This is a genomic window from Serratia sp. CY40230 (assembly GCF_052168835.1).
Classification (GTDB): Bacteria; Pseudomonadota; Gammaproteobacteria; order Enterobacterales; family Enterobacteriaceae; genus Serratia; species Serratia nematodiphila.
Map to the genome: position 1 here is coordinate 54,360 of NZ_JBJNLX010000002.1, position 230,686 is coordinate 285,045.

The 230,686-nt window shown below is 57.0% G+C and carries 197 protein-coding genes and 1 other annotated feature (2 of these 198 only partly in view); of the genes, 79 read left to right on the forward strand and 118 right to left on the reverse strand.

The window, feature by feature from the left end:
• Positions 1 to 361, reverse strand: partial view of a DNA helicase IV gene (helD, locus tag ACJ8IJ_RS07495; RefSeq protein WP_442518497.1) — the 5' portion only. Its footprint begins 1,694 nt before the window's first position; only the first 361 of its 2,055 coding nucleotides appear in the window; it begins with the start codon at positions 359 to 361; its stop codon lies off the left edge, out of view.
• A gap of 166 nt (positions 362 to 527) precedes the next feature.
• Between helD and ACJ8IJ_RS07500 the strand changes: the two genes are divergently transcribed.
• The gene (locus ACJ8IJ_RS07500; protein WP_004928120.1) at positions 528 to 980 is read left to right on the forward strand and encodes a YccF domain-containing protein; all 453 of its coding nucleotides are present in this window, start codon (positions 528 to 530) and stop codon (positions 978 to 980) included.
• 26 nt (positions 981 to 1,006) lie between these two features.
• Positions 1,007 to 3,142, forward strand: coding sequence for a YccS family putative transporter (yccS, locus tag ACJ8IJ_RS07505; RefSeq protein WP_442518498.1), 2,136 nt, complete (start codon positions 1,007 to 1,009; stop codon positions 3,140 to 3,142).
• 4 nt (positions 3,143 to 3,146) lie between these two features.
• Here the strand turns inward: yccS and ACJ8IJ_RS07510 are convergent, their stop codons facing one another.
• Positions 3,147 to 3,803: a TfoX/Sxy family DNA transformation protein gene (locus ACJ8IJ_RS07510; protein ID WP_171453721.1), complete on the reverse strand. Its 657-nt coding sequence runs from the start codon at positions 3,801 to 3,803 to the stop codon at positions 3,147 to 3,149.
• 229 nt (positions 3,804 to 4,032) lie between these two features.
• Between ACJ8IJ_RS07510 and sulA the strand changes: the two genes are divergently transcribed.
• Positions 4,033 to 4,539, forward strand: coding sequence for an SOS-induced cell division inhibitor SulA (gene sulA / locus ACJ8IJ_RS07515; RefSeq protein ID WP_015377359.1), 507 nt, complete (start codon positions 4,033 to 4,035; stop codon positions 4,537 to 4,539).
• A gap of 356 nt (positions 4,540 to 4,895) precedes the next feature.
• On the forward strand, positions 4,896 to 5,975 hold the full coding sequence (gene ompA, locus ACJ8IJ_RS07520; RefSeq protein ID WP_004928134.1) for a porin OmpA: 1,080 nt from the start codon (positions 4,896 to 4,898) through the stop codon (positions 5,973 to 5,975).
• Between the two features lie 102 nt (positions 5,976 to 6,077).
• Here ompA and matP read toward each other — a convergent pair whose 3' ends face one another.
• The gene (gene matP / locus ACJ8IJ_RS07525) at positions 6,078 to 6,536 is read right to left on the reverse strand and encodes a macrodomain Ter protein MatP (RefSeq protein WP_004928138.1); all 459 of its coding nucleotides are present in this window, start codon (positions 6,534 to 6,536) and stop codon (positions 6,078 to 6,080) included.
• 210 nt (positions 6,537 to 6,746) lie between these two features.
• Between matP and ACJ8IJ_RS07530 the strand changes: the two genes are divergently transcribed.
• From ACJ8IJ_RS07530 to fabF, 4 genes are all read left to right on the forward strand, one after another.
• The gene (locus ACJ8IJ_RS07530; RefSeq protein WP_004928141.1) at positions 6,747 to 8,495 is read left to right on the forward strand and encodes an AAA family ATPase; all 1,749 of its coding nucleotides are present in this window, start codon (positions 6,747 to 6,749) and stop codon (positions 8,493 to 8,495) included.
• A gap of 68 nt (positions 8,496 to 8,563) precedes the next feature.
• Positions 8,564 to 9,082, forward strand: coding sequence for a bifunctional 3-hydroxydecanoyl-ACP dehydratase/trans-2-decenoyl-ACP isomerase (fabA, locus tag ACJ8IJ_RS07535; RefSeq protein ID WP_004928144.1), 519 nt, complete (start codon positions 8,564 to 8,566; stop codon positions 9,080 to 9,082).
• Between the two features lie 325 nt (positions 9,083 to 9,407).
• Positions 9,408 to 9,935, forward strand: coding sequence for a winged helix-turn-helix transcriptional regulator (locus ACJ8IJ_RS07540; RefSeq protein ID WP_442518499.1), 528 nt, complete (start codon positions 9,408 to 9,410; stop codon positions 9,933 to 9,935).
• The gene (fabF, locus tag ACJ8IJ_RS07545) at positions 9,932 to 11,209 is read left to right on the forward strand and encodes a beta-ketoacyl-ACP synthase II (RefSeq protein ID WP_265261146.1); all 1,278 of its coding nucleotides are present in this window, start codon (positions 9,932 to 9,934) and stop codon (positions 11,207 to 11,209) included. The genes ACJ8IJ_RS07540 and fabF overlap by 4 nt, the downstream gene beginning before the upstream one ends.
• Positions 11,210 to 11,272: 63 nt before the next feature.
• Here fabF and rmf read toward each other — a convergent pair whose 3' ends face one another.
• The 6 genes from rmf to rlmKL all read right to left on the reverse strand — a co-directional run bounded on the left by rmf (position 11,273) and on the right by rlmKL (position 19,330).
• On the reverse strand, positions 11,273 to 11,443 hold the full coding sequence (gene rmf / locus ACJ8IJ_RS07550; RefSeq protein ID WP_004928150.1) for a ribosome modulation factor: 171 nt from the start codon (positions 11,441 to 11,443) through the stop codon (positions 11,273 to 11,275).
• Between the two features lie 270 nt (positions 11,444 to 11,713).
• Entirely contained in the window at positions 11,714 to 12,274 is a 561-nt protein-coding gene (gene pqiC, locus ACJ8IJ_RS07555) for a membrane integrity-associated transporter subunit PqiC (RefSeq protein WP_043137613.1), read from the reverse strand.
• The gene (gene pqiB / locus ACJ8IJ_RS07560) at positions 12,271 to 13,917 is read right to left on the reverse strand and encodes an intermembrane transport protein PqiB (protein WP_049187516.1); all 1,647 of its coding nucleotides are present in this window, start codon (positions 13,915 to 13,917) and stop codon (positions 12,271 to 12,273) included. The genes pqiC and pqiB overlap by 4 nt, the downstream gene beginning before the upstream one ends.
• Positions 13,904 to 15,220 carry a membrane integrity-associated transporter subunit PqiA gene (gene pqiA / locus ACJ8IJ_RS07565; protein ID WP_015377352.1) on the reverse strand — a complete coding sequence of 439 codons (1,317 nt, stop codon included), beginning with the start codon at positions 15,218 to 15,220 and terminating at the stop codon, positions 13,904 to 13,906. The genes pqiB and pqiA overlap by 14 nt, the downstream gene beginning before the upstream one ends.
• Positions 15,221 to 15,293: 73 nt before the next feature.
• Positions 15,294 to 17,198, reverse strand: coding sequence for an ABC transporter ATP-binding protein (locus ACJ8IJ_RS07570; RefSeq protein ID WP_265261147.1), 1,905 nt, complete (start codon positions 17,196 to 17,198; stop codon positions 15,294 to 15,296).
• A gap of 5 nt (positions 17,199 to 17,203) precedes the next feature.
• A complete protein-coding gene (rlmKL, locus tag ACJ8IJ_RS07575) occupies positions 17,204 to 19,330 on the reverse strand; it encodes a bifunctional 23S rRNA (guanine(2069)-N(7))-methyltransferase RlmK/23S rRNA (guanine(2445)-N(2))-methyltransferase RlmL (protein WP_325962033.1) in 2,127 nt (708 codons plus the stop codon).
• Positions 19,331 to 19,433: 103 nt separating this feature from the next.
• Between rlmKL and ACJ8IJ_RS07580 the strand changes: the two genes are divergently transcribed.
• The gene (locus tag ACJ8IJ_RS07580) at positions 19,434 to 20,537 is read left to right on the forward strand and encodes a YcbX family protein (protein ID WP_325962034.1); all 1,104 of its coding nucleotides are present in this window, start codon (positions 19,434 to 19,436) and stop codon (positions 20,535 to 20,537) included.
• 6 nt (positions 20,538 to 20,543) lie between these two features.
• Here ACJ8IJ_RS07580 and ACJ8IJ_RS07585 read toward each other — a convergent pair whose 3' ends face one another.
• A complete protein-coding gene (locus tag ACJ8IJ_RS07585; RefSeq protein ID WP_004928171.1) occupies positions 20,544 to 21,092 on the reverse strand; it encodes a cell division protein ZapC in 549 nt (182 codons plus the stop codon).
• 176 nt (positions 21,093 to 21,268) lie between these two features.
• Positions 21,269 to 22,279 carry a quinone-dependent dihydroorotate dehydrogenase gene (gene pyrD / locus ACJ8IJ_RS07590; RefSeq protein ID WP_004928172.1) on the reverse strand — a complete coding sequence of 337 codons (1,011 nt, stop codon included), beginning with the start codon at positions 22,277 to 22,279 and terminating at the stop codon, positions 21,269 to 21,271.
• A 258-nt stretch (positions 22,280 to 22,537) separates the two neighbouring features.
• Between pyrD and ssuE the strand changes: the two genes are divergently transcribed.
• From ssuE to ssuB, 5 genes are read left to right on the forward strand one after another with little or no spacing between them, the layout of a single operon-like run.
• Entirely contained in the window at positions 22,538 to 23,116 is a 579-nt protein-coding gene (ssuE, locus tag ACJ8IJ_RS07595; protein ID WP_004928176.1) for an NADPH-dependent FMN reductase, read from the forward strand.
• Between the two features lie 24 nt (positions 23,117 to 23,140).
• Positions 23,141 to 24,106 carry a sulfonate ABC transporter substrate-binding protein gene (locus tag ACJ8IJ_RS07600; RefSeq protein WP_015377347.1) on the forward strand — a complete coding sequence of 322 codons (966 nt, stop codon included), beginning with the start codon at positions 23,141 to 23,143 and terminating at the stop codon, positions 24,104 to 24,106.
• A gap of 19 nt (positions 24,107 to 24,125) precedes the next feature.
• The gene (ssuD, locus tag ACJ8IJ_RS07605; RefSeq protein ID WP_442518500.1) at positions 24,126 to 25,274 is read left to right on the forward strand and encodes an FMNH2-dependent alkanesulfonate monooxygenase; all 1,149 of its coding nucleotides are present in this window, start codon (positions 24,126 to 24,128) and stop codon (positions 25,272 to 25,274) included.
• Positions 25,275 to 25,285: 11 nt separating this feature from the next.
• Complete coding sequence (gene ssuC / locus ACJ8IJ_RS07610) at positions 25,286 to 26,080, forward strand: aliphatic sulfonate ABC transporter permease SsuC (protein ID WP_197752817.1); 795 nt, start codon at positions 25,286 to 25,288, stop codon at positions 26,078 to 26,080.
• Complete coding sequence (gene ssuB, locus ACJ8IJ_RS07615) at positions 26,077 to 26,850, forward strand: aliphatic sulfonates ABC transporter ATP-binding protein (RefSeq protein ID WP_286094025.1); 774 nt, start codon at positions 26,077 to 26,079, stop codon at positions 26,848 to 26,850. The genes ssuC and ssuB overlap by 4 nt, the downstream gene beginning before the upstream one ends.
• A gap of 55 nt (positions 26,851 to 26,905) precedes the next feature.
• On the opposite strand, the gene pepN is transcribed toward ssuB, so the two are convergent.
• Positions 26,906 to 29,524: an aminopeptidase N gene (gene pepN / locus ACJ8IJ_RS07620; RefSeq protein ID WP_325962035.1), complete on the reverse strand. Its 2,619-nt coding sequence runs from the start codon at positions 29,522 to 29,524 to the stop codon at positions 26,906 to 26,908.
• A gap of 337 nt (positions 29,525 to 29,861) precedes the next feature.
• Between pepN and ACJ8IJ_RS07625 the strand changes: the two genes are divergently transcribed.
• The 5 genes from ACJ8IJ_RS07625 (at position 29,862) to ACJ8IJ_RS07645 (ending at position 37,486) form a co-directional block, all read left to right on the forward strand.
• Positions 29,862 to 31,562 (forward strand): GGDEF domain-containing protein, encoded by a 1,701-nt coding sequence (locus ACJ8IJ_RS07625; RefSeq protein WP_004928198.1) that lies wholly within the window; start codon positions 29,862 to 29,864, stop codon positions 31,560 to 31,562.
• A gap of 255 nt (positions 31,563 to 31,817) precedes the next feature.
• Complete coding sequence (gene pncB / locus ACJ8IJ_RS07630) at positions 31,818 to 33,023, forward strand: nicotinate phosphoribosyltransferase (protein ID WP_004928202.1); 1,206 nt, start codon at positions 31,818 to 31,820, stop codon at positions 33,021 to 33,023.
• A 215-nt stretch (positions 33,024 to 33,238) separates the two neighbouring features.
• Positions 33,239 to 34,639, forward strand: coding sequence for an asparagine--tRNA ligase (gene asnS, locus ACJ8IJ_RS07635; protein WP_015377341.1), 1,401 nt, complete (start codon positions 33,239 to 33,241; stop codon positions 34,637 to 34,639).
• A gap of 301 nt (positions 34,640 to 34,940) precedes the next feature.
• Positions 34,941 to 36,050: a porin OmpC gene (gene ompC, locus ACJ8IJ_RS07640; protein WP_049187505.1), complete on the forward strand. Its 1,110-nt coding sequence runs from the start codon at positions 34,941 to 34,943 to the stop codon at positions 36,048 to 36,050.
• 245 nt (positions 36,051 to 36,295) lie between these two features.
• On the forward strand, positions 36,296 to 37,486 hold the full coding sequence (locus ACJ8IJ_RS07645) for an amino acid aminotransferase (protein WP_004928210.1): 1,191 nt from the start codon (positions 36,296 to 36,298) through the stop codon (positions 37,484 to 37,486).
• A gap of 77 nt (positions 37,487 to 37,563) precedes the next feature.
• Here ACJ8IJ_RS07645 and ACJ8IJ_RS07650 read toward each other — a convergent pair whose 3' ends face one another.
• From ACJ8IJ_RS07650 to cmoM, 7 genes are all read right to left on the reverse strand, one after another.
• On the reverse strand, positions 37,564 to 38,211 hold the full coding sequence (locus ACJ8IJ_RS07650) for an MBL fold metallo-hydrolase (protein WP_015377338.1): 648 nt from the start codon (positions 38,209 to 38,211) through the stop codon (positions 37,564 to 37,566).
• Between the two features lie 64 nt (positions 38,212 to 38,275).
• A complete protein-coding gene (locus tag ACJ8IJ_RS07655) occupies positions 38,276 to 38,824 on the reverse strand; it encodes a YcbK family protein (RefSeq protein ID WP_004928217.1) in 549 nt (182 codons plus the stop codon).
• A gap of 180 nt (positions 38,825 to 39,004) precedes the next feature.
• Complete coding sequence (ldtD, locus tag ACJ8IJ_RS07660) at positions 39,005 to 40,813, reverse strand: L,D-transpeptidase (protein WP_442518501.1); 1,809 nt, start codon at positions 40,811 to 40,813, stop codon at positions 39,005 to 39,007.
• A 221-nt stretch (positions 40,814 to 41,034) separates the two neighbouring features.
• Complete coding sequence (gene mukB, locus ACJ8IJ_RS07665) at positions 41,035 to 45,483, reverse strand: chromosome partition protein MukB (RefSeq protein ID WP_442518502.1); 4,449 nt, start codon at positions 45,481 to 45,483, stop codon at positions 41,035 to 41,037.
• The gene (gene mukE, locus ACJ8IJ_RS07670; RefSeq protein WP_004928226.1) at positions 45,480 to 46,208 is read right to left on the reverse strand and encodes a chromosome partition protein MukE; all 729 of its coding nucleotides are present in this window, start codon (positions 46,206 to 46,208) and stop codon (positions 45,480 to 45,482) included. Before mukE ends, mukB begins: the two co-directional genes overlap by 4 nt.
• Positions 46,189 to 47,511 carry a chromosome partition protein MukF gene (gene mukF / locus ACJ8IJ_RS07675; RefSeq protein WP_004928228.1) on the reverse strand — a complete coding sequence of 441 codons (1,323 nt, stop codon included), beginning with the start codon at positions 47,509 to 47,511 and terminating at the stop codon, positions 46,189 to 46,191. The genes mukE and mukF overlap by 20 nt, the downstream gene beginning before the upstream one ends.
• Entirely contained in the window at positions 47,508 to 48,293 is a 786-nt protein-coding gene (cmoM, locus tag ACJ8IJ_RS07680) for a tRNA uridine 5-oxyacetic acid(34) methyltransferase CmoM (protein ID WP_015377334.1), read from the reverse strand. Before cmoM ends, mukF begins: the two co-directional genes overlap by 4 nt.
• A gap of 152 nt (positions 48,294 to 48,445) precedes the next feature.
• On the opposite strand from cmoM, the gene elyC reads away from it, so the two are divergent.
• Positions 48,446 to 49,219, forward strand: coding sequence for an envelope biogenesis factor ElyC (gene elyC / locus ACJ8IJ_RS07685; RefSeq protein WP_015377333.1), 774 nt, complete (start codon positions 48,446 to 48,448; stop codon positions 49,217 to 49,219).
• Between the two features lie 7 nt (positions 49,220 to 49,226).
• Here the strand turns inward: elyC and ACJ8IJ_RS07690 are convergent, their stop codons facing one another.
• The 6 genes from ACJ8IJ_RS07690 to cspE form a co-directional block, all read right to left on the reverse strand.
• Positions 49,227 to 50,123: a YcbJ family phosphotransferase gene (locus tag ACJ8IJ_RS07690; RefSeq protein WP_004928233.1), complete on the reverse strand. Its 897-nt coding sequence runs from the start codon at positions 50,121 to 50,123 to the stop codon at positions 49,227 to 49,229.
• A 150-nt stretch (positions 50,124 to 50,273) separates the two neighbouring features.
• Positions 50,274 to 51,023 carry a 3-deoxy-manno-octulosonate cytidylyltransferase gene (gene kdsB, locus ACJ8IJ_RS07695; RefSeq protein WP_004928235.1) on the reverse strand — a complete coding sequence of 250 codons (750 nt, stop codon included), beginning with the start codon at positions 51,021 to 51,023 and terminating at the stop codon, positions 50,274 to 50,276.
• Positions 51,020 to 51,202, reverse strand: a complete 183-nt coding sequence (locus ACJ8IJ_RS07700; RefSeq protein WP_004928237.1) for a Trm112 family protein — start codon at positions 51,200 to 51,202, stop codon at positions 51,020 to 51,022. The genes kdsB and ACJ8IJ_RS07700 overlap by 4 nt, the downstream gene beginning before the upstream one ends.
• Before the next feature lie 298 nt (positions 51,203 to 51,500).
• On the reverse strand, positions 51,501 to 52,727 hold the full coding sequence (locus ACJ8IJ_RS07705) for a winged helix-turn-helix domain-containing protein (protein ID WP_004928239.1): 1,227 nt from the start codon (positions 52,725 to 52,727) through the stop codon (positions 51,501 to 51,503).
• A 113-nt stretch (positions 52,728 to 52,840) separates the two neighbouring features.
• The gene (locus ACJ8IJ_RS07710) at positions 52,841 to 53,062 is read right to left on the reverse strand and encodes a cold-shock protein (protein ID WP_004928241.1); all 222 of its coding nucleotides are present in this window, start codon (positions 53,060 to 53,062) and stop codon (positions 52,841 to 52,843) included.
• Positions 53,063 to 53,285: 223 nt separating this feature from the next.
• Positions 53,286 to 53,495 carry a transcription antiterminator/RNA stability regulator CspE gene (gene cspE, locus ACJ8IJ_RS07715; protein ID WP_004928244.1) on the reverse strand — a complete coding sequence of 70 codons (210 nt, stop codon included), beginning with the start codon at positions 53,493 to 53,495 and terminating at the stop codon, positions 53,286 to 53,288.
• 525 nt (positions 53,496 to 54,020) lie between these two features.
• Between cspE and hglS the strand changes: the two genes are divergently transcribed.
• Entirely contained in the window at positions 54,021 to 55,427 is a 1,407-nt protein-coding gene (gene hglS / locus ACJ8IJ_RS07720) for a 2-oxoadipate dioxygenase/decarboxylase HglS (protein WP_004928247.1), read from the forward strand.
• Positions 55,428 to 55,429: 2 nt separating this feature from the next.
• On the opposite strand, the gene lpxK is transcribed toward hglS, so the two are convergent.
• From lpxK to ansB, 9 genes are all read right to left on the reverse strand, one after another.
• Entirely contained in the window at positions 55,430 to 56,410 is a 981-nt protein-coding gene (lpxK, locus tag ACJ8IJ_RS07725; RefSeq protein ID WP_004928251.1) for a tetraacyldisaccharide 4'-kinase, read from the reverse strand.
• Positions 56,410 to 58,158 (reverse strand): lipid A ABC transporter ATP-binding protein/permease MsbA, encoded by a 1,749-nt coding sequence (msbA, locus tag ACJ8IJ_RS07730; protein ID WP_021504329.1) that lies wholly within the window; start codon positions 58,156 to 58,158, stop codon positions 56,410 to 56,412. The genes lpxK and msbA overlap by 1 nt, the downstream gene beginning before the upstream one ends.
• A 35-nt stretch (positions 58,159 to 58,193) precedes the next feature.
• Entirely contained in the window at positions 58,194 to 60,470 is a 2,277-nt protein-coding gene (locus ACJ8IJ_RS07735; protein ID WP_442518642.1) for a ComEC family protein, read from the reverse strand.
• Between the two features lie 270 nt (positions 60,471 to 60,740).
• Entirely contained in the window at positions 60,741 to 61,025 is a 285-nt protein-coding gene (ihfB, locus tag ACJ8IJ_RS07740) for an integration host factor subunit beta (protein WP_004928264.1), read from the reverse strand.
• Positions 61,026 to 61,087: 62 nt separating this feature from the next.
• Complete coding sequence (rpsA, locus tag ACJ8IJ_RS07745; protein WP_004928267.1) at positions 61,088 to 62,761, reverse strand: 30S ribosomal protein S1; 1,674 nt, start codon at positions 62,759 to 62,761, stop codon at positions 61,088 to 61,090.
• A gap of 184 nt (positions 62,762 to 62,945) precedes the next feature.
• Positions 62,946 to 63,635 carry a (d)CMP kinase gene (gene cmk / locus ACJ8IJ_RS07750; RefSeq protein ID WP_004928270.1) on the reverse strand — a complete coding sequence of 230 codons (690 nt, stop codon included), beginning with the start codon at positions 63,633 to 63,635 and terminating at the stop codon, positions 62,946 to 62,948.
• A gap of 259 nt (positions 63,636 to 63,894) precedes the next feature.
• The gene (gene aroA / locus ACJ8IJ_RS07755) at positions 63,895 to 65,181 is read right to left on the reverse strand and encodes a 3-phosphoshikimate 1-carboxyvinyltransferase (protein ID WP_342578519.1); all 1,287 of its coding nucleotides are present in this window, start codon (positions 65,179 to 65,181) and stop codon (positions 63,895 to 63,897) included.
• Between the two features lie 114 nt (positions 65,182 to 65,295).
• Entirely contained in the window at positions 65,296 to 66,381 is a 1,086-nt protein-coding gene (gene serC, locus ACJ8IJ_RS07760; RefSeq protein ID WP_004928275.1) for a 3-phosphoserine/phosphohydroxythreonine transaminase, read from the reverse strand.
• Between the two features lie 302 nt (positions 66,382 to 66,683).
• Entirely contained in the window at positions 66,684 to 67,730 is a 1,047-nt protein-coding gene (ansB, locus tag ACJ8IJ_RS07765; RefSeq protein ID WP_154870707.1) for an L-asparaginase 2, read from the reverse strand.
• Between the two features lie 148 nt (positions 67,731 to 67,878).
• Here ansB and ycaO point away from each other — a divergent pair, with 148 nt between their 5' ends.
• From ycaO to pflA, 4 genes are all read left to right on the forward strand, one after another.
• Positions 67,879 to 69,642, forward strand: coding sequence for a 30S ribosomal protein S12 methylthiotransferase accessory factor YcaO (ycaO, locus tag ACJ8IJ_RS07770; protein WP_442518503.1), 1,764 nt, complete (start codon positions 67,879 to 67,881; stop codon positions 69,640 to 69,642).
• 461 nt (positions 69,643 to 70,103) lie between these two features.
• On the forward strand, positions 70,104 to 70,964 hold the full coding sequence (gene focA, locus ACJ8IJ_RS07775; RefSeq protein ID WP_004928284.1) for a formate transporter FocA: 861 nt from the start codon (positions 70,104 to 70,106) through the stop codon (positions 70,962 to 70,964).
• 54 nt (positions 70,965 to 71,018) lie between these two features.
• On the forward strand, positions 71,019 to 73,301 hold the full coding sequence (gene pflB, locus ACJ8IJ_RS07780; protein WP_004928286.1) for a formate C-acetyltransferase: 2,283 nt from the start codon (positions 71,019 to 71,021) through the stop codon (positions 73,299 to 73,301).
• A gap of 281 nt (positions 73,302 to 73,582) precedes the next feature.
• Positions 73,583 to 74,323 (forward strand): pyruvate formate lyase 1-activating protein, encoded by a 741-nt coding sequence (gene pflA, locus ACJ8IJ_RS07785; RefSeq protein WP_004928289.1) that lies wholly within the window; start codon positions 73,583 to 73,585, stop codon positions 74,321 to 74,323.
• Positions 74,324 to 74,371: 48 nt separating this feature from the next.
• On the opposite strand, the gene ACJ8IJ_RS07790 is transcribed toward pflA, so the two are convergent.
• Positions 74,372 to 75,523: an MFS transporter gene (locus ACJ8IJ_RS07790; RefSeq protein ID WP_004928291.1), complete on the reverse strand. Its 1,152-nt coding sequence runs from the start codon at positions 75,521 to 75,523 to the stop codon at positions 74,372 to 74,374.
• 163 nt (positions 75,524 to 75,686) lie between these two features.
• Here ACJ8IJ_RS07790 and ACJ8IJ_RS07795 point away from each other — a divergent pair, with 163 nt between their 5' ends.
• Positions 75,687 to 76,052 carry a DUF1801 domain-containing protein gene (locus tag ACJ8IJ_RS07795; protein WP_442518504.1) on the forward strand — a complete coding sequence of 122 codons (366 nt, stop codon included), beginning with the start codon at positions 75,687 to 75,689 and terminating at the stop codon, positions 76,050 to 76,052.
• Positions 76,053 to 76,104: 52 nt separating this feature from the next.
• Here the strand turns inward: ACJ8IJ_RS07795 and serS are convergent, their stop codons facing one another.
• The 5 genes from serS to lrp form a co-directional block, all read right to left on the reverse strand.
• A complete protein-coding gene (gene serS, locus ACJ8IJ_RS07800) occupies positions 76,105 to 77,397 on the reverse strand; it encodes a serine--tRNA ligase (RefSeq protein ID WP_004928296.1) in 1,293 nt (430 codons plus the stop codon).
• A 109-nt stretch (positions 77,398 to 77,506) separates the two neighbouring features.
• Positions 77,507 to 78,793 carry a replication-associated recombination protein A gene (locus tag ACJ8IJ_RS07805; RefSeq protein ID WP_442518643.1) on the reverse strand — a complete coding sequence of 429 codons (1,287 nt, stop codon included), beginning with the start codon at positions 78,791 to 78,793 and terminating at the stop codon, positions 77,507 to 77,509.
• A 67-nt stretch (positions 78,794 to 78,860) separates the two neighbouring features.
• Positions 78,861 to 79,472 (reverse strand): outer membrane lipoprotein chaperone LolA, encoded by a 612-nt coding sequence (gene lolA / locus ACJ8IJ_RS07810; protein WP_004928303.1) that lies wholly within the window; start codon positions 79,470 to 79,472, stop codon positions 78,861 to 78,863.
• Between the two features lie 198 nt (positions 79,473 to 79,670).
• Positions 79,671 to 83,342, reverse strand: a complete 3,672-nt coding sequence (locus ACJ8IJ_RS07815; RefSeq protein WP_442518505.1) for a DNA translocase FtsK 4TM domain-containing protein — start codon at positions 83,340 to 83,342, stop codon at positions 79,671 to 79,673.
• 120 nt (positions 83,343 to 83,462) lie between these two features.
• Positions 83,463 to 83,957 carry a leucine-responsive transcriptional regulator Lrp gene (gene lrp, locus ACJ8IJ_RS07820; protein ID WP_004928318.1) on the reverse strand — a complete coding sequence of 165 codons (495 nt, stop codon included), beginning with the start codon at positions 83,955 to 83,957 and terminating at the stop codon, positions 83,463 to 83,465.
• Between the two features lie 654 nt (positions 83,958 to 84,611).
• On the opposite strand from lrp, the gene trxB reads away from it, so the two are divergent.
• The 7 genes from trxB (at position 84,612) to infA (ending at position 92,020) form a co-directional block, all read left to right on the forward strand.
• Positions 84,612 to 85,583: a thioredoxin-disulfide reductase gene (trxB, locus tag ACJ8IJ_RS07825; protein WP_004928321.1), complete on the forward strand. Its 972-nt coding sequence runs from the start codon at positions 84,612 to 84,614 to the stop codon at positions 85,581 to 85,583.
• A gap of 75 nt (positions 85,584 to 85,658) precedes the next feature.
• Complete coding sequence (locus ACJ8IJ_RS07830) at positions 85,659 to 86,546, forward strand: LysR family transcriptional regulator (protein ID WP_369324474.1); 888 nt, start codon at positions 85,659 to 85,661, stop codon at positions 86,544 to 86,546.
• Positions 86,547 to 86,639: 93 nt separating this feature from the next.
• Positions 86,640 to 87,257 carry a glutathione transferase GstA gene (gstA, locus tag ACJ8IJ_RS07835; protein WP_131164423.1) on the forward strand — a complete coding sequence of 206 codons (618 nt, stop codon included), beginning with the start codon at positions 86,640 to 86,642 and terminating at the stop codon, positions 87,255 to 87,257.
• Positions 87,258 to 87,432: 175 nt separating this feature from the next.
• Entirely contained in the window at positions 87,433 to 89,199 is a 1,767-nt protein-coding gene (gene cydD / locus ACJ8IJ_RS07840) for a heme ABC transporter permease/ATP-binding protein CydD (RefSeq protein WP_131164424.1), read from the forward strand.
• A 2-nt stretch (positions 89,200 to 89,201) separates the two neighbouring features.
• Positions 89,202 to 90,941 (forward strand): heme ABC transporter ATP-binding protein/permease CydC, encoded by a 1,740-nt coding sequence (gene cydC / locus ACJ8IJ_RS07845; RefSeq protein ID WP_049187474.1) that lies wholly within the window; start codon positions 89,202 to 89,204, stop codon positions 90,939 to 90,941.
• 29 nt (positions 90,942 to 90,970) lie between these two features.
• The gene (gene aat, locus ACJ8IJ_RS07850; protein ID WP_286094019.1) at positions 90,971 to 91,696 is read left to right on the forward strand and encodes a leucyl/phenylalanyl-tRNA--protein transferase; all 726 of its coding nucleotides are present in this window, start codon (positions 90,971 to 90,973) and stop codon (positions 91,694 to 91,696) included.
• Between the two features lie 105 nt (positions 91,697 to 91,801).
• A complete protein-coding gene (gene infA, locus ACJ8IJ_RS07855; protein ID WP_002211347.1) occupies positions 91,802 to 92,020 on the forward strand; it encodes a translation initiation factor IF-1 in 219 nt (72 codons plus the stop codon).
• 206 nt (positions 92,021 to 92,226) lie between these two features.
• Here infA and clpA read toward each other — a convergent pair whose 3' ends face one another.
• Both clpA and clpS read right to left on the reverse strand, forming a co-directional pair.
• Positions 92,227 to 94,506, reverse strand: a complete 2,280-nt coding sequence (gene clpA, locus ACJ8IJ_RS07860; RefSeq protein ID WP_004928343.1) for an ATP-dependent Clp protease ATP-binding subunit ClpA — start codon at positions 94,504 to 94,506, stop codon at positions 92,227 to 92,229.
• 27 nt (positions 94,507 to 94,533) lie between these two features.
• Positions 94,534 to 94,854, reverse strand: a complete 321-nt coding sequence (clpS, locus tag ACJ8IJ_RS07865) for an ATP-dependent Clp protease adapter ClpS (protein ID WP_004928347.1) — start codon at positions 94,852 to 94,854, stop codon at positions 94,534 to 94,536.
• 355 nt (positions 94,855 to 95,209) lie between these two features.
• Between clpS and cspD the strand changes: the two genes are divergently transcribed.
• Positions 95,210 to 95,431 carry a cold shock-like protein CspD gene (gene cspD / locus ACJ8IJ_RS07870; RefSeq protein WP_004928349.1) on the forward strand — a complete coding sequence of 74 codons (222 nt, stop codon included), beginning with the start codon at positions 95,210 to 95,212 and terminating at the stop codon, positions 95,429 to 95,431.
• A gap of 87 nt (positions 95,432 to 95,518) precedes the next feature.
• On the opposite strand, the gene macB is transcribed toward cspD, so the two are convergent.
• Together macB and macA are read right to left on the reverse strand one after the other, a co-directional pair.
• Entirely contained in the window at positions 95,519 to 97,465 is a 1,947-nt protein-coding gene (macB, locus tag ACJ8IJ_RS07875; protein WP_442518506.1) for a macrolide ABC transporter ATP-binding protein/permease MacB, read from the reverse strand.
• Positions 97,465 to 98,580 (reverse strand): macrolide transporter subunit MacA, encoded by a 1,116-nt coding sequence (gene macA / locus ACJ8IJ_RS07880; protein WP_442518507.1) that lies wholly within the window; start codon positions 98,578 to 98,580, stop codon positions 97,465 to 97,467. Before macA ends, macB begins: the two co-directional genes overlap by 1 nt.
• A 194-nt stretch (positions 98,581 to 98,774) precedes the next feature.
• Here macA and ACJ8IJ_RS07885 point away from each other — a divergent pair, with 194 nt between their 5' ends.
• A complete protein-coding gene (locus ACJ8IJ_RS07885; RefSeq protein WP_442518508.1) occupies positions 98,775 to 99,728 on the forward strand; it encodes a VirK/YbjX family protein in 954 nt (317 codons plus the stop codon).
• 14 nt (positions 99,729 to 99,742) lie between these two features.
• On the opposite strand, the gene ACJ8IJ_RS07890 is transcribed toward ACJ8IJ_RS07885, so the two are convergent.
• Positions 99,743 to 101,401, reverse strand: a complete 1,659-nt coding sequence (locus ACJ8IJ_RS07890) for an ATP-dependent endonuclease (protein ID WP_004928362.1) — start codon at positions 101,399 to 101,401, stop codon at positions 99,743 to 99,745.
• A 187-nt stretch (positions 101,402 to 101,588) separates the two neighbouring features.
• On the opposite strand from ACJ8IJ_RS07890, the gene ACJ8IJ_RS07895 reads away from it, so the two are divergent.
• From ACJ8IJ_RS07895 to ltaE, 5 genes are all read left to right on the forward strand, one after another.
• Positions 101,589 to 102,485, forward strand: coding sequence for a lysine exporter LysO family protein (locus ACJ8IJ_RS07895; protein ID WP_442518509.1), 897 nt, complete (start codon positions 101,589 to 101,591; stop codon positions 102,483 to 102,485).
• A gap of 181 nt (positions 102,486 to 102,666) precedes the next feature.
• Positions 102,667 to 104,316: a hydroxylamine reductase gene (gene hcp / locus ACJ8IJ_RS07900; RefSeq protein ID WP_442518510.1), complete on the forward strand. Its 1,650-nt coding sequence runs from the start codon at positions 102,667 to 102,669 to the stop codon at positions 104,314 to 104,316.
• A 55-nt stretch (positions 104,317 to 104,371) separates the two neighbouring features.
• Positions 104,372 to 105,373: an NADH oxidoreductase gene (hcr, locus tag ACJ8IJ_RS07905; RefSeq protein ID WP_031299867.1), complete on the forward strand. Its 1,002-nt coding sequence runs from the start codon at positions 104,372 to 104,374 to the stop codon at positions 105,371 to 105,373.
• A gap of 199 nt (positions 105,374 to 105,572) precedes the next feature.
• Positions 105,573 to 107,294, forward strand: coding sequence for a ubiquinone-dependent pyruvate dehydrogenase (gene poxB, locus ACJ8IJ_RS07910; protein ID WP_079451014.1), 1,722 nt, complete (start codon positions 105,573 to 105,575; stop codon positions 107,292 to 107,294).
• 77 nt (positions 107,295 to 107,371) lie between these two features.
• On the forward strand, positions 107,372 to 108,388 hold the full coding sequence (ltaE, locus tag ACJ8IJ_RS07915; RefSeq protein ID WP_160204144.1) for a low-specificity L-threonine aldolase: 1,017 nt from the start codon (positions 107,372 to 107,374) through the stop codon (positions 108,386 to 108,388).
• Between the two features lie 29 nt (positions 108,389 to 108,417).
• On the opposite strand, the gene ACJ8IJ_RS07920 is transcribed toward ltaE, so the two are convergent.
• Together ACJ8IJ_RS07920 and ACJ8IJ_RS07925 are read right to left on the reverse strand one after the other, a co-directional pair.
• Positions 108,418 to 109,113: an N-acetylmannosamine-6-phosphate 2-epimerase gene (locus ACJ8IJ_RS07920; RefSeq protein WP_342578494.1), complete on the reverse strand. Its 696-nt coding sequence runs from the start codon at positions 109,111 to 109,113 to the stop codon at positions 108,418 to 108,420.
• Entirely contained in the window at positions 109,110 to 110,666 is a 1,557-nt protein-coding gene (locus ACJ8IJ_RS07925; RefSeq protein WP_442518511.1) for a PTS transporter subunit EIIC, read from the reverse strand. Before ACJ8IJ_RS07925 ends, ACJ8IJ_RS07920 begins: the two co-directional genes overlap by 4 nt.
• Before the next feature lie 167 nt (positions 110,667 to 110,833).
• Here ACJ8IJ_RS07925 and ACJ8IJ_RS07930 point away from each other — a divergent pair, with 167 nt between their 5' ends.
• Positions 110,834 to 111,661 carry a MurR/RpiR family transcriptional regulator gene (locus ACJ8IJ_RS07930; protein ID WP_442518512.1) on the forward strand — a complete coding sequence of 276 codons (828 nt, stop codon included), beginning with the start codon at positions 110,834 to 110,836 and terminating at the stop codon, positions 111,659 to 111,661.
• Here ACJ8IJ_RS07930 and ACJ8IJ_RS07935 read toward each other — a convergent pair whose 3' ends face one another.
• A complete protein-coding gene (locus tag ACJ8IJ_RS07935; protein ID WP_046897057.1) occupies positions 111,662 to 112,009 on the reverse strand; it encodes a DUF1294 domain-containing protein in 348 nt (115 codons plus the stop codon).
• Between the two features lie 149 nt (positions 112,010 to 112,158).
• Between ACJ8IJ_RS07935 and ACJ8IJ_RS07940 the strand changes: the two genes are divergently transcribed.
• Positions 112,159 to 113,598: a DUF2867 domain-containing protein gene (locus ACJ8IJ_RS07940; RefSeq protein ID WP_442518513.1), complete on the forward strand. Its 1,440-nt coding sequence runs from the start codon at positions 112,159 to 112,161 to the stop codon at positions 113,596 to 113,598.
• Between the two features lie 158 nt (positions 113,599 to 113,756).
• A complete protein-coding gene (locus ACJ8IJ_RS07945; protein WP_004928393.1) occupies positions 113,757 to 114,767 on the forward strand; it encodes an NAD-dependent epimerase/dehydratase family protein in 1,011 nt (336 codons plus the stop codon).
• On the opposite strand, the gene ACJ8IJ_RS07950 is transcribed toward ACJ8IJ_RS07945, so the two are convergent.
• Positions 114,768 to 115,604, reverse strand: a complete 837-nt coding sequence (locus ACJ8IJ_RS07950) for an N-acetylmuramoyl-L-alanine amidase (RefSeq protein ID WP_265261166.1) — start codon at positions 115,602 to 115,604, stop codon at positions 114,768 to 114,770.
• A gap of 187 nt (positions 115,605 to 115,791) precedes the next feature.
• Here ACJ8IJ_RS07950 and ACJ8IJ_RS07955 point away from each other — a divergent pair, with 187 nt between their 5' ends.
• Entirely contained in the window at positions 115,792 to 117,339 is a 1,548-nt protein-coding gene (locus tag ACJ8IJ_RS07955; RefSeq protein WP_442518514.1) for a DUF3300 domain-containing protein, read from the forward strand.
• A gap of 53 nt (positions 117,340 to 117,392) precedes the next feature.
• Here the strand turns inward: ACJ8IJ_RS07955 and ACJ8IJ_RS07960 are convergent, their stop codons facing one another.
• A complete protein-coding gene (locus tag ACJ8IJ_RS07960; RefSeq protein WP_004928400.1) occupies positions 117,393 to 117,716 on the reverse strand; it encodes a heavy metal-binding domain-containing protein in 324 nt (107 codons plus the stop codon).
• A 159-nt stretch (positions 117,717 to 117,875) separates the two neighbouring features.
• Between ACJ8IJ_RS07960 and ACJ8IJ_RS07965 the strand changes: the two genes are divergently transcribed.
• The 6 genes from ACJ8IJ_RS07965 to artJ (ACJ8IJ_RS07990) all read left to right on the forward strand — a co-directional run bounded on the left by ACJ8IJ_RS07965 (position 117,876) and on the right by artJ (ACJ8IJ_RS07990) (position 122,500).
• Complete coding sequence (locus tag ACJ8IJ_RS07965) at positions 117,876 to 118,418, forward strand: lipoprotein (protein WP_015377301.1); 543 nt, start codon at positions 117,876 to 117,878, stop codon at positions 118,416 to 118,418.
• Positions 118,419 to 118,680: 262 nt separating this feature from the next.
• Complete coding sequence (gene artP / locus ACJ8IJ_RS07970; RefSeq protein WP_004928406.1) at positions 118,681 to 119,409, forward strand: arginine ABC transporter ATP-binding protein ArtP; 729 nt, start codon at positions 118,681 to 118,683, stop codon at positions 119,407 to 119,409.
• A 32-nt stretch (positions 119,410 to 119,441) separates the two neighbouring features.
• The gene (artJ, locus tag ACJ8IJ_RS07975) at positions 119,442 to 120,173 is read left to right on the forward strand and encodes an arginine ABC transporter substrate-binding protein (protein ID WP_131164435.1); all 732 of its coding nucleotides are present in this window, start codon (positions 119,442 to 119,444) and stop codon (positions 120,171 to 120,173) included.
• A gap of 9 nt (positions 120,174 to 120,182) precedes the next feature.
• A complete protein-coding gene (artQ, locus tag ACJ8IJ_RS07980; RefSeq protein ID WP_004928413.1) occupies positions 120,183 to 120,899 on the forward strand; it encodes an arginine ABC transporter permease ArtQ in 717 nt (238 codons plus the stop codon).
• The gene (gene artM / locus ACJ8IJ_RS07985; protein WP_004928418.1) at positions 120,899 to 121,567 is read left to right on the forward strand and encodes an arginine ABC transporter permease ArtM; all 669 of its coding nucleotides are present in this window, start codon (positions 120,899 to 120,901) and stop codon (positions 121,565 to 121,567) included. Before artQ ends, artM begins: the two co-directional genes overlap by 1 nt.
• A 198-nt stretch (positions 121,568 to 121,765) precedes the next feature.
• Positions 121,766 to 122,500 (forward strand): arginine ABC transporter substrate-binding protein, encoded by a 735-nt coding sequence (gene artJ, locus ACJ8IJ_RS07990; RefSeq protein ID WP_442518515.1) that lies wholly within the window; start codon positions 121,766 to 121,768, stop codon positions 122,498 to 122,500.
• A 32-nt stretch (positions 122,501 to 122,532) separates the two neighbouring features.
• Here the strand turns inward: artJ (ACJ8IJ_RS07990) and rlmC are convergent, their stop codons facing one another.
• The 9 genes from rlmC to ACJ8IJ_RS08035 form a co-directional block, all read right to left on the reverse strand.
• Positions 122,533 to 123,663: a 23S rRNA (uracil(747)-C(5))-methyltransferase RlmC gene (gene rlmC, locus ACJ8IJ_RS07995; RefSeq protein WP_442518516.1), complete on the reverse strand. Its 1,131-nt coding sequence runs from the start codon at positions 123,661 to 123,663 to the stop codon at positions 122,533 to 122,535.
• A 69-nt stretch (positions 123,664 to 123,732) separates the two neighbouring features.
• Positions 123,733 to 124,212, reverse strand: coding sequence for a YbjO family protein (locus ACJ8IJ_RS08000; protein WP_015377294.1), 480 nt, complete (start codon positions 124,210 to 124,212; stop codon positions 123,733 to 123,735).
• Between the two features lie 104 nt (positions 124,213 to 124,316).
• Positions 124,317 to 125,162 carry a putrescine ABC transporter permease PotI gene (gene potI / locus ACJ8IJ_RS08005; protein WP_004938644.1) on the reverse strand — a complete coding sequence of 282 codons (846 nt, stop codon included), beginning with the start codon at positions 125,160 to 125,162 and terminating at the stop codon, positions 124,317 to 124,319.
• Positions 125,159 to 126,121, reverse strand: a complete 963-nt coding sequence (gene potH, locus ACJ8IJ_RS08010) for a putrescine ABC transporter permease PotH (RefSeq protein WP_021504359.1) — start codon at positions 126,119 to 126,121, stop codon at positions 125,159 to 125,161. Before potH ends, potI begins: the two co-directional genes overlap by 4 nt.
• A gap of 24 nt (positions 126,122 to 126,145) precedes the next feature.
• Positions 126,146 to 127,279 (reverse strand): putrescine ABC transporter ATP-binding subunit PotG, encoded by a 1,134-nt coding sequence (potG, locus tag ACJ8IJ_RS08015; protein WP_004938650.1) that lies wholly within the window; start codon positions 127,277 to 127,279, stop codon positions 126,146 to 126,148.
• 122 nt (positions 127,280 to 127,401) lie between these two features.
• Positions 127,402 to 128,511 (reverse strand): spermidine/putrescine ABC transporter substrate-binding protein PotF, encoded by a 1,110-nt coding sequence (gene potF / locus ACJ8IJ_RS08020; RefSeq protein ID WP_015377292.1) that lies wholly within the window; start codon positions 128,509 to 128,511, stop codon positions 127,402 to 127,404.
• A gap of 403 nt (positions 128,512 to 128,914) precedes the next feature.
• Positions 128,915 to 129,394, reverse strand: coding sequence for a YbjN domain-containing protein (locus ACJ8IJ_RS08025; RefSeq protein ID WP_004938666.1), 480 nt, complete (start codon positions 129,392 to 129,394; stop codon positions 128,915 to 128,917).
• 136 nt (positions 129,395 to 129,530) lie between these two features.
• A complete protein-coding gene (gene rimK, locus ACJ8IJ_RS08030) occupies positions 129,531 to 130,433 on the reverse strand; it encodes a 30S ribosomal protein S6--L-glutamate ligase (RefSeq protein ID WP_041922205.1) in 903 nt (300 codons plus the stop codon).
• Positions 130,434 to 130,487: 54 nt separating this feature from the next.
• Positions 130,488 to 130,802, reverse strand: a complete 315-nt coding sequence (locus tag ACJ8IJ_RS08035) for a YbjC family protein (RefSeq protein ID WP_442518517.1) — start codon at positions 130,800 to 130,802, stop codon at positions 130,488 to 130,490.
• A 230-nt stretch (positions 130,803 to 131,032) separates the two neighbouring features.
• On the opposite strand from ACJ8IJ_RS08035, the gene ACJ8IJ_RS08040 reads away from it, so the two are divergent.
• A complete protein-coding gene (locus ACJ8IJ_RS08040) occupies positions 131,033 to 131,296 on the forward strand; it encodes a GrxA family glutaredoxin (RefSeq protein ID WP_004938676.1) in 264 nt (87 codons plus the stop codon).
• A 38-nt stretch (positions 131,297 to 131,334) separates the two neighbouring features.
• Here ACJ8IJ_RS08040 and ACJ8IJ_RS08045 read toward each other — a convergent pair whose 3' ends face one another.
• Entirely contained in the window at positions 131,335 to 131,724 is a 390-nt protein-coding gene (locus ACJ8IJ_RS08045; RefSeq protein ID WP_015377289.1) for an inner membrane protein YbjM, read from the reverse strand.
• A gap of 294 nt (positions 131,725 to 132,018) precedes the next feature.
• Here ACJ8IJ_RS08045 and ACJ8IJ_RS08050 point away from each other — a divergent pair, with 294 nt between their 5' ends.
• A complete protein-coding gene (locus tag ACJ8IJ_RS08050; protein WP_004938680.1) occupies positions 132,019 to 133,707 on the forward strand; it encodes an aspartate:alanine antiporter in 1,689 nt (562 codons plus the stop codon).
• An 88-nt stretch (positions 133,708 to 133,795) separates the two neighbouring features.
• Here ACJ8IJ_RS08050 and ACJ8IJ_RS08055 read toward each other — a convergent pair whose 3' ends face one another.
• The 5 genes from ACJ8IJ_RS08055 to ACJ8IJ_RS08075 all read right to left on the reverse strand — a co-directional run bounded on the left by ACJ8IJ_RS08055 (position 133,796) and on the right by ACJ8IJ_RS08075 (position 138,313).
• Positions 133,796 to 133,930 (reverse strand): hypothetical protein, encoded by a 135-nt coding sequence (locus ACJ8IJ_RS08055; RefSeq protein ID WP_255428167.1) that lies wholly within the window; start codon positions 133,928 to 133,930, stop codon positions 133,796 to 133,798.
• A gap of 253 nt (positions 133,931 to 134,183) precedes the next feature.
• Entirely contained in the window at positions 134,184 to 134,927 is a 744-nt protein-coding gene (locus ACJ8IJ_RS08060) for an ankyrin repeat domain-containing protein (RefSeq protein ID WP_131164441.1), read from the reverse strand.
• The gene (locus ACJ8IJ_RS08065) at positions 134,924 to 136,399 is read right to left on the reverse strand and encodes a hypothetical protein (protein ID WP_004938682.1); all 1,476 of its coding nucleotides are present in this window, start codon (positions 136,397 to 136,399) and stop codon (positions 134,924 to 134,926) included. The genes ACJ8IJ_RS08060 and ACJ8IJ_RS08065 overlap by 4 nt, the downstream gene beginning before the upstream one ends.
• A gap of 414 nt (positions 136,400 to 136,813) precedes the next feature.
• Complete coding sequence (gene eco, locus ACJ8IJ_RS08070; protein ID WP_004938683.1) at positions 136,814 to 137,326, reverse strand: serine protease inhibitor ecotin; 513 nt, start codon at positions 137,324 to 137,326, stop codon at positions 136,814 to 136,816.
• A 141-nt stretch (positions 137,327 to 137,467) separates the two neighbouring features.
• Positions 137,468 to 138,313, reverse strand: coding sequence for a 5'-methylthioadenosine/S-adenosylhomocysteine nucleosidase (locus tag ACJ8IJ_RS08075; protein WP_004938686.1), 846 nt, complete (start codon positions 138,311 to 138,313; stop codon positions 137,468 to 137,470).
• 147 nt (positions 138,314 to 138,460) lie between these two features.
• Between ACJ8IJ_RS08075 and ACJ8IJ_RS08080 the strand changes: the two genes are divergently transcribed.
• Together ACJ8IJ_RS08080 and ybjG are read left to right on the forward strand one after the other, a co-directional pair.
• Complete coding sequence (locus ACJ8IJ_RS08080; RefSeq protein WP_015377286.1) at positions 138,461 to 139,195, forward strand: phosphatase PAP2 family protein; 735 nt, start codon at positions 138,461 to 138,463, stop codon at positions 139,193 to 139,195.
• 5 nt (positions 139,196 to 139,200) lie between these two features.
• Entirely contained in the window at positions 139,201 to 139,806 is a 606-nt protein-coding gene (gene ybjG / locus ACJ8IJ_RS08085; RefSeq protein ID WP_004938690.1) for an undecaprenyl-diphosphate phosphatase, read from the forward strand.
• 36 nt (positions 139,807 to 139,842) lie between these two features.
• Here the strand turns inward: ybjG and ACJ8IJ_RS08090 are convergent, their stop codons facing one another.
• A complete protein-coding gene (locus ACJ8IJ_RS08090; RefSeq protein ID WP_004938692.1) occupies positions 139,843 to 140,676 on the reverse strand; it encodes a hypothetical protein in 834 nt (277 codons plus the stop codon).
• Positions 140,677 to 140,894: 218 nt separating this feature from the next.
• Here ACJ8IJ_RS08090 and deoC point away from each other — a divergent pair, with 218 nt between their 5' ends.
• From deoC to ACJ8IJ_RS08110, 4 genes are all read left to right on the forward strand, one after another.
• Positions 140,895 to 141,575 (forward strand): deoxyribose-phosphate aldolase, encoded by a 681-nt coding sequence (gene deoC, locus ACJ8IJ_RS08095; protein ID WP_004938693.1) that lies wholly within the window; start codon positions 140,895 to 140,897, stop codon positions 141,573 to 141,575.
• A 152-nt stretch (positions 141,576 to 141,727) separates the two neighbouring features.
• A complete protein-coding gene (deoR, locus tag ACJ8IJ_RS08100) occupies positions 141,728 to 142,492 on the forward strand; it encodes a DNA-binding transcriptional repressor DeoR (protein ID WP_004938695.1) in 765 nt (254 codons plus the stop codon).
• A gap of 979 nt (positions 142,493 to 143,471) precedes the next feature.
• Entirely contained in the window at positions 143,472 to 144,770 is a 1,299-nt protein-coding gene (locus ACJ8IJ_RS08105) for an HAAAP family serine/threonine permease (protein WP_004938697.1), read from the forward strand.
• Between the two features lie 93 nt (positions 144,771 to 144,863).
• On the forward strand, positions 144,864 to 146,231 hold the full coding sequence (locus ACJ8IJ_RS08110; protein ID WP_004938700.1) for an L-serine ammonia-lyase: 1,368 nt from the start codon (positions 144,864 to 144,866) through the stop codon (positions 146,229 to 146,231).
• Positions 146,232 to 146,285: 54 nt separating this feature from the next.
• On the opposite strand, the gene ACJ8IJ_RS08115 is transcribed toward ACJ8IJ_RS08110, so the two are convergent.
• From ACJ8IJ_RS08115 to ACJ8IJ_RS08155, 9 genes are all read right to left on the reverse strand, one after another.
• On the reverse strand, positions 146,286 to 146,951 hold the full coding sequence (locus ACJ8IJ_RS08115; RefSeq protein WP_049187433.1) for a helix-turn-helix domain-containing protein: 666 nt from the start codon (positions 146,949 to 146,951) through the stop codon (positions 146,286 to 146,288).
• On the reverse strand, positions 146,948 to 148,336 hold the full coding sequence (locus ACJ8IJ_RS08120; RefSeq protein WP_049187431.1) for an FKBP-type peptidyl-prolyl cis-trans isomerase N-terminal domain-containing protein: 1,389 nt from the start codon (positions 148,334 to 148,336) through the stop codon (positions 146,948 to 146,950). Before ACJ8IJ_RS08120 ends, ACJ8IJ_RS08115 begins: the two co-directional genes overlap by 4 nt.
• Entirely contained in the window at positions 148,333 to 148,755 is a 423-nt protein-coding gene (locus ACJ8IJ_RS08125) for a hypothetical protein (protein WP_033645816.1), read from the reverse strand. The genes ACJ8IJ_RS08120 and ACJ8IJ_RS08125 overlap by 4 nt, the downstream gene beginning before the upstream one ends.
• A gap of 24 nt (positions 148,756 to 148,779) precedes the next feature.
• Positions 148,780 to 149,334 carry a fimbrial protein gene (locus ACJ8IJ_RS08130; protein WP_004938719.1) on the reverse strand — a complete coding sequence of 185 codons (555 nt, stop codon included), beginning with the start codon at positions 149,332 to 149,334 and terminating at the stop codon, positions 148,780 to 148,782.
• A 50-nt stretch (positions 149,335 to 149,384) separates the two neighbouring features.
• The gene (locus ACJ8IJ_RS08135) at positions 149,385 to 150,023 is read right to left on the reverse strand and encodes a fimbrial protein (RefSeq protein WP_442518644.1); all 639 of its coding nucleotides are present in this window, start codon (positions 150,021 to 150,023) and stop codon (positions 149,385 to 149,387) included.
• 74 nt (positions 150,024 to 150,097) lie between these two features.
• A complete protein-coding gene (locus tag ACJ8IJ_RS08140) occupies positions 150,098 to 150,862 on the reverse strand; it encodes a fimbria/pilus periplasmic chaperone (RefSeq protein ID WP_050561932.1) in 765 nt (254 codons plus the stop codon).
• A gap of 81 nt (positions 150,863 to 150,943) precedes the next feature.
• The gene (locus ACJ8IJ_RS08145) at positions 150,944 to 153,478 is read right to left on the reverse strand and encodes an outer membrane usher protein (protein WP_442518518.1); all 2,535 of its coding nucleotides are present in this window, start codon (positions 153,476 to 153,478) and stop codon (positions 150,944 to 150,946) included.
• Positions 153,479 to 153,525: 47 nt separating this feature from the next.
• Positions 153,526 to 154,062 (reverse strand): fimbrial protein, encoded by a 537-nt coding sequence (locus tag ACJ8IJ_RS08150; protein ID WP_004938729.1) that lies wholly within the window; start codon positions 154,060 to 154,062, stop codon positions 153,526 to 153,528.
• 78 nt (positions 154,063 to 154,140) lie between these two features.
• Positions 154,141 to 154,662 carry a fimbrial protein gene (locus ACJ8IJ_RS08155; protein WP_004938731.1) on the reverse strand — a complete coding sequence of 174 codons (522 nt, stop codon included), beginning with the start codon at positions 154,660 to 154,662 and terminating at the stop codon, positions 154,141 to 154,143.
• A 663-nt stretch (positions 154,663 to 155,325) separates the two neighbouring features.
• On the opposite strand from ACJ8IJ_RS08155, the gene ACJ8IJ_RS08160 reads away from it, so the two are divergent.
• The 3 genes from ACJ8IJ_RS08160 to ACJ8IJ_RS08170 all read left to right on the forward strand — a co-directional run bounded on the left by ACJ8IJ_RS08160 (position 155,326) and on the right by ACJ8IJ_RS08170 (position 157,216).
• Complete coding sequence (locus tag ACJ8IJ_RS08160) at positions 155,326 to 155,655, forward strand: hypothetical protein (RefSeq protein WP_049187424.1); 330 nt, start codon at positions 155,326 to 155,328, stop codon at positions 155,653 to 155,655.
• A 243-nt stretch (positions 155,656 to 155,898) separates the two neighbouring features.
• Positions 155,899 to 156,705: a fimbrial protein gene (locus ACJ8IJ_RS08165; RefSeq protein WP_049187422.1), complete on the forward strand. Its 807-nt coding sequence runs from the start codon at positions 155,899 to 155,901 to the stop codon at positions 156,703 to 156,705.
• A gap of 19 nt (positions 156,706 to 156,724) precedes the next feature.
• A complete protein-coding gene (locus ACJ8IJ_RS08170) occupies positions 156,725 to 157,216 on the forward strand; it encodes a fimbrial protein (RefSeq protein ID WP_239664290.1) in 492 nt (163 codons plus the stop codon).
• Positions 157,217 to 157,310: 94 nt separating this feature from the next.
• On the opposite strand, the gene ACJ8IJ_RS08175 is transcribed toward ACJ8IJ_RS08170, so the two are convergent.
• Positions 157,311 to 158,516, reverse strand: coding sequence for a serine hydrolase (locus tag ACJ8IJ_RS08175; RefSeq protein ID WP_049187419.1), 1,206 nt, complete (start codon positions 158,514 to 158,516; stop codon positions 157,311 to 157,313).
• 467 nt (positions 158,517 to 158,983) lie between these two features.
• On the opposite strand from ACJ8IJ_RS08175, the gene ACJ8IJ_RS08180 reads away from it, so the two are divergent.
• On the forward strand, positions 158,984 to 160,351 hold the full coding sequence (locus ACJ8IJ_RS08180) for a pyridoxal-phosphate dependent enzyme (protein WP_049187417.1): 1,368 nt from the start codon (positions 158,984 to 158,986) through the stop codon (positions 160,349 to 160,351).
• A gap of 12 nt (positions 160,352 to 160,363) precedes the next feature.
• Positions 160,364 to 161,509: a trans-sulfuration enzyme family protein gene (locus ACJ8IJ_RS08185; RefSeq protein ID WP_004938751.1), complete on the forward strand. Its 1,146-nt coding sequence runs from the start codon at positions 160,364 to 160,366 to the stop codon at positions 161,507 to 161,509.
• A 59-nt stretch (positions 161,510 to 161,568) separates the two neighbouring features.
• Here ACJ8IJ_RS08185 and ACJ8IJ_RS08190 read toward each other — a convergent pair whose 3' ends face one another.
• Together ACJ8IJ_RS08190 and ACJ8IJ_RS08195 are read right to left on the reverse strand one after the other, a co-directional pair.
• A complete protein-coding gene (locus ACJ8IJ_RS08190) occupies positions 161,569 to 162,591 on the reverse strand; it encodes an isopenicillin N synthase family dioxygenase (RefSeq protein WP_021504376.1) in 1,023 nt (340 codons plus the stop codon).
• A complete protein-coding gene (locus tag ACJ8IJ_RS08195) occupies positions 162,536 to 162,772 on the reverse strand; it encodes a hypothetical protein (RefSeq protein ID WP_156865407.1) in 237 nt (78 codons plus the stop codon). Before ACJ8IJ_RS08195 ends, ACJ8IJ_RS08190 begins: the two co-directional genes overlap by 56 nt.
• A 107-nt stretch (positions 162,773 to 162,879) precedes the next feature.
• Here ACJ8IJ_RS08195 and ACJ8IJ_RS08200 point away from each other — a divergent pair, with 107 nt between their 5' ends.
• A complete protein-coding gene (locus ACJ8IJ_RS08200) occupies positions 162,880 to 163,536 on the forward strand; it encodes an HAD family hydrolase (protein ID WP_442518519.1) in 657 nt (218 codons plus the stop codon).
• An 89-nt stretch (positions 163,537 to 163,625) separates the two neighbouring features.
• A complete protein-coding gene (locus tag ACJ8IJ_RS08205) occupies positions 163,626 to 164,246 on the forward strand; it encodes a glutathione S-transferase family protein (protein WP_004938761.1) in 621 nt (206 codons plus the stop codon).
• 13 nt (positions 164,247 to 164,259) lie between these two features.
• Here ACJ8IJ_RS08205 and ACJ8IJ_RS08210 read toward each other — a convergent pair whose 3' ends face one another.
• The gene (locus tag ACJ8IJ_RS08210) at positions 164,260 to 165,360 is read right to left on the reverse strand and encodes a PQQ-dependent sugar dehydrogenase (RefSeq protein ID WP_004938764.1); all 1,101 of its coding nucleotides are present in this window, start codon (positions 165,358 to 165,360) and stop codon (positions 164,260 to 164,262) included.
• A 131-nt stretch (positions 165,361 to 165,491) separates the two neighbouring features.
• Here ACJ8IJ_RS08210 and ACJ8IJ_RS08215 point away from each other — a divergent pair, with 131 nt between their 5' ends.
• Together ACJ8IJ_RS08215 and ACJ8IJ_RS08220 are read left to right on the forward strand one after the other, a co-directional pair.
• Entirely contained in the window at positions 165,492 to 165,911 is a 420-nt protein-coding gene (locus tag ACJ8IJ_RS08215) for a GNAT family N-acetyltransferase (protein WP_442518520.1), read from the forward strand.
• Between the two features lie 11 nt (positions 165,912 to 165,922).
• Positions 165,923 to 166,906, forward strand: a complete 984-nt coding sequence (locus ACJ8IJ_RS08220) for a magnesium and cobalt transport protein CorA (protein WP_440484034.1) — start codon at positions 165,923 to 165,925, stop codon at positions 166,904 to 166,906.
• Positions 166,907 to 166,935: 29 nt separating this feature from the next.
• On the opposite strand, the gene ACJ8IJ_RS08225 is transcribed toward ACJ8IJ_RS08220, so the two are convergent.
• The 3 genes from ACJ8IJ_RS08225 to speB form a co-directional block, all read right to left on the reverse strand.
• Positions 166,936 to 167,745, reverse strand: a complete 810-nt coding sequence (locus tag ACJ8IJ_RS08225) for a nitrilase family protein (RefSeq protein ID WP_442518521.1) — start codon at positions 167,743 to 167,745, stop codon at positions 166,936 to 166,938.
• A gap of 104 nt (positions 167,746 to 167,849) precedes the next feature.
• Positions 167,850 to 169,235 carry a sodium:solute symporter gene (locus ACJ8IJ_RS08230; RefSeq protein WP_442518522.1) on the reverse strand — a complete coding sequence of 462 codons (1,386 nt, stop codon included), beginning with the start codon at positions 169,233 to 169,235 and terminating at the stop codon, positions 167,850 to 167,852.
• A 77-nt stretch (positions 169,236 to 169,312) separates the two neighbouring features.
• Positions 169,313 to 170,245 (reverse strand): agmatinase, encoded by a 933-nt coding sequence (gene speB / locus ACJ8IJ_RS08235; RefSeq protein ID WP_442518523.1) that lies wholly within the window; start codon positions 170,243 to 170,245, stop codon positions 169,313 to 169,315.
• 248 nt (positions 170,246 to 170,493) lie between these two features.
• On the opposite strand from speB, the gene ACJ8IJ_RS08240 reads away from it, so the two are divergent.
• Complete coding sequence (locus ACJ8IJ_RS08240) at positions 170,494 to 171,399, forward strand: LysR family transcriptional regulator (protein WP_131164453.1); 906 nt, start codon at positions 170,494 to 170,496, stop codon at positions 171,397 to 171,399.
• On the opposite strand, the gene ACJ8IJ_RS08245 is transcribed toward ACJ8IJ_RS08240, so the two are convergent.
• Positions 171,390 to 172,580: an MFS transporter gene (locus ACJ8IJ_RS08245; protein WP_131164454.1), complete on the reverse strand. Its 1,191-nt coding sequence runs from the start codon at positions 172,578 to 172,580 to the stop codon at positions 171,390 to 171,392. The two genes, ACJ8IJ_RS08240 and ACJ8IJ_RS08245, sit on opposite strands and share 10 nt — an antisense overlap.
• 137 nt (positions 172,581 to 172,717) lie before the next feature.
• Here ACJ8IJ_RS08245 and ACJ8IJ_RS08250 point away from each other — a divergent pair, with 137 nt between their 5' ends.
• Entirely contained in the window at positions 172,718 to 173,602 is an 885-nt protein-coding gene (locus ACJ8IJ_RS08250) for a LysR family transcriptional regulator (protein WP_442518524.1), read from the forward strand.
• 15 nt (positions 173,603 to 173,617) lie between these two features.
• On the opposite strand, the gene ACJ8IJ_RS08255 is transcribed toward ACJ8IJ_RS08250, so the two are convergent.
• Positions 173,618 to 174,442 (reverse strand): SDR family oxidoreductase, encoded by an 825-nt coding sequence (locus tag ACJ8IJ_RS08255; RefSeq protein ID WP_004938791.1) that lies wholly within the window; start codon positions 174,440 to 174,442, stop codon positions 173,618 to 173,620.
• Between the two features lie 229 nt (positions 174,443 to 174,671).
• Between ACJ8IJ_RS08255 and hisL the strand changes: the two genes are divergently transcribed.
• The 9 genes from hisL to hisIE all read left to right on the forward strand — a co-directional run bounded on the left by hisL (position 174,672) and on the right by hisIE (position 181,957).
• Positions 174,672 to 174,719 (forward strand): his operon leader peptide, encoded by a 48-nt coding sequence (gene hisL / locus ACJ8IJ_RS08260; RefSeq protein ID WP_100396937.1) that lies wholly within the window; start codon positions 174,672 to 174,674, stop codon positions 174,717 to 174,719.
• Positions 174,695 to 174,821, forward strand: a sequence feature (His leader region). Its footprint overlaps the gene before it by 25 nt.
• Before the next feature lie 70 nt (positions 174,822 to 174,891).
• Positions 174,892 to 175,791 carry an ATP phosphoribosyltransferase gene (gene hisG, locus ACJ8IJ_RS08265; RefSeq protein ID WP_004938793.1) on the forward strand — a complete coding sequence of 300 codons (900 nt, stop codon included), beginning with the start codon at positions 174,892 to 174,894 and terminating at the stop codon, positions 175,789 to 175,791.
• A 4-nt stretch (positions 175,792 to 175,795) separates the two neighbouring features.
• Positions 175,796 to 177,103 (forward strand): histidinol dehydrogenase, encoded by a 1,308-nt coding sequence (gene hisD / locus ACJ8IJ_RS08270; protein WP_004938796.1) that lies wholly within the window; start codon positions 175,796 to 175,798, stop codon positions 177,101 to 177,103.
• On the forward strand, positions 177,100 to 178,188 hold the full coding sequence (hisC, locus tag ACJ8IJ_RS08275) for a histidinol-phosphate transaminase (RefSeq protein WP_015377255.1): 1,089 nt from the start codon (positions 177,100 to 177,102) through the stop codon (positions 178,186 to 178,188). The genes hisD and hisC overlap by 4 nt, the downstream gene beginning before the upstream one ends.
• Positions 178,185 to 179,252, forward strand: a complete 1,068-nt coding sequence (hisB, locus tag ACJ8IJ_RS08280; protein ID WP_015377254.1) for a bifunctional histidinol-phosphatase/imidazoleglycerol-phosphate dehydratase HisB — start codon at positions 178,185 to 178,187, stop codon at positions 179,250 to 179,252. Before hisC ends, hisB begins: the two co-directional genes overlap by 4 nt.
• Positions 179,252 to 179,842, forward strand: a complete 591-nt coding sequence (hisH, locus tag ACJ8IJ_RS08285) for an imidazole glycerol phosphate synthase subunit HisH (protein WP_060440331.1) — start codon at positions 179,252 to 179,254, stop codon at positions 179,840 to 179,842. The genes hisB and hisH overlap by 1 nt, the downstream gene beginning before the upstream one ends.
• Before the next feature lie 5 nt (positions 179,843 to 179,847).
• Complete coding sequence (gene hisA, locus ACJ8IJ_RS08290) at positions 179,848 to 180,585, forward strand: 1-(5-phosphoribosyl)-5-[(5-phosphoribosylamino)methylideneamino]imidazole-4-carboxamide isomerase (protein WP_033650627.1); 738 nt, start codon at positions 179,848 to 179,850, stop codon at positions 180,583 to 180,585.
• On the forward strand, positions 180,567 to 181,343 hold the full coding sequence (gene hisF, locus ACJ8IJ_RS08295; protein ID WP_325962084.1) for an imidazole glycerol phosphate synthase subunit HisF: 777 nt from the start codon (positions 180,567 to 180,569) through the stop codon (positions 181,341 to 181,343). Before hisA ends, hisF begins: the two co-directional genes overlap by 19 nt.
• The gene (gene hisIE, locus ACJ8IJ_RS08300; RefSeq protein ID WP_325962086.1) at positions 181,337 to 181,957 is read left to right on the forward strand and encodes a bifunctional phosphoribosyl-AMP cyclohydrolase/phosphoribosyl-ATP diphosphatase HisIE; all 621 of its coding nucleotides are present in this window, start codon (positions 181,337 to 181,339) and stop codon (positions 181,955 to 181,957) included. Before hisF ends, hisIE begins: the two co-directional genes overlap by 7 nt.
• Positions 181,958 to 182,036: 79 nt before the next feature.
• On the opposite strand, the gene gndA is transcribed toward hisIE, so the two are convergent.
• The 34 genes from gndA to galU (ACJ8IJ_RS08470) form a co-directional block, all read right to left on the reverse strand.
• A complete protein-coding gene (gene gndA, locus ACJ8IJ_RS08305) occupies positions 182,037 to 183,443 on the reverse strand; it encodes an NADP-dependent phosphogluconate dehydrogenase (protein WP_004938815.1) in 1,407 nt (468 codons plus the stop codon).
• 214 nt (positions 183,444 to 183,657) lie between these two features.
• On the reverse strand, positions 183,658 to 184,773 hold the full coding sequence (locus tag ACJ8IJ_RS08310) for an acyltransferase family protein (protein WP_049187399.1): 1,116 nt from the start codon (positions 184,771 to 184,773) through the stop codon (positions 183,658 to 183,660).
• 63 nt (positions 184,774 to 184,836) lie between these two features.
• On the reverse strand, positions 184,837 to 186,171 hold the full coding sequence (locus ACJ8IJ_RS08315) for a glycosyltransferase (RefSeq protein ID WP_004938819.1): 1,335 nt from the start codon (positions 186,169 to 186,171) through the stop codon (positions 184,837 to 184,839).
• Between the two features lie 9 nt (positions 186,172 to 186,180).
• Positions 186,181 to 187,119 (reverse strand): NAD-dependent epimerase/dehydratase family protein, encoded by a 939-nt coding sequence (locus tag ACJ8IJ_RS08320; protein ID WP_004938824.1) that lies wholly within the window; start codon positions 187,117 to 187,119, stop codon positions 186,181 to 186,183.
• Between the two features lie 73 nt (positions 187,120 to 187,192).
• Complete coding sequence (locus ACJ8IJ_RS08325; protein ID WP_004938828.1) at positions 187,193 to 188,551, reverse strand: glycosyltransferase family 4 protein; 1,359 nt, start codon at positions 188,549 to 188,551, stop codon at positions 187,193 to 187,195.
• A 12-nt stretch (positions 188,552 to 188,563) separates the two neighbouring features.
• Complete coding sequence (locus ACJ8IJ_RS08330) at positions 188,564 to 192,298, reverse strand: methyltransferase domain-containing protein (protein ID WP_442518525.1); 3,735 nt, start codon at positions 192,296 to 192,298, stop codon at positions 188,564 to 188,566.
• Positions 192,298 to 193,560 carry an ABC transporter ATP-binding protein gene (locus tag ACJ8IJ_RS08335; RefSeq protein ID WP_239664289.1) on the reverse strand — a complete coding sequence of 421 codons (1,263 nt, stop codon included), beginning with the start codon at positions 193,558 to 193,560 and terminating at the stop codon, positions 192,298 to 192,300. The genes ACJ8IJ_RS08330 and ACJ8IJ_RS08335 overlap by 1 nt, the downstream gene beginning before the upstream one ends.
• A 142-nt stretch (positions 193,561 to 193,702) precedes the next feature.
• Complete coding sequence (locus ACJ8IJ_RS08340) at positions 193,703 to 194,521, reverse strand: ABC transporter permease (protein WP_004938838.1); 819 nt, start codon at positions 194,519 to 194,521, stop codon at positions 193,703 to 193,705.
• 48 nt (positions 194,522 to 194,569) lie between these two features.
• Positions 194,570 to 195,505 carry a glycosyltransferase family 2 protein gene (locus ACJ8IJ_RS08345; protein ID WP_033645817.1) on the reverse strand — a complete coding sequence of 312 codons (936 nt, stop codon included), beginning with the start codon at positions 195,503 to 195,505 and terminating at the stop codon, positions 194,570 to 194,572.
• Positions 195,506 to 195,955: 450 nt separating this feature from the next.
• Positions 195,956 to 196,798, reverse strand: coding sequence for a glycosyltransferase (locus ACJ8IJ_RS08350; protein WP_004938844.1), 843 nt, complete (start codon positions 196,796 to 196,798; stop codon positions 195,956 to 195,958).
• Positions 196,799 to 196,953: 155 nt separating this feature from the next.
• Positions 196,954 to 197,820: a dTDP-4-dehydrorhamnose reductase gene (gene rfbD, locus ACJ8IJ_RS08355; protein WP_004938847.1), complete on the reverse strand. Its 867-nt coding sequence runs from the start codon at positions 197,818 to 197,820 to the stop codon at positions 196,954 to 196,956.
• Positions 197,820 to 198,353, reverse strand: a complete 534-nt coding sequence (gene rfbC / locus ACJ8IJ_RS08360; RefSeq protein WP_004938850.1) for a dTDP-4-dehydrorhamnose 3,5-epimerase — start codon at positions 198,351 to 198,353, stop codon at positions 197,820 to 197,822. Before rfbC ends, rfbD begins: the two co-directional genes overlap by 1 nt.
• 415 nt (positions 198,354 to 198,768) lie before the next feature.
• On the reverse strand, positions 198,769 to 199,785 hold the full coding sequence (galE, locus tag ACJ8IJ_RS08365; protein WP_049187389.1) for a UDP-glucose 4-epimerase GalE: 1,017 nt from the start codon (positions 199,783 to 199,785) through the stop codon (positions 198,769 to 198,771).
• 363 nt (positions 199,786 to 200,148) lie between these two features.
• Positions 200,149 to 201,528 carry a TolC family outer membrane protein gene (locus ACJ8IJ_RS08370; RefSeq protein ID WP_049187388.1) on the reverse strand — a complete coding sequence of 460 codons (1,380 nt, stop codon included), beginning with the start codon at positions 201,526 to 201,528 and terminating at the stop codon, positions 200,149 to 200,151.
• A 2-nt stretch (positions 201,529 to 201,530) separates the two neighbouring features.
• Positions 201,531 to 202,862, reverse strand: a complete 1,332-nt coding sequence (locus tag ACJ8IJ_RS08375) for an HlyD family type I secretion periplasmic adaptor subunit (protein WP_015377237.1) — start codon at positions 202,860 to 202,862, stop codon at positions 201,531 to 201,533.
• Positions 202,863 to 202,914: 52 nt separating this feature from the next.
• Positions 202,915 to 204,687 (reverse strand): type I secretion system permease/ATPase, encoded by a 1,773-nt coding sequence (locus ACJ8IJ_RS08380; protein ID WP_031299834.1) that lies wholly within the window; start codon positions 204,685 to 204,687, stop codon positions 202,915 to 202,917.
• Between the two features lie 391 nt (positions 204,688 to 205,078).
• The gene (locus ACJ8IJ_RS08385) at positions 205,079 to 208,081 is read right to left on the reverse strand and encodes a beta strand repeat-containing protein (protein ID WP_442518526.1); all 3,003 of its coding nucleotides are present in this window, start codon (positions 208,079 to 208,081) and stop codon (positions 205,079 to 205,081) included.
• 631 nt (positions 208,082 to 208,712) lie between these two features.
• On the reverse strand, positions 208,713 to 209,783 hold the full coding sequence (locus tag ACJ8IJ_RS08390) for an acyltransferase family protein (RefSeq protein ID WP_033645821.1): 1,071 nt from the start codon (positions 209,781 to 209,783) through the stop codon (positions 208,713 to 208,715).
• A gap of 98 nt (positions 209,784 to 209,881) precedes the next feature.
• Entirely contained in the window at positions 209,882 to 211,303 is a 1,422-nt protein-coding gene (locus ACJ8IJ_RS08395; protein WP_241766742.1) for a cellulase family glycosylhydrolase, read from the reverse strand.
• Positions 211,304 to 211,305: 2 nt separating this feature from the next.
• The gene (gene wcaJ, locus ACJ8IJ_RS08400) at positions 211,306 to 212,700 is read right to left on the reverse strand and encodes an undecaprenyl-phosphate glucose phosphotransferase (protein ID WP_033645823.1); all 1,395 of its coding nucleotides are present in this window, start codon (positions 212,698 to 212,700) and stop codon (positions 211,306 to 211,308) included.
• 121 nt (positions 212,701 to 212,821) lie between these two features.
• Positions 212,822 to 214,195, reverse strand: coding sequence for a phosphomannomutase CpsG (gene cpsG, locus ACJ8IJ_RS08405; RefSeq protein ID WP_442518527.1), 1,374 nt, complete (start codon positions 214,193 to 214,195; stop codon positions 212,822 to 212,824).
• Positions 214,196 to 214,254: 59 nt separating this feature from the next.
• Positions 214,255 to 215,676: a mannose-1-phosphate guanylyltransferase/mannose-6-phosphate isomerase gene (locus tag ACJ8IJ_RS08410; protein ID WP_152733827.1), complete on the reverse strand. Its 1,422-nt coding sequence runs from the start codon at positions 215,674 to 215,676 to the stop codon at positions 214,255 to 214,257.
• Positions 215,677 to 215,684: 8 nt separating this feature from the next.
• Positions 215,685 to 216,842 (reverse strand): glycosyltransferase family 4 protein, encoded by a 1,158-nt coding sequence (locus ACJ8IJ_RS08415; RefSeq protein ID WP_048797161.1) that lies wholly within the window; start codon positions 216,840 to 216,842, stop codon positions 215,685 to 215,687.
• A 39-nt stretch (positions 216,843 to 216,881) separates the two neighbouring features.
• Complete coding sequence (locus ACJ8IJ_RS08420) at positions 216,882 to 217,862, reverse strand: hypothetical protein (RefSeq protein ID WP_049187379.1); 981 nt, start codon at positions 217,860 to 217,862, stop codon at positions 216,882 to 216,884.
• 57 nt (positions 217,863 to 217,919) lie between these two features.
• Complete coding sequence (locus ACJ8IJ_RS08425) at positions 217,920 to 218,711, reverse strand: polysaccharide pyruvyl transferase family protein (protein WP_033645818.1); 792 nt, start codon at positions 218,709 to 218,711, stop codon at positions 217,920 to 217,922.
• A complete protein-coding gene (locus ACJ8IJ_RS08430; RefSeq protein WP_004938889.1) occupies positions 218,683 to 219,984 on the reverse strand; it encodes a flippase in 1,302 nt (433 codons plus the stop codon). The genes ACJ8IJ_RS08425 and ACJ8IJ_RS08430 overlap by 29 nt, the downstream gene beginning before the upstream one ends.
• A 73-nt stretch (positions 219,985 to 220,057) precedes the next feature.
• Entirely contained in the window at positions 220,058 to 221,116 is a 1,059-nt protein-coding gene (locus ACJ8IJ_RS08435) for a glycosyltransferase family 4 protein (RefSeq protein WP_049187376.1), read from the reverse strand.
• 24 nt (positions 221,117 to 221,140) lie between these two features.
• Positions 221,141 to 222,487, reverse strand: coding sequence for a hypothetical protein (locus ACJ8IJ_RS08440; RefSeq protein ID WP_239664287.1), 1,347 nt, complete (start codon positions 222,485 to 222,487; stop codon positions 221,141 to 221,143).
• A complete protein-coding gene (locus ACJ8IJ_RS08445; protein WP_131164463.1) occupies positions 222,477 to 223,613 on the reverse strand; it encodes a glycosyltransferase family 4 protein in 1,137 nt (378 codons plus the stop codon). Before ACJ8IJ_RS08445 ends, ACJ8IJ_RS08440 begins: the two co-directional genes overlap by 11 nt.
• Before the next feature lie 106 nt (positions 223,614 to 223,719).
• Positions 223,720 to 225,897, reverse strand: coding sequence for a tyrosine-protein kinase Wzc (wzc, locus tag ACJ8IJ_RS08450; RefSeq protein WP_004938899.1), 2,178 nt, complete (start codon positions 225,895 to 225,897; stop codon positions 223,720 to 223,722).
• 12 nt (positions 225,898 to 225,909) lie between these two features.
• Complete coding sequence (locus ACJ8IJ_RS08455) at positions 225,910 to 226,344, reverse strand: arsenate reductase/protein-tyrosine-phosphatase family protein (protein WP_004938901.1); 435 nt, start codon at positions 226,342 to 226,344, stop codon at positions 225,910 to 225,912.
• Between the two features lie 11 nt (positions 226,345 to 226,355).
• A complete protein-coding gene (locus tag ACJ8IJ_RS08460) occupies positions 226,356 to 227,492 on the reverse strand; it encodes a polysaccharide export protein (RefSeq protein WP_004938903.1) in 1,137 nt (378 codons plus the stop codon).
• 448 nt (positions 227,493 to 227,940) lie between these two features.
• The gene (galU, locus tag ACJ8IJ_RS08465) at positions 227,941 to 228,834 is read right to left on the reverse strand and encodes a UTP--glucose-1-phosphate uridylyltransferase GalU (RefSeq protein WP_049187369.1); all 894 of its coding nucleotides are present in this window, start codon (positions 228,832 to 228,834) and stop codon (positions 227,941 to 227,943) included.
• Between the two features lie 53 nt (positions 228,835 to 228,887).
• Complete coding sequence (gene galU / locus ACJ8IJ_RS08470; RefSeq protein WP_049187620.1) at positions 228,888 to 229,784, reverse strand: UTP--glucose-1-phosphate uridylyltransferase GalU; 897 nt, start codon at positions 229,782 to 229,784, stop codon at positions 228,888 to 228,890.
• Between the two features lie 611 nt (positions 229,785 to 230,395).
• On the opposite strand from galU (ACJ8IJ_RS08470), the gene ACJ8IJ_RS08475 reads away from it, so the two are divergent.
• Positions 230,396 to 230,686: the 5' portion of a TerC family protein gene (locus ACJ8IJ_RS08475; RefSeq protein ID WP_004938908.1), read on the forward strand. It continues 1,293 nt past the right edge of the window; only the first 291 of its 1,584 coding nucleotides appear in the window; it begins with the start codon at positions 230,396 to 230,398; its stop codon lies beyond the right edge, outside the window.

Here is a 230,686-nt window from a genome sequence, read left to right on the forward strand (position 1 = left end):
TGAACCATTTATCTTGCTGCTCAATGCGCTGAATCTGCGCCACCTGCTGTTGCAGCACGCCGGCGCTGACCTCACTCATTTCGGCGCTCCAGTGCTGCCACGCCTGCTGCAGATAGTGATAAAAACGCTGCGTTTCCTGCCATTCGGTGCCGTGCAGCCGCACCACTTTTTCGTCCGGCAATTCAAATTCCAGCTCGCCCCAGACGATGCCGCGCTTGCACCTGACCTGAATCAGTTGATTGAAGGGGATAAGGTATTCATGTTTTTCCCCGCTCACCTCAACGCCGGCGTGCAGCAACCGCACGCGGTTATAAGGGTGCTGAGCCAGGTGTTTCCCCAGCGATGTCGCTTTAAGTTCCATATCGTCGCGCCATGACTATGTTGAGAGTAAATAACGGATATCTGCCAGTTTACCTGCGATAAGCAGTGGCACTCTAGCGCTAAAAAAAGGGTAGAATAGATTTTGCGTTTTTATCGTGAATACGCCCGCATCGCGGTTTGGCTATCATTAGAGCAGAATGACGTCTATGCGTACTGTACTGAATATTCTTAATTTTGTGTTGGGCGGTTTCTTCACCACGCTAGGCTGGCTCATTGCGACAGTGTTCAGCGTGCTGCTGGTCATCACGCTGCCGCTTACCCGCTCCTGCTGGGAAATCACCAAGCTTTCGCTGGTGCCGTTCGGCAACGAGGCGATACATGTCGATGAACTGTACCCGGAGAAAAGCAATGCGCTGCTCTCCGCCGGCGGCTCACTGCTCAACATTATCTGGCTGGTGCTGTTCGGCTGGTGGCTGTGCCTGTCACACATCGCCGCCGGTATTGTGCAATGCGTTTCAATCATCGGCATTCCGGTCGGTATCGCCAATTTCAAAATAGCCGCCATCGCGCTGTGGCCGGTGGGGCGCCGCGTCGTCTCGGTAGAAATGGCTCAGCAAGCGCGTATTGAGAATGCTCGCCGCCACTATCATCAGCGTTAATTTTTTCTCCGTTTGAGGAGTTTTTTGTGCTCTCTTTTGCACCCGCAGTACGTCGTTATACCTACAACAGCAATCTGCTGTACCACCTGCGCATTCTTATTGCGCTGATCGGCACCACCGCCGTTCCCTGGTGGCTGGGCATTCCCAAGCTGACTATCCCGCTGACGCTGGGCGTGGTGGCAGCGGCACTGACCGATTTGGACGACCGCCTGGCCGGCAGGTTACGCAACTTGCTGATCACGCTGGTGTGCTTCTTTGTCGCCTCCGCTTCAATCGAACTGCTGTTTCCCTATCCCTGGTTGTTCGCCCTTGGCTTAACCACCTCAACCTGCGGTTTTATCCTGCTGGGCGCCTTAGGGCAACGTTACGCCACCATCGCCTTCGGCGCGCTGCTGATCGCGGTTTACACCATGCTCGGCACCGCCATGTACGATGCCTGGTATCAGCAACCGCTGCTGCTGGTGATCGGCGCGCTGTGGTATAACCTGCTGACGCTGGCGGGCCACCTGCTGTTCCCTATCCGGCCGCTGCAAGAGAACCTGGCGCGCTGCTACGAGCAGCTGGCCAACTATCTGGATGCCAAGGCCAACCTGTTCGATCCCGACGCCGAACGCGACGCCGATCTGCCATGGATGGATGTCGCGATGGCCAACAGCGCGTTGGTCGCGTTGCTGAACCAGACCAAAGCCTCGCTGCTGACGCGCCTGAAAGGCGATCGCGGCCAACGCGGCACCCGCCGCACCTTGCACTACTATTTTGTCGCGCAGGATATCCACGAACGCGCCAGCTCTTCCCATGTTCAGTACCACGCACTCAGCCGGCAATTCCGTCACAGCGATATTTTATTCCGCTTCCAGCGTTTGCTGAGCATGCAGGCGCGCGCCTGCCGCCAGCTGGCACAATCGATCCTGCTGCGGCAAAAATATCAGCACAACCCGCGTTTTGAGCCAGCCTTCAGCCGCATTCAGGAGGCCTTGGCACGCATAGCCGAAACCCAGGGCAATTCAGAGCAAACCAAAGCGCTGGCGCACCTGCTGAAAAACCTGCATGCGATCGATGCGCAGTTGGCCAATATCGAGTCAGAGCAAACGCTGGCCAGCGGGCAGGCGGAAGAGAACAGCCTGGCCGACGATCGCTTAACCGGCTGGAGCGACATCCGACTGCGCATCAGCCGCCATTTGACGCCGCAGTCGGCCCTGTTCCGACATGCGATCCGCATGTCGGTAGTGCTTTGCGTGGGTTACGCCTTCATCCAGTTCACCGGCATGCAACACGGTTACTGGATCCTGTTGACCAGCCTGTTCGTCTGTCAACCGAACTACAACGCGACCCGCCGGCGCCTGGCGCTGCGCATCATCGGCACTCTGGCCGGTATCCTGATCGGCCTGCCAATCCTCTATTTCGTGCCTTCCGTAGAAGGACAACTGGTGTTGATCGTCATCACCGGTGTCCTGTTCTTCGCTTTTCGCACCGTACAGTATGCCCATGCAACGATGTTCATCACGCTGCTTGTGTTGCTGTGCTTTAACCTGTTGGGTGAAGGTTTCGAAGTAGCAGCCCCGCGCGTTTACGATACCTTGTTGGGTTGCGCCATCGCCTGGGCGGCGGTCAGCTTTATCTGGCCGGACTGGAAGTTCCGCCAACTGCCGGCGATAGTGGATAAAACGCTGAATGCCAACTGTCGCTATCTGGACGCCATTCTGGTGCAATATCATCAGGGTAAGGATAACGGGCTCGCTTACCGCATCGCGCGGCGAGATGCCCACAACAGCGATGCAGAACTGGCTTCGGTCATCTCCAACATGTCCGCCGATCCCAAGGCCGACAAGGCGTTGCAAGAAGCCGCCTTCCGTCTGCTCTGCCTGAACCACACTCTCCTGAGTTATATCTCGGCGTTGGGGGCGCACCGCGAGCGGTTGAATACCCCTGCCACACTCGATCTGCTCAATGATGCCGTGTGTTACGTGGACGGCGCCTTGCATCAGGAAGAACGGAACAGCCAGCGCATTGCGCAAGCGCTGGAACAGCTGGCGAAGCGTATTCGCAAAGCCGTTCCAGAACCTGAAAGCAAAGAACAGTTGGTCTTGCAGCAGGTGGGGCTAATGCTCGAGCTGCTGCCGGAACTCACCGCACTCCATACCCAAATCAATAAGGCAACCTAATTATTCAGGGCCCGCTTGATGGGCCCTGAACTACTGGCTCATGCCCATAGCGGCGCATAGCCATCGTATGATCGAACCAGCGCACCAGTTCGTTACGCAATTCGGTCGGCAATGCCGCCTGATGATAACCGGCTATCGCGCCGCCCAGCGACAGCAGCACGCGCAGACCCAGATTGGTCTGCTGTTGCAGCAGGCGAAGATAGCTACGTTTAGCGCCATGCAGCCTCAGGTCATAGGCATTGCGAATACCCGCTCGCCATAGCAAGCGCTCCATGTTGACATCTATATTTGGCAACGCCTTCAATCTGCCGTGATCGCCAGCCTTGAGCCGCTGCTCCCGGCGTGCTTCCCTGATGGCCTGCCAGGCCAGCCCTACCAGCTCGTTGCGTTCCCGCCACAGCGACTCGTCAACCCAGTAATAGCGCAAGGTGATGGGCACACCGCGCTTGGAATAGACCATATTGACCATGCCCCGGGCACGAAAGGCCGGTTCCATGCTCGCCGTAGCCCGCAAGTACAATTCACCTTCAGCTACCACCGCAAACATTACCCCTTCAGCCAGCAGCCCATAGCCGCCAAACTGTGATCGTGTTGTGATGGCGCCCAGCGCCGCAAAGCAATTTTTAGCCTGCGCGATTCTTCTCGTCGACATCCTTTTCATAGCGTTCCTCCTTTTTAGGTTCTGACCGTATTATTTCTCTCATCAATGAAAAAAGTAACGTGAACAACTAATTAGAAAAATACGCACTATCCGCCCGCCTGCCAATCACAAAAATCGTCGGTACAAAAAATGATCGCAATTATGCGAGCCGTTACGAAAATTTGGGTTGATCTTATCCTAAATCAGGGATACTGTATAAACATACAGTAACACGACGGGCGGGAACTTTATGCGTACTCAATCACTCTACCAACCTCATTTCGGCCATGGCTCTTATACAACGCGCAATGTTGCGAAGAACACGGATATCGGCAAAGAGAATGGCTTGATCAGTGAACTTGTTTACAACGAGCGCCAGCCCGCAGTGGCTCAATTACTGTTGCCCCTGCTGCTGCAATTGGGCAAGCAGTCTCGCTGGCTTCTGTGGCTGACGCCGCAGCAAAAATTAAGCAAGCAATGGCTGCAGCAATCCGGTCTGCCTGTAGATAAAATGGTACAATTGAGCCAGATCAGCCCGGTGAATACGGTTGAGGCGATGGAAAAAGCGCTGCAAACGGGAAATTACAGCGTGGTTCTCGGCTGGTTGCCCGAGCTAACGGAGGAGGATCGTCTAAAATTAAGACGTGCGGCAGAATTGGGTAATGCCTATGGGTTTATCATGCGCCCTCAACGTGACATTAGCCCGACTCACGGACACTGTTCCACCCTAAAAATTCACTCTTCTTTGTATCATTAAGTAAATTTAGGATTTTTCCCATCATTTTCGCACCCCCTAAGCGGAACCTTTGTGGGGGAAGGCAAAAAGCGAGTCCGGCTGCGGTTTGGCAGGCAAAAACGCTCGATGAATCGCCGCTTTTTTAGGCTAAGAATGTTAGCAAATATGTACGATTCCGCGTTTTTTTTTAGAGCCTTATCACATCACACTTGTAACTTTCGCGCCACGTTGTAGACTTTACATCGCCAAGGTTGCTCTATAACGTCAGAAAAACTGGCGAGTAACAAACGAGGGCTTAAACCTTGGCGAAGGAATTTAACCAAGGGCTTAAACAGCTTTAAAGCTCATTGCCTATTTGGATGATAACGAGGCGCAAAATGAAAAAGACAGCTATCGCATTAGCAGTGGCACTGGCAGGTTTCGCTACCGTAGCGCAAGCCGCTCCAAAAGATAACACCTGGTACACCGGTGCTAAACTGGGCTGGTCCCAGTACCATGACGTTGGCTTCTACGGCAACGGTTACCAGAACGGTATCGGCAACGGCCCAACCCATAAAGATCAGCTGGGTGCCGGCGCGTTCCTGGGCTACCAGGCAAACCAATACCTGGGCTTCGAGCTGGGCTATGACTGGCTCGGCCGCATGCCTTACAAAGGCAGCGTGAACAACGGTGCTTTCAAAGCGCAGGGCGTTCAACTGGCCGCTAAACTGAGCTACCCAATTGCTGACGATCTGGACATCTACACTCGTCTGGGTGGTATGGTATGGCGTGCAGACTCCAAAGCTAACTACGGCCGTACTGGTCAGCGTCTGAGCGACCACGACACCGGCGTTTCTCCGCTGGCTGCTGTTGGTGTTGAATACGCACTGACCAAAAACTGGGCTACCCGCCTGGATTACCAGTTCGTAAGCAACATCGGTGACGCAGGTACCGTTGGCGCACGTCCAGACAACACCATGCTGAGCCTGGGCGTTTCTTACCGCTTCGGTCAGGATGACGTAGTTGCTCCAGCACCAGCTCCGGCTCCAGCTCCAGTTGTTGAAACCAAGCGTTTCACTCTGAAGTCTGACGTGCTGTTCAACTTCAACAAATCTACTCTGAAAGCAGAAGGCCAGCAGGCTCTGGATCAGCTGTACACCCAGCTGAGCTCCATGGATCCTAAAGACGGCTCCGTAGTTGTTCTGGGTTACACCGACGCCGTTGGTTCTGACCAGTACAACCAGAAACTGTCTGAACAACGCGCACAGAGCGTTGTTGACTACCTGGTTTCCAAAGGCATCCCGTCAGACAAAATCTCTGCACGTGGTATGGGTGAAGCAGATGCAGTTACAGGCAACACCTGTGGCTACAAATCTGGCCGCGCTACCAAAGCTCAGATCGCTTGCCTGGCACCAGATCGTCGCGTAGAGATCGAAGTTAAAGGTATCAAAGACGTTGTAACTCAGCCTCAGGGCTAAGTTTACTCGCCTAATAAAAAACCCCGCCAATGCGGGGTTTTTTTTCGTCCTCTTGTTGCCAGAACATTCAATGCCTGGCGCCATAGAGGCGTTCTCACGCGCTTACTTGGGATCTTTGCCAAGAATCGCCTTCAAGTCTTCTTTCAACGACGACATCTGGTTCGCATACTTTTCTTTGCGTTCAGCGTCTTCGATAAGCTGCACGACGGTTTCCGACAGCGTAACGCCACGGCGGCGCGCCAGGGCAGCCAATCGTTGCCAAACCAAAAACTCCAGATCGATAGATTTTTTACGCGTATGCTGATGTTCTGCGTTAAAATGACGTTTGCGGCGGGCGCGGATCGTTTGTTTCATCCGGTTATCCAGTTCCGGATTCATATGAGCGGCAATCCATGCAAGTACCTTTACCGGCTCATTTTCCAGCTTCAGCAGCTCGTTAACCGCCTCCTGAGCAGCGCTGTTTTCAATGTAGCGGGTAATGAGTTCCCCTTCCCGATGCTTTTTCACCAGGTACTTCCATTTCCAACCGCTCTCCAGATTTTCCAGTTGCTGATATTTCATCTTGAGCTCTTCAGTGACCGCGTAACTTCAAATAAGCATAACAGCTTTGCGCCGAATTTCCCCGGCAATTAAACCGTCTTTTAGACTGTTTTTTGCACAGTCACCGCGCGATGTCAAACTCCCTGATGCCAACTGGCACTCCACATGTATCAAGCCGCCGTTATTCTTGTATAATCGCCCTTTCCCTTTTTAACGATTGCATCTAACACTTTGACCAATAACCGACTTGAATGGCAATCTTTATTGCCGGACGTAACGCCTTATCAGGCGATATTTGATACCGCCGCTCAGTTGGCACCCGTGCCCTTTTCCGCCATTCAGCCTCGGCTGGAAAATGCCCTGACGCTATTTTGCCACCCCCAATCGCCACCGCGTTTCATGCTGTTGAAAGCGCAAGAAACGCGAGAGTATCTGGAACTGATCGCTCACGCCGTCAAACCACTGCTGCCGAAAAATACGGCATGCCGCGGCAGCCACTATGTCATTCAGGATGGCAAGGTCAGCGTCGAGACAGCCAGCCGTGGCGATGAACCTTTTGCCGCCGGCGGCGCTTGTCTGTTCCAGGAGTGGATTGAACCGGAACAGCTGTTTGGCTGCGTACGGATCCACAATGGCGACATTACCCTGCAGCCGGGTCTGGTGCACCAGGCCAACGGCGGCATTCTGATTCTGTCGGCGCGAGCGCTGCTTGCTCAGCCGTTGCTGTGGCTGCGGCTGAAGCAAATGATCGGCCAGCGCCAGTTCCACTGGGTTTCGCCTGACGAAACCCGCCCGCTGCCGGTAGCCATTCCACCGATGCCGCTGGATCTGCGGCTGATTGTAGTCGGCGACCGTCACGGCCTGGCCGATTTTCACGATATCGAGCCGGAACTGAGTGAACAAGCGATCTACGGTGAATTCGAAGACGATCTGCAGCTGACTGAAGTTGATGATATGGCGCAGTGGTGCGGTTACGTCAACGGCGTGATTGCCGACCAGCAATTGCCGATGCTGGCGAACGACGCCTGGCCGCCGCTGATCGTCCAGGCGGTGCGTTACAGTGGCGATCAGGGCATTCTGCCACTCTCGCCGGTTTGGCTTGGCCAGCAGCTATCCGAAGCCGCACTGTATGCCGAAGAAGATCGCATTACGGCCAAAGCGTTCGAGGCGGCGTTAAATGCCCGAGAATGGCGTGAAAGCTACCTGGCCGAGCGTATGCAGGATGAGATTGAGTTGGGTCAGATCCTGATTGAGACCGAGGGTGAAGTGGTCGGACAGATCAACGGTCTGTCAGTCCTGGATTATCCCGGTCATCCACGCAGCTTTGGCGAACCGTCACGGATCAGTTGCGTTGTGCATCTCGGCGACGGCGAGTTCACCGACGTCGAGCGCAAAGCCGAACTGGGCGGCAACCTGCACGCTAAAGGCATGATGATCATGCAGGCGTTTCTGATCGCCGAACTGGATCTTGATCAGCAGCTGCCCTTCTCCGCTTCCATCGTCTTTGAGCAATCTTATGGTGAAGTGGACGGTGACAGCGCCTCGCTGGCTGAGCTATGCGCATTGGTCAGCGCCCTGTCACAGCAACCGATCACCCAGCAGATCGCCGTCACCGGCTCCGTCGACCAATTCGGCAACGTACAGCCGATAGGTGGCGTTAACGAAAAGATCGAAGGTTTCTTCGAGGTTTGCGTACGCCGCGGCCTGACGGGCAAACAGGGTGTCGTATTGCCCGTGACCAACGTGCGCCATCTGTGTCTGCGTCAAGATATCGTCGATGCGGTGCGCGAGGGGCAGTTCCATCTGTGGGCGGTAGAGAGCGCGGCGGAAGCCTTGCCTTTGCTCACAGGTTGCCTCTACTCTGACGAACAACAGCCGAATTTGTTGGCGGCCATTCAGGAACGGATTGCGCAGGTGAGCCTGCAGGAACGCCGTCGTCCGTGGCCGCTGCGCTGGCTCAACTGGTTCAACCACGGCTGATCGGACTTGTTCAGCGTACACGTGTTAGCTAACCTGCGTCCTTCATTAAAATAAGGCTTACTGAGAACATGGTAGATAAACGCGATTCCTATACGAAAGAAGACCTCGAAGCATCCGGCCGTGGCGAGCTGTTCGGCGCCGGTGGCCCACCGTTGCCGGCAGGTAACATGTTGATGATGGACCGCGTGGTCAAGATGACCGAAGACGGCGGGACTCACAACAAAGGTTATGTGGAAGCGGAGCTGGATATTAATCCGGACCTATGGTTCTTCGGTTGCCACTTTATCGGCGATCCGGTCATGCCAGGCTGTCTGGGCCTGGATGCGATGTGGCAGTTGGTTGGTTTCTACCTCGGTTGGCTGGGTGGCGAAGGCAAAGGCCGCGCGCTGGGCGTTGGTGAAGTCAAGTTTACCGGCCAGGTGCTGCCAACCGCGAAAAAAGTGACCTACCGTATTAACTTCAAACGCGTCATCACCCGTAAGCTGATCATGGGCGTCGCCGATGGCGAAGTGCTGGTTGACGGCGAAGTGATCTATACCGCCACCGATCTGAAAGTGGGTCTGTTCAAGGATACCACAGCGTTCTAATCACGCAGACGAGAGGGCGGCCATCGTCTTCTGTGCTAATGCTCTTCGCATGCCATCACGCCCAGCGTGATGGCATTTCTTTCTCTTATCGTTTAAAGACTACCTACCTCCTTTAATCGCCCGCTACCGAACCGATTTATCCCTCCCGTCTCTACCCTTTTCCTACCCGAAACGGTCAAAGCCACAGGCCAATTTGAGCGCCCCCCTCCCACAGCCAGCTATCGACACGATAGCGTTTTTTGCATCCGGTTATTTTCTTGCCCCTTAAAATCACCTAGTATAGCCACCCATGTAACTACAATAAATGTACCAACTAAGGGCCGATATGCAAAAAACCCGCTTTAGCGATGCACCTTGCCCCGTCGCACGTTCATTAGATCGTGTCGGAGAATGGTGGAGCATCCTGATCCTGCGTGATGCCTTTCAGGGGTTATCCAAATTCGACGAATTCCAACAAAGTCTGGGGATGTCACCGACTCTCCTGGCCCGGCGACTAAAGGATTTGGTAGCCCACGGCATTCTGCATAAGCAACGTTATCAAACGCGGCCGGTTCGCTATCAGTATCTGCTCACCGAACGCGGCAACGATTTTCTCCCCGTGCTGGCAGCTCTCTCAGAATGGGGCAATCGCCATTTGCTCGACGGTGACATTAGCGCCTTGTTAGTCGACGGCCGCACCGATCGGCCGATCCAGGTCCAATTGGTCAATGTCGATACCCAACAGCAGGTGCCGCCGCAGTTTATTACGTTGGCACCAGGGCCTGCGGCAAATGAAGGCATACATCAACGCGCCGCACTGATGCGGCAACGGCGCCTCGCCGATTTATCCGAACTTACCAAGGAGTCGTCATGAGCAATCGTCGTATCGTTATTACCGGCATGGGCGCCGTTTCACCGTTAGGGTGCGGCGTGGAGACCATCTGGCAACGTTTGTTAAAAGGAGAGTCCGGCATTCGGGCTTTGCCTGACGAGATCGTTGCAGATTTACCGATCAAGGTCGGAGGTCAGGTTCCGGCGCTGGCGCAGGATGCTGAAGCGGGCTTCAACCCCGACGCTGCCGTCGCCCCCAAGGAGCAAAAGAAAATGGATCGCTTTATCCTGTTTGCCATGGCGGCGGCGGATGAAGCCGTTCGTCAGGCCGGCTGGATAGCCGATACGGAGGAAAAACAAGAGCGCACCGCCACCGTCATCGCCTCGGGCATTGGTGGCTTCCCGGCGATTGCCCAGGCGGTACGCACCACCGACAACCGCGGCGCCAAGCGCCTGTCGCCCTTCACCATCCCCTCTTTCCTGGTCAATCTGGCGGCCGGCCATGTTTCCATCAAGCATCACTTCAAAGGCCCGATTGGCGCACCGGTCACCGCCTGTGCGGCCGGCGTGCAAGCCATTGGCGACGCTGTGCGTCTGATCCGCAATGATGAGGCCGATATCGCGCTGTGCGGCGGTACCGAAGCCGCTATCGACACCGTCAGCCTGGGCGGATTCGCCGCCGCGCGCGCTATGTCCACCGCACCGGCCGAGTTGGCAAGGCAGGCTTCCCGGCCTTTCGACAGTGCACGGGACGGATTTGTCATGGGGGAAGGTGCCGGCATGCTAGTGATTGAAACGCTGGAACACGCGCGGGCGCGCGGTGCCACACCGCTCGCGGAAATCGTCGGTTATGGCACCAGCGCCGACGCCTACCACATGACCTCCGGTGCCGAAGACGGCAACGGTGCTTATCGGGCGATGAAAATCGCGTTGAGGCAGGCGAACGTCGCCCCAGAAGAGGTCCAGCATTTAAACGCACACGCGACCTCAACGCCTGTGGGCGATCTGGGCGAAATCAATGCCATCAAACACCTGTTTGGCACGACAGGGAGCATCGCGGTAACCTCGACAAAATCCGCCACCGGGCACCTGCTCGGCGCCGCCGGGGGGCTGGAAACCATCTTTACCACCTTGGCGCTGCGCGATCAGATCGCCCCCGCGACGCTGAATCTGGACAATCCCGATCCGGCGGCGGCAGGTTTACACCTGGTCGCGAAACGGGCTGAATCGATGAATATGACCTACGCCTTATCGAACGGCTTCGGCTTTGGCGGCGTGAATGCGAGTATTCTACTGAAACGCTGGCAGGACGAGTAAACGGCACAAACAAAAACCTCCGCCAAGGGCGGAGGTTATTCCTTTTATTTGACAGGGAGCCGCTTAAGCGGTCACAGCCCTGTCTTCCATGGCTTCTCGCCAACCTCCCAGCCATTGAGACCGGGCGTCCACCGATGATTGGTAGGGACAATGTTCCCTGGAACGCCCTAAAATACCTGCCTGATACCCTCTCGAATGCGCCCTTTCCAGACGATCGCGTTTCTGTCTCTTCATGCCTCGTTTCCCTCATTTTGGTCTGGTGGAAAGAAAACAATGGCTGCTTTTTGCGCAGCCACGAGTAATCAATAGCGCTAAAAGAAGAGAAGATCAATGCGCAAAATTCACGCCAATGTCATATTTGTGAGCTACGCCCGAGGAAAGTGCTAAGTGGCTGATCTGCTGGGAAAGGGGTTAACTGTTTGAAATGAAATATAAATCCCTGCCAGCGAGAAAAAACGGATTTTCACGCCGACAGGAATTAGACGATTTTAGACCAAATTATGACTAAATGCCGCCCATCTGTGCTGCGATAGCCTGAGCTTCCTGCTGCCATCCCTGCGCCAGAGTGCGCACCAGGGCATCATAGCCGTCTTCACCCTGTTTCAATTCCAGGCTGAAAGGCCGTTTGATCAAGCGCCCCTGACGATTCAGCACCCACTCGCCGCGAATGATCGCCTTGCCGTCAAAACGGCCGTGGAAGCCGCTGATGGTCACATTCAGCACATCCTGATCGCTGCTCATCGGCTGCGAAGAGACCACCCAGCCCGGCAGCGCGCTGCTCAGGTTGGTGACCAGCGTTTGCTGCAGCTGCTGGTCGAGCGGGCTGGCCCACAGGTTGTTCTGGGCTATCACATACTGTACGTCGTTGGTCTGATACACCACGCCGCTCTGCGCCAGATAATCCGCCACGCTCACGTGTTCCAGCCACAGCTGGCGCGTGGACGCGCCGCTGCTGCTGGCCGCAGCAGGCGCACCCAGCGCCGGCAACTGATAGTAAGTCTTCTGTGGCGAACTGCTGCAGGCGCTGAGCAACAGCGCCAGGGCTACCGGGATCCATTTCATCATTTCGTGGCCTTCTTCGGCTGAGGGTCAGTGCTGCCGGCGGCTTCAAACACCAGCGCGTTGCTCTTCTCATTCAGGGTGCGCAGCACCGGTTGCAGCTCACGCAATACCTGATCGAGGCGCTGCATGTCGCCCACCATCTTGTTGTAAGCCGGTGAACCAGGCTGGAGCCCTTTCATGCTGCGGTTCAGCTCCAGCAGCGTTTTCTGCATGTCCTGCGGCAGCGCCTGCATCTCTTTGCTGGCGATGATGTCGTTCAGCGACTTCATGGTCTGCTGCGTCGACTTCATGGTTTTCTGACTTTCCGCCAGCGTCTTGGTCGCTTCGTTGATCATCGGATTGATCGGCATCGAATTAATCTTATCCAACGTCTGCATCAATTTCTGCTGGATCTGCGCCAGACCGCCGCTGGTGGTCGGCATCAGCGGATAACCGAACAGCTCGCGCGGCCCTTTCCACGGTTTTTCCTGCGGATAGAAGTCGAGATCGATGTACAGAGAACCGGTCAGCAGGTTGGCGGACTTCATCGAGGCGCGCATGCCGCGAGACTCCGCATCTTTCAGGTGCCCTTCAATATCGAAGTTGCCGCCCAGCTGTTTCTGGAAGCGATCCGGCTCGATGCGGATCAGCACCGGAATGCGGTAATCGTTATCCAGACGCTGCGCCATGCCGTCTTTATAGAACGGCACCTGCGCCACCGTACCCAAACGGATGCCGCGGAACTCGACCGGCGCGCCCGGCTGCAGGCCGCGTACCGAGTCGGAGAAGAACAGCAGGTAATCCTTATGCACGGTATACAGCGAATCCTGCGTGCTACGCTGGTTGTCGAACAGCTGATATTCCGCCTTCTCTTTCGCCTGATCGCCGCGATCCCAACCGTCCGGCACGTCAAAACTGACCCCGCCGCTGAACAGCGTGGTCAACGAGCCCATCTCCACCCGCATGCCCTGCGCCGACATGTCAAACGCCACGCCGCTGTCTTTCCAGAAGCGCACGTTGGTGGTGACCAACTGATCGTAAGGCGCGGTGATGAACAGCTGATAGCGCATAGCGCGCTCTTTAGGATCGAAGTAGCTGGTTTCCACCGACCCGACGCGATAACCGCGGAACAGCACCGGATCGCCGGCGTTGAGCTGGCCTGATTTCTCGCTGTCCAGCACGATGCGCAACCCTTTGGCGTCCGGGGAAGCCAGCGGCGGCGCATCGAGCAGCTGATAGTTGTCTTTGCCGTCTTTGCCTTTGTTGCCCGGCTGCAGTTCGATATAGGCGCCGGAGAGCAGCGTGCCCAGCCCGGAGACGCCTTCACGGCCGATCTGCGGCTTCACCACCCAGAAAGCGGAATCCTGGCGCAGCAATTTTTCCATGCCGGAATTGAGGCGAGCCTGCACCATCACCTTGCTCAGGTCATCGCTCAACGTGACGGTTTCCACCACGCCGACGTCAACGCTGCGGCTTTTGATTTTGGTTTTACCCGCTTCCAGCCCTTCCGCCGTCGAGGTCACCAGCGTCACCACCGGCCCCTGATGGCTGAAGTGGTAAAACAGGATCCAGGCGCCGATCAGCGCGGTCACGATGGGAATGATCCACACCGGCGACCAGCGTTTGATCTTCTCAACGTCTGCGACGCTATGATTATTTTCCGTCACCTTGCGGCTCCTTGTTGATTGTTTCACTTGCGCGATCCCAGGTCAGCCGGGGATCAAATGTCATGGCGGCGAACATGGTGAGGATCACCACCAGCGCGAACAGCACGGCGCCCGTCGCGGGATAAATGCTCATCAACTGCCCCATTCGCACCAGCGCCGACAGCACGGCGATCACAAACACGTCGATCATTGACCAACGGCCAACGAATTCGACCACTTCATAAATCAGATGCATACGCTCGCTGTCGGCGCGCGGTTTCTTCCTGCCGTTCGCATCCCAGCACAGCCAGCCGATCGCCAACATTTTCAGCGACGGCACCATGATACTGGCGATGAAAATCACCATCGCCACCGGATAAGAGCCGTCCCCCCACAGCAGGATCACCCCCGCCATGATGGTGGAGTTCATCTTGTTGCCCAGCGCCTCGGTCACCATGATCGGCATCAGGTTGGCCGGAATATACAGCATGACAGAGGTCACCAGCAGCGCCAGCGTCCACTGCAGGCTGTGACGACGCCGCACGTAGCCCTTGGTGTGACAGCGCGGACAGCGCACCTGATCGGCCGGCAGGATCGCCGTGCAGCACGCGCAAGAGCGCACGCCCTGGCGCATGCCGGTGCGCCCCACCGTCAGCGGGCGATGCAGTCGCGGCGCCGGTTCGATATCCTGCCACAGCCAGCGCCGATCCACGCACTGGAAGGCGCGCACCTGCAGCAGGCAGAACAGGCAGTAAGGCACGAAGCTACTGCCGATGCCGATATCGCCGTAGGCCATCAGCTTGACGAAGCTGACCAGCACCCCGGCGAGGAAAATTTCCACCATGCACCAGGTCTTGAACTGGAATAGCACCCGAGCCATCCACTCTTTGAGCCCCAGCGGCAAGCGCACTCTGGCGCACAGCAGGATAATCGCCACCATGCAAAACGCCGGGATCAGCTGCACGAACACCATAAACAAGGTGGCCATGCTGGCGTAGTCTTCTGCCACCATCACTTCCGGGATTTGGATCAGCCGGATTTCGTTGCCGAGGCCGGCGACGCGCATGTTGATAAACGGGAAAATGTTGGCCAGCACCAGCATGAACAAGGCGCTGAGCGCGTAACCGATCGGCCGCTTGCGCGGCTCGTCCCAGCGGGCGCTGAGCGTGGTTTTGCAGCGCGGGCATACCGCTTTGCTGCCATAGGCCAGCGGCGGCAGCGCCACCAGCATGTCGCACTGCGGACACAGCATCAGGTTATCCTGCTGCGCCGCCGAGGGTGCGGAATGACTATGCTGCTGATGATTGTTGTGGGAACACACCATATTCCTCCTAAATAACGTCGCTCACCGGCACGTCGATGCCGCCCGCAGCAGCGCGCGGGCGGCATCGCAACGGTCAGCCGTTTTTCATCGCTTCCAGCTCTTCCCAACGGGCGAAAGCCTGTTCCAGCGTTTGCTCGGCATCAGCCAGCGCCGTCAGCACTTCTTGCGTTTCGCTATGCGGCCGCGTGAAGAAGTCGGCGTCGCTCATCTGCGCCTGCAGCGCTTCGATTTCCGCTTCCAGCTGTTCGAGCCGCTGCGGCAACTGTTCCAGTTCGCGCAGCAGGTTGTAACTCAGCTTGGCCGCCGTTTTCTTCGGCTGTTCGGCCTTTTTCTCCGCCGCCGGTTTGCTCGCGCTCGGCGCCGCCTGACGAATCGGTTTCGCCGTCGCGCGCTGATGATGCGCATCGTAGTAACCGCCGACGAAGGCATTGATCACGCCGTTGCCTTCGAAGATCCAGCACTCGGTCACCGAGTTGTCAACGAACTGACGATCGTGGCTGACCAGCAGCACGGTGCCCTGATAGCCGTCGATCAGCTCTTCCAGCAGCTCCAGCGTTTCGACGTCGAGATCGTTAGTTGGTTCATCGAGGATCAGCAGATTGCTCGGTTTCAGAAACAGCTTAGCCAACAGCAAGCGGTTACGCTCACCGCCCGACAGCGCCTTCACCGGCGTCATCGCGCGTTTCGGGTGGAACAGGAAGTCCTGCAGATAGCCCAATACGTGGCGAGGACGGCCGTTGACCATCACTTCCTGCTTGCCTTCCGCCAGGTTGTCCATCACCGTGCGCTCAGGATCGAGATCGGCGCGGTGCTGGTCGAAATAGGCCACTTCCAGCTTGGTGCCGCAGTGCACGCGGCCGCTGTCGGCTTTCAGCTGACCGAGCATCAGTTTCAGCAGCGTGGTTTTGCCGCAGCCGTTCGGCCCCACCAGCGCAATCTTGTCGCCGCGCTGCACCTGGGCGGAGAAACCGCGCACCAGCACCTTTTCGCCAACCTGATAATTGACGTCTTCCAGCTCGAACACGATTTTGCCGGAGCGGGTCGCCTCTTCCACCTGCATCTTGGCGGTGCCCATCACTTCGCGGCGCTGCGAGCGCTCGACGCGCAGCGCCTTCAGCGCGCGCACGCGGCCTTCATTGCGGGTGCGGCGCGCCTTGATGCCCTGACGGATCCAGACCTCTTCCTGCGCCAGCTTGCGGTCGAACTCGGCGTTTTGCAGCTCTTCCACCCGCAGCGCTTCTTCTTTGCTCTGCAGATAGAGATCGTAGTTGCCCGGCCAGGAAACCAGCTTGCCGCGATCCAGATCGACGATGCGCGTCGCCATATTGCGGATAAACGAACGGTCGTGCGAGATGAAGACGATGCTGCCGTCGAACTCTTTCAGGAAACCTTCCAGCCAGTCGATGGTTTCGATATCCAGGTGGTTGGTCGGTTCGTCGAGCAACAACACGCGCGGCGAGCTCACCAGCGCGCGGCCCAGCGCCGCTTTGCGCAGCCAGCCGCCGGACAGTGAGGAAAGCTCGGCGTCGCCGTTCAGCCCCAGCTGCAGCAGCACTTCGCTGATGCGGCTGTCGAGCTGCCACAGCCCCTGGTGATCGAGGATCTCCATGATTTGCGCCATGCGCGCCAAGTTTTTCTCGCTCGGATCGCTTTCCACCAGGTGGGAGATCGCGTGATAGGCCTTCAGGTGTTCTGCCTGCTCCGCAACGCCTTCCGCCACGAAGTCGAACACGCTGCCGCCGATATTGCGCGGCGGATCCTGTTGCAAACGCGCCACGATCAGATCCTGTTCGTAGATCACCCGGCCGTCGTCCAGCGGGATCTCTTTGCCGAGGATCTTCAGCAGCGTGGATTTGCCGGCGCCGTTGCGCCCGACCAGACACACGCGCTCGTTGTCTTCAATATGAATTTCGGTGTTGTCTAACAGTGGCGCATCGCTGAAAGAGAGCCAGGCGCCGGACATGCTGATTAACGACATAGTAATTATTTTCCTTCGCCGGCGTGAGTCACCAGCCAGCAGTTGTGGATCTGACGGTTACGGGCAAAATCCTGCGACAGCGTCTTGGCGGTGATCTCTTTCGCCTCCAGACCCAACGCGCTCAGCCCTGCCATATCCATTTGGAAACCGCGCTTGTTGTTCGAGAACATGATGGTCCCGTTGCGGCGCAGCAACCGTTTCAAATCTTTCATCAGCGCCAGATGATCGCGCTGCACGTCAAAGGTGTTCTCCATCCGCTTGGAGTTGGAGAACGTCGGCGGATCGATGAAGATCACGTCGAACTGTTCATTGGCGTTGCTCAGCCAAGACAGGCAATCGGCCTGGATCAGCCGATGCTGACGGCCGGTCAGGCCGTTGGCGCGCAGGTTCTTCTCCGCCCATTCCAGGTAGGTGCGCGACATGTCCACCGTGGTGGTGCTGCGCGCGCCGCCCAGCCCGGCGTGCACGCTGGCGGTGCCGGTATAGGCGAACAGGTTGAGGAAATCCTTGCCGCCGCTCATCTCGCCCAGCATACGCCGCGCGATGCGGTGATCGAGGAACAGGCCGGTATCGAGATAGTCGGTCAGGTTGACCCACAGCTTGGCGTTATACTCTTCCACCAGCAAGAACTCGCCCTTCTGCGCCAGCTTCTCGTACTGGTTTTTGCCCTTCTGCCGCTCGCGGGTTTTCAGGATCAGCTGATTCGACGGCAATTCCAGCACCGCCAGCGTCGCGTTGATCACATCGAACAGGCGCTGACGCGCCTTCTGCGCATCGACGGTTTTCGGCGGCGCATACTCCTGCACCACCACCTTGCTGCCGTAACGGTCCACCGCGACGTTGTATTCTGGCAGATCGGCATCGTACAGGCGGTAGCATTCAATGCCCTGCTGCTTCGCCCACTTGTCGAGCTTCTTCAAATTCTTGCGCAGACGGTTGGCGAAATCTTCCGCCACCTGCACGCCGCCGGTAGCGGTGCCGGTCGGGCTTGCCGCCAGCTGATAGTTTTTCTGCACGCACTCCAGCGGGCCGTTCTTCGCCTTGAACTGGCGCTCGGCGCGCAGCTGCAGGCAGCTCAACAGCTCCGGCGAGGCGCTGAACAGCGAAAGCTGCCAGCCGCCGAAGGCGCTTTTCATCACGCGGCCCAGCATGTTGTGCAGCGCGATCAGCGCCGGTTCGCTTTCCAGACGCTCACCGTACGGCGGGTTGCTGATCACGGTGCCGTGCGGGCCTTCCGGCAGCGGGTTGGTCAAGCGCGCCACGTCGCCGACGTTGAAGGTGATCAGCTCGGCGACGCCGGCACGGCGGGCGTTGCCGCGCGCCATTTCAATCACCCGGCGATCGATATCGGAGCCGAAGAAGCGAGAGGCGGTTTCCTGCAGGCCTCGGCGTGCGCGCACCTGCGCTTCGGTGGTGACTTCACGCCACAGTTCGGCGTTGTGGCCGTTCCAGGCGCTGAAGCCCCAGTGTTGGCGGTGCAGGCCCGGCGCGCGATCGGCGGCGATCATCGCCGCTTCGATCAAGAGCGTGCCGGAGCCGCACATCGGATCGAGCATCGGTGTGCCCGGCTGCCAGCCGGAACGCAACACGATGGCGGCCGCCAGGTTTTCCTTCAGCGGCGCCTGGCCGGTGAGATCGCGGTAGCCGCGCTGGTGCAGGCCTTCGCCGCTCAGATCGAGCGCCACGCTGGCCATATCGCGTTGCAGGAAGACGTTAACGCGAATATCCGGCTGCTGCTTGGCGACCGTCGGGCGTTGGTCTAGTTTACGGGTGAAGCTGTCAACGATGGCGTCTTTCACCTTCAGCGCGCCATACTGGCTGTTGCGGATCTCTTCGTTCACGCCGCTGAAATGCACGGCAAAGGTTTTATCCACGCCAAAAATGCTCGGCCAGTCGATCGCCTGCACCCCGAGGTACAGATCCAGATCGCTGTGCACGCGGAATTCGTTCAGCGGCAACAGAATGCGTGAAGCCAGGCGGCTCCACAGCAGGCTTTGGTACAGAAGACGATCGTCACCCTGAAAATGTACCCCGCCCTGCACCACTTTGCAGTCGTGAGCGCCAAGCGCTTCCAGCTCGCTTTTTAACAGTTCTTCCAATCCACGCGCCGTGCTGGCAAACAGAGAGTTCATATCGTACTTATCACCAAAAAGAAAATTGTTGCGCATTATAGCTAATCCGCACCGCTTGTCATAAAGTTGCTCCCTTCTATTTAATCATCGCACGGAGATAAGGGTGATCACGCTTTCCAGACTCTACGTCCATCCGGTTAAATCACTGCGCGGCCTGCAGCTTTCCTACGCCCAGGTCGGCAGCAGCGGTCTGGCCTTCGACCGCAACTTTATGATCACCGAACCGGACGGCACCTTTATTACCGCGCGCCAATATCCGCAGATGGTGTTGTTCACGCCGGCGCTGTTGCCGGACGGGCTGTTTCTGACCGCGCCGGACGGTGAAAGCGCCGCCATTCGCTTCAGCGACTTCGCCGCCGCGCCGCAGCCGACCGAGGTGTGGGGCAACCATTTCACCGCGCTGACCGCGCCAGATGAGATCAACCGCTGGCTGAGCGGCTATTTCCAGCGCGACGTGCAGCTGCGCTGGCTGGGGTCGGAGCTGACCCGCCGGGTGAAGAAGCACCCCGAAATCCCGCTGACGTTTGCCGACGGCTATCCTTATCTGCTGATTAACCAGGCTTCGTTTAACGATCTGCAGCAGCGTTGCCCCGGCAGCATCAAGCTGGAGCAGTTCCGCCCCAATCTGGTGGTGAGTGGCGCCACGGCCTGGGCCGAGGACGGCTGGCAGGTGATCCGCGTCGGCGACGTGATGTTCGATCTGGTGAAACCCTGCAGCCGCTGCGTGCTCACCACCGTCAGCACCGAGCGCGGCCGCAAGCACCCGAGCGGCGAACCGCTCAGCACGCTGCAAAAATTCCGCTCCGCCGACAACGGCGATATCGATTTCGGCCAGAATATGATCGCCCGCAACAGCGGCATCATCCGCGTGGGCGATACGGTGGAAGTGCTGTCGACCAAGCCGCCGCGCCCTTATGGCGCAGGCAAAGTGGTGGAGAGCGTGCAAGCGCCGCAAGACAGCGCACATAGCGTCACGATCGAATATGAAGGAAAGGTGTTTACCGGCAACAACCAGCAGATCTTGCTCGAACAGTTGGAACAGCAAGGCATTCGCGTGCCTTACTCCTGCCGCGCCGGGATTTGCGGCAGTTGCCGCATTACGTTGCTGAGCGGTGAAGTCGCACCCCTGAAGAAAAGCGCGCTGGGCGACAACGGCACCATCCTGTGCTGCAGCTGCATCCCGAAAAGTGATTTGACCCTGGCGTAAACCGCCTTATACCGCCCTGTCGTAAGCCGGGGCGGCGCTTTCATCCTGTGCGCAGGGCTTCAGCCGATCGTGCATCACCTTGATGGCGTCGCCCAAGACCATGGTACGGCCAGCGACCGTCAGCTGATTTTGCGCCAGCAGGCACAGGCTGGCGTTATCCCCTGCCTCCACCACCAGCAAGCGCGCTTCCGCGCCGCTCTCCATCACTTTCACCGCCGCCAGCTCGCCGTTTTTCGGCTGCAGCGGGTAATGCTGCTGCGAGAAATGCCAGCTCTTTGGCATCAGCGGTTTCAGGAAGCGATAGGCGACCAGCGCATTCAGCACCAGCTCGGCGCGCTGTTCATGGCTAAGCTTGACCTGCTTGCACTGTTCTTCATAGGTGAAATAAAGGGCGGCGTCATCCACGCAAAAAGCACATTCATCAAAGGCGTCCGGCGTTAACATTTTGGCCGGGAAACGTGAACGAAAGATCATACCATTAGCTAAATCCAGCATTAGCCGATCGTGTTCGGCATCAAAATACCAACGCCAATTATCGTCAGGTTTTATCTTCATTTCGTATCCTTCTCGCTGCCTATGCCAACGCCGCACTCACCCTAAAAGGCGATTTTATCACCGATGAAATCGCTTAAACATCGGATAATTCCGCGAACGATATTTAAGCTAACGAACAAAATATAGACGAGCCGGGGGCAGAAATAAACCCCCGGAATAAAATGAGAGGAAAAATATTAGATATGGGTAACGATATCTTTAATCAAACGCGGGCCGTGATAGATAAATCCGGAATAAATTTGCAGCAGGCTCGCGCCGGCCTCCATTTTTTCGCGCGCCGCCGTCAGCGAATCGATGCCGCCTACGCCGATAATCGGCAGGCGCCCCTGCAGTTCGGTGGAGAGACGACGGATAACTTCGGTGCTGCGTGATTGCAACGGACGCCCGCTTAACCCGCCCGCTTGTTCGCAGTAATTCAACCCCTGGATCAATTTTCGATCCAACGTGGTATTGGTGGCGATCACGCCATCGATATTATGCCGCACCAGGCTATCGGCAATTTGGATCAATTCTTCTTCTGAAAGATCCGGCGCGATCTTTACCGCCACCGGCACATATTTGTGATGACGCGCATGTAATTCCTGCTGCTTATTTTTAATCGCAGCCAAAAGATCGTCCAGCGCTTCGCCATACTGTAAGGATCGTAACCCCGGCGTATTCGGTGAAGAGATGTTAATCGCGATATATCCGGCATACGGATAAACTTTATCCATGCAGATCAAATAATCGTCTTTGCCCTGCTCGACCGGCGTGTCTTTATTCTTGCCGATATTGATCCCAAGAATGCCGCCGAAATGGGATTTCTTAACGTTTTCAACCAGATTGTCCACGCCATGGTTATTGAACCCCATGCGGTTAATCAGGCCTTCCGCCTCAATCACGCGGAACAAGCGCGGCTTGTCGTTGCCCGGTTGCGGACGCGGCGTCACGGTGCCGACTTCCACATGGCCGAAGCCCATCGCGCCGAACGCATCGATGCATTCGCCGTTTTTATCCAGACCGGCGGCCAATCCCAGCGGGTTTTTAAACGACAGCCCCATGCAGTTGACCGGTTTGGTCGGCACGGACTGACGGACAAGAAACGCTAATGGGGTGCCGGTAATACGGCTGAGCTGACGAAAGGTCACTTCGTGCGCGCGCTCCGGATCGAGCTGGAACAACGCTTTCCTGATGAGGGGGTAGTACATGGACTCTCCTGATTTCCCGGTTGCAAACCGGGGGCGTATTATCCGGTATCCCCCGCCTAATTGGAATTGATTAAAGGCAAAAAAAGCCGTTTTTACGCAATCGTTTTCTCTCTTCACCGCCAAATCGGCGCTAATCCGCTTTTGCGCATATCCAAATCAAAAAATGAGATTTAAAAAACGCGCCCGGTTGCTGGTAGGTTTAAAACACTTCCCATTGATTTTCTAATTAAACCTAACTTTTAGTTATAAGGAGTGGCAATGCGCGTTATATCACTGGCCGGTAGCCCACGCATCCCATCACGTTCCGCCGCGCTGCTCTCGCTGAGTCAGAACTGGCTGCGGCAGCAAGGGGTGGAAGTGACGGCCTATACCCTGCACGACTTTGACGCCGAAGATCTGCTGTACGCCAACTTCAACAGTCCGGCGATCAAGGCGTTTGCCGAACAGCTGGCGCAGGCCGACGGCCTGCTGATTTCCACGCCGGTTTATAAAGCGTCGTTCTCCGGCGCGCTGAAAACCCTGCTGGATCTGCTGCCGGAACGCGCTCTGGATCATAAGGTGGTGTTGCCGCTGGCGACCGGTGGTTCGATCGGCCACATGCTGGCGGTGGACTATGCGTTGAAACCGGTACTGGCGGCGCTGAAAGCGCAAGAGGTGTTGCACGGCGTGTTCGCCGACGACAGCCAGATCCAGCTGACCGACGAAGGCGCCACGCTCACCGACGCCGTGGCCGCCCGGCTGGAAGAGGCACTGGCCAGTTTCTATCTGGCGCTTGGCCGCCGCAAACCGCCGGCGCTGCGCGTCGCCTCGCCACTGGCGGCGCGTCAAACCGCCTGAAACGCCTGGAAAAGGAGAGCCTGAATGAAACAACGCATCGCTTTGCGGCGTTGGCTGAGCGCCGCCGCCTTCACCGGCCTGCTGTCGCTGGTTTGGGCCAACGCCGCCGTCGCTCAGGATCCGGCGCAGTTCCGCATCGGCTACCAAAAAGGATCGGTCAGTCTGGTGCTGGCGAAGAGCCACCGGCTGCTGGAGGAACGTTTCCCCGCCACCCGCATCAGTTGGATCGAGTTTCCCGCCGGCCCGCAAATGCTGGAGGCCTTGAACGTCGGCAGCATCGATCTGGGCAGCACCGGCGATATTCCGCCGATCTTCGCGCAGGCCGCCGGGGCCGATCTGCTGTATGTCGGCGTTGAGCCGCCCAAACCGAAGGCGGAAGTGATCCTGGTGCCGGAAAACAGCCCGATCAAAACCGTCGCCGATCTGAAAGGCCATAAGGTCGCGTTCCAGAAAGGATCCAGCTCACATAACCTGCTGCTGCGATCGCTGCAAAAAGCCGGACTGAAATTTACGGATATCCAGCCCGCCTATCTGACGCCCGCCGATGCGCGCGCCGCATTCCAACAGGGCAACGTCGATGCCTGGGCGATCTGGGATCCTTATTATTCCGCCGCGCTTCTGCAGGGCGGCGTGCGGGTGCTCGGCGACGGCACCGATCTGAACCAGACCGGCTCCTTCTATCTGGCGGCGCGCCCTTATGTCGAAGCCAACGGCGCCTTTATCAGCCAGGTCCTGACGGTGCTGACCCAGGCCGATGCGCTCACCCGCAGCGACCGGGCGCAAAGCGTGACCTTGCTGGCCAACGCCATGGGGCTGCCGGAACCGGTGATCGCCAGCTATCTGGATCACCGCCCGCCGACCGCCATCACACCGCTCGATGCGCATACGATCGCCGCACAGCAGCAAACCGCCGACCTGTTTTACGCCAACCGGCTGGTGCCGGTGAAGGTCGACATCTCGCAACGCATCTGGCGCCCAAGCGCGCAATAAATACGGGAGAGCATTGACGATGAGCCTGAACGTTTTCTGGTTTTTACCCACCCACGGCGACGGCCACTATCTTGGCAGCGCACAGGGTGCTCGCAGCGTCGATCACGGTTACTTGCAGCAGATCGCCCAGGCGGCGGATCGGCTGGGATTCGGCGGCGTGCTGATCCCCACCGGCCGCTCCTGCGAAGACTCCTGGCTGGTGGCCGCCTCGCTGATCCCGGTCACCCAACGGCTGAAATTTTTGGTCGCGCTGCGGCCGGGCATCATCTCCCCTACGCTGGCGGCGCGCCAGGCGGCGACGCTGGATCGCCTGTCCAACGGGCGCGCCCTGTTCAATCTGGTCACCGGCGGCGATCCGGAAGAGCTGGCGGCCGAGGGGCTGCACCTTAGCCATGAAGAACGCTACGAAGCCTCAACCGAGTTCACCCACATCTGGCGCCGGGTGCTGGAAGGGGAAACCGTCGATTTCCACGGCAAGCATATTCAGGTGAAAGGCGCCAAACTGCTGTTCCCGCCGGTGCAACAGCCGCGCCCGCCGCTCTATTTCGGCGGATCCTCCGCCGCCGCGCAGGATCTGGCCGCCGAGCAGGTAGAAATGTATCTCACCTGGGGAGAGCCGCCGGCGCAGGTTAAGGCGAAGATCGAAGAGGTGCGCGCTAAAGCGGCGGCGAAAGGCCGCCAGGTGCGTTTCGGCATCCGGCTGCACGTCATCGTGCGGGAAACCACCGAAGAAGCCTGGCGCGCCGCTGACCGGCTGATCGCCCACCTCGATAAGGAAACCATCGCCAACGCGCAGCAGGCCTTTGCGCGCTTCGACTCCGTCGGCCAACGGCGCATGGCGGCGCTGCACGGCGGCAAAAAGGATAACCTGGAGATCAGCCCGAACCTGTGGGCCGGCATCGGCCTGGTGCGCGGCGGCGCCGGCACCGCGCTGGTGGGCGATGGCCCGACGGTCGCGGCGCGCATGCAGGAATATGCCGATCTGGGCATCGACACCTTTATTCTCTCCGGCTATCCGCATCTGGAAGAGGCCTACCGCGTCGGCGAACTGCTGTTCCCGCACCTCGATCTGGCGCAGGAGGAAACGCCCGCTCGCCTTCAGCCGGTGCGTCCGCAGGGCGAAGTGGTGGCCAACATCTATGTTCCGCAAAAAGTATCGCAGAGCTGAGGAGCGCCCCGATGGCAAATAACGTACAACGCATCCTGTATCGGCTGGCTCCCTGGGCGCTGCCGTTGGCGCTGGTGATCATCTGGCAGATCGCCGTCGAAACCGGCTGGCTCTCCAACCGCATTTTGCCGGCGCCGAGTGCGGTGCTGGCCGCCTTCTGGCGCCTGAGCCAAAGCGGCGAACTGTGGCAGCACCTGAGCATCAGCAGCCAGCGCGCGTTGTTAGGCTTTGGCATCGGCGGCAGCATCGGACTGATACTCGGCTTTATTACCGGGCTGTCGCGCTGGGGCGAACGCCTGCTGGACAGCTCGGTGCAAATGATCCGCAACGTGCCGCATCTGGCGCTGATCCCGTTGGTGATCCTGTGGTTCGGCATCGATGAATCCGCCAAGATCTTTCTGGTGGCGCTCGGTACGCTGTTCCCGATTTATCTCAATACCTATCACGGCATCAAAAACATCGATCGCGGTCTGTTGGAGATGGCCCGCAGCTACGGCCTGAGCGGTTTTCGCCTGTTTACACAGGTGGTGCTGCCGGGCGCGCTGCCGTCGATTATGGTCGGCGTGCGTTTCGCTCTCGGCTTCATGTGGCTGACGCTGATCGTCGCCGAAACCATCTCGGCCAATTCGGGCATCGGCTACCTGGCGATGAACGCGCGTGAATTTCTGCAAACCGACGTGGTGGTGGTGGCGATCGTGCTGTACGCCCTGCTCGGCAAGCTGGCGGACGTGGGTGCGCAGCTGCTGGAGCGCGTCTGGTTGCGCTGGCATCCGGCCCATCAACTGAAACAGGGAGAAGCGCTATGATCCTTCCCGCTCGCCTTGCGCAAGGCACGCCGGTGACGCTGGAGTCCATCGGCAAACGTTACGGCAACCGCACGGTGCTGGACAATATTCAGCTGCGCATTTCCGCCGGGCAGTTCGTGGCGGTGGTTGGCCGCAGCGGCTGCGGCAAGAGCACCCTGCTGCGCCTGTTGGCCGGCCTGGAACAGGCCAGCAGCGGCGCGCTGCTCAGCGGCAACGCGCCGCTCGCCGCCGCTAAAGAGGATACCCGGTTGATGTTTCAGGATGCGCGCCTGTTGCCGTGGAAAACGGTGATCGACAATGTGGGTCTGGGGCTGCGCGGCCAGTGGCGCGACGCGGCGTTGCAAGCCCTGGAAGCGGTCGGTTTGGCGGATCGCGCCCGCGATTGGCCGGCGGCGCTGTCCGGCGGACAAAAGCAGCGGGTCGCCCTGGCGCGCGCGCTGATCCACCGCCCCCGCCTGCTGCTGCTGGATGAACCGCTCGGAGCGCTGGATGCCCTGACGCGCATCGAGATGCAAGGGCTGATAGAGACGCTGTGGCAACAGCACGGTTTTACCGTACTGCTGGTCACGCACGACGTCAGCGAAGCCATCGCGCTGGCGGATCGGGTGATCCTGATCGAAGAGGGGCGTATCGGGCTGGATCTGAGCATCGATCTGCCGCGGCCGCGCCGCAAAGGCTCGGCCAGGCTGGCGGAACTGGAGGCCGAAGTGCTGGAACGGGTGTTATCGCCGCCTGCCGCGACGGACGCCGCGCGCCGGGCGGCGAATTGAATGAATGAAAAAGGGACGGCCCAGGCCGTCCCTTGATGTCTCTAGCGCGAAAAAATCAGGCGTCGAGCGCCTTGCTGATCTTCTCGTACAGATCGCCGGACAGGTTTTCCAACCCTTTCAGCTGTTCCAACGCCTTGCGCATCAGGGCCTGACGACCGGCGTCGTAACGCTTCAGGCGAATCAGCGGTTCAATCAGGCGCGCGGCGATCTGCGGGTTGCGCTGGTTGAGATCGCTCAGGATCTCCGCCAGGAACTGATAGCCGCTGCCGTCCGCGGCATGGAACGCCGCCGGGTTGCCGGAAGCGAAGCCGCCGATCAGCGAACGGGTGCGGTTCGGGTTACTCAGGCTGAACGAACGGTGATGCAACAGCGCGCGCACCTTGCTCAACACGTCTGCCGCCGGGCTGCTGCCCTGCAGCACGAACCATTTGTCCATCACCAGACCATCCTGATGCCAGCGTTCGTCGAACGCCGCCAGCAGCGCATCGCGGCACGGCAGCTGGGCCGCGACCGCAGCAGACAGCGCCGCCAGCGAGTCGGTCATGTTGTCCGCCTGGCGATACTGTTCGTTCACCAGCTGGTCCGCCAGCGCCACATCTTCGCCGAACGCCAGATAGCCCAGGCACACATTGCGCAAGGCGCGCTTGGCGATCTCGGCATGCTCCACGCGGTAGCCGTCGGTCTTGTTGGCGTGATACACCGCCAGCCACTCATCGGCCAACTCCCGCGCCAGGCAGCGTACGATCGCTTCGTGCACCGCGGCGATCGCTTCCGGATCGATAGTGGCGAACAGCTCGGCGATTTCGTTCTCCGACGGCAGCGTCAGGATCTGCGCCGCCAGCGCCGGATCCAGTTTTTCGTCCAGCAGCACCGCACGGAACGCATCGGCCACGTGCAGCGGCAGCGACAGTGGCTGCTTCTGCTGGTGCCGCGCCACGTTCAGCTTGATATAGGTCGCCAGCAGGCTCTGTGCCGCATCCCAACGTGCAAATTCATTGCGTGCGTGCTGCATCAGGAAGGTCAGTTGCTGATCGCTGTACGGATAGTCCAGTTTCACAGGCGCGGAGAATTCGCGCAGCAGCGACGGTACCGGCTTGTGCGCCACGCCGTCGAACACGAAGGTCTGCTCCGCTTCGGTGACGTTCAGCACGTTGTTGACCGGCAGGCCGCCTTTTTGCAATGGAATGACATTGCCTTCGCTGTCGTACAGTTCGATATCCAGCGGAATATGCAGCGGCAACTTCTCCGGCTGATCGGCGGTCGGCGCAGTTTTCTGGCTGACATGCAGGCGATATTGCTGAGTTTCCGCATCGTACTCGTCGCGCACCGTCAACAGCGGCGTACCGGACTGGCTATACCAACGGCGGAAGCGCGACAGATCGACGTTAGACGCATCCTCCATCGCCTGCACGAAATCGTCGCAGGTAGCGGCGCTGCCGTCGTGGCGTTCGAAATAGAGCTGCATCCCTTTCTGGAAGTTCTCCTCCCCCAACAGGGTATGCATCATGCGGATCACCTCGGAACCCTTTTCATACACCGTGAGGGTGTAGAAGTTGTTCATCTCGATGACTTTGTCCGGGCGGATGGCGTGCGCCATCGGGCTGGCGTCTTCGGCAAACTGCGCGCCGCGCATCACGCGCACATTGTCGATGCGGTTGACCGAACGCGATCCCAGATCGGAGCTGAATTCCTGATCGCGGAACACCGTCAGCCCCTCTTTCAGACTGAGCTGGAACCAGTCGCGGCAGGTCACGCGGTTACCGGTCCAGTTGTGGAAGTATTCGTGGCCGATCACCGCTTCGATGTTCAGGTAATCCTTGTCGGTCGCGGTTTCCGCCTTCGCCAGCACATATTTGGAGTTAAAGATATTTAACCCTTTGTTCTCCATCGCGCCCATATTGAAGAAATCGACCGCCACAATCATATAAATGTCGAGATCATATTCCAGGCCGAAGCGGGTCTCGTCCCACTTCATCGAGTTCTTCAACGAAGTCATCGCCCAGTCGGCGCGATCCAGGTTGCCGCGATCGACGAACAGCTCCAGTGCGACCTTACGGCCGGAACGGGTGGTGAAGCTGTCGCGCAGCACGTCGAAATCCCCCGCCACCAGCGCGAACAGGTAGCAAGGTTTCGGGAACGGATCCTGCCATTGCACCCAGTGGCGGCCATCGGCCAATTCGCCCTGGCCGATGCGGTTGCCGTTCGACAGCAGGAACGGATAGCGCGTCTTGTCGGCCACGATGCGGGTGGTAAAGCGCGCCAGCACGTCCGGGCGATCCTGGTAATAGGTAATGTGGTGGAAGCCTTCGGCTTCGCATTGCGTGCACAGCGCATCGCCGGACAGGTACAGCCCTTCCAGCGCGGTGTTCTTCGCCGGGTGAATATCGTTGACAATGGTAAGAGTGAATTGTGCCGGCAACTCTTCGATGATCAGCTGGTTATCCTGCTGACGGTAGGCGCTCCACGGTTGGCCGTCCACCTGAATGCTCACCAGCGTCAAATCTTCGCCATCCAGCACCAGCGGTGCGCCGGCCGCACCCTGACGTTTGATTTTACTGACGGCGGTCACGCGCGTGGTTTCCGCGTCCAGACTGAAGTCCAAATCGATATCGGTCGTGGTGTAATCGGGCGCGCGATAATCGTGGCGGTATTTTGCCTGTGGCTGTTGTGTCATAAAAACCCTTAAACGTCTCAGTGAGTTATAGGTGCCAGGCCGCTCTTCTCCTTCGTACCGCAGCCGGTATGTTCCCCTGCGGCGCGCGGTGAGCCTGAATTGTGAATAAACTGTATCACAGCTGGCCGAAAAGCCCAGAGCCGCAGGGCGACCAGGAGAGAGAAATCAGAGGCAAATCATAAATCGCCCGGCAGGCGGCAGTTCGGGTGACCAATGGCCAAATAAAAATCAGCATTTAATGCTAAAAAACCGCCATCGCGGCGCGCCGGCATAGTTGAGGCGACACCGGCGGCATGGTGGTATAATTGCCGAATCAGGTTCAGGGATGGCTCGCATTATGAAGATTAAATACGCAATCTATTTTTTCACCCTGTGCCTGATGACTTCCTTCTCTCTGTTCATCGTCGATGAGCTGCTCGAAGCCCATACCGACTACCGCGACAACCAGCTAAACCTGTACAAAATTGATCGCGCCAAAGAAATTTCCGAAGCTTTTCAGGCTGCGTTGCTGGCTCATCGCCTCAAACGATTGAGCCTGATCGATCCACAAATCACCCGTGCGCAATGTTTGGCCGCCGATCGGGTGGCGCGTGAGAGAATCACCCGGATCCGCGAACATCTGGACGATGAGGTCGCCAAACAGCTCGGGGTGCGGCAAAAAATCGCCGCGCTGTCGATGATCGCTTTGATGGAACAGCTGCTGGATAATGACAACCTGCAGCTTTCGCAGGTCAATAACACCAACGCCAATCTGTTCAACATCAACAGCGCCTATTACATCTCACAAACCAGCAAGAGTTATTACCGTTACACCTACGATACCCGGATGGTGGATACCGACTCCTTTATGTTTCTCGAGGCCATCCGCCTCAATAACCGGCTAAATATGTCATTGACGGAATTGAGCGATCAGATTATCGACGTCAACGTCAGCCAGCTCGTTCGCAAAGACGCCTATCTGAAGTCCATTCAGCTAACCGGCGTGCTGAACGCGCTGAGCACCCGATTGATCTTCATGAAGATCAACTACGACGACGTGCAAACCACCGAGCTCGTCAATCAGTTGCTCACCCTAGTGTCGGCCGAACGTCTCAAGCAGATCACCGATGGGTTATACACCGCCATCAATACCCAAAAACCCTATCCCGCAGCGCTTATTTCGCGCTATGTCGACGAGCTGAGCGGGCTTTCGCAGGCGCTGTATCAACGCAGCTTCGAGCTGGAAACCGTCGCCTCGCGCCACAAGATTTACGACAGCCAGACGACCATTTACGGCATGATAGCACTCGCCGGCCTGGTGGTTTTGCTGTTCATTTTGCCGGCGTTGGTGTTCTGCACCAGCATCAACCGCTGGCTGACCAAGACCCACAACAATATCGTGCGGCTGTCGCGCGGTGAGATGAATATCGATCGCAACGACGCCTTCTACAGCCAGGAATTGATCGCCATCAGCGACGCCATTCAGCAACTCAGGCAATACCAGCTGGACAAGGTCTCGCTGGAGAGCGAGAAACAACTGCTGATTAAAGAGCTCGAGGCCTCTTCCTTCCTCGATCCGCTCACCAATATCTACAACCGCCGTAAATTCTTCCTTGAATGTCAACTGCTGGGCAACGCCAGCTACCCACAGGCCTTTTGCCTGATCGACATCGATAATTTCAAACAACTCAACGACAGCTACGGCCACGACGTGGGTGACCGGGCGCTGGTGGCCTTCGGCCACCTGCTGCAACGCGCGTTCCGCGCCAGCGACATCTTCTGCCGCTATGGCGGTGAAGAGTTTGCGGTGCTGCTGGGCAGTTGTTCGTTGGACAATGCGCGGGACATCATGGAACAGTTGCGCACGCGCACCCATGGCCTGACGTTAAATCTGGCCGACGGACGGCAGGTGCGTTTCACCACCAGCTGCGGCATTGCGCCGGTCAGCGCGTTCAGCGCGCTGCAGGCGGCGATCAAGCAGGCGGACGAAGCGCTCTACTTTTGCAAAAAGAACGGCAAGGATCGGGTCAGCGTGCATACCCTGGCCGGGTTTATCTGATTTGCTGTTTAAAATAATTAACATTATAATTTTTATGACTAATTAGGCTAAGTCATTCACCTTACAGGCATATCTGGCTTTTTTTCCTCCCCGCCGCTATCCGGCTGCCATAAAGGCACGTTTAATCCTCGACCCGCTTCGGTGATTTATGGTGTGATGCAGCTTCAATAACAGGATAATCCGGGTATACTCCACCCCCACTTTTATGATTATCCGGATTTGGACACGCGCCTGACGAGGATGCTGTAACGCGCTATGACTCAATACGCTTCCCCGATTTTGACATCACTGCTTGATACCGATGCTTATAAGCTTCATATGCAGCAAGCAGTGTTCCATCGCTATCCCGCGATCAGCGTGGCGGCGGAATTCCGCTGCCGCGGCGACGAACTGCTGGGCGAATATGCCGACGAGATCCGCGCGCAGGTGGCGCTGATGAGCCGGCTGGCGCTAACCGACGCCGAATTCGCTTATCTTTCGGGCCTGCCCTTCTTCCGTCAAGATTACCTGAACTGGCTGCGAACGTTCCGCTACGATCCGCAGCAGGTCACCATCGACAACCGCGACGGCAAGCTGCAAATCCGCATCGCCGGCCCCTGGCGTGAAGTGATCATGTGGGAAGTCCCATTGCTGGCGGTGATCAGCGAAGTGGTGCACCGCCGGCGCTCGCCGCTGGCGACGCCGGAACAGGCGGTGGCGCATCTGCAAACCAAGCTGGCGCAGTTCAAGACGTTGGCGGGCGATCTGGATCTTTCGCGCTTCAAGTTGATGGACTTCGGCACCCGCCGCCGTTTCTCTCAGGGCGTGCAACAGGCCATCGTCAGCACCTTGCAGGCCGAATTCCCGTACCTGTCGGGCACCAGCAATTACGATCTGGCGCACCAGCTGGGTCTGGCGCCGGTCGGCACGCAGGCGCATGAGTGGTTCCAGGCGCATCAGCAGATAAGCCCGGTGCTGGCCAACAGCCAGCGCGCCGCATTGCAGGCCTGGCTGGATGAATATCCGGACCAGCTTGGCATCGCGCTCACCGACTGCATCACCATGGATGCCTTCCTGCGCGACTTCGGCCCGCAGTTCGCCGAGCGTTATCAGGGGCTTCGCCACGATTCGGGCGATCCCGTCGAGTGGGGTGAAAAGGCCATTGCCCATTATCAGAAACTGGGCATCGACCCACTGAGCAAAACGCTGGTGTTCTCGGACAATCTGGATCTGGAAAAAGCGCTGGCGCTCTATCGCCATTTCTATCAGCGCATTAATCTCGGCTTCGGCATCGGCACGCGCCTGACCTGCGATATTCCCGGCGTTAAGCCGTTAAATATCGTGATCAAGCTGGTCGAGTGCAAAGGCAAGCCGGTGGCCAAACTCTCCGACAGCCCCGGCAAGACCATCTGCCAGGACCAGGCGTTCGTCAGGGCTCTGCGCAAGGCCTTCGATCTGCCGCTGGTGAAGAAAGCCAGCTGAGCCTTCTTTATATAAAGAGAGAAAGCCGGCCCGGTTCACGCGCCGGCTTTTTTGTTTTTATCCCGAACGCCCTCTTTTCAGTCAGCCGCGATAAATGTTGCGCCAATCCGATGATTTCTGCTTGTGCTCTGCACCGCGGCAAGTAACATAGCCATTACCCCCATATTCTTGGGTTGTAAGCTATTTCTAAACCAAATTATTAAAGAGAGAAATCTATGAGCGTAGTGCCTGTAGTCGACGTACTGCAAGGTCGTGCTGCGGTTGACAGTGAAGTCACCGTACGCGGCTGGGTACGTACCCGGAGAGATTCAAAAGCTGGTATCTCCTTCCTGGCCGTCTATGACGGTTCCTGCTTTGATCCGTTACAGGCCGTCGTTAATAATTCTCTGCCGAATTATCAAGATGAAGTGCTGCACCTGACCACCGGCTGTTCGGTTGAAGTTACCGGCAAGGTCGTCGCCTCACCGGGCGAAGGCCAGAGCTTCGAGCTGCAGGCCACCGCGATCAAAGTGGTCGGCTGGGTCGACGATCCGGATACTTACCCGATGGCGGCCAAACGTCACAGCATCGAATACCTGCGCGAAGTGGCCCACCTGCGCCCGCGCACCAACCTGATCGGCGCCGTGGCGCGCGTGCGTCATACCCTGGCGCAGGCGATCCACCGCTTCTTCCATGAAAATGGCTATTTCTGGGTATCTACCCCGCTGATCACCGCCTCCGACACCGAAGGCGCCGGCGAGATGTTCCGCGTGTCCACGCTGGATCTGGAAAACCTGCCGCGCACCGACAAGGGCGCCGTCGATTTCAGCCAGGACTTCTTCGGTAAGGAAGCCTTCCTCACCGTTTCCGGCCAGCTGAACGGCGAAACCTACGCCTGTGCGCTGTCCAAGGTATACACCTTCGGCCCAACTTTCCGCGCTGAAAACTCCAACACCAGCCGCCATCTGGCTGAATTCTGGATGATCGAGCCGGAAGTGGCCTTCGCGACGCTGGACGATGTCGCCGGCTTGGCCGAAAGCATGCTGAAGTATGTGTTCCAGGCGGTGCTGGATGAACGTGCAGACGATCTGAAATTCTTCGCCGAGCGCGTGGATAAAGACGCTATCGCGCGTCTGGAGCGCTTCGTCTCTTCCGATTTCGCCCAGGTAGACTACACCGACGCCATTGAGATCCTGCTGGCCTCTGGCCAAACCTTCGAAAACCCGGTCTCCTGGGGTATCGATCTCTCTTCCGAACATGAGCGTTATCTGGCGGAGAAACACTTCCAGGCGCCGGTAGTGGTGAAAAACTACCCGAAAGACATCAAAGCGTTCTATATGCGCATGAACGAAGACGGCAAAACCGTCGCGGCCATGGACGTGCTGGCGCCGGGCATCGGTGAAATCATCGGGGGCTCTCAGCGTGAAGAACGTCTCGACGTGCTCGATCAGCGTCTGGAAGAGATGGGTCTGAATAAAGAAGACTACTGGTGGTATCGCGATCTGCGTCGTTACGGCACCGTGCCGCACTCCGGTTTCGGCCTGGGCTTTGAACGTTTAATCGCCTATGTCACCGGCGTGCAAAACGTGCGCGATGTGATCCCGTTCCCACGCACCCCACGTAACGCAAGCTTCTAATTTATACGATCACACGTTTTTTAAACGATTTCGTTACAAAACAAAGGCCAGCCTCGCTGGCCTTTCGCATTTTTTAATATTGACGCACGTCACAAAGTTCCCGAAAAATTACATTTCGTTACACATACTTTCTTTTTGCAACCTCATTGCGACATTGGTATCATTTTCGTCCTAGATTAACCCGCCTGTGAATGGAACACTGCGTTCAGACACAGGACGACACCAATCTATCAACAATAGTTCCCAAGGAATTATTGGCGGCAGTGGCAAAGGTGTCCGAATAACACCAATGAGGGTAATAATGATGAAGCGCAACATTCTTGCAGTGGTTATCCCGGCTCTGTTGGCTGCTGGTGCAGCAAACGCAGCTGAAATCTACAACAAAGACGGCAACAAGCTGGATCTGTACGGCAAAGTTGACGGTCTGCACTACTTCTCCGACAACAAAGGTGATGACGGCGATCAGACCTATGTTCGTTTCGGCTTCAAAGGTGAAACTCAGATTACTGACCAACTGACCGGTTACGGCCAGTGGGAATACAACGTCCAGGCTAACCACTCCGAATCTCAGGGCACCGAAGGCACCAAAACCCGTCTGGGCTTCGCGGGTCTGAAATTCGCTGACTACGGCTCCTTCGACTACGGCCGTAACTACGGCGTACTGTACGACGTGGAAGGCTGGACCGATATGCTGCCAGAGTTCGGTGGCGATACCTACACCTACTCCGACAACTTCATGACCGGCCGTACCAACGGCGTTGCGACCTATCGTAACAACAACTTCTTTGGTCTGGTTGACGGTCTGAACTTCGCCGTTCAGTATCAGGGTAAAAACGAGAACGACAGCCGCGCGCTGAAGAAACAAAACGGCGACGGCTGGGGCATCTCCTCTACTTATGACATCGGCGAAGGCGTAAGCTTCGGCGCTGCATACGCCTCTTCTGACCGTACCGACGATCAGCAGTACCGTTCTACCGCCGAAGGCGACAAGGCTGATGCATGGACCGTGGGCGCGAAATACGACGCCAACAACGTTTACCTGGCAGCAATGTATGCGGAAACCCGCAACATGACTCCTTACGGTGAAGCGGATAACACCATCGCAAACAAAACCCAGAACTTCGAAGTAACTGCTCAGTACCAGTTCGACTTTGGTCTGCGTCCAGAAGTGTCTTACCTGCAGTCTAAAGGTAAAAACCTGCGCGGTCGTTCAGCAAACAACGCAACCTTCACCGGCGGCGATGCTGACCTGGTTAAATATGTTTCTGTTGGTACCACCTACTACTTCAACAAAAACATGTCCACCTACGTTGATTACAAAATCAACCTGCTGGATGACAACGAGTTCACCAAAGCTAACGGCGTCGCAACCGACGATACTGTTGCAGTTGGCCTGGTATACCAGTTCTAAGTTGTCTCGCTTAACGGCGGTTCACCGTCGGCTAAGTTAAAAAAACAGGGCTTCGGCCCTGTTTTTATTTGTGTCTTCCGGTAACGTTTTATCCTGCAGATTTCCCCTTATCCCTCATTTTTTCTGTCGAATCCTTCCCGTTCACAAGATCGCGGTGTTTTTATCGCAAACGGTTGGCAAAGCCGATAACTGGCGCTACCCTGATGCTTCTGTCTGCTTAACTCCGAGATTTGGAAGCACCTGACATGTTTGAAAAAATCACCGCCGCACCCGCCGACCCGATCCTGGGCCTGACCGACATTTTCCGCGCCGACGCCCGCCCGAATAAAATCAATTTAGGCATTGGCGTTTATAAAGATGAAACCGGCAAAACCCCGGTGCTGACCAGCGTAAAAAAAGCTGAACAGTATCTGCTGGAAAACGAGACCACCAAAAACTATCTCGGCATTGAAGGCATCCCGGCGTTTGCCAGCTGCACGCAAGAGCTGCTGTTCGGTAAAGAGAGCCCGATCGTCACCGATCGTCGCGCGCGCACCGCACAGACGCCAGGCGGCACCGGCGGCCTGCGCGTGGCGGCAGACTTTATCGCCAACCAGACCAGCGCCAAGCGCATCTGGATCAGCAACCCAAGCTGGCCGAACCACAAGAACGTCTTTAGCGCCGTTGGTCTGGAAGTGCTGGAGTACGCCTACTACGACGCTGCCAACCACGCGCTGGATTTTGACGGCCTGCTGAACAGCCTGAAACAGGCTCAGGCCGGTGATGTTGTGCTGTTCCACGGCTGCTGCCATAACCCGACCGGTATCGATCCAACGGCGGAACAGTGGGCACAGCTGGCTGAGCTTTCCGCCGCCAATGGCTGGCTGCCGCTGTTCGACTTCGCCTACCAGGGCTTCGCCAACGGTCTGGAAGAGGATGCGCAGGGTCTGCGTATTTTCGCCGCCAAACATCAAGAGCTGATCGTCGCCAGCTCCTACTCGAAAAACTTCGGCCTGTACAATGAGCGCGTCGGCGCTTGCACCATTGTAGCTGCCGATGCCGAAACCGCCGATCGCGCCTTCAGCCAGGTGAAGGCGGCCATTCGTGCCAACTACTCTAACCCGCCGTCGCACGGCGCGGCCGTTGTCGCCACCATTCTGGGCAACGACGCCCTGCGCGCGATGTGGGAGCAGGAGCTGACCGACATGCGCCAGCGCATTCACCGCATGCGTCAGCTGTTCGTGAACACCCTGCAGGAGAAAGGCGCACAACAGGACTTCAGCTTTATCATCCAGCAGAACGGCATGTTCTCATTCAGCGGCCTGACCAAAGAACAGGTGCTGCGTCTGCGTGAAGAGTTCGGCGTATACGCCGTGAACTCGGGCCGGGTGAACGTAGCCGGCATGACGCCGGACAACATGGCACCGCTGTGTGAAGCCATCGTCGCCGTGCTCTAAAAGCATCGACGCAGGTCATAAATCATAAAAAAAGGGCGCTCTATGCGCCCTTGATTATTTCGGCCGGGAAATAATCGTTACCACACCGCCGGCTCTTCGCGCAGGAACGGATTGGTCTGGCGCTCGTGGCCAAAGGTCGACATCGGGCCGTGGCCGGGAATAAAGCGCATATCGTCGCCCAATGGCAGCAGCTTGGTGCGAATAGAGGCGATCAGAGCCTGATGATCACCGCGCGGGAAGTCGCTGCGCCCCACGCCGCCGTTAAACAGCACGTCACCCACCAGCGCCAAACGCGCCTGCTCATTGATAAAGACGATGTGGCCCGGTGTGTGCCCAGGGCAATGCAACACCTTGAGCGTCATCTCGCCCACCTGCATCTCATCGCCTTCCGACAACCAACGGGTCGGGGTCAGCGGCGCACACTCTTCCAGCCCGAACATCCGGCTCTGCGCCGGCAAACCATCCAGCCAAAAAGCGTCCTCTTTATCCGGGCCGTAAATCGGCACCTGATAATGTTCCGCCAGCTCCGCCGCCGCGCCGACGTGATCCAAATGGCCGTGCGTCAGCAAAATCTGCGTGATTGTCACACCCTGTTTCGCCACTTCCGCTTTGATTTTTTCCGCTTCGCCGCCGGGATCGACCAACGCCGCCTGCTGCGTGTTTTCACACCAGATCAGGCTGCAATTCTGGCTAAAGGCGGTAACGGGAATAAGATGGTATTTCATAAGGCTCCAACGACAATAACACCGCCTCCGCAAGGAGCGGCGTTATTCACTGAGGGCACCGCGATTACCAGCTCCGAACCGGGCCGGTATCGATGTGCACGAAGTTGCTACGTGGGTAATATCCTACACCACCGGCGCGCATTTTTAACGCCGCTTTACGGATATTACTCAATTGGATACCTTCAATATGGAAATCCATCGCCTGGCCCTTGGTATGGTAGCTGTGCTTGGCCACACCACGGCTGTGCGCGCGCAATTCGTTATTGGTATCTACGGAACGGTAACCGGAGATCAGCTGCACCGGCTTGCTGGTACCCAGCAGCCCCTGCAGGCGATAGAGGTGATCAAACAAGCTGGGATCGATCGATTTAACCTTGTTGGCGCGATAATCGCGGAACAGATGATTTAGCCGAACCAACTCTTCTTTATTGTAGCCTTTGCCGTCAAAGAACTCGGCTTTAATAGATTCACCGGTATTCAGGTTATTCAGCACTAAAATACGCGGTCGAGCGGTGGAAAGACTGGCAAATGCCTGCCCTGGAAGCAGCGCTATGCCCATAGCGGCGCCACCTAGCGCCAGCCATTTACGGCGATGATGATCAATTTTGTCCATGACTCTGTTAAACCCGGCAAGAATGTCAAAATAAATGCACAAAGCAGCGCACTGTCCGAACCATAACCGCCTGCGTATGCTGAGTCAACCCGCGATACGCCTAGGTTTACAGGCCCCCGGCTACGAGGGCCTGCGGTATAGCCAAACATTCTGACCGTTATTTATTTATAATTACTGCATTTACTGCATTAATTTTTTGGCCTGAGCCAAAATTTGTGCGCCCGATCTCACCGTATTATCATAATTGTAAATATCTGTACGGAATTGCGGTTGGCCATCATCCGAAACCCAGGCGGTCAGATAATACAGTTTTACGGGAATACGCTGGCGAATATTCACATAAGTGGTATTGCCTTCTTTCAGCGTGGAGGAAACGCGGCTATTGTTCCAGCCGGCATCCTGCAGCAGCATATTCGCCAAATCGGAAGCCTTGTTCACCCGCACGCAGCCGGAGCTGAGCGCGCGGATGTCTTTCTGGAACAGGCTGTGGTTCGGGGTATCGTGCAGGTAGATAGCATCCGAGCTCGGCATATTGAACTTGAAACGCCCCAGCGAGTTGGTGGCCCCCGGCGCCTGACGGACGCGATACGGGAAGTTGCGCGCAGAAACCATGCTCCAGTCGATCATCGCCGGGTTGATCACTTCCGCATCGTTGCTCCAGCCTGACAGCACGGTATAGCCGTGTTTCTGGAAATAGTTACCGTCGCGCATCGCCTTCGGCACGATATCCTCACGCACCAGCGTGGTCGGCACGTTCCAAGGCGGGTTGACCACCACGTTATTCAACGCGCTGCTCATCAACGGCGTCTTGCGGCTTGGCCGCCCGACGATAACGCGGGAGGACAACACTTCGTTGCCGTTCTGATAGTAGGTCAGCGAGTAGTTGGGAATGTTCACCATAATGCCGGTGCCGACATGCCCCGGCAAGATGCGCAAGCGCTGGATATTCAGCGCCAACAGCGCGGCGCGGGTTTTCGGTGACACGTTGAGCCACTCGCGGGTGCGGACGCCGATCACGCCGTCCGCCGTCAACCCCTGCCATTTCTGGAAACGCTTGACGCCCTCCACCAGCTCATTGGTATAGAGGTTGTCGCTCACCACGCTGCCGATCTGCGGCGGCGTCTGTTCCGCGGTCAACTCCGTCACCGGCGCCGCCGATGGGCTGACCGTCACACGCCCCTTCTCTTCGTCTACCGTCAGCCCGCCGTCGTCGGGTTCATTGATCTTCGCCGAGACCACCGCCGGTTCCGGCTCCGCTTCCGGCGCCGAGGCGGCCAGCATGCCGGTGCGCGTCAGGATCTCACGCAGCGCCGGGATATCGTTGCTCATTTGGCCTGGGCGCAGGCTCGGGCCACTGCCCACCTGCGGCCAGGGGCGGTTATCCGCCAGCATGTCACGCAGCGCCTGATGCATCTTGGCGTATTGCGGATGCTGCGGCGCAAGCGAATTCACGTAGCTCAGGGTTCGCGCCTGGCGCACCGCCAGCTGCCATTGATTGATCACCGCCGTGGGCGGCAAACCAAGCTTGTAAGGAATATTGCTGTACAGCCAGTTGTTGCCGTTGGCGCCGATGGCGGATACAAACTGCAAATAGCCCAGCATCGCATCGGACAACACCGCATCGCGGCCCGCTTCACTGAGCGCCGGATCGGTCAACATCTTCACCCACTGGGTGAACTGCGGCTGTACGCCGGACATCGCCAGTTCGGCCAGCTGCTGTTGAAATTGCTGAACGGCCTCGCGATCCTGCCACATCGGCTGCATATGATTCGCCGCATACAGCGGCGCCAGCGTGGAAAGGTAGTGCAGATCCATACTGCGCGGCAACGCGGCCAGCAGTTCAGAACGACTCTGCGCAACGGACATGCCTGCTGTTGCCACCGGTAACGCCGTTACGGTGGCCAAGGCGGAAAACGACGACACAAGACTACAGGCGATAGCGCCACTCAGCGCCAAACGTCGTAGAGAGTTTCCCTTTTTAAGCAACATCCCTTGCCCCCTGTATGCTCACAAAAAAAAACGTCAAAAACTGCATATAGTTTCAGTATACAAACAGAAAGGCCGTTTCGCCCTGCGGGCGTCGAATAACTGTTTATGTGATTAAACTAACCGCTTTTCAACGGATAAAAAAGCAGGACTATCATCCACGCGCACAAAAAAATAGCCACCCTGCGGCGGCTATTTTCGGATTTTTAGGGCGTTTTTCTGCGTTACGGCGTCTCAACCGGCGCAGTGCCCAGCGCCGGCGGCTCGCCGGCGAAACCGCGCAGCCCCACCACGTGCACATGCTCGTGGTTCTGGAACACCTTACGCACCAGTTTATAGGTGGTGCCCTTCTCCGGACTGATGTTTTCCGGCGCCGCGATGATCAGCTGCATCTCCAGACGATCGCACAGTTCGAACAGCGTGGCGATCGACTTGGCATCCAGACGCGCCGCTTCATCGAGGAACAGCAGGCGACACGGCGAGATATCTTTACCGCGCAGGCGGCGGGACTCTTCTTCCCAGCTCTGCACCACCATCACCAGGATTGACATCCCGGTACCGATGGCTTCACCGGTAGACAACGCGCCGCTTTCCGCACGCAGCCAGCCGTCGGAACCACGGTACACCTCAACTTCCATTTCCAGGTAGTTGCGGTAGTCCAGCAACTCCTCGCCAATGGTCTGTGGCGTACGCTGCCCCATGTCGATCTGCGGATTCAGGCGCTGATACAGCTTGGCCAGCGCTTCGGAGAAGGTCAGGCGGTTGCTGTTGAACAGATCCTGATGCTGTTCCTGCTGCTCGGAGAGCACGTCCAGCAGAGTGGCATGCGCTTCGCGCACATTGACGTTCAGACGGACGCTCTTCACCTGGCCGAAGGCAACGGCCTGCAGACCCTGGTTCAGCATGCGAATACGGTTCTGCTCACGCTGAATGGTTTTGCGAATGATGTTGGCCACGCTTTTCGAACTGATCGCCAGCTTCTGCTCGCGCGCGGTCAGTTCTTCGGTCAGACGGCCCAGCTCAATCTCCATCTGCTCGATGGCCTCGACCGGATCGTCGGTACGGATGATGTCCTGGCGGATACGCTCGCGCAGGTGTTGGTACACCGCGATATAGAACTGAATCTTACGCTCCGGCCGCTTCGGATCTTCCGACAGACGCAGCACGTCGCGCAGGTGTTCGTTGTCCGCCACCGCCAGACGCAGCGCGCCGAGCGCCTTATCCGACATCGAGCGCAGCTCGTCGCCATCCATATACGCCAGCTCGCGGCGATGCAGACGGCGTTCCACGCCGTTGTCTTTCACCAGACGCATCACCGCGCACCAGCCCGCCTTGGCGGTCACCACCTGCTCGCGCAGCTGATGGTAGTCGCGTTCCAGCTTGCGCAGTTTCTTCTGCAGGCCGTCCATTTCGGCTTCGCAGAAGGTCAGCTGTTTCTCCAGCTGATTGCGGCGAGCGCGGTTGTTGCTCAGCGCCGCATGCAGCTCGTCGCGACGCGCGCGCGCGCGCGCTTCGGCGTTGGCGTCGGCCTGCACGCCGATATCCACCAGCTCCTGGCTCAGCTCTTTCAGCATGTCGCGCTTGGCATCATACGAGCTTTTCAGCGAGGCCAGTACCTGGCTGTATTGGGTGAACTGAGTTTGATACTGACGCAGCTGCTCACGGGCGCGGGTGCGTTCGGCTTCCGCCTGCTCCAGACGCTGACGCAGCTTATCGTTCAGATCGTTGTTGGCATTCTGCATGCCGGCGGAGTCGGTATAGCTGAAGTGTGCGCGACGCTGCACCACTTCTGTCAACGCGAACGCCTGCTGTTTGGCCTGACGCTGCACGCTTTGCGCCTGCGCGTAGTCCTGCTGCAGCTGTTCATGCTGCTGCGGATCGCTCTGCAGCACCGACAGCAGCGGCTCCAGCTTGGTCAGTGACAGCCCGTGCTGTTGAATGTGGCGCGCGGCGTCCTGCGCTTCTTCCAGCTCTTCACGGATCTCGTCGACGCGATCCTGCAACGTTTCATCGTTCAGCAACGACACCAGCGGCATCAGGCGGTTGAGCGCGGAAATGCCCTCTTTGGCCTGATCGTACTGCTGGCGCTGCTGCTGATTCTGCGCTTCGTGATTGTTCAGCGCACGCTCGATCTCGCCGCGACGGGCGTTCAGATTGCGGATCTCCGCTTCCGGGTCAGCGTCGAACGCCACCGCCAGATGAGTGCCGATAAAGCGGCTGAAGGCCTGATGCGAACGCTGGGTTTTCTGCACGTCGAACGACAGCGTGGCATAGCGCTCCGCCAGCGTTTCACGCTCGGCATGCAGCACTTCCAGGCGGTTTTCGCGCGCCGCGCGGCCGAACAACGGCACTTCCGGGTAACGGGAATAACGCCACTGGCGATCGGCGATCTTCACCACCACCGCTTTGTCCTGCTCTTCGACGGCGAATACGCTGTCATCGAACGACTGCGGATCCCCTTCGATCAGGTAGAGATCTTCCGGGCAATCTTCCAGCCCTTCCAGCATCTCGCGCACCAGCGACAGATCCGGCACCACGATAGCGTGGCGCGAAGGGCCATACAGCGCCGAGAAGTAAGGCGCGTCGTCGATGGTAACGTCATCGTAAATTTCCGACAGCAACACGCCGCCGAAACGTTCGGCCAAGGTGACCAGGCGTTGATCTTCCGCGCCGCCCGGCTGGCTGAGACGTTCGATCTGCGCTTCCACTTCGCGCTTGCGGGCCGCCACCTCGTCGCGCTCGACGGTGGTTTCACGCTCGCGCTCCAGCAGCTGCTGCATGTATTCGGTCACCTGCTGGCTGTTTTCCAGCGGCTCTCCGCTCTGATCGCTGAGCTGGCTCAGGGCGTCCTGCGCCGCCAGCCACACCGGGGCGCGCGCCGTCAGCTCACGGATGCGCTGCTGGATCTGCTCCAGCTCCTGGCGCATCTCCATGCGGCGTTCGCCGGCTTCGCTGACGTTCTGCGACAGCGCTTCCAGGCGCTCTTCCAGCTCCTGCTGCAGCATGTCGAGATCGTCCGGCTGGTACTCCTGACCATGGCGTTTGCAAAATTCTTGCAGCAGGCGCTCGGCGTCCTGCTGCGAGCGCAGGCGCTGTTCCAGTTCGCTCAGGCGCAGGCGCAGCGGCTGAACGCGCTCGGCGAGGTGTTGCTGCGAAGGCCAGTCGCGCAGCAATTCGCGCGCGCACTGCCAGGCTTCGCTGCGGCTGACCTGACCGGCGATTTTACCCACCAGCTGATAGGCCTGCTCGAACTGGCCGTGCGCGGCGTCGGCCACGCTCAGCTTCTGTTCCAGCATCAGCAGCGCTTCGGTCGCCTCCTGCTCGCGGGCCTGGAAGGTATCCAGCCACTGTTCGGCATTATCGGCGGTCAGGTCCGGCAGTTGGCACAGCGCGCGTGCGCGCTCCAACGCCTGCAGCGCCTGCTGGTACTGAATGGCGCGGGTCTGCTGCACATCGAGCGCCTGCTGGTAGTCGGCCAGCTGGCTCTTCAGCTCATCCACTTCCAGCTCGGCCGCTTCGGCGCGCGCTTCGTTTTCGGCCTGCTGCTCACTCGCCTCGGCCACCACTTCGTTCTGCTCTTCCAGACGGTAGGTCAGCTCTTCCAGATCGGCTTCATAGCGTTCGATCTTCTCCTGCTGACGCATGGCCGTCTGCACCAGATTCAGGTGGTCACTGGCGGCCTGGTAATCGGTTTCCAGATCGGATTCGGCACCGCTCTGTTCGCTCAGCTCGCGCGCCATTTCCACATGGCGATACTGTTCGGCGGCCAGCTGCTTGCGGCTGCCCAACAGATCGTTGCGCAGCACCAGCGCGCCGTCCAGATGGATGCGGCGTTCGTTGGCGTGGCGCATATAGTCCGCCGCCACATAGGAGGTGGCCTCGGAGATCAGATGTTTGAACAGGTCGCGATCCGACTGGGTGACGCGGATCGCTTCCAGCGTCATGCGGTTTTCGCGCAGCGCCGCTTCCATGTCCTGGAACGCCTTGCGTACGCCGCTGTTTTCCGGCAGCAGGTAATCACGCAGCGAGCGGGTGATGGCGCTGGAGATACCGCCGTACAGCGACGCTTCGATCAGACGGTAGAACTTGCTGCGATCGGCGGACGAACGCAGGCGTTTCGGGATCACGCCCAGATCGAACATCAGCGAGTGGTAATCGGTGATGGAGTTGAACTGCTTGAACTGCACGCCCTCCATCTCTTCCACGCGCTCTTTCAACTCTTGCAGCGACAGCACGCGCGCCTGGCGCTCACCCACGGTCTGGGTCAGCAATTCAGTCGGCTGTACCGCGGTCGGCAGCCCCTGAATGGTGAACGGTTTGATATCGACCTTGCGGTCGCGCCCTGCCACCTGCTGCAGACGCACGCCAACCACCACGCGCTGGTGGCGTGAATTGACGACGTCAAGGGTGGAGTAACACACGCCGGCGCGCAGCTTGCCGTGCAGGCCCTTGTCGCGCGAGCCGCTGGTGGCGCCCGCTTCGGTGGTGTTACGGAAGTGCAGCAGCGTCAGGTCGGGGATCAGTGCGGTGACGAAGGCCGCCATGGTGGTGGATTTCCCCGCCCCGTTACCGCCGGACAGCGTGGTCACCAGCTCATCCAGATCAAAGGTGCGGGCGAAGAAGCCGTTCCAGTTAACCAGCGTCAACGAGCGAAATTTACCGCGTTCAATCATTCCTGTTCATCCTCTGCACCGTCAGGAGCGTTATCAACCTGCTGATCCTCAGCGTCATTCTCATCGTTCAGCGACAGGCTGGTTTCAACCGGCATCGCCTCGCCGTCGCGAATCATGCGCAGCTGCGCTTCACGCGGATCGTCGCCGCTGCGCACGTCGGCGCCGAAGCGGAACACCGCCTCGGTAATGCGGAACTTGCTGCTGTCATTGCCCATGAAATAGACCATGCCGAGGCGGCGCAGACGGTTCAGCGAGGTGCGCACCTTTTCGTGCAGCTTCTGCCGATCGAGATCCGAACCGGTAGAGCGCTGGTTGACGAACTTCAGCAGCTTGTTCTCATCGGCCAGGCTCAGCAGCTCGTCGTACAGCTCCTGATGGCTGAAAATGCCCTCGTGCGCCAGGCGCTCGGGGCTGAGATACAGGTAGCACAAGATCTTACCCACCATCATATCCAGCTCGGACAGCACCGAACGCGGGATCAGCGTGGTGGAGCGCGGGCGCAAATAGAAGAAACCTTCCGGCGCCCGAATCAGCTCGACGCTGTAACGGTTGTAAAACTCTTCCAGCTCATCCTGGAAATCCATTAAAAAGGCGTGGTTGTCCAGCTCATCGATACCGATGTGACGACCCGCGCGCAGTTGGCTGTCCAATGCCGGGAACAGCGAGTTGGACAACGCTTTGGCCAGCTTGACTGGCATTACTTGTTCAATATTTGTCGATGACATGGGCCTGGACCTTGGCTCCGTAATCATTGATTGCCTGCCATTCCGCCGGCAACCCTGAGAAATCTGCTTCAGCCACACCGAGGCGCACTGCCTGGTCGACCACTAAACGTGCCACGTCGAAATGACGCGCACGCGGATATTGCGCCAGATAATCGCGCATCACCGCTGCAAGGTTGAGCGGCATCTGCTGTTCCTGGTACACCTTCAGCGCCTCTTCGATCATCGCCGCCAGCTGTTCGCGAATCTCGCTGAACTCTTCGAACTCCAGATCCGGCGGCAGTTCCCCGGTCACTTCCTCGCTGCGCAGCGCCAGTTCTTCGTCGCGCATGTCCAGCAGACGATCGGCATTGGCATGGGTCAGCGCCCACGGGTGGTCGAAATAGGTTTGCACCGACTGGCGCAGGCGCTGGGCGAACACGCGGTTTTTGTCCATATCGATAGCGGTACGGATAAATTTATGCACGTGGCGATCGTAGCCGATCCACAGGTCGATCGCCTGCTGACCCCAGCTGATGATGCGATCCAGCTTGCTTTGCAGATCGAACACCAGCTTGTCAACGAAACCCAGCTCCACGTTGCCGAGGGTTGCGTCCTGGATGCGCAGCAAGTTGGCCTGCAGCTTATCGCCCGCCGCATCCAGCGTATCCTGCAGCTCGCGCAGGGTGCCCGAGGTTTCCGACAGCAGCATCTCGCAGCTGGAGATCGCCGCCCGCCAATCTTTGCTCAGCAGCGCCGCGATGTCGTTCTTCACGCTCTGCTGCTGCTCATCCATCACGCGTTGGGTCATGTCGATGCTGTCGAAGATTTCCGCCACCGAATATTTCAACGGCGCGAACACGTTGCGGTGCCAATGGAAATCGTCGCCGCCCTCGTCGGCGGCATCGGCGGCGCGTTTGAGTTCCTGCGCCACGATCGACAGCTGCATCGACAAACGCAGCGTGGAGAATTCGCGTTGGCGAATATAGTAATCGGTAATGCCGATACCCAGCGGCGTCAGGCGGTAAATCGCGTTGCCGTCCGCCAGCTCGCTGGTAAAGCGGTTCAACAGGCGCTGGCGCACCATGTCGTTAATCGCATTGTTGGCGCGCATCGCCACCGTTTCATGCGTCTGTTCAAAACCCTTGCTGACATGGCGAAATGCATCAACCAGCTCACCTTCGCTCATCTCGCCGTCCAGTCGTTCGCCGTTCAGGGTGGCGATGGCGAGCAGAAATGCGAGACGCTCCGTAGGGAGCGAAATAGAGAAATCATTTTTCCGTGCCCAGGCGACCAGTTCGGGTACTGTCTGGGAAAATTCACTCATAGTTCGTCCTTCAGGTTTGGTTTATGCGCCATGACGTGAATATAGCGCCCCAAACTCACGTACGGCTCCTGCCGGCAATAGTGCTGTTCAAGCGCCAGTAACTCTTCAAATTTTTGTGTTTGCAGCTGTCTGCTCTGCAGATAGTCGTGGAACACCCGCACGCCGGTTTTGCCGCCGATGCGCATGCCCAGCTGTTCCAACCAACCGTAGACCAATAGCGGATCGTGCGGATATTGCGGCGACAGCGAACGCTTGCGGCGCCGTCTGACCTCGGGATCCACCAGTTGGAAATTACCCAACACCACGTTGCGCATCAAGAGGCCGTTGGCGTTGAAGAACATCAGCGACAGTGCGCCGCCCGGCGTCAGGCAGTCATACAACGCCTGCAGCGCCGCTTCGGGCTCGGCGATCCATTCAAGCACTGCATGAAACAATATCAGATCAACCGGCTGTTCCAAATGTTGAGCGATATCCTGCGCAGAACTTTGTACAAATTGCATGTTCTGGCTCACACCTTTCTGCTCCGCCAGCTGCGCGGCGCGCTGGATCATCTCACCAGAAAGATCGCACAACAACACCTGATGTCCTAATTCTGCCAGTTGGCAGGCCATATGGCCTTCACCGCCCCCGGCGTCGAGAATGCGCAGCGGCCGCTGCGGCAACTGCGCCAGCAGCCCGGTCAGATCCTGCCAAACCACCGCCTGGCGGATTTTTCCTTTCGTGGTGCCGTAAATATTACGCGCAAATTTTTCAGCAATATCGTCAAAATTGCGATCCTGCATGGACAACGGCTCCGCTGATCTCATTCTTGTCGGCGGCAAAGCGCACGCCCATTCAAACCTGCTATTTTGGCACAGACTGACTTAGAATGTATCTTCTTGCGGCCTGTTTATACCTGGATGCCGCTTTTTCACCCAAAAGGATCTGATTTTCGATGCTGTTCAACCTGAAAAAGTTCTTTGGCGCCCTGCTGATGCCACTGCCGCTGTTGATGCTGCTGATGGGGCTGGCGCTGCTGCTGCTGTGGTTCACCCGCTGGCAAAAAAGCGGTAAGACGATTTTCACGCTGAGCTGGCTGTTTTTACTGCTTTTCAGCCTGCAACCGGTGGCCGACCGGCTGCTGCGGCCGATCGAAGCCGAATACCAGACTTATCGCGGTAACGATCCGGTCAGCTACATCGTCGTGTTGGGTGGGGGCTATACCTACAATCCCGATTGGGCGCCCAGTTCAAACCTGCTCGGCAACAGTCTGCCGCGCGTGACGGAAGGCGTGCGGCTCTACCTTGCACATCCCGGCGCCAGGATGGTGTTCACCGGCGCGTCCGCCGGCCCCATGCAAAGCAACGCCGCCACTGCGGCGCTGGTGGCCGAAAGCCTGGGCGTGCCGCGCAGTGATATGGTGATCTTGGGGGAACCGCGCGATACCGAGCAAGAGGCCGCTCAGGTCGCCAAATTGGTCGGCGAGCAACCGTTCATTCTGGTGACCTCCGCCAACCATCTGCCGCGCGCCATGCGTTTCTTCAAGGCTAAGGGGCTGCACCCGATCCCGGCGCCGGCCAACCAGTTGGCGATCGACTCGCCGCTGAATATCTGGGATCGCGCCACACCGTCGTCAATGTTCCTCGGCCATACCGAGCGCGCCTGGTATGAAACGCTGGGTAGTCTGTGGCAATGGCTGAAGGGTGCAGATAGCGCCGGCGCAGAGTAAAGCTCGTTCAACCGGCCAGCCAGGGCAGCAGCTGTTGCGATGCATAGTCGAACGGCCGCCGCTCCAGCTTGCCGGTATGGATCAAACGCCCTACCGCTTCCCACACCACATATAGCCAGCGCCGCGCCAGGAAAGCGTCGGCGACAGGCGCCCGCTGCAGATAGCTGAACAACAGCTGGCTGGGCATGCCCGCCTCGCAGAGGCGGAAAAGATCGTATTCGCGCGGCGCCCACAGCACTACGCCGGGATTGAGCATCGCCAGCAGTTGATCGCTTTTGGGATCTTTCAGCATGCTGCGCAGCGATAAGTTACCGTGCACCAGAACACAGGGATCATCGAAGCCGACGAAGAAATGGGTCAGCGCTTCGCGCGTGCGGTACAGCAAACGCCGATCCGCCATAGTCAACTGCGGGGTGGTGAGATTGACCACCGTCGCCCACAGCACTTCGACCCGCTGTTGATACCAGCAAAACCAGTCATTCTCCTGCGTGCTGTCAACGCTGCCGACGCTGCCGTGGCTGTCGATGCGGTGCCAGGCCAATATCCCGTCAACGATCTGCTCCATCAGCATATTCCAGCGATCCGGCGAGCGCGTCGGCGCCTCAGCCGACACGCCGCGCAGGCGCTCGATCAGCAGGATTTCCGTATACGGCGCCTGGTGGGTACGCACCACGCCATACACCGTAGGCAGGCGAATATCCCCGTCGCGCGCCAGCATCGACAGCTTGTACGCCTCCTGCTGGGCGATGCCCCGACAGATAAAGCTTTTCGCCATCAGCGGGATCGCGTTGCCCTGCCGATCGTACAGCGAATACATATGCGCATAAGGCTGTTCGCTCACCCGCTCCAGCCGGCTGATGGACTCACCCAGCACAATGCTCAGTTCGGCGCGTAACTGCTCCATAAGGCATTCACCTCAGGCTAATTAGGGGGGATGCGTAACATCATCGAACGGCGAGCGGAAAAATTCTTCAACGCAGATCAACAAAACGGGGATCAATAATGGGGGTATTGCATCGTCGGCGCGTTGCGCGGCGCGCCGACGAAATCAGGCTCAGGGTTGAATGCTGTCGCGCACGCGCTGGAGGTCTTCCGGCGTATCGACCCCCACGCTCGGGATCGCTTTCGCGACCGCCACGTGGATCTTTTCACCGTACCACAGCACGCGCAGCTGTTCCAACAGCTCGATCTGCTCCAGTTGGCTCGGCGCCCAGCTGACGTAGCGGCGCACGAAGCCCGCGCGGTATGCGTAGATGCCGATATGACGCAGCAGGCTGTCGCCGATGCTCTCTTTCGACGCGGCGAAACGCTCGCGATCCCACGGAATGGTGGCGCGTGAGAAATAGAGCGCGTAGCCCTGCGCGTCCATCACCACCTTCACCGCATTGGGGTTGAAAGCCTCTTCGGCGCTCTCGATCGGCACCGCCAACGTCGCCATGCCGGCCTGGCTGCCCGCCAGGTTTTCCGCCACCTGCCGCACGATAACGGGTGGGATCAGCGGTTCGTCGCCCTGCACGTTAACGATGATCTGGTCGTCGGCAAAGCCGTAGTGCGCGATCACTTCCGCCAGACGCTCGGTGCCGGAATGGTGATCCGGGCTGGTCATACACACTTCGCCGCCGGCGGCTTCCACCGCTTTGGCGACTTCAGGATGATCGGTCGCCACAATGACGCGGCTGGCGCCGGACTCACGGGCGCGCTCCATCACATGCACCACCATCGGCTTGCCGTGAATATCGGCCAGCGGTTTGCCCGGCAAACGGGTTGAGGCGTAGCGGGCGGGAATAATAGCGATAAAACTCATGCGTGCTTCTCATCCAGCGACAGCGCACGCGCTTCATTTTCCAACAGCACCGGAATGCCGTCACGCAGCGGGTAAGCCAACCCATCCGCTTTGCACACCAGTTCCTGGTTTTCTTTATTGAAATAGAGTTTGCCGTTGCATACCGGGCAGGCAACGATTTCGAGTAAACGGTGGTCCATGCATCCTCCGCTAGGGGATAGGTCATCTGGGAAAGGCAGTGAGGATAGCATAACGCCCGGCCTCAGGTTAATCATCGGCGGCGCCAAGCCGCCGATATTTCCTCACTGCGTCGGCGCGACAGCTTGAACTGCGGCGCATCCCGGCGTAGAATTTTGTGACACAAATCACAAAAGAAAGCCGTGATACATGATCAAACGTCTGCATAAAATCATCGCTCTGTTCGCTAACTTCAGCCACTGAGCCCCTTTGTAACGAGCGACGCTTCACTTCGTTTTACCCCACCGACGGCGTCGCTCGTTATCCCACTTCCCAGCCGGCACCCCATTCCGCGGCCAACGCGGCCGGAATGTCGCCCAGCGCGACGCGTTGCGCACCGTGCCATTTGGCCGTGCGCGCGATGGCCTGCCGGATATCCTGCGTTCGCTGTTTGCCGAAGCGCACCTGCGGCTCCGTATGGAAACTGATGATCTCGAAGATGCCCTGGCGACGGTGCGCCTTGGCGTCAATCCGCCCCACCAGTTCGCCCCGATGCAGCACCGGCAACGTGAAGTAACCATAGCGACGTTTTTCTTTCGGCGTGTAACACTCCAGCCGATAGTCAAAGTTGAACAGTTCGAGCGCCCGGCGGCGATCCCACACCACCGGATCAAAAGGCGACAGCAGGCTGGTGACCGTCGATTTCAGTTTGCCCTGCTCCGCCAGCGGCAGCAGTTCCGCCAGTGATTCATGCACATAGAACTGCCCTTCCAGCCCCTCTACCTGCACCGGCGAAATTTCCCCCTGCGCCTGCAGCTCTGCCAGCAAGGCTTTTGGCGCCACGCGTTTCAGCCGATAATAATCCGCCAACCACTCGGCGCGGAAAATGCCCAGATAGCGGCAGGTGCGATGCAACATCTGCCGGCGCGCCCGCTCCGCAGGCAGCGCATGACGCGCATCGTCCCAGGCCGGCAGCAGCCTTTCGGTCAGATCGTAAACCCGGTGGAAGTTGCGACGCTCGGCCACCATCAGCTTGCCGGCGGTAAACAGGATCTCCAGGTGCCGTTTCTCCGGTTTCCAGTCCCACCACCCGCTGTTGCCTTTCTTCTCGGCGCTGAAATCGGCGGAACGCACCGGCCCCTGTTGTTCGATGTGCCGCAGCAGGTTGTCCATCGCCGCCTGGTGCTGCTGCACCCAGTCGGCGGAGTATTTCCAGCCCATATCATGCGGCGCCAGCATGCGATGCCGCAGCAGACCAAAATCTTCGATCGGCAGGAAACAGGCCTCGTGCGCCCAATACTCGAACAACTTGCGGCCGGCGAGCGCCTGCTCCAGCCACTCCGGCTGATAGGCCCCCAAACGGCTGAACAGCACCAGATACGGGCTGCGGGCGACGACGCTAATGGTATCGATTTGTAACAGCCCCATGCGCTGGATCGCGCTCACGACATCATCGGGCCGAGCCTGGCGTTTAAGCGGAGAAAGCAGCCCCTGGGCGGCAAGGTGCAGCGCGCGAGCGGCGGTAAGGGAAATGGTCGGGGTGGTCATCCTGATATCCGTGGCGAGTAGGCAATGGCCTGATAATAGTGGATATCGCGGGATTTATCTTCGCCAGTGCTTGCGGGTGGCGACACCGGCACTGGCGAGGAAGGAGGATGCGATCAGAACGCGATAACGTCTGCCGCGGACAGCCCATGCGAGCTGCGATAGATCGAGAACTCAACGTTCTGACCTTCGTTCAACGACTTATTTTTGGTGTTGGCGATAGCGTTGCGGTTGACATAGATTTCGTCGCTGCCATCTACCGGTGAAATAAAACCATAGCCTTCGGCCTGATTAAACCATTTCACACGGCCCATTTTTAACACAGTATTTTTAAACATAACTTATATCCTTTTACTTGAGCATCCTTGACAACGTCATTTTTTATATTGTCTGGACGCTACCAGCCCATCCTAAAGTTTTTCGTAACAAACCTCTCGTGAGCAAAAAAATAAAAAACCCGCACTAAGGCGGGCTTGTTGAACTTAATATCTTCCGCATGACTCAGCGCTGAAGCGTCACCATGGTTGTATTAAGATCTCTTTATACGCGTTCCCTGTCTTCTTACAGAGCAACTACGTTGGCGGCAGCCGGCCCGCGCGGGCTGTCCTGGATGGTGTACTCGACGCGCTGGCCTTCAGCCAGGGTCTTGAAACCGTCGGTCATGATTGCGGAGAAGTGTACGAATACATCTTTGCCGCCGTCGTGCTGCTCAATGAAACCAAAACCTTTGCTTTCGTTGAACCACTTAACTTGACCAGTCTTCTTAGACATTACTTTTACCTTTAAATATATTTACAAAACCTGCCATAAGAGGCAATTGCGGCCATTTCAGAAACATTACTTATGGGAGGTACTTAGAAGGTTCGTCTTTGAAGCGGAATCGGATGATAACGTTTTTGGAGGAACTGCTTAACTCTAAACTCGAACATAAATAGGTCTGGATTACAGGCCGACTTGCATTTACTCATAAAAATGGTGAATGCACAAGAGGTTTATTGCAATAAATTCATCATTACGCCGAATTTATTTTTATCCCCATGAATATACATGACTTAATTTAACGCTCGCCGCAGCCGATCCAGCGCGTTCCTCTTCTCACCGGGGTATCATTTGCCCGTCTGAGCGCTGCAAATGAGAGCTAACGCATAAAACTCTAATATGCTTGACGCCGCTATAACAAATCCCAAATCAGATGGCTAAACTTGAGGGGAAAACAAGGCAGACGGCTTTTTCGCCAGCACTTTTGCCGCTAAAAACACGATTTTTCAGATTATGCTGAATCAAGGAGCTATGCGCATGACCGCCCAGCAGTTCGTTTCACCTAATGAAATCCGCGCCAGATTCTCTCACGCGATGTCGGACATGTATCAAAAAGAGGTACCGCTGTACGGCGATCTGCTGGAGCTGGTGGCGGAAACCAACCGGCAGGTTCTACGCGAAGATGCCGCACTGGCTCATCAACTGCAAATCACCGGCGAGATCGAACGCCTGGCCATGGAGCGCCACGGCGCGATCCGGGTCGGCACGGCGGACGAACTGGCCACCCTGCGCCGCCTGTTCCGGGTGATGGGCATGGCGCCGGTCGGTTACTATGACCTGTCGGTGGCGGGCGTTCCGGTGCACTCCACCGCTTTTCGCGCCATACACGAAGACGCGCTGCAGATCAGTCCTTTCCGCGTGTTCACCTCCCTGCTGCGCCTGGAACTGATAGAAGATCCCGCGCTGCGTGCGCTGGCCGAGCGCTTGCTGGCGCGCCGCCGTATCTTTACCGATCGCGCGCTGGAGCTGATGGCGCTGCAGGAAGCGCAAGGCGGGCTGAATGAAGTGCAGGCGCAAGAATTTGTCGAACAAGCGCTGGAAACCTTCCGCTGGCATAACCAGGCGACGGTCAGCGCCGAAGAATACCGGCAGCTGCACGATCAGCATCGCCTGATCGCCGACGTGGTGGCGTTTAAAGGGCCGCATATCAACCATCTGACACCACGTACGCTGGATATCGATCGCGTTCAGCAAGCGATGCCCGGCCGCGGTATTACGCCCAAAGCGGTCATCGAGGGCCCGCCGCGCCGCCGCCGCGCGATCCTGCTGCGCCAAACCAGCTTCAAAGCGTTGGAAGAAAGCGTCGATTTCGTTGAGCACGACGGCCACGCCATCGCCGGTCACCATACCGCGCGCTTCGGCGAGATCGAACAACGCGGCGTGGCGCTAACGCCTAAAGGACGCGAACTTTACGACCGTTTGCTGCAGGCGACCAACGATGCGTTGCAGGCGCCGCCGAGCGAGAAGAATGCCGAGCGCTACTATCAACTGCTGGAGGAAAACTTCCGGGCGTTTCCGGATGATTACGCCACGCTGCGTGAGCAACAGCTGGCCTGGTTCCGCTATTTCCCGACCGAATGCGGCCTGGCGGCCAAAGAGTCGCTGGACAAGCACAGCACCTTGGAACAATTGATCGAGAAAGAACACGTTCGCTTCCAGCCTCTGGTATATGAAGATTTTCTGCCGGTCAGCGCGGCGGGGATTTTCCAGTCGAATCTGGGGGACAGCCGCCACGCGCAGTACAACGCGGTTTCCAGCCGGGCAGCGTTTGAACAAGCGTTGGGCAGTGAGGTGATCGACGAACTGGCGCTGTATCAGCAAACCCAGCAGCGTTCGCTGGAAGCCTGCGCGCAAGCCCTGGGGCTTGCCACGCTGGCATCCTGAGATTACTTAGTCAGCAGAGATTCGATATCCTGCAGCAGTTGCTCAGCCTGAGCGGACGGTAGCACCGCATCAACCGGCAAATACCACCAATTGGGCTGGGCAAAGGCGCGACACTTCACCGCGTCCTTCTCCGTCATCAACAGCGTTTGATCGGCTGCAACCAGCGCCGCCAGCGGTTCCTGCTGATATTCCTGATGATCGGCAAACGCCACTTCCTGTACGACTTCGACGTTCAACTTTTCCAACGTCGCGAAGAAACGCGGCGGATGGCCGATGCCCGCCATCGCCACCACGCGCGGCAGCTCAGCCGCCGGGCGACGTTCACCGCTCAGCAGGTTCACCGCATCACGCGCCTGCAGGCGCATGGCAATTTCCCCGGCCTGCGCCACGCCGCCATTGGCGACGCGCGCATCGACGCTGCCAAGCCGCGCGGCACGCTCGCGCATCGGCCCGGCCGGCAACCACCAGCCGTTGCCGAAACGACGCACGCCGTCGATGACTACCAGCTCGAAGTCACGCTGTAAAGCGTAGTGCTGCAAGCCGTCGTCGGTGATGATCACATCCAGCGGCTGTTGTTGCAGCAGGGCCTGCACCGCCTCGGCTCGCTTGGGCGCGATCGCCACAGGCGCACCGGTACGTTGATAAATCAGCACCGGCTCATCGCCCGCCTCGCGGGTCGACGTATTCTGACCGAGCACCAGCGGATAAACCGCCGACTTGCCGCCGTAGCCGCGTGACACCACGCCAACGCGATAGCCCCGTTGCTGCAGGTGTTCCACCAGCCAAATCACCATCGGCGTTTTGCCGTTGCCGCCGGCGGTGAGGTTACCCACCACTACTACCGGCACCGGCGAACGCCAACTTTTACGCAGGCCGCAGCGGTAACTGAGACGGATCAGCCAACTGAACAAGCCATAGAGCCACGAGAGCGGCAATAGCGCCAGATAAAGCAACGAACCGCCGGACCAGATGCGCTCAATCATTATTGACCAAACTGCATGCGGTGCAGCTGCGCATAGGCGCCCTGCCGCTCAAGCAACTCGGCGTGTTCACCGCGTTCGACGATGCGGCCGTCCTCCACCACCAGGATCTCGTCCGCCTTCTCAATGGTCGACAGACGGTGCGCGATCACCAGCGAAGTGCGGTCTTTCTGCAGCTCGTCCAGCGCGGCCTGAATGGCACGCTCGGATTCGGTATCCAGCGCAGACGTCGCCTCATCCAGGATCAGGATCGGGCAATCGCGCAGCAAAGCACGCGCGATGGCAATGCGCTGGCGTTGGCCGCCGGACAGCATCACGCCGTTTTCACCGATCACCGTATCCAGACCATTTTCCATCTTGTTGATGAAGTCCATCGCGTACGCCATTTCCGCCGCTTTCTCAATCTGCTCGCGGCTGTATTCGCTCTCACGCGCATAGGCGATGTTGTTGGCGATGGTGTCGTTGAACAGGTGCACGTTTTGCGAAACCAGGGCCACCTGATTGCGCAGCGAGGCCAGGGTATATTCACGCAGATCGTGGCCATCCATCAGGATTTCGCCTTCCTGAATATCGTAGAAGCGCGTCAGCAGGTTGGCGATGGTGGATTTACCCGAACCGGAACGGCCCACCAACGCGACGGTTTTGCCTTCGGCGATTTTCAGGTTGATATCACGCAGCGCCGGCGTTTCTTTGGCCGGGTAGTAGAAGGTGACGTTGCGGAATTCGATATCGCCTTTCGCACGCTTCACTTCGCGGGTGCCGGTGTCTTTTTCCTGTTCCATATCCAAAATGGAGAACAGCGTCTGACAGGCCGCCATCCCTCGCTGGAACTGGGCATTGACGTTGGTCAGCGACTTCAGCGGACGCATCAGCGCGATCATCGACGAGAACACCACGGTAATGGTGCCGGCGGTCAGGGTTTCCATCACGCTTGGGAAGCTGGCGGCAAACAGCACGAACGCCAGGGCCAGCGAAGCGATCAGCTGAATGATCGGATCGGAAATGGAAGACGCGGAGACCAGTTTCATGCCCTGTTGGCGCATGCGGTTGCTCACCGAGTTAAAACGCTCGGTTTCCACCTGCTGGCCGCCGAAGATCAGCACTTCTTTATGGCCTTTCAGCATCTGTTCGGCGCTGGTGGTCACCTGCCCCATGGTGTTCTGCATGTTCTTGCTGATGTTGCGGAAACGCTTGGACACCAGGCGAATGGCGATGGAGACGATCGGTGCCAGCACGATCAGGATCACCGACAGCTGCCAGCTGTAGTAGAACATCATGATGAACAGGCCAATGATCGAGGCTCCTTCACGCACCACGGTCACCAGCGCGCTGGAAGAGGAGGAAGCTACCTGCTCGGAATCATAGGTAATGCGCGACAGCAAAGTCCCGGTGGACTGCTGATCGAAGAAGGCCACCGGCATTCTCATCATGTGGCCAAACAGGCGGCGGCGCATTTGCATCACCACCATGCCGGAAACCCAGGAAATGCAGTAGCTTGAAACAAAACTGGTCACGCCGCGCATCAACATCAGCGCAATCACCGCCAACGGCATCCATACCAGCACGCTGCTGTCGGTTTTTCCAAACCCATCGTCCAATAACGGTTTAAGCAGAGACAGCATCAGCGTGTCCCCCGCTGCGTTCATAATCAACGCAATGGCGGCCACAATCAGCCCGGTCTTAAAAGGAGTGATCATCGGCCAGAGTCGACGGAACGTCTGCCAGGTCGAGAGATCTTTATCATTCATCATGCAAATACCAGCATCGGAAGAAATAGCGGCCTATTTTACTCATTATCACCCTCTACGCCAAACCGCTGATGGTACCAACGGGGCATTAATTGTTCGCGAAAGCCTTTAATTTGCCAATCGTTGTCGAAAAAAAGTACCGATAACTGACCGGAGCGCGTCGTATCGCGCCATTGGATGCCATTTGCCCGGTATCTGGCGACCACTTTCCGCGCCGGCAATCGCCATTTGTTGTAACGCGATGCGGAGGCCAGCGCCACTTCGGGATTGACCGCGCGCAGAAACGGCGGCGTCGAGGACGTCTTGCTGCCGTGATGCCCCACCTGCAACACCGTAGCCGCCAAGCGATCGCGCCGCAACCGTAACAGCTGCGCCTCCGCCTGCTTTTCCGCATCGCCGGTGAGCAGCAAACTGAATTGCCCATCGTCGATGCGGATCACGCAGGAGTCGTCATTGACCGGCCTTTTGCGCGTTTTCGGTGGCCACAGCACCTCGAATTGCAGCGATTGCCAGCGCCAACGCTCCCCGGCGATGCAGGGCAAGTGCCCTTCCCCGCGTATCGGGCTGCGCACCGTCGCCTGCGGAAACGCCCGCCGCATCACCGGCAGCCCGCCGATATGATCGAGGTGAATATGGCTGATAATGATCTGCTCCAGTTCAATATTCCGCCAGTTCAACATCGGTAAGATATGCCGTTCGGCGGCGCTGCCCGTGGGCCAACGATCGCCGGTATCGTACAGTATCCCCTTGCCGTTTTGCTCGATAACCACCGCCAACCCGTGCCCGACATCAAGCATATCGACGCGCCAGCGATAGTCCGGCGCTTTGCCACGCCACAACACGCAGCATATCGCCACCGCCGCCAGCCCCGGCGCATAGCGCCACCACCAATGAAAGCGCCAGCAGATAACGATAAGCCATCCCGCTATGCTGGCCAGCAGCGAGGCGGCCCCCAAATCCACCCAACCGCGTTGCAGGTAATGCAGCGGCACAAACACCCCGCTCAACGTGAAATCGGCCAACCACCAAAGCCCGTAACTTAGCGAGGGGAAGACGCCGCCGATCACCGCCAGCAAAATCAACGGCACCGTCACCAATGAGACGATGGGCACAGCCCAAAGATTGGCAGGCAGCGAGCTCAGCGTCAGACCTAAAAACAGCGCGACCTGCATCGGCACCAGCAACAGCGTCATGCCCAGCTGAATATGCAGCCAGCGTACCGGCGCCCAATACCAGGCCGAGCGAAATCGCTCGCTGAGCGGTGCCCATTCAAACCAAAAAATCAAACACCCCACCGCCAGCACCGACAGCCAAAAACTGTCTGACAAAACCGCCAGCGAATCGCACAGCAAAATCAGCCCGATACACCACAGCCACACTTGCCAGGAAGAACAATGAACGCCGCGCAAGCGCAGCAGCATCCACAGCGTCATCGCCAACGCGGTACGCACCGCCGGTGGTTGGGCGCCCACCAACCAAACATAGATCAGCGTCGCCACCCAGCCTGCGACCAATGGAAAGCGATAGCCAATCAAATGGGCGGGAAGAAAAAACTGCAGCGCTCGCAACGCGGCCCAGAACAAAATGGCGACCATCGCCACATGAAGCCCTGAAATGGCCATTAAATGCGCAATGCCGGTTTTCAGCATCAGCGTGCGCAAAGCCTGCTCCAGCGCGGTTCGTTCCCCAAACGCCAGCGCCAGCAATACCGCCTTGTAACGCAATTCACCGATGTTAGTTTCCGCATGGCTGATGATGCGCTGACGCAGCCCGCAATCGCCATCCAGCAAACGAGCCTGCCTGACCAGCCCCGTCAACGGCTGGCGCTGGGCGATCGCCCAACGTTGGCTGTCAAATCCGCCTTCATTGAGCTTGCCATGTACCGGCCGCAGGCGCAGTTTCAATTGCCAACGCTGCCCGGCGCACAGCCGCTGCCGTTCGGGAGCCCACGTCGTGGTAAACGCCAGCGCAGGCGCTAACCAATGACCGTCGACCCGCTCGATGCGCATCAGCGTCTGTTTACTGGCGGCGGGCTCCAGCGCGACGCTACTCACCTGCACCACCGCCGTCACGTCCGGCATGCGAGTTAAGCGCTCCATTTGCCCGAGCAGGCTTCCGGCGTTGAAAACCGCCCATGTGAATCCCAATCCCAGGCAGGCCAAATAGCGGCAGAACGGCCAACGCGCGCGCAACAGCAAGCAGCCGACAAAAAGCATCGGCCACAGCAGCCATAGTTCTGGCAACTGCGGTAAAATCAGCAGCGGCAGGATGCCGCAGATAACGGCGAATATCGCCAGATCCAGCGAAATTTTGATCGCTTTTCTCCCATCGGCTCCGCCATGAGCAAAAACGCGTCACGGCAAGCAAGCAGGATCATTCAGGCGACACGTCGCCGCCAGCGGGCTTTAACGAAGATGCGCTGAACATGGCAGGATAAGAGAGATCTATGCAGGAGCCACATCGTAAATGCGGCGCAGTACGCAACTCGCGAGCGTATCGCGGAGAATTGCAGACGAAAAAAAACGGCGCCTTACAGGCACCGTTTTATATTCTTTACAAGCAACAACGCTATGAGCAGTCAGCGACTAGCCATAGATATTGGCGCGGTCACGCAACTCTTTGCCTGGTTTGAAGTGAGGAACGTACTTGCCGTCCAGCTCAACTTTGTCACCGGTTTTCGGATTGCGGCCTACACGCGGGGCACGGTAGTGAAGAGAAAAACTGCCGAATCCGCGGATCTCAATGCGTTCGCCCTCGGCCAGCGTAGCGGCCATGTGCTCAAGCATCTCTTTCACTGCATCCTCAACGGCCTTCGCCGGAATATGAGATTGCTGGCCAGCAAGTCTTTCAATAAGTTCAGACTTGGTCATAGTACCTCCAAGCTTTGCAGCTAAACTACCGTATTGGGGCGGTCAGCGACCGCCCCCCGTCATTACTCGCCTTTAGCCGCTTTGAAAGCTTCAGCCATTGCGTTAGAGAAGTTGCCTTCTTCCTGTTTGTTGTTAACAGTTGCGATGGCGTCTTTCTCGTCAGCTTCGTCCTTAGCACGTACGGACAGGCTTACAACGCGGTTCTTACGGTCAACGCCGGTGAATTTAGCTTCAACTTCGTCACCTACGTTCAGAACCAGAGTTGCATCTTCAATGCGGTCGCGAGAGGCTTCAGATGCACGCAGGTAACCTTCTACGCCGCCTGCCAATTCAACTGTAGCACCTTTGGCGTCAACTGCAGTGACTTTACCAGTAACAATAGCACCTTTCTTGTTCATAGACAGGTAGTTATTGAACGGGTCTTCAGCCAGTTGCTTCACGCCCAGGGAGATACGCTCGCGCTCTGCGTCAACTTGCAGAACAACCGCAGCGATTTCGTCGCCTTTCTTGTATTCACGTACTGCTTCTTCGCCTGCAACGTTCCAGGAGATGTCAGACAGGTGAACCAGGCCGTCGATGCCGCCGTCCAGGCCGATGAAGATACCGAAGTCAGTGATAGACTTGATTTTACCTTCAACGCGGTCGCCCTTGTTGTGGGTTTCTGCGAACTGCTGCCATGGGTTGGATTTGCACTGCTTCAGGCCCAGGGAGATACGACGACGTTCTTCATCGATGTCCAGAACCATCACTTCCACTACGTCGCCCACGTTAACAACTTTGGACGGATGGATGTTTTTGTTGGTCCAATCCATTTCAGAAACGTGTACCAGACCTTCAACGCCTTCTTCGATTTCTACGAAGCAGCCGTAATCAGTCAGGTTGGTTACACGGCCAGTCAGCTTGGTGCCTTCTGGGTAACGTTTCGCGATAGCAACCCATGGATCTTCGCCCAGCTGTTTCAGGCCCAGGGATACACGAGTACGCTCGCGGTCGAACTTCAGCACTTTAACAGTGATTTCATCGCCAACATTGACAATTTCGCTTGGGTGCTTAACGCGTTTCCAAGCCATGTCAGTGATGTGCAGCAGGCCGTCTACGCCGCCCAGATCAACGAATGCACCGTAGTCAGTGAGGTTCTTAACGATACCTTTAACTTCCATGCCTTCCTGCAGGTTTTCCAGCAGTTGATCGCGCTCAGCGCTGTTCTCGGATTCGATAACCGCACGGCGAGAAACGACAACGTTGTTGCGCTTCTGATCCAGCTTGATGACTTTGAACTCAAGCTCTTTGCCTTCCAGGTGCAGAGTGTCACGTACCGGACGCACGTCAACCAGGGAACCTGGCAGGAACGCGCGGATGCCGTTCAGCTCGACGGTGAAGCCACCCTTCACTTTTCCGTTGATAACACCGGTTACAGTCTCAGCTTCTTCGTAGGCTTTTTCCAGTGTGATCCAAGCTTCGTGACGCTTAGCTTTCTCACGGGACAGCAGGGTTTCACCGAAGCCGTCTTCAACAGCATCCAGAGCAACGTCAACTTCGTCACCAACCTGGATTTCCAGCTCGCCCTGGGCGTTTTTGAATTGCTCAGCCGGGATGGCAGACTCAGATTTCAGACCGGCGTCAACCAGTACGATATCTTTGTCGATAGCAACAACGACGCCACGAACGATGGAACCCGGGCGGGTTTCGATTTCTTTTAAGGATTCTTCAAAGAGTTGAGCGAAAGATTCAGTCATGTTGTTAATCTTCAGGGTTCTTTAGTTTAACGTCCATTTAGCGTCCCGCCGAATGGGGTTGTTTCACATACCCCGCCATTGGCTCCATGCCGACAGGGTTTAAGGTTACAGGGGTAAAATTTTACCCGATATATTGCGATACCGCTATGACAAATATGACAAAAAGCCAATAGCGCCGCCGCGCTTATTGCTGCGGCAACGCCAACACTTTCTGTGCATACGTCAACGCCTGCCTGATCACTTCTTCGATCGACATGCTGGTAGAATCCAGCACGAGGGCGTCAGAAGCGGGCACCAGAGGCGCGATAGGCCGATTACGGTCACGGTCGTCCCGTTCCTTTATCTCGGCTAAAAGACGTTCAAAGTTAACATTAAAGCCTTTCTCCTGCAACTGCAGCATGCGGCGGTGCGCGCGCTCCTCCGAGCTGGCGTCGAGGAAAATCTTGACCGGCGCGTCAGGGAACACCACCGTGCCCATGTCGCGGCCATCGGCAATCAGGCCGGGCGCCTCGCGGAATGCGCGCTGGCGGCGCAGCAACGCCTCGCGCACGCGCGGAAACGCAGCCGCTTGCGACGCGGTGTTGCCGACGGTTTCGGTGCGGATCTCATTACTGACGTCCTCACCTTCCAAAATCACCTGCAGCTTGCCGTCCTGGGCAACGAAGCGAACATCGAGATGTGCGGCCAGCGGAACCAGCGCTTCCTCAGAAGTGATATCCACCTGATGATGCAACGCCGCCAGCGCCAGCACGCGATAGATCGCGCCGGAGTCCAGCAAACGCCAACCAAGGGACTCGGCCAACGCTTTACACAGCGTGCCTTTGCCCGCGCCACTTGGTCCATCAACGGTTATCACCGGGGCTGTAGCCGTCATTTCTCTCTCCTTCAGGTAGAAAACCTCACAGAGACACGGCGTGCTTCGACTCGAAGCCCGTGAGCTCTGTCACCTGCCCAATCAGGGGCAAATACGGTGGCGTATTATACGCTGCCCTACGGCGATCTGTTACCCTGGAACTATCCGGTTGTTGAAAATAAGCGCATAACCGCGAAAAAGTATAGAAGAAACGCCGGTCGCCAAAGGTTAAAAACGATAAAGGCCCGCAAAGGGACCTTAAAATAAACGATTTGACGGGTTACGCCGGCTGGCTGATGCGCGCCAGCTGTTCGAAATAATCCGGGAAGGTCTTCGCGGTGCATTTCGGATCGAGAATGGTGACCGGCGTATCCGACAGCGCCACCAGCGAGAAGCACATTGCCATGCGGTGATCGTTGTAGGTGCCGATCTCGGCGAACTGCAGTTTGGCCGGCGGCACGACGTGAATGTAGTCTTCGCCTTCGTCCACTTCCGCCCCCACTTTACGCAGCTCGGTGGCCATCGCCGCCAGACGGTCGGTCTCCTTCACCCGCCAGTTGTAGATATTGCGGATGGTGGTCGGCCCCTCGGCGAACAGCGCTGCGGTGGCGATGGTCATCGCCGCGTCGGGAATGTGGTTCATGTCCATGTCGATGCCGCGCAGTTCACCGCGGCTGCACTCGATGAAATCGTCACCCCAGGTGATGCGCGCGCCCATTTTCTCCAGCACGTCGGCAAACTTGGTGTCGCCCTGCACGCTTTTGCGACCGATGCCGGTCACGCGCACGGTGCCGCCTTTGATCGCTGCCGCCGCCAGGAAGTAAGAGGCGGAAGAAGCGTCGCCCTCAACCAGGTAATCGCCCGGCGCGATATACGTCTGGCGCCCCTGAATGTGGAACACCCGGTAATTGTCGTGGCTCACCGATACGCCGAAGGTACGCATCAGGTGCAGCGTGATATCAATGTACGGCTTGGAAACCAGCTCGCCTTTGATGTGGATTTGCGTATCCTGCGGCGCCAGGGGCGCGGTCATCAGCAACGCGGTCAGGAACTGGCTGGAGACGCTGCCGTCAACGGTGACGTCGCCGCCCTGGAAACCGCCGCGCAGGCGAATCGGCGGGTAATCGGTCTGTTCGAGGTAATCAATCTGCGCCCCGCCCTGGCGCAACGCGTCCACCAGATGGCCGATCGGGCGTTCTTTCATGCGGGGTTCCCCGGTCAACACCACGTCGCCTTCACCGAGGCACAGCGCCGCCGCCAGTGGGCGCATCGCGGTGCCGGCATTGCCGAGGAACAGTTCCAGCGGTTGGTTGGCCACCAACGGCCCGGCCACGCCGGTCACTTCACATACGGTGCGATCGGCGGAAAGCTGATAGTTCACGCCCAACGCCTGCAGCGCATTCAGCATATGACGCACGTCGTCGCTGTCCAGCAGGTTGGTCAGCCGGGTCGTTCCCTCCGCCAGCGCCGCCAGCAGCAGAGCGCGGTTAGAAACGCTCTTCGAGCCGGGTAAGTTGACGGTGCCATTGACCAGGGCGACCGGTTGTAACGTCAGGGAATCCACCATGTGAACAAAACTCTCCAATTCTGATAAACGAAACGGCTCCGGAATAATGCCGGAGCCGCTTTAATGCAAAAGGACAACAGCCTGAGGCAGCCCGCGCCTGGCGGGCTGCCGGAATCAACCGTGACGACGTTCGAAGTCGGCCATGAAGTCGGTCAGCGCCTGGACGCCGGCCAGCGGCATGGCATTGTAAATAGAAGCGCGCATGCCGCCAACTACCCGGTGGCCTTTCAGCGCCTGCAGGCCGATGGCCTCGGCTTCGCTGAGGAACACCTTGTCCAGCGCCGCATCGGCCAGCTGGAACGGCACGTTCATCCAGGAACGGTTGGCGATCGCCACCTGGCTGCGGTAGAAGTCAGATTTATCGATAGTCGCGTACAGCAGCTCGGCCTTGGCCTGATTGCGTTTTTGCATCTCCACCAGGCCGCCCTGCTCTTTCAGCCATTTGAACACCAGCCCGGACAAGTACCAGGCGAAGGTCGGCGGGGTGTTGAACATCGAGCCGTTCTCGGCCAGCACGGTGTAGTCAAGGATAGACGGCACTTCTTTGCGCGCCTTGCCCAGCAGATCGTCGCGCACGATCACCAGCGTCAGACCGGCCGGACCGATATTTTTCTGCGCGCCGGCGTAAATCACGCCGAAGCGGCTGACGTCGAGCGGGCGGGACAGGATGGTCGAGGAGTAATCGCCGATCACCACTTTGTCGCCGAAGTCCGGCGTTTCATCGATGGCCACGCCGTCGATGGTCTCATTCGGGCAATAATGCACGTAAGCCGCGTCGTTGCTCAGTTGCCACTCTTTCATCGGCGTGATGCCGCTCAGGCCGTCGATGCGGGTCTTCACGTCGATGACGTTCGGGGCGCAATACTTTTCCGCTTCCTTGATGGCGCTGTGCGCCCAATAGCCGCCGTCGATATAGTCGGCGGTGGCCTTGTCGCCCAGCAGGTTCAGCGGCAGCGCGGCGAACTGCGCGCGGGCGCCGCCGTGGCAAAACAGCACTTTATAGTTGGAGGGGACTTTCAGCAGATCGCGCAGATCCTGTTCCGCCTGCTCGGCAACGGCGATGAATTCTTTGCTGCGGTGACTGATCTCCATCACAGACGTTCCCAGGCCGTGCCAGTTGCACAGTTCCTGTTCCGCACGACGCAACACTTCCACCGGCAGCATCGCCGGGCCAGAGCTAAAATTATAAACCTGAGTCATTTCCCCTCACCACATTCACTGTTCGCCGCAGAAAAGCGACCTGTCGAAAAGACGCCCGAAGTTAACGCTCGCGTTAACCAACCCATCGGTTTTATCACTCACGCCCCATGGCTGCAACGCTTATTCGCCCGTCGGCGGCAAACGGCCGTGCCGGGTGATGACAGGCTCTGCGGCCGTCGCGATTGTTTGGACGATAAAACCCTGTGACATGGGGAAATTCAGCGGGTTAACGCGGTGTTTTATGCTGTATTCAGCCAAGATGGCTGCGGGAGCCCGGATGGCCCCCGCAGGAGAGGAAACGATCAGTACTGATTAAACATCTGCTGGATCTGCTTCGCGTCTTTGGTTTGCGTCAGCGCCAGCTGCAGCAGAATGCGCGCCTTTTGCGGATTCAGCGTGCCGGCGGCCACGAAGCCGTACTTGGCGTCGTCCACTTCCGCATCCTCGGTGGTGGCGCCGGTCGGCACGCGCGAAGAACGCACCACCGCCACGCCGTTGTGCGCCGCCGTCGCCAGGGTGTCGAACACGGTTTTATACAGGTTGCCGTTGCCGACCCCGGCGCTGACGATGCCCTGATAGCCTTCGGCGATCAGCGCCTTGGCCGGCGCATCGGAGGCGTTGGCATAGTTGTAGACGATGCCGACCTTCGGCAGCTCGTTCAGCTTGCTGACGTCGAACGGCGTCTCCCGGGTATGCTTACGCTGCGGCGAGCGCTGGTAATCGATCTTGCCGTTGTGGATATACCCCAGCGGGCCGTAGTTTGGCGACTGGAAGGTCTGCACGGCGGTGGTATTGGTCTTGGTGACGTCACGCGCGTCCAGCACGGTGTCGTTCATCGCCACCAGCACCCCGCGGTTGGCCGATTGCGGATCCGCCGCCGTCACCACCGCGTTATACAGGTTGAACGGGCCGTCGGCGCTCATCGCCGTCGCCGGTCGCATCGCCCCCACCAACACCACCGGCTTGTCGCATTTCACCGTCAAATCAAGGAAATAGGCCGTCTCTTCCAGCGTATCGGTGCCGTGGGTGATGACGAAGCCGTCGGTTTTGCCGCAGTCGGCGTCAATTTTCTTCGCCAGCGTCAGCCAGACCTGATCGTTCATGTCCTGCGAGCCGATGTTCACCACCTGTTCCCCCTGCACGTCGGCGATATCTTTCAGCGCCGGCACCGCATCGACCAACGCCTCGACGCCCAGTTTGCCCGCGGTATAGTTGGATTTCGTCGCCGAATCGCCGCCGCCGGCGATAGTGCCGCCGGTCGCCAGCAAGGTGATGTTGGGCAGCGCCAGCGCCGAGGCGCTGACGCCGGTCAACAAGAGGGTTAACACGCTGAGTTTCACTGATTTCATTAGATTTCTCCGTGACAGATAACTCGCTGAATTATGGCCTTTATCCTTAAAAAAACTGTGACTTTGCCACCGCTTTAGGAATACGTGGAGCTCCAGCGTAAAACCCCGTATCATTGCGCGTTTTTAGTACGCGCAAAAAGTGAAGACAATGACGCAAACTTTTATCCCCGGTAAAGACGCCGCCCTGGAAGACTCCATCTCCCGTTTCCAGCAGAAACTGAGCGATCTCGGTTTCAACATCGAAGAAGCCTCCTGGCTGAACCCGGTGCCGCACGTGTGGTCGGTGCACATCCGCGATCGCGATTGCCCGCTGTGCTTCACCAACGGCAAAGGCGCCAGCAAAAAAGCCGCGCTGGCCTCCGCGCTGGGTGAATATTTCGAGCGCCTGTCCACCAACTACTTCTTCGCCGATTTCTATCTGGGCAAACAGATCGCCGAAGGCGACTTCGTGCACTATCCGAATGAGAAATGGTTCCCGATCCCTGAAGACGACGCGCTGCCGGCCGGCATCCTCGACGAACGTCTGCACGCCTTCTACGATCCGCAGCAAGAGCTGAGCGCCAGCGATCTGGTCGATCTGCAGTCCGGCAACGCCGATCGCGGCGTGTGTGCACTGCCGTTTACCCGTCAGTCCGACCAGCAAACCGTGTACATCCCGATGAATATCATCGGCAACCTGTATGTTTCCAACGGCATGTCCGCCGGCAACACCGCCAACGAAGCGCGCGTGCAGGGCCTGTCGGAAGTGTTCGAGCGTTATGTGAAAAACCGCATCATCGCCGAATCCATCAGCCTGCCGGCGATCCCGGACGAGGTGCTGAACCGCTACCCGGGCGTGGTGGAAGCTATCGCCAAGCTGGAAGAGGAAGGTTTCCCGATCCTCCCCTATGACGCCTCGCTGGGCGGCAACTACCCGGTGATCTGCGTGGTGCTGTTCAACCCGACCAACGGCACCTGTTTCGCTTCATTCGGCGCGCATCCGGACTTCGGCGTGGCGCTGGAGCGCACGGTAACCGAACTGCTGCAGGGCCGCAGCCTGAAAGATCTCGACGTGTTCACCGCGCCGACCTTCGATGACGAAGAAGTGGCGGAACACACCAACCTGGAAACGCACTTCATCGACTCCAGCGGCCTGATCTCCTGGGATCTGTTCAAGCAGGACGCGGACTATCCGTTCGTTGACTGGAACTTCAGCGGCAGCACGCAGGAAGAGTTCGCCACCCTGATGAGCATCTTCGACAAGGAAGACGCGGAAGTGTACATCGCCGACTATGAGCACCTGGGCGTCTACGCTTGCCGCATCATCGTGCCGGGCATGTCCGATATCTACCCGGCGGAAGACCTGCTGCTGGCTAACAACAGCATGGGCGCGCACCTGCGCGATACGCTGCTGGCGCTGCCGGGCAGCGAGTGGGAGCCGGAAGAATACCTGGCGCTGATCGAGCAGTTGGACGACGAAGGGCTGGACGATTTTACCCGCGTACGCGAACTGCTGGGCATTGCCAGCGGCAAAGACAACGCCTGGTATACCCTGCGCGTGGGCGAGCTGAAATCGATGCTGGCGCTGGCGGGCGGCGATCTGGATCAGGCGCTGATCTGGACCGAATGGACGCAGGACTTCAACGCCTCGGTGCTGAGCCCGGCGCGCAGCAACTACTACCGCTGCCTGCAAACGCTGCTGCTGCTGGCGCAGGAGCCTGAACGCGAAGCGGCGCAGTACTATACCGCGTTCGTGAAGATGTACGGCCAGGAAGCGGTCGACGCCGCCTCCGCCGCCATCAGCGGTGAAGAGCGCTTCAACGGGCTGTTCGCCGTCGATGCCGATCTGAAGGCGCTGCCGGCCCATCAGGCGCTGCTGGCGGCTTACGAGAAGCTGCAGGCGGCCAAACGCCGCCACTGGGCCAAGGCCTAAGCATCATCAGGGGATACTGCCACTTTGGGAGTACCCCTGTTGCCAAACGCCGCACTCCGTTGCGGCGTTTTCAATTTTGCGGTTTATTTCAACGCATTCGGTTTTATTTTTTCGCCGGGAAATAGGTGGTTAAACGACCATAAAAATAAATAAACCGTCAATTGTTGCCGGACGGTGAAATAATAATTAACCGATAATTAAACTTTCAGCGCCGCGCGGCGACAAAACGCCTAAAAATTTAACTTTACTCCACGCCGACCACTCGGTGGATTCAAAAAAATTTGCAAACATTAAAAAATTGTTTTTTATTAAAAATCAATAAATTAAACATAAAAACCACACAAAAAACACGTCATTTCACCGCTCTACTTCCCCGCCTTATGATCCAAATCAAATTTTCCCCTATACTGCTTTGCTAGTATCTCATTGCGTTGTTTTAACCCTTAAGAGCGAGAGTTAGTTTGAAAACTGACAGCCCCTTCGATCTGATTTTACCTGCGGCAACGGCGAAAATCGCTGAAGATGCCGGCGTGTATAAAGCCACCAAACATCCGCTGAAAACGTTTTATTTGGCGATCACCGCCGGTGTCTTCATTTCCATCGCCTTCGTCTTCTACATCACGGCGACCACCGGCACCGCCGGCGTGCCTTTCGGGCTGGCGAAACTGGTCGGCGGCATCTGCTTCTCTCTCGGGTTAATGCTGGTGGTGGTGTCGGGCGCCGACCTGTTCACCTCTACCGTGCTTATCGTCATCGCCAAGGCCAGCGGCCGCATCAGCTGGGGCCAGCTGGGCGCCAACTGGCTGAACGTTTATCTCGGCAATCTGGTCGGCGCGCTGTTCTTCGTGGCGCTGATCTGGTTCTCCGGCGAGTATATGGTCGCCAACGGCCAGTGGGGCCTGAATGTCCTGCAAACCGCAGACCACAAGCTGCATCACACCTTCATCGAAGCCGTGTGCCTCGGCATTCTGGCCAACCTGATGGTCTGCCTGGCGGTCTGGATGAGCTACTCCGGCCGCACCCTGACCGACAAGATGCTCGCCATGGTGCTGCCGGTCGGGATGTTTGTCGCCAGCGGCTTCGAACACAGCATCGCCAACATGTTTATGATCCCTATGGGCATCGTGGTCAAACACTTCGCCACGCCGGAATTCTGGCAAGCCGTAGGGGCGGTACCTGAGCAATTCGCTCATCTGACAGTAAGCAACTTCATCATCGACAACCTGATTCCGGTCACCCTCGGTAACATCATCGGCGGTGGTCTGCTGGTTGGGTTGACTTACTGGGTAATTTATCTGCGCGGGGGCCGCGAGCAGCACTAAGCTGTGAGTAACCGCGCGCAGAGTTAGAAATCCACAATCAAAGGTAGGTGTACAATGACCGAACTTAACGAGAAATTAGCCAACGCTTGGGAAGGTTTCAGCAAGGGTGACTGGCAGAATGAAGTCAACGTTCGTGACTTCATCCAGAAAAACTACACGCCTTATGAGGGTGACGAATCCTTCCTGGCTGGCGCTACTCAAGCCACCACCACCTTGTGGGACAAGGTTATGGAAGGGATCAAACTGGAAAACCGCACTCATGCGCCGGTTGATTTCGACACCAACGTTGCTTCAACCATCGTTTCTCACGACGCGGGTTACATCGCCAAAGAGCTGGAAACCATCGTGGGTCTGCAGACCGACGCCCCTCTGAAACGCGCGCTGATCCCGTTCGGCGGCATCAAAATGGTCGAAGGTTCGTGCAAAGTGTACGGCCGCGAACTGGATCCGCAGCTGAAAAAAGTGTTCACCGAATACCGCAAAACCCACAACCAGGGCGTATTCGACGTTTACACCAAAGACATCCTGAACTGCCGTAAATCCGGCGTGCTGACCGGTCTGCCGGACGCCTACGGCCGTGGCCGCATCATCGGCGACTACCGCCGCGTGGCGCTGTACGGCATCGACTTCCTGATGGCCGACAAGCTGAACCAGTTCAAATCGCTGCAGGAAAAACTGGAAAACGGCGAAGATCTGGAAATGACCATCCAGCTGCGTGAAGAGATCGCTGAACAGCATCGCGCTCTGGCTCAGATCAAAGAGATGGCCGCCAAATACGGTTACGACATCTCCGGCCCAGCCACCAGCGCGCAAGAAGCGGTGCAGTGGACCTACTTCGGCTACCTGGCCGCGGTGAAATCCCAGAACGGCGCCGCCATGTCCTTCGGCCGCGTGTCCACCTTCCTCGACGTGTTCATCGAGCGCGACATCAAGGCGGGCAAACTGACCGAAGAGCAAGCGCAGGAACTGATCGACCACCTGGTGATGAAACTGCGTATGGTGCGCTTCCTGCGTACCCCTGAGTACGATGAACTGTTCTCCGGCGACCCAATCTGGGCGACTGAGTCCCTGGCCGGTATGGGCGTCGACGGCCGTACCCTGGTCACCAAAAACAGCTTCCGCTTCCTGAACACCCTGTACACCATGGGGCCGTCTCCGGAACCGAACATGACCATCCTGTGGTCTGAGAAGCTGCCGCTGAACTTCAAGAAATTCGCGGCGAAAGTGTCCATCGACACCTCTTCCGTACAGTACGAAAACGACGACCTGATGCGTCCTGACTTCAACAACGATGACTACGCCATCGCCTGTTGCGTCAGCCCGATGATCGTCGGTAAGCAAATGCAGTTCTTCGGCGCCCGCGCCAACCTGGCGAAAACCATGCTGTACGCCATCAACGGCGGCGTTGACGAAAAACTGAAAATGCAGGTCGGCCCGAAAGAAGCGCCGATGATGGACGAAGTGCTGGACTATGACAAAGTCATGGCCCGCATGGACCACTTTATGGATTGGCTGGCCAAGCAGTACGTGACCGCGCTGAACATCATTCACTACATGCACGACAAGTACAGCTACGAAGCTGCGCTGATGGCGCTGCATGACCGTGACGTTTATCGCACCATGGCTTGCGGCATCGCCGGTCTGTCCGTGGCGGCCGACTCCCTGTCCGCCATCAAGTACGCGAAAGTCACCACCATTCGCGACGAAGACGGCCTGGCTATCGACTTCAAAGTGGAAGGCGAGTATCCGCAGTTCGGTAACAACGACGCCCGCGTCGATGACATCGCCTGCGACCTGGTTGAGCGTTTCATGAAGAAAATTCAGAAACTGCGCACCTACCGCAACGCGGTACCGACCCAGTCCGTACTGACCATCACCTCCAACGTGGTGTACGGTAAGAAAACCGGTAACACTCCGGATGGCCGCCGCGCCGGTGCACCATTCGGCCCAGGTGCCAACCCGATGCACGGCCGCGACCAGAAAGGCGCAGTAGCCTCCCTGACTTCGGTAGCCAAACTGCCGTTTGCCTACGCGAAAGACGGGATCTCCTACACCTTCTCCATCGTGCCTAACGCGCTGGGTAAAGACGACGACGTGCGTAAAGCCAACCTGGCGGGCCTGATGGATGGTTACTTCCACCATGAAGCCTCCATCGAAGGCGGCCAGCACCTGAACGTCAACGTAATGAACCGCGAAATGCTGCTGGACGCGATGGAAAACCCTGAGAAATACCCTCAGCTGACCATCCGCGTCTCCGGTTACGCCGTGCGCTTCAACTCGCTGACCAAAGAGCAACAGCAGGACGTCATTACTCGTACCTTCACTCAAACGATGTAATGCGCCAGCCGGGCGGGAAACCGCCCGGTAGCAACGTCAGGGCCGGTTCTGCCGGCCCTTTTCTCCCACCGCTCTCCCCTGACTCTGTACGAGTCTGTTTTGCCGGACATCTATACTGAATGGATAGCCGGCAAAACAGTTATCCGGCAACTGACCGGCCGACAGGCATCATTACCCCCGGTGGCGGGCTCACCCCGCCACTGCATCGCAGATACCTGGCCGGCGGCCACGCGCCTATTTTTAGACTGCGTTTGACAGTCAATATTGGAGAAAACCCCGCAATGTCAGTAACTGGTCGCATCCACTCCTTCGAATCCTGCGGCACCGTCGACGGGCCAGGGATCCGCTTTATCGTCTTCTTCCAGGGCTGCCTGATGCGCTGCCTCTATTGCCATAACCGCGACACCTGGGATACCCACGGCGGCAAAGAAGTGACCGTCGAAGAGCTGATGAAAGACGCGGTGGCCTACCGCCACTTCATGAATGCCTCTGGCGGCGGCGTGACCGCGTCCGGCGGCGAGGCGATCCTGCAGGCTGAATTCGTGCGCGACTGGTTCCGTGCCTGCCATGCCGAAGGCATCAATACCTGCCTGGATACCAACGGCTTCGTGCGCCGCTACGATCCGGTGATCGACGAGCTGCTGGACACCACCGATCTGGTGATGCTGGATCTGAAACAGATGAACGACGAGATCCATCAGAATCTGGTCGGCGTTTCCAACCACCGCACGCTGGAATTCGCCCGCTACCTGGCGAAACGCAACCAGCGCACCTGGATCCGCTACGTGGTGGTGCCGGGTTGGTCAGACGACGATAAGTCGGCACATCTGTTGGGCGAGTTTACCAAAGACATGAGCAACATCGAGAAAATCGAGCTGCTGCCCTACCACGAACTGGGCAAGCACAAATGGGTGGCGATGGGGGAAGAGTACAAGCTGGACGGCGTACATCCGCCGAAGGCCGAGACCATGGATCGCGTCAAAGGCATCCTGGAAAGCTACGGCCACAAAGTGATTTACTGATTGGCGCAGCGCCAAAGAAAAACCGGCTCATAGCCGGTTTTTTTATGCTCAGGCGGCGGCGAACGGCGTGTGATGGTGATCCGGCTTCTGCTTCTTCAGCAGCATCAGCAGGTAAACCAGCGCCACGGCGGCGATCATCACGAACAGCACGCGATCGGAGTAGTTTTGCATCAGCAGCGCCGTCATCGACGGGCCCAGCAGGCTGCCTATCGTGTAACTCATCAGCAGCGCCTGGTTCATCGCCACCAACTCGTGCGGCAGCGCCTTCTCGCAGGCCCAGGACATCGCCACCGGGTACAGGGTAAAGCCGGCGCAGCCGAGGATGAACAGCGAAGGCGCCATGGCGTAGTTGCCAAGCATCGCCACGCTGGCCAGAATCACCACGAACACCTGAATGCGCAGCACCAGCAGGCGCCCGTAACGATCGGCCAGGCGCCCGACCGGCCATTGGCCGACGATGCCGGAGCTGACCAACAGCGCCATCCAGTAGCCGACGTTAGCGTCGCTCATGCCCTGATGAGAGAGGTACAGCGGCATCAGGCCATACAGCGAACCGAGCACGATGCCGGAGATGATGCAGCCGTTGATGCCCAGGCGCGCGCTGCGGCGTCTCAACATTGTCCACACCGCCGCCTGCTGCGGCTCGTCTTCATGGCGGTTGACCCGCGCGAACAGCATCGGCAGCATGGCGCTGATCACAATCGCGGTCACCCACGGCACCACGTGCAGCAATTCGGTCGAGGTCATGCTCAACAGCAATTGGCCGGTCACCGTCCCGAGGTAATAGACAATCATATAGGCCGCCAGCAGCTGGCCACGGTTGCTCAAATTGCCGCTGCGCAAAAGCGCGCTCTCCACGATCACCCAGATCCAGGCGCAACCGACGCCGGCGAAGAAGCGCCAGCCCAGCCAGCTCCAGAAATCGATCGACAGCACCATGCCGGCGGTCGCGGCGGCGAACAGCAAACAAGAGAGATGATAGCTGCGGGTGAAGCCAACGCGCTGGATCAGTTTACCCGCTACCAACGTGCCCAACAGGTTGCCGCTGAAATAAGAGGAGCTGACCATACCCACTTGCCAGGTCGACAGCTGAGCATGGGTTAACCAAAGCGGCACTAACGTATTCAAAACGGCAATGGATACCGTGAGCAGCAAGAGGCCGCAGAGCAATAAGAGCACCGGGCGGGAGTAAGCGGACATAGTGAAATTGTGACCGAACGCGCAATGAGAGTGCGCGCATCATGCCACTGGCGATAAAAAAGTCAATTGCCTCTTATCATTCCAGCGCACGATTTGTTTCCGGCTAAGCGGCTGAAAAAGCGCTATGCTCAGCGCAGAGCGGATTTAACGACGGAGAAGCGAGATGAGTCAGGCAAATAATGCGGCGGTCGAGACCTTGCTGGCGGACATCGGCAGCACGCACGGCGAGCTGCTGGAGATCGTACAACAGGTGCGCCGGGTCGCTGCGGCGAGCGGCAGTGGCGTCACCGAATCGGTCAAATACGGCGGCATCATGTTCTCGCATACTCAATTTTTCTGCGGCGTTTTCGCCTACCGCAGCCACGTCACGGTAGAGTTCGGCCAGGGCTACCGCCTGGAAGATCGTTATCACCAGCTCGAGGGCAGCGGCCAGTATCGGCGGCACATCAAGCTTCACTCGCCCGACGAGGTTAAAAGCAAGCATCTGGCAGACTACATTAAACAAGCTTATACGCTGGCGAAAGGCTGAATTCTCGACATAAAAAAAGCGCCCGCAGGCGCTTTTTCTAGTGATTGACTGTTCAGCCGATATATTCCAGGCCGCCCATGTAAGGACGCAGTACCTCAGGCACCTGAATGCGGCCGTCGGCCTGCTGGTAGTTTTCCAGCACCGCCACCAGCGTGCGGCCGACCGCCAGGCCGGAGCCGTTCAGCGTGTGAACCAGACGCGGTTTCTTGTCGGCCTTGCTGCGGCAGCGCGCCTGCATGCGACGCGCCTGGAAGTCCCACATGTTGGAGCAGGACGAGATCTCGCGGTAGGTGTTCTGCGCCGGCAGCCACACTTCCAGATCGTAAGTCTTGCAGGCGCCGAAGCCCATGTCGCCGGTGCACAGCAGCACCTTGCGGTAAGGCAGGTTCAGCAGCTGCAGCACTTTTTCCGCGTGACCGGTCAGCTCTTCCAGGGCATCCATCGAATCTTCCGGACGGACGATCTGCACCATTTCAACCTTGTCGAACTGGTGCATGCGGATCAAACCACGGGTGTCGCGGCCGTAAGAACCGGCTTCCGCACGGAAGCATGGCGTGTGTGCGGTCATCTTCAGCGGCAGAGATTCCTCTTCCACGATCTCGTCGCGCACCAAGTTGGTCAGCGGCACTTCCGCCGTTGGGATCAGCGCGTAGTTGCTGCTGTCGGCTTCTTCTTCCAGCGGGCGGGTATGGAACAGATCTTCGCCGAACTTCGGCAGCTGGCCGGTACCGTACAGCGTGGCGTGGTTGACCAGGTAAGGCACGTAGGCCTCCAGGTAGCCGTGCTGCTCGGTGTGCAGATCCAGCATGAACTGGGACAGCGCGCGGTGCATGCGGGCGATTTGCCCTTTCATCACCACGAAGCGCGAACCGGTCAGCTTAACCGCGGCGGCAAAATCCAGCCCGCCGGCCATTTCGCCCAGATCGACGTGATCGCGCACCGCGAAGTCGTACTGACGCGGTTCGCCCCAGCGGGTGACTTCCAGGTTTTCGCTGTCGTCTTTACCATCCGGCACCGCGTCGTCCGGCAGGTTAGGCAGCGTCAGGGCATAATCGCGGATCTCGCTTTGCAGCGCATCCAGCGCCGCCTTGGCGGCATCCAGCTTGTCACCCAGCTCGTTCACTTCGCGACGCAGCGGCTCGATGTCTTCCCCACGCGCTTTGGCCGCGCCGATGGATTTCGATCGGGAGTTGCGTTCCGCTTGCAGCGTTTCAGTTTCTACCTGCAGAACTTTGCGGCGTTCTTCCTGCGAACGCAGCAGATCCAGATCGAGTTTAAAGCCTCGGCGAGCCAGTTTGACGGCGACTGCGTCTAGCTCATTACGCAGCAGATTGGGATCGAGCATGCTAATCCTGTGCTTGTTGTTATTGAAAGAAGTGTTGTTGTTCTATGCGGCTGATTTATAGCCGCATAAAAGAAGAGTGATACCCGCTAACCTTACCGCAACGGCCACGCTAGCGGTAGCGTTTTGTCGGGCTATTTTGATCCTGCTCAGCCAGCCATGCCAACTTTTCGCCGATTTTCCCTTCTAGCCCGCGCGAGGTCGGTTGGTAGTAGCGCGTATGGGCCATTTCGGGCGGGAAGTAGTTCTCGCCGGCGGCGTAGGCGTTGGGTTCGTCGTGGGCGTAACGGTACTCCGCCCCCAGCCCCATCTCCTTCATCAGCTTGGTCGGCGCGTTGCGCAAGTGCTCAGGTACGTCATAATCGGCCTGCTCCCTGGCGTCGCGCATGGCGGCCTTGAACGCGGTGTAAACCGCGTTGCTCTTCGGCGCGCAGGCCAGATAGACGATCGCCTGCGCGATGGCGCGCTCGCCCTCCGCCGGCCCCACGCGGGTGAAGCAATCCCAGGCGGCGATCGCCACCTGCATGCCGCGCGGATCGGCGTTGCCCACGTCTTCAGAGGCAATCGCCAACAGACGGCGCGCCACATAGAGCGGATCGCCGCCGGCGGTAATGATGCGCGCATACCAATACAGCGCGGCGTCCGGCGCCGAACCGCGCACCGATTTATGCAGCGCGGAAATCAGGTCGTAATAACGGTCGCCCTTGTTGTCGAAGCGCGCGCTGCGCTCGCCCGACACCTCTTTCAGCAGCTGCGGCGTCAGCACCCGCACGCCTTTGGCGTCGATCTCCGCCATGTCCGCCATCATTTCCAGGCTGTTCAACGCCCGGCGCGCATCGCCGCCCACCAACTCCGACAGCAGGTGGCGCGTTTCCGCGGGCAGCTCGACGTTCTGATCGCCAAAGCCGCGCGCCTTGTCGCTCATCGCCTGATCCAGCACCTGGCCGATATCTTCGGCGGTCAGTGCCTTAAGCAGATAAACGCGGGCGCGGGACAGCAGCGCCGAGTTCAGTTCGAACGACGGGTTTTCGGTGGTGGCACCGATAAAGGTGATGGTGCCGTCTTCGATGTGCGGCAGGAAAGCGTCCTGCTGGCTTTTGTTAAAGCGGTGCACTTCGTCGACGAACAGGATGGTGCGGCGGCCGGCGTCGCGGTTTTGCCGCGCCCGCTCGATCGCTTCGCGGATCTCCTTGATGCCGGAGGTCACGGCGGAGATCCGTTCGACATCCGCCTGGCCATAACGGCCGATCAGCTCTGCCAACGTCGTCTTCCCGGTACCCGGCGGCCCCCATAAAATCATCGAGTGCAGTTGCCCGGCCTCAATGGCGCGCGGCAGCGGCTTGCCGGCGGCCAGCAGGTGTTGCTGGCCGATATACTGCGCCAGCGTGGTCGGCCGCATGCGCGCGGCCAACGGCTGGAACTCGTTCTGGGAAAAATCGAGCGACAGATTATTACTCACTTGCACCTCACTGGCGCTGGTCGTCCAGCGTCACCCCCTTCGGCGGGGTAAATTTGAATTTGGCCGGATCGGCGGCAACGTTCTGCTGGCTTTTCAGCGTATAAGAACTACGTTGGCCATCCTGTTCCACCGCGGCGAAGCTGCGGATGGTGCCGCTGTTGGTCACGCTGATGGCGAATTGCTTCAGGTTGCCGCTGGCGGATTTTGGCGTTAATTCGAAATCATCGCCCTTTTGCTTCACGTTGTACTGTTTCCAGTCGCTGGCATTATTGCGGGTGATCAGCATAAACGGCGTATTGCCGGTGGCGTTCTTCAACCAGGTCGCCGTCACCTGCTCGACGAACGGGTTGTAAAACCACAGGGTTTGGCCATCGGAGACCAGCACGCTCTCATCGGGTGAGGTCATGTGCCAGTTGAACAGGTTCGGCCGCTTCACCCACAGCTCGCCTTCACCCTGTTGCACCGCGGCGCCTTCAGCGCTGGTCACGGTTTGCGAGAAGCTGGCGTGGAAACTGTTCACCTTCGCCAGGCGACTTTGCAGATCCTGTGCGGCATCGGCCAGCACGGAGGTAGAAGCGAATCCCGAAAGCAGACAGCAGGCAACTAACAGTTTTTTCATTATTCCAGATACCTTATGAAATGCGTTAACCGCAGGGCGACGCCGTGCGGGTCAATCAACCCGTTACTCCCGTTACTTTACCTGAAGCCGGCGATCGGCCGGTAGGCCAATGTTCCGAGAAGAAACGGGTTTACGCTTCTTTGCACAAGGGCCGCTTAAGCGGCCCTTTCTTATTGAATTGCAATGGCTAAACGACCATCAATCGTGCCGCGGCGGCGCCAGCACCTCGCGGTTGCCGTTATGCCCCTGCTCACTGACGATGCCCTGCGCCTCCATCTGTTCGATGATGCGCGCCGCGCGGTTGTAGCCGATACGGAACTGGCGCTGTACGCCGGAGATGGAGGCGCGGCGTTTATCCACCACGAAATCCACCGCCTGGTCAAACAGCGGATCCAGCTCTTCGTCGCCCTCCATGCCGCCGCCGGCACCGCCCTCGCCATCTTCACCGCCGCTGAGAATGCCCTCTTTATATTGGGGCCGCTCGCGCGCTTTCCAATCCTTGACCACCGCGTGCACTTCCTGATCGCGCACAAATGCGCCATGTACGCGCACCGGGATCGAGGAGTTCGGCGCCAGATAGAGCATATCACCCATGCCCAGCAAGGACTCGGCGCCCCCCTGATCGAGGATGGTACGAGAGTCGATCTTGCTCGACACGGTAAAGGCGATACGCGTCGGGATGTTGGCCTTGATCAGGCCGGTGATCACATCCACCGACGGACGCTGAGTCGCCAGCACCAGGTGGATACCCGCCGCACGCGCTTTCTGCGCCAGGCGAGCGATCAACTCTTCGACCTTCTTGCCCACCGTCATGATCAGATCGGCGAATTCGTCGACCATCACCACGATGTAAGGCTCTTTCTCCAGCACCGGCGGCGTGATGTCCATGCTGTCGGTCGGCTTCCAGAATGGATCCGGGATCGGACGCCCCATCGCTTCGGCCTGATCGACGCGCTCGTTGTAGCCGGCCAGGTTACGCACGCCCAGAGCTGACATCAGCTTGTAGCGGCGTTCCATTTCACCCACGCACCAGCGCAGCGCGTTGGCGGCGTCTTTCATGTCGGTGACCACGTCGGTCAACAGGTGTGGAATGCCTTCGTAAACCGACAGCTCCAGCATTTTCGGGTCGATCATGATAAAGCGCACTTCTTTCGGCGTGGCCTTATACAAGATGCTCAGGATCATGGCGTTGACCCCGACCGACTTACCGGAACCGGTGGTACCGGCGACCAGCAAGTGCGGCATTTTGCCCAGATCGGCCACTACCGGTTCGCCGGAGATGTCTTTACCCAATACGATGGACAGCGGCGACGGATTGTCACGGAAAGCCGGGCAATCCAGCACTTCGCGCAGATACACCGTTTGCCGTTTGGCGTTCGGCAGCTCCAGACCGACATAAGGCTTGCCGGGGATCACTTCCACCACGCGCACCGCCGAAGTCGACAGCGAGCGCGCCAGATCGCGCGACAGGTTGGAAATGCGCGCCGCTTTAACGCCCGGCGCCAGATCCAGCTCGAAGCGGGTGATGACCGGCCCCGGCAGGATGTCCACCACGTCGGCTTTCACGCGGTAATCGGCCAGGCTGGCCTCCACCAGACGCGCCTTCTGTTCCAGCGCGAAGGAATCGACCGGCTCCACTTCTTTCGGCGCTTCGGTCAACAGATCCAGCGTCGGCAGCGGCGTGGTCGGCTTCTGCAGCGGCTGATCGTTGCGCATCAGGAACGGGTGAATCAGGCTGTCCATCGCCGGATGTTGCTCGGCCTGAGCTTGCTGAGGCTGCTGCTGCGCCGGTTGCTGCGGCTGCTGATATTGCGGCTGCGACGGCTGTTGATACTGCTGTTGCGGCTGCTGGTATTGCTGCGGCTGTTGGTATTGTTGAGGCGGCTGATGCGATTGCTGAGGTTGAGCCGCAGGCGCCACAGGCTCAAACTGACCGAACGGCACATCGTCCTCTTGCTCGCTTTGCTGTTCAATGCGCTCTTCAAGCTGCGGGGATAGCGTGAACATCGGCTCGCTCGGGCCATCGTCCACCAGATCCGCCATCGGCGAGAAGCTGAAAGCATTGCGGGTATCGATCGGGCTGGCGGCCGGTGCCTGCGGAGCAGGTGCTTGCTGGCCGTAGCGCGCCTGCTGCTGCTCGGCGAACGCCTGGCGCAGCGCGGCCTCTTGCTGCGCCTCTTCGTCGTCCTGTTGATAGCCTTCGCCGTAGCGTTGGTGCTGCTGCTCGGCAAACGCCTTGCTCAGCTCGGCTTCCTGCAATGCGCTCTCGTCATCTTGTTGCTCAGGCGCGTAGCTTTCGCCATAGCGCTGGCTTTGCTGCTCGGCAAACGCCTGACGCAGCGCGGCTTCCTGTAGCGCCTCTGCTTCCTGCGGGTTCACCGTCGCCGGCTGCTGAGGCTCCGCCTCTGTCTGGCGCTGTTCCTGTTCAGCCGCACGCTGCGAAGGCAGCTTGATGCCGTAGGAAGCCAGTTCGCGACGGGTCGGGATGCGCACCGGATTCGGCCGCGGCAGTTCAGGGCCGATGCCCTGCTTAACCTGCGGATTGTCGTCGCTGGTCGCCGTAAAGGCCGGCATAAAGGTCGCCGCCGCGGCACCTGCAGCAGCAGCGGCTGCCGCCGTATCCGGCTGCGGTTTGGCGCCGGTGGCGCTGAAACCGCTCGAACTGCCGATGTCGACGCTGTCACGCTGTGCGGCGGTAAAATCAAAGGGAGAACGCGCCGGCGGCTGCGGCGCGGCCGGCTCTTGCCAGTTGCCGAGGCGCGGCTCATCGTCATCCTGATAAGGATCGACAGGACGCGTCGCCTTAGGCGCGGGCGTTTCTTCCGGGATCTCGAAGGAATACAGCGGCGGCGTAGCGTCTTGCGCCGGGGCGCTCACCGGGTGCTGATTGACAGAGGCCGGCGCGGCCGGCGCCACCGTCACCGACGGCGCCTGTGTGGCGATCGGCGCGGCAACGGGCTCGTGGATCTCTGCCTTCACCGCCGGTGCAGGCGAAGCCGCCGGCGCGATGGATGCGGCTTCTGCTTCAAGCTCGCCATCGTCGGCGCGCAGGCCGCTGAGCAACGGATCGGCGGCGTCTTCCGCCGCCGCTTTGGCGCTTTCGGTGACCGAAGGCGCGGAGAACAGCACGTCGTCATCGGCGGCCGCGGCTCCGGCGGCGGTCGCGGCAACCGCTGCGGCGGCGCCCTTCCCTGCCTGCTCAGGCTCGTCGTCGACGTAACGCTCGTCATCCTCAAAATAACGCTCTTCGCGACGTGAGCGATTGGTCATCACCGTCGCGACGCCCAGCACCGCCCCGCCGATCTTCTCGGCGATCACCAGCCAGGACCAGCCGGTAAACAGCGTCAACCCCGCCGCCCATACGCACAGCAGCGCCAGCGTAGCGCCGATGCCGTTGAACCACGGCAACATGGCGTTGCTCAGCAGGCTGCCGATCACGCCGCCGGAAGCGAAGTAATAGAGATCGTCGACGTTCAGCGCCGCCAGCCCGCAGGAGGTGAGCACTAACGCCAGGGTGCCGATCAGGCGCAGGGAAAGCGCGAAATAGTCGATGTAGTCTCTGTTGCTGCGTTGGCGATAAGCCGCCCAGCACAGGACCAGCATGATCGGCGGTATCGCGTAGGCGAGCACCCCGAAGGTGAAGAACAGCGTATCGGCCAACCAGGCCCCGACACCGCCGCCCAGATTGTGAATCGGCTCATGCCACGCGGTCTGCGACCAGCTTGGGTCAGACGGATTGAAACTGACCAACGCAGCCATGAGGTAAACGGCAAAAATCGCTACCACAATAAGCACAGCTTCCAGCAAACGCCGGCCACTGCTGAGTCTTTTCAGGGTAACTTCTTTATCTTCTGTATATTCCTGGCTCAAGAAAGGCTCTCCAGGTTCCTGTTAGCTGACATAGCAACAGCGCCGAGAAACTGCCCCGGCGCCGAAACTGTATGAATAAACAGGAGTGTAACCAATTTAATCAGGTTTTGCACCTGCACCTTACCGTGTTTTGATAACCAGACGGTTACTCTGTTTCACTTCTTCCATCACTACGTAGGTACGGGTGTCGTTAACCCCCGGCAAACGCAGCAAGGTTTCGCCCAGCAATTTGCGGTAAGCCGACATGTCCGGTACGCGGGTTTTCAACAGGTAGTCGAAATCGCCGGAAACCAGATGACACTCCTGAATCTCTTCAAGCTTCTGCACTGCCGAGTTGAATTGCTCAAACACATCCGGCGCACCGCGGTTCAGCGTGATCTCCACGAAAACCAGCAGGGACGCATCCAGATAATGCGGGTTAAGCAATGCGGTATAGCCATGAATGAAACCCTGGCGCTCGAGACGGCGCACGCGTTCCAAACATGGTGTCGGGGATAACCCCACGCGCTTCGAAAGCTCGACGTTCGAAATACGCCCATCCTTCTGCAGCTCATTCAGGATGTTGCGGTCGATACGGTCAAGATCTTTACCCGGGCGTTTCTTGTTGTCTGCCATTATTATTGTCTCTCTTATTTTCTTCCGTGCACTTGCCACACCCTAGCCAACGTCAATGTGTAAGGGTTCGTTCCAAGCGAAGACCCGATGCCTGTCATATGCTTCTTCACTACCATCATTCCACGCCGCGCAGCCTGTCTGTCCAACCCCGCGCGATGCAGGTAACGACGTTTAGGTCGAGAAAAAATCAGCAAACGCTTGCGCGCTCTGCTCCGCACACCCATCGCGCATTGCCGCCTCGCGGCGCAAATACGTACGATTTGCTGGTGTTACGGGGATAATTTCTTCTTCCTATGATGTTTTCGCAAATGCGCAGCGGATTGTCAAAGTAAAAGAAGCAAAATCAGAACAACGTACCGTCACGAAAAGTCTGCATCCCATTTTTGGTTATGAATCGCTGGCAGATAAACCCCGGCGGGGAGCGGCTGAAGTCGCAGAATGCGCCGTTTTTGCGCGGTTGGCGATTCAGCGGCCGAATGCGGCTTTGATAAGGTAAATTTCTGCGTTCGGCGTACGATTTGCCGACAGCGGGTGCATTAATAGGCGACAACTATCATACAAATCGTTAACAACGTCGCCCGGCGCTTTTTTTACTGCGCCATTTTCCCTACAATCGGCTTCATTGTCCGCCATTGTGGAATAAAGAGGTTATTCATGGGCACGGCTAAACATAGCAAATTACTGATTCTGGGCTCCGGCCCGGCCGGTTACACCGCCGCCGTCTACGCGGCGCGCGCCAACCTGAATCCGGTGCTGATCACCGGTCTGGAGCAAGGCGGCCAGCTGACCACCACCACCGAAGTGGAAAACTGGCCGGGCGACGCCGAAGGCCTGACCGGCCCGGCGCTGATGGAGCGCATGCGCGAGCACGCGGAGAAGTTCCAGACTGAAATTGTCTTCGATCATATCAACAGCGTCGATCTGCAGCAGCGTCCGTTCCGCCTGTTCGGCGACAGTGGCGAATACAGCTGCGACGCGCTGATCATCGCGACCGGCGCCTCCGCCCGCTACCTTGGCCTGCCTTCCGAAGACGCCTTCAAGGGCAAAGGCGTTTCCGCCTGCGCGACCTGCGACGGTTTCTTCTACCGCAACCAGAAAGTCGCGGTGGTCGGCGGCGGCAACACCGCCGTTGAAGAAGCGCTGTACCTGTCCAACATCGCCGCCGAGGTTCACCTGATCCACCGTCGCGACAGCTTCCGCTCGGAGAAGATTCTGATCGACCGGCTGATGGAAAAAGTGAAAAGCGGCAACATCGTGCTGCACACCGACCATACGCTGGACGAAGTGCTGGGCGATGAAATGGGCGTGACCGGCGTGCGCATCCGCAGCACCAAAGCGGAAAACGAAACCCGTGAACTGGAACTGGCCGGCGTGTTCATCGCTATCGGCCACAGCCCGAACACCGGCATCTTCGGCGGCCAGCTAGAGCTGGAAAACGGCTACATCAAGGTACAGTCCGGCATTCACGGCAATGCGACCCAAACCACTATCCCCGGCGTCTTCGCCGCAGGCGACGTAATGGATCACGTCTACCGCCAGGCGATCACTTCCGCCGGCACCGGCTGTATGGCGGCGCTGGACGCAGAACGTTACCTGGACGGCATCGCCGGCGCAGAAGTCTGCTGAGACTTTCTCGTCATCAGCAAAAAGCGGCTCTCGGGCCGCTTTTTTTGTCTTCGCTCCTCAAGAGGATGCACGCCGATGCATAATCTTCTTCACTGGCGCCTGCTGGTTGCCGTCGCCGACAGCGGCACCATCACTCAGGCTGCCGCGCTCTGCGGTATGACGCAGTCTGCCGCCAGCCAGGCCATCGCTCAACTGGAGACAATGCTGAGCACCCGGCTTTTGGTTCGCCAACCGCACAATGTCGTCTTGACCCAAAGCGGCCTACAGATCGTCGCCCATGCCCGCACGATGTTGGAAGCACTGCGAGCCATTCAGCAGTGCGCGCAACAAGCCGGCAACGCGCACGCGGGCAAAATACGCCTGGCCAGTTTCCCGTCGGCATTCAGCAAGCTGTTGCCGCCGCTGCTGCGCAAATTTCGCCGTCTGTACCCCAACATTGAGTTGATTACGCTCGAGGGCACCGACCACGAAGTGGAGAGCTGGTTAACATCGGCAACGGCAGACATCGGCGTAGTGCTCAATCCGGCGCCGGAGCGGCTGTGCTTCCCTTTGGGAGAGGATGCCTGGCTGGCGGTCGTGCCCAGCGCGCACTCGCTGGCGCGAGCGCGGCGGCCGGTGGCGCTGGATGCCCTGTTCCGGCTGCCTTTTATCCTGGCGACCGGCGGGTGTGATGTGAATGCGCAACGATTAGCGCAGCAGTCAGGTTTGGCGCTGGCCGATATCCGTGCCACCGTCAGCGATTGGCAAACGGCGTTGACGCTGGTCAGGGAGGGCACGGGCGTTGCGCTGATGCCCGCGTCCGTGATCCCGCCCGACGCGCTCGGGGTTTGCGCTCTGCCGCTCGTTGCGCCGATTTATCGCCGTTTCGGCCTCGCGTGCTCATCCGATGCGGCGGCCCGGCCCCCCGTCCAAACCCTGCTGAGTTACCTGCGAGAACAGGAGCAAGCTCTGGCCAGTCGCTGAGCTAATAGCGGCTTTCTGAAATTTCCATTTTCCCGCCGGTGCCCGCGTCGGCATGCTGTGGCAAGCGTTCTCATTGACCCACAAGGAAATAGCATGAAGCTGTATTTTGCTCCCGATGCCTGCTCGCTTGCACCACATATCGTCCTGCGCGAATTAGCGCTCCCCTTCACCCTGATCAGGGTGAACAATCGCAGCAAGCGCTGCGCCGACGGTGAGGATTTCTATTGCATCAACCCCAAAGGTTATGTCGCCGCCCTGCTGCTGGACAATGGCAATGTGATCACCGAAGGCCCCGCCATCGTTCAATACCTCGCCGACCTGCGCCCAGAGTGCCGGCTGGCGCCGCTACCGACGGCCTTTGAGCGAGTACGGCTGCAGGAATGGCTTAATTTCATCACCAGCGAGATCCATGCCGGCGCCGCCCCTTTATTCAATGACGCCCTGCCCGACGGCGCCAAGACATTGCTGCGCGACAAGTTGAGGCGGCGATTGGGTTATATCGCGCAAGCTTTGGCATCACAAACTTATCTGCTGGGAACGCATTTCAGCGTCGCAGACGCTTATCTGTTTACCGTGTTGCGCTGGATGGCGCGCTTCGAGATTTCGCTGAGCGAGTGGCCGCCGCTCCAGCATTATGTGGCGCGGATCGCGGAGCGAGCGTCGGTGCGCGCCGCTCTGGAGGCCGAGGCCGCGAGTGAGGAAGTCAAATAGTCGGTAACGCGTCTGTTATAGCCACATTTGGCCGCTTTATTATTTTCAGTCTGCCGGGTGACGAGGTAACATGGGGCCTCGCTTGTTTGTCGCCGATTGCGCCAAACACTATTATTTAACAGTACGTTAACCCAGCCTGTAACAAACGGGCACCGGCGACGCAGACGCATATCTGATGAAAAAAACCAGACAGCAACAGTTAACCCGTTGGCTTAAAACCCAGAGTTCGTTGGCGCAGCGTTGGCTGCGCCTTTCCATGCTGTTGGGGCTGTTCAGCGGCCTGCTGATCGTGGCGCAGGCGTGGCTGCTGGCCAGCCTGCTGCACGCCCTGATCATCGAACATACCCCACGCGAACAGCTGCTCCCTTCGTTTATCTGGCTGGCCGCCGCGTTCGCATTGCGGGCGCTATTGAGCTGGCTGCGGGAGCGGGTCGGTTTCCTGTGTGGCCAGGTGATCCGTCAGCGCATGCGCCAGCAGGTGCTGGATAAGCTGCAGCAGCTCGGCCCGGCCTGGATCCAGGGCAAACCGGCGGGCAGTTGGGCCAGCATCATCGTCGAGCAGATCGAGGATATGCAGGACTATTACTCGCGCTATCTGCCGCAGATGTATCTGGCGGTCTTCATCCCGCTGCTGATCCTGATCGCCGTTTTCCCGATCAATTGGGCCGCCGGTTTGATTCTGTTGGCGACCGCGCCGCTGATCCCGCTGTTCATGGCGCTGGTCGGTATGGGGGCCGCCGACGCCAACCGCCGCAACTTCGTGGCACTGGCGCGATTGAGCGGTAACTTCCTCGACCGCCTGCGCGGCCTGGACACCCTGCGGCTGTTCGACCGCGCGCAGGCCGAAACCGCGCAGATCGCCAAATCCTCCGAAGACTTCCGCAGCCGCACCATGGAAGTGCTGCGCATGGCCTTCCTCTCCTCCGGCGTGCTGGAGTTCTTCGCGTCGATCTCCATCGCCGTAGTGGCGGTGTATTTCGGCTTTTCTTACCTCGGCGAACTCAACTTCGGCAGCTATGGCCTCGGCGTAACGCTGTTTTCCGGTTTTCTGGTGCTGATTCTGGCGCCGGAGTTCTTCCAACCGCTGCGCGATCTCGGCACCTTCTATCATGCCAAGGCGCAGGCGGTCGGCGCGGCGGAAGCGCTGGAAACCTTCCTCAGCGCCGAAGGCGAGCAGATGGGCAACGGCACGCGGCAGCTGCCCGCCGATCAGCCGCTGACGCTACAGGCGAACGAGTTGGAAATCCTGTCGCCGAACGGCGTGCTGCTGGCCGGGCCGCTCAATTTCACTCTGCAGCCGCGGCAGCGCGTGGCGCTGGTCGGGCTGAGCGGCGCCGGTAAAAGCTCGCTGCTCAATCTGCTGCTCGGCTTCCTGCCCTACCGTGGGTCGTTGACCGTCAACGGCGTCGAGCTGCGAGAACTGTCCGCAGAAAACTGGCGTCAACAGCTCAGCTGGGTCGGGCAGAACCCGCACCTGCCGGCGCAAACCTTGCGCGCCAATATCCTGTTGGGCTGCCCGCAGGCCGACGAAGCGCAGCTGCAGCAGGCGGTGGAACACGCCTACGTCAGCGAACTGTTACCGTATCTGCCGCAGGGGCTCGACACCGAAGTGGGCGACAACGCCGCCCGCCTGTCGGTCGGCCAGGCGCAGCGCGTGGCGGTCGCCCGGGCGCTGATCGGCCCGCGCCGCCTGCTGCTGCTGGATGAACCGGCCGCCAGCCTCGATGCCCATAGCGAACAACGGGTGATGCAGGCGTTGAATGCCGCTTCGCATCAGCAAACCACCCTGCTGGTGACGCACCAGTTGGAAGACACTGAAGACTACGATCAGATTTGGGTGATGGATAACGGGCGCATCGTGCAGCAGGGCGATTATGCCACCCTCAGCGCCCAGCCGGGCCTGTTCGCCACTCTGATCGCCCATCGCCGCGGGGAGCTTTAATCATGCGCGTTTTGCTACCGTTTTTGGCGTTGTATCGCCGCCATAGCCTGCTGATTAGCCTGGGCATCCTTTTGGCGATCGTCACCCTGCTGGCCAGCATCGGCCTGCTGGCGCTCTCCGGCTGGTTCCTGGCCGCCTCTTCGCTGGCCGGATTGGCGGGCCTGCTGACCTTCAACTATATGTTGCCGGCCGCCGGCGTGCGCGGCGCGGCGATCTTCCGCACCGCCGGGCGCTACGCCGAGCGTGTGGTCAGCCACGACGCCACCTTCCGCGTGCTGTCGCACCTGCGGGTGTTCACCTTCAGCAAGATCCTGCCGCTGACGCCGGGCGGCATCGCCCGTTTCCGCCAGGCCGACCTGCTCAATCGCCTGGTGGCGGACGTGGACACGCTGGATCACCTTTATCTGCGGGTGATCTCGCCGCTGATCAGCGCGGCGGTGGTGATCCTGGTGGTCACCTACGGCCTGAGCTGGCTGGATCCTGCGCTCGCCCTGACGCTGGGCGGCATACTGTTGCTGCTGTTGCTGCTGGTGCCGCCGGTGTTCTATCGCGCCGGCAAACCGATCGGCGGGCAACTCACCGCCCTGCGCGGCCAATACCGCACCGACCTGACCGCCTGGCTGCAGGGGCAGGCGGAGCTGGTGGTGTTCGGCGCCGTCAACGACTTCCGCCAGACGCTGACCGCCACTGAGCAGCTGTGGCAACGCCGCCAGTGGCAGCAGGCCTCGCTGAGCGGCAAGGCGCAGGCGCTGATGATCCTCGCCAGTGGGCTGACGGTGACGCTGCTGCTGTGGCTGACCGCCGCCGGCATCGGCGGCGATACCCAACCCGGCGCGCTGATCGCGCTGTTTGTCTTCGCCGCGCTGGCGTCGTTCGAAGCGCTGATGCCGGTGGCCGGCGCCTTCCAGCACCTCGGCCAGGTGATCGCCTCCGCCACGCGGGTCAAACAGATCATCGATCGCCAACCGGAAGTCTCCTTCCCGGCCGTCGGCCCGGCCGCCGCCGACCGGGCTCAGCTTAGCCTGCGGCAGTTGAGTTTCACCTACCCCGATCAGCCGCAGCCGGTGCTGCGCGACGTCACGCTCGAGGTGGCAGCCGGCGAACACATCGCCTTGCTCGGCCGCACCGGCTGCGGCAAGTCCACCCTGCTGCAGCTGCTGACCCGCGCCTGGCGCACCGACGGCGGAAAAATTCTGCTCAACGGCGAACCGCTGGAAGATTATGATGAAACCACGCTACGTCGAATGACCACGGTCGTCAGCCAGCGAGTGCATATCTTCAGCGATACGCTGCGGGAAAACCTGCGGCTGGCCGCACCGGATGCCGGCGACGCTCGCCTGAGCGAGGTGTTGCAGCAGGTGGGGCTCGGCAAATTGCTGGACAGCGACGGCGGGCTGAACGCCTGGCTGGGCGAAGGCGGCCGGCAGCTGTCCGGCGGTGAACAGCGCCGGCTGGGCATCGCCCGCGCGCTGCTGCACCCTGCCCCGCTGCTGTTGCTTGACGAACCGACCGAAGGGCTGGACGCCGAGACCGAGCAGCAGATCCTGGCGCTGCTGCGCCGGCATTGTCAGGGCAAGACGCTGATCCTGGTGACGCACCGCCTGTACGGCCTGGAGCATCTCGATCGCATTTGCGTAATGGATGACGGCCAAATTGTCGAACAGGGCGATCATGCCGCCCTAATGCGCCAGCAGGGCCGCTATGCCCGCTTTCGCAACCGTATCAGCAACCTGGCGCCGTAATCGGCCCGTAGAGGACGCAGAAACCCTGTATGCGCATCGTTAAGCTTTCCCCTCAGTCGCTGGCGTTTCCCTCGCCTGAGGGCGCCCTGCGCGATCCCAACGGCCTGCTGGCGATCGGCGGCGACCTGACGGCGCCACGGCTGCTGGCGGCCTACGAGCGCGGCATCTTCCCCTGGTACTCGCCGGGGGAAGCGATTCTGTGGTGGTCACCCGATCCGCGTGCGGTGCTGTTCCCGGCCGAGTTTCATCTCAACCGCAGCCTGAAACGCTTTCTGCGCCACGATCCGTTTCGCATCACGCTTAATCACGACTTCGCCTCAGTGATCGCCGCCTGCGCCCACCGGCCGGATGAAGGCACCTGGATCGGCCCGGAGGTACAGCGCGCCTATCAACATCTTCATCGCCTCGGCTACGCGCACTCGGTGGAGGTATGGCAGGATGATCAACTGGTCGGCGGCATGTACGGCGTGGCGCAAGGCGCGTTATTCTGCGGCGAATCGATGTTCAGCCGCGTCACCAACGCCTCAAAATGCGCATTGATGGCCTTTTGCCGCCATTTTGCCGCTTATGGCGGGGAATTGATTGACTGCCAGGTGCTGAACGCTCACACTGCCCGCCTTGGCGCGCGTGAAATTCCGCGCCGTCAATTTTTGCAGCAGCTCAGCACCCTTCAACGGCGGCCTTTGGCACCGGCGTGCTGGGCGCCGCAAGTCATATCCCCACAGACGGTTGAACCGCCCTGCCCAGCAAACTAATTGGTGGAAACGGTGCAATGTTCACCGACACATCTTTACATAATGGGGGTTTTTCGGCATTATCTTGCCGGTTAAAAACTAAGGTAGTTAGACCTAGAGGATTCGATGGCCAAAGAAGACAATATTGAAATGCAGGGCACCGTTCTTGATACGCTGCCGAACACCATGTTCCGCGTTGAATTGGAAAACGGGCACGTGGTAACCGCACACATCTCCGGTAAAATGCGTAAAAACTATATCCGCATCCTGACGGGCGACAAAGTCACTGTAGAGCTGACCCCGTACGACCTGAGCAAAGGCCGCATTGTCTTCCGTAGCCGTTAATCGGCTCACCGCGCGCCACACGCTGGCGGCATCGAGGATGTAATATCCCTCGGGAGCCCTTTCCGTTTACCCCCGCAGCGACGTTACACAACGGGTTGCAGGTGCGCAGGTAAACTGAGAGGGCTCACTCGTTTCTGTTGTACGGTGAATCTCACCCATAAAAAAGCGATGCCGAAGCATCGCTTTTTCTTTGCCTGAAGGCAGCCTTAGTGCACCGCGCCCTCGTCCGCTTTGCGCTTGGCGGCGCTGAGGAAGTGGTAGGTCAGCTGTTTCTTGTCCTTGTCCAGCTCGACCTTCACGGAACCGCCGTCCACCAGTGAGCCGAACAGCAACTCGTTGGCCAGCGGTTTCTTCAGGTTCTCCTGCATGACGCGCGCCATCGGGCGAGCACCCATCGCACGGTCGTAACCCTTCACCGACAGCCAATCGCGCGCTTCGTCGCTCACTTCCAGCGAGACGCCCTTCGCATCCAGCTGCGCCTGCAGTTCGACGATAAACTTGTCGACCACCTGCTGGATCACCTCGGTAGACAGATGGTTGAACCAGATGATGTTGTCCAGACGGTTGCGGAACTCTGGCGTAAACACCTTCTTGATCTCTTCCATCGCGTCGGTGCTGTTGTCCTGCTGCACCAGACCGATCGACTTGCGTTCGGTTTCCCGCACCCCAGCGTTGGTGGTCATCACCAGGATCACATTGCGGAAATCCGCCTTGCGGCCGTTGTTGTCGGTCAGCGTGCCGTTGTCCATCACCTGCAGCAGCAGGTTGAACACGTCCGGGTGCGCCTTCTCGATCTCATCGAGCAGCACCACCGCATGCGGATGCTTGATCACCGCATCGGTCAGCAGCCCGCCCTGATCGTAACCGACGTAGCCCGGAGGCGCGCCGATCAGGCGGCTGACGGTATGCCGCTCCATGTACTCGGACATGTCGAAACGCAGCAGCTCGATATCCATCGCCTTGGCCAACTGTACGGTGACCTCGGTTTTGCCGACCCCGGTCGGTCCGGCGAACAGGAAGGAACCGACCGGCTTGCGCTCGTGGCCCAGACCGGCGCGGCTCATCTTGATCGCTTCGGTCAGCGCCTCGATCGCCTGATCCTGGCCGAATACCAGCATCTTCAAGCGATCGCCCAGATTTCTCAGCACGTCGCGATCGCTGGCCGACACGGTTTTCTCCGGGATGCGCGCAATGCGCGCCACCACGGATTCGATATCGGCCACGTTGACGGTTTTCTTGCGCTTGCTGGCCGGCATCAACCGGCTGCGGGCGCCCGCCTCGTCGATCACGTCGATCGCCTTGTCCGGCAGATGACGATCGTTGATGTATTTCACCGACAGCTCCACCGCGGCGCGGATCGCTTTGGCGGTATAACGCACGTCGTGGTGCGCTTCATACTTGGCCTTCAGGCCGTTGATGATCTGAACGGTCTCTTCCGCCGTCGGTTCGGTGATATCGATCTTCTGGAAGCGGCGCGCCAAAGCGCGATCCTTTTCGAAGATGTTGCTGAACTCCTGGTAGGTGGTCGAGCCGATCACCCGGATCTTGCCGCTCGACAGCAGCGGTTTGATCAGGTTGGCGGCATCCACTTGCCCACCGGAAGCCGCACCGGCGCCGATGATGGTGTGAATTTCATCGATGAACAGGATGCTGTTCTGATCCTGTTCCAGCTGCTTGAGCAGCGCCTTGAAGCGCTTCTCGAAGTCGCCGCGGTATTTGGTGCCGGCCAGCAGTGAACCGATATCCAGCGAATACAGCGTGCAGTCCGCCATCACTTCCGGCACGTCGCCCTGCACGATACGCCAGGCCAGGCCTTCGGCAATGGCGGTCTTGCCCACGCCGGATTCGCCGACCAGCAGCGGGTTGTTTTTACGACGGCGGCACAGCACCTGAATCGCGCGCTCCAGCTCACGATCGCGGCCGATCAACGGATCGATGCCGCCCACACGGGCCAACTGATTGAGGTTGGTGGTGAAGTTTTCCATACGGTCTTCCCCTCCGGACTGCTCTTCGTTCACCGGGTTTTCCGCATTCGGCGCTTGGCCCGGCTCGTCTTTACGCGTGCCATGTGAAATGAAGTTCACCACGTCGAGACGGCTGACGTCGTGCTTGCGCAGCAGATAGGCCGCCTGCGACTCCTGCTCGCTGAAGATGGCCACCAACACGTTGGCGCCGGACACTTCGCTGCGGCCGGAAGATTGCACATGGAAGACCGCGCGCTGCAACACGCGCTGGAAGCTGAGCGTCGGCTGAGTGTCGCGCTCTTCTTCGCCGGCGGGCAGCGTCGGTGTGGTTTGTTCGATGAAGGCTTCCAGCTCCTGGCGCAACGCGGCCAGATCCACCGTACATGCCTCGAGCGCTTCTCGCGCGGCAGGGTTGCTCAGCAACGCCAGCAACAGGTGCTCCACGGTCATAAACTCGTGTCTGTGCTCACGCGCCCTGGCGAAAGCCATGTTGAGACTGAGTTCCAGTTCTTGATTGAGCATAAGCACCTCCCCAATAGATTGCCTTATTCAGGCTTTTTCCAGCGTACAAAGCAACGGATGCTCGTTCTCCCTTGCGTACCGGTTCACATGGACGACTTTGGTTTCCGCCACCTCGGCGGTGAAAACACCACAGATCGCCTTGCCTTGATAGTGGACCGTGAGCATCAGTTGCGTTGCGCGTTCAATATCATAAGAAAAGAACTTTTGCAGAACGTCAATCACAAATTCCATCGGTGTGTAATCGTCGTTGTTAAGTATAACTTTATACATAGACGGCGGTTTTACCGCATCGATTTGTTTTTCTTCGGCCAAGTGTTCAAAGTTTAGCCAGTCGTTGTTATTGCCCATCGCTGCTCATCTTCTCTGCTCTGCCCTCTGATATGGGGACAGGTTTCGGTTATTCAAAGTGGGGATAGTTACTATTTTATCATCTTCGCCATCGTCCCGCCGCACTGTAACGTGCGCAAAAAAACGGGCCAATTGTGACTGAATCGTGGCAATAGCGTTACCTGCTTCAAACTTTGGTGAACTGCTCCCCGCCGACAAAAGCCGATCCCTTGACGCCCCGATCATTTGCTCTAGAGTGTAAATTCGTGGCTGGTGGTCTTTTAACCACCCCTTGTCCACCCTGCTACCCGCCCACGGCGGGTGCGAATTCAGTTATTCATCTCACTTAAAATAGCGTTGCGAGGGATGTAAAAGCATGGAGACGGGTACTGTTAAATGGTTTAACAACGCCAAAGGCTTTGGCTTCATCTGCCCAGCCGGCGGTGGCGAAGATATTTTCGCGCATTATTCCACCATCAAGATGGATGGTTACAGAACGTTGAAGGCAGGCCAGCAGGTCAGCTTCGACGTGCATCAAGGGCCAAAAGGGAACCATGCCAGTCTGATTGTGCCGGTGGAAAGCGAGGCGCTGTCCTGAACGCCTCCAGCAGCGTCGCGCTGCATTGACCCTGACTGCGATAAAAATGCCAGCCGCCGTGTGACTGGCATTTTTTATGCCTTTTACTTACTCGCGCGCCAGCGCATCGATCGGATTCAGCCGCGCGGCATTGCGCGCCGGCAGATAGCCGAACACCACGCCGATACCGGTGGAACAGAGGAACGCGCTCAGCAACGCCGCCGGCGGGAAGCTGATCTGCCAGCCTGGCAATACCAACTGCACCGCCAGGCCGATGGCGAACGACAGCGTAATCCCCAGCGCGCCCCCCACCAGGCAGACCAACACCGCCTCGATCAAGAACTGCTGCAACACGTCGCCGGAACGAGCACCCACCGCCATGCGGATGCCGATCTCGCGCGTGCGCTCGGTCACCGACACCAGCATGATGTTCATCACGCCGATGCCGCCGACCACCAGCGAAATCACCGCCACCAGCGTCAGGAACAGCTGCAGCGTGCGGGTGGTTTTCTCCGCGGTTTGCACCAGGCTGTCCATGTTATAGGTGAAAAAGTCCTTCTTGCCGTGGCGCAGCGTCAACAGGCGCGACAGTTGCTGCTCCGCTTCCTTGCTGTCGTAACCGTCGCGGATGCGCACGGTGATCGAATCGAAATAGCTGTTGCCCATCAGCCGGTTGGCCATGGTGCTGTACGGCACCCACACGTTCAGCGTCTTGCTGCTGCCGAACATCGACTGCTTCTCCTTGGCCACGCCGACCACCGTCGCCGGCATGTTGCCCACCAGGATCACTTCCCCCACCACGTTCTTCTGGTGCGGGAACAGCCGCCGTTGGGTATTGGCGTCAATCACCACCGTCTGCGCCTGCGACTGTACCTGCATCGGATCGATGCCGACGCCCTGGGTAAAGCTCATGCCGTACACGCGGAAGAACTGCTCGCTGACGCCGTTGACGTTGGCCGCCGCATCAACGTTGCCCAAGCGCAGCCGCATGCTGCTGCTGATGCTCGGCGACAGCGCACTGATGTAAGACTGTTCGCGCAGCGCATCGAGATCGCCGTATTTCAACGATTGCCGGTAGGTCGGATCGTCGTCGCCGAAATCCTTGCCGGGATAGATATCGACAGTATTGGTGCCGATGGATTTGATGTCCGCCAGCACCATCTGCTTGGCGGCGTCGCCGATCACCAGGATCGACACCACCGAGGCGATGCCGATAATGATGCCGAGCATGGTCAGCGCGGTGCGCATCTTGTTGGCCGCCATCGCACGCCAGGCCATGATCAGCGCCTCGCGGAAACGGCCGCCCATCTGCCGCCAGGAAGGCGCCGCGGCGGCCAGCGCCAGCGGCTTGGCCTGCGCATTCTCCTGCGGTGCCGGCCGCGAGTCGGCGATAATCTCGCCGTCGCGGATTTCGATGATCCGTTCAGCCTGGCGCGCCACCGCCGGATCGTGAGTCACCAGGATCACCGTGTGCCCCTGGGCGCACAACTGTTTAAGGATCGCCATCACCTCTTCGCCGGAATGGCTGTCGAGCGCGCCGGTCGGCTCATCCGCCAGGATCACCTGCCCGCCGTTCATCAACGCGCGGGCGATACTGACGCGCTGCTGCTGGCCGCCGGAAAGCTGGCTCGGCCGATAGTTGACTCGCTCCCCCAGCCCCAGACGGCGCAACAGCGCTTCCGCCCGTTCGCGCCGCGCCGCTTTGCCCAGCCCGGCATACACCGCCGGCACCTCGACGTTGTGCGCCGCGCTCAGGTGCGGCAGCAGATGATAGCGTTGAAAGATAAAGCCGAAATGCTCGCGCCGCAGCTGCGCCAGCGCATCGTCGCTCAGCGTCGCCACATCTTGCCCGGCTACCCGATACACGCCGGCGCTCGGCTTGTCCAAGCAGCCGAGAATGTTCATCAGCGTCGATTTGCCGGAGCCGGAGGCCCCCATGATCGCCACCATTTCACCGGCGTCGATGCTCAGGCTGATCCCCTTCAGCACCTCCACCGTCTGCTCGCCGGAACGGTAGCTGCGGCGAATGCCGTTCAGCTGCAACAGCGCCGCCATCAGCCGGCCTCCACGCCGCCGCGGCTGACGATCACCTCATCGCCCGCCTCAAGCCCGCGGAGGATCTGCACGTCGATATTATTGCGCAGGCCGATGGCCACCTCGCGCTTCTCTTCCTTGCCCTGTTTCAACACCGAGACGTGGTAGCGATTGTCGGCGATCTGATCGCCCAGCGCCGCCAGCGGGATCACCAGCGCCTGCTGAACGCCGGCCAGCTGAATGTGCACCTGCGCCGTCATTTGCAAGCGCAGCAACCTTTCCGGGTTGGGCACTTCGAAACGCGCGTAATAGAAGATGGCGTTGTTGACCTTTTCCGGCGTCGGCTGGATGTCTTTCAGCACGCCGTCGAAGCGCCGGGTCGGATCGCCCAGCACCGTGAACCAGGCCTTCTGACCCGGCTTGAGGTTAATGACGTCGGCCTCCGAGACCTGCGCCTTCACCAGCATGGTGCCGAGATCCGCCAACGTCAGAATGTTCGGCGCCTGCTGCGCCGCGATCACCGTCTGGCCCTGCAGCGTGGTGATCTGCACCACGTCGCCATCCATCGGCGCTTCGATGCGGGTGTAGGCCAGGTTGATCTTGGCAGTGTCCAGGCTGGCCTGATTCCGCGCGATCTGCGCATTGATGGTGCCCACCTGCGCCTTCTTCACCGCCAGCTGCGTCGCCGCCTGATCCAAATCCTGACGCGACACCGCCTGCAGCCTGGCCAGCGCCTGGTTGCGCTGCAGCGTGACCGCCGCCAGCTGCTGTTCCGCCTGCGCCTGCAACAGTTGCGCATGCAGCTCGCGCAGCGTCGCCTCGCCTTCGCGGATGCTGTTCTGCGCCTGTTGCGGATCGATAACCCCCAGCAACTGGCCTTTTTTCACCTTGTCGCCGATCTCGACATACAGTTTTTCCAACTGTCCGCTGACCTGCGCGCCGACGTCAACCTTGCGCACCGCGTCCAGCTGGCCGGTCGCCAACACGTTCTGCTGCAGATCGCGCTGGGTGACCTTCACCGTTTTGAAATCGGTTGGCGCCGGATGGCGAAAGTGCCAAACGGCCGCCGCGGCAAGCGCCGCAATCACCGCCAGAACGAGTATCCAGCGGCGTTTATGTTCTTTAAACCCTGTCAAAATGGACCTGCCTGTGCTTGTGAATATCCACCGCCCATTGCGGCGGCGGAGCTAAATTAGCATGCAACGTAGGGAATAACTAAACCTTAGCTCAACACAATGTGGAGACACGCCTGGTTACAGTTCAGCATTGAACTCCCGTTTAGTGAAACCTTGATGAAATACCGCCATTCAACACAGCCAAGGATTTCATCATGTCACAGCTCAGCTACCCACTCGCCTCCCCCCGGCCGCTTAACGGCTGGCAACTGATGACGGCGCTGATCAATGGCGAAAAGGCGCCAAGCAACGCCTGGAAAAAAACCTCGTTTCGCCTGAAGTTTCTCGGCCGTTCGCTGCTCAACTGGCGCACCACCAGCGGCCTGCTCAGCACCCTGGCCAGCAACCCGCTGCTGGAAGAGATCCTGAACGCGCAGCCGAACCTGCCGTGCAAGCTGCATCGCCCCTACCTGGCGGCCAACATGAGCAAGATCGAATGCTTGTTCGCCCTGCGCGATCATTACGATCTCATCGTGCAACGCATGCCGCTGAAGATGCGTCTCGGCCACCTCGGCCCACAGCCTTTCGTGCTGGCCCGCGCGATGGGCAAAAACGAAGCGCCGATCTCGCTGGAACTGGCGGCGATCGACAAACTGAATAAGGAAGGGGAAGCCACGCTGCTGCTGCGCAACGCCAACGGCGTGATGCTGGCGGAAATCACCTTTGCGCTGATGCATTATCAGCAGCAGCCGACGCTGTTCATCGGCGGCCTGCAGGGCGCGAACCATGAGGTGCCGCACGCCGAGATCCAGCACACCACCAAGGAGTGTCACGGTCTGTTCCCTAAACGTCTGGTGCTGGAAGGCGTTTGCACGCTGGCTCGGCATCTCGGCATCCGCCGGATCGTAGCCGTCGGCAACGCCACCCATATCTATCAAAACTGGCGTTACCAGAGTAAGAAGAAGGACCAACTGCACGCCGATTACGATCAGTTCTGGCTGTCGATGGGCGCCAAACCGCTCGACAGCGGCTATTTCCTGCTGCCCGAGCGCATCGCCCGCAAGCCGATCGAAGAGATTGCCAGCAAGAAGCGCGCCGAGTATCGCCGCCGCTATCAGTTGCTGGACGAACTGGAACAGCGATTGGCGGCGCATTTCTGCGCCCGATAACGCCCGGCGGGCCGTCAGTCCGCCCGGCCGCGCGCCAGCCAGATTACCCGTGAGAACATTTTCTTCAGCAGCGGCGGCACCGAGTCCGTGCCCCATTCGCCGGCCTGCATCGCGACCTCAATCGCCAGATCCGGCTTCGACGAGTGGTGAACCGCTTTCAGGATCACCTTGCGCACCGGCATCTGCGCGTTGAGCGGCACCGACGCCATTCGGTGATAGACCGGGCCAAACCCTTCGCGGAACATGAAGTGCTCCATGTCCGGCGCCGGCAGCGCGGTCAGCCGATCGCGCTCGTTGTCTTCATGATTGTCCAGCAGGCTGCGCACGGTATTGGCGTACTTTTTGCCCGCCTCGTCGCCGTCCACCAGCGCATGCCACTCGATACCCATACGGCGGGCGAAGCGCAGCAGCGGCTTCAGACCGCACTGGGCGAATTCGATGACCCTCACCCCTTCCGCCTCGAAATGGTAGCCGCACTGGCGCGCCAGCTCGTTCAGCAGCCACACTTCGGTCTCGCCTTCCACCAGCAGCCAGCAGCGGGCAAACAGCGACGACGGCCGGTTGAAACGGATGTGAAACGCGATGCGCCGCCCGTCTTCGGCGCTCAGCCCGCGCGGCCCGAGACGGTAGGTCGCAACCCGCCCCGACTCGCGCACCAGCCGGCAGACGTGCTCCACCGGCACCAGCGACACCAGTTCGCTGGAGTTGGTGGTGGTGATACGCTGCAACGGCAGCTGATTGAGCAGCCCCCAGGCCACCGACAGCATGATCGGATGCAGGCGAGTTTCCGGGTCCTCCACCAGCAGCAGCGGCCGGGCATGGGGATCCAGCTTGACGTCACCCTTGGCCTGCAGCAGGGTGGAAAACATCCCCAGCAGGATCAGGCGCATGCTGCGGCTGTTCGGCTCGGCCACCATGCGGTTGATGCCGTCCAGCGCGCGCCAGGCGTCCTGCTCCGGTTCACCGCCGCGGCGGCGCGGCCGCGTCACCTGTGAACTCTGCTCAGCGAAATAGTGCTCCAGCAGCTGCTGCATCGCCGCCAGCCCCTGACGCAGCTCACCGTTGGTCAACTTCTGCGGATTGCGCACCAGCTCGCGCGTCAGCTGATCCAACTGCTGCGCCAGCGCCTGGGTATCGGGTTTGCGTTCATCGCCGAGGCTGCTGGGGCGCAGGCGACGAATAAAGCGCGCGTCGCGCAGGCGCAATACCGGATGGATGCGGATAATGGCGTGGGCCAGTTGTTCGATATGGTGCAGTTGAAAGGCGTTGCCGTCGGCGTCGAGAAAACCACGCCAGGTGCACACCGTGCCGTCGTCGGCCAGCTCGCCCTCGCAGCGGTAATGAATGCGGCTCAGGCCATCTTCGCCCTTGACCCACAGCGGCGTCAGGTGGCGATAGCGCGGCAGGTGCGCATGGCCGATGTCTTTTTCGCAGAAGGTGAACACCACCTGCAGGTGGCGCTCTTTGGCCGCCTCCTCACCGGGAGGGAAATGGAAGTCGTGCGCTTCAAACCGATACAGTTTCTGCTCCGGCGCCAGCAGCAGCGTCAGCGCATCCAGCAGGCTGGATTTACCCCAGGCGTTTTCGCCGAGCAACAGCGTGTTGTCGTCCAGCATCAGCGACAGCCGGTTAATGCCGCGAAAACCTACAATTTCGATACGCTCCAAGAACATCCGCCGCCTCCCGTGCGCGCCGTCGCCTCTTCAATGAGGTGACCTTCACAGAGCATGGTCAAAAAACCCCTTGCAGGTCAAGCGGCCAACGTCAAATCTGCCGCTTTACTCCGGCCGGGCTTTTGGTTAGCGTGTGCTCCTCGTCGGCGTTCGGCGCGCTTCAAAACTCAAGGACACAAGCTGCACCATGTACTCAGGACTGTTGATTATTCTGTTACCGCTGATTGTCGGTTACCTCATTCCCTTACGCCATCGCCCGCTGCTGGTGCTGATCAACCGGCTGCTCAGCTGGATGGTGTACGTGATCCTGTTTTTCATGGGTATCAGCCTGGCATTCATGGAAGATCTCAGCAGCAACCTGGTGCTGATCTTCCAGTACAGTGCAGTGTTCTTCTTCTGCATTCTCTGCGCCAACCTGCTGTTGCTGGCGCTGCTGGAGCGGCGCATGCCGTGGCGCAGCAGCCATAAACAGGAAAAGCTGCCTTCGCGCGTGCACATGGCGCTGGAGTCGCTCAAGCTGTGCGGCGTGGTGCTCGGCGGCTTCCTGCTCGGCCTGACGCAGTGGCAATGGCTGCAGTTCGCCCATAAAGGCAGCGAATATGCGCTGATCTTCCTGCTGTTGCTGGTCGGCGTTCAGCTGCGCAACAGCGGCATGACGCTGCGCCAGATCGTGCTCAACCGCCGCGGCACGCTGGTGGCATTGGTGGTGACCGTCGCGTCGCTGGCCGGCGGCGCGCTGGCGGCGCAGCTGCTGGGGTTGCCGGTCAAGGCCGGGCTGGCGATGGCCTCCGGCTTCGGCTGGTACTCGCTGTCCGGCATTCTGATCACCGACGCCTACGGCCCGGTGATGGGCAGCGCCGCGTTCTTCAACGATCTGGCGCGCGAGCTGGTGGCGATCATGCTGATCCCGACTCTGGTGCGCCGCAGCCGCTCCACCGCCCTCGGCCTGTGCGGCGCCACCTCGATGGACTTCACCCTGCCGGTGCTGCAGCGCAGCGGCGGGCTGGACATGGTGCCGCCCGCTATCGTGCACGGCTTCCTGCTGAGCCTGCTGGCGCCGGTGCTGATCGCCCTGTTCTCCTGATCCTTTCCCCCTGGGGGCCGCCTGGCCCCCAAAGCGTAATCATTCCCATCCGCACGGCAAAATTGCGCTAAATCAAACTTGCCCGCAGTAGTCGCACAAAAGCCTTTTGCAACCCCGATCGCCGATCTATGCTTTTAAACAAGCATTATAAATGCAACTTTAAAAATAAAAGGAAGCGACTATGTTCTGTGTGCAATGTGAACAAACCATTCGAACCCCGGCAGGCAACGGCTGCGCGTATGCTCAGGGCATGTGCGGCAAAACGGCGGAAACCTCCGATCTGCAGGATCTGCTGGTGGCGGCGCTGCAGGGCCTCTCCGCCTGGGCGCTGCAGGCGCGTTCGCTGGGCATCGTCGACCACGAAATCGACAGCTTCGCCCCGCGCGCCTTCTTCGCTACCCTGACCAACGTTAACTTCGATTCCCAGCGCATCATCGGCTACGCGCGCGAAACCCTGCTGCTGCGCGACTCGCTGGCCGCCCGTTGCCGGCTGCTGGACGCCGGTGTGCGCGTCGATCACCCGATGGCGGCGCTGCAGCTGGCCGGCGACGATATGCCTGCGCTGCTGCAACAGGCGGCGCAGTTTGCCCTCAACAGCGACAAGGCTGAGGTCGGCGACGACATACACGGTTTGCGCCTGCTGTGCCTGTACGGCCTGAAAGGCGCGGCGGCCTATATGGAACACGCGCACGTGCTCGGCCAGTTCGACGCGCAACTCTATGCCGACTACCACGCCTTTATGGCCTGGCTCGGCACCCGGCCGCGCGACGTCGACACCCTGCTGAACAACGCCATGGGCATCGGCAAGATGAACTTCAGCGTGATGGCGATCCTCGATCGCGGCGAAACCCAGGCCTACGGCGATCCGCAGCCCAGCGCGGTCAACGTGCGCCCGGTGGCCGGGAAAGCCATTCTGATTTCTGGCCACGATCTGAAAGATCTGCGCATGCTGCTCGAACAAACCGAAGGGCAAAACGTCAACGTCTACACCCACGGCGAAATGCTGCCGGCGCACGGCTATCCGGAACTGAAAAAATTCAAGCACCTGGTGGGCAACTACGGAAGCGGCTGGCAAAACCAGCAGACGGAATTCGCCAAATTCCCCGGCCCGATCGTGATGACCTCCAACTGCATCATCGATCCTAACGTCGGCAACTACGGCGATCGTATCTGGACCCGCAGCATCGTCGGCTGGCCGGGCGTCAACCATCTGGAAGGCGACGACTTCGGCGCCGTGATCCGCCAGGCACAGGGCATGAACGGCTTCCCTTACACCGAGATCGAACACCTGATCACCGTCGGCTTCGGCCGCCAGACGTTGCTTAACGCCGCCGACACGGTCATCGACCTGGTGTCGCAGAAAAAACTGCGCCACGTCTTCCTGGTCGGCGGCTGCGACGGCAGCCGCGACGAGCGCAGCTACTTCACCGACTTCGCCCGCAGCGTGCCGCAAGACTGCCTGATCATGACGCTGGCCTGCGGCAAGTACCGCTTCAACAAACTGGATTTCGGCACGCTGGAAGGGTTGCCGCGCCTGCTGGACGTCGGCCAGTGCAACGACGCCTACTCCGCCATCATGCTGGCGGTCAAGCTGGCGGACACGCTCGGCTGCAGCGTCAACGAGCTGCCGCTCAGTCTGGTGCTGTCGTGGTTTGAACAGAAGGCGATCGTCATTCTGCTGACGCTGCTGTCGCTGGGGGTGAAAAACATCGTCACCGGCCCGACCGCGCCGGGCTTCCTGACCGACAACCTGATGGCGATCCTCAACGAGAAATTCGGCCTGCGCCCGATCACTACCGTCGAGCAGGATATCACCGCGCTGCTCGCCTGATGCCGTTACGTTATGGGGCCGCCTGCGCCGGCCCCTTTGCTTTTTGAGGTGCCCGATGACTCAACCCACTCCGCTTTGCCCGAACCGCATGCAGGTGCATTCCATCCAGCGTGAAACCGCCGACGTCTGGACGCTGAACCTGATCTGCGACGTTTTCTATCCTTACCAGGCCGGCCAGTTTGCGCTGGTCAGCATCCGCAACAGCGAGGAGACGCTGCGCGCCTATACGCTCTCCTCCTCGCCTGGCCAGAGCCGCTTTCTCAGCATCAGCGTGCGCTGCCTGCCGGACGGCGTCGGATCGCGCTGGCTGACGCAAGAGGTCAAGCCCGGCAACACGCTGTGGCTGTCCGACGCGCAGGGCGAGTTCAGCTGCGAGCGCCACCCGGCCGATCGTTATCTGATGCTGGCCGCCGGCTGCGGCGTGACGCCGATCGTCTCGATGTGCCGCTGGCTGACCGCCAACCGTCCGGCCTGCGATATCGCCGCGATCGTTAACGTGCGCACCCCCGCCGACACGATTTTCGCCGATCAGTGGCGCGCACTGTGCGCCGCCCATCCGCAGCTGCGCCTGACGCTGATGGCCGAGCGGGATCTGCAGCCCGGCTACCTCAGCGGCCGCATCGATGAACAGACGCTGCGGCAGGCGGCGCCGGATATCGCCGAACGCACGGTGATGACCTGCGGCCCCGCGCCCTACATGGATCAGGTGGAGCAGCTGTGCCGCCGGCTCGGCGTGCCGGCCGAGCGTTTCCATAAAGAGCAGTTCCACACGCCGGCGGCGCAGGCCGACGCCACCGAAGGGCTGACGCTGCGCGCCGCGCGCCCGCTGCGCGAATTCCGCGTACCGGTTGGCAGCACGCTGCTGGCGGCGATGGAGGCCCATGCCCTGCCGGTCAACGCCGCCTGCCGCGCCGGGGTGTGCGGCTCGTGCAAAACCCGCATCCTCGAGGGCGACTACACCACCACCAGCGCCATGACGCTGAGCGCGGAAGAGATAGCGCAAGGCTACGTGCTCGCCTGCAGTTGCCAGCTGCAGGGTGACGTCACGCTGGCGTGATCCCCTGGCCCCATCGCCGCGATGGGGCATTTATCGGCAAGCTCCCCGCGGCCAGCCCGGTTACACTTTTCCCCGTCCTACGCTCTTTACCCTTCCTGACCGCATCTCGTCCACAGCCGGTAAGCTATGCTTGCAGTTGTTCTGCTGCCACTCACCGGATCGAGTCCACATCGTTTTTCAAACCTTGTTTGGGGGAACCATGAAGCAAACCGTAGCCACACTGATCGCCAAAACGCTGGATCAAGCCGGCGTAAAACGCATTTGGGGCGTGACCGGCGATTCGCTCAACGGCCTTAGCGACAGCCTGCACCGCATGGGCACCATCGAATGGCTGGGCACCCGCCATGAAGAGGTGGCCGCCTTCGCCGCCGGCGCCGAAGCCCAGCTTACCGGCCAGTTGGCGGTGTGCGCCGGTTCCTGCGGCCCCGGCAACCTGCACCTGATCAACGGCCTGTTCGACTGCCACCGCAACCATGTGCCGGTGCTGGCGATCGCCGCGCATATCCCTTCCAGCGAAATCGGCAGCGGCTACTTCCAGGAAACCCATCCGCAGGAGCTGTTCCGCGAATGCAGCCACTATTGCGAGCTGGTTTCCAACCCGGAACAGCTGCCGCGCGTGCTGGAGATCGCCATGCGCAAGGCGATCCTCAATCGCGGCGTCTCGGTGGTCGTCTTGCCGGGCGACGTGGCGCTGCGCATGGCGCCGGAAGACGCGCCCCTGACCTGGCATACCCCGGCGCTGCCGCTGGTGCAGCCGCCGATGAGCGAGCTGAACAAGCTGGCGGAAACGCTGAACAAAGCGAAGAACATCACCCTGATGTGCGGCAGCGGCTGCGCCGGCGCGCACGATGAAGTGGTCAAGCTGGCCGAACTGCTGCAGGCGCCGGTGGTCCACGCGCTGCGCGGCAAAGAACATATCGAATGGGATAACCCGTACAGCGTCGGCATGACCGGACTGATCGGTTTCTCCTCCGGCTACCATGCGATGATGAACGCCGACACGCTGGTGCTGCTCGGCACCCAGTTCCCCTATCGCGCGTTCTACCCCACCAACGCCAACATCATTCAGATCGACATCAACCCCGGCAGCATCGGCGCGCACTGTCCGGTCAACATGGCGCTGGTGGGCGATATCCACACCACCCTCACCGCCCTGCTGCCGCAGCTAGAGCCGAAGCGCGACCGGGCGTTCCTCGACAAGGCGCTGGAGCATTACCGCAACGCGCGCAAGGATCTCGACGGGCTGGCGACCGCCAACGACGACCAGCCGATCCACCCGCAGTATCTGGCGCAGCAGCTCAGCCACTATGCCAGCGACGACGCCATCTTCACCTGCGACGTCGGCACGCCGACGGTATGGGCCGCCCGCTACGTGAAAATGAACGGCAAGCGCCGCCTGCTCGGTTCGTTCAACCACGGTTCGATGGCCAACGCCATGCCGCAGGCGATCGGCGCTCAGGCCACCGCGCCGGATAAACAGGTGATCGCCATGTGCGGCGACGGCGGCTTCACCATGCTGATGGGGGATTTCCTGTCGCTGGCGCAGCTCAAGCTGCCGGTGAAAATCGTGGTGTTCAACAACAGCGTGCTGGGGTTCGTGGCGATGGAGATGAAGGCCGGCGGCTACCTGACCGACGGTACCGATCTGCATAACCCGGACTTCGCGGCGATCGCCAACGCCGCCGGCATCAAGGGCATCCGCGTGGAAAAAGCCTCCGATCTGGACGGCGCGCTGCAGGAGATGTTGGCGCATCCCGGCCCGGCGCTGCTGGACGTGGTCACCGCCAAGCAAGAGCTGGCGATGCCGCCGCAGATCAAGTTCGAACAGGCGAAAGGCTTCAGCCTGTACATGCTGCGCGCCATCATCAACGGCCGCGGCGACGAAGTGGTTGAACTGGCGAAAACCAACTGGCTGCGCTAAGCAAGCTGCCCCGATAAAATAAAGGGTATATGATGCCATGTACCCTTTTTTCCTCTCCCTTACATTCCAGGAACCCTATGCTTATCGATCTACGCAGCGACACCGTTACCCGCCCCAGCGCCGCCATGCGCCAGGCGATGGCTCAGGCAGAGGTCGGCGACGACGTCTATGGCGATGACCCGACGGTCAACGCGCTGGAGGCCGAGGCGGTGCGCCTGTCAGGCAAAGAAGCGGCATTGTTTCTGCCCAGCGGCACCCAGGCCAACCTGGTGGCGCTGCTGAGCCACTGCCAGCGCGGCGATGAATACCTGGTCGGCCAGCAGGCGCACAACTACAAATACGAAGCCGGCGGCGCAGCGGTGCTGGGCAGCATCCAGCCGCAGCCGATCGAGGCCGACGCCGACGGCACGCTGCCGCTGGACAAGCTCGCCGCCGCCATCAAACCCGACGATATCCACTTCGCCCGCACCCGGCTTTTGAGCCTGGAAAACACCATCAGCGGCAGAGTCTTGCCGCAGGCCTACCTGCAGCAGGCGTGGCAGTTTACCCGCGAGCGCCAGCTGGCGCTGCATATCGACGGCGCGCGCATCTTCAACGCCGCCGTGGCGCTGAACCTGCCGCTAAAAGAGATCGTGCAGTACTGCGACACCTTCACCATTTGCCTGTCGAAAGGGTTGGGCGCGCCGGTCGGCTCGCTGCTGTGCGGCAGCGAGGCTTTCATCCAACGCGCGCTGCGCTGGCGCAAGATGACCGGCGGCGGGCTGCGCCAGGCCGGCATTTTGGCGGCGGCCGGCCTTTACGCGCTGGAGCATAACGTCGCGCGGCTGCGCGAAGACCATGACAACGCGGTCTGGCTGGAGCAACAGCTGCGGCAGATCGGCGTGGAGATCGCCGAACCCGGCGCGCAGACCAACGTGCTGTACCTGCGCCAAACGCCGGCGCTGGCGGCCAAATTCGGCCCGTGGATGCGCGAACGCGGCGTGCTGATCAGCAGCGGCCCGCTGACGCGCATTCTGACCCACCTCGACGTCAGCCGTCAGGATCTGCAGCGGGTGGTCGAACTGTGGCGGGAATTTCTTCAGCAGCACGCCTGATTTCCCCTCCCGGTGCGCCGGGAAGTCTCTTATCGCCCGCCGATGGCGTCGACAAAGCGGCGGGTGATCTGTTGCGGGCGGGTAATGGCGCCCCCTACCACCACCGCATGCGCCCCCAGCGACAGACAGCGCGCGGCCATCGCCGGCGTTTCGACATTGCCTTCAGCGATGACCGGCACCGATACCGCCGCCAGCACCGCACGCAGAAAGCCGAAATCGTTATCCGCCAGTCGGGCGCCCCGGCTTTCGGCGGTATAACCGTACAGCGTGGTGCCCACACAGTCGAAACCCAACCTGGCGGCCTCTTGCGCCTCCTCCAGGGTGGCGATGTCCGCCATCAGCAACATCCGGGGATACCTGGCGCGGATCGCGGCGACCAACGCCGCCAGCTGCAACTCCCCCGGCCGCGGGTGGCCGGTGGCGTCCAGCGCGATCATCTGCGGCGCCGCCGCCATCAACTCATCGATTTCACGCAGGGTCGGCGTAATGTAGACGTCGCTGCCCGCATAATCGCGCTTTATGATGCCGATGACCGGCAGCGCCACCGTGCGCATAATAGCGTTGACGTCTTCGACGCCGTTGGCGCGGATCGCCGCCGCGCCGCCTTGCTCGGCCGCCAGCGCCATGCGCGACATGATAAAATCGCTGTGCAGCGGCTCGTCGTCCAGCGCCTGGCAAGACACCACCAGTCGCCCCTCAATCTGCTGCAAAATGGAAAGCGTCATAAATCCAACAACTCCTCGACTTCGTTTTTAATGATGGTGACGTGCGGGCCGTAGATCACCTGAACACCGTTGCCGCGAACGATAACCGCCCGTGCGCCGCTGGCCTTCAGCCCGCTTTCGTCCAGTAACCGGCTCTGTTTCACCGTCACGCGCAACCGCGTGGCGCAACAATCCAGTTCGACGATATTCTCTTTGCCGCCCAGCGCCGCCAGCACCTGCTGCGAGCGTTCGGTGCCCGTCATCACCGCTTCCGGCGCGGTTTCCGCCTCGCGCCCCGGCGTTTTAAAGTTGAAGCGCAGGATCAGGAAACGGAACGTGAAGTAGTACAGGAAGAACCAAGGCACCCCCGCCAGCGGGACGTACATCCAGTGGGTTTTCGCTTCACCCTGCAGCACGCCGAACAGCATGAAATCGATAAAGCCGCCGGAGAACGTCTGGCCGATGGTGATATGCAGGATGTGAGCGATCATGAACGCCAGGCCGTCGAACAGCGCGTGCACCACGTACAGCGCCGGCGCGACAAACAGGAACGAGAATTCGATAGGTTCGGTGATGCCGGTCAGAAACGAAGTCAGCGCCGCCGACAGCAACAGTCCGCCGACGCGTTTGCGGTTCTCGGGACGCGCACTCTGGTACATCGCCAGGCAGGCACCGACCAGGCCGAACATCATGGTGATAAAACGGCCGGACATGAAACGCGCCGTGCCGATATAGAACTGCTGAGTATTCGGGTCGGCCAACTGGGCGAAGAAAATGCGCTGTGTGCCTTCCACCAGCTGTCCGTTGATCACTTCGCTGCCGCCAAGCGCGGTGGTCCAAAACGGTAGATAGAAGATGTGATGCAGGCCGAACGGCCCGAGCATGCGCAATACGAAGCCGTAGATAAAGGTACCGAGATAGCCGCTGGCGTCTACCAGCCCGCCCATGCCGAAGATCAACTGTTGGAAATGCGGCCACACCACCGTCATCAGGGCACCGACCGCCATCGCCGCCAGCGAGCTGACGATCGGCACAAAGCGCGAGCCGCCGAAGAAACCCAGGAACGGCGGCAGCGCTATCTTGTTGTAGCGGCCATGCAGATACCAGGTCACCAAACCGATGACCACCCCGCCGAACACCCCGGTCTCCAGCGTCTGGATCCCGAGAATCGTTCCCTGCCCCACCGCGCCCGCGTTCTGCGTGGCCAGCGTGCCGTTGATTTTCAACAGCGCATTGATGGTGGCGTTCATCACCAGATAGGCGATCAGCGAGGCCAGCCCCGCCGTGCCCTTGTCGCTTTTGGCCAGCCCCACCGCCACGCCGACCGCGAACAACACCGCCAGGTTGGCGAACACGATAGCACCGGCACTGGCCATCACGGTAAATATGCTTTGCAACCAGCCGACGTCGAGGAAGGGATACGCCTCGACGGTATTGGGATTGGACAGCGCACCGCCGATCCCCAACAGCAGGCCGGCCGCCGGCAGCACGGCGATCGGCAGCATGAACGACTTGCCGAACCGCTGGGCTTTTTCGAACCAGCCGCCGGAGCGCGGCAATTCTGGTGTTGACATAAATTTTCCCCCGATATCATTTTTATGATGAAAATTTTTACCACATTAAAATTGTTTTAATGAAAAATTTATTCATAACGATGATCGGCTTCACAATCCGTCGATTTCACTGGCGAGCCGCGGCGTCTTTCCGCCACAATAGAAAAGGGAATACTCAGAAAGGTAACGTGATGAATACAGGCAACTTGTTATTGCGGCTGCGGCAGAATTTGGCGGGGTACAGCCCCACGCTGCAAAAGCTCGGCAACTATCTTCTTGCGGAGCCCTCCCGCGCCGTTTACCTGACCATCACCGAACTGGCGCGTGAAAGCGCCACCAGCGAAGCCAGCGTCACGCGGCTGTGCCGCCATCTCGGCTGCAAAGGCTATACCGAATTTAAAATGGCGCTGGCCCTCAGCTTGCAACAAAGCCAGCCGGAAGCGGCGACGCGCCAAAGCGCGGCGGAAAATTTGGTGGAAGAGAGCGTACAGGCGCTGCGGGATACCGGCGCGCTGTTGGATCCGCAGGCGCTGCAACAGGCGGCGGACAGCTTGCAACGTTGCGCTTCGGTACAGATTTACGGCGTCGCCGCCAGCGCCATCATCGGCGACTTCCTGCACTACAAGCTGTTGCGCCTCGGCAAACCGGCGCAGCTGTTCAGCGACATGCACCGGGCGGCGATGAATGCAGCCTCGCTGAGTGAGCGGGATCTGCTGATCGTCATCTCCAGCTCCGGCTCAACCAAGGACGTGCTGCATGCGGTGACGTTGGCCAAAGGACGCGGCGCACGCGTGATCGCCGTCAGCAATACCCAACGCAGCCCGCTGGCCAAGATGGCGGATACGCTGCTGGTGGCGGCCAAACCGGAAGGGCCGCTGACCGCTGGCGCCCTGCCGGCCAAGGTCGGCGCCATGCTGCTGGTGGAGTTGATGATCGCCGAACTGACTCAGCGCGATCCCGCCTACGCTCAGGCGATGCAGACCACCGCCAGCGCGACTCTATCGCTGCTGCTGTAATCAGAAGATCCAGCGGCCGTAAACCCAGTACCACAGCCCCAGCACCGCCGCCAGGTTGAGCGCCACGCTGAGGATGAACCAGGTTTTAAACGGCTGCTTCTGGGTCTTGTGGCGAAACAGCTGCTGCGCCAGCAACGCGCCCAACCAGCCGCCCAACGCGCCGAACAGCAACAGCGTCGCCTCCGGCACCCGTCGCCATCCCTTACGGGCCGCCAGCTTATCGCCGCCATAGATCAGAAACGTCAGCAGGTTGGCCGACAGCAGCCACATCCACACCGGATGCGGCGAGAACAGGCTGGCGATCAGCGCCAGGCCCAGCAGGGCGTAACAAATCACATTGAGTTTCATGACATCCGGTCTTCGTTCGATAAGGGGCGCGTAGTGTGAACCTGCGCCGCGGCGGATGCAACCGGCTTATACCCATACAAAAAGTGCATTTAAACCCTGAATTTGGCATCCTGTCGTTCTGCGATTCTTTCACCGCACAAGGCGGCACGATGACACCCCAACGCGTACTGGTTCTTGGAGCCAGCGGCTATATAGGCCAGAACCTGATCCCGCACCTGATCGAACAAGGGCACCAGATTACCGCCGCCGCGCGGCGCATCGAGTGGCTGCAGGAGCAAAACTGGCCACAGGTCAACTGCCTGTATGCCGATCTGTACCGCCCGGAAACCCTGAGCGCGGCGCTGTGGGAGATAGATACGCTGTACTATCTGGTGCACGCGATGGGCGACGGCGACGACTTTATCGAAAAGGAGCGCCAGGCGGCGGAAAATCTGCGCGACGCACTGCGCAATGCCGGCGTCAGGCAGGTGATCTTCCTTGGCGCGCTGCAGCCGAACGACGACAGTTCGCCGCACCTGGCGGCCCGCCGCCTGACCGGCGAGATCCTGCGCCAGAGCGGCGTGCCGGTCACCGAGCTGCGCGCCGGCATCATCGTCGGCCCCGGCTCGGCGGCGTTCGAAGTGATGCGCGACATGGTCTATAACCTGCCGGTGCTGACGCCGCCGCGCTGGGTGCGCTCGAAGTCGTCGCCGGTGGCGCTGGAGAACCTGCTGGTTTATCTGGCCGATCTGCTGGCGCACCCGGCGCAGGAACACCGCATCTTCGATGTCGCCGGGCCGGAATACCTCAGCTATCAGGATATGTTCAAACGCTTTATCGCCATCAGCGGTAAACGGCGCTGGCTGATCCCGATCCCCTTGCCGACGCGGCTGATTTCAGTGTGGTTCATCAGCCTGATCACCTCGGTGCCGACGCCGATCGCGCGCGCGCTGATCCAGGGACTGAAGCACGATCTGCCCGCCGACGGCCGGCCATTGCAGGCCCTGATCCCACAACGGCTGCACACCTTTGATCAGGCGGTCACCACCACGCTGCAGCGCGAGCTGGAAGTGGTCGATTCCGCCGACTGGGGCTACGATCCGGCGGCGCGGGCCCGCTGGCGCCCCGGCTACGGCTATTACCCGAAACAGGCCGGTTGCGCGCTGGACACCGCCGCCTCCAGCCAGGCGCTGTGGCAAACGGTGCAGCAGCTGGGAGGCGAAGAAGGCTATTTCTACGCCAATATCCTGTGGCGGATCCGCGCCCGCATGGACGACATGATCGGCAACGGCGTGGTCTATGGCCGCCCGGCGCGCGCGGCCCTGGCGCTGGGCGACGAGATCGACGGCTGGAAAGTCATCACGCTGAAGCCGCTGCGGCAGCTGGCGCTGCTGTTCGGCATGAAGGCGCCCGGCCTGGGGCGGCTGAGCTTCACCATCACCGATCACGGCGATCGCCGCACGCTGGACGTGCGCGCCTGGTGGCACCCGGCCGGCTTCAGCGGGCTGCTGTATTGGTTCGCCATGATGCCCGCGCATCTGTTTATTTTTCGCGGCATGGCGAAGCGCATCGCCGAGCTTGCCGAGAACCTGGACCGCCAACAGCGCTGAACGGCGCTCATTTGTCGATCAACCGCACAGTTTGCCGCTGTGCTTCGGGGCTTTCCGATTGCATAGCGCACGAAATCACGGAAGAATGGCATCTTATTTGCTGGGAGCGCCGCAAGCGCCCGCCGGTATTCCGATTTTGGGTGAGAATAGAGTCCGTTATGAAGGTATTGGTCACCGGTGCCACCAGTGGGTTAGGCCGTAACGCCGTTGAATATCTGCGCCGCCAGGGCATCAAAGTGCGCGCCACCGGTCGCAACCAGGCGATGGGCGGCCTGCTGGAAAAAATGGGCGCGGAGTTCATTCATGCCGATCTCACCAACCTGATCTCTTCGCAGGCCAAAGCGATGCTGGCGGACGTCGATGTGCTGTGGCACTGCTCCAGCTTTACCTCGCCCTGGGGCACCGAAGAAGCCTTCGAACTGGCCAACGTCCGCGCTACCCGCCGCCTCGGTGAATGGGCGGCGGCCTATGGCGTGGCGCAGTTCATTCACATCTCCTCCCCGGCGATCTATTTCGATTACCACCATCACCGCAACGTAACCGAAGACTTCCGCCCGCAGCGCTACGCCAACGAATTCGCGCGCAGCAAGGCCGCCGGCGAGCAGGTGATCCAGCAACTGGCGCTGTCCAATCCGCAGACCCATTTCACCATTCTGCGCCCGCAGGGCCTGTTCGGGCCGCACGACAAGGTGATGCTGCCGCGGCTGCTGCAGATGATCAAACGCTACGGCAACCTGCTGCTGCCGCGCGGCGGCGCGGCGATGGTGGACATGACTTACCTGGAGAATGCGGTGCACGCCATGTGGCTGGCGACGCTAAAAGAAGACACGCCGTCCGGCCGCGCCTACAACATCACCAACCAGCAGCCGCGCCCGCTTCGCACCGTGGTGCAGCAGCTGATCGACGATCTGGGCATGAAGTGCCGCATCCGCTCCGTCCCCTATCCGATGCTCGACATGATGGCGCGCGGCATGGAGCGCCTGGGCAGCAAAAGCGAAAAGGAGCCGGTGTTGACCCACTACGGCGTCGCCAAACTCAACTTCGACCTCACGCTCGATACCACCCGCGCGCAGCAAGAGCTGGGCTATCAGCCGATCGTCTCGCTGGAAGAAGGCATCGCGCGCACCGCCCGCTGGCTGAAAGATCACGGCAAACTGCACGGCCTGTAATCAACGCCACGCGCCGTACTTCACCAGCAGCGCATCGATAATCGCCTCACTCTCTGCATCCGGCTCGCCGCGAACATCGTCGGGCCGGAAATGCATCTGAAACGCCGCCAGCACATTGCGCTGCTGCCGCGCATCCCACGACGGGTCGATCGCGTAGCCGTAACGCGCCAGCTTTTCGAGCAGCGATGCCATCGGCACCGGCGCCTGTCTGTCTCGCCCCGCCAGCAGTCGCTGCACGTCTGCCTCGTCCGGCCAGGCACCGATGCCGGCCTGCGCCAGTTGCCGCCAGGGGAACAGCGGGCCGGGATCCTGTTTGCGCTGCGGCGCGATGTCGCTGTGCCCCACCACGTCCTGCGGCTGGATGCCATAGCGTTGGATGATGTCACGGCTCAGCGGGATCAGCACGGCGATCTGCTCCGCCGTATAAGGCTGCCAGTGGGTGAACAGCATGCTGCGGGTGAACCCCTTGTTGACGATTTCGATGCCGATCGAGGTGTCGTTGAGGTTGCTGCGGCCGCGCCAGGCGCTGGCGCCGGCATGCCAGGCGCGCATCGCCTCCGGCACCAACCGGTACACCGTCGGTTTGCCGTGTTCGCGCTGCGGGTGCGCCGGCAACAGGTAGTGCGCGCTGACATGTTCGTCGGTCAGCGTTTTCAGCGATGAATGGAAATCTTCCGCCGTATAGTGCATCACCAGAAAGCGAATGCGCTGATCGGCGCCCTGCGCCTGGTGCAGCGTCTCGAGCTGGTAAGCGCCGCGATCGACGAGCGTGTCCTGCTGCGGATTTTGGCACCCCGCCAACAGCGCGGCGGCGATGATCCCTGGCCAAATTTTCACTTATCCTCCTGATTGACGTCCGTGAAAGATGTAACGCGACGCGATTGACCTGTATCCAATCATCACGCTCATCGAGAAATAATGACAGATAGCGCCGATGTGCAAGCGAGTGTTGCTCCCGGCTGGCGGCCTTTCCCGCCCATGATAGTCTCAAAGTATCATCTGCGCTGAAAGAGCGGAGTCGAACATGTTCACGCCACGCTATCTGTCCTGGTTGCTCTGTGCCGCCATGTTGCCGCTCAGCGGCTGCGATCGGCAAAAAGTCGCTGACGCGATGGGCGGGAGCGCCCCGCCCTCGGTCGCGCCCGCCGCGAGTATCAGTGCGCCGGCCTATGCGCCGCTGAGCGCCGATCAGCTGTACCAGTTGGTCAGCCCGGTGGCGCTGTTCCCCGACAAGCTGCTGGCGCAGGTGTTGGCCGGCGCGGGCTATCCCGACCAAATCAGCGCTGCGGATGCCTGGCTGGCGCAAAACCGCGGGCTGCAACCGGCGGCGCTCAGCTCGGCGGCGGATGCGCAACCCTGGGATCCCAGCGTGCGCGGCCTGGTGCAATTCCCCGACGTGCTCGATCAAATGGCGAAAAACATCCCCTGGACCACCGCTCTGGGCAGCGCCTACCTCAACGATCCTACGGACGTGATGAACGCCATTCAGGTGATGCGTCAACGAGCGGCCAGCCAGGGCACGTTGAAAAACACCCCGCAGCAGCGCATCGTCGTAGCGCCGACGACCCGTTACGTTGAGCAGCAGCCCTATCGCCAGCGCGTAGTGGCGGCGCCGGGCGAAACCATCGTCATCGAGCCCAGCCAGCCGGATACGATTTACGTTCCGCATTACGATCCCTGGGAGGCCTACGGCACGCCGATCCAGGCTTATCCAAGCTATCAATATCAGCCTTCCGGCTACAGCGGCGGCGACATGCTGGCGGCCGGCGTGATCAGCTTCGGCGTCGGCATCGCGGTGGCCTCTTTACTCAACCAGCACAACAGCGGCTGGCACAACTGGGATATGCGCTGGGACGATCGGCGCCAGCCGGTGGTCTACCGCAATGCGCCCTACGTGTCGCATTCCACCACCGTGGTGAATCGCGTCACCAACATCAACCAATATCACAACGTAAACAATGTGAATCGCAGCACCACCAGCACGGTGAACAACTACAATACCGCCGCCGCACCAACGCCGCGTTTCAGCCAACCGGTGCCTAACGCTGCGCTGCAACAGCCGCGCGTCGCGCCTGCGGCCCACGCGCCGATGACCATGCCGCACTTTGCGCATACTCAGCCGGTGGCGCCTCACGTACAGCAGCCGGTAGCGGCCGTCCCGCACGTGCAACAACCGGTCAACGCGCCCCATGTGCAGCAACCGATGAGCATGCCGACGTTCACGCATGCCGCGCCGGCAGCGCCTCACGCGCAGCAACCGATGGCCGTGCATTCAGCGCCGCTACAGACACATTTGCTGCAGACCGCCGCACCAGTGCATCAATCCACCGTGCGGCCACAGGTTCAGGCGGCATCGCACGTTGTACAGCCGGCAGTGCATGAGCCGGCCGCAACGCTGCATTCGACGGTGGTTCGCCCAGCGGCTGTGCCGCAAGAGCGTATCATGCCGCATGCGGCCCCGGCGCCGCAGCTCCATCAGACGTCCGTTCAGCCTGTGCCGCATCGCCAGGAGCCGGCGCCCACGAAGCCGCAGGAACACCGCCCAATCGTCGAGCAGCACAAGGTGGGATAAATCAAGAGGATGTCGCCCCGGCGGAATGGCCGGGGCGAAAAGAAAGCATGGCGTTAACGGCTGACTTTCACCGCGGTGCCGCTGACGGTCACCATCAGCATGCTGCCGTCTTTGCCAACGGTTTCATAATCGATATCAATACCCACCACCGCGTTGGCGCCCAGCTCTTTCGCCTGGTCTTCCAGCTCTTCGAACGCGATCAGGCGCGCCTTGCGCAGCTCTTTCTCGTAAGCGCCCGAACGGCCGCCGACGATATCGCGCACGCCGGCGAAGAAATCACGAAAAATGTTGGCGCCGAGGATCGCTTCGCCGGTGACGACGCCGCAGTATTCGGTGATGGTAAACCCTTCCAGGGTCGGGGTAGTTGAAAGCTGCATCAGAACTCCTTGTTTGATTAATTCAACGTATCTATGACCAGAAGATTGGCATTATGTTCGCTTAATCAATGGCACGCAGTACGAATGCAAGGCCAAAAAACGCATTTATACTGTAAGCTATCGGTCTTCATGGTAGAGACTTTCACATAAGGTAATAAGATGAAAACAAAAACGATTGCGGCTGTTTTACCCTTAGCGCTGTTGCTGAGTGCCTGTACCACGGTGGAACCGGCATACAAGGATATCGGCACCCGCAGCGGCAGCTGTGTGGAAGGCGGCCCGGATACGGTCGCGCAAAAGTTCTATGACCTGCGCATCCAGCAGGGCGCCGGCCTGCCGGACAGCAACCGCCTGGCGCAGCTGCAGCCTTATCTGAGCAAAGTGCTGTATCAGGATCTGGTCAGCACCGCTCAAAACCCGGGCAAGCATCAGATTACCGGCGATCTGTTCTCCGGCAATGCGCAGGGGCCAAGCAGCGCATCCGTCGCCAGCGCCTCGACCATTCCTAACACCGATGCGAAGAACATCCCGCTGCGCGTTGACCTGAGCTACCAGAAAGACGCCAACAGCACCGTGAACTGGCAGGACGAAGTGCTGATGGTGCGCGAAGGCACCTGCTGGGTGGTTGATGATATTCGCTACCTGAATGTTCCAGCGCACGCCACCAACGGCAGCGTACGCCAGGTGCTGGAAAACCAGTAACCCGCCTCCCCCGGCCGACGCGGGCTTGCCGCGTCGGTCATCCCGCCGCCCGTCTACCGCTCGAATTTCGTCCAATAGAAAAAATTTCGCTACCGATCTCACAGCCTGCGCCACAAATCCCCTCCCTCGGCTTGAGTCGCGGTATCTTGTGCTAATCTTTTACTGTCCCGCCGCACACTCATAAATTTTAACGCACAAAGATTGCATAAGTATTCTGCGGAAGTTAACATTTGCGGCATCAATGTCTATTCAATTCTGGCGCATGAGTATTCAACTTAACGGTATCAATTGCTATTACGGCGCTCACCAGGCGCTGTTTGACATCACGCTGGAATGTCCAGCCGGGGAAACCCTGGTGCTGCTTGGCCCAAGCGGCGCCGGGAAAAGTTCATTGCTGCGGGTGCTGAACCTGCTGGAAATGCCGCGTTCGGGCCAACTGCAGATCGCCGGCAACCAATTCGACTTCAGGCAGGCGCCGGGCGAGAAAGCCATTCGCGAACTGCGCCAAAACGTCGGCATGGTGTTCCAGCAATACAACCTGTGGCCTCACCTCACCGTGGTTCAGAACCTGATCGAGGCACCTTGCCGCGTGCTGGGTCTGACCAAGGCTCAGGCGATGGAGCGCGCCGACAAGCTGCTCAAGCGTCTGCGCCTGACCGACTTCGCCGATCGCTTCCCGCTGCACCTTTCCGGTGGCCAGCAGCAGCGCGTGGCGATCGCCCGCGCCCTGATGATGGAGCCGCAGGTGTTGCTGTTCGATGAACCGACCGCAGCGCTGGATCCGGAAATCACCGCCCAGATCGTCAGCATCATTCGCGAACTGGCCGGCACCGGCATCACGCAGGTAATCGTCACCCACGAAGTGGAAGTGGCGCGCAAAACCGCCAGCCGCGTGGTGTACATGGAAAACGGCCACGTAGTGGAGCAAGGCGACAGCAGCCACTTCACGCAGCCGCGGACCACCGAGTTTGCTAATTACTTATCACACTAACAATTAACTTGCTGTAATTTGGGGAGTTTGCGATGAAAAAACTAATAATCGCCGCCGTTCTGGCCGGCATCAGCGTTTCCGCCTCCGCAGCCGAAACCATCCGTTTCGCTACCGAAGCCTCCTATCCTCCGTTTGAATTTATTGACGCCGGCAACAAGATTCAGGGTTTTGATGTCGATCTGGCCAACGCGCTGTGCAAAGAAATGCAGGCCGAGTGTACCTTCACCAACCAGGCGTTCGACAGCCTGATCCCGAGCCTGAAGTTCAAGCGTTTCGATGCGGTGATGGCGGGTATGGACATTACGCCGGAGCGTGAGAAGCAGGTGCTGTTCACCAAGCCTTACTACGATAACTCGGCGCTGTTCATCGCGCAGAAAGGCAAAATCGCCGACGTGGCGGCGCTGAAAGGCAAGAAAGTCGGCGTGCAAAACGGCACCACCCACCAGAAATACCTGACCGACAAGCACCCGGAAATCACCACCGTGCCTTACGACAGCTACCAGAACGCCATTTTGGATCTGAAGAACGGCCGCGTTGATGCGGTGTTCGGCGATACCGCGGTGGTCAATGAGTGGCTGAAGCAGAATAACGCGCTGGCGGCAGTGGGCGCCAAAGTGACCGACAAAGACTACTTCGGCACCGGCCTTGGCATCGCGGTGCGCCAGAAGAACACCGATCTGCAGGGCAAGTTCAACGCCGCTCTGGACAAGATCAAGCAGGATGGGACCTATGAAACCATCTACAAAAAATGGTTCCAGCAGTAATACGCCCAAATGAATGAATTACAACCTTTAGCAAGCGCCGCCGGCATGACCGTCGGCCTTGCCGTTTGCGCCCTGATCCTCGGGCTGATTCTGGCGATGCTGTTCGCCGTATGGGAATCGTCCCGCTGGAAAGCGGTCAGCTGGCTCGGCACCGCCTGGGTGACCGTGTTGCGCGGCCTGCCGGAAATCCTGGTGGTGCTGTTTATCTATTTCGGCTCGTCGCAGCTGCTGCTGATGCTCTCCGACGGCTTTACCCTCAACCTCGGTCTGTTCCAGCTGCCGATTCAGTTGGCGATCGACAATTTCGAAGTCAGCCCGTTCCTGTGCGGGGTGATCGCTCTGGCCCTGCTCTATTCCGCCTACGCCTCGCAGACGCTGCGCGGCGCGCTCAAAGCGGTGCCGCAGGGGCAGTGGGAATCCGGCCAGGCGCTTGGACTGAGTAAGGCGGCGATCTTCTTTCGCCTGATCATGCCGCAGATGTGGCGCCACGCCCTGCCCGGCCTCGGCAATCAGTGGCTGGTGCTGTTGAAAGACACCGCGCTGGTGTCGCTGATCAGCGTGAACGATCTGATGCTGCAAACCAAGAGCATCGCCACCCGCACCCAGGAGCCTTTTACCTGGTATGTGATCGCCGCGGCCATCTACCTGCTGGTGACGCTGTTCAGCCAATACGTCATCAAACGCATTGAGCTGCGCGCCACGCGCTTTGAGCGGGGGCCGGCCTGATGATTGAGTATTTACCGGAGATCCTCAAAGGGTTGCACACCAGCCTGACGCTGACCGTCGCCGCGCTGATCGTCGCGCTGGTGCTGTCGCTGCTGCTGACGGTGATCCTGACGCTGAAAACGCCGATCCTGACGCCGTTGGTCAAGGTTTATGTGACGCTGTTCACCGGCACGCCGCTGCTGGTGCAGATCTTCCTGATCTACTACGGCCCCGGCCAGTTCCCGGCGATCCGCGACTACCCTTGGCTGTGGAACCTGCTATCGCAGCCCTGGCTGTGCGCGATGATAGCGCTGGCGCTGAACAGCGCGGCCTACACCACGCAGTTGTTCTACGGCGCGGTGCGCGCCATTCCCGCCGGGCAGTGGCAATCGTGCGAAGCGCTTGGCATGTCGCGCCGGCAGACGCTGCGCATTCTGCTGCCGTTCGCCTTCAAGCGCGCGCTGTCGTCTTACTCCAACGAAGTGGTGCTGGTGTTCAAAAGCACCTCGCTGGCCTATACCATCACGCTGATGGAAGTGATGGGCTACAGCCAGCTGATGTACGGCCGCACCTACGACGTGATGGTGTTCGGCGCCGCCGGCCTGGTGTACCTGTGCGTCAACGGCCTGCTGACGCTGCTGATGCGCTTGGTGGAGCGCCGCGCGCTGGCGTTTGAACGCCGCAACTGAGGCCGCCGCCCCCATGAGCCCCGCCATTGTGCGGGGCTTTTTTTACCCTCAATGCAATATTTAATCATTTATATTGCATTTTAATTCACTCAATGGCAGGGTTAACAACAGGCATTCGCGCAAAAACCTCTGGCGATTACCAGTAAAAACAAACGATAGCGAATAATCACTTTCAGGATCCAGACAGGAGCTCTACGCATGAAAAAACTGCTGCTTGCCGCGACGATGTTGGCCGGGATGACCTTTAACGCCACCGCGGCCGAAACCATCCGCTTCGCCGCCTCCGCCACCTACCCACCGTTCGAATCGCTCGACGCCAACAACCAGATCGTCGGCTTCGATATCGATCTGGCCAACGCGCTGTGCAAGCAGATGCAGGCGCAGTGCACCTTCACCAACCAGGCGTTCGACAGCCTGATCGCCGCGCTGAAATTCAAGAAATACGATGCGGTGATTTCCGGCATGGACATCACGCCGGAGCGCAGCAAACAGGTCGCTTTCACCCAGCCTTACTACGCCAACTCGGCGATCGTGATCGCGCAAAAAGGCAAGTTCAGCTCGCTGGCGGATCTGAAAGGCAAAAAGCTCGGCATGGAAAACGGCACCACCCACCAGAAATACATGCAGGACAAGCACCCGGAGATTCACACCGTTTCTTACGACAGCTACCAGAACGCCATTCTGGAGCTGAAAAACGGCCGCATCGACGGCGTGTTCGGCGACACCGCCGTGGTGAACGAGTGGCTGAAAACCAACCCGCAGCTGGCGCCGGTAGGCGAGCATATCACCGATGCACAATACTTCGGCACCGGTCTCGGCATCGCGGTGCGCCCGGACAACCAGGCGCTGCTGGCCAAGCTGAACGCCGCGCTGGACGCCATCAAGGCCGACGGCACCTACAAGGCCATCAACGACAAGTGGTTCCCGCAGTAAGCAATAAGGCCCGGATAACCGGGCCTTATGTTTTATAAACGCCGCACCAGCAGCGTCAGCACTTCGTAGTGCGAGGTATGCGGGAACATGTCGAACAGCTGCACCCGTTCGATGCGGTATCCCGGCAACATCTCGATATCTTTCGCCATGCTCTCGGCGTTGCAGCTCGAATAAAGAATATAGTCCGGCGCCATCCGGCTCAAATAGCCGCACAGCGCCTGACCGATGCCGCGCCGCGGCGGATTGACCAGCACCAGCTGCGGCACCTGGCCTTCGGCGGTGGCGAAGCGGGTGGAATCGAGCGCCTGAAAATCTACCTGCAACAACCCTAACCGCTGCGCCGACTGGCGCGCGCAGGCGATCGCCTCCGCGCTGATTTCGATGCCGGTCAACCGCGTCTGCGGCTGCGCGCAGTGCAAGCCGAAACCGCCGACGCCGCAGAACAGATCCCACATGCTGTCGATACCCAGCGCGCGCACCCAGTCGCGGGCGGTGGCATACAGATCGGCGGCCACCTGCGGGTTGGTCTGAAAGAAGCTTTGCGGGCGGATGAACAGCGGCACCTGATTGAACTGTTCCTCCAGCGCCTGCTGTTCGGTCAGCGCGATCTCGCGCTCCCCTTCCATGATCGCCATATGCACCGGTTGAATATTGGCGGAGATCACCCTGAGCTGCGGAAGCTGCTGCTGCAGCCACGGCAGCGCGGCGCGCAGCTGTGTCAGTTTGGTTTCCGAGCGCAGCACGAAACGCAGCATCACGCCGCCGTCGAGCGTGCTTTCGGTCAGCAGCAGGTATTTCAGCTCGCCGCGTTTGCGCGCCACGTTATACGGCGTCAGGCCGGCGCGGGCGATAAAGCTTTTCAGCACCGCAAACATCGGCGCAAAACCGGCGGGGTACAGCGGGCAGTCGCTCAGATCGACCGGCGTGCCGTCGCGGTGCAGCATGCCGAGCAGCGGTCGCTCCACGCTGCCGCTGACCACCATCTTGGCTTTATTGCGAAATGCGCTCAGTTCCCCCGCCACCGGCTGCAGCCACTGCGCGACGTCGCGCCCGGCCAGCAGCGATTGCAGGTGATGCTGTTTGTCGGCCAGTTGCTGCGGATAGGGCTTTTCCAGCCACTGACAGGAACGGCAGGTGCCCGCCGTATACAAAGCGCAATGCATGAAGATTACCGTGAAGTTCAGGATGACGAATTAAGGGCGCAGAGTTTACCACTCCGCGCGCCTAAAATCTCACTTGCGCGCGGTGAAGAAACGGCGGCTGGCGGCAGGAACGAACAGCAACGCCAGGATCACCACGTCGGGGATCTTTTGCAGGATCAGAACGTGCAGGATTTGGCCGCTGGTTTCCCCCTCTACGGTGAACACCTCGGGGAAGACGCTGCCGATGGTGGCCAACAGCAGGTAAAGCACCACGATACACTGGCAGACCACATAGCCCCAGCGCCCCCAATTGCGGCCGCGCATCACCGCAAAGCCGCAGCTGATTTGCAGGCACAGCAGCATCAGGCCGGCCAGAAAGATAAAGGTGGAATCCCACGCCTGCGCGCTGGTGTTGACGAACTCCTGCGCGCCGTCGACGCCCAGCTCACCCAGCAGCAGCACCACGCTGATACACTTGATCGCCACCATGGCGGTGCCCGCCACCATCACCGGCACCGGCGCATCCGAAGTCGATCCCATTCCCTGCCCGCTTTTCAGCATGTCTGACATATCCGTGTTCCGCTACGACGCGCCACCTATACAGGCGGCGCATGTAAAGTCAGGTAGTTAGTTGCAATACTTATTGATTGCAAAAATAGCAGGTTTGTTACGATTCAGCTACGGGCCGCCCGCTGCAATTCACGCGATCGTTGTTTTTCCGAGCGCGCCATAAACCACCAGGCGATCAGGCCGAGGATGCCCACCACCAGCAGGATCAGGCTGGCCAACGCGTTAATTTCCGGGTTCACCCCCATGCGCACGCTGGAGAACACCAGCATCGGCAGCGTGGTGGCACCCGGGCCGGAGACGAAGCTGGCGATCACCAGGTCATCCAGCGACAGGGTAAACGCCAGCATCCAGCCGGAGATCAGCGCCGGCGCAATCATCGGCAAGGTGATGACGAAGAACACCTTCAGCGGCGGCGCCCCCAGATCCATTGCCGCCTCTTCAATCGAGCGATCCACCTCGCGCAGACGCGAGCTGATGACCACCGCCACATAAGCGGTACAGAAGGTGACATGCGCCAGCCAGATGGTAAACATGCCACGTTCCGACGGCCAGCCGAAGGCATGTCCCATCGCCACGAACAGCAGCAGCAGCGACAGGCCGGTGATCACGTCCGGCATCACCAGCGGCGCGGTCAGCATAAACGCGAAGCCGGTCGAACCGCGAAAGCGGCCGAATCGCACCATCACCACGGCGGCGATGGCCCCCAGTACCACCGCGGCGGTGGCGGAGGCGGCGGCGATGGTCAGGCTGAGCCCCACCGCGCTGATCATCGCCGAATCGTGGAACAGTTCGCTATACCAGCGCGTGGACCAGCCGGCCCACACCGTCACCAGCTTGGAGCTGTTGAAGGAGTAGATCACCAGCATCAGCATCGGCGCATACAGGAAGGTAAAGCCGACAGTCAGGATGGCGATGCGCCACGGTGAACGCACTACCGGCAAGTTGTTCATTCCTGCCCCCCTATTTCCTTGTTCTGGTGTTTGTGGAACCACAAAATTGGCACGATCAGCAACAGCAGCATGATGGTGGCGACCGCAGAGGCCACCGGCCAGTCGCGGTTATTGAAGAACTCCTGCCACAGCACGCGGCCGATCATGATGCTGTCCGGCCCACCGAGCAGTTCCGGGATCACGAACTCCCCCACTGCCGGAATGAACACCAGCATCGAACCGGCGATGATGCCGCCGCGCGTCAGCGGCACGATCACGCTGAAGAAGGTTTTCAGCGGCCGGGCGCCCAGATCCAGCGACGCCTCCACCAGCGAGTAATCCAGCCGGATCAGCGCCGTGTAAATCGGCAGCACCATAAACGGCAGATAGGAATAAACGATGCCGATATACACCGCCAGGTTGGTGTGCAAGATCACCAGCGGTTGATCGATCACCCCTAGCCACATCAGAAAGTTATTCAGCGTGCCGTTGTTTTTCAGGATCCCCATCCAGGCGTAGACGCGGATCAGGAACGAAGTCCAGGAAGGCAGGATCACCAGCAACAGCAGAATGTTGCGGGTCGACGCCTTGCTGTGCGCCACCGCCCAGGCCAACGGATAGCCGATGATCAGGCAACACAGCGTCGAGACCGCCGCCACGCGCAGCGACTGCAGGTAGGCATCGATATACAACGGATCGTCGGTCAGCTGCAGGTAGTTGGCGAAGTTGAGCGCAATGTTCAGCTTGCCGTCCACCCAGCTCATCAGCTCGGTGTAGGGCGGCACCGCCAACGCCAGCTCCGCCAGGCTGATCTTGAACACGATCAGGAACGGCAGCATAAACAGCAGCGTCAGCCATAAATACGGCAATGCGATCACCAGCTTGCGGCCGTGAGCCATCAGCAGGCGATGGAACAGGGCCTTGAGGGTGGAGGGCGTTTTGGCCGGCGGTTCCGGCGTGCGTTCAGAAAGCAGGGTCATACGGGTTACTCCTCACCGGCTCTACTACACCGTCAACACGACGCAGCTGTCGGTTTCCCAACACAGACGCACTTCATCGCCCCAGGTGGGCATCCCCTTGCGGAAACGATGGCCGTTTTGCAGCTGGGCGCTGATAATCTGCCCGCTGTGCAGCTTCACGTGGTAGATAGACAGATCGCCCAGGTAGGAAATGTGCGCCACTTCCCCCACCGCGAAGTTGCAGCCGTCTTCCGGCACTTGTTCGCACAGCAGGATCTTTTCCGGCCTCAGCGCCACCTGGATCGGCACACCGTCCACCACCGAGGCATCCGGATCCACCTTGATCGCATGACGCAGCCCAGGGCTTTGCAGGATCAGCGCATCGTCGTGGCGCTCTTGCAGCACGCAGTCGAAGACGTTGACCGAACCGATAAACTCGGCGCTGAAGCGGCTATTCGGATGCTCGTAGATCTCTTCCGGCTCGCCGATCTGCACGAACTTGCCGCGGTTCATGATGGCGATGCGCCCCGCCATGGTCATCGCTTCTTCCTGATCGTGCGTCACCATCACGCAGGTCACGCCGACGCGCTCGAGAATGTCGGTCACTTCCAGCTGCATGCGATCGCGCAGCTTCTTGTCCAGCGCGCCCATCGGTTCATCCAGCAGCAGCAACTTCGGCCGCTTGGCCAGGCTGCGTGCCAATGCCACCCGCTGCCGCTGGCCGCCGGAAAGCTGGTGCGGTTTGCGTTTGGCGTACTCCTGCATGTGCACCAGCGCCAGCATTTCGGCCACCCGCTCGGCGATCTCCGCCCGCGGCATTTTGTCCTGCTTCAGGCCAAACGCGATGTTCTGCTCCACGGTCATGTGCGGAAACAGCGCGTACGACTGAAACATCATATTGATCGGCCGCTGGTACGGCGGCACATGCGACATATCCTGCCCGTCGAGCACGATCTGCCCTTCCGTCGGCTGTTCAAAGCCGGCCAGCATGCGCAGCAAGGTGGACTTGCCGCAGCCGGACGGGCCAAGCAGCGCAAAGATCTCGCCCTTGTAGATGGTGAGGCTGACGTCTTCGACCGCATTCTGCCCGTCGAAGGTTTTGGTGAGGTTACGGATTTCCAGCAGAGGGGTGAAGACCTTCTGCGACTTGGCTTGAGGACGAGGGATGGCGTCGTTCAATCGGGGTGCTCTCCGGCGTAAAGCGGCACAAAACCACGGCGAGCGCCGTGGCCCAAAACGGCAATGCAGGCGGGGAGCGCCCGCCTGCCGGTTTACCGACGATGGGGGGATCCCCCCCATCATCACTTCCCGCTTTTAACTTTAGTCCATGCGCGGGTAATGACACGGTCCAGCTTCGGCGACTGCACGTTGAGCGTGAACAGCTTGGCGCGCAGATCGGCCGGCGGATAGACGTTCGGGTTCTCGCGCACTTCGGCGTTCACCAGCGGCGTGGAGTCTTTCACCGCATTGGCGTAATAGACATAGTTGCTGATGCCCGCCATCACGTCAGGTTTCATCAGGAAGTTCAGGAACTGGTACGCGGCGTCTTTGTTCTTGGCGTCCGCCGGCATGGCGAACATGTCAAAGTAGGTCAGCGCTCCCTCTTTCGGGATCGCGTAGGCCACGTTCACGCCGTTCTTCGCCTCTTTGGCGCGGTTGGCCGCCTGCATCACGTCGCCGGACCAGCCGATCGCCACGCAGATATCACCGTTAGCCAGATCGTTGATGTACTGAGAAGAGTGGAAGTAACGAATGTTCGGCCGCAGTTTCAGCAGCAGATCGTTGGCCGCGCCGGTGTAGTCCGCCGCATTGGTGCTGTTGGGATCCTTGCCCAGGTAGTGCAGCACGGTGGCGTAAACCTCGCTCGGCGCATCGAGGAAGGAGACGCCGCAGCTTTTCAGCTTCTCGAGGTTTTCCGGCTTGAGGATCAGATCCCAACTGTCGACAGGCGCGTCTTTGCCCAATGCCGCCTTCACCTTGTCGACGTTATAGCCGATGCCGGTGGTCACCATCAGGTATGGGATGCCGTATTTGTTGTCTTTGTCGTTGTGTGCAACCAGCTTCAGCATCTCGGGATCGAGATTCTTGTAGTTGGGCATTTTGCTCTTGTCGAGCGGTTCGAAGATGCCGGCCTGCGACTGGCGTTCGAGGAAGTTGGATGAAGGAACCACCAGATCATAACCGGTGCTGCCCGCCATCAGTTTGCCTTCCAACACTTCGTTGGAGTCAAAGACGTCGTACACCACTTTGATGCCGGTTTCTTTCTGGAAATTAGCCAAAGTGTCCGGCGCGATATAATCGGACCAGTTATACACGTGCAGCGTTTTCTCTTCGGCTGACGCATTGACGGACGCGGCCATCAACAGGCCGGCAACCACACCCGATAACCACTTTTTACGTTGGGTGACCATCCGTAACTTCCTCCAAAACAGGGTGAATCATAGAATTGAACTTGTATCTGCAGCGATACAAAACCTTTCCTGATTGAGCGCAATCGTTGCAACCGCGAACTGAATGGCTATGCATATGATTGCATGCGCCTTTTTCACTGCCCTGCTCGCGTGGTCACAAGGGAAATCGCAAGCCCTTTGCAGAATCAGCAGCATAGCCGCTGCCATCGCAACCCGCCAGCCCCCAGGGTAAAAAACGCCATTTATCGATTTTTTATGCAGTTTTCTCTATGTGATACGCCATTAACGGCACAAAAGGCGATAAAGATCGGGCGGCAAAGGCCAAAGTGCAGAATATTTTATTGTGGAGGGGAGTCACGGCAGCATGCCGCCGAGCGACGGCATGCATAAGGTATGGCGAGGATCAGTGCAGCATCGGCTGACGCACGGCGCCAGCGGGGATCTCTTCTTCGTCCCCCATAAACAGCAGATCGTTCGCCCGCGCCTCGAGGATCACCATCGAGACCTGCTCTTCACCCTGCTGCATGAAGTGGGTGAACTGCTCGTAGGTGATGCCGACCGCCACGCTCAGCGACTGGCAGACGATCAGCTTCGGCAGGTTGTCGTCCTGAATGTCGACAAACGCCTTGATGGTCAGCGAGCTGGCGTTGATCTGGCTCAGGTCAGCCACCAGCGGTATCAGCGCGGTCGGTTTCACCTCGGCCAGCGCGGAGAACAGAATGACGTTGTCCACCAGATCTATCTTGGCGTCGAACACGCCGTCGAAGTTCTGCATGTGCGGCAGGTGCAGTGCCTGGCAGGAATCGCACTCAAAGAAAGAAATGCCCGACTGATCCAGCCAGCGCCGCAACAGCGCCAAATCGGGGACAATGAGTGAATCCATAATAACCAGCCTCACAATATTCAATACGCGAAAAGGCGCATAGCTTACGGAATATTCACCCGATACGCCACGATCAATGCGGCTTAATTCACTAATTCAGATATTGCACGGCGGGAAAGGCGCACCGCCCGCCCCGTCAACCGCCGGATTTCAGGCGGAAGCCAGGCCGGCCGCGCTGCTCAATGTATTCGATCATCATGCCGGCGATGTCCAGCCCGGTGGTGGTTTCCACCCCTTCCAGCCCCGGCGACGCGTTGACCTCCATCACCAGCGGGCCGCGCTGGGCGCGCAGGATATCCACCCCGGCGACGTCCAGCCCCAGCGTGCTCGCCGCTTTCACCGCGATCGCCCGCTCCCTGGCGGTGATGGTCACCTTGCGGGCGGTGCCGCCGCGGTGCAGGTTGGAGCGAAACTCGCCGGGCTTGGCCTGCCGTTCGATGGCGGCCACCACCCGGCCACCCACCACCAGACAGCGCACGTCACACCCCTGCGCCTCGCGCACGTACTCCTGCACCAGGATGTGGGCATTCAGCCCGCGAAAGGCGTCGATCACGCTTTCCGCCGCCTGACGGGTTTCCGCCAGCACCACGCCGATGCCCTGCGTGCCTTCCACCAGTTTGACCACCAGCGGCGCGCCGCCGACCAGCTCGATCAGATCGCCAGTGTCGTCCGGCGAATGGGCAAAACCGGTGATCGGCAGATCGATGCCCTGCCGCGCCAGCAGCTGCAGCGAACGCAGCTTGTCGCGGGCGCGGGTAATGGCCACGGATTCGTTTAGCGGGTAGCTGCCGAGCAGCTCGAACTGGCGCAGCACCGCCGTGCCGTAAAAGGTAATGGCAGAGCCGATGCGCGGGATCACCGCATCGTAACGTTCCAGCTGACGGCCGCGATAGTGAATGGTCGGCGCCGCCGGATTGATGTTCATATAGCAGGAGAGCGGATCGATGATATCGATACTGTGCCCGCGATCTTCCGCCGCTTCACGCAGCCGCTTACATGAATAGAGCGATCCGTCGCGAGAAAGAATGGCAATTTTCACTCGTCACCCCAAAAGCCAACGCCTGCCCGGCAGGCGGGTTAGCGGCCGCGGCGCTCAGGCGCGCGGATCGCGATCCTGATGATTTTTCGATGCGTCCGTATCTTGCGGCTTGCGGCGATCGTTTTCCGGCGGCAGGCCGCCGCGCATCAGCGGCCCGAACCCCTGCACCACGCGCCATACCAGAAACGCCGCCGCCGGCACCATCAGCGCCACGCCGAGGAAAATCATGCCGACCGCCGCCTGTTGCGACGCCAGCCAGCCCGGCAGTTGCAGGTGCCCGTGAATGCTGAGGTAGGCCAATACCAGCATCACGATGCCCAGCCCTTCCAACACCAGCACCGGGCGCGGTAAGTCACCGAATGAACGCATATTTTTCCTCTCCAGAAGGTCTGCCCCCAGTGTAGTGAATTCCCGTCGACGGCGACAGCCCCAGCAGACTAATTGGTTACATGAATCAGATTAACAGGTAATTCCTGCTTTTTTTTCACCGCCTCAACGGGCATAGTAGGCGCCATCTGACGCAGGTAATGACTTTTTCGGTGACGGGATGTCGTTGCAATCGCGAATAATTTATCGAAAATCCAATTAAGGAGCGTTGCATGTTTGCAGTAATCTTCGGGCGTCCTGGCTGTCCTTATTGTGTCCGCGCTAAAGAACTGGCGGAAAAACTGACTGAAGAACGCGACGATTTCAACTTCCGTTACGTTGACATCCACGCGGAAGGCATCACCAAGGCCGATCTGGAAAAAACCGTCGGCAAACCGGTTGAAACCGTGCCGCAGATCTTCCTGGATGAGAAGCACATCGGTGGCTGCACCGATTTCGAAGCTTACGCCAAAGAACACCTGAACCTGTTCCAGTAAGTTTTTGAACGACAAAAAGGCGCTTAATGCGCCTTTTTTTATTGCCGCTGCCGCCGATGCAGCTGCTGGAGCGTGTGCAACAAACCGAGGGCGAACAGCATCAGCATCGCGCCGAACACGCACCAGAACACCGCGCTGGTGGCGTAAGCCAGTTCCTGCCAAAACGACGAGGACGGCGTCAGCCAGAAGTGGCGGATCAGCAGGCACAGCGGCAATGCATACAGCGCGCCAAGCAACGGGCAAAGCAGCCGCTTGCGGCTCGACAAATAGCTGGCGATCGCGCCGGGGATCACAAACAGCAGCAGGCCGGTTTCACCGTGGTGCTCATGATCCGTGCTGCCGAACAGGCCGGTTTGCTGGCCGAGAAACACCAGGCTGAACAACAGAAAACAGCTGAGAATGCCCAGCCAATATCTATAACTCGTCATGCAAATTCTCCCCCGCCCAATTACCGCATCAATAGAAATCGGCCCGGTCACCCGTGCGGTGACGCTGAACCGAATTTTTTCCTTGGTCAAAAGAGAGTTAAATGCGCACGGCGGCGCAGGAAATCAGCTTTCTGTGCTGGCTGTCATCGGTCATAGCGTCTAGAATGAACGCCGCCGAACGATGGTTCGCTTCGCCTTACGCTGGTGGTGATTTATGATGTCGTTTTAAGGCTGAATTTATCTCTTATAGTTATCTATATCAAGCACTTACTGGTAAACAATAAGTTATCCTCCGTGAACATAAACGTCGCTAGTTTGTTAAACGGTAACTACATTCTGTTACTGTTCGTGGTACTCGCACTGGGGCTGTGCCTCGGTAAACTCCGTCTGGGCTCCGTCCAACTCGGTAATTCCATTGGCGTTTTGGTGGTTTCTCTGCTGCTCGGCCAGCAACACTTCGCCATTAACACCGAGGCGCTGAATCTCGGCTTCATGCTGTTTATTTTCTGCGTCGGGGTGGAAGCCGGGCCTAACTTTTTCTCGATTTTCTTCCGCGACGGCAAGAATTACCTGATGCTGGCGCTGGTGATGGTCGGTTCGGCCATGGTGATCGCCATCGGCCTCGGCAAGCTGTTCCATTGGGACATCGGCCTGACCGCCGGCATGCTGGCCGGTTCGATGACCTCGACGCCGGTGCTGGTTGGGGCCGGCGATACGCTGCGCAACACCATCGTCAACGGCCCGGCTCTGCTGGCGGCGCAGGATCATCTGAGCCTCGGCTATGCCCTCACCTACCTGATCGGTCTGGTCAGCCTGATTTTTGGCGCGCGCTACCTGCCAAAACTGCAGCACCAGGATCTGTCCACCTCCGCCCAGCAGATCGCTCGCGAACGCGGCCTGGACACCGACAGCCAGCGCAAGGTCTACCTGCCGGTGATCCGCGCCTACCGCGTCGGCCCCGAGCTGGTGGCCTGGGCCGACGGCAAGAACCTGCGCGAACTGGGCATCTACCGCCAGACCGGCTGCTACATTGAACGCATCCGCCGCAACGGCATTCTGGCCAACCCGGACGGTGACGCGGTGCTGCAGGTGGGCGACGAGATCTCGCTGGTCGGTTATCCGGACGCCCACGCGCGGCTGGATCCGAGCTTCCGCAACGGTAAGGAAGTGTTCGACCGCGATCTGCTCGACATGCGCATCGTGACCGAAGAGATCGTAGTGAAGAACAGCAACGCGGTGAACAAACGCCTGAGCCAGCTGAAGCTGACCGACCACGGTTGCTTCCTCAACCGCGTGATCCGCAGCCAGATCGAAATGCCGATCGACGACAGCATCGTGCTCAACAAGGGCGACGTGCTGCAGGTGAGCGGCGACGCGCGCCGGGTGAAGAGCGTGGCGGAGAAGATTGGCTTTATCTCGATCCACAGCCAGGTGACCGATCTGCTGGCGTTCTGCGCCTTCTTCATCATCGGCCTGCTGATCGGCCAGATCACCATTCAGTTCAGCAACTTCTCGTTCGGCATCGGTAACGCCGCCGGCCTGCTGATGTCCGGCATCATGCTCGGCTTCCTGCGCGCCAACCACCCGACCTTCGGCTACATTCCGCAGGGCGCGCTGAACATGGTGAAAGAGTTCGGCCTGATGGTGTTTATGGCGGGCGTGGGTCTGAGCGCCGGCGCCGGCATCGGCCACAGCCTGGGCGCGGTCGGCGGCCAGATGCTGATCGCCGGGCTGATCGTCAGCCTGGTGCCGGTGATTATCTGCTTCCTGTTCGGCGCCTACGTGCTGCGCATGAACCGCGCCTTGCTGTTCGGCGCCATCATGGGCGCCCGCACCTGCGCGCCGGCGATGGAAATTATCAGCGATACCGCGCGCAGCAACATCCCGGCGTTGGGCTACGCCGGCACCTACGCCATCGCTAACGTGCTGTTAACGCTGGCGGGTTCGCTCATCGTAGTGCTATGGCCGGGCATACTCGGCTGATCGATTAGCGGGAGAGATGGATCGGCGATAAAAATATTTTGATTTTTTTGTCGCCGGCCAGAACTTTCGTTGGGGGCCGCAGTCTGAATTAGTGCCACTGCTTTTCTTTGATGTCCCCATTTTGTGGAGCCCGATAATCCCGCCTTTTAGGTTCAAGATTATCGGGTTTTTTGTTGCCTGAAACAGCCCACATACCTGCTGTCGCTGCCTCGTCGTCAGGCATAAAGCATCCCGCCTCTGGGTGTCGCTTACGCCAGCATCCCCATCAATGTGCAGGTTTCAACATAGAAACGCTGCTTGTGGGTTCGCCACTGTTCAAAGAGATGGCGTCACAAACGACACTTAACAACAGCTCTCTCGTCGCTGTCGGCTGGGTGCTCTTTGGTGGATCATCCCATCATCTTCCTGTATGCCATCACGTCATGTTACTGCACCGGGAGAAGACCAGCATTGTCCCCCATGAGAGCCGAGGCGAACTAATTCACCTGTTTTATTTTTTCTTTAATTTTAATTAGCTTTTTTATATACGCATTGCTCTTATCCCCTTTATCTATCTCCGCAGAAATCAGAGAAAGGAAGCTGTCATTAAAATCATCTTTGGCTAATGGGTTAGCTCCATGAGCCAAAAGAACCTCAATGTGTTCTGGGCAACTATTATACAACGCATTAATTAATGGCGTTCTGTTCATAGCACCTTTGATATTAACATCAACTTTGTAATCTATTAGAGTACTCAGCGTCTCTGTATTAACCGCTTGAAAGCTCTTGAAAATTATTGGTTGATTGTTTATTTCATCCCTTGCATTAGGCGATAGTCCGCCTTCAAGCATAGCCTGTATCCAGACGCCTTTATCCGCTTTCATAACATATTCAGCCGGGCTACTTCGCCCTTCCGGTCTTGGCTGCAGTGGATCTGCCCCCGCCTTGACCAAATCCGTAATGATCTTGAGCCGCTCTGGCGTACTCTTGTCAAAGATGGCGTTATTGATCGCCCAGAATAGCAACGTCATATCCGCCTTAGCCGGCCGATTTAACGTTTCTTTGCTTACCGTCGGTAAAACCTTATCCAGCTTTTGCCTGTCACCCTCGTAGATGATGTTGGCGATGTCCAGCTGCGTCCCTTCAAAATAATCCTGTGGTTGTAAATCCATACCTTGTTTGCACCCCTGCATGATGAGCGTAGACACTACCATCGTGATAATGAGTATGATTTTTTTCATATTCTTCCCTTGATTGTGGCAATGTCATCGTCTTTTTCATTTTCAATGCATTGTATCGCCTGGTCTATACCGTGCTTATCCAGCAGTGAACCTGTTCCACCAGGAAGCGTGTGTTTTACTCCCACGGCGTCAGGCGCCAACATGGACAGCCGTTCTTTCGCCATCACCGCAGGCGGATAAAACTTGAGGTCTTTGGCATCCTCCCACAAATCAACCTCCTGCAACTTGGTCAACAGTTCCCCTTTTACGCGATACGCCTGAATATTATCGGTACTGCCTATAATCGAACCGCCGTATTTTTTTACGGTTCCCGCATTCAGGCCTGCAGCATTAAACGTCCAAGCCGGTTTGCCACTGGCCATGGAGGCCGCAGACGCCATGCCACCGCCCAGCGAATGGCCAGATATCCCAGCACCACCTTTAATTGCTTTACCTATATTGACAGCTTTCTTGTAATATTCGGAGTTAAACCCCAACCCTTGAGCGCCATTATTTGACCAGTCACTCAGGTTTTTAATCCCTGACAAATCGCCGTTCAATAACGCTTTCTGGGCAGCCTTGCTTATCCCCTCCGGAAACTCGGGCGCACGCGATCCGCGGAACACTACCGTCGGATTCATCGCTTTACCAAAGACCCTCTCATCTGGCTGATAAACCCGAGCCAGAAAGCCCGGTGTATCCTCATCGTCATAGAGCATATCTTTGCTTAAACCGAGTTTACCCAGCGCCCCATCATTGTTACTGATATCCTTCCAGCCTTCAGGGATATCGATCGTGTCCTTGAGCGGGTTAGTGGTCTTGTAAACATTCTCAGCCAGCTTTGCCTTTTCGACCGCAACGTTGTTCTCTGCCAGGCGCTGCGCCGCCATGCGCGCATCCGGATAAATGCTGCGGTTGCCTCGCCCTATCAGATACTGGCGTTCTTGCCAGCGTTCTGCCTTGGTCATCGGACGGATAGCCTGCACCGTGGCGGCAACGGTTGCCACTGCGGTCGCGATGGCTTGTTGCAGAGGGGGATTGCGGGTCGTATTCTGCCTCGCCGGCAGTACCGTCGGTTTTGCCCGGTGGCCATAGCGGCTGACCATTTCTTCATAGCGGGCTATCACGCGCCCGGTAGGATAAAAGGCGGGAAGAGAGCTGCCTGGATAGCGCTGTAACCGGCCTTCCGCATCGACGTAAAAGGCATATTTCGTCGGCGTCCAAGCGCCCATTCCCTCATCAATCGCCAGCAAGCCGCCCCGGTTGATATCATCGAGAACGCTGCGCTTCACCGCCGCATCCTCACGATAACCGGTGACGCCAATACCGGATTGAGTATTGCGGGTAATCGGATACCGGCTGCTTATCGATATGCCGGCCGCGCCGCCGAACAGATAATGCCGTTCCAGCTCATGCCGCGCTGCTGTCGGGTTGAGTATCCGGCAAAAGCTTTCCGGCGCCGTGTGTTCAGAGGAGAAATGAATCAGTTTCATACGGTGCCTGCCCACTCGCAGGGTTCCGTAGCCGGCACCGGCGCCCCCTCATTGCGCAACTCGGCAGGTGTGCAGTTGTTACGGTGCTCGTCGAGCGTTAGCGAACGATAACGCATTGGATATCCTTATCTTCTGTGTCACTCCTGAATAGGGTATGGGCAAAATTATCACAATTCAGTAAAGATTTCTTTGCTCTATTTCTATACGCACGCATCCTCTCCCATCCGTGCAGCGGCGTGCTTCCAGCGCCCTTGTGAAGAGGTATTCACTTGCGTATTTCGTTGTCAGGTCGCGGCTAAAAGCCACGTCCGAAAGCAATCAGTCGAGTGTCAACGATGCGGGAATGATAAGGAGACAGGAAGGAGAAAGACTCCGCCAACCGGGGATGGTTAGCGGAGCGGCGTCAGGCGGCGGTTATTTCTGCTCAGCCTGGCTTACGGTATCTTCCGCTTTCCAGATACGGTATTTCACTTCCGCGTCTTTCGGCGCATACACCACGATCGGCAGGCGGCTGTTGTAACGCTGCATCGCGGCGTCGCCCAGGTTGGCGGCGATGAATTTCTTGGTCTTGGTGTTATCCGGGCAGGCCATCATGGTCGAGGCCGGTTCAGACAACTTCTCCAGCACCAGGTAGTCGTAGCCCCAGCCGGACAACGTTTTGGTCTCCAGGGTGCCGCCAATCATATGGCGGTTGCAGTCCACTTCCAGCGTCTTGCCGATCAGCAGCTCTACCTTATAGTTCTCTTCGTGCTCTTGCTTCGGCAGGTAGATCACCTGGCGGTTCATGCCCTTCTCGGCTTTCGGGTAAGGCGCGACCTTTTCCAGCGGCTGTTTGCTGATATCCGCGTCATCGCCAGAGGTAGCCGCCATGGCGCTGGCGGAAACGGCCATCAGCAGGCCGGAAAATACAACGGATGCCTTGTTCATGTTTATCCCTACACTTTTTGTTAAATAATCCGCCTATAAACTAATACACTACCGCCAAGCTCGCCACAGGTTTAATCTTCTTTACAATAGGCGATAAATAGTGACAATCGCCTGGTATCGTCGATTATCTGGAGCAATGGCTCAGTGTGTCTTCAGTTGGGCGATATAGGCCTTCACCACCTGATAGACGTAATCCTGGCACGCCAGCCCGGTTTGCGGATCGTATTTGCCCTGATTGGTGATGTTGTTGGACAACACGCGAATGCCGACGAACGGCACCTTGAACTCGGCGGCAATCTGCGCAGCGGAGGCGGTCTCCATCTCTTCGACCGACGTCCGGTAGCTGTCGTGGAAATAGCGAATGCGATCCAGCTCGCTGTTCCACACGTCGGCCGAACCGATCACCCCCTCCACTACTTTGCCCTGTCGGTAATCGCTCTTAACGCTTTGCGCAATCGCCAGCAGTTTGGGGTCGGCGGGAAACTGACGCAGGCTGTGCGCCTTTTGGTCCTCACCGGCGCTGCCCTTGGAAGCCAACAGATCCATCGGCTGCCACTGCCGCGAGTCGCTGCCTTCCCCCAACGCCTTGACCGGCGTTTTGAACGCCCCAAGATTGACCGAATATTTGCCCAGCACGATGTCATACACCTTAAGGGCCGGATCGTGACCGCCGGCAGTGCCCTGGTTGATGATCGCCACCGGATGGAACTGCGTGGCGGCGATCGCCGTGGCCGCCGCCGCATTGGACATGCCCTTCAGAGTCTCCGACACCACCACCGGGTAGCCGTCTACGGTGCCGTGCCAAAAGCGCCAGCCGCCGATCTGCTCCTCACGCGGGTTCTCCAGCCGCTGGGCGAAACGTTCCGCTTCCACCGGCATTGCGCCCTGCACCACGATCGGCCCAGTGGCCGCAGGTTGGCCAAAGCTCAGCGGAGAAAAGACCGCACCGGCGGCCGCCAACAGTAAGACACGCGCTTTATTCTTCATCACCACACTCTCATTCCGAAAAAAAGCAAACGATTACCTTAGCCGAAGGCGGTAGCGTCGGATAGGGTTTTCTTGCCGGCGGACTAAGGTTTTCTTAAGACAGAATTATTACAGTGGTGCTATTCAATACTGTCACCGAGCCTGCGCGTGAATCCAGAATCGTCATTAAATCAATCCTCAACGGCACAGCAAATTAAGACAACCGCCCTTTACTCCCTGCCGACATCCTTTTACCGTTGGCAAGTTTTTGGCCTGCTGATCAGCGGTTTGGTGTTCCTGTGGCTCTCCCGCAACGAACAGCTGGACTGGGCGATCAGCAACTATTGGTACGATGCCGCCAGCGGGCATTTCCCGTGGCAAAACAATTACTGGCTGGATCTGATCAATCACCGTCTGTTGAAGCAGATAGTGATCGTGGGCGCGGTGCTGACGCTGTTTTGGGGCATCTATCGCCGCAGCGCGCGCCTGATTGTCAGCATGCTGCTTCTCGGCATCGGCCCGCTGGTGGTGGGCATTCTCAAGGCCACCAGCGCGCACTCCTGTCCGTGGGATCTGATCGAGTACGGTGGCAAGGCGATGTCCTTCCCGTTGTTCGGCGCGGTACCGGCGCTGCCGGGCCCCGGTCGCTGTTTCCCCGGCGGGCACGCCTCGAGCGGTTTCGCGGTCATGGCGTTGTTTTTCCTGTTTTATCCGCAGCGCCCGCGCCTGGCCTGGTGCTGCTGGTGCGGCGGTATTGCGCTCGGCATGTTGATGGGCTTTGGTCAGATCATGCGCGGCGCACATTTTCTTACCCATAACCTGTGGGCAGGTTGGTGGGTTTGGTTAAGCCAGTTGGCAATTTATTGGATAGTTAGCGGCTATTGGCGCCGCAAGACGAGGTAACGGTTATGGAGCAGTTAAACCATGTTCTTTTCGCCTGGATCAATGCGACCCCGGCATCTCCCGAATGGATGATCGATTTCGCCACCTTTCTGGCGCGCGATCTTATCATTATCGTGCCGCTGCTGATCGTCGGCCTGTGGCTGTGGGGGCCGCGCAGCCAGCTGGTTTCGCAGCGCGAAGTGGTGGCGAAAACCACGATCGCGCTGCTGTTCGCCATGCTTGCCGCCTCCGCTATCGGCGCGCTGCTGCCGCATGAGCGCCCGTTCGTCGCCGGCGTGGGTTATACCTTCCTGGCGCACGTGCCGGACAGTTCGTTCCCCAGCGATCACGGCACCGCCATCTTTACCTTTGCGCTGGCGTTCCTGTTCTGGCACCGGGTCTGGTCCGGCGCGCTGCTGATGATTGTCGCCGTCGGCATCGCCTGGTCACGCGTTTACCTCGGCGTGCACTGGCCGTTGGATATGGTCGGCGGTTTCCTGCTCGGCCTGGTCGGCTGCCTGTTCGCTCAGCTGGTATGGAATCTGTTCGGCGATGTCATCGCCGACAGGCTGTCGCGTCTGTATCGCTTCCTGTTTGCCTTCGCCATTCGCCGCGGCTGGGTGAAAGAATAACCGCATAACATGACAGGGGCGTTACCGTCCCTGCTTTCACACCACGCCGGTGGTCACGCAAAATGCCCGCGTTTTTCCCGCTCCCAGCATCACTCCCTCACCCTCTGGCGCGTTCGGCCGACAGTTTGCCGGCTGGATAAAAGCAAGCAGCCGCCTGTTGCCCTGGACAGCGATGCGCCGCAGGCCATAGTTGAATTGCCCGGTGGCAAAACGCGTCACATAGCGGCGGCCTTGCGGCGCCAGCATAAAGAACTCGGCCTGATCCACGTAGCGCGTCAGATCGTCGGAGCACAGCAGTTCCTGCCCGAGCGCCTCTCCCAACAGCGCCGGCGTCGGCAGGTTCTGGCGGAACACCGCGTCGGGAATGCAATCGTAGTTGAGGCGGCACACATAGCGCAGCGGCTGCGGCCGATCGGCCAGGTTGGTAACCTTCATCTCTATGGCGAACTGCGCGCTCTGGGCCACCAGACGCAGCGCCGGGCCGATGCGCCAACGCCCGCCCAACCGCTCGCCTTCACCGTGCAACGTCAGCTCATCGCCCGCCAGCTGCAGCCACACGCGTTGCATCTGGAGCGGCGCGCTGTCGTGACTCGGCCAGGCGGGACAGAACGCGGCGTCATCAGCGCGCTTTCTTCCGGCGCCCCGCACGCTGCGGCGGCCCGATTTCAGCGAATGACCGTCAAATTCGGCGTCCCAGATCGCGAGGCCCTGATACGGCAAAACCGTCAGCGCGCCACGGCAGTTCGCCAGCGTCAGCATCGGCCCGCGTTCTGCGCAGCGATGCGCGCTCACCGCGAAATCCGCGTTGCGGAACAGTTCCTGCCGATACGTCCCGAAAGCTTCAGGAGCCAGGTCGATGTTGATCTTCATCTTTTTTCCCTCGACGTTTCGCCCGCGCAGGCCGCGAGCGGCCACTGAAAATGTTATTTAAATAACACCCTGCTCTCCTCTAAGTTATACATATAACAGTGAAGTAACTATGATCTCGTCGACATTTTTCAGATCCTGCTAGGTTTATCGACATTGCAATGTTATTATTTTCACATTACCTATCCATGCTCTTTTCTCAACTTCACTAAGGAACCGCGATGACCACCGAAAACATCGATTACGCCAGCTATGTTGACCACACCCTGCTGGCCATGGACGCCACCGAAATGCAGATCGCCAAACTGTGCGAAGAAGCGCAGCAGCACAACTTCTATGCGGTATGCGTCAACTCCGGCTACGTGCCGCTGGCGGCCCAGCTGCTGCAGGAAAGCACGGTGAAAGTCTGCTCGGTGATCGGTTTCCCGCTGGGCGCCGGCCTGACCGTCGCCAAAGCCTTTGAAGCCAAAGCGGCGATCGCCGCCGGCGCGCAAGAGATCGACATGGTGATCAACGTCGGCTGGCTGAAGAGCGGCCTGCTGGACGAAGTGAAAGCCGACATCGCCGCCGTGCGCGAGGTTTGCGCGGCGATCCCGTTGAAGGTAATATTGGAAACCTGCCTGCTCAGCGATGCGCAGATCGTCCAGGTTTGTGAAATGTGTCGCGAACTCGATGTCGCCTTCGTGAAAACCTCCACCGGCTTCAGCACCGGCGGCGCTCGGGAAGAGCACGTCAAACTGATGCGCGAGACCGTGGGCAGCGAAATGGGCGTGAAAGCTTCCGGCGCCGTGCGCGATCGCGCCACCGCCGAGAAGATGATCAACGCCGGCGCCACGCGTATCGGCACCAGCTCCGGCGTCGCCATCGTCTCCGGCGCTCAGGCGGCAGCGGGCAGCTACTGATCGTCGGTATGCCCTGAGGGGCATAGCCAATACACTCCGATGCGGGACAATACGGGCGGTTGATGCGGCCCGATATTGCCCCGCATCGTTCTGTTTAGCGCCGGAAATGCCGGCTCGCCTTTTATCTCTACTACCTGTGGGAAGACGGATCTATGGAAACGCGGCGCGAAGAACGTATCAACCGGTTAGTTCAGGCGTTAAAACGCGCTGACAAGATCCACCTGAAAGAAGCCGCCGTGCTGCTGGGGGTCTCGGAGATGACCATTCGCCGCGATCTGAGCGCCGAACCGGCGGCCGTGGTGTTACTCGGCGGCTATGTGGTGACCGATCCGCGCAGCAACGGCGTGACCAACTACTTCGTTTCCGATCAAAAAGCCAAACAGGTCACGGAGAAACGGCGCATCGGCCTGCTGGCGGCGCCGCTGATCAATGAAAACGACACGGTGTTTTTCGACTGCGGCACCACCACGCCGGCGATCATCGACGCCATCGCCGACGAGCTGGCTTTCACCGCCGTGTGTCATTCGCTGAACACCTTCCTGGCGCTGCAGGACAAACCGAACTGCAAGGTGGTGCTGTGCGGCGGCGAGTTCAAGCCGAACAACTACATCTTTTCCAGCGTCGGCGGCCGTAACGAGCTCGATCACATCTGCCCGAACATCGCCTTTATCTCCGCCGCCGGCCTCAGCCTGCAGCACGGCGCCACCTGCTTCAACTTCGACGAGCTGGAGATGAAGCATCGCGCCATGGCGATGGCGCAGCAAAAGATCCTGGTGGCAGACCACAGCAAGTTCGGCAAAACCAAACCGGCCTGCATCGGCCCGCTGACGCAGTTCGATCGGGTGATCACCGATCGCCAGCCGGACGCCGACTTCATGGCGTTCTTCAACGATAACGCCATCGCTATCCGCTATTAGTCCGCCTTCAGCGCCGTCATAACCGACGGCGCACCGCTTCGATATCCCTCTTTCCCCGCCGAAAAATGAACAAATAATGCGCAATCAATTCGCGTTTTTCGCTTATCCGCACGCAACATCAGGTTAATAAAATGCAACAGCTCACCCGCGTGATTATTTTTTCGCAGGCTAACCACGCGGTCGGTTGGGTGAATTAACGGCTATTTATGGCTTTTATATGATAAATCGAGCCAAAGGCCAGGAAGTTTAAATAAACGGCGGTTTACGCGATTGCAGCAAATCTCGCCAATACCTGTTAGGTATCTGTTATTTATATGATGAATGGTTACGCATTTTTATCCGCTAACCACGTAAGTAATTTCCCTTCGTTACTAGCGGTACTTTTCAACAAAAACAAAATAAAAACAAAAAGATAAACGTTATTTGCCTTAAAAACATAATGTGATCTACATCACTAAAACTGCTTAATCCGGGTTTTTCGCTAGATCCAAAACCACGCATAAAATATATTGCTCGGCTTGCTGCTGAGCACAGCGCTTTATCCGGCTAATTATTGTACAAGCCGCATAATCGCAGAAACTTTCATGAGAGCGTTCTCAGCACAAAATCTTACACAAATGTGCAACAAATGCGCGAAAAATCGATAAAAAAGCCTAGAACTGCACATATTGCGCATTTGAGAGCAGGATCACGGTTGTTTCTACTGTAAATCGTTATCTTGCCGCCAACAAAAATCGACAGGCAAAGACCTGTCGGCAGCGGTAACGACTTTTATCGTCCGCGACGGTGAAAAGTCTTTAGTGAATTACCCGGCGCTGTGCCTTGGTAATGAACGCAATAAACAACCAGGGGGACGCCAAAACATCCCCGCAAGCAACACCTGATTCTTACCGCAAGCGTTGCCTGAATAGGACGTTTGACGGTTTAACCTTAAGTTTTGCCTTTTAATTTTAAATTCGTGTTCACTTCGGAGATATTTATGGACACTACACAGACCGGCACAATTGCCTCTGCGGCCTCGGGCTCCAGCAGTACCTGGCGTAAAACGGATACCATGTGGATGTTGGGCCTGTACGGCACCGCCATCGGCGCAGGCGTCCTGTTCTTGCCCATCAACGCCGGCATCGGCGGTTTGATTCCTCTGATCATCATGGCCATCATCGCTTTCCCGATGACCTTCTTTGCCCACCGCGGTCTGTGCCGTTTCGTTCTGTCCGGCAAAAATCCCGGTGAAGACATCACCGCCGTGGTGGAGGAGCACTTCGGCATCACCGCCGGTAAGCTGATTACCCTGCTGTACTTCTTCGCCATCTACCCGATTCTGTTGGTTTACAGCGTGGCGATCACCAACACCGTCGACAGCTTCATTACCCACCAGTTGGGCATGACGTCGCCGCCGCGCGCCATCCTGTCGCTGATCCTGATCGTCGGCCTGATGACCATCGTGCGCTTCGGTGAGCAGGCCATCGTGAAAACCATGAGTATCCTGGTCTTCCCGTTCGTCGCAGTGCTGATGCTGCTGGCGGTGTATCTGATCCCTAACTGGACCGGCGCCATCTTCGAAAACGTGTCGCTGTCCGGCAGCGGTACCGGCATGGGTCACGGCCTGATCATGACCCTGTGGCTGGCGATCCCGGTGATGGTGTTCTCCTTCAACCACTCGCCGATCATCTCCGCCTTCGCCGTCGCCAAACGCGAAGAGTACGGCGCAGACGCCGAGAAGAAATGCTCCCGCATTCTGGCTTACGCACACATCATGATGGTGCTGACCGTGATGTTCTTCGTGTTCAGCTGCGTGCTGAGCCTGACGCCGGAAAACCTGGCGGAAGCCAAGGCGCAGAACATCTCGATTCTGTCTTACCTGGCTAACCACTTTAACAACCCGATGATCGAGTACATCGCGCCGGTTATCGCCTTCGTCGCCATCACCAAATCGTTCCTGGGCCACTACCTGGGCGCCCGTGAAGGCTTCAACGGCCTGGTCGCCAAGTCGATGAAGAGCCGCGGCAAAACCGTCAGCACCGCCAAGCTGAACCGCATGACCGCTATCTTCATGCTGGTGACCACCTGGATCGTCGCCACCCTGAACCCGAGCATCCTGGGCATGATCGAAACCCTGGGTGGCCCAATCATCGCCATGCTGCTGTTCCTGATGCCGATGTACGCCATCCGTAAAGTGCCTGCCATGCGCAAGTACAGCGGCCACATCAGCAACGTGTTTGTGGTTGTGATGGGTCTGATCGCCATCTCTGCTATCGTGTTCAGCCTGCTCGGCTAATCACGTCCGGCCGGCGCCGCTGCGCGCCGGCCCTCCCGCACTGCCCCCATTTCCCGTATTCACCGCCTGAAACCTGAAGAAGGAGGCGAGACCATGGTCAGCGTTTTCGATATTTTCAAAATTGGCATCGGACCATCCAGCTCCCACACCGTTGGCCCGATGAAGGCCGGCAAACAGTTCGTCGACGATCTGATCGCCCACCAGCAGCTGCAGGACACTACCCGCGTGGTGGTCGACGTGTACGGTTCGCTGTCGTTGACCGGTAAAGGCCACCACACCGACATCGCCATCATCATGGGCCTGGCCGGCAACCTGCCGCACGACGTGGACATCGACAGCATTCCGGGCTTTATCCGCGACGTCGAACAGCGCGGCCGCCTGCCGCTGGCCAACGGCCATCACGAGGTGGATTTCCCGCTGCACGGCGGCATGAACTTCCACAGCGATAACCTGCCGCTGCACGAAAACGGCATGCGCATCCGTGCCTTCGCCGGTGAACGCTTGCTGCACAGCAAAACCTATTACTCGATCGGCGGCGGTTTCATCGTCGACGAAGAGCACTTCGGCCAGTCCGCCGAGGGCGCAACGCCGGTGCCCTACCCGTTCAAATCGGCGCACGATCTGCAGCAGCATTGCAAAGAGACCGGGCTGTCGTTGTCCGGCCTGGTGATGCAGAACGAGCTGGCGCTGCGCAGCAAGGCGGATATCGACGCGCACTTCGCCGACGTCTGGCAGGTGATGAGCGCCGGTATCGAACGCGGCATCAACACCGAAGGTTTGCTGCCCGGCCCGATGAAAGTGCCGCGCCGCGCCGCCGCGCTGCGCCGCATTCTGGTGACCGGCGACAAGAACAATATCGACCCGATGAACGTGGTCGATTGGATCAACATGTTCGCGCTGGCGGTTAACGAAGAGAACGCCGCCGGTGGCCGCGTGGTCACCGCGCCGACCAACGGCGCCTGCGGCATCATCCCTGCGGTACTGGCTTACTACGACAAGTTCATCCGCCCGGTGAACGCCAATTCCTACACCCGCTACTTCCTGGCGTCCGGCGTGATTGGCGCGCTGTACAAGATGAACGCCTCGATCTCCGGCGCCGAAGTGGGCTGTCAGGGAGAAGTGGGCGTCGCCTGTTCGATGGCGGCGGCCGGGTTGACCGAGCTGCTGGGCGGCAGCCCGGCGCAGGTATGCATCGCGGCAGAGATCGCCATGGAGCACCATTTGGGGCTGACCTGCGATCCGCTCGCCGGCCAGGTACAGGTGCCCTGCATCGAACGCAACGCCATTTCCGCCGTCAAGGCAGTCAATGCCGCGCGCATGGCGATGCGCCGCACCAGCGAGCCGCGGGTTTGTCTGGATAAGGTGATCGAAACCATGTACGAAACCGGCAAAGACATGAACGCCAAATACCGCGAAACCTCACAGGGCGGGCTGGCGATCAAGGTCGTGGCCTGTAACTGATCGCCACGGCGAGGCACTAAAGGCGCCGGCCGGTCTGACTTGGCCGGCGCCGTTTCAATAGCGATCCTTTCCTGCCGCAACGCCCACCTGAATGCCTGCGCGAGGCCCCACTGCCCCGGGACGAGCGCTGTGCCGCAGCCAACCGTAAAGTTCGGCATTACGCCGGAATCCCATTTTGCGCATCACGCTCATCTTGTGGTTGCTGACGGTTTTCACGCTGATGTCCAGCATTCGGGCGATTTGCGTCACCCCCATCTCGCGCGTCATACAGCGCATGATCTCCTGTTCGCGCAGCGTCAGGCCACGGTGCTGGCATATGCAGTTCCTGCCACAACCCGGCCGGTTCGGCCATTTGCTGCGCCGCTCCAGTTCGGCGCTCACCTGATACAATGCCGATACCAGCGGCGTATCGTGGTAAATGACGCCGGCCTCCAGCGAGCAGCGGATGCCGACGGTGCGTTTATGCCGCCCCTCCGGCGTCCGCAACGAGAAATACAGCGTTTTGCGCCCTGCGGTCTGCGCCTCAAAGAAGTGACAAAAGCAGCTTTGCACGCCGGGAGGAAAATAGCAGAACACCAGATCGGCTTCGTGAACCTGCTGCGCGTCCAGTAACAGCGTACGCTTGCCGTAAGTGCTGAAATGCAGCGCCAGGGCCTCCTGCCAACCGGCGCTGAAGTAACGGTTTTCATCAAATAGCGCGATTTTTATCATCGTGTTCATCCCTGCCTCCCCGCCGTTCCGGTTTCCCATTTAACCGCCTGAGCACCCTTTGCCGGCGCCTGACTGTTGTCGATGCGTAATTCATAAATCATGGTGGCGTTGGGTGGCACTTTCGGCGGATAGCCGGTTTCGCCGTAGGCCAGCGCCGGCGGCACGACCATCGTCAGCGATCCGTGGTTGTGCAGGTGGCTTATCGCCTCCCGAAACAGCGGCGGATACTCGGACAACGGTTGCGACAGCACCTTGCCGCTCAGTTCCATATCCTGGATCACCGTGCCGTCGGTCAATTTCTCCTTCACGACCACATCGACCACCGCCGTTGGCGCCAGCGCGCCCTCTCCGGCGTAATCCACCCGATACCAAAAGCCCATCGCCGATTGTTTTACGCCCTTTTGTTGACTGAACTGCGCCAGATAATCTTCATCACGCCGCCGCTGTTCGTTAACGCGTTTCTCACGCGCGGCTACGGCGTTGGCATCCGCCTGCGCCGTCAGCGCATTCAGTTCATCCGGCGGCAGCCGCAAACGCCCCGAGACGCTATCGATGACGCCCGCCAACAGGCTGTCGCGATCCACCGGTACGCCCCAACTTTGACGCTCCGCCACTACCCCCTGAATGTCCCGCCCCAGCGCACTGCCCGCCGCATAGGACAGACGCTTGCGATCATCCTTCAACTGCTCCGGCGTCATCTCCCATTGCAGCCGCTTACGCAACGCCAGCAGGTCTTCGCGCGCCTGCTGAGTCGCCTTCTGCTCACCGGCCCGCTTCTGCTCGCTTTCTTCCAACGCGGCGCGCAGAGCGTGCAACGCCTCCTGGTGCTCGCGTTGGCGTTGTGCAAGCGTCTGTGCCGATGCCTGCGCGGCAGACTCAAGTTCGGTGACGCGCCGTTCGGCCTGCGCCGCCGTCGCTCTGCTTTGGGCGGTTTCCTGCGTCGCCTGACGCAGCAGCGCTTCGGCGCGCTGCGCATCGGGCGAACCGCGCCAGGCGGCGCCCAACCCGGCGATCCACTTTTGCAGCGTTGACGAATCGGGCAACGTCGCGACGGATGACGTCACTTTCTCCGCCCGTAGCGCGGCGAGTTCCTGGCGCAACATCGTCAGTTCCATTCGCTGGCGCGCCAGCTGTTGGTCACGCGCCAATAATTCCTGGGTCAGCGTAAAAGCTTTGGCCGGTGAGGCTGGCTTATTGTTGTCCGACGGGCGCTTCGCGGGTTCACGCTTTTTTTGCCCCGACTCGCGTTCGGCCGGCGCCGCTTTTTCGTTCGTCGGCACGATGTTTTGCCGTTGATACTGCTCGGCAAACTGCAGCAGCGCCGGCACGCCGTCGTCCGCCAGCGCGACGCCGGTGAACAGCAGAGCAACGCAGCCCAGCAGGCGTAGCCTCATTTAATCTGCTCCCCACGATCCGCCAAGCCGGTCAACACCGCCTGATTCACCCCGGCGCACAGATAGTTGACCTTGTAGCGATACAGCGCATCCACCGTCTCCTGCGTGTCGCCGTTTACCCTGGCGCGCAGGCTGGCGTACTGCGAGGCGCCGCTCATCAGGCTGTCGAAGGCCTGCTTATAGCGCTGATACTGTTTCTCGTCGATCGCGCGCAATGCGCCCAGTTGCTGCTGGCACTGCTGCAGCTGTTCGGCCTCACGCTGCTTGCGCAAAGCCTCTTCTGACGGAGGTTGCACAACCTGATTTTTAGTGTTCACGGCGGGCTTGCCCGACTTTTGGCTTTGGCAAGCGGCGGCGCTCAACGCCAACAGGCACAGCAGCCCCATGCGCAGGGCGTGATTGACGTGCTTTCTCATCATTGCGTTTCTTGTCCTTGTAGACGCTTATTCGTATTCCAACGTAAAAGTGGCCACCGCGCTGAAGGTGCCGCGGCCGATGGACTTTGTCTGGATAGCCTCCGGTTCCCCTTGCACATAGGCCTGCAGCGTAAGCGTGGTGTTGCCGGCACTCAGGCGGAATTTATCGCTGGCGCGATTGAGCGGCAGCGCCTTGCCGCTGCTGTCTTCCAGCCCGATGCCGATCCCCGACGCCAGGCTGCCGGCATCCAATGCCAACAGGCCGGGCAGTTTGGCGTTCTCGGTGCCGGTAAACGTGATAGCCACCGTATTGCCCAGGCTGAGATCGCACTCGGTCAGGTGCAATGCGAAGGTTTGACTGTGGGAGCGGGTGTTCAGATACAGGTATTTGTCGACGATGGTGCCGAAATCCAGCGGAATGTCCTCATCCCCTGGCTGAATGACGCATGGCTCGGCCACCAGCGTGCCGTGAAAGCGCATGTTTTCCGCCGCAGTCGCCGACTGCGCCATTATGCCGGCCGCCATGACCATGCCAGCCCCCAACAGCGCGCTCCGGCGCCGGTTCGTCTCTGTCGCGCGCATGACGCCACTCCCTTTGGTTGTGCTTGCGCCGACCGGGCGCAAGCGGCGTATTAGTCGTAGTAAAGCCGGAAATCGATCGCCGCACGGTAAACGCCGGCGCTCAGCGTCGCCGGGGTGCGCACCGGCGTCACCGTATACGTCAGGGTGTTTTGTCCCGGCGTCAGCAATACCGGTTTGTTACGCGCGCCGAGGCGCACCGGCAGGCCGCTGGCATCCGTCAGCTGCAACCCCAACCCGGTGACGCCGGCAACCCTGACCAACCCCGGCGCGTCGTCATCCGTCGGCGCGGCAAACGCCACGGACACCGCAGGCTGGCTGCCGCTCCAGGCCAGCACCCCGGTCCAGGCGTCGCGGCTGCTCGCCGGCGCCCGCAGACAGTCTTTCAGCGTCAGCTCGAACGCCACCGGCGTGCCGCGATCGCCCGGGCGCTGGAAGTGCGCAGTTCCCGTCTCACCCAACCACACTTCCTGACGAGCGGTGGTCATTTCCAGGCTGCAGGCGCTTTCCGTCAACGCGCCGTAGACGTGGAGCGTGCCGTTCGCCCCCTCCACGTCCCAGTTGTCCACCGCGCGGGCCGGCGGCATCAGCATCAGCATCGTGCCCGCCGTCAGCGGTACCATCAGCGCGGCCAACACCGTCAGGCCGATAGTGCGTCGCTGATGACGTTCATAGGCCTTTCCCAACAGCATGGGGATCTTTCGTTGCATGATTCGTTCACTCCGCTGTGTTCATGACTCGGTCTTCCCTGCTTGCGCGCGGCTCGTCATTTGGCGACCGGCACGACCTGGCAGGCACTGCCGGCGCAGCGGAAGTTCAACTGCGGCCGCCCGCCGTAATCGTTGATGTACGCCAGCGACGGACCGTTGCCGAGGCTCGCGGCGGGCACGTTCAGCGGGGCGCTGGCCTTCGGCGCCACCATCAACGGTTCAAAGCCGGCCGCCCCTTTGCCGCCCTTGCCGGCACTCGCCTCAACGATCGTCACGTAATAAGGGGTCGGGTTGTTCACCACATACTTGTCACCCTGCCGGGTCAGCGTCAGTTGCTCCTGCCACGGCGCCGCGTTCTTCTTCGGGGCGAGCGCCGCCGGGCGATAAAACATTTTGATGCGGGTCTGCAACGCTATCTGCAGCGTGTTCGGCTTATTGCTGCGCGGCGGGATTTCCCGCAGGTTGAAGTAATACAGCGTCTCCCGGTCCTGCGGCAGCTGACGCGCCGCCGGCAGCGACTGGATCTTCACCTGGCTCGGTTTGCCCGGCTCCACCCGCTGCACCGGCGGCAGCACGGTGAAGGGGCTTTGGATCTTGTTGCCGCGATCGTCTTCGATCCATCCCTGCGCCAAATACGGCAACTGTTTGTTCTGGTTACTGATGTTGAGACTGACCGTTTTCAGGTCGCCGTCGAAAATCACGCGCGTGCGATCCAGCGCGATAGCCGCCTGAGCGGGCAGGCCGACCGCGCCGAGCGTCAATGCGGCGGCGAGCGGGCCCACAAGGGAAACGGTCTTTCTGGTCATAGTCAGATTCATCATGTCTTCACGGTTCCAGTCGGCCGAAGGCGGGCAATCCCGCCCCGGCGGTTTAGCGGCGGAGCGCACTCCGCCGGGTGTAAGTCAGTTGGCGTCAGCCGCCGGCTTGTTGCCGGCAAGAGGACGGCAAGGCAGCAGCAGCGTGTTCATCAGCATTTCGGCCGGCAGCGGCGCCGGCAACTGGATTTCACACTGCGCCGCGCCGTTCCAATGCACGCGCATGCGCTCGCCGGGGTTGAGGCCGGACAGGTAAACGCTGCCGCCGTCATTGATGATGCCGGTCTCCTGTTTGCGGGCATTCAGCACCGTGGCGCCGAACGGCGGCTCGCTGCCGTCCGCCAGTTTGACGATCGCCATCGCCTTCTCGCCGGCTATCACCTCAAACTTGCGGTAGCCGATGGCGCCCTCGGTCAACGTGGCCTGCACCACGGAACGCGTCGCCTCGACGTTGTCGCTCAGGCTGTTGAGATCGATGCTGGCCTTATTGCGGTAGTAGCTGTTTACATCCGCCACCACCGCTTTGCCGTAACGGTTGGTCAGCACCGTACTGCCGTAGCCGCGCACCGGCACGCCGGCGACGCCTTCGGTATCCAGCAGCAAGCGCGTGCCGCCCGGCGTATTGACCCGGTGCAGCACCGCCCCTTCCGCCGCCATCGTCAGGCCGCCCTGCGCGCCGATGCCGACAGCGCTGTAACGGCCGGCCTGGTAGCTGGCGTTGGCGTTGATCTGCGCCATATCGCCCTGATGGCTGTAATAGCCGCTGGCCGTCGCCCCGCTGCGCGCTGCGCCGGCGCTGATCTGATAGTTGTTGTGTTCATCGACCCGGTTGTAGTAACCGACCCGATGGGCGTTCTCTTCGCGATCGAGCGTCATGTTGTAACTGAGCGTCCCGGCGCTGCCCCAGGGCAGCGACAGCGACAGGTACATCCCGTCGTCATTGCGCTCGTTGTAACGGTTGCGATAGGCCGACAGCGATACGCTGACGTTCTTGAAATCGCCGATATCGAAGTAGCGCGATACCATCAGGTTGTAACGATCGTTCGGCGCCCGATCCCAGTAGGTTTGGTGGCTGTAGTTGAGATAGGTGCTGAGCCCCAGATCGCGGAACTGTTTGTTGAAGGTGATGGTGTACATCTCCTTGCTCTTGCCGCTGCGTCCCCCTTCGTAACGCGCATCGAGGTAGTCCCCCATGCTCATGAAGTCCTCCTGGGAGAAGCGGTAGCCGGCGAAGGTGATCTGGCTGTCGTACTGGTCGAAGTTCTTCGAATAGCTCAACCGGTACGAACCACCGGTCAGAGCGCCCTCCTGCGGCAAGCGCGCACGCGACTGCGTGGCATCGAACGACAACGCCCCCAGCGCCATCAGATCGCGCCCGATCCCCAGCGACAGCGCGTTGTAATCGCCGCCGGCGATGCCCCCGCCGTACAGCGACCAGCCGTTGCTGATGCCCCAGGAGAACTCACCGGTGCCGAACATCGGCCCGCGCAGGTGATGCCCCCACTCCGACGGCTTGCCCGTCGCCAGCTTGTAACGCACCGTACCCGGTCGCGTCAGATAAGGGATGTTGGCGGTATTCATCTTGAACGTCTGCACGCTGCCGTCTTGCTCTTCGACGCGTACGTCCAGCTCGCCGGAAACCGCGTCGTTGATGTCCTGAATGCGGAATGGCCCCGCCGCCACCTGCGTCTCATACAGCACGCGCCCCTGTTGGCTGACCACCACCTTGGCGTTGGTTTTCGCCACGCCCGTCACTTCCGGCGCATAGCCGCGCAGGTTGGGCGGCAACATGCTGTCGTCGGATCGCAGACTGACGCCGGTAAAGCGCAGGCTGTCGAAAATGTCGGAGTTCAGATAATCCTCCCCCATCGTCAGCCGCGAGCGCAGCGCCGGAATAGCCCGGTAGGCGTAATAGCGGCTCCAGTCGAACTGTTTGTCGGTCGACTGAGAAGAACCGGTCTGATGGCTGAGATTAGCCTGCCAGTCGGCGCGTAGACGCCAGGCGCCCAGATTGGCGCCGCCGGTGCCGTTGCCGCTCAGGCTGTAACTGCTGCCGCCTTTCTGATGTTTTTGTGTTTGAGCATTGACGTTATAGTCAAACAGCAGCCCGGGAATACCGTCATCCCAGCGCGAAGGCGGGTCCCAGTTTTCCGAGCTGTATTCCAGATAGGCCTGAGGAATGTTGAGGTACAGCGAGGAGCTGGCAAGATCGCCGCGGGCTTCCATCCCTGCCAGGCTGGAGGCGTCAAGGCAACGGCCGCCGTGCGTCCAGTTCAGCGTACTTAACAGCTTTTCTTTCAGCCCCAGTTGGTTGACCAACTCCGGCGAAAGACAGGCTTCGCTGCCTTTAGGATCGTTCTCGGGCGCCATAAACGTCACCGGCTGTTCCGCCAGATCGTTCTTATTGACGTGCACCACCATGGTATAAACGCCCGGCATGATGTAGCCGCTGCGCGTAAATTGGCTCAGATCGATATTTTTACGATCGTTGATGTCCAAGACGTCAGTATTGAATTGAATAACGTCGGCGGCATAAACCAACGCGATCGGATTTCCCAGAGAAAGGGCGACACAGAGCCCCAAGGCCTGAAGACGAAATAACTTCCCTGCCGGTGAAAGCATAATAAAGTCCTTTCAATAACGAATTAACCGTCAGTACGAAAAAAAAATCAAAAATAATCCAGCTTAAAACGCACTGTGGAAAAATACGCTCCCACCTTCAACGGCTGGTGATTCGGCATTAACGTCATGGAATAATTCAGCACTCGGTTGCCCGGTATTATTCCCTCCATCGGCAACGGCTCCCCTGGAATAACCGGCCTGCCGCGGCTGTCTTTTATCTTCAATGCGATGCCGCGCGCATCGCCCTGTACGCCAAACAAAGCGCCTTCCGCCAAACCATCAAACGTGACCTGAAAGAATTTCCAATCAGGCTTGTTTTCCGGACGTTCCAAAATGCAATTAACCAATTCAATACTGAAAGGTTTAGTCATTCCCTGGCCGTCACGAATGATCTGTCCGATAGGAAGCGTGTCCATATCGATTGTCTGATCGCGGCTGCCGGCGGCAATGGCGCAGGCAGTGTCGATAATGGCGCCGTGCATACTGACTTTGCCCCACCCCTGTGCGGCGGAAATTGCACTGCCGGGCGCAAACGCCAACGACGCCAAAAGAACGGCACCCGCCCGATTCCTTGAAAAAAACATCGCGACATTCCTTTGACACAGAGAGTCACCAGGCATGCGGCGTGCCCCATGCCTGGTTGATTAAGCCTGCGGTCTCACTTACTGATAAGCCAGAGTGAAGTCGGCTACGGCGGTGAAATCGCCCGGAACGATGGCTGCGGAAGCGCCTTCACCCTGCAGGTAAGCGGCGAAGTTCAGGCTGTTGTTGCCAGTATTCAGCGTCTGTGCCGCAGTCGCCTGACCCAGTTTGATCGGCTGGCCGCCATAAGTGATTGCTACGCCGGCGCCGCTGGCGGTCCCCGCGATACCCAACAGATCTTTGTTGGTTGACGACGCAATGCCGCTGAAGGTGGTTTTAACGGTTTTCAGCGTAGTGGTATCACACTGCTCCAGCTTGATTTCAAACGGACGCGGGTTGGATTTGCCGCCGTTTTTCAACGCCACGTTAGAAACCTGGCCCAGATCTACGGTCTGATCGATCGACTCGGGTGCAATAGAGCATGGCGCATCAATAATAGAACCCGTGAAGGTCACTTTACCGTGTCCCTGATCGGCTGCCTGTGCAAAAGAACTTGCGCCAAATGCAATCACTGCAGCCATCATGATTTTGTTAAGTTTCATAGAACCTATATTCCTTATAAGAAAAAATGCATATTCCAATCAAGAAAAAGAGCAACAGGAAATCTGCTCGCGCTTATATATGCGCAGCCCTGATTCTTTAGCATCTTGCTGGTTGGTTAACTGCCAAAACCAAAGGAACCGACAATAAATACGTCGATAACGGCAAGTCTGCAGCGGTCTACCCATTAATGAATCCGTCATATAAAAATAAACGAAATCACAACAAGCAGAGACCAATACTTTCTAACCCGCCCTTCTTGTCTGGCGGTGAATATTCTGGCAAATGCCCACCAGCAAAAAAAGTCTTTTTTTGATCAAGACGAACATTCGCAATTTATTTCCTAATTAAAGTTAATTTAGTGTTATTTTTAGGCTCATAGATCGTAAAAAATACTTTTATAGTGCAATATCCTGTTTTTCTCTGTTTCACAATTAATCAGATCGCAAAGCTGCTCTTTGTGAATATAATAAACCAAAACTTTAGGTTTCTGCGTGACACTCCCCCAGCCTGCAAACAGGTAGAAACGGAGTGGGAAACCCCTTTTTTTCAATCCTGATAAATAGATAGGATTTTTCTTGATTCGCGATTTACCTCGTTATTGGTAGGCAGTGAAACTTTGTTTTTTCTTAGGAATACAGCAATCGAAATACAGAGGAAGTGCTATGGAAGCGTTATCTCCAAAACAAAAGGAAATACGGCAATTGCAGCACGATCTGCTGCAAACATTATTCGCGCAGTCGCCCCGTCAATGTCCCGACACCGGACTGCCACCTCAGCATCTGTGGTTGTCTACCCGGCAACTGGCCAACGCCGTCAACGTCGGCGTTTACCGCGCCCGGCTACTGCTGTTGGAACTCGTCGCCAAACAAGAAGTGCTCGTAACGGACGGTTCCATCAACAACTCGTTGAGGTGGTACCCCACCGCCCTACTGCCAACCGACAACAAGGAAATACCAGGAATAGATGCGCCTTATTCTCATTTAACGGAATAACGCCGGCACAGCCAGCCTAATTAGCCCTATTTCGTGGCGGCACCCAGCCAAATGACACTATATAATCGGGATATTATTGTGAGAAAAACAACCATCCTATTTTTACAACACTGCCTGGCATTATCTTTTTTCGTCCTCATTGGTAACGCCAATGCATTTACCTGTAAAACCTCCGACGGCGGGAACATTGGTCAGGGTGGTTCAATGACGCCGGTCGACGTCAGGGTAAAGATAGGCCCTGAATTGTCCATCGGGAAAAATGAAATCGTCAACGTCAGCCAGGTGACCTGTAAAAACGACGTCGCCAACTGGAAAGATATTTTACTCACCGGCAGCCCGGCGTTGACGATGAACACTGCCATTTTCGGTACGCTTGCCAACGGTATGACAATCAACGGCACCGACTACTTATCCCCGATCCAATCAGGTATCCAGGTGATGACGATTACCGGCCTAAACAGTGCCAGCATTTCCATCAGGGTTTACATCGTGCTCAACCGTTCGCCGACGCAGGATATCAAGGTGAACAAGGGCGACGTCATCGGCCAAATCAACTTTGAACAAAAAAATGACCAGTCAGGTTGCCCAAAATGTGGGCCTTACCGGTGGCGCCTGATCGCCGACAACGACGCCTACTTCGTCACCACCAGTTGCACTATCAACAACGGCCAGCAGATTAACGTCGACTTCGGTCAGATCCGCCAGGACTTTCTCACGCAGAGCGCCAGCGACGCCCAAATCAAACAGGACAAGGCGCTCAGCTACCGGTGTGACGATCAGAGCGCGACACAAGACATTTTGGTTCGCATGGTCAGCGATGCCAGCGGCTTCTCCAGCGATTTCATCAAGACCTCCAATCCTAATGTCGGCGTAGCCATGGTGCACAATGGCGCGGTGGTGAAACCCAACAATACGTTCAGAACGCGCATCGTCAACGGGCTGGGCAACGACACCGTCACCTTTGTGCCAGTGAAGAACAATGTGCCTTACACCAGCATCGCCACCGGTCCGATGTCAGGCTCGGCCACGCTGATCTTCAGCGCACCTTGAGACGGGAGCCAGAATGAACATGACGAGGAAAATGCGTTGCGCTCTGCTGTTTACGCTGGGTGTGATCAGCGCCGCCCCCCAGGCCGCCGACCAGGGCACCAAGGTCAGTATCACCGCCACCGTGGTGGCGCCTCCGCCTTGCGTGATCAACGACGGGCGCACTATCGATATCGACTTTGGCAAAGTCGGCATCAAACGTATCGACGGTAATCGCTATATGCAACGCATCGATTACAGCATCAAGTGTGAGTTTCTGGATAACAGCCGCCAGCTGAAAATGAAGATCATGGGCAGCGCGGCGGCCTTTGACAGCAGCGTGTTGAACAGCAGCGTCAATGGGCTGGGCATCAAACTGCTGGCCAACGGCAAGGCTTTCGCCATCAATACGCCGCTGAACATCGATTACGCCAATCCGCCGACGCTTGATGCGGTGCCGGTGAAAAACAGCGCCGTCACCCTGGCGGAAGGTGACTTCTCCAGCGGCGCCACCATGCTGGTGGACTATTTCTGAAACGCCACGGATGCTGAAAATGAAAAAGCCGCAACGGAAGGTTGCGGCTTTTTCAGGAACCGCATGCGACGATGCGGCAGCGGTGTCAGGGCATTCAGCCGAAGATCCCGCCGAACCACTGGCTCAGCTTCATCATCACCATATCCCAGATGCGGCTGAAGAAGTTGCCCTCTTTCACCTCTTGCATCGCCACCAGCGGGTGCTGCTCGATGGTTTTGCCGTCCAGCTGGAAATCGATGGTGCCGACCACCTGGTTTTTCGCCAGCGGCGCTTCCAGCGTCGGTTGGGTCAGCTTGTAGCTGGCCTTCAGGTTTTTCATCTGCCCTTTCGGAATGGTGACCGAGGCGTCTTTCGCCACGCCGAGCGGCACTTCGCTGACGTCGCCGAACCACACTTTCTGGGTGACGAACGGCTTATCGGCCTTGATCGGCGTCGCGGTTTCATAGAAGCGGAAGCCCCAGGTCAGCAGCTTTTCGCTTTCGCTAAAGCGCACGCGATCGCTCGGCGCGCCTAAGACCACCGAGATCAGACGCATCGAGCCGTCGGTGGCGGACGCCACCAGGTTGTGGCCGGCGCCGCTGGTGTAACCGGTCTTGATGCCGTCGACGTTCAGGTTGCTGCTCCACAGCAGACGGTTGCGGTTAATCTGGCGGATCTTGTTAAAGGTGAACTCTTTCTCTTTATGCAGCGCGTATTCGTCCGGCACGTCGCGGATCAACGCCTGGCTCAGCAGCGCCATGTCGCGCGCGGTGCTGTACTGCCCTTCCGCATCCAGACCGTGCACCGTCAGGAAGTGGGTATTCTGCAGCCCCAGAGATTTGGCGTAGTTGTTCATCAGGCCGACGAACGAATCCTGGCTGCCCGCCACGTAGTCCGCCAGCGCGATGCTGGCGTCGTTGCCGGACTGGATCACGATGCCTTTATTCAGTTCCAGCACCGGCACCTGATCGCCCGGCTTGATGAACATCAGCGAAGAGCCGCGCAGCGCCGGGTTACCGGGCGCCCAGGCGTCTTTGCCGACGGTGACCATGTCTTCCGGCTTGATTTTGCCGGCCTTGATCGCCTGGCCGATCACGTAGCTGGACATGATCTTGGTCAGGCTGGCGGGATCGAGACGCGTATCGGCATTGCCTTCGGTCAGCACCTTACCGCTGTTGTAATCCATCAGAATGAAGGCCTTGGCGTCTACCTGCGGCGGCGCCGGCGGCTCGGCCGCGTGCACGGCCGGGGCGGCCAGCAACAGGATGCCTACGCTGAAGGTCAGTTTTTTCAGGGAAGTGGATAAGTTTTTTTTCATCATGACGTCGCCAGAGTGTCCATTCAAAACCATTGAAATAGCGTTAACTTTCAAACATGTTCACGTTTTAAGCCAACCAGCGAGAGTGGCCCGGTGCGCGCGTGCCGGCCGCAACCCCCTGCGGCGCCCGTAATGGGTAACGCAACGCACCGAAAATGCCCTTGCTGTGAGTTTATGTGATTTATCTTATTTTTGCAGGGTTTAGCGTGAATTTTCAGCATTTTTACATAACTGTACGCAGGCACGCACTTATCGTTCAAAAAAGCATCGTGACGCGCATTTTCGCATCTACCCACGGCTACACGGCCAAGCATCTGCACCGCTAAACATCTGCGCATCCATACGTCCAAAAAAGATTAATATATTCCATAATGGCATATAGAACCGCTATTTGTTCTTTTTAAAGCGCTTATCCTCAGCGCTATCATCCGCACAACGACTTTTATACCGAATAATCCTGGAGATGAGTCATGGCGATCCCCCATTCCGTCATCGAGATGATTGGCAATACCCCGATGCTGGAACTGACCCAGTTCGATACCGGCCCATGCCGGCTGTTCGTCAAGCTGGAGAACCAAAATCCCGGCGGTTCGATCAAAGACCGCGTGGCGCTGTCGATGATCGAGCAGGCCGAGCGCGATGGCAAACTGCAGCCGGGCGGCACCATCATCGAAGCCACTGCCGGCAATACCGGCCTGGGGTTGGCGCTGGTGGCGGCATTGAAAGGCTATAAGCTGCTGCTGGTAGTGCCGGACAAGATGAGCCGCGAGAAGATCTTCCACCTGCGCGCGCTGGGGGTGGAAGTGCTGCTGACCCGTTCGGACGTCGGCAAAGGGCATCCGGCTTACTACCAGGATTACGCCAAACGCCTGGCGGAAGAGATCCCCGGCGCTTTTTATATCGACCAGTTCAATAATCCGGCCAACCCGGCGGCCCATACCACCACCACGGCGCCCGAACTGTGGCGGCAGATGGAGCATGACGTGGACGCCATCGTGGTCGGCGTCGGTTCCGGCGGCACGCTGGGCGGGCTGAGCCGCTATTTCGCCGAGGTTTCGCCGCAGACGGAATTCGTGCTGGCTGACCCTGCCGGCTCTATTCTGGCGGACTATCTCGACCACGGCCATATCGGCGAAGCCGGCAGTTGGCTGGTGGAAGGTATCGGCGAAGACTTCGTCCCGCCGCTCAGCGACTTTGACCAGGTGCGCAATGCTTACCGCATCGGCGACGCCGAAGCCTTCACCACCGCGCGCGAGCTGCTGCGCAAGGAAGGCGTACTGGCGGGATCGTCCACCGGCACCCTGCTGGCCGCCGCCCTGCGTTACTGCCGCGCGCAAACCGAACCCAAGCGGGTAGTGACCTTCGTCTGCGACAGCGGCAACAAATACCTGTCTAAAATGTATAACGACCACTGGATGCTGGAACAGGGCCTGCTGAGCAAGCCACAGCACGGCGATCTGCGCGATCTGATCGCCTACCGCCACGACGAGGGCGCCGCCGTTTCCGCAGCGCCGGACGACACGCTGGCGATCGTGCACGCCCGCATGCGGCTGTACGACATCTCGCAGCTACCGGTGCTGGAAGGCGATCGGGTGGTCGGTCTGATCGATGAGTGGGATCTGCTGAACGCCGTCCAGGCCGACGCCGCCCACTTCAGCCTGCCGGCCGGCAGCGCGATGACCAAACAGGTTCATACGCTGCAAAAGGAAGCCGGCTACGAGGAATTACAGGCCACCTTCAACCATGGCCACGTCGCGGTGGTGCTCGACGGCGAGCGCTTCCTCGGCCTGATTACCCGCACAGACGTGCTTAACGCCTGGCGCCAAAAATTACGTTAATAAGGACCCATTATGGCCAAGTTTGATACGTTGACCGTTCACGCCGGTTACACCCCGGACGCGACCGGCGCAGTGATGCCGGCGATTTACGCCACCTCCACCTACGCCCAACCGGCGCCGGGCGAACATACCGGCTATGAATACTCCCGCAGCGCCAACCCGACGCGCACCGCGCTGGAAAGCGCCATCGCCGAACTGGAAGGCGGCAGCCGCGGTTACGCCTTCGCCTCCGGCCTGGCGGCCTGCTCCACGGTGCTGGAGCTGCTCGATAAAGACAGCCACCTGATCGCGGTGGACGACCTGTACGGCGGCACCTATCGCCTGCTGGAAAAAGTGCGCAGCCGCACCGCCGGCCTGCGCGTCACCTACGTAGCGCCGGCGGATCTCGCCGGGCTGGAACAGGCGATCGAGCCGGACACCAAAATGATCTGGGTGGAAACGCCGACCAACCCGCTGCTTAAGCTGGCGGATCTGAGCGCCATCGCCGCGATCGCCAAAAAGCACCGGCTCATCAGCGTGGCGGACAACACCTTCGCCTCGCCGTATCTGCAACGCCCGCTGGATCTGGGCTTTGACGTGGTGGTGCACTCCGCCACCAAATACCTCAACGGCCACTCCGACGTGGTGGCCGGCGTCGCGGCGGTGGGCGATAACCCGGCGCTGGCGGAACAGCTCGGTTTCCTGCAAAACGCGGTCGGCGGCATTCTCGATCCGTTCAGCAGCTTCCTGACGCTGCGCGGCATCCGCACCCTGGCGCTGCGCATGCAGCGCCACAGCGACAGCGCGCTGCGCATCGCCCAGTGGCTGGAGAGCCAGCCGCAGGTGGAAAACGTCTACTATCCCGGCCTGCCGAGCCACCCGCAGCACGAGCTGGCGGCGCGCCAGATGACGCGCTTCGGCGGCATGATCTCGGTACGGCTGAAAGGCGACGACGCCTATGCGCGCCGGGTCATCCAGCGTTCGCGCCTGTTCACCCTGGCGGAAAGCCTGGGCGGCGTGGAAAGCCTGATCAGCCAGCCGTTCAGCATGACGCACGCCTCCATTCCGCTGGAACAGCGCCTGGCAACCGGCATCACGCCGCAGCTGGTGCGCCTGTCGGTGGGGATTGAGGATGTAGAAGATCTGATCGCCGATCTGCAGCAGGCGCTGGCGGAATAATCGCCGCATCAGCGCACGATCAGCCCGGCCGACGCGCCGGGCTTTTTTACGCCCGGCGTTCAGAGGCCGATGACGTCCTGATAAAAACGGTGTGCCACATCGGGGTGAGAGCGGATGCGGCCTTTCAGGTAGTTGTAACCGACATCGCGCAGCAGCGGATTGAGCGGATCGCTGGCCGGGCCGCGCGCCTGCGCCGCCAGCTGCGGCGGCAGTTGATACAGCGGCACCACCGCGTCCAGACGCGCGCCGAGGAAGAACGCGATCGATAATCTGTCACTCCCCGCCGGCGGCGTTTCCACCCGGTGCACCGTGGCGCGCAGATAACCGTTGGTCGCCAGCTCCAGCAGCTCGCCGATGTTCACTACGAAGGTATCTTCACGCGGCTGCGCGTCTATCCATTGCCCCTCGCTGACCTCCACCTGCAGCCCTTTTTGCGCGTCCTGCAGCAGGAAGCTGAGAAAACCGGAGTCCTTGTGCGCGCCGACGCCCTGTGCGCTGGCGGTGGCGTCCCGCCCCGGGTAGCGGATCAGTTTGATGTGCTCGTTGGGCTTCTCGCCGTATAAGCGATCGAAAGCCTGCTCCGGCAGCGAAAGTGCCAACGCGAAAGCGCGCAGCAGCCGCAGCGACATGGCGGTCATCGCCTGTTGCCACTCCAGCAGCAGCGGTTTCAGCGCCGGCAGCGCCGCCGGCCACTGGTTTGGCCCCTGCAGACGCGCCCAGCGCGGCGTGTCGTCAGCCAGCGTCAGCGCCGGGCGTTCGGCGCCGATATCGAACTGCTCGCGCCAGTCAGGCTGCCCGCGCGTGAGTTCCGCCGCCGCACGGTTGTAACCGCGAAAATGCGGCGAATGCACCATCTGCACCGCCAGCTTGTCGGCTTCCGGCAGGGCGAAAAATTGTCGCGCGGCGTGCTGCAACCGCGCATTCAACGCGCCGTCCACGCCGTGACCGCGCAGATAGAAGAAACCGACGTCGCGCGCCGCCGCGCGCAAATCGTCAAGAAAAGCGCGCCGCCGGCGCGCATCGCCGTCAAGCTGCGAAAGATCCAGCAGCGGCAACGTCTTCAGCGTCGTCAGGTGCGTCATCATGCGGTTCCTCTTCTTCCCCGATTACGATCGGGCTGCCGTACAGGCGAATAATCAACATTGACCCTCCCCAGCGGGTGGCTGCATTTGCCCCATAGTTACCACCGCGCTCGCCGGGACGGCCAATATTGTTGCGTTCTAAGATATGCAAACGTTCAACAAACTGTCGCAAAACCGTCATCAATGTTTCTTATGCTCTGCGCAATTTCGCCGACGCCGCTGGCTGGCGACGTGCGCTATCCGCTATCCTGTAAACGACCTCATACCCTGCCTGCCGGAGAAATACTGATGGATTTAGCCTTATTCGACCTGGATGAAACCCTGATTGACGATGACAGCGCCAGCCTGTGGATCCGCTGGCTGGTCGGCCAGGGATTCGCGCCGGCGGAGCTTGAACTGCAGGAGCAGCAGCTGATGCAGCTCTATTATCAGGGCAAGCTGTCGATGGAGGACTACATGCAGGCCACGCTGGCGCCGTTGACCGGCCTGAGCGTGCAAACCGTTGCCGGCTGGGTGCAGCGTTACATCCGGCGCGACATCCTGCCGCGCGTCTACCCCGCCGCCCGTGAACGCCTGCAGTGGCACCGCGAGCGCGGCGACTGCATTCTGGTGATCTCCGCCACCGGCGAACACCTGGTGGCGCCGATCGCCGAACAGCTCGGCGCCGACGATGCGCTGGCGATCGGCGTGGAAATCAGCGACGGCCGCTTCACCGGCAACACCTACGGCACCATGACCTATCAACAGGGCAAGGTGATCCGCCTGCAGCACTGGCTGGTGCAGCACCCGCACCTGAAGTTCGAGCACAGCCACGGCTACAGCGACTCTCTCAACGACAAGGCGATGCTGCAATTCGTCGACAGCGCCACGGTGATCAATCCCGACAGCGAACTGAGCGCGCTGGCGGCGGAGCACGGCTGGGAAGTGTGCCGCTGGGAGCGTTGAGCGGCAGACAAAAAATGCCCTGCGGTGTGACAAAAAGCGCATTGTGGCGTAGGTATTAAGGGTCTTTAATCCGCTAACGGAGTTATCCCATGCTGACCATTTGGGGTCGTGAGAATTCGAACAACGTCAGGAAGGTGCTGTGGTGCGCCGCCGAACTGGGGCTGAGCTATACCCACATCAACGCCGGCGGGGCGTTTGGCAAGGTCAACGAAGAGAGTTACCGCGCGCTGAACCCGAACGGCCTGGTGCCGTTACTGCAGGACGATGACTTCGTGCTGTGGGAGTCCAACACCATCGTGCGCTACCTGGCGGCGAAATTCGGCGACGCGACGTTCTATCCGCAAGATCTGCAGGCGCGCGCCGCCGCCGAGAAATGGATGGACTGGACCACTTCAACCATCGTTCCGGCCTTCACCATCGTCTTTTGGGGCCTGATCCGCACCGCGCCAGAGTTGCGCGACATGGCGAAAATCGAAGCGGCGATCGCCACGCTGGAAAAACACTTCGACGTCATTGAACAGACGCTGGCGCACCAGCCTTACCTCTCCGGCGACGCGTTCGGCTTCGGCGATATCCCGCTCGGCAGCTTCGCCTACGCCTGGTTCGAAATGCCGATCGCCCGCCGCCCGCGGCCGAACATGGAGCGCTGGTATCAGCAACTGCGCGCTCGCCCGGCCTACCAGCGCGGCGTAATGAGCGCGCTCACCTAATCGATGCGGGGCGCTACGACGCCCCGACCTTCAGCAGCTTGCCGTCCCGTTCGTCCGTCAGCAGATACAGGTAGCCGTCCGGCCCGCTGCGCACCTCGCGAATGCGTTCGCCGCGATCGCCCAGCAGCCGCTCTTCCGCCACCACTTTGTCCCCCTCCAGCGTCAGGCGAATCAGTGCCTTTTGCGCCAGTGCGCCGATGAACAGCGAGTGCCGCCAGGCGGGGAAACGCTGCCCGTCATAAAACGCCATGCCGCTGAGGCCGGGCGAAACCCGCCAATAGTGCAGCGGCTGTTCGGTGCCGGGCACCCGTTCTCCTTTGGCCTCCGGGATCGGCTGGCCGGAATAGTTGATGCCATAGGTGGCCAGCGGCCAGCCGTAGTTTTTACCCGGCAGCGGGATATTGAGCTCATCGCCGCCGCGCGGACCGTGTTCATGCTCCCAGATCGCGCCGCTCCACGGATTCAGCGCCAACCCTTGCGGATTGCGGTGGCCGTAAGACCAAACCTCCGGGCGTTTACCTGCCTGGCCGACCCAGGGGTTGTCCGGCGGTACCGCGCCCTCGGCGGTCAGCCGCACCAGCTTGCCCTGCAGTTTGTCAGTCTCCTGCGCCGTCGGCCGCTGGTTGTTTTCGCCCAGCGCGATAAACAGGTAGCCCTGCCGATCGAACGCCAGCTTGCCGCCAAAGTGATTGCCGACCGACAGCTTGGGTTGCTGACGGAAGATCACCTTAAAGTTTTCCAGCCGCGCGCCGTCGTCGCTCAGGCGGCCATAGCCGACCGCCGTGCCGGCTTTGCCGCCCTCGCCCGGTTCGGCGAAACTCAGGTACACCCGGCGGCTGGCGGCGAAGTCGGGGGCCGGCAACACCTCCAGCAGGCCGCCCTGCCCCTCGGCGTAGACCTGCGGCACGCCGGCGATGGGCGGCGACAGGCCCTTGCCCTGCAGCCACAGCCGCAGCCGGCCGGGCCGTTCGGTGATAAGCAGGCCTTGTTCCGCCGGCAAGAAGGCCAGCGACCATGGGTGTTCCAGGCCGTCCTGCAATTGGCTGACCGTCGGCGCGGCGTGCAGCAGGCCGCTGCACAGCAGCAAACCGGCAAGCAGAGTCAATCGGGGCATGGCGTCCTCCTGAAGATGAAATGACCCGTTTAGTGTAGCCCAGCCCGTCGTAATGGGTGTTTACATTACATTTCAACGGGTTGCCTTTTAGCCGCAGTGTGCTTAAGTTAATCCATAACCCAGGAGGAAAAATGGACATTACCGTTACCGACGCGATTGACGAACGTACCCTCGATGCGATCAGGCAAGGCCTGCGCGCTTACAACCTGCCGCATATCGACGCCAGCCACCGCAAGCCGCTCAGCGTCTATGCGCGCGACGAGGCCGGCACGGTGATCGGCGGGCTGACCGCCGAAACCTGGGGCAACTGGCTGAGCGTCGAGTGGCTGTGGGTGGCGGATACCCAGCGCGGCAGCGGCCTCGGCGGCCGGCTGATGCGCGCCGCCGAGCATGAGGCGCAGGCGCGCGGCTGCCGCTACGCCCGTCTCGACACCTTCAGCTTCCAGGCGCGACCGTTCTACGAAAAGCTCGGCTATCAGCTGCAAATGACGCTGAAAGCGTATCCGGTGGAACATGAGTGCTATTTTCTTACCAAAACCCTGACTGATTGATGGATGGACAGATGGACAGCAAAAGCATGGTGGTGAACTGTGTGGCGTACAAAGCCGGCCAACGGCTGGGCGAAGTGACCATCGACGATATCAGCGAGGTGGTCAAACAACCGGACACCTTCGTCTGGCTGGGGTTGCGGCAGCCGGAACCGGCGTTTATGCGCAAGGTGCAGGAGGAGTTCGGCCTGCACGATTTGGCGATCGAAGACGCGCTGTGTGCGCACCAGCGGCCGAAGCTGGAGACCTACGGCGACTCGCTGTTCATCGTGGTGAAAACCGCGCAGTGGGGCGAGCACGACGAAATCGAATACGGCGAAACCCACTTCTTCGTCGGCAAAAACTTTCTGGTGACGGTGCGCCACGGCGCCTCACCCAGCTACGCGCCGATCCGCGCCAAGGCGGAAGAGAACCACAAGCAGATGTGCCGCGGGCCGGGCTTCGCCCTCTATTCGGTGTTGGACTTCGTGGTGGATAACTACCGCAACGTGGTAACGCGCTTCGAGAGCACCATCGAGAACATCGAAGCCAACATGTTTCAGTCGGAGTTCGATCAGGCGGCGATCGAGAACGTCTATACTCTGCGCCGCCACCTGCTGGCGCTGCGCAACGCCGCGCTGCCGATGGATGAAATCTGCAACCAGCTGATCCGTCTGCACGAAGAAGTGATCCCGAAAGAGCTGCGCGCCTATGTGCGCGACGTGCAGGATCACGCGCATCAGGTGGTCAGCAACATCGACGACATGCGCGAAATGCTGACCAACGCCATGCACGTCAATCTGGCGCTGGTGACGGTCAAACAAAACGAAGTGGTGAAACGGCTGGCGGGTTGGGGGGCGATTTTGGCTATCCCGACGGTGATCTTCAGCCTGTACGGGATGAACTTCGCTGACATGCCGGAGTTGAAATTCCCGTGGGCCTATCACGCCACGCTGGGGGCGACCGCCGTCGGCTGTATTTTCCTGTATCAGAAGCTGAAGAAATCAGGCTGGCTGTAAGCGCCAAAACGGCGGATTTTCCCGCCGATTCAATACAGCATCGGCCGCCGATCGTGATGCACATGATTGTAGCGGCCGATGCGCTTGTCATCGGCCGCGCCGATATCCATCGATGCCAGCACCATGCCTTCGCCTGTCAGGCTCTGCGTCAACGGATAGCCATCAGCGTCGACGATCACCGATCCGCCGATCCACGCAACGCCGCGCTCCGTTTCACAGCGATCGCACACCGCGATGAACAGCCGATTGACGGCGGCGTTGGCCTGCGCCTTCACCATCTCCGCCGGCCGTTCGCCCTGCGGACGCGGCGCCTGCGGCCAGTTGACCGGTGCGCACAGCAGCTGAGCGCCGGCCAGCGCCGGCAGCCGCACCCATTCGGGGAATTCAAGATCGTAGCAGATCATCATCGCCAACCGGCCAAAGCGGGTCTCGACGACCGGTGGCGGCCGATCGCCGGGGGTAAAGATCGTGCTCTCCTCATGCCACAGGTGGGCCTTGCGATAAATCGCCCTCACGCCCTGCGCATCGATCAATGCCGCGCTGTTGGCCACCCCGCCATCGGGCAGCCGCTCGCAGAAACCGGCGACGATCGCCACATCCAACTCACGCGCCAGGGCCCCCCACAGGCTGAGGCTAGGCCCGTCTTCGGTCTCGGCCAACGCCCACGCCTCCGCCTTATCGCGCAACACATAGCCGCTGTTCACCAACTCCGGCAACACGATGACGTTGGCGCCGCGCTGCGCCGCATGACGGATCGCCTGAGCGGACAGCGCCCGATTATGCTCTGCTTCCCCTACCCGCAGCGCTAACTGGCAGCATGCGACGCTGATTTTACCCATGACTCACCTTCTCCTTACCCTCACCGTTAAACCGACAGGGCGGCGATGCGCCCTGCTCCTCAGTAAATCAGTAAAGGCGCCGTGATAAAAGCCCGGATCGCGCCTCAGCGTTCAGTTTGAGCCTGCAGCTGCGGCGCCGGGCGGCTCAGCAGGCTGCCCAGCACGAAGGCGACGCCGCCGCCCAGCAGACCGCCGTAGATCGGGCTGTTAGCGTCGATGCCGTGCCAGATCATCAGCCCCACCACACACAGGCTGCCGGTCAGCATGCTGGCGATGGCCCCAACGCTGGTGGCGCGCGGCCAGAAGATCGCCCCCACCAGCGGGATCAGCATGCCGCCCACCAGCAGGTTGTAAGCCAGCGTCAGCGCCGCCAGCACGTCGCGCACCACAAACGCCAGCCCCAGCATGACCGCGCCCATGAAAAGCGTGGTAAAGCGCCCGGCGGCCAGCCCGCCGGAAGGTTTACGGCGGATGGCCGGCAGCACGTCCTCCAGCGCGATGGTCGAAGACGCCAACAGGCAGGCGCTGGCGGTGGACATCAGCGCCGCCAGGGCCGCAGCGGCCACCAGCCCGCTGACGCCGACCGGCAACACCGCCTGCGCGATGGCGGCGAAGGCGCCGTCGGTGTTGCTGAGCGACGGCAGCACGATCTTGCCGGCCATGCCTATCAGCGCGCCGGTCACGCCGTACAGCACGCAATAGACGCCCGCCCCCAGCCCGGCGAAGCGCGCCACATTGGCGCTGCGGGCGGTGAACACCCGCTGCCAGATGTCCTGGCCGATCAGAATGCCGAAGAAGTAGATCAGGAAGAACACCAGAATGGTGTCCAGCCCGATCGACGACAGCTGGTAGTAACCGGCGGGCAGCATGCTGGTGAACGCCTCCCAGCCGCCGGCCTTGACGATGCTCATCGGCATCAGCACCAGCATCATGCCGACGGTCATGATGATGAACTGAATGATGTCGGTCAGCGTCAGCGACCACATGCCCCCCAGCGTCGAATACAGCACCACCAGCCCGCCGCCGAGCAGGATAGACGCGCTGAACGACAGACCGAACATCACCTGCATCACGCTGCCGATGGCGATGATCGAGGTCACCGCCACCATCAGGTCATACGCCAGCATGATCGCGCCGCTGGTGACCCGCGCCGCCGGGTGATAGCGCCGCGACAGCACCTGGCTGACGGTATACAGCTTCAGTTTGAGCAGCGGTTTGGCCAGCACCAGACTCAGCACCACAATGCCCAGCCCCAGCGCGCCGCACAGCCAGACGCCGGAGATGCCGTAGGTGTAGCCGAGCTTGACGCTGCCGATGGTCGACGCGCCGCCGAGCACTACCGCCGACAGCGTGCCCAGATACAGCCCCGGCCCCAGGTTGCGCCCGGCCACCAGATACGCCTCTTTGGAATTGGCGCGGCGAATGCCCATCCACCCCACCGCGCCTATCACCAGAAAGTAAAACACCACGACCAGCAGATCGAGATTCATGTGTACCTCCACTCCGTAGTTATTGTTATCAGGGGCCCCGACGCAACCGCTCCGCCGGTAGAGTCAGTGCGCCGGCCTCAACGGGCCGGCAGCACGCACAGCATTTCAAACAGCAGGTTGGCCGCCAGCAGCGCGGTGTTACCGGAGCGATCGTAAGGCGGCGACACCTCCACCACGTCGCCGCCGACCAGGTTCAGCCCATGACAGCCGCGCACGATCTCCAGCCCTTGCCAAACCGACAGCCCGCCGACCTCCGGCGTGCCGGTGCCCGGTGCGAAGGCCGGATCCAGCCCGTCGATATCAAAGCTGAGATAAACCGGCGCTTCGCCCATCTGTTCGCGGATCTCCGCCATCAGCGGCGTCAGCGACCGGTGCCAGCAGGCCTCGGCCGGCACCACACGAAAGCCCTGGCGGCGTGACCAGTCGAAGTCGTCCGCCGCATAGCCACTGCCGCGCAGGCCAATCTGCACCACCTTTTCCGGCGCCAGCAGCCCCTCCTCAAACGCGCGGCGGAAGGTGGTGCCGTGCGCCAGCTGTTCGCCGAACATATCCTCGTTGGTATCGGAATGCGCATCGACGTGGATCAGCCCGACCGGGCCATGGCGGCGGGCGACGGCGCGCAGCACCGGCAGCGTCAGGGTGTGATCGCCGCCGAGCGTCAACGGCGTGCAGCCGTGCGCCAGGATCTCGTGGTAAGCCGCCTCGATGCGCTGCACGCTGTCCGCCAGGCTGTAGGGGTTGATGGCGACATCCCCCAGATCGGCCACCTGCAGCCGTTCAAACGGCGCAGAACCGGTGCCCATGTTGTAGGGGCGGATCATCACCGATTCCTGGCGGATCTGGCGCGGGCCATAGCGGGTGCCACTGCGGTTGGAGGTGCCGATATCGAGCGGAATGCCGACAAAGGCGGCGTCCAGACCGTGCGCCTGTTCGGCGGCGGGCAGGCGCATCATGGTGGGAATACCGGCAAAGCGCGGCATGTCGTTACCGCTTTGGGGTTGGTTCAGCATGGCGTTTCCTTGTCGTTATCTGCGATGAATTGAAACATTTGAGCAACATTTGCAGGCTACCCCGTTGGCCACCTCGGCTACCATTCCCGCTTTTGCATGTAAACATCGGAAAACACGATGCAACTAACCTATTGAAGTATTGATTTTTATTTCAACTTCATGCCATAAGGAAGGCCATATCTTCAGCGCCGCACCTATTTCTTCGATGTTAAAAATGGGTTAACCGGCCGACGTTCTGCGGAGGGGGAATGCTCACCAACCTAAGCGATATCGATCTGAAACTGCTGCGGGTGTTCGTCGCGGTAGCGGAAGCCCAGGGCGTCAGCGCCGCGCAGGAAGCGCTGCTGATGAACCAATCCACCATCAGCACCCATCTGGCCTCGCTGGAAACCCGACTGGGTTTTCGCCTGTGCCAACGCGGGCGCTCCGGCTTCCGGCTGACGCCCAAGGGCGAACGCATGCTGATCGCCTGCCGTTCGCTGTTCAACGCCGCCCGCGACTTCACCCGGGTCAGCCAGTCGCTGAATGGCCTGCTGACCGGCGATCTGCAAATCGGTCTGGTGGACAATCTGGTTTCGCTGCCGGGCAATCCGTTCAGCCAGGCCATCAAGCACTTTCAGCGGCGCCATCAGGACGTGCAATTGCAGTGCCGCATCTGTTCGCCGAACGAGATTGAGCAAGGGCTGCTGCACCAGCAGCTCGATCTGGGCATCGGCTACTTCGGCCAACAGCTGGAGGAGTTACGTTATCAGCCGTGGCTGGAGGAAATACAGGCGATCTACTGCAGCACGGATCACCCGCTGTTCGCGGTGGAAGAACCCGAGCGCGAGCAGATTGAAAACGCGCGCTGGGTCAAGCGCGGCTACCTGCTGGCGCAGCAGCTGTGCCCGATCGCGCCGCCTCACTTGGCGGCGGTGGCTCACCATATGGAAAGCGTCGCCCATCTGGTGCTGAGCGGTACCTGTCTTGGCTATCTGCCCACCCATTACGCGGCGCGCTGGGTGGAACAGGGGCTGCTGCGGCAGTTGGGCGGCACGGCGCTCTCTTATCGCGCCACGCTTAGCCTGGTCAGCCGCCCCGTCCAGCCCGACGAGGCGTTGAACGCGCTGCTGGAGGATTTGGCGCGCGCCGCACGCCAATCACCTCATCGCTGAGAGGCCAGCGCCCGATTCATGGCAAACAGCGTGCCGGTTAAAGACAGGACGAGGAACCCGATGATGGCCCAGGCAAAAGAGGCCGCTCCGCCCTTGTCGAGCAACATGCCGCCGACCGCGCCACCGGCCGCCACGGCGATATTCCAGCCCGTCGTATACATGGACTGCGCAACGTCGGCCGCACGGCCGGAAAGCCGTGACAATGCCGTCTGCGTGAGGGTGGCGAAACCGCCGAAAGCCACGCCCCACAATGCAACGGAGAGATAGACAATCGGGGCCGCCCGTCCCCCACTCCCCAGCAGCACGGCGGCGAAGGAAAAGATAACGATACTCGTCACCGTAAGAGATTGGACTCGCCGATCGACCAACATCCCGGCAATGCCTAATCCGGCAATCGCGCCCAGCCCGAAGATAAACAGAACGATATCGACCCGCTCGGATAACCCCGACGACTTGAGGAAAGGCTCCAGGTAGATATACAGAATGTTGTGGGCAACGATGAAGGTGAACACCACGAACAGCACGGCGCGGATCCCGCACTGCAAGAAGACGCCGCTCAGAGACGGGCGATGCGCCTTAGCCTGGCCGGGGAAATCCGGCACGATGGCGACGATCCACGCCACGAGCGCCAGCGCCATCAACGTCATCAGGCCAAAGGCGCCCTGCCAACCGATGGCTCGACCAAGCAACGTGCCGAGCGGCACGCCGAGCACCAACGCCAGGGTGGCGCCGGCGCCGGAGATCGCAATAGCGCGGCCGCCAAGATGAGCCGGTGACATGCGCACGGCGTAACCGGCCAGCAAAGACCAAACGATGCCGCCGAAAACGCCGGCGAAGAAGCGCGTCGCCAATGAGACATGGTAATCATGCGACAGCGCCGTGACGAGGTTGACGATGGCAAAACCGCAGATCGCGCTCAACAGCAAGGGGCGGCGCCGCATGCCTTGCGTCAATGCGGTCAGCGGAATGGCGGCGACCAACGCGCCCACCGCATAGGCGGTGATGAATTGCCCCGCCAGGCTTTCAGACACGTTCAAATCGCCCGCGATCGAAGAAAGCACGCCCGCCGGCATGATCTCGGTCAGCAGCGTGATGAAAGCGGCCATTGCCAATGCCAGCAGGCCCCCCAGCGGCAACCGCTCGATGCTCCCGGCAGGCGCAGATATCGTCGTTTGATTCATCAATCACTCCCCATTCAAAGATGTTTCCGCTCATTGCGGATGACGGTTGCATCATGCTGCCCACTCGCTGATAAAAGAAAAATAGGCTAAAGTGAACAACACTCATGACACAAATGTCATTAATAGAATGGAAGCCTATGGAAAGTCTGGGTTCTCTCGACGTTTTCGTCCGGGTCAGTGAAAGCCGCAGTTTCACGGTGGCCGGGCAGCAGCTGGGGATCTCCGCGTCGGCGGTCAGCAAAACCATCGCCCGGCTGGAGGAGCGGCTCAGCGTGCGTTTGTTCCACCGTTCCACCCGCACGGTCAACCTGACGCCTGAAGGGGCCCTGTTCCTGGAAAGATGCCGACGCATTTTGAGTGAGGTGAAAGAGGCGGAAGCCGAGCTGTTGCAAACGCGGGGAACGCCTCAGGGCAAGCTGCGCATCAGCCTCCCGTCGCTGGGCACGCTCTTCATGCCAAAACTGGGGGACTTCAAGCGCCGCTATCCTGAGATAGAGCTGGATATTGATTATTCGGATCGGCTGGTTGACGTGATTGAGGAAGGTTTCGATGCCGTTATCCGCAGCGGAACCCCGAGTGACTCACGGCTGGTTGCCCGCCGGCTGGGTACCTGCCGCAAGGTTTTCGTTGGCGCGCCGGGTTATTTCAGCCAAGCGGGTATGCCGCGCAAGCCCGAGGATCTGACAAGCCATGCCCGTTTGCATTATCGCTTTCCCAGCACCGGCAAACTGGATATCTGGCCGCTGGGGGACAAGACGGATATGCTCCCCGAACGGCCGGCCAGCATGGTGACAAATACCCTCGATCCGCAGGTGTGCTTTGCGGAACAAGGGTTAGGCATCGCTTATTTGCCGGAAATCGCCGTGCGCAGACAGCTGGAACAGGGCAGCCTGGTGACGGTTCTGGATGAATACGACCGCGAGAACATGGTTTTTCATGTCCTCTGGCCGTCGGGCCGCCACCTGTCAGTCAAAATCAGGCTGTTCGTCGACTTTGTGACGAGCCACCTTTTCCCGCTTTAAACGACGTATGCTGCCTTAACTGACCGGCATACGCGCCGGATCGGGATACTGATACTCAAAACCCAGCTCGTTGCAGATGCGATTGCCGTCCACCAGCCGCTCGTCCTGCTCCGCCTCGTCGGCGAACTGCGGCGGCTCCAGGTGCAGCTGCTCGGCCAGCGCCGGATAAAATTCGCGCTTGGCCGGATGACGCGGCGCGCACAGGTTGTACACGTGGCCCCCCCTCGGCAGCTTCAGCAACAGTTGGATGGCGGCGATGACGTCGTCCTGGTGCACCAGATTCACCCCCTGCGAACCGCCCTTCACGTCGAGCTTGCCCGCCAGGAAGCGGCCGGGGTGACGATCGGCGCCCACCAGCCCCGCCAGGCGCAGAATGTCCACCGAGGTGTTCGGCAATTCATGCAGCCAACGTTCCAGCTCGGCCAACACCCGCCCTGACGGCGAGACCGGCCGCAACGGCGACTCTTCGCGCAGCGTGCCGGCGGTTTCGCCGTACACCGAGGTGGAACTGGTGAAGATCACCCGCGGCACGCCAAAGGCCATCGCGCTGTCCACCAGCATGCGCACCGCATTGAAATAGTTTTCGCTGCCTTCGACGGTGCGGCGAGCGGGCAGCGTGACCACCAACGCATCCACGCGCAGCAGCGATTCCAGATCGTCCGGATCGCACACCAGCTCCGGCGTCAGTTCCAGTTGGTAGCATTCGATGCCGCTCATGCGCGCGGCCTCGACGCCGTCCGGCGTGGTTTTGCTACCGACCACGTCATACCCGCGCCCCATCAGCGACAGCGCCAACGGCATGCCCAGCCAACCCAAACCAATAATGGCTACCTTTTTCATCCTCTTCCTCTCCTGAAGATCGCAGCGCCCTCCCCCTAAGGCTACGCCACTGCGCACGGCGATACAATCTGCCCGGCTTAAGGTCAGGTAAAGCTGTCTGTGGCTAATAACCTAACCTGTTTCAATAAATTAAATTTATGACGTTAAAAAAGGGTTGCGCGGTGGACAGCGGATAGTTTAGCTTAATTGGCATACGGTTTTTACCGGCTTTTGATTAGAGAAAAACACCATGACACGCGTTCAGTTCAACCACCATCATCACCATCACCCTGACTAGTCTTTCAGGCGATGAGTGCTGGAAGACGGTTTGTTAATCTTCCAGTGGCGCGCAGAACGCAAGAGAGAGCCCTCGGAAGATTTCTTCCGAGGGTTTTTTTTTGGCTCCGGACAGACAGAAAGAATAGTTTTTACAATAAATTCATAAAATTACAGATTAAACAGAGGTTACCATGCTGGACAAGACACGTTTACGGATCGCAATGCAGAAGTCGGGCCGCCTGAGCGATGAATCCCAGGAACTGCTGGCGCGCTGCGGCATCAAGATCAACCTGCAGCAGCAGCGTCTGATCGCCTTCGCCGAGAACATGCCGATCGATATCCTGCGCGTGCGCGACGACGATATTCCGGGCCTGGTGATGGACGGCGTGGTCGATCTCGGCATCATCGGCGAAAACGTGCTGGAAGAAGAGCTGCTCAGCCGCCGCGCCCAGGGCGAAGACCCGCGTTACTTCACGCTGCGCCGCCTCGATTTCGGCGGCTGCCGCCTGTCGCTGGCCACCCCGCTCGACGCCGAATACACCGGCCCGCAAAGCCTGCAGGACGCCCGCATCGCCACCTCTTACCCGCACCTGCTGAAGCAATACCTCGACAAGCAGGGCGTGCGCTTCAAATCTTGCCTGCTGAACGGCTCGGTGGAAGTGGCGCCGCGCGCCGGTCTGGCCGACGCCATCTGCGATCTGGTCTCTACCGGCGCAACGCTGGAGGCCAACGGCCTGCGCGAAGTGGAAGTGATCTACCGCTCCAAGGCTTGCCTGATCCAGCGCGACGGCGAAATGCCGGAAGCCAAACAGCAGCTGATCGATCGCCTGATGACCCGCATTCAGGGCGTGATCCAGGCGCGTGAATCCAAATACATCATGCTGCACGCGCCGAGCGAGAAACTGGACGAGATCGTCGCGCTGTTGCCGGGCGCCGAGCGCCCGACCATTCTGCCGCTGGCCGGCGCGCAGAACCGCGTGGCGATGCACATGGTGAGCAGCGAAACCCTGTTCTGGGAAACCATGGAAAAACTGAAAGCGCTCGGCGCCAGCTCGATTCTGGTGCTGCCGATTGAAAAGATGATGGAGTAACGCCATGTCGACCTTCAACACGCCGATCGATTGGGCGACCAGCAGCGCCGAACGCCAGGCCGAGCTGCTGATGCGCCCGGCCATCGCCGCCTCCGACAGCATCACCCGCACGGTGAGCGAGATCCTCGACAACGTGAAGGCCAACGGCGATCGGGCGCTGCGCGACTACAGCGCCCGTTTCGACAAGGCGGAAGTCTCGGCGCTGCGCGTCAGCGCCGAGCAGATCGCCGCCGCCGCCGCGCGGTTGGGCGACGACATCAAACAGGCGATGGCGGTGGCCGTCGCCAACGTGGAAACCTTCCACAACGCGCAGCGGCTGCCGCCGGTGGACGTCGAAACGCAGCCGGGCGTGCGCTGCCAACAGGTGACCCGCCCCATCGACTCGGTCGGCCTGTATATTCCCGGCGGATCGGCGCCGCTGTTCTCCACCGTGCTGATGCTGGCGACGCCGGCACGCATCGCCGGCTGCCGCCGGGTGGTGCTGTGCTCGCCGCCGCCGATCGCCGATGAGATCCTGTATGCGGCGCAGCTGTGCGGCGTGCAGGAAGTGTTTCAGGTCGGGGGCGCGCAGGCGATCGCCGCCCTGGCGTTCGGCACCGAGAGCGTGCCGCGCGTGGCGAAGATCTTCGGGCCGGGCAACGCCTTTGTGACCGAAGCCAAGCGGCAGGTCAGTCAGCGCCTCGACGGTGCGGCCATCGACATGCCGGCCGGCCCTTCGGAGGTGCTGGTGATCGCCGACGCCGGCGCCACTCCGGCGTTCGTCGCTTCCGATCTGCTGTCGCAGGCCGAACACGGCCCGGATTCGCAGGTGATCCTGCTGACGCCGGACGCGGCAATGGCGCAGGCGGTGGCCGAAGCAGTGGAAAGCCAGCTGGCCGAGCTGCCACGCGCCGAGACCGCCCGTCAGGCGCTGGCGAGCAGCCGCCTGATCGTAGCGCGCGATCTGGCTGAGTGCGTGGCGATCAGCAACCGCTACGGCCCGGAGCACCTGATTATTCAGACCCGCAATGCGCGCGAACTGGTGGACGGCATCACCAGCGCCGGTTCGGTGTTCCTCGGCGACTGGTCGCCGGAGTCCGCCGGCGATTACGCCTCCGGCACCAACCACGTGCTGCCGACCTACGGCTACACCGCCACCTGCTCCAGCCTGGGCCTGGCCGACTTTCAAAAACGCATGACGGTGCAGGAGCTGACGCCGCAGGGCTTCAGCAACCTGGCCGCCACCATCGAGACGCTGGCTGCCGCCGAGCAGCTGATCGCCCACAAGAACGCCGTGACCCTGCGCGTCGCCGCCCTGAAGGAGCAAGCATGAGCATCGAAAAACTGGCGCGCGCCAACGTTCGCGAGCTGACCCCTTATCAATCGGCGCGCCGCCTCGGCGGCAAGGGCGACGTATGGCTGAACGCCAACGAATACCCGATCGCCCCGGAATTCCAGCTGACCGCGCAAACCTTCAACCGCTATCCGGAGTGCCAGCCGGCGCAGGTGATCGAACGCTACGCCGCCTATGCCGGGGTGAAGAAAGAGCAGGTGCTGGTCAGCCGCGGCGCCGATGAAGGCATCGAGCTGCTGATCCGCGCCTTCTGCGAGCCGGGCAAAGACGCCATTCTGTTCTGCCCGCCGACCTACGGCATGTACGCCGTCAGCGCCGAAACCTTTGGCGTGGAGCGCCGCACCGTGGCCGCCAAAGAGGACTGGCAGCTGGATCTGCCGGCCATCGCGGACAGCCTGGACAACGTGAAGTTGATCTACGTCTGCAGCCCGAACAACCCGACCGGCAACCTGATCGACCCGGACTCTCTGCGCAGTCTGCTGGAGCTGGCCAAAGGTAAGGCGATCGTCGCGGTGGACGAAGCCTATATCGAGTTTTGCCCGCAGGCCTCGGTGGCCGGTTGGCTGAGCGACTACCCGCACCTGGCTATTCTGCGTACGCTGTCGAAGGCCTTTGCGCTGGCCGGACTGCGCTGCGGCTTTACGCTCGCCAATGAAGATCTGATTGCTCTGCTGCTGAAGGTGATCGCCCCTTACCCGCTCTCGACGCCGGTGGCGGATATCGCCGCGCAGGCGCTGAGCGAAGAAGGTATCCGCACCATGCGCCAGCGCGTCACCGACATCGCAGCCACCCGCAGCTGGCTGCAGCAACAGCTGGAGAAATGCGCCTGCGTCGAGCAGGTTTTCGCCAGCGACAGCAATTACCTGCTGGCTCGCTTCACCGCCTCAAGTAATGTGTTTAAAAGCTTGTGGGATCAGGGCATTATCTTACGAGACCAAAACAAACAGCCCGGGTTGTCCGGCTGCCTGCGCATCACCATAGGCACCCGCGACGAATGTCAACGCGTGGTGGACGCCTTGTCCGCCCTGCCCGGCGCCAACCAGACTCGCCAGGAGCCAATGTGAGCCAAAAAATCCTCTTTATCGATCGTGACGGCACGCTGATCGCCGAGCCACCGGAAGATTTCCAGGTTGACCGCCTGGACAAGCTGGCGCTTGAGCCGGACGTGATCCCTTCCCTGCTGGCGCTGCAACAGGCGGGGTATCAGCTGGTGATGATCACCAATCAGGATGGGCTCGGCACCGCCAGTTTCCCGCAGGAAACCTTCGATCCGCCGCACAACCTGATGATGCAGATCCTCAGCTCCCAGGGCATTCAGTTCGCCGATGTGCTGATCTGCCCGCACCTGCCGGCGGACAACTGTGACTGCCGCAAGCCGAAAACCGCGCTGGTGAAAGGCTACCTTGAACCCGGCGTGCTCGATACCGCGCACAGCTACGTGATCGGCGATCGGCCGACCGATGTGCAGCTGGCGGAAAACATGGGCATCCAGGGGCTGCGTTACCAGCGCGGCGTGCTGGGCTGGAAAGAGATCGTGCGCCAGCTGACCCTGCGTGACCGTCACGCGCGGGTTAATCGCGTGACCAAAGAGACGCAGATCGACGTCAACGTCTGGCTGGATCGCGAAGGCGGCAGCAAGATCAAAACCGGCGTCGGCTTCTTCGATCACATGCTGGATCAGATCGCCACCCACGGCGGCTTCCGCATGGAGATCGACGTCAAAGGCGACCTGTATATCGACGATCACCATACGGTAGAGGACACCGGCCTGGCGTTGGGTGAAGCGCTGAACAAGGCGCTCGGCGACAAGCGCGGCATCGCCCGCTTCGGCTTCGTGCTGCCGATGGACGAATGCCTGGCGCGCTGCGCGCTGGATATCTCCGGCCGCCCGCACCTGGAGTACAAGGCCGAGTTCAACTATCAGCGCGTCGGCGATCTCAGCACCGAAATGGTCGAGCACTTCTTCCGTTCGCTCTCTTACACCATGGGCTGCACGCTGCACCTGAAGACCAAGGGCAAAAACGACCACCACCGGGTCGAGAGCCTGTTCAAAGTGTTTGGCCGCACGCTGCGCCAGGCGATCCGCGTCGAGGGCAATACCCTGCCGAGTTCGAAAGGAGTGCTGTGATGAACGTGGTGATTTTGGATACCGGCTGCGCCAACCTGGCCTCCGTCACCTACGCGGTGCGGCGCCTGGGTTATCAGCCGGAGGTGAGCCGCGATCCGGAGATCGTGCTGCGCGCCGACAAGCTGTTCCTGCCGGGCGTCGGCACTGCGCAGGCGGCGATGGATCAGCTGCGCGAGCGCGATTTGATCGAACTGATCAGGGCCTGCACGCAGCCGGTGCTGGGCATTTGCCTCGGCATGCAGCTGCTGGCAGCCAGCAGCGAAGAGAACGGCGGCGTGATCACGCTCGGCCTCATCGATACGCCGGTGAAGCAGATGACCGACTTCGGCCTGCCGCTGCCGCACATGGGCTGGAACCAGGTGTCCGCGCAGGCGGGCCACCATCTGTTCCGCGGCATCGATGACGGCGCCTACTTCTATTTCGTACACAGCTATGCGATGCCGATATGCCCCAGCACCATCGCCCAGGCGAACTACGGCGAGCCCTTCACCGCCGCCGTGCAAAAAGACAACTTCTTCGGCGTGCAGTTTCATCCAGAACGTTCTGGAGCGGCCGGCGCGCAACTGTTGAAAAACTTTCTGGAGATGTAGGCAGCATGATTATTCCGGCTTTGGATTTGATCGACGGCAACGTGGTGCGTTTGCATCAGGGCGATTACGGTCAACAGCGCGACTACGGCAACGATCCGCTGCTGCGCCTGCAGGACTATCAACAACAGGGCGCCCAGGTGCTGCATCTGGTCGATTTGACCGGCGCCAAGGATCCGGCGGCGCGCCAGATCCCGCTGCTGCGCAAGCTGCTGGCGGGGGTTAACGTGCCGGTGCAGGTCGGCGGCGGCATCCGCAACGAACAAGACGTCAGCGCCCTGCTGGAAGCCGGCGCCACGCGCGTGGTGATCGGCTCCACCGCGGTGAAACAGCCGCAGTTGGTGCAAAGCTGGTTCGAGCGCTACGGCGCCGACGCGCTGGTGCTGGCGCTGGACGTGCGCATCGACGCGCAGGGCGTGAAGCGCGTGGCCATCAGCGGCTGGCAAGAAGACTCCGACGCCACGCTGGAACAGGTGGTGGAACAGTTCCTGCCCTACGGGCTCAAGCACGTGCTGTGCACCGATATTTCGCGCGACGGCACGCTGGCCGGTTCCAACGTGGCGCTGTATCAGGAGATCAGCCGCCGTTATCCGCAGGTGGCCTTCCAGGCCTCGGGCGGCATCGGCAATCTGGACGACATCGCCCAGCTGCGCGGCAGCGGCGTTGCCGGCGTGATCGTGGGGCGCGCCCTGCTGGAAGGTAAATTTAGCGTTGAGGAGGCGATCGCATGCTGGCAAAACGGATAATCCCGTGCCTGGATGTTAAAGACGGGCAAGTGGTGAAAGGCGTGCAGTTCCGCAACCACGAAATCATCGGCGACATCGTGCCGCTGGCGCAGCGCTATGCGCAAGAAGGTGCGGACGAGCTGGTATTTTACGATATCACCGCCTCGAGCGACGGCCGGGTGGTGGACAAAAGCTGGGTGTCGCGCGTGGCGGAGGTGATTGATATTCCGTTCTGCGTCGCCGGCGGCATTAAAAGCGCCGAGGACGCCAGCCAGATCCTGTCTTTCGGCGCCGACAAGATTTCGATCAATTCGCCGGCGCTGGCCGATCCCGATCTGATTAGCCGCCTGGCGGATCGCTTTGGCGTGCAGTGCATCGTGGTGGGCATCGACACCTGGTTCGACAGTGAAACCGGCAAGTATCACGTCAACCAATATACCGGCGACGAGAGCCGCACCCGCATCACCCAGTGGGAAACCCTCGACTGGGTGCAGGAAGTGCAGCGCCGCGGCGCCGGTGAGATCGTGCTGAACATGATGAACCAGGATGGCGTGCGCAACGGTTACGATCTGCAGCAACTGCGCCGAGTGCGCGAGGCCTGCAAGGTGCCGCTGATCGCCTCCGGCGGCGCGGGCACCATGGAACACTTCCTGGAAGCGTTCCGCGATGCGGACGTCGACGGCGCGCTGGCGGCATCGGTGTTCCACAAACAAATCATCAATATCGGCGAACTGAAAAGGTTCCTGGTCGAACAAGGCGTGGAGATTCGCGTGTGCTGACAGAACAACAGAGAAACCAGCTGGACTGGGAAAAAACCGACGGCCTGGTGCCGGCCATCGTGCAGCACGCCGTTTCCGGCGAAGTGCTGATGCTGGGTTACATGACGCCGGAAGCGCTGGCCACCACCGAGCAAAGCGGCAACGTCACCTTCTTCTCGCGCACCAAGCAGCGCCTGTGGACCAAGGGTGAAAGCTCCGGCCACTTCCTCAAAGTGGTCAGCATCACGCCGGACTGCGATAACGACACGCTGCTGGTATTGGCCAACCCGATCGGCCCAACCTGCCACCTCGGCAACAGCAGCTGCTTCCACCCGGCCGCCAGCGACTGGACGTTCCTCTATCAGCTGGAGCAGCTGTTGGCGGAGCGCAAGCACGCCAGCCCGGACAGCTCGTACACCGCCAGCCTGTATGCCAGCGGCACCAAGCGCATCGCGCAGAAGGTCGGGGAGGAAGGCGTGGAAACCGCGCTGGCCGCCACGGTCAACGATCGCGAAGAGCTGACCAACGAAGCTTCGGACCTGATCTATCACCTGCTGGTGCTGCTGCAGGACCAGGATCTGGATCTGAGCGCGGTGATCGGCCGGCTGCGCGAGCGGCATCAGAAAAAAGCATGACGTTAACTCGCACGCAATAAAAAAGCCGCCGGGCGTTAACCTCGGCGGCTTTTTTTATTTTATCGCTCAACGAGCGGGCTTATTCCATCCATTCGGTATGGAACACGCCTTCCTTGTCGATGCGTTTATAGGTGTGCGCACCGAAGTAGTCGCGCTGCGCCTGGATCAGGTTCGCCGGCAGCACCGCGGAACGGTAGCTGTCGTAGTAGGCGATCGCAGCGGAGAAGGTTGGCGTAGGGATACCGTTCTGCACGGCGTAGGCCACCACGTCACGCAGCGCCTGCTGGTATTCGTCGGCGATTTGCTTGAAGTATGGCGCCAGCAGCAGGTTGGCGATATCGGCATCCGCCGCGTAAGCGTCGGTGATCTTCTGCAGGAACTGAGCGCGGATGATGCAACCGGCGCGGAAGATCTTGGCGATTTCGCCGTAGTGCAGATCCCAGTTGTTTTCTTTAGACGCGGCTTTCAGCTGAGAGAAGCCCTGCGCGTAGGACACGATTTTGCCCAGATACAGCGCGCGGCGCACTTTCTCGATGAATTCAGCTTTGTCGCCGGTGAACGGCGCCACTTTCGGGCCGGTCAGCACTTTAGAGGCAGCAACGCGCTGATCTTTCAGCGAGGACAGGTAGCGTGCGAATACCGATTCGGTGATCAGCGACAGCGGTTCGCCCAGATCCAGCGAGCTCTGGCTGGTCCATTTGCCGGTGCCTTTGTTGGCGGCTTCGTCCAGGATCACATCGACCAGGTATTTACCCTCTTCGTCTTTCTTGGTGAAGATGTCTTTGGTGATGTCGATCAGGTAGCTGTTCAGTTCGCCCTTGTTCCACTCGGCGAAGGTTTCGGCCAGTTGCTCGTTGCTCAGATTCAGCGCCTGTTTCAGCAGAGAATAGGCTTCGGCAATCAGCTGCATGTCGCCGTATTCGATGCCGTTGTGCACCATCTTCACATAGTGGCCGGCACCGTCTGCGCCAATGTAGGTCACGCAAGGCTCGCCTTCCGCAACCGCAGCGATTTTCTCCAGGATTGGCGCCACCAGCTCGTAAGCTTCTTTCTGGCCACCAGGCATGATGGAAGGCCCTTTCAACGCGCCCTCTTCACCGCCGGAAACGCCGGTGCCGATGAAGTTGAAGCCCTGGTCGGACAGTTCGCGGTTACGACGGATGGTGTCCTGATAGTAGGTGTTGCCGCCGTCGATCAAGATGTCGCCCTTGTCCAGGTGCGGAGTCAGCGAGGCAATGGTTTTATCCGTTGCTTCACCCGCTTTCACCATCAGCAGGATGCGGCGCGGTTTTTCCAGTGATTCGACAAACTCTTCAACGGTGTAATACGGCGCCAGATTCTTGCCCGGGTTCTCAGCGATCACTTCGTCAGTTTTGTCGCCAGAACGGTTGAAAATGGAAACGGTGTAACCACGGCTCTCGATGTTCAGCGCGAGGTTGCGGCCCATTACCGCCATGCCGACAACGCCGATTTGTTGCTTGGACATTTAGGAACTCCTGTCTGAGGATGACCCTGCCGGCAACGTCGGCCAGCAGGTTTTGTGATGTGGCACACATGTTAACTCAGGATTGAGCCGGGTGGGTAGTGATTGGTGCGATAGGCCGTATCACATGACATTAAAGGTTGATTTCCAGCCAAAAACTGAAGTATTCAAACACGATAATCCCGGGGTGATCGCCTGCCCCGGTGTCGCCTCTCTGTTACCCATTACTGTTTAGCCTTCTCTCGACTGAGCATGATGAAGCGTTTCTTTTTGATATAAATCGCTTCCCCAGTTTTATCCCTGGTTCCTCGATGTATCTATACGAGAGGTAAGAGATTGCGATAGTCAAAACAGCGGTAATCAAAATAGAAATCAGAAACTTCATTGGGCCGCTGACCGCGAAGGTGTCAACCCACCGGTATGTTCCAACAGCCTTAAGCAGATAAAGAACAATGCCGTGCATGAGATAGATGCTATAACTGGCCTTACCAAGGAAGCGGGTGAAACGATTATTGATTAATGCAGGGATGCCGATAATGGAAGAGGCGATCATACCCACCCAAATCAGAGGGTAAACAATATATATATTAAATGGATATCCATCCTGAGCAAAACAATAAATCAGCAACGCCATTAGAGATGACATTATCAATCCGGAAACAAAACCAGAATATCGCCCAAGATTGGCACCCAGCACCTGCAACTCTTTAAGGTATAAATAGACGAAAATACCTGAGATAAAGAAAACCATGTGATTTAGAATATTCATGTATATCTCAATGGGTTCCGCCTGTACTTTAGCGATACTTGATGAGATAAAGACACACAGCATCCATAGCACAACAATGGTTTTCTTATTGTTGCTAAATATAAATATCACCGGATAAAGGAGATAGAACACCCACTCTATACTCAAGGACCATCCAGCCCATACGATGCCATCTTGCATTTTTGGGACCAGGTTAAAGAGAAACGTCCCAGACATTAAGACTTCAAAAGCAGAAGGAGTATGTTGAAATGCATAATAAATGATAACGCCTTCAACAATCATCGCCAGATAAAAGAGAGGGGCCAGCCGGAAGAATCGCTTGATATAAAAATTTTTAAAGTCAGTTTTGTTGATAAAGCCATCATTATAAGCATAAGCAATAGAAAATGCACTTATCGTAAAGAATAAAGTAACACTGGCGGTAAATTTACTGCCAATAAGCGTAATGACATGACCAAAATCAATTTGCGAAGAGGCAATCAAGTGAACAACAATGACTGAGATGGCCGCAAACCCCCGAAGGATATCAGGCCCGTCAATTCTTTCTTTTTTAGTATTAGACATAAGCCCTCATCAATAAAAATACTCAGTAGCAGGCAAACCTGAATTAGATATAATATACCGCATTTAACTGCGCCATAAAGTCATCAACATGTCAACGTAATCTCTAATCGATTTTATCCTTATCGCATTTTCACTTAAATTAGAGATACCCTCATCCAGTAATGATGAGATTTGCGCAATCAGATCCGATACGTTACCAGCCTCAAACAACAAACCATTACTTTTATGCGTGATAACTTCTGCAATCCCCGGTAAATTCGATCCTATGACCGGACATTTTGCAGCTTGCGCGGAGTAGATGACCAACGGTGTATTTTCATACCATATCGACGGCACTATCAGCGCATCAATATCATCCATAACAGAATCGATTTTCTCGTTAGGAAATGTACCGCAAAAATGAATCGCGGGATTATCTCCAGCCAACGTCAATAACCGTGAATGGTATTCTGGAAAACCTTGCGCGCTACCATATATTTTCAATGTTGCACTGTTCTTCGGCAATCTTTGCACCGCTTCAATAGCGACATGACACCCTTTATGCGGCGCAAGAGTGCCAATAAACCCCAGTGATAATGGCCGGTCATAACGATCGACCTTAGGCTCTATGTTACGCTTCGGAATATCGATACCAAACGGATAACTGTGGATAATTTCAGCGTTAACACCATAGCGGGTGAATAACTCTTTCATAAACACGTTCGGCGCAACAATGCCATCCAGTTTGTTCAGCGAGGCTATCGTTTTTTCTAAACGCGTCGCCATTGCTCGAACTTCATTACTCATAGGATAATGAATAAGAGGGTTGTTTTTAGTCAACTTTGCCAGCTGATCAAAAAGAAACGTTGGCGTATGGTCAAACATACTGCCGAGCATTCCCCCCTTTGAATCACGAGCAAAATGCTTAATACAGTTGCCGGATGCCGGACTGGGGCCGTTACAATACCGGCCCTCCCCAAGCATCAACTGCGCGGTGGGACACACCATCCAAAAGTCTGTTGGCGTAAAAAACTGAGTGATTTTTTGCTGCGCTACGTGCTCAATGCACCCGATCCCCAACCGATTCAGATGAAAATGATGGACAATATCCGGGCAAAAGGTTTGAACAATGTTTTTAAAATGTTTAACCGCCAGCTGATTATTGTATCCAACCTCGATCATCGAGCTCTGACCAGACATAGGCACATAGGCATGATGAAAACGATAAACATGAATCCCTTCGTAATCATACTCATCAAACCGTTCATCATCCGTAAGAGAGGCTTCTCCCGGGTGTCCTGTATAGACATGCACCTGATGGCCTGCTCGCATCAATTCTTTAGCAACCGATAATGTAAGCACCTCCGTTCCCGCTTTATACTCCGGAAAGAATTGATGAACAGTAAGAAGAACGCGCATTTATATTACTCAATTATGATTTTTTAAAGAGTTTCTCACCCAGTCAGCGGCCCGCTTGAGCCCTTCCTGCATGCTTAATTGCGGTTCCCAACCCAACTCCCGGCGAGCTAAATCGTTACTCAATACGCTGATATCTATGTCGAATGATCTGGCTGGTTTATAATTTATCTGGAGCTCTTCAGGCAAAATGTCTTTCAACATGGCGATGAGGTCATTGAGACTCGTCCCTTTCCCCGAACTGATGTTAAAGCACTCTTCCTTTCCGTCGTAAACAAGCGCCTTGGCAAATGCTTCCGCAACATCGCTGACATGAATATAGTCACGCTGAACACTGCCGTCACCCCAAATCTCAATAGGCTTACTTTTCAGTGCATTGTGTAAGAACACACCCACAGCGCCCTGCGCCGTCTCAACGCGTTGGCGTTCACCATAGGGATTGGCTACACGCAATGTCACAGCCTTAATACCATACAGCTGGCTGAACATATGCAGGTATTTTTCGATGGCTAGCTTGGTAATGCCATACGAGACAACCGGATCGGTCGGGTGTTTCTCATCGATGGGGGTATACTGCGGTTTGCCGTATACCGTGCCGCCAGAGGAAATAAAGACAATGCGAGAAACGCCCTGACTCACCATAGCATTAAGCATATGCAAGCTCGGCACCACGTTGGTCTGAACGTCGTATACCGGGTCTTCGTTCGAACTTTTCGGTAGCGTTGTGGAAACAAGATGCAAGACGCTATCCATACCCTGGATGGCGTCATTAAGATCATGCGTGCTGCTCAGATCGCCGGTCACCCACTCCACACTTTCGTCTGCCGTAAACTCCCGATAAGGCGGAACCCGCGGACGTTCGAAAATCCTCAACTGATGGCCATCTTTAAGCAAACGATCACAAATTGCCGATCCGAGAAAACCACCACCGCCAAAAACTACAATTTTCATTTTTTCTCCATAAACATGGTCAGTGCTAAAATAAAAAGAAATATTCAGAAATAACGAAGCGTTTTTCGGCGCTTCAACTATTTGTTATCAACTCATTGCATTGATAAATTTCGAATGTTTCCTTTGCCATGACTTCTGTTGTTCTTGCATATTCTGTCGACAAGGACAATTTATGCAATAACTGCGGTGTTTGTAGGATATAAGAGAGTTTATTGGCTAAGTCGTCGGAATTTCCACGCTTGAAGCTGTACCCATTGACCCCTTCCGTTAGAAACTCGGTCATACCTTCCACATCAGAGACCAATACGGGAGTGTGCGTTGCCAACGAGTTCAACAAAACCAAAGGACTATTTTCATACCATCTCGATGGGATCACAAACAGATCAATCTCACTGAAGATATCAGCCATTTTAGCCTGATCAAACGTCCCCATGAACTCGATGCCATCGACACCGTCACTCATCTTTCTCAATGTATCCATATAGCTTACCGACTGATCGGTTGGACCATAAATTTTTAACCTGGCACTGTTCTTAGGTTGCTGCTTAAATGCCTCTATCAGCAGATCAGTGCCTTTATGAGGCGCGATTTGACCGATAAAACCAATCACTGGAATATGATTTTCATCACGAACAGGTTTAGCTTTGCGATCAATATCGATGCCAAACCAAATCTTACGCATCGGGGCTGTGATATTGTTCGCTATATACGCCTTTTGCAAGAAAGCCGTAGGGGCAACGGCACCTTTATAATAGGTATTATAAAGATACGACAGCGTATCCGGACGTGTTACCAGATCCTCAACCAGTCCTTGTGTTGAACCGGATTTTAAGGCGCCCAGTTTACGAGAAGCCACCAGCCCCTTGGCCAGCAAATTGGCCATAGCTGGAACCGCCGCCTTCTTCATCCATCCCGTCGCATGACCGCCCTGCGCAGCCTCTTTGAGATAACATGCGACACAGTTGGCACGAGATTCCGATGGCCCCGCACACAGGCCACCGTCTGCCGCTTCGAGTTTATTGTTGGCGCAAAAACCGAAGAAATCAGTGAACGTAGTATACGTCGGGATATTAAGCTTACCTGCGACCTCGAGAAGAACTGACGTATGGTTGATCAAATGCGTAACATGTATAACGTCAGGTTTTAGCTCTAAGAGGATTTCCTCAAGCACATTTCGCATTTCAGGCTGATAGTAAGTTTCTTTTACACGACTGTGCGGAATAACATTCTTATCAATAGCGATGACGGGAATATCTTGATAAGAGTAACGGTTAATCAAGGATGGCTGCTTAGCCTCCCCCTGAAATACCGCAGAAACGACGGAAACCTCATGGCCCCAAGAGCGATAATGATTTGCCAATCCAAGGGTATAGGTTTCTGTTCCATAAAAATGGTCGGGGAAGAAACAGTGAACAAAGAAAACAATTTTCATAAATTAATCACTTTATTTTTTAATCATGTCAGCATACAGATGATCATAAGCGTTGATCATAGCCTGTACGGAGAAATTATCTTTGGCCCGCTGCTGATGTTCTTTCCCTAGTTCATTACGTCGTGCTTCATCATTCAGCAATGCAATTGCAATATCCGCCAGTTTTTCGGCATCGCCCGCAGGCGCCAGCATGGATTTAGAGTTAACAATTTCGCTGATAGCACCGATATCGTAGCCAATCACCGGCACACGCATATTCATGGCAAAAGGACTTACCTGGCCAAAGCTTTCTTTCCAGACTGGAGCGACAAATAATGACATGCGGCGGTAATAATCCGGCAATGTGCTGTATTCCACATAGTCGGTAAACTCAAAGTTAGCCTCAACCCCCGCGTCTTTAACGGCTTGCTGGAATGGCGCCAACAAACTTCCGCCACCTACGATGAGCACTTTCGTTTGTGGTCGTTTCTGAGCAATAAAAATAAATGGTTTGATAGCATCTTCATTAAGCTTATCGTTCTCAAGCCGATAAACCATACCCACACAGTCTTGCGGAACAGGCTCTTCAGCTGCACGCATAAAGTGTGAGAAATCAGAACCAGGATACACAGTGACATGTGAATCTTTATTCTGACCAAATACATGACGGACATAATCGCTCACGTAAACATAACGTTTTACCGCATCAGATAAATGCGGAGCAATTGGCGTATTGATATTCTCAATTACTGGAATGTTTAATATTCTTGCAGCTTCTATCGCCTTAGCATACCAAGGTTCATCTACATCTCCCCAGTAATGGACATGAATGAAGTCAGGCTTACGACGATTATAATATTCTACAAAAGGTGCGGTATCTTCAGGGAAACGGCACTCCTCAATATCGACGCCCAGGTAAGCAGGCGGATCAGGAATATAGCTGGTCAGAATGGCTTGCTTGTAGTCTTTCCCCAAATACTCAATCAAATCAGCAACCAGGCGGGAAGATCCCCCGGTCATAAAGTTGGCGATGATATGCACTATTTGCGGCGCATTCTCCTTAGCCTGAGGCACCAGAACCTGATGACCACGCTGAGGGGCCTTATCTCCGGTTTCGATTGCCGCCACTGCCGGACGAGTGGCCACTCTTGCTCGCAGTCGGCTAATGACAGGTGCTAACGAATCCCGTACCCGTTTTGGGGTAACCAAAGAGGTCATCAGGTACCCCATATGCAGAATCTTTCTCATGCTCAAGGGCTGCCCGGCAACGTTTCTCAGACGAATCAGTCGAGAATTCAACTGCCCGTTAAGTTGCTGGATCGTCTTGGTTTGTTCAACGATCGCCTGTTCTTTGAGCAATACGGTGTGATTGAGTTTGGTTATAGCTTCTTCTTTAGCTATTAGCGCTGAAACCAATTCTTCGATATGTTGGCTGTTTTCTTGCAACTTGGAATTCAAATCATTCAAGGTTGCATCCTTATCGTACATGACTTTTCCTAACTCACTTAACAAGCTATCTTTATTTAACAAAGCCTGATAAATCTCTTCCGCAATTTTTTCTTTACTTGCCAACGCGGATAACAGTTGCTCAGTTTGCAGATAATTCTCCTGCACTGCGGCATCCGCATTTTGCGCCATCACGTTTTTCTCACGCAACGACTCGTTTAGACTCGTGATTTCCCTCCTCATGTTCGCCGCTTGCATGCCTGCACTACGACGCAGCTGCAGCCACCACCATGGCTTATTCTCGAAGGAATCGATATTAGTCAGCGCATAAGCACATGTACTTGCATAGTCAAGTATAGAGGATAATTCTGGCAGCCCGAATTCAATGGGCTTATTCACGTCACCGAGGCTCAGCTTCCAATCAGCAGCCAAGGCGCGTTGCGCCGTAGCGATCCCCTGCCGCCAATAGTGGCTCGCTTGTTCTTTGTTCCCATGACTCAGAGCGATGACGCCTAATAGTTGGCAAGCCTCAATGGTTCTGTTCGCCAACAGCGGGCTAAAAGCAAGAGGGTCGATCGCAATGCACTTTTCAAAGGCCTGCTTTGCCTTTTCGCTATCACCGGCCATCAACCAAAGCTTTCCGGTCACAAAAAGCAGCGAGACTGTCCATCGGATGCCATGTGGCGTTACCGGCTGCGCATCAATGTACATCTCGACTTTATTATTGAAATGCAATATGTCTGAAAAGGCCGTTGTGGATCTGGCATTTATTAATTGATAACCGAGTACGCAAAGTGCGGCGCCGGCATCAGCACTGTTATCTTTGTTTTGCTGATAAACGGCCTCACAAAGCGCAACCAGTTCTTCTTTATTTTTCATGCGGTGGCCAATATCCACCATCGAACGCACCAGCCAGGGATTCTTATAATCACGAGAGAATGCCGTGACATTCCAGGCTTTATCATCTTCGTAAGTGCCGAATTGCGTTTCGCGGTAAGGCACTGATATCCCTGCCAACGCAGGCTTCATGCCAACCGCGAGCCACCACTCCGCTTTTGGCGCCTCTTGCAATGAGATATGGCTCGGCACAGCATAAAGTTCACGCTTAGCCGGCACCCACTCCTTGCTACCTGGCCCATTTTTATAGTGCGTGGCCGACTGAACGACAAGTTGTTCAAAGTCATAATGCTTTTTAAGCTCATCACGCAACTTATCGAGTGTATAAACATGAAGATGGAAGGGGTTAGGATCTTCTCCAGACTCATCGCTCCAATCATTCGGAACGCTGACGATAATTCTCCCTCCAGGCGTTAAAACCCGATGAAACTCAGCCAGCAGCGCCTTAGGCTCAGGCACATGTTCCAACGTTTCAAAGGAAATAACCAAATCCACTGAGTTATCGGCGATATCTTTCAGCGCCTCCGGCAACATACCCAGTGAAAAACTCAGTGCAGGAACCTGAGAAGCGAAGCTACTTTGCGCATATTGGATAGCATAGTCGCTGCCATCAATACCCAGCGTCTTCGCGGCCATCGTTCCGCATTGGATGAGATAGCTTCCGTATCCCAATCCGCAAGCGGCATCGAGCACCGTATCGCCAGGACGCACAAACGTCGCGGCCCACTGATAACGCGCAATATGTGCATCGGAGCGCTCGCCGGTCTCACGGGTCATATCCATATGCAGATCGCGTTCTTCTTTCAACGCATCCAGTGGATAACGCGACAATGCTTCATCCGGTATGCATTCAAACAGGATCGTAACCTCATCACCCTCATGCTCGAACGACTCATAATCTTTAAGCAAATAGTAAGAAGGATGCTTTCGAAAGCCTGCGTCAAAAAAGAGGGTTTCCCACGCATTTCTGTTCCGGCCGATGTGAGAGGCTTCGATTTCCGACGCCGCTACGGTACTGACTCGCACATAGACGGAGCGGCGGGTTACGCGACGAACTTCTGCCAACCCGGCACGCAGAGCCTCTTCCGATAGATCCTCCAGTGTATAAGTCAGGATAGCAGTATCGAATGATTGGGTTTCGAAAGGTAATTTCTCTATCGTGCCTTGTTTGAAGCGATTAGGCATCAATTTTTCACAATGCTGGATCGCACTTGCCGATGTATCCACACCATAGGCATCCATTCCGCTTGACAGTAATGCCTGAACCAACGCGCCATCACCGCAACCAATGTTCAGGAATTTTCGCCCACCGCAAGCGTTAAGTATTTCTTCTGAAACGTCAAAGGCATTATCGATTCTTTTCATTTTGCTTAACTCTTTGTCATCCCAGTTTTTTTCAAAAGCATTGTCTTGTTCTGAATTCATTAGTTACGTTCCTGTAGTTGACTAATCATACGCAGATCGACAACTCCACCAAAATGGTACGATTGAGGTTCGCTGGTAACAGTAAAAAATGCAGCCTCATCAATCCAATGAATCATCCGTTGCTCAGCGTAATAAGGCTTGCCTTCTTCAGTTATTGATGCCTGAATTTCATATAGATTTGGGCCTAAGCCACAGATGAATTCAAACCTGACCTCAAATTCGTCGTCTTTTTCAAAGGACTTTTCCCAGAATACCTCACCCTCTTTCTGAACCTGACTGCGAATAGCCATATCCTGATTAAGCGTACCCCAAGAATAAATCTTGACCCCTTCTTTATTTCTAATTCGCAACCCCACATTTAAATGGGTCAAATTGGCATGGGCGCGGCAATGTACGATAACCGTTACCTTATCTCTGGGATCAAAGTGAGAACAGGGCTCCCCTTTGGCATTCAGCAGCGCCACATCCAAAACTTCGGCATCAAGATCGCCGAATGAAAAAGCTTTCAAACGTTCAGACAGCGGCGCAGTTTCGGTGGAAACAGCGACATCCGCGGCTTTAGCTGCCGTGTCAGACGCGGACTGTTGAACCTGTCGCGCATGTTGACTCTTTGCTTTTAAGTGTTGAGCCACCTGATTCAAACGTTTAGATTCAAGCTCATGCAAGGATTTACGGTATTCCAGCAATGCGTCGGCGGAGGTTCCTGCAAATTTAATGACGCCATGCTCTAAAAAGATGGCTCTGTTGGTCATCGTGCGAACAGATTCTTGATCATGAGAGACAAAGAGTAAGGTGGTGCCGTTCGTGCGTAGCCGGTCCATACGTTCGAAACAACGCTTCTGGAACAATGCATCCCCCACCGCCAAGGCTTCATCAACGATCAAAATATCAGGCTCTATGCATACCTGAACCGCGAAGGCGAGACGTACCAGCATCCCACTGGAATAAGTCTTGGTCGGCTGATCAATAAACTCACCGATATCTGCAAAAACAAGTATTTCATCAAACCTGGCATTAATCTCAGCCTGACTCATCCCTAATACGGCGGCGTTCATATAAACGTTCTCGCGGCCGGTAAACTCAGGGTTAAAACCTGACCCTAACTCCAGCAGGGCAGCTATCCGTCCGCTAGTCTTAACTGTTCCATCAGTGGGGCTTAACGTACCGCAAATGAGCTGCAATAACGTTGACTTCCCTGAACCGTTCTGACCAATAATCCCGACAGACTCACCCTTTTTGATATTAAAGCTAATATCCTTCAACGCCCAAAACTCACGGAAAAGCGGCTTCGTTCCTTTTCCCAGGAACCGCCTGGCTCCAGAATATATAGACTGTTTTAATCTGTCTGAAGGCCGATCGTAGATTTGATAACATTTACTCAGATTACTAACCCGAATAGCATATTCAGAGCACATCTGCGAACCCCTTGCGCGTTTTCTGGAAACAGACAAAACCTAACCAAGCGACAACAATAGATGCCAACCAATAAACACTCAATACTTCAAAGTCGGGCGACTTTCCCCAATAAAGGATATTTCTAGTTTGCTCTATCACTGTTGTGAGCGGATTTAAATACATTAGCCGTCTAAAATTCTCTGGTAAAATATCTGCAGAATAAAAAACCGGGCTCATAAACATTAAGGCCGTAGTAAACAAGCCGATAAACTGATTTATATCCCTAAGGAAAACACCCATCGCGGTCAAAAACCAACTAATCCCCAGAGTAATCAGGACCAACGGCACGAGAATTAACGGAAAATAAAGAACCGTAAGGTGTGGGATACCAAAGAAAACACAATACGCAGCCAGCCAAACAATTAGACTAATCACCAACTGAAAAAGGGCAGAGGCCAGCGAGACCACAGGTAAAACCTCTAACGGATAGACGACTTTTTTCACATAATTCACATTACCGAGAATTATTTGTGGCGCTTTATTAAGGCATTCGGAGAAGAAATTAAAAACAATGAGCCCCGCGAATAAAACCAGGGCGAACTCACCTTTTGACGCGCTACCGCCATGCCATCTTGCCTTAAAAATCTCGCTAAATACAAACGTATAAACCGTTAGCATAAAAAGTGGTGTTAATAAGGACCATACGATACCCATAAAAGATCCACGGTACCGGCCTTGCACTTCACGGATAGCCGTTGTTTTAATCAAGAATCTGTTGCGCCATACACTTGAAATCATTTCAAGTGGGCTGATGGAAAAGCGTTGCATTACGAGTACACCTTATTTAAAAATCCACAAGTTTATTTTCCACAACCGTTATATTTTTTTTAGTTGCACTAATAAAAACACACCCACGTTATCGAAAAAGCCTTGTCGATATAACCCGAGTTTAAAATAGTAGAAGTTTCTAACTAACCAGTTGGCGTCGTGTATCTTTCTAAACCAATGAAGTTTCTGCTTGTTCTCAGAAGTTAAGCACTCGCGATTTTTTTCCAGCGCCGCAATATTTGCAGCATGCCACCCTCTGGATTCACCGCTCAATAGTTTGCTCAACTTCGACAGTCTTCTTTTGGATACGGAGTCAAAACCAATCGCGTTGCCGACATGTTGACGATAATCCAGGCTTGGCTCCGCATCATAATGAACCACTCCACCGACACCGGTTATCAAGATATATATCCACCAATCATGGGTAATCACATCGACGATCCCAGCCTTGACGATAACGTCACGTGCGGCCTGATTGAACACCATGGTATTTCCACCACCAATATTCTGAATCAGTGAATTAGTGAATGACGGTTCAACGGTAAAAGGATATGAGAAACCTAAATCACCGCCATTTTCATTGACAATATGCGTTCTGGAGCAATATAGTGCCGGTTTCGACGAAGGTTGACTGGCCAACCAATTCACCGCCCGCTCAATTTTATCGTTATGCCAAATATCATCTTGATCAGAAAATGAATAGTAACCATCGTCAAGATCAACCTTGGATAAGAGCGAAAGAAAATTACTAACAAATCCGGTTTTAGGGCCTGATACGATAGAAATATTAATTTTATTTTCAGTAGAAAATCGCTCTATTTTACTAAGTGTTTCATCTGTTGAACCATCATCTGAGACATAAATTTGCCAATTCTTATAACTTTGGGCTTTAAACGATTCGAGCTGTTCTAAAATATATCGTTCCCCTTGATAAGTCCCCATTAGAATGGCAACTTTGTGACTATCTGTGAAGGGTGTTGACATTTTATATCCTCGACGTGACCGTTTTTATCCTCATGGCATCTTCCTGCCTATGTTTCATTTCCGGCGAAATTTAGCGACCATGTACATTAAATGTGCAAGTTATCCAATTATGGCGGCCTTGCTGCACTACAGCCAAATGCTAAAAATCTGTTCCAGCTTATTGCCAGCCAGCAAAATCAGGTGATAGCAACCCTGCTCATCGCTCAAGTCCGAGCGAGTAAACCCCTACCAATAGCGCTGAGGCACGCTACCGCCCCTGGCGTTTCGCAACCAGAGTACGTAAGGGTGGCAACTAGGTCTATTTTTACTTATTCTACAGTTAGTTAGCTGTTTAAAATCATGACGAATTTGCCTTTTACAGCAAGTCTTCATCGCCGCCGAGTCTACAGACTCCTCTGCTTCTTGAGCATACTCATCAGTTCCCCAGGCGCAACGACATGAGACACAATGTTACAATCTCTCTGCAGGGGAGGTCATCGGAATACTCCTCAAGCACAACATATTGATTTTTTTGCGATCTCTATCAAAAAACCAACCCCATTTGTTAAAATAGGTAAAGGCCGAACGTATATGGTGCCCAAGCAATGCCACATTCTCATAAGATCCCTTACCAAAAACATGTGTAATGGTAGCTCCCGAAAAGTAAACGATCTCTGTATGCGACAAAGCTCTGCGACACAGATCTATATCTTCCATATACATGAAATAACGCTCATCGAACCCTCCAAGCCTCTTCAGTAGAGGAGAAGCGATGAGCATAAAACAACCCGACACCGTTGGCACAGAAAATACTTTTTTATAATCAGCCATGTGGAGTTCGTAAGACATATCCATTTGGGCGCTAAGGCGAGGCAAAAAGCGGCGTAATAGCAGGTTTGCTGGCGTCGGCAGCAATCGGCAACTGTACTGAAAGCGGCCATCACTGTAATGTATCCGCGGAGAGACAAACTGATGCCCGCCTTCATACGCGAACTGATGCAAACACACTAAAGAACCTGCTTCGAAACTGATATCTGGATTGCAGATCAAAAAATAATCGCATTGGTCAAGGTACTCTCTCATAGCCAGATTATGACCACGCCCAAAGCCACCATTACATCCAGAATTAATGTAACAGATTCGATCATTACATAATGAAGCTGCCCAACCTGCCCCACCGTTGTCAACCAGAACTATCTTATCGACACAGCATTCTGCCAAGAGAGATGTCAGTGTCGCCGCTACTTGCGCATAGCTGTGGTTGAATAAAACGATAGATGCAACTATCTGATATTTTTCTTTTACTACAGCCATGCTGTATCTGATTCCTCAACCCAAATTTGTTGCTGTAACAAAGCAGTCGCGGTCCAGGAATGCTTAGCTCAGTACCTATGGCTACTACATCAGCCGGACAGAAACGGTAAAGGGGATAGCAGTATCCCCCTTTAATCTTGCTCAATAACGGGGCATCACTGAGATAATATCTTATTAAGAACAGGATTAAGCTGTTGTCTCCATGGGCTTGGACTAAGTTCCAAGGCACGAATCTTTTCAGTGCTTAGTATCGAATAGGCAGGTCTGGAGGCAGGCGTCGGGTATTCATGCGTAGCAATAGGATTAACTTTCACCTGATGCGCATATAATGAGCTGGCTTGAGCCTCTTCAAAGATGGCCTTCGCAAAACCGAACCACGAAACTGCACTGTCTCCACAGTAGTGATAGATACCATAAGGCAGATGCGGATTTGACAACATGCTGATAATCACGCTAGCGATATCCCCAGCGTATGTTGGGCAACCATATTGGTCACTAACTACGCCAAGCTCACTGCGCTGCGCCCCTACTCTTAACATGGTTTTTACAAAATTGTTGCCATATTCACTAAAAACCCAGGCGGTTCTAATTACCACAGTCTTAGAATTAGCTTTAAGGGCAGCGCATTCACCATCAAACTTGGTCTGACCATAAACACTTGCCGGCGAGCATGGCGCCGTTTCGCAATATGGCTCAGTCGCAGTGCCGTCAAAAACATAATCAGTCGATATATGCACCAGCGGGATATCCAATCTGGCTGCCGCTGCAGCCAAGAAGGCTGGCCCATCCACGTTAATCATCCGAGCCTTCTCAGGCTCCGATTCCGCCTTATCTACTGCAGTATAAGCAGCGGCATTAACAATGGCATCCGGTTTAAACTGTTCGACCGTAACCGCTATGGCTGCAGCATCGGTAATGTCTAACTGCAGGCTGTCAGTCGCCAGCAAGGTCCAGTTAGCAGGAAAGCGGTCTGTCAAACAGCGCCCCAACTGCCCTGCAGCACCGGTCAAAAGTACACGCATTAAAAAAGCTCTCTAAACAGTTTTCCCTGCAGATCCTTTGGCGACAACAGCGGCTCGCTGACTGGCCATTCGACACCTACTTCCGGATCGTTCCACAGCAGGCACCCTTCATTACTTGGATCATAGTAATCAGTGCATTTATATTCAAAATCAGCCGAGTCCGAAACTACGACAAAACCATGGGCGAGACCAGGCGGAACCCAAAGCTGGTTTTTGTTCTCTTCGGACAGATAGACGCCAACCCACTTTTTGAACGTCGGCGACTCAGGACGAATATCGACGACCACATCGTAGACCTCGCCGCGTACCACCCTCACCAACTTGCCTTGCGGTTTTGCCGTTTGAAAATGCAATCCCCGCAAGACGCCACGCGCTGAACGGGAGTGGTTATCTTGTACGAACTCCGCATCAATGCCGAGCAGCTCCTGATATCGACTTTTTTGGAATGTTTCCAAGAAAAAACCACGCTGGTCGCCAAACACTTTGGGTTCAATCAGCTTTACACCTTCAACCTGCGTCTCTATCACTTTCATTAGAAATTTACTCACGAAAAACGTTACCCAGAGACCTAGAATTATGCTTATAAACACGCGCCGCCACCGAGTTTACACTTCACGTTTGAGGTCTTTTTGAACGAACCTTAAACAAACTCGCGTGCATATGACAGAAATAATATAGGGTCCGCGAAGGTCTGAGAGACTAGCACAATTTGCAAAAACATCCGACACCGTAACGTAAAAAAATACGCTTAATTTGTGCGGTTCTTGTTCGGAGATGAGATTTAACCCAATGGTTTTAAAATAAAATATAGGAACTTTAGTAGGAAGTTCTGATGTGCTTTCTAAGAGACTGCTTACAATTTATCAAGTATTACTTACTGATTGCCAATAGGTGTTTGTGCCCCCACCGTTTATCCTTTCCGATAAACGGTGGGGTTGAATTGCATGCTCAGCGCTGAAAACCCTTAGGATTTTTCTTCTGCCAGTTCCAAGTATCACGCATCATATCATCAAGGCCCCGACGAACTTTCCACCCCAGCTCCTGATAAGCCAGATCGGCGTTCGCCCAGAAGGCAGGCAGATCGCCTTCGCGACGCGGTAATATTTGGTAAGGGATCGTGACCCCCGAGGCTTTTTCGAATGCCTGAACCATCGCCAGTACCGAGTGACCTACACCCGCCCCAAGGTTATAGGCCTTAAATCCGCTGAGCGTCGGCAGATGATCCATCGCTTTCAGGTGGCCTTCGGCCAGATCCATGACATGGATGTAGTCGCGCTCTCCCGTCCCATCGGTCGTCGGATAATCCCCGCCGAAAATACCCAGCTTTTCAAGCTTGCCGATGGCCACCTGCGAGATGTAGGGCAACAGGTTATTGGGAATACCGTTAGGATCTTCACCGATCAACCCCGACTCATGGGCGCCTACCGGATTAAAGTAGCGCAAGGCAATAATCGAAAATTGCGGCTCAGCCTTGGCGACATCTTGCAGGATCTGCTCCACCATCAGCTTAGACGTGCCATAAGGGCTTGTCGTGCCGCCGATCGGTGTCGTCTCGACATAAGGCACCGGTGAATGGGCACCATAAACGGTAGCGGACGAACTAAAGATAAACGCATACACGCCGGCGCGGCGCATAGCGTCCAGTAACACCAACGTTCCGGTGACATTATTCTGATAGTATTCCAGCGGTTTACGCGTAGACTCCCCTACTGCCTTAAGACCGGCGAAGTGGATCACACCGGTAATCGAGTGCGCTTCAAAGATGCGATGCAGGCATTCAACATCCTGAACATCGCCTTGGTAAAACACGGCGGCTTTTCCCGTCAGTTTCTCTACGCGGTGTAAAGACTCCGCTGACGAGTTCGACAGATTGTCCAACACCACCACCTCTTCACCGCGCTCCAACAGCATCAAAACGGTATGTGAACCGATGTAACCGGCTCCGCCAGTAACTAAAACCGCCATACAAACCCCTCACTCGCGCCCAACGCGCTCAAGAAAAACAGCCGCCTAAAGCCATAGGCCTATTTTAAATAAAACGTAGAATCACGCATCCTTTTCGGTCATCAAGAGCTTACGGCTCATCGACCGTAAAGCACCATAAACGGCAACGGTTCGTTCTCTCTCGCCGCGCTCTCTGCGTTATCACGCAGCTTAACTGCGCCGGAGGCAGCGATTTAATACAACCGGTTGATACAGCGGCCCCTCTGGCAAACGAACGAAAATCAGGCACGCGGCCACCGACCGATAACATAGCGCAACAAAACAAAAAGAGCAGCTTAACGCTGCTCCCTTTCAGATAAATACTTGCCTCGTCGCAAAACCGGATTAGCGACTGCGGGAAAAATACTGCGCGACCCGCATAACATCTTTTTCATCCAACGTACCGGAATCGCTCAGCAAGGTGATCCATGATTTGATGTAGGCGTACTTGGCGGAGGCCAGATCGCGTTGGGCGCTATAGAGCTGCTGTTCGGCGTTGAGCACATCGACGTTGACACGTTGCCCGGCCAGCACGCTCTGCCGAGTCGCCGTCACCTGTGTAGTAGCCGATTGTACCGCCAACTCATAGGCCGCCACCTTAGCGCGGCTGCTGATGCACAAATTGTATTGCTTGCGCAGATCGTTGAGCGTGGTGCCCGTCTGTGCATCCATTTCATACATCGCCTGGCCATAGCGCGCCGCCGCCTGCCGGGTCGACGCCGAAACGCCGCCGCCGGAATAAATAGGCATGCTGACCTGCACGCCGATGCTGTCGGTACGGTATTTCTGGTTAACCGTATTATCGCTGCTGGAATCGTTTTCCGAATGCGAAGCATACAGCTGAACCTGCGGCATAAAGCCCGCACGATTCCTTTCGACATCATACTTGGCGGCATCCACGCCATGACGCGACGCGGCCAGCACCGGGTTGTTCTCCAGCGCGATCTTCTGCCAATCTTCGAACTTGGACGGGATCAGCGGTGCCACCTTGAACTTGCCCGGCCGCAAGACCTGCAATTCATCCAGTTGGTTCAGCGGCATGCCGATAATCACTTCCAGCTCGCGCTGTGCGGCGTCCAGCGCGTCGCGCGCTTCAATTACCTGCGCTTCGGCTAGGCTGTAGCGCGCCTGGGTTTCCGATACGTCGGTAATGGTACCTTCACCCGCGCTCATCAGGCGATCGTTCAAGGTCAGCTGTTCCTTGTAAGCCGCCTTTTGCGCTTCGGCCAACGCGATTTGATCCTTGGAATAGGCGACTTCAACATAGGCGTTAATCACCCTAACAGCGAGATCCAGCAACTTGCCGCGATAGCGCTCGTCCGACATCATCGTCTGTGCCACGCCGGCTTTGTAGCGGGCGTACGCTTCATAGTCGAATAGCGGCTGCGTCAGCGTGATCGAACTGGAATGGCTGCGATACTGTTGTCGCTTGGTTGCCTCTCCAAGGCTATTTCCAAAAATGTCACTCGCCGGGTACTTCTGCGTTTGCCAGTTGCGCGGCGAATTCTGGTAGTTCAGCGATACCTTCGGCAGCAGCCCCGCCCTGCCGATGTTTTCGTTCTCATCTCCCGCTTCTTTCTCTTTTATAGCCGCCCGGTAGGTCGGGTCCTTTTCTAATGCCAGCGAATATGCGTCTAAAATCCCTATCGAATAAACCGGCGCAGATATCGCAAACAAAAGGGTGCCGATAACCAGACCGGCAGCCTGTCGTTTTGATTGAATCAAAATTATTCCTCGGTTAATGAAGTATGAGCGCGATCCAAAATAGGTTTAAACAGATAACTCAGCAGCGAGCGTGAGCCCGTTTTCACGAACACCTCGACCGGCATCCCCGGCTTGATGTCCTCGCCACTGAGCATCTTCATGCCCTCCGGCGAGACCGTGACCTGCATCTGGTAGTAAGGTTCTCCATTGGCTTTGTCAACCAGGCGGTCGGCGGAAACCAACGTGACCGTCCCCGGAATTTTCGGGGTTTTGTTTTGGTTGAAGGCGGTAAACATCAGATCCACCGGCAACCCGTTGTACACCTTGTCGATCAAATCGACTTTCAGGCGAGAATCCACCACCAGCGTCGCCTGGCTGGGTACAACGTCCATCAGGTGGTCACCCGCTCCCACGACGCCCCCCTGAGTGAAAATATTCAATCCGACCACGGTGCCATCCACCGGTGAGGTGATGGCGGTGTTGCCCAGATCGAAGTCGGCCATTTGCAGCTTGTTGCGGAACTCGCTGGCGTCCATTTGGGTTTGCGCCAGTTGCGTCCTGACCTCGCGCTGATAGTCGGCGAAGCGCTGATCGATACGCTGCTGAGATTCCTGCAGCTGCTTTTGCAATTGACCAATCCGCCCGATGGTTTCATCGATGCTGCTGTTCACCTCAGCGAACTGGCGCTGGACTTCCAGATAACGGTTGCGCGGCAAATAACCGTCCGCCGCCAGTTGCTTCATGCTGTTCATCTGCTCACGCAGGCTGGAAAGTTGGATCTGCTTGTTGGCGCGCGAATCCTGCAGGCCTTTCAACTGGAAGCGGATCCCATCCATCGACTGCTTATAACCGTCAATTTCACTTTGCAGCCCCTGGCGGCGAGAGGCGAACAGCTGCGTTTGCAACGCAATGATTTCGGCCACGCGCGGCTGATCCTTAACTTGGGTGAAAACAGGGGAAAAAGTGACCTTGCTCAGACCATCGCGTTCAGCCAGTAAACGCCCTTCGGTGGCCAGCGTGGTGTAGTACTGATCGCGCAGCGAATCAACCTGAGCCTGTGCCTGCACCTGGCTCAATTGCACCAGAACCTCACCGGCTTTCACCTTGTCGCCGTCTTTCACCGCGATATTCTTGATGATGCCGCTGGCCGGGGCCTGCACCGTTTTGCGGTTGCCGGAAACGGTTACCGATCCCGGTGATGCCACCCCTTTATCCAGAGGCGCGAACGCTGCCCAGACCAAAAATCCGAACAGACCAATTCCCACTACCAGCCAGCCCATCCGGGTAAACCGCCGTTCATCCTGCGGGATCTCTTCAATATACGAGTCTTGCGGCTCGCCAATATGCGTCGACATACCAACTCCTTTAAACTGCAGACGGCAATAAAGCCATCAGGCAATTCACGGCTTAATTAATTTGCGTTTTTGGGATATTGCCTTCATCCGGCTCAGAATTTACCGCCCTCACCGCTTGCTGGGGCTGTTGCGTCTGCGCTTTTTGCGCATTGGCCAACGCCTGAAGCACTTGTTGAGTCGGGCCGAACGCGTTGACGTTGCCATTCACCAACAGCAACAACTTGCTGGTCATCGACAGCAAATTGGTGCGATGGGTAATCAGAACCACCGTTTTATTACGTTGCTTGAGGAACATAATGGCCTGGTTCAACGCTTTCTCGCCCGCATCATCCAGATTGGAGTTAGGCTCATCCAATACCACCAGCGAAGGGTCGCCGTACAAGGCGCGCGCCAGGCCGATACGCTGTTTCTGTCCACCGGACAACCCAGCGCCACCGTTGCCGAGCACCGAATCGTAGCCGTTAGGGAAACGCAGGATCAGTTCGTGCACACCGGCCAGTTTAGCGGCTTCAATGACTTTCTCTGAGTCGATATCGTTAAAGCGAGCGATATTCTCGGCGATAGTCCCGGCAAACAGCTCAATGTCCTGCGGCAGATAGCCGATATACGGCCCCAATTCATCCTTGTTCCACTGATAGATGTCGGCATTATCCAACCGAACAATCCCTTCACTGACCGGCCAAATGCCGACCAGCAAACGCGCCAGCGTCGATTTCCCCGACGCACTCGGGCCAATGATCCCCAGCACGTCACCGGGCTGGATGGCAAAACTCACGTTATGCAATACCGCATCGCCTTTGGAGCCCGGCGGCGTGGCGGTGACGCCTTCTACTGCGAGTACCCCTTCCGGACGAGGTAAGGACATACCGGTACCACGTTGCGGGTGCGTTTCCAGCAGCTTGACCAACCGGCCATAAGAAAGCTTCGCCGCGCTGTAGCTCTTCCAGACGTTAATAACCTGCTCAATCGGCGCCAGCGTTCGCCCCATCAGAATGGAGCCGGCGATCATCATACCGGGCGTAATGTGCCCATCGATCGCCAGCCAGCCCCCGAGCCCCAGCACCAGCGATTGCAGCGACATGCGCACAAACTTGGTGATCGATGTGACCCGCGATGCGCGTTCGCTGGCGATGCGCTGACTGTTCAAAAACCGCTGGTGCAGACCGAACCACCGGCGTTTCAGGTTAGGCAACATCCCCAAAGCCTCGATCACTTCGGCATTTCGCAGATTGGTGCTGGCCAGCGTACCGGACATAATCGACAGCTTGCTGGCCTCCGCCAGCGGCTTTTTCGACACCATTTCGTTGATCACCGCCAATGCGATCAGCAACAGCGCACCGACCAGGGCGAAAAGCCCCAACCAAGGGTTAAAGAGGAATATCACCAACAGATAGATCGGAAACCACGGCGCATCAAAGAAGGCGAACAGCGCGCTGCCGGTAAGGAATTGGCGCAGATTGGTCAAGTCGCTCAGCATCTGGCCGGCGTCAGACGAACCGTTTTTCAGATTCGCCTCGTAGGCCGCAGTGTAGACTCGCGTGTTGAGACGCATATCCAGCTGACTGCCGATACGGATCACCACCATGCTGCGCACGTATTCCAACAGCGACATCATGCCGAACATGCCCAGCATGATCAGCGTCAGCATTAACAGCGTGATTTCATTACGAGAAGGAAGCACCCGGTCATAAACCTGGAGCATATAGATAGAAGGAACTAGCATTAATAAATTAATAAATGCGGTAAATATGCCAACGGTCCAAAAAACCTTACTGCGAGTCCGTATAACATCCGCAATTTCATTGCGCGGTATAAATTGATTCACTTTCTGCCCTTACATCATGTGCACTGTCAGTCAAAATCCGCATTGGACTCTTATAAGGAAAATCCTAAAAAGGAAAAAAGTAAAATAAATCCTAAAGAACCCCCACCCCAGACATGCTCGAGACTGCAGATACTTTTTCTAACTATAGGTAGAGAAAGCGGATATCAGCAAGGCCGTAAGCAAAAAAAATCGCCTCACGAACCACAGAAAAAAACAAATGAAAACAGTAGGGTAAATAGTAGACAGGGCAAAGCGAGTTTAGTACGAAAGGGAATAAATCAGAGATAATGACGTGGTTCACAAAATTCAAAGAATACGGGGTGTTCACACACCCCGTATTATTTATTGACTAACAGTTTCAATGGGAATTATTTCCCACTGGAACCCCTACTTACGCGTAGTGCAAAGTATCCACCAATTGCTGGTGATTCTGCCCGGTCAGGTATACCACGGTATCGTTGAGATCCAGCGCATGGTTATCGTTGTTGTCGATAATCACATAAGAGCTGGCAGTATTACCGCCACCGCTGAATACTACGGATGCCACACCCACTTTCGACGTCAGCGAGTTGCTGCTGTCCAGACCGAGAATGCCGCCCAGCAGGCCGATAACGCCGTTGGTCAAACCGCCCACCAGAGTCCCCAACAGCGCATCCAATGTGTCTGCGGAACGTGTGCCGTAGTCCGCAACCGCCGTGCCGCTGGCGTCATTGGAGATAGTCAGGCCGCCATGGTTAACATCGACAATCTTGTCTTTGAGGCTGCTAAAGTCCTTGATGGTCACACCCGCCTGCGTGTTACTCGCCTTGATGTCATAGGTGTTGGCACCTGCGCCACCGGTCAGCGTGGTGTTGCCAATCACGCCCAGGGTATCGGCAGCACTGGAACCTTCCACGGTCATTTGGTAACCGTTCAGGCCCAACGCCGTCAACACTGGCGCCAACAGGTTGGTGGTAATGACGCTCAGCGGCAGAATGTTCAGCAACTGAACGATGATACCGTCACCGGTACCGCCATGGCTGGAGTCGAGATTCAGACCAGCGGTATTGGTGGACGCATTGATATCACGCACGTTGCTGAAACCGCTGCCCAGGGTCAGATCCAGCGCGTGATCACCGGTCACGTTGATGGTCTGAACCTGCGCATTGGTGCCAGCCAATGACAGAATGTTATCAAAGCTGCCAGTACCGCCTGAGGCCACGTTCACCGTGCTCAGCGCGGTACCCAACAGGGCGCTGCTGCTGCTGTTCAGGGTGATGGCACCGGCATTCACATTGGCGGAACTCACCGCATCGAAATTGATATTGAAGTGATCGGTAGCGTTCTGCACGAAGGTGAAGTTCAGCGTACTGGCGGAGGTCGCGTCCCCTTTCACTTCCAGCTGCGCGGCGTTGCCGCCGGCGGCGTTGATGACGTTGACGTTAGCCAAACCGGAGATCACAAATCCTTGCGTGCCCAGATTGGTGGCAGCTGCGTTCTGCGTAACCGTGCCGCCCGTGGTGCCTTCAACCGTGGATGTACCGTTGGTCAGGCCAAAGTCAAAGGTGTGGATCGGTGTTGTGACGCTGGTGGTGGTCGGTGAACCGATCAGCGGAGTCGTAATCAGCGTACCAACAGACTTGCCGATATAGCCGGTCAGGTCGATCTTCTCGAAATTCGAGAAGTTATTGGCGTTGCTGGTCACAGTACTGGTGCGAACGCCCAGGGCGTTTTGATTGGTTACTACAGTTTTGGTGATGAAGTTGGCGGAGATGGAGTCCGTACCCGCGCCACCATCAGCCTTAACCGTGTTCGCGACGCTGTTCGCACCGCCCGAAACCCCGTTTCCTGCCCAGTGCAGGCTGTCGTTGCCGGCGCCAAGGTTAAACTGCGCCGTGCCGGCCGCAATGTTTGCCGTCGATGTGACGACTACGTCATCCGCACCCGAACTGGCATTCAGGATGACGTTGCCGTTATTGACGGTGATATCTACGCCTGGATTAACGCCGTTGTCAGACAGGTTGACCGTTGCTGCGCTGGTGCCGTTAATGGTCAGATTCGCCAGATGGTCGGCGAACTTCAGGTTCACGGTGCTGGCGGCATTGGCGTTCAGTTGCACATTCGTCAGTACCGCTGTTTCGGCGTTGCTGACTTGATGCGACGTGCCGGTGTTGACGGTGCCGGTTGCGTTACCGCCGGCGGCTGTTGCTGTCAGAGACGCGAAGGTTTTGTACAGCAGGCTGGTACCAATGTCGAACTCGAAACCATGTTGCTGCGTTACCGTTGCTGCATCCGTCGCTGAGGAGCCGCGAAGATCGTTGATAATAGCCTGAGTGATAAGTGATTTATCAGAGCCAAGCGCGCTGTAGGTGGCTAACTGGGCAGCCGTTGCCGCTACGCCGTGCACAGCGGTAAATACGTGTTGAATGAAGTCGTCGCCGGTCAGTTGACCGCCTTTACGCTGGAACTCCGCAGACCCGACCAGCTTGCCAATCAGGCTGCTGTATGAGGTACCGGCCGCCAATTGCTTACTCCAGGTATCCAAACCGGAAGCATCGACACCGCGCTCCGCCACTCCCAGATAAACCGCAGCGACCTGTTCCTGGTATGACAGGCCCGGAAGCTGCCCTGCCTGATAGACCGTTGTAGCGCTGTTGAAGTGTTGCTGTGCGGTTTGGTCACCTGCCGCTACGGTGCCACGCAACGCTTCGATAATATCTACCAGTACGTCAGCACGAGTAGAACCGTTTTGCAGCAGAGCGAGGTAGCTGGAGGCTTCTGCCGCGGTAGGCGCACGCTCATAACCAAACTGGAACAAGCGAGCAATGAATGCATCATCCGTCAGCGATGTGAGGAATGCACGACCACTGATATTCGCCGCAGCCGCCTGAGTCAGCGTCATACCCGCGTTGATTTTTGCGCCAAAGTAGTTAACCGCGTCAGCAGTGGCTGTAGAGCCGATCACGTGCAGAATCGCCTGGATATCTGCCGCCCCCTGCCCCAGAGCACTCGTGGACGCCGAAGGATACAACAGCGAGTCGACTTTATTTTCGAAAGCCGCCTGTTGCGCCAAGATAGTCGCATCGCTACCGGTATAGTTCAGCAGTCCATTGACGACATTAGAAACCGCCGAGCTCAACGTATTGCCATTCAGGAAGTCCGTCAGCTGTTGAGATGTCGCTGCAGTGCCGTACTCGCGCGTGTAAATAATCTGCAGAATTTCCGAATCGGTTTTCCCGGAGTAAAGCGCAGCGCCAGAGGTAGAGCTGATCAAGGCTTGCGCCAGCGACGCTGGCGTTTTTGCACCCGTTTGAAGCTGCTGCCCATAAGTATCGATCTCGGTGAGAGACGGAGTACGCCCCAATACCGAATAGAAGATCGCCGCTGCCTGATGCTGAGAAACTAAAGAAGCCATAAAAAACTCCTAACCAAAGTGAGATAAGGTAAAAATAAGACCCACACAACTATCGTCAGCAGCATCAACAACTTAGTCGCTGCATCAAAGAGAGGATTGGGTTTGCACATAGATTCAAGACTGAATTAGTAGCTGTGAAATTAAGCTTATCTAAATAGCTCCTTTGGGCGCCCATAAGTATAAAATTAGTAAAGTCGCTAAAAGCCGGATCTGTCAAGGAAGGCACTAAGATTATTATTACTTCGATTAAAAACATTGGCATAGCCATTAACACGATGGCAAAAAAGGATTTTTCAACCCGATAACGAAAGCGTGAAATGCAGATGCGAATCTTATCGTTCCAGGCGATATCGCCGAAGCCAACCTTTCGGATAGGTCATTAAAAACCATACAAAAAAGATGACATAATTGGGATTGGGAGAACCGAAGGGGATGTGATGGGAAATTAGAAATACGTCAGCAAGAACAAGGATTGGTTAACATTGCAATAATATTGATGAACCACTGAAAATACGAACATCGCCATATTTTCAGGCATAAAAAAAGGCATCCTCATAAAAAACATGAAGATGCCTATGCATGTCGGCGTTATTCCCGGTATAGTTCCGCGAAAAAACGGAAAGAAAAAGAATTACTGAGGCACTACTTTTATGATACTGGACTTCACTCTTCGCCCAAGATTTATCGAAGGTAACTCGATAAACCGGTATACCAGATAGGACGCAGGTAACGTTAGCAGTACACCGATCACGCCCAGCAAGTAGCGATTAGCACTTGAGAAATCAGCGGTGAAATGCTCATAAACGATCAACAAACTTGGATGGATAAGGTACACGGAGTAGCTAATCACCCCCATCATGACCATGAATTTATTATGAATTCTGAGGCGAGTCGTCAATAGAACGAATAAAAGCATACTGACATAATAGGTAATGGTGTAACGCATAGTATGGCCAGGTTCGCTGCCATAAGAAAAGAAGCTCACGATAGGTATGATACAGGCGAATACCGCAATATAGTAAACTGACAATTTCCTCGCGACCAAATCACCATCAAGCAGGTATGAACGCCACATGCCGCCAAACATCATCAAAGATAACGCAAGTGGCAAAGCGACGGGGAATGCCTCATCCAATTTACTTCTGGCGATAGCCAAAATGATGGCAATGCCCAGCATAACAAAGGAGGCGATAAAGTTGAATCGGACTTTATTGAGCAACCCGAGAATAAAGGCGCAAACACACATAAAGTAAAAGACCAATTCAATAAACAGCGTCCAGTAGACGCCTACAATATCCCTAACACGCAGAGCCGTTTGGAACATCGTGACGTTTGCTAAAATTTGGTGCAATGGGAACTGTTGCCCCAAACTGTAAGACACCGCTAGATAGAGGAGTAAGGAAAACCAGTACCCGGGATAGAGTCTGAATAACCGAGATATAAAGAATGCCTGCACCCCGCCGTTTTCACGTCGAAAGCTAGAGGGAATAATAAAACCGCTGATAATAAAGAATAAAACAACACCAATCTTTCCAATATCAAAAACATGGGAAAATATAAATTTATCATAGCCGTAAACCGGCACCAGAAAATGCGCAATAACAACGCTAATTGCCGCAATTCCTCGTATCGAATCGACATAATCCAGACGGACAGGTTGCTTATTGCCAGCGGTGGTCTTCGCTCGTTCATCTACTTGCATCGTAACCACCTGATCGTGAGTAAAAAACTTCTCGGTCATATTTTAAAAATTTCAACAAAGAGATAAAAAACAAGACAACAACACTTAATGAAAATAAATCAATGAGTTGGCGCCACAATAGGTTTATCCGACAGCAGCAGCACTGGTGTATCGCCTTGTAAAACCGCCGCTTGATTAGTCAATTCAGCAAGAGGTTTCACATCGGGTTGTTGGGCTGAAGCCCCCGTGACGCTGCTCATCAGGGATTTCAAAGCACCTGGTTGCTCTGAAGCCTGCGGCGCTTTGGACTTCTGCCAATACAGCATCGCATATTGATTACCCTCACCTTTCAAAGCGATACTGACAACGCCATTCGCTGTCTCCTTATAATCACTGACGCTGTAATCGCGCACAACTTTAGCTATCTTCTCATAAGCTAAAGCTGATGGCTTCGGTTTTTCTTGCCGATTAAGCAAACCGAACCGGTGCTCATTTATCTTTGGATTATCACCATCGTCAATGAGATCATACCACCATACTCCTTTGATATAGGAACGAGCCTTTGCCATCATCGTATATTTGACAATATATTGCGCAGCGGCTGCGTTACTTAACCCTCCCGGGCCATTATAGGTCGGCACACCCATCTCTGTTATATAGAGAGGAACGGTTCTTTTTGAAAACGCCTTGACTCTTGACTCAAACTTATCAATTGCAGCGAGGTTATCTTCAGGGTTCCTTAACGCCATATTCTCATTGCGATAAGAATAAGGATGCAAAGATATTGCATCGATATCACTCAAAATTCCCAACTTCATCAACGAGTCAAACCAGTCAATTCCGCGCTGGCCCAGAGGGTTGAGAGAACCAGCCATGACGATGGCATCAGGATCCGCACGTTTAATGGCCGCAGACGTTTTCTTCACCAGTGCGGCAAAGACTTCAGGTGGCGGAACGGCTTTTTTCTTTTTCAACCCCGTTCCCACGGTCCATTCGTTCCAAATCTCATAGTATTTAACTTTTCCCTTGAATCTCTTCGCCGTCCAATAAGCGTAATTGGCGAAGCCATCGATAGCTTCCGGAGTCGTTGGATAATCAGGCGAATTATATGCGGCATTGCCATAAGCCAGTATGAGCAGTGAATTCAGCCCATATTTCGAGACCCCCTGCTGGAATGCATCATCCTCTTTGATTAGTGGGCCGACGACTTTAAAATCACCAGCATTGCGCTCAACCATTCCCCATAAATATCCAGCACGAAAGGATGTGAAACCATAGTCCTTGATTAAGGTCAGGTAATTATCTGTTGGCTTAGGATAATGCCGCAAATGAACATTCACCCCGACTTCAAAAGCGCTTGCATATTGGTAAGGCCCTAACAATAGCAAACCCGCAACTGCCAATGCTTTAACTTTATTGGCATAGCGGCCAATATTTTTACCCTCGGCACTTGGTGAATATTTCAACATAACCTCCCGAATAAAAAGACCACTCATGAATTTTTCTTCAAAAAAGGAATATGGTGACACATCCCAGAACAAGTTTAATACGCCGCTTTGCTGACAAACCCTTTGAATATTGTCAGAAAAACAATTTTAACATCAAGCCAGACACTCCAATTTCGGATATAGTCAAGATCGAACTCGACCCGCTTCTCCATTTTATCCAGAGTATCAGTCTCACCCCGCCAGCCATTTATCTGAGCCCATCCGGTAATACCAGGTTTCATTTTATGACGTAACATATAGCCCCTGATTAATTTACGGTATTGTTCATTATGGGCCACAGCATGAGGACGAGGACCGACAATTGACATGTCCCCTTTCAAAACATTAATAAACTGAGGCAACTCATCTAAAGACGTGCGGCGAAGGAAGGCACCGACCGATGTGACGCGAGTATCGCCTTTTTTTGCCTGAACAACCTTATCGCCGTCCTCCATGACCTTCATCGAGCGAAACTTCCAGACCTCTATCGCTTTTCCATCCATGCCATATCGGCGCTGTTTAAAAATAACGGGGCCACGGGAGTTGAGCTTGACCATTGCGGCAATCAGGAGCAACACGGGAGAAATGAACAGGAGAATAAAAATGGAGAGAATAACATCCTCTACTCGCTTAATGACCTGATTAACACCGCTCATTGGCGTATCAAACAAAGAGACAACAGGAACACCATTAATCTCTTCAGTTCTAGACTGCAGAATATTAAACGTAAATATGTCAGGAATAAGCATTACCGTACAGGTCGTGTCCGAAAGTTCGGAAACTATATCCTTTATTAACCGCTCTTGCTCCATTGACATCGCAATATAAATTCTATCGATCCTTCCGCATTTTGCGTCCTCGATCAACTGTGCAAAATTACCGCGGCGCTCGATCTCGCTGTCCAATGGCGCTTCACTGTCATCATAGATGCCCAATACGCGGAATCCCATCCAATGGGCATCACGCAACGTTTCGGCCAAACGGATCCCCACCGGCATTGACCCCATCACGGCCACATTACGGGTGTTGAATCCGAGATTACGCATGTAACCCAACATCAGGCGAATAGTACTGCGCGTAATGACCAAACCACAGCAAACGACCAGATACCATTGGACGTAAACGATGTATTCATTGCTAAAATCGTTCACGAAAGCAACAGCCCCGGAGGTTAGCAACAGGCTTATCGTCCAGTTTTGCAAAATAAGTCGAATTTCCAGCCCTGCACGGACGCCACGCCAAGAGCGATAGAAATCAGTAATACCGCCTATCATTTGGAAAATCACAATTGACGTAAGCACCATGACCCAATGTTGCAACGCGAATCGGGTGCCGGACAGTAAACACGATAAATAAAGCCCGAAAAAGACGATAAAGATATCGCTAAAACGTTGCAACATAGATGTCAGGGATGCATTCGTATGTAAACTCCCACGACGGAAACCATTCATAGATAACTGCCTATTCACTATCATAGTATAGATGCCTTTTATAAGTTGCTCTGGTACCTATATCTCGTATAAACCTTGGGTAGAAACTACCCAAGGTTCCAATATAGCGTAGTTACAGAGTTTAACTGCGCAACAAGGCAAGAATCTCTTCTGTTTTCTGTTGCATCAAAGCCGGATTGGCACGAGATTCAACATTGAGACGGACAACAGGTTCAGTATTAGAGCTCCGAAGGTTAAAGCGCCAGTCCGAGAACTCCAGGCTGATCCCATCAGTTTGGTCAAGCAGCAACGCGTCAGGCTGATAACGCTCAAGAACCCTGGTAATTGCCGTTTGCGGATCCTGCAAGTGGCTATTAATCTCTCCGGAAGCCGGATATGCCGACATGCGATCTTTAACCAATTGCCCCAGCGTCATATTTTTGAGACAAACCAGCTCGGCAACCAACAACCACGGGATCATGCCGCTGTCACAGTAAGAGAACTCTCGGAAATAGTGGTGAGCACTCATTTCACCGCCATATACCGCATCTTCTTTTCTCATGCGCTCTTTAATAAAAGCGTGACCGGTTTTGGACATTACCGGCACCCCACCGCTCGCGGAAACTACGTCGATGGTGTTCCAGCTCAAACGCGGATCGTGAATGATCTTCGCACCCGCCTCTTTTTCCAGGAATGCGGCAGCTAACAATCCAACAATATAATAACCTTCGATGAAACCACCATTCTCATCAAACAAGAAACAGCGGTCGAAATCCCCATCGAAGGCAATCCCCATATCCGCTTTATGTTGGCGAACCGCCTGAGCGGTGTCCTCACGGCACTCGGGCAATAAAGGATTAGGAATGCCATTTGGGAAATTCCCATCCGGCTGATGGTGGACCTTGATGAACTCAACGGGAACATTCAATTGGTTGAAGCGCGCTTCGATGGCATCAATAACATGGCCGGCGGCGCCATTACCTGAGTTAACAACCAATTTAAGCGGCTTCAGGTTATCCGTATCAATGTAACCAAGTAAATGCGCCACATAGGCTTCACTGATTGATACCTGGCGGTAATTAGCGCGGGAAGAAGGATCCACCTTCTCAAAGTTATTCTCTTCAGCCAATCGCTGTATGTCACGCAGCCCCGTATCCCCGCTGATCGGTCGAGCCTGGCTGCGCACCAGTTTCATGCCGTTGTAGTCCATTGGATTATGGCTGGCAGTCACTTCAATGCCGCCATCGATACCTAAATGGAAAGTGGCGAAATAAATCTCTTCGGTACCGCTTAATCCAATATCCAGCACGTCTACACCCGCATCACGCAGGCCGTCTGCCAATGCAAGCTTCAGCTCCTCACTGGTTAAACGCACGTCTCCACCAACCACGACTTCACATGGTTTTAAAAACTCACCATAAGCACGTCCAATGCGATAGGCTATATCCGTATTCAATTCTTCGCCTAACCGACCACGAATATCGTATGCTTTAAAACACGTCAAAGTTTGAGCCATCTGAAAATCCTTACCAAAATGTTGCGCAACTGCACCTTGATAACCAAGGTGCACAGGTTTTAATCATACTTTCCACTGTCATCGAATCGGACAATGTCATCTTCATGCAAATAAGAACCTGACTGAATCTCAATCAAATTCAGCGCGATTTTTCCAGGGTTTTCTAAAGAGTGTTCCACACCGATCGGAATATAAACGGACTCATTCTCACTCACAAATTGAACAACCCCATTTTTCGTTACCTTAGCCGTTCCTGAAACCACCACCCAGTGCTCAGAGCGATGATGATGCATCTGCAGGGACAATTTTTCGCCGGGTTTGACGGTAATTTTACGCACCTGGAACCGTTCACCTTGCGCAATCGCATCATGCTGGCCCCAGGGACGATAAACCTCTCGGTGTTGTTTGCTTTCAGGCCGCTTGCTGCGTTTCAGATGATTAACGATTTCCTTAACGTCTTGAACCTTATCCTTATTGGCGATCAACACAGCATCTTTGGTCTCGACAACGACCAGATTATCTACGCCAACGGTAGCAACCAGTTTATGTTCCGCGCGGATGTAATTATTCGTGGAGCCATGCTGCAGCACATCACCGAAGGTGCTGTTACCCGAAGCGTCTTTTTCGCTGATTTCCCACAACGCAGACCAGGAACCAACGTCACTCCAGCCTGCATCAAGAGGAACGACAACGGCATCTGCAGTCTGTTCCATAACGGCATAGTCAATAGACTCGTCCGGGCAGGTCAGGAACGCCTCACGATCAACACGGACAAAATCAAGGTCCGGTGAGGTATGTTGCAGAGCCTGGCGACAAGCGCCGAGAATATCTGGCCGATATTTGTTCAATTCTTCCAGGTAACGGCTCGCCTTAAACAGGAACATACCGCTGTTCCAGAGGTATTCGCCGCTCCGCAGATATTCCTCAGCCGTTGCCAAGTTAGGTTTCTCAACAAAACGCGAAACTTGACAGGTTGCAGAACCGTCAACGCTTTCACCTTTGTGGATATAGCCATAACCGGTTTCGGGCCCTGTAGGCACGATGCCGAAGGTCGCCAACTTTCCATCCTGAGCAAATGGCACAGCCTGGAGCACCGCGTTGCGGAATGTTTTCTCGTCTTGAATGACGTGATCTGCAGCCAAAACAAGTAATAAAGGATCTTCGCCGCCGGCTGTCGCTTGCAGAGCGGCAAGCGCAATGGCAGGCGCCGTATTGCGCCCTACAGGCTCAAGAATGATGTTATGTGACAAACGCGTAATCTGACGCAACTGTTCGGCTACGATGAAACGGTGTTCTTCGTTGCAAATCACCAAAGGGTTCGAAATTTCCAAGCCATCAAGACGGTTTACCGTCGTTTGCAGCATAGAAAACTCGCTGCACAATGCCAAAAATTGTTTAGGAAATAACTCTCTGGAAAGAGGCCATAAACGGCTCCCTGTGCCGCCAGCCATAATAACGGGATAGATATTGCTCATGATAATTTCACCGATCAGTATTGAATGGTTTTAGCCGCATTAAATTCATGCCATTTGGCATTGATATAAGTGGTCAATTCGTTCCGGAAGCGCTCTGCAGAAAATTTGCAGGCCTGCGTGCGGCAATCGACGGGGCTGATTTCATCCTGGATGCTCTCAAACTGCTGCACGGCGGCAACCAATGAAGGCACTGTTTGTTCGTAAAAGAACACCCCTGTTGGGTTACTTACACCGTATGGACGGACGGTTTCAAGCGCCCCCCCCTTGCCAAAAGTAATCACCGGTGTCCCACATGCCTGAGCTTCCACAGGTGTAATGCCGAAGTCTTCTTCCGCCGCAAAAACAAAGGCCTTGGCACGCGACATATGATCCTGGAGCACTTCATTGCTCTGATACCCAAGGATCTCGACGTTCTTTCCTGCCTTTGACTTAATTTTAGCCATTTCAGAACCATCGCCAATCACGATGAGTTTCTTATCCGGCATGGTGCTGAATGCCTCAACGATAAGGTCCATCCTTTTATAGGGCACCATACGCGATGCAGTAAAATAGAAGTCATCTTTATTTTCGTTAAGCAAGAAACGATCAACGTCTACCGGAGGATAAATAACATCAGCCTCTCGACCATAAACTTTTTTTATTCGCCGCGCGATAAACTGAGAGTTGGCGATAAAATGGTCGACACCGTTAGCTGTACGGTAATCCCACATGCGGATTTTATGCAGCAACCATTTAGCCAGGCGCCCCTTTATCCCGCTCATGAGATTGGCTTCGCGCAGATACTGATGCTGCAAATCCCAAGCGTAACGTATTGGAGAGTGAACATAACTGATATGCAACTGGTCAGGGCCAGTCAACACGCCTTTAGCTACCGCATGGCTACTGGATAAGACAACATCGTGAGAAGAAACATCAAGTTGCTCAATGGCCAAAGGCATCAGCGGCAAATATTTCTGATAGTTGGTTTTCGCCTTAGGCAAATTTTGTATAAATGTAGTGACTGCATGCTTATTATGAATTTGCTGTCTGGCAGCATCAGACAGGAAATCAACTACAGAATAAAGAGTAGCATCTGGATATATATCGATAAACTCTTTAATTACGCGTTCTGCGCCAGCATAGGTAACTAGCCAATCGGCAACTACGCCTACATTTAATTTCTCTTCAGGCATACCCCTCCCAACACAACCTAAAATAAAAATACAGTAATACTAGAGCAATACTTTAACTTTATCTGAGATAGACGCTTCACTGAAATGATGTTGAATACGTTCAACAATATCGTCGTCAAATACTTTAGCCGGATGCAGTCGACTTATTTTATCATGAAGGTCATTTATATCTTTAAAGCAAACCACAACATCATCACCAAACTCAATATTTGCCCAGCGAAGGAACTCGGTCTCAACACAAATAATTCGGCTTTTCACCGACAGTGCATAGAAAAAGCTCCCGCTGACGATCATGTCAGGATCTGCATGGCAGATAATTAGTCCTTGAGATGAGGAAATCATGAGTTCAGCAGTGGCATCGTCGATGAATCCAGCCTGAATAGTCACATTATCTGGCGCGGACTTTCGTAAGTGTTCGACATAGCTCTCGTCATCATAGCTTCCAGCGATAACCAGCTTCTTATTCGCAGGGAAGCTGCGCATGAGCTCCTCAAGTCTCTTATACTTATTTATCCTACCAAAAAAAACGAAGTAATCATCTTTAATGACTTGTTGCATCTGATTATGTATAAATTCATTATCCGTTTTATACAGCGGATGTGGAACATAATCTAAGCCTGATTTGATCGCTGTAGGCGAATGAACGATACCCTGGCCCGAGAATTTCATTAAGAAATCAGAATAGCGTTTGGCACGATGAGTATCTTCTCTTCTGGTACCGTGCGGATATAAATTATGACGCACATAAATAAGTTTTTTTGCCACAATCTTAAATAGAATCACTCTTAAGATTGCTTTGAAAAACAAAATCCGCTTAACCTTGCCACGTTTATCAATTATCCCTGAGTCGAGCCAGTTAATAAATATAATATCGTATCTTGCAAGATCTAACTTAGCCAGCTTCCCGATAATACTTTTAAAAGAAACCCCACTGACCTCACCGAAGTTAGAGAGGATTGCTTTGAACCTGTTGCTATAGTCATTGGTGCCAGTGTTTTTTGGATAATACGCTATCTTCATTTCACTACCTACGTTGTTTAATCCCGTCAAAGTATTTTATTGACGGGTGCGACGAGATCACCACAAATCGTAAGGGAACGCTTTGAAGATACGACTTGACACTGTCGGCATATCAATTGGCTTGGCCGGTGTCATCGACATAGCCTCCTCAATGGTTGAGGCGATAGGGTATTCTTCCCTGCCCGTTCCAAAATAATAATCATCATACTTAAACTTGGATTCACCACTGTTGCCATCCAGGAATATTGCCGGTATGCCATAGGCCTCAGCAATAATAACACCATGTAATGAGCTGGAAACAACATATTTGCTATTAACAATGGCTTTGGTGAATGCCACGGCCCCTTGACGAGGTGAACAGAGCGCAGCGGAGTATTTGTCGTACTTTTTAAAATCCTCATTCATATGGGGGATAATGATCAGATCACGCTGTAACGACTCATCAGTCAAAAGCTCCCGGCTAAAGAATGTCGGTAGCAGCAAAGCGGGATCGCCATAAATCTCAGGAACTTCAATACCACGTTTCTGGAGTAATTCACGAGTCAAAGGGCCGCGAACTGAACGCACATCCAGATCGGAGAACTTGAGTTGATCATGGCTTATTTTCCCATTGATTCCCGTTCCCCACACACAGTCTCCCGTATTGGCGAAATGCATGACAGAACCAATAGAAAGCAGCTTGTTCTTCGCATTACGCTTATCAATAATACCTTTATCTTTCAGCGTTAGCATTTGCTCAACAATGACTTTTGCCAGATGATCTCCAGCATTATGGACACCATCCTTAGGTTCCCACCAAAAAACCCGAGATCTTAATTTGTCATTTCTTGAGAAGTTTAGCTTTAACATTAACAATTAATTCCTGATAGGTATTTAATTTTAAAAGGTCCATTAAGACCTTAAGTTTAATACTTGCATTTTGACGGGTTTTTGGCACCAGCCACTCAATGAAAAATGCGACACAGCTATAGCTGATAAGAACGGAAACAGCCGCGCCAGTTGCACCATAATGCTTAATCAAAAAATAGTTAAGACCAATACTCAGCAATAAGCCAAAAGCATTTCGTATAATCGCAAAGCGTTCAAGTTTAAATATGCTGTAATATAACCCGCTCAGGTTAACAATAACGAGTATCGGCAATGACAACATCAAAACAGCAAAGACAGGGGCCGATGCGGTGAACGCTTTGCCAAGTAAAAACGGAATCAACCAAGGAGAAATAAGTGCCAACGATAAACTGATAGGAATACTCACGAGTAACCCATACAGATAAAGTTTTTCAAGGTACCTTTCTTTATCTAAAGATTGGCTCTTGCTGATATAGGGCAAAAACACCCCGGCCAATAGTGATGGGATCGTCAGCAACTGCTCTACCAACTTGTAAGCACCGGCATAAATCCCTACGCTGGCTGTGCCCGCAAGCAAAGACAACATAAATTGGTCGGTTCGCATATTAAGCTGAACGATAACAACCGATATCCAAAAGAACAACGAACGACTGAATAAATGCTTTCTTATCGTAGATCGATAGAGTCTGCTTCTTACCCTTGTAATTTTCATTTTGTGCTTTCGCGTGGCGAACACACAGAGAATATTAATAATAAGATTACTGACCGCGTAAGTCAGCATAATATAAAACAGATTATTTTCACCGGTGAAACACAATAGAATCCGTAACAATGCCATCAGCAGAGATACAGAAACCCTAATTTTCACCAATGTTGCATTTTTTAAATTAGCTTCGAAATGATAGGTAAATATCTCGAAGGGCGATGCAACAAATGCCAGCAGCAGAGCGTAAAACTTTATATCATAGTTGCTAATATATAAATACAAGAAAGCCACTATCAGGAAAAAGATAGAGCTGGCCAGTTTTATATTGAAAGCCTGGTTAAAAATTAAGGCTTCGCGACTTGGGGACTTCAGCGAAGAATAAACCCTGCGTATACCGAACTCAGATACCGTAACCGCCAACAAATAATAGAGCTGGAAGATTGCTAATTTACCAAAGTCTTCGACACCAAGATAGCGGATAACAATGACATTCGATAATAAAAGAATAAATGTAGTCGCGAATTTTTCCGTAACCAAATAGAATATATTCTTTACAAGATTACTCATTTTTCACACAACCATTGGTCGAAGATATTAGACACTATAATGCAAGCACGCTTCATAAATGGAATGCCGCTAATTATAATTTATTGATGATGCCGTCTAACTTCCTGGCAGACTCGACCCAAGAGTAATTGAGAATGTTTTTATATCCTTTGTTTTTTAACTCCTCTCGCATTTCACCATTCTGAATGATATTTTCGAGGGCATTAACCATATCTTGATTATTATAAGGATCAAAATACATTGCGCTGTCTGCTAACACTTCGGGCAAGGATGCCTGATTTGACGAAACCACGGGGCAACCGCATGCCTGCGCTTCTAATGGTGGAATACCAAATCCTTCGTAAAATGAAGGAAAAACAAAAGCCAGCGCCTTTTGATATATACTTACGAGTTCATCATCAGTGACGCGGCCAAGGAATTCGACGTTCTTCATATCATTTTCATCTTTACCGGAAAAATTCATTCCTGCAAAGTTTTTATTGGCACCACCAATTATCTTCAATTTAACATTCGAGTGTTTAGACACGCTGGAAAAGGCCGCCAGCAAGCCATGAAAGTTCTTATGATAATTAGGGGATGAAACGGCCAGCAGGAACTTCTCTTCGTCAGATTTGATGTTTGTACTCGCAGGTTTAAAGATATCAGATACCGCATTGTAAATGACAAAGGTTTTTTCCGGGTTATAACGATAAGCTGCCGTAATCTCTTTCTTTGAGAACTCACTGACTGTCAATAGTGCTCGACTATTTCTCAACATCACCGGGATCAGCAAGTTATACATCAAGCGAAATTTCCTAGAGTAGCTCTCCGGGAATTTCTTATATGTTACATCATGATGCGTGACAATTTTATTTTTATACCAAAGTGGTGCGGTATTCCCCAGGTTAACCAGCAAAGGGTTATCGTTTCTTTTCAAGAAAGCAGGAAGGTCGCGCTGTTCCCAGTGATGTCCTGAATTTTTTCCGACCACTTTCACATTAAGCAAGTCAGCAACTTTTTTATTTTTAATATCACCCGGCGAGACAAAAACAACATCATTTCTCAACGTTTGCAACGCCATGCTAATCTGCTCAGCGAAGCGTTGTACACCGGTTAAATCCTGAGTAAGAAACCTTGCATTAACAAAAATCATATATACCTCTATGGCGACGTCACGTTAAAATCCAGGCTTATTCATCGGAGCCTGGACTTGCTCGGCATCGGCCACTTTATAAAATTCATCCTGTCTGAACGATAACAGTAGAGCGGAAATAATAATTGAGAAAATATAACCTGGATAGTTCGTAATTGGATTGTTATAGACAAAGTTAATTGAAATTGAAATCATCCAATAAAGGAAAACCCCGGGGAAAAAGTAGCCGCGACAAACTTTATTATATAGCCTGAGTAAAATTATTGATGAAGCTGACAGGAAGATGAATATCCCCAGACCTCCGTAATTTGAAAGTAAGAAGATATAAATACTGTCCAGTGGAATTGCCGCATCGTCCCCGGTAGCTGCGTTACCATTAACGCCATACCCTGCACCGGTGAATATCGAATAGGTATCGCTGTTTCTAACTTCTTCAATCAGTAAAATTCGCGCCAAGATACTTTGTTCAGCGTAGTTATTATCACTGGAATATAGGGATTTATAGACCCCCAAATCGGTCATCGTGATATAGAAGAACGTCAGCAATACAATGCAAACCGACACCACGGCGGCTAAACTCAATTTGAGCGGTAAGAATCGGCGAAGAAACAGGTAACCAAAGTAAATTGCCGCCATAATCATGGCAGTCTTTGACGTCGAGCAGACAATCCCCGCAGTAACAATTATAATATATTTAAATCTATGTTTATTACTGACGAAGGGGCTTAATATTAGGCCAAAGAACAAAAATTCCGCCAAAGTAAATGGTCCGCTAAAGAGACCAATCGCCCTAAAAAATCCGCTAGCAGAACGAAGAATAAGCCCGTTATCTTTACCTACTTGAGTAAATTGCAACCCAGGGTTAACACCTGCCACAGCATAAAGTAAACTTGAAAATACGCTTTCTAAAATGGCGAATATAGAGTTAATAACGGTAACTATGATGTAAACTTTTATGATCCGCATCAGCAGTTGCATACGATGATCGCGTTCAAGGCAAACAAGCAATGCACCAACCAATAGAGATGAATAGGTGAATAATTCAAAGCGAAACTGCGTAACGACGTTACCAATTTTGAAATTATTATTAAGTACGGATATCAATACATAGCTAAGGGAAAGCAGTACCATCCCAATAAAAAGCAACACATAATTACGGAAGCCTGGCCCTACCTTGGCCTGACTGGCAATAACGTATAACAGCAGAAAAGCAGGGAGAATTAAAGAGTAAATATCTTTATATATTAATAGGAACCGACTTGTATTATGTGCAATGATATTCAAAACACCGCTGACAGAAAGAACTATCAGATAGGTTATCACAAAATAATCAGCGACTTTTTTTGATGAAAATCTCATATTATTTTTCATAAATCTCTTTATAATCAGTAGCTAATTGCCTGACATCAAAGGGGTTTACAGCGAGCGGTTTCACGTGATTATTTTTTAATTCCTTTAGCCTTTCAAGAGTAAATTCATTAAGCTCATAAATATTTTCAAAATACTCAGCTATTTCTGCAACCCCGCCCGCATAAGAAGTAAAGACGTGTTTCCCAGCAGAAGCCGTTTCTGCGACGACACGACCAAAAGGTTCATTCCACATAGTCGGCAAATAAATCATATCAATGTTGGCCAGAAAAGACTCAACGGGTACAAAGCCAAGCAAGTGAACACCGGCTTTCTCTGCTTTGGATTTCAGTAGATTCCCTTCCTCTGAAGCAGCCAACCTTCCTGCCGCATAGAATTCGATTTCACCTGGTATCGCCATCTCTTTCGCTTTGTCGCAAAAAGCGCTAAAACCTTTATCAGCCGTTAGTCGACCAATAAAACCAACGCGAATTATTGGAGAGGCTACATTATTAACAAACATTTCTTTAATGGGGTTATAAATATAATGGTGTGCAGTTTTTTTTGCGAATCCGTTATCGCTATGTAATGCGGAAATATATTTACTGATGCCGATAAAATTATCTACTTTTTTGCTCTTATACTTTTTAATAAACGAAGTTAACTTTATCTTTGCCGAACAAGCATCAAGATTGTTGCCATCTTTAAATAAGGTACAATTGTGATGGAATAAATAATAATCACGAGTTGTATGTACAAGCTTGATATTTTTCTTTTTTACGCTATCCCAAATAGCAACGGAAAATCCACTGATATTATTAGTATGAACCACATCAGGTGAGAAATCATCCAGCTCTTTTTCAAAGAGCCGATTCATCATTGGATTGAAATTATCAATCAAGTGCCAGAGTATTTTTTTTACCTTGTTTTTCCGCGCGTTATTGAAAGGCCAATATAAATTCTTAAGAGGCAGGTAAACAACTTCTACGCCATTTAATTCAGTCTGCTTCCTGGTTTTCTCATCATGGAGACAAACAACACGTACTCTGTCACCCTTGGAAACCAGCTCCTCCGCTAAAAGTTGGACCGACACTTCCGCGCCGCCAACCTTGAAAGGTGCATATAATGTATTAACAATTAATATATTCATAATGGCCGGTTTTTATCAGGATAACGCTGCGTTGCAGATCATATTTTCGAATGGATGTGAGGTTATAAAAAGTTATAACCTCACTAAGAAAAGTCACTACTGAGAATTAAGCATCTTTGCTACTGGATTTGTACTCGTACTGGTAATAACCGTAATTACCATAGTAGCTACTCGCGCGACGCTCGACGGCATTGAGAATAACACCTTTGATTTCGATACCATTCTGGTCAAATCTTCGAATACTCACCTCAATCTCTTTCACCGTATTCATGCCAAAACGCGCGATCATCAGCGCGGTTCCTACATGGTGACCGATGATCGCTGCGTCAGTCACGGCAAGAATCGGTGGTGTATCGATGAGTACCAGATCGTAGTTCTCGTTGGCCCACTCTACCAGCTCGCTAAACCGGCTGTGCATCAACAACTCTGATGGGTTCGGAGGAACTTGCCCACGAGGGATAAAGTCCATACCACCGATCTGAGTTGGCCGTACCGCAGTTTTGGCGTCAATCTTGCCAGAAAGGATGTCTGAAAGACCATTTTGCCAGCTAGTATCAAGCAAGCTGTGCGAATACCCTTTACGCATATCGGCATCAATTACCAATACACGCTGCCCCACTTGCGCAATAACGGCAGCCAGGTTGATACTGACAAAAGTTTTACCGATATTTGGGCTAGCCCCCGAAATCATCAGCACATTGTTTTTCGCTTCCATCATTGCAAAATGCAGGCTGGTACGCAGACTGCGCACAGCCTCAATAGCCAAGTCAGCCGGGTTCCCAACGGCGAGCAAAGAGTTAGCCCGTGCGTTAGATTTCCGGTTGCTACGCAATAATACCTCACGATCTTTTTTCTGTTGCCATTCTGACAGCGGGATACTGGCATAAACGTTAATGCCACGTTGCTCCAGCTCATCCAGGTTCTCAATCCCATGATGCAGCATGGTTTTGAGCATAACGATGCCAACGGAGAACATGCCCCCCAGAACTACGCAGAGCAGTACAATCAAGGTTTTACGTGGTTGAACCGGTTTTGGTTGAGTAACCGCGGGGTCGATGATACGCACATTACCAACGGTGCTGGCCTTGGTGATACTCAGTTCCTGCTGTTTATTAAGCAGTTGCGTATAGATTTCTTTGCCCGCATCAACATCACGAGTAAGGCGCAAAATTTCTTGCTGGGTTTTTGGCATCACGCTGATACGCTTGTTAAGCTTTTCACGTTCACCTTCCAGCGTGCCGCGTTTTTCCATCAACGCCCGATATGCAGGGTGTTCTTTGGTGTACAGCTTGGAAATTTCAGCCTCTTTGAATGTCAACTCGTTTAATTGCGACTCGACAGAAACGACGCTGTCCAACATGGATTTGGCTTCAAGTGACAGATCAACGGAATCATTATCTTGACGGAATTTATTGAGCTTATCTTCCGCGAGATCCAGAGAAGACCTGACTTGTGGCAATTGTTCTTTCAAGAAGTCCAGGCTTTTAGCTGCCTCTTCCGACTTGCGTTCAACGTTTTGCAGCAAGTAGTTTTTCGAAATGCTGTCGAGAGTCTTGCCCACCAGTTCAGGATCTTCACCAAGCAACGTTAACGCCAGAACACCAGTGTCTTTCCCTTTATCTTCCACCGTTAAAGAAGCGAGAACGCTGTTAATGCTCATCAGGTCGCTACGTTTAGAAACACTAAAGACAGTGCCTGGTTTAGCGTCAATCTCGCTGACCAGTAATGTTACGCCTTTCTGTTTGACCAACTCACCGGTTTTTCCTTTAAGGAATTCATCACCATCGACGCTCAAAACGAAGTTATTTTTATCAATAACTTCCAATTCGATGTCTTTTTCACTCCATCCCAAAGGAATTGAAAGCCGCGACAATGCAATCTTGCCAGGCTCATTCCCCATAAGGCGGTTCCAACCCTGACCGAATACAGGGAAGTACTTTTGTTCAACAACCGTATTCAGGTTCAGGTCAGTCACTGTCTTGCCCAGAACCATGCGTGACTTGATTAACTCTATTTCAGCAGCTGAACCAGGCTGACCGGAAGGTAGCATTTCGGAAAGGTTATTGAGGATCGAGTTTCCAGAACTTTGCTCAACCTGGACTAACGCATCAGATTGATAAACCGGCGTTGCGAAAAGAGAGTAGACAATACCAATAACGGCAAATAATGTCGTAACCCCTATAATTAGCCAACGGTGATCTAGTAAAGTCCCCAGTAGCCGACCCAAATCAATCTCATCATTACTTGCACCCGCATTGGGGCCCAATTTGCTATTATCAATCATTGTCATCTCTGGTTAACGATTTAATGCTTGTGCCCATTTCTGCGCAGCTTCCGCCAGAAGGTTGTATACAAACTCAAACGCTTCCTGGCTCTTCTTGTAGGGATCCGGAACTTCACTCTGACCTAACCAATGGGCAAACAGCATCGTTTTCCCCCTAACCTCGGGAGCCAAGCGGCATACGGCCTCGATATGGTTTTTTTCCATTACCAGTATCAAAGAATAGTCACGGCACATTTCCTTGGTTAATTGCTGCGCGACATGGTTATCCAAAGAAAGACCATGCGACTCCGCCACTGCCGCAGCAACACTATCTGCGGGTTTACCAACAAGAGCGCCAATGCCGGCAGAAGCAATTTTCTTGTGCGGCAGCTGTTGCTTAAGCAGCCGCTCTCCGGTTGGAGAGCGACAGATATTACCAACGCATACGACCAAAACAGAATCAAACATGGCGTATTCCTCTACGGCCAGTTACGAATACGCAAAGTACCTTCCGTCAGGTTGTTGAAACCATCGATGGTTGGCACTAACTGCGATACCAGACGATTCCAACGCGCAACAGGAGCTGCCGTCACATAGACGATGTCGTAAGGCTGCAGTTGGAACTCAGCCCCCATCACCATCGCCGTCGCATCTGACATGTTCAGCTGGTAAATGTTAGCCAGTTTGTTGCCTTGAGTCCCATGCAGAGGACGAATAACAAATATCCCCGTAGAATCGGCGCTGGTTTGCGAAATGCCTTGGGTGGTCCCCAGAGCTTCCGTCAACGTCATGCCGCTGCGATCCATTTTGAGGGTTGCCGGCGTTTTAACTTCACCCATGACAAACACTTTCAGATTGTCATTGCGCGGAATGTAGAGGATATCCCCCGGATAAAGCAGGCGGTTTTGAGTCAGATCGCCATTCTGCATCAGTTTTTGCAGCGACAGACTCTGCTCTTTTCCGTTATGCGTGAGAACGATGTTGCGCCAGTCGGCATTTTCAGTCAGACCGCCCGCGGCGTTAATCGCATCCATCACAGTTAAAGGTACGTTGGTGATAGGCTGCTGTCCGGATTTGGTAACTTCACCCGTCACGTAAGCTTTTTGCGAGCGGAAAGCGGCAATATTGACGTCAACCTGCGGGCTTTCGATGTACTGAGCCAAACGGGAGGCGATTTGATCGCGGATTTGGGTAACGGTTTTACCCACCACGTTTACCTTACCGATATAAGGATAGAAGATCGTGCCGTCGGAGTGTACCCAGTTGCCTGTGTCGCTGGCGCTGCGGTATTGCCCCGCAGGCGTGGTCAGCTCAGGGTGATCCCAGACGGTAACGTTAAGGACGTCGCCGATCCCGATCCGGTACTCATACGTACGCAACGAGGCATCCAGCTGCGCATTCGACTGAGCAACCACCTGTGTCGGACGCATCGAGTCCAACAGCTTCGGTGTCATAGGGTAAATGTTGACCAGCTTATCGATATCGAAGTCAGCATCTTCTTGTTTTACGACGTCTTTTCCGCTGGTCGATAAATGGGTTCCAGGAAACACAGTGCATCCACTGATTACGCTAATCGATATCAATAGTGATATCACTTTCAATTGTCGTTTTGCCATCAAATTATCATCACTTTCAAGTAAATGTATCTGCAAAGCTACTATGCGCGCCAACCGTGGCAGCGTCTCTGTAACCTTATCAAACTGTCTGTCGCTTGCTGCGCCGTCTTAAAACATGGGCTCTGTTTGCAATTATCGAGAACGTTTATCTGCCGTTGATAAGAGCAAAGCTATTATGAGCAGGATAAATAAACTGGGATGCCCGGCACTGGTAAAAATCAGTGCGGAGGCGAGTTTAAGCTTTAATTTTTTATTGATAACAGCGACTTGTCATAAGCACACGGCCATACCGCATAAAACTCTCTCGCCATAGCAACTCGGATAATCGCAGTAAAATGTATACTAATATAAAAAATGGGACAGTGAAATTCCCCAAAATTCAACAACTATTCTAGCTTCTCCCGCCATGATGGCAACGGCCCTCATCGAGAGAAGCGAGAAGTTTTACTCAAAGCGACAGCTGTTCAGCCCATTCACGGAAAGCTTTGCCTTGGGTTGGGTGACGCAATCCATAAGTGACAAAAGCGCGAAGGTAACCGAGTTTTTCACCGCAGTTGAACGATTCACCCACCAGCTCTGTCGCCTCGACCGGTTTGCGTTTCAACAATTCTGCAATCGCATCGGTCAGTTGAATACGCCCCCAGGCTCCCGGTTCCGTGGTCTCCAGCAGCGGCCAAATATCGGCGGACAAGACATAGCGCCCTACCGCAGAGTAGTTGGATTCCAACTTGGTTTCCGGCGCCGGCTTTTCAATAATCGATGTGATACGGGCACTTTCGCCAGGTTTCAGGTTGCTGGCCTCACACTCAACCACGGAATAATCATGCAGCACATGTTCGTCTGCCTTTTGCACCAAAACCTGGCTCAGACCGGTCTGCTCAAAGCGCGCAATCATGTGTGACAGGTTGTCTTTCTTCAAATCGGCTTTTGCGTCATCCAGCAAGATGTCCGGCAACAGAACGACAAACGGAGAATCACCGACCAACGGTTTAGCGCAGAGAACGGCATGTCCCAGTCCTTTTGGCTGCCCCTGGCGAATGTGCATCAGCGTCACGCCTTTTGGCGTTATCGACTGCACCTCATCCAGCAGTTGCCGTTTCACGCGTGCCTCCAGCATCGCCTCCAGCTCGAATGAGGTATCGAAATGGTTTTCAATGGCGTTCTTGGAAGAATGCGTCACCAGGATGATCTCTTTAATCCCCGCAGCGACGCATTCGTTGACAATGTATTGAATCAACGGTTTATCAACGATTGGCAACATCTCTTTCGGAATCGCTTTGGTCGCCGGCAGCATACGCATGCCCAATCCGGCAACGGGAATAACCGCTTTCAACTTCGTCATGGTAGACCTCATTCAATCTCGTGATCGCTTTCAGCCGCAGTGGCGACAGCCTGTTACTTTCCCAACGTCTGTTTCAACCAGCGGCTGAAATTTTCACCTTCCGAACCGTGACGCAGACCGTACTGTACAAACGCCTTCATATAGCCAAACTTGTCACCGCAATCATGGGACTTACCGCTCATATGGAATGCTTCCACCGTTTGTTCATCCATCAGCATCGCAATCGCATCGGTCAGTTGAATCTCATCACCCGCGCCGGGAGGGGTTTTCTCAAGTAGCGGCCAAATATCGGCGGCAAGCACATACCGGCCGACGACGGCCAGGTTGGAAGGGGCATCCTCGCGGGCTGGTTTCTCAACCACCGCCGTCATCGGTGCGCTTTCTCCCGCTGCGATCGTCGCGCCTGCGCAATCTACCACACCGTATTTGGACACATCCTGTTCCGGCACAGGTTCAACCATGATTTGGCTGTAACCCGTATCGCCAAAACGTTGGATCATTTTAGCCAGATTTTCTTGGCGCAAATCCGCCGTAGAATCATCCAATAAAACATCGGGCAACAACACAACGAAAGGAGAATCACCCACCATTGGTTTGGCGCAAAGCACCGCATGCCCCAATCCTTTCGCCTGCCCTTGACGCACCTGCATCACGGTCACATCCGGTGGACAAATGCTTTGCACTTCACTCAGGAGCTGGCGCTTCACGCGCGCTTCAAGCATCGCCTCCAACTCAAACGAAGTGTCAAAATGGTTTTCAATCGCGTTTTTCGATGAATGCGTGACCAATACGATATCTTTAATCCCCGCCGCCACGCATTCAGCAACAATGTACTGGATTAAGGGCTTATCGACCACGGGCAACATTTCTTTAGGGATAGCCTTGGTCGCCGGCAACATACGGGTTCCCAAGCCCGCAACGGGGATCACTGCCTTAAGTCTTGTTTGCATTTTCATTCCAATTCATCGTAGCGCTGCATTCATCTGTGCAGCGTGAACAAGAGGATTCAATCGGGCACGCTACCGCCCTTGGCTTGCAGCTACCAACGTACTGTTAATGACGCATCCCCCCACGTCATTGCATGAGCCAGGCAATTTTTATGCAAAGCGGCACTCATTCTTCGTTTGAACTGTCATGCTGTTCACAAAAAAATAAAAAAACCGGTGCCTTTATAACCAAACAATGTTAGTTACTGCCGTTATATGACTAAGATTCTTATACTAATGTCTAAGTGATACAAGCCTTAGATCCCCCCAGTCAGCCGTTTTCAGAATAAGACTACTCGTGCCACATACCGATAAGAATCATAGCCAAAGAAAATTGTTTTAATGTTTTGATTTAAATAAATTTAATAAGGCGTTTCTTTTCTGAGCGTATGGCATCCCGGTAGATATTTGCTCCCCAGGCCCTTGATTCCTTTGGCCGCTCGGCGCCGATCGATGTTTACGGCAATCCTCCTGTTCTGAACCACATCCTCCCGATTAAAGTTGAATTTTGCCGCCTCAACGCCCATCATTCCCGTGCGGCATAAGCCGTAGAACTTACAGGTGAAATTGGGCGTATGGAATGGATCGCTGATCCAACAATTTGGGCCGGCCTGGCCACTTTGGTCGTGCTGGAAATCGTGCTGGGTATAGACAACCTTGTCTTCATCGCCATTCTGGCGGACAAATTACCAAAACAACAAAGAGATAAGGCCCGTGTCGTCGGTTTGTTGCTGGCGCTGGTCATGCGTCTGGCACTGCTCGCCTCCATCTCGTGGCTGGCGACGCTGACCAAACCGATGTTCATCGTCGCGGAGCACCCCTTCAGCGGCCGCGATCTGATCATGCTGGTCGGCGGGATATTCCTG

Coding starts and splice junctions, on each gene's coding strand:
- ACJ8IJ_RS07500 (WP_004928120.1), top strand. CDS start 528: ATGCGTACTGTACTGAATATTCTTAATTTTGTGTTGGGCGGTTTCTTC.
- ACJ8IJ_RS07510 (WP_171453721.1), bottom strand. CDS start 3,803: ATGAAAAGGATGTCGACGAGAAGAATCGCGCAGGCTAAAAATTGCTTT.
- sulA (WP_015377359.1), top strand. CDS start 4,033: ATGCGTACTCAATCACTCTACCAACCTCATTTCGGCCATGGCTCTTAT.
- ompA (WP_004928134.1), top strand. CDS start 4,896: ATGAAAAAGACAGCTATCGCATTAGCAGTGGCACTGGCAGGTTTCGCT.
- matP (WP_004928138.1), bottom strand. CDS start 6,536: ATGAAATATCAGCAACTGGAAAATCTGGAGAGCGGTTGGAAATGGAAG.
- fabA (WP_004928144.1), top strand. CDS start 8,564: ATGGTAGATAAACGCGATTCCTATACGAAAGAAGACCTCGAAGCATCC.
- ACJ8IJ_RS07540 (WP_442518499.1), top strand. CDS start 9,408: ATGCAAAAAACCCGCTTTAGCGATGCACCTTGCCCCGTCGCACGTTCA.
- fabF (WP_265261146.1), top strand. CDS start 9,932: ATGAGCAATCGTCGTATCGTTATTACCGGCATGGGCGCCGTTTCACCG.
- rmf (WP_004928150.1), bottom strand. CDS start 11,443: ATGAAGAGACAGAAACGCGATCGTCTGGAAAGGGCGCATTCGAGAGGG.
- pqiC (WP_043137613.1), bottom strand. CDS start 12,274: ATGATGAAATGGATCCCGGTAGCCCTGGCGCTGTTGCTCAGCGCCTGC.
- pqiA (WP_015377352.1), bottom strand. CDS start 15,220: ATGGTGTGTTCCCACAACAATCATCAGCAGCATAGTCATTCCGCACCC.
- ACJ8IJ_RS07570 (WP_265261147.1), bottom strand. CDS start 17,198: ATGTCGTTAATCAGCATGTCCGGCGCCTGGCTCTCTTTCAGCGATGCG.
- rlmKL (WP_325962033.1), bottom strand. CDS start 19,330: ATGAACTCTCTGTTTGCCAGCACGGCGCGTGGATTGGAAGAACTGTTA.
- ACJ8IJ_RS07585 (WP_004928171.1), bottom strand. CDS start 21,092: ATGAAGATAAAACCTGACGATAATTGGCGTTGGTATTTTGATGCCGAA.
- pyrD (WP_004928172.1), bottom strand. CDS start 22,279: ATGTACTACCCCCTCATCAGGAAAGCGTTGTTCCAGCTCGATCCGGAG.
- ssuE (WP_004928176.1), top strand. CDS start 22,538: ATGCGCGTTATATCACTGGCCGGTAGCCCACGCATCCCATCACGTTCC.
- ACJ8IJ_RS07600 (WP_015377347.1), top strand. CDS start 23,141: ATGAAACAACGCATCGCTTTGCGGCGTTGGCTGAGCGCCGCCGCCTTC.
- ssuD (WP_442518500.1), top strand. CDS start 24,126: ATGAGCCTGAACGTTTTCTGGTTTTTACCCACCCACGGCGACGGCCAC.
- ssuC (WP_197752817.1), top strand. CDS start 25,286: ATGGCAAATAACGTACAACGCATCCTGTATCGGCTGGCTCCCTGGGCG.
- ssuB (WP_286094025.1), top strand. CDS start 26,077: ATGATCCTTCCCGCTCGCCTTGCGCAAGGCACGCCGGTGACGCTGGAG.
- pepN (WP_325962035.1), bottom strand. CDS start 29,524: ATGACACAACAGCCACAGGCAAAATACCGCCACGATTATCGCGCGCCC.
- ACJ8IJ_RS07625 (WP_004928198.1), top strand. CDS start 29,862: ATGAAGATTAAATACGCAATCTATTTTTTCACCCTGTGCCTGATGACT.
- pncB (WP_004928202.1), top strand. CDS start 31,818: ATGACTCAATACGCTTCCCCGATTTTGACATCACTGCTTGATACCGAT.
- asnS (WP_015377341.1), top strand. CDS start 33,239: ATGAGCGTAGTGCCTGTAGTCGACGTACTGCAAGGTCGTGCTGCGGTT.
- ompC (WP_049187505.1), top strand. CDS start 34,941: ATGATGAAGCGCAACATTCTTGCAGTGGTTATCCCGGCTCTGTTGGCT.
- ACJ8IJ_RS07645 (WP_004928210.1), top strand. CDS start 36,296: ATGTTTGAAAAAATCACCGCCGCACCCGCCGACCCGATCCTGGGCCTG.
- ACJ8IJ_RS07650 (WP_015377338.1), bottom strand. CDS start 38,211: ATGAAATACCATCTTATTCCCGTTACCGCCTTTAGCCAGAATTGCAGC.
- ACJ8IJ_RS07655 (WP_004928217.1), bottom strand. CDS start 38,824: ATGGACAAAATTGATCATCATCGCCGTAAATGGCTGGCGCTAGGTGGC.
- ldtD (WP_442518501.1), bottom strand. CDS start 40,813: ATGTTGCTTAAAAAGGGAAACTCTCTACGACGTTTGGCGCTGAGTGGC.
- mukB (WP_442518502.1), bottom strand. CDS start 45,483: ATGATTGAACGCGGTAAATTTCGCTCGTTGACGCTGGTTAACTGGAAC.
- mukE (WP_004928226.1), bottom strand. CDS start 46,208: ATGTCATCGACAAATATTGAACAAGTAATGCCAGTCAAGCTGGCCAAA.
- mukF (WP_004928228.1), bottom strand. CDS start 47,511: ATGAGTGAATTTTCCCAGACAGTACCCGAACTGGTCGCCTGGGCACGG.
- cmoM (WP_015377334.1), bottom strand. CDS start 48,293: ATGCAGGATCGCAATTTTGACGATATTGCTGAAAAATTTGCGCGTAAT.
- elyC (WP_015377333.1), top strand. CDS start 48,446: ATGCTGTTCAACCTGAAAAAGTTCTTTGGCGCCCTGCTGATGCCACTG.
- ACJ8IJ_RS07690 (WP_004928233.1), bottom strand. CDS start 50,123: ATGGAGCAGTTACGCGCCGAACTGAGCATTGTGCTGGGTGAGTCCATC.
- kdsB (WP_004928235.1), bottom strand. CDS start 51,023: ATGAGTTTTATCGCTATTATTCCCGCCCGCTACGCCTCAACCCGTTTG.
- ACJ8IJ_RS07700 (WP_004928237.1), bottom strand. CDS start 51,202: ATGGACCACCGTTTACTCGAAATCGTTGCCTGCCCGGTATGCAACGGC.
- ACJ8IJ_RS07705 (WP_004928239.1), bottom strand. CDS start 52,727: ATGACCACCCCGACCATTTCCCTTACCGCCGCTCGCGCGCTGCACCTT.
- ACJ8IJ_RS07710 (WP_004928241.1), bottom strand. CDS start 53,062: ATGTTTAAAAATACTGTGTTAAAAATGGGCCGTGTGAAATGGTTTAAT.
- cspE (WP_004928244.1), bottom strand. CDS start 53,495: ATGTCTAAGAAGACTGGTCAAGTTAAGTGGTTCAACGAAAGCAAAGGT.
- hglS (WP_004928247.1), top strand. CDS start 54,021: ATGACCGCCCAGCAGTTCGTTTCACCTAATGAAATCCGCGCCAGATTC.
- lpxK (WP_004928251.1), bottom strand. CDS start 56,410: ATGATTGAGCGCATCTGGTCCGGCGGTTCGTTGCTTTATCTGGCGCTA.
- msbA (WP_021504329.1), bottom strand. CDS start 58,158: ATGATGAATGATAAAGATCTCTCGACCTGGCAGACGTTCCGTCGACTC.
- ihfB (WP_004928264.1), bottom strand. CDS start 61,025: ATGACCAAGTCTGAACTTATTGAAAGACTTGCTGGCCAGCAATCTCAT.
- rpsA (WP_004928267.1), bottom strand. CDS start 62,761: ATGACTGAATCTTTCGCTCAACTCTTTGAAGAATCCTTAAAAGAAATC.
- cmk (WP_004928270.1), bottom strand. CDS start 63,635: ATGACGGCTACAGCCCCGGTGATAACCGTTGATGGACCAAGTGGCGCG.
- aroA (WP_342578519.1), bottom strand. CDS start 65,181: ATGGTGGATTCCCTGACGTTACAACCGGTCGCCCTGGTCAATGGCACC.
- serC (WP_004928275.1), bottom strand. CDS start 66,381: ATGACTCAGGTTTATAATTTTAGCTCTGGCCCGGCGATGCTGCCGGTG.
- ansB (WP_154870707.1), bottom strand. CDS start 67,730: ATGAAATCAGTGAAACTCAGCGTGTTAACCCTCTTGTTGACCGGCGTC.
- ycaO (WP_442518503.1), top strand. CDS start 67,879: ATGACGCAAACTTTTATCCCCGGTAAAGACGCCGCCCTGGAAGACTCC.
- pflB (WP_004928286.1), top strand. CDS start 71,019: ATGACCGAACTTAACGAGAAATTAGCCAACGCTTGGGAAGGTTTCAGC.
- pflA (WP_004928289.1), top strand. CDS start 73,583: ATGTCAGTAACTGGTCGCATCCACTCCTTCGAATCCTGCGGCACCGTC.
- ACJ8IJ_RS07790 (WP_004928291.1), bottom strand. CDS start 75,523: ATGTCCGCTTACTCCCGCCCGGTGCTCTTATTGCTCTGCGGCCTCTTG.
- ACJ8IJ_RS07795 (WP_442518504.1), top strand. CDS start 75,687: ATGAGTCAGGCAAATAATGCGGCGGTCGAGACCTTGCTGGCGGACATC.
- serS (WP_004928296.1), bottom strand. CDS start 77,397: ATGCTCGATCCCAATCTGCTGCGTAATGAGCTAGACGCAGTCGCCGTC.
- ACJ8IJ_RS07805 (WP_442518643.1), bottom strand. CDS start 78,793: ATGCGGCCGACCACGCTGGCGCAGTATATCGGCCAGCAACACCTGCTG.
- lolA (WP_004928303.1), bottom strand. CDS start 79,472: ATGAAAAAACTGTTAGTTGCCTGCTGTCTGCTTTCGGGATTCGCTTCT.
- lrp (WP_004928318.1), bottom strand. CDS start 83,957: ATGGCAGACAACAAGAAACGCCCGGGTAAAGATCTTGACCGTATCGAC.
- trxB (WP_004928321.1), top strand. CDS start 84,612: ATGGGCACGGCTAAACATAGCAAATTACTGATTCTGGGCTCCGGCCCG.
- ACJ8IJ_RS07830 (WP_369324474.1), top strand. CDS start 85,659: ATGCATAATCTTCTTCACTGGCGCCTGCTGGTTGCCGTCGCCGACAGC.
- gstA (WP_131164423.1), top strand. CDS start 86,640: ATGAAGCTGTATTTTGCTCCCGATGCCTGCTCGCTTGCACCACATATC.
- cydD (WP_131164424.1), top strand. CDS start 87,433: ATGAAAAAAACCAGACAGCAACAGTTAACCCGTTGGCTTAAAACCCAG.
- cydC (WP_049187474.1), top strand. CDS start 89,202: ATGCGCGTTTTGCTACCGTTTTTGGCGTTGTATCGCCGCCATAGCCTG.
- aat (WP_286094019.1), top strand. CDS start 90,971: ATGCGCATCGTTAAGCTTTCCCCTCAGTCGCTGGCGTTTCCCTCGCCT.
- infA (WP_002211347.1), top strand. CDS start 91,802: ATGGCCAAAGAAGACAATATTGAAATGCAGGGCACCGTTCTTGATACG.
- clpA (WP_004928343.1), bottom strand. CDS start 94,506: ATGCTCAATCAAGAACTGGAACTCAGTCTCAACATGGCTTTCGCCAGG.
- clpS (WP_004928347.1), bottom strand. CDS start 94,854: ATGGGCAATAACAACGACTGGCTAAACTTTGAACACTTGGCCGAAGAA.
- cspD (WP_004928349.1), top strand. CDS start 95,210: ATGGAGACGGGTACTGTTAAATGGTTTAACAACGCCAAAGGCTTTGGC.
- macB (WP_442518506.1), bottom strand. CDS start 97,465: ATGGCGGCGCTGTTGCAGCTGAACGGCATTCGCCGCAGCTACCGTTCC.
- ACJ8IJ_RS07885 (WP_442518508.1), top strand. CDS start 98,775: ATGTCACAGCTCAGCTACCCACTCGCCTCCCCCCGGCCGCTTAACGGC.
- ACJ8IJ_RS07890 (WP_004928362.1), bottom strand. CDS start 101,401: ATGTTCTTGGAGCGTATCGAAATTGTAGGTTTTCGCGGCATTAACCGG.
- ACJ8IJ_RS07895 (WP_442518509.1), top strand. CDS start 101,589: ATGTACTCAGGACTGTTGATTATTCTGTTACCGCTGATTGTCGGTTAC.
- hcp (WP_442518510.1), top strand. CDS start 102,667: ATGTTCTGTGTGCAATGTGAACAAACCATTCGAACCCCGGCAGGCAAC.
- hcr (WP_031299867.1), top strand. CDS start 104,372: ATGACTCAACCCACTCCGCTTTGCCCGAACCGCATGCAGGTGCATTCC.
- poxB (WP_079451014.1), top strand. CDS start 105,573: ATGAAGCAAACCGTAGCCACACTGATCGCCAAAACGCTGGATCAAGCC.
- ltaE (WP_160204144.1), top strand. CDS start 107,372: ATGCTTATCGATCTACGCAGCGACACCGTTACCCGCCCCAGCGCCGCC.
- ACJ8IJ_RS07920 (WP_342578494.1), bottom strand. CDS start 109,113: ATGACGCTTTCCATTTTGCAGCAGATTGAGGGGCGACTGGTGGTGTCT.
- ACJ8IJ_RS07925 (WP_442518511.1), bottom strand. CDS start 110,666: ATGTCAACACCAGAATTGCCGCGCTCCGGCGGCTGGTTCGAAAAAGCC.
- ACJ8IJ_RS07935 (WP_046897057.1), bottom strand. CDS start 112,009: ATGAAACTCAATGTGATTTGTTACGCCCTGCTGGGCCTGGCGCTGATC.
- ACJ8IJ_RS07940 (WP_442518513.1), top strand. CDS start 112,159: ATGACACCCCAACGCGTACTGGTTCTTGGAGCCAGCGGCTATATAGGC.
- ACJ8IJ_RS07945 (WP_004928393.1), top strand. CDS start 113,757: ATGAAGGTATTGGTCACCGGTGCCACCAGTGGGTTAGGCCGTAACGCC.
- ACJ8IJ_RS07955 (WP_442518514.1), top strand. CDS start 115,792: ATGTTCACGCCACGCTATCTGTCCTGGTTGCTCTGTGCCGCCATGTTG.
- ACJ8IJ_RS07960 (WP_004928400.1), bottom strand. CDS start 117,716: ATGCAGCTTTCAACTACCCCGACCCTGGAAGGGTTTACCATCACCGAA.
- ACJ8IJ_RS07965 (WP_015377301.1), top strand. CDS start 117,876: ATGAAAACAAAAACGATTGCGGCTGTTTTACCCTTAGCGCTGTTGCTG.
- artP (WP_004928406.1), top strand. CDS start 118,681: ATGAGTATTCAACTTAACGGTATCAATTGCTATTACGGCGCTCACCAG.
- artJ (WP_131164435.1), top strand. CDS start 119,442: ATGAAAAAACTAATAATCGCCGCCGTTCTGGCCGGCATCAGCGTTTCC.
- artQ (WP_004928413.1), top strand. CDS start 120,183: ATGAATGAATTACAACCTTTAGCAAGCGCCGCCGGCATGACCGTCGGC.
- artM (WP_004928418.1), top strand. CDS start 120,899: ATGATTGAGTATTTACCGGAGATCCTCAAAGGGTTGCACACCAGCCTG.
- artJ (WP_442518515.1), top strand. CDS start 121,766: ATGAAAAAACTGCTGCTTGCCGCGACGATGTTGGCCGGGATGACCTTT.
- rlmC (WP_442518516.1), bottom strand. CDS start 123,663: ATGCATTGCGCTTTGTATACGGCGGGCACCTGCCGTTCCTGTCAGTGG.
- ACJ8IJ_RS08000 (WP_015377294.1), bottom strand. CDS start 124,212: ATGTCAGACATGCTGAAAAGCGGGCAGGGAATGGGATCGACTTCGGAT.
- potI (WP_004938644.1), bottom strand. CDS start 125,162: ATGAACAACTTGCCGGTAGTGCGTTCACCGTGGCGCATCGCCATCCTG.
- potH (WP_021504359.1), bottom strand. CDS start 126,121: ATGACCCTGCTTTCTGAACGCACGCCGGAACCGCCGGCCAAAACGCCC.
- potF (WP_015377292.1), bottom strand. CDS start 128,511: ATGGTCACCCAACGTAAAAAGTGGTTATCGGGTGTGGTTGCCGGCCTG.
- ACJ8IJ_RS08025 (WP_004938666.1), bottom strand. CDS start 129,394: ATGGATTCACTCATTGTCCCCGATTTGGCGCTGTTGCGGCGCTGGCTG.
- ACJ8IJ_RS08035 (WP_442518517.1), bottom strand. CDS start 130,802: ATGCGTTCATTCGGTGACTTACCGCGCCCGGTGCTGGTGTTGGAAGGG.
- ACJ8IJ_RS08040 (WP_004938676.1), top strand. CDS start 131,033: ATGTTTGCAGTAATCTTCGGGCGTCCTGGCTGTCCTTATTGTGTCCGC.
- ACJ8IJ_RS08045 (WP_015377289.1), bottom strand. CDS start 131,724: ATGACGAGTTATAGATATTGGCTGGGCATTCTCAGCTGTTTTCTGTTG.
- ACJ8IJ_RS08055 (WP_255428167.1), bottom strand. CDS start 133,930: ATGCCTGACGACGAGGCAGCGACAGCAGGTATGTGGGCTGTTTCAGGC.
- ACJ8IJ_RS08060 (WP_131164441.1), bottom strand. CDS start 134,927: ATGAAAAAAATCATACTCATTATCACGATGGTAGTGTCTACGCTCATC.
- ACJ8IJ_RS08065 (WP_004938682.1), bottom strand. CDS start 136,399: ATGAAACTGATTCATTTCTCCTCTGAACACACGGCGCCGGAAAGCTTT.
- eco (WP_004938683.1), bottom strand. CDS start 137,326: ATGAACAAGGCATCCGTTGTATTTTCCGGCCTGCTGATGGCCGTTTCC.
- ACJ8IJ_RS08075 (WP_004938686.1), bottom strand. CDS start 138,313: ATGAAGAATAAAGCGCGTGTCTTACTGTTGGCGGCCGCCGGTGCGGTC.
- ybjG (WP_004938690.1), top strand. CDS start 139,201: ATGGAGCAGTTAAACCATGTTCTTTTCGCCTGGATCAATGCGACCCCG.
- ACJ8IJ_RS08090 (WP_004938692.1), bottom strand. CDS start 140,676: ATGAAGATCAACATCGACCTGGCTCCTGAAGCTTTCGGGACGTATCGG.
- deoC (WP_004938693.1), top strand. CDS start 140,895: ATGACCACCGAAAACATCGATTACGCCAGCTATGTTGACCACACCCTG.
- deoR (WP_004938695.1), top strand. CDS start 141,728: ATGGAAACGCGGCGCGAAGAACGTATCAACCGGTTAGTTCAGGCGTTA.
- ACJ8IJ_RS08105 (WP_004938697.1), top strand. CDS start 143,472: ATGGACACTACACAGACCGGCACAATTGCCTCTGCGGCCTCGGGCTCC.
- ACJ8IJ_RS08110 (WP_004938700.1), top strand. CDS start 144,864: ATGGTCAGCGTTTTCGATATTTTCAAAATTGGCATCGGACCATCCAGC.
- ACJ8IJ_RS08115 (WP_049187433.1), bottom strand. CDS start 146,951: ATGAACACGATGATAAAAATCGCGCTATTTGATGAAAACCGTTACTTC.
- ACJ8IJ_RS08120 (WP_049187431.1), bottom strand. CDS start 148,336: ATGAGGCTACGCCTGCTGGGCTGCGTTGCTCTGCTGTTCACCGGCGTC.
- ACJ8IJ_RS08125 (WP_033645816.1), bottom strand. CDS start 148,755: ATGATGAGAAAGCACGTCAATCACGCCCTGCGCATGGGGCTGCTGTGC.
- ACJ8IJ_RS08130 (WP_004938719.1), bottom strand. CDS start 149,334: ATGCGCGCGACAGAGACGAACCGGCGCCGGAGCGCGCTGTTGGGGGCT.
- ACJ8IJ_RS08135 (WP_442518644.1), bottom strand. CDS start 150,023: ATGCTGTTGGGAAAGGCCTATGAACGTCATCAGCGACGCACTATCGGC.
- ACJ8IJ_RS08140 (WP_050561932.1), bottom strand. CDS start 150,862: ATGATGAATCTGACTATGACCAGAAAGACCGTTTCCCTTGTGGGCCCG.
- ACJ8IJ_RS08145 (WP_442518518.1), bottom strand. CDS start 153,478: ATGCTTTCACCGGCAGGGAAGTTATTTCGTCTTCAGGCCTTGGGGCTC.
- ACJ8IJ_RS08150 (WP_004938729.1), bottom strand. CDS start 154,062: ATGTTTTTTTCAAGGAATCGGGCGGGTGCCGTTCTTTTGGCGTCGTTG.
- ACJ8IJ_RS08155 (WP_004938731.1), bottom strand. CDS start 154,662: ATGAAACTTAACAAAATCATGATGGCTGCAGTGATTGCATTTGGCGCA.
- ACJ8IJ_RS08160 (WP_049187424.1), top strand. CDS start 155,326: ATGGAAGCGTTATCTCCAAAACAAAAGGAAATACGGCAATTGCAGCAC.
- ACJ8IJ_RS08170 (WP_239664290.1), top strand. CDS start 156,725: ATGACGAGGAAAATGCGTTGCGCTCTGCTGTTTACGCTGGGTGTGATC.
- ACJ8IJ_RS08175 (WP_049187419.1), bottom strand. CDS start 158,516: ATGATGAAAAAAAACTTATCCACTTCCCTGAAAAAACTGACCTTCAGC.
- ACJ8IJ_RS08180 (WP_049187417.1), top strand. CDS start 158,984: ATGGCGATCCCCCATTCCGTCATCGAGATGATTGGCAATACCCCGATG.
- ACJ8IJ_RS08185 (WP_004938751.1), top strand. CDS start 160,364: ATGGCCAAGTTTGATACGTTGACCGTTCACGCCGGTTACACCCCGGAC.
- ACJ8IJ_RS08190 (WP_021504376.1), bottom strand. CDS start 162,591: ATGACGCACCTGACGACGCTGAAGACGTTGCCGCTGCTGGATCTTTCG.
- ACJ8IJ_RS08195 (WP_156865407.1), bottom strand. CDS start 162,772: ATGACGGTTTTGCGACAGTTTGTTGAACGTTTGCATATCTTAGAACGC.
- ACJ8IJ_RS08200 (WP_442518519.1), top strand. CDS start 162,880: ATGGATTTAGCCTTATTCGACCTGGATGAAACCCTGATTGACGATGAC.
- ACJ8IJ_RS08205 (WP_004938761.1), top strand. CDS start 163,626: ATGCTGACCATTTGGGGTCGTGAGAATTCGAACAACGTCAGGAAGGTG.
- ACJ8IJ_RS08210 (WP_004938764.1), bottom strand. CDS start 165,360: ATGCCCCGATTGACTCTGCTTGCCGGTTTGCTGCTGTGCAGCGGCCTG.
- ACJ8IJ_RS08215 (WP_442518520.1), top strand. CDS start 165,492: ATGGACATTACCGTTACCGACGCGATTGACGAACGTACCCTCGATGCG.
- ACJ8IJ_RS08220 (WP_440484034.1), top strand. CDS start 165,923: ATGGACAGCAAAAGCATGGTGGTGAACTGTGTGGCGTACAAAGCCGGC.
- ACJ8IJ_RS08225 (WP_442518521.1), bottom strand. CDS start 167,745: ATGGGTAAAATCAGCGTCGCATGCTGCCAGTTAGCGCTGCGGGTAGGG.
- ACJ8IJ_RS08230 (WP_442518522.1), bottom strand. CDS start 169,235: ATGAATCTCGATCTGCTGGTCGTGGTGTTTTACTTTCTGGTGATAGGC.
- speB (WP_442518523.1), bottom strand. CDS start 170,245: ATGCTGAACCAACCCCAAAGCGGTAACGACATGCCGCGCTTTGCCGGT.
- ACJ8IJ_RS08240 (WP_131164453.1), top strand. CDS start 170,494: ATGCTCACCAACCTAAGCGATATCGATCTGAAACTGCTGCGGGTGTTC.
- ACJ8IJ_RS08245 (WP_131164454.1), bottom strand. CDS start 172,580: ATGAATCAAACGACGATATCTGCGCCTGCCGGGAGCATCGAGCGGTTG.
- ACJ8IJ_RS08250 (WP_442518524.1), top strand. CDS start 172,718: ATGGAAAGTCTGGGTTCTCTCGACGTTTTCGTCCGGGTCAGTGAAAGC.
- ACJ8IJ_RS08255 (WP_004938791.1), bottom strand. CDS start 174,442: ATGAAAAAGGTAGCCATTATTGGTTTGGGTTGGCTGGGCATGCCGTTG.
- hisG (WP_004938793.1), top strand. CDS start 174,892: ATGCTGGACAAGACACGTTTACGGATCGCAATGCAGAAGTCGGGCCGC.
- hisD (WP_004938796.1), top strand. CDS start 175,796: ATGTCGACCTTCAACACGCCGATCGATTGGGCGACCAGCAGCGCCGAA.
- hisC (WP_015377255.1), top strand. CDS start 177,100: ATGAGCATCGAAAAACTGGCGCGCGCCAACGTTCGCGAGCTGACCCCT.
- hisH (WP_060440331.1), top strand. CDS start 179,252: ATGAACGTGGTGATTTTGGATACCGGCTGCGCCAACCTGGCCTCCGTC.
- hisA (WP_033650627.1), top strand. CDS start 179,848: ATGATTATTCCGGCTTTGGATTTGATCGACGGCAACGTGGTGCGTTTG.
- hisF (WP_325962084.1), top strand. CDS start 180,567: ATGCTGGCAAAACGGATAATCCCGTGCCTGGATGTTAAAGACGGGCAA.
- gndA (WP_004938815.1), bottom strand. CDS start 183,443: ATGTCCAAGCAACAAATCGGCGTTGTCGGCATGGCGGTAATGGGCCGC.
- ACJ8IJ_RS08310 (WP_049187399.1), bottom strand. CDS start 184,773: ATGTCTAATACTAAAAAAGAAAGAATTGACGGGCCTGATATCCTTCGG.
- ACJ8IJ_RS08315 (WP_004938819.1), bottom strand. CDS start 186,171: ATGCGCGTTCTTCTTACTGTTCATCAATTCTTTCCGGAGTATAAAGCG.
- ACJ8IJ_RS08320 (WP_004938824.1), bottom strand. CDS start 187,119: ATGAAAATTGTAGTTTTTGGCGGTGGTGGTTTTCTCGGATCGGCAATT.
- ACJ8IJ_RS08325 (WP_004938828.1), bottom strand. CDS start 188,551: ATGAAAATTGTTTTCTTTGTTCACTGTTTCTTCCCCGACCATTTTTAT.
- ACJ8IJ_RS08330 (WP_442518525.1), bottom strand. CDS start 192,298: ATGAATTCAGAACAAGACAATGCTTTTGAAAAAAACTGGGATGACAAA.
- ACJ8IJ_RS08340 (WP_004938838.1), bottom strand. CDS start 194,521: ATGCAACGCTTTTCCATCAGCCCACTTGAAATGATTTCAAGTGTATGG.
- ACJ8IJ_RS08345 (WP_033645817.1), bottom strand. CDS start 195,505: ATGTCAACACCCTTCACAGATAGTCACAAAGTTGCCATTCTAATGGGG.
- ACJ8IJ_RS08350 (WP_004938844.1), bottom strand. CDS start 196,798: ATGGCTGTAGTAAAAGAAAAATATCAGATAGTTGCATCTATCGTTTTA.
- rfbD (WP_004938847.1), bottom strand. CDS start 197,820: ATGCGTGTACTTTTGACCGGTGCTGCAGGGCAGTTGGGGCGCTGTTTG.
- rfbC (WP_004938850.1), bottom strand. CDS start 198,353: ATGAAAGTGATAGAGACGCAGGTTGAAGGTGTAAAGCTGATTGAACCC.
- galE (WP_049187389.1), bottom strand. CDS start 199,785: ATGGCGGTTTTAGTTACTGGCGGAGCCGGTTACATCGGTTCACATACC.
- ACJ8IJ_RS08375 (WP_015377237.1), bottom strand. CDS start 202,862: ATGTCGACGCATATTGGCGAGCCGCAAGACTCGTATATTGAAGAGATC.
- ACJ8IJ_RS08385 (WP_442518526.1), bottom strand. CDS start 208,081: ATGGCTTCTTTAGTTTCTCAGCATCAGGCAGCGGCGATCTTCTATTCG.
- ACJ8IJ_RS08390 (WP_033645821.1), bottom strand. CDS start 209,783: ATGCAAGTAGATGAACGAGCGAAGACCACCGCTGGCAATAAGCAACCT.
- wcaJ (WP_033645823.1), bottom strand. CDS start 212,700: ATGAATGGTTTCCGTCGTGGGAGTTTACATACGAATGCATCCCTGACA.
- cpsG (WP_442518527.1), bottom strand. CDS start 214,195: ATGGCTCAAACTTTGACGTGTTTTAAAGCATACGATATTCGTGGTCGG.
- ACJ8IJ_RS08415 (WP_048797161.1), bottom strand. CDS start 216,842: ATGCCTGAAGAGAAATTAAATGTAGGCGTAGTTGCCGATTGGCTAGTT.
- ACJ8IJ_RS08420 (WP_049187379.1), bottom strand. CDS start 217,862: ATGAAGATAGCGTATTATCCAAAAAACACTGGCACCAATGACTATAGC.
- ACJ8IJ_RS08425 (WP_033645818.1), bottom strand. CDS start 218,711: ATGTTAAAGCTAAACTTCTCAAGAAATGACAAATTAAGATCTCGGGTT.
- ACJ8IJ_RS08430 (WP_004938889.1), bottom strand. CDS start 219,984: ATGAGTAATCTTGTAAAGAATATATTCTATTTGGTTACGGAAAAATTC.
- ACJ8IJ_RS08435 (WP_049187376.1), bottom strand. CDS start 221,116: ATGATTTTTGTTAATGCAAGGTTTCTTACTCAGGATTTAACCGGTGTA.
- ACJ8IJ_RS08440 (WP_239664287.1), bottom strand. CDS start 222,487: ATGAAAAATAATATGAGATTTTCATCAAAAAAAGTCGCTGATTATTTT.
- ACJ8IJ_RS08445 (WP_131164463.1), bottom strand. CDS start 223,613: ATGAATATATTAATTGTTAATACATTATATGCACCTTTCAAGGTTGGC.
- wzc (WP_004938899.1), bottom strand. CDS start 225,897: ATGATTGATAATAGCAAATTGGGCCCCAATGCGGGTGCAAGTAATGAT.
- ACJ8IJ_RS08455 (WP_004938901.1), bottom strand. CDS start 226,344: ATGTTTGATTCTGTTTTGGTCGTATGCGTTGGTAATATCTGTCGCTCT.
- ACJ8IJ_RS08460 (WP_004938903.1), bottom strand. CDS start 227,492: ATGGCAAAACGACAATTGAAAGTGATATCACTATTGATATCGATTAGC.
- galU (WP_049187369.1), bottom strand. CDS start 228,834: ATGACGAAGTTGAAAGCGGTTATTCCCGTTGCCGGATTGGGCATGCGT.
- galU (WP_049187620.1), bottom strand. CDS start 229,784: ATGCAAACAAGACTTAAGGCAGTGATCCCCGTTGCGGGCTTGGGAACC.